Annotated in this window: 222 protein-coding genes, 2 tRNA genes, 1 other RNA gene, 4 pseudogenes and 1 riboswitch (2 of these 230 cut by a window edge); of the genes and pseudogenes, 120 read left to right on the top strand and 109 right to left on the bottom strand. The window is 43.1% G+C overall.

Features of this window, described 5'->3' with window-relative positions:
* Positions 1 to 893, top strand: the 3' portion of a protein-coding gene (locus NRF22_RS02335; RefSeq protein ID WP_263779056.1) for a cation-translocating P-type ATPase. The gene continues 1,897 nt to the left of window position 1, outside the view; the window shows 893 of its 2,790 coding nt (coding positions 1,898-2,790); the start codon falls outside the window, past its left edge; it ends in the stop codon at positions 891 to 893.
* A 68-nt stretch (positions 894 to 961) separates the two neighbouring features.
* Complete coding sequence (locus tag NRF22_RS02330) at positions 962 to 2,002, top strand: zinc-dependent alcohol dehydrogenase family protein (RefSeq protein WP_263779055.1); 1,041 nt, start codon at positions 962 to 964, stop codon at positions 2,000 to 2,002.
* A 67-nt stretch (positions 2,003 to 2,069) separates the two neighbouring features.
* On the opposite strand, the gene NRF22_RS02325 is transcribed toward NRF22_RS02330, so the two are convergent.
* Complete coding sequence (locus NRF22_RS02325; protein WP_263779054.1) at positions 2,070 to 2,846, bottom strand: SDR family NAD(P)-dependent oxidoreductase; 777 nt, start codon at positions 2,844 to 2,846, stop codon at positions 2,070 to 2,072.
* A 284-nt stretch (positions 2,847 to 3,130) separates the two neighbouring features.
* Here NRF22_RS02325 and NRF22_RS02320 point away from each other — a divergent pair, with 284 nt between their 5' ends.
* Together NRF22_RS02320 and NRF22_RS02315 are read left to right on the top strand one after the other, a co-directional pair.
* Positions 3,131 to 3,817 carry a flavodoxin gene (locus tag NRF22_RS02320; protein WP_318528699.1) on the top strand — a complete coding sequence of 229 codons (687 nt, stop codon included), beginning with the start codon at positions 3,131 to 3,133 and terminating at the stop codon, positions 3,815 to 3,817.
* Between the two features lie 30 nt (positions 3,818 to 3,847).
* Positions 3,848 to 4,675 carry an alpha/beta hydrolase gene (locus NRF22_RS02315; RefSeq protein WP_263779053.1) on the top strand — a complete coding sequence of 276 codons (828 nt, stop codon included), beginning with the start codon at positions 3,848 to 3,850 and terminating at the stop codon, positions 4,673 to 4,675.
* A gap of 38 nt (positions 4,676 to 4,713) precedes the next feature.
* On the opposite strand, the gene NRF22_RS02310 is transcribed toward NRF22_RS02315, so the two are convergent.
* Positions 4,714 to 5,559, bottom strand: a complete 846-nt coding sequence (locus NRF22_RS02310) for an aldo/keto reductase (protein ID WP_263779052.1) — start codon at positions 5,557 to 5,559, stop codon at positions 4,714 to 4,716.
* A gap of 146 nt (positions 5,560 to 5,705) precedes the next feature.
* On the opposite strand from NRF22_RS02310, the gene NRF22_RS02305 reads away from it, so the two are divergent.
* Positions 5,706 to 7,046, top strand: coding sequence for a dihydrolipoyl dehydrogenase family protein (locus NRF22_RS02305; protein WP_263779051.1), 1,341 nt, complete (start codon positions 5,706 to 5,708; stop codon positions 7,044 to 7,046).
* Between the two features lie 56 nt (positions 7,047 to 7,102).
* On the opposite strand, the gene NRF22_RS02300 is transcribed toward NRF22_RS02305, so the two are convergent.
* Positions 7,103 to 7,732 carry a superoxide dismutase gene (locus tag NRF22_RS02300; protein ID WP_263779050.1) on the bottom strand — a complete coding sequence of 210 codons (630 nt, stop codon included), beginning with the start codon at positions 7,730 to 7,732 and terminating at the stop codon, positions 7,103 to 7,105.
* Positions 7,733 to 8,190: 458 nt separating this feature from the next.
* Between NRF22_RS02300 and NRF22_RS02295 the strand changes: the two genes are divergently transcribed.
* The 4 genes from NRF22_RS02295 to NRF22_RS02280 are packed head-to-tail and all read left to right on the top strand — an operon-like array spanning position 8,191 to position 12,460.
* Positions 8,191 to 9,315 carry a 5-methyltetrahydropteroyltriglutamate--homocysteine S-methyltransferase gene (locus NRF22_RS02295; protein WP_263779049.1) on the top strand — a complete coding sequence of 375 codons (1,125 nt, stop codon included), beginning with the start codon at positions 8,191 to 8,193 and terminating at the stop codon, positions 9,313 to 9,315.
* A gap of 3 nt (positions 9,316 to 9,318) precedes the next feature.
* Positions 9,319 to 10,431, top strand: coding sequence for a trans-sulfuration enzyme family protein (locus NRF22_RS02290; RefSeq protein WP_263779048.1), 1,113 nt, complete (start codon positions 9,319 to 9,321; stop codon positions 10,429 to 10,431).
* Positions 10,428 to 11,312 carry a homoserine O-acetyltransferase/O-succinyltransferase family protein gene (locus tag NRF22_RS02285; protein WP_263779047.1) on the top strand — a complete coding sequence of 295 codons (885 nt, stop codon included), beginning with the start codon at positions 10,428 to 10,430 and terminating at the stop codon, positions 11,310 to 11,312. Before NRF22_RS02290 ends, NRF22_RS02285 begins: the two co-directional genes overlap by 4 nt.
* Entirely contained in the window at positions 11,309 to 12,460 is a 1,152-nt protein-coding gene (locus NRF22_RS02280) for a trans-sulfuration enzyme family protein (protein WP_263779046.1), read from the top strand. The genes NRF22_RS02285 and NRF22_RS02280 overlap by 4 nt, the downstream gene beginning before the upstream one ends.
* Positions 12,461 to 12,507: 47 nt before the next feature.
* On the opposite strand, the gene NRF22_RS02275 is transcribed toward NRF22_RS02280, so the two are convergent.
* On the bottom strand, positions 12,508 to 12,936 hold the full coding sequence (locus NRF22_RS02275; RefSeq protein ID WP_263779045.1) for a universal stress protein: 429 nt from the start codon (positions 12,934 to 12,936) through the stop codon (positions 12,508 to 12,510).
* Between the two features lies 1 nt (position 12,937).
* Positions 12,938 to 14,389, bottom strand: a complete 1,452-nt coding sequence (locus NRF22_RS02270; protein ID WP_263779044.1) for an amino acid permease — start codon at positions 14,387 to 14,389, stop codon at positions 12,938 to 12,940.
* A 333-nt stretch (positions 14,390 to 14,722) separates the two neighbouring features.
* On the opposite strand from NRF22_RS02270, the gene alaS reads away from it, so the two are divergent.
* Genes alaS through NRF22_RS02250 form a run of 4 tightly spaced genes read left to right on the top strand, consistent with a single transcriptional unit; the run spans position 14,723 to position 18,421 of the window.
* A complete protein-coding gene (gene alaS, locus NRF22_RS02265) occupies positions 14,723 to 17,371 on the top strand; it encodes an alanine--tRNA ligase (RefSeq protein ID WP_263779043.1) in 2,649 nt (882 codons plus the stop codon).
* An 18-nt stretch (positions 17,372 to 17,389) separates the two neighbouring features.
* Positions 17,390 to 17,671 (top strand): IreB family regulatory phosphoprotein, encoded by a 282-nt coding sequence (locus NRF22_RS02260; RefSeq protein ID WP_263779041.1) that lies wholly within the window; start codon positions 17,390 to 17,392, stop codon positions 17,669 to 17,671.
* On the top strand, positions 17,668 to 18,102 hold the full coding sequence (gene ruvX / locus NRF22_RS02255; RefSeq protein ID WP_263779040.1) for a Holliday junction resolvase RuvX: 435 nt from the start codon (positions 17,668 to 17,670) through the stop codon (positions 18,100 to 18,102). Before NRF22_RS02260 ends, ruvX begins: the two co-directional genes overlap by 4 nt.
* A complete protein-coding gene (locus NRF22_RS02250; RefSeq protein WP_007746269.1) occupies positions 18,095 to 18,421 on the top strand; it encodes a DUF1292 domain-containing protein in 327 nt (108 codons plus the stop codon). Before ruvX ends, NRF22_RS02250 begins: the two co-directional genes overlap by 8 nt.
* Before the next feature lie 96 nt (positions 18,422 to 18,517).
* Here the strand turns inward: NRF22_RS02250 and NRF22_RS02245 are convergent, their stop codons facing one another.
* The gene (locus NRF22_RS02245) at positions 18,518 to 19,000 is read right to left on the bottom strand and encodes a hypothetical protein (protein WP_263779039.1); all 483 of its coding nucleotides are present in this window, start codon (positions 18,998 to 19,000) and stop codon (positions 18,518 to 18,520) included.
* Between the two features lie 54 nt (positions 19,001 to 19,054).
* Here NRF22_RS02245 and NRF22_RS02240 point away from each other — a divergent pair, with 54 nt between their 5' ends.
* From NRF22_RS02240 to NRF22_RS02220, 5 genes are all read left to right on the top strand, one after another.
* Positions 19,055 to 19,780, top strand: a complete 726-nt coding sequence (locus tag NRF22_RS02240) for an adaptor protein MecA (RefSeq protein WP_263779037.1) — start codon at positions 19,055 to 19,057, stop codon at positions 19,778 to 19,780.
* A 31-nt stretch (positions 19,781 to 19,811) separates the two neighbouring features.
* Positions 19,812 to 20,900 (top strand): competence protein CoiA, encoded by a 1,089-nt coding sequence (locus NRF22_RS02235; protein WP_263779036.1) that lies wholly within the window; start codon positions 19,812 to 19,814, stop codon positions 20,898 to 20,900.
* 26 nt (positions 20,901 to 20,926) lie between these two features.
* A complete protein-coding gene (gene pepF, locus NRF22_RS02230) occupies positions 20,927 to 22,738 on the top strand; it encodes an oligoendopeptidase F (protein ID WP_263779035.1) in 1,812 nt (603 codons plus the stop codon).
* Between the two features lie 108 nt (positions 22,739 to 22,846).
* On the top strand, positions 22,847 to 23,653 hold the full coding sequence (locus tag NRF22_RS02225; RefSeq protein WP_318528701.1) for an NAD kinase: 807 nt from the start codon (positions 22,847 to 22,849) through the stop codon (positions 23,651 to 23,653).
* On the top strand, positions 23,650 to 24,549 hold the full coding sequence (locus tag NRF22_RS02220; protein WP_263779033.1) for an RluA family pseudouridine synthase: 900 nt from the start codon (positions 23,650 to 23,652) through the stop codon (positions 24,547 to 24,549). The genes NRF22_RS02225 and NRF22_RS02220 overlap by 4 nt, the downstream gene beginning before the upstream one ends.
* A gap of 5 nt (positions 24,550 to 24,554) precedes the next feature.
* Here the strand turns inward: NRF22_RS02220 and NRF22_RS02215 are convergent, their stop codons facing one another.
* Positions 24,555 to 25,571 (bottom strand): lactonase family protein, encoded by a 1,017-nt coding sequence (locus tag NRF22_RS02215; protein ID WP_263779031.1) that lies wholly within the window; start codon positions 25,569 to 25,571, stop codon positions 24,555 to 24,557.
* 55 nt (positions 25,572 to 25,626) lie between these two features.
* Between NRF22_RS02215 and NRF22_RS02210 the strand changes: the two genes are divergently transcribed.
* The 37 genes from NRF22_RS02210 to NRF22_RS02030 all read left to right on the top strand — a co-directional run bounded on the left by NRF22_RS02210 (position 25,627) and on the right by NRF22_RS02030 (position 67,058).
* Complete coding sequence (locus tag NRF22_RS02210) at positions 25,627 to 26,775, top strand: AI-2E family transporter (RefSeq protein WP_263779029.1); 1,149 nt, start codon at positions 25,627 to 25,629, stop codon at positions 26,773 to 26,775.
* The gene (locus tag NRF22_RS02205) at positions 26,772 to 27,278 is read left to right on the top strand and encodes a tRNA (cytidine(34)-2'-O)-methyltransferase (protein WP_263779028.1); all 507 of its coding nucleotides are present in this window, start codon (positions 26,772 to 26,774) and stop codon (positions 27,276 to 27,278) included. The genes NRF22_RS02210 and NRF22_RS02205 overlap by 4 nt, the downstream gene beginning before the upstream one ends.
* 53 nt (positions 27,279 to 27,331) lie before the next feature.
* On the top strand, positions 27,332 to 29,701 hold the full coding sequence (locus NRF22_RS02200) for an FtsK/SpoIIIE family DNA translocase (protein ID WP_263779027.1): 2,370 nt from the start codon (positions 27,332 to 27,334) through the stop codon (positions 29,699 to 29,701).
* Positions 29,702 to 29,756: 55 nt separating this feature from the next.
* Positions 29,757 to 30,110, top strand: a complete 354-nt coding sequence (locus tag NRF22_RS02195) for a hypothetical protein (protein WP_263779026.1) — start codon at positions 29,757 to 29,759, stop codon at positions 30,108 to 30,110.
* Positions 30,111 to 30,232: 122 nt separating this feature from the next.
* Positions 30,233 to 30,664, top strand: coding sequence for a division/cell wall cluster transcriptional repressor MraZ (gene mraZ / locus NRF22_RS02190; protein ID WP_263779025.1), 432 nt, complete (start codon positions 30,233 to 30,235; stop codon positions 30,662 to 30,664).
* Positions 30,661 to 31,608 carry a 16S rRNA (cytosine(1402)-N(4))-methyltransferase RsmH gene (gene rsmH / locus NRF22_RS02185; protein ID WP_263779024.1) on the top strand — a complete coding sequence of 316 codons (948 nt, stop codon included), beginning with the start codon at positions 30,661 to 30,663 and terminating at the stop codon, positions 31,606 to 31,608. Before mraZ ends, rsmH begins: the two co-directional genes overlap by 4 nt.
* Positions 31,608 to 31,982, top strand: coding sequence for a cell division protein FtsL (locus tag NRF22_RS02180; protein WP_263779023.1), 375 nt, complete (start codon positions 31,608 to 31,610; stop codon positions 31,980 to 31,982). The genes rsmH and NRF22_RS02180 overlap by 1 nt, the downstream gene beginning before the upstream one ends.
* Entirely contained in the window at positions 31,982 to 34,129 is a 2,148-nt protein-coding gene (locus tag NRF22_RS02175) for a penicillin-binding protein (protein WP_263779022.1), read from the top strand. The genes NRF22_RS02180 and NRF22_RS02175 overlap by 1 nt, the downstream gene beginning before the upstream one ends.
* A gap of 8 nt (positions 34,130 to 34,137) precedes the next feature.
* The gene (locus NRF22_RS02170) at positions 34,138 to 35,103 is read left to right on the top strand and encodes a phospho-N-acetylmuramoyl-pentapeptide-transferase (protein ID WP_263779021.1); all 966 of its coding nucleotides are present in this window, start codon (positions 34,138 to 34,140) and stop codon (positions 35,101 to 35,103) included.
* Positions 35,091 to 36,407, top strand: a complete 1,317-nt coding sequence (murD, locus tag NRF22_RS02165; protein ID WP_263779020.1) for a UDP-N-acetylmuramoyl-L-alanine--D-glutamate ligase — start codon at positions 35,091 to 35,093, stop codon at positions 36,405 to 36,407. Before NRF22_RS02170 ends, murD begins: the two co-directional genes overlap by 13 nt.
* A gap of 2 nt (positions 36,408 to 36,409) precedes the next feature.
* Positions 36,410 to 37,522 (top strand): undecaprenyldiphospho-muramoylpentapeptide beta-N-acetylglucosaminyltransferase, encoded by a 1,113-nt coding sequence (murG, locus tag NRF22_RS02160; protein WP_263779272.1) that lies wholly within the window; start codon positions 36,410 to 36,412, stop codon positions 37,520 to 37,522.
* Between the two features lie 28 nt (positions 37,523 to 37,550).
* Positions 37,551 to 38,333 carry a cell division protein FtsQ/DivIB gene (locus NRF22_RS02155; RefSeq protein WP_318528700.1) on the top strand — a complete coding sequence of 261 codons (783 nt, stop codon included), beginning with the start codon at positions 37,551 to 37,553 and terminating at the stop codon, positions 38,331 to 38,333.
* A gap of 104 nt (positions 38,334 to 38,437) precedes the next feature.
* A complete protein-coding gene (ftsA, locus tag NRF22_RS02150) occupies positions 38,438 to 39,769 on the top strand; it encodes a cell division protein FtsA (protein ID WP_263779018.1) in 1,332 nt (443 codons plus the stop codon).
* A gap of 9 nt (positions 39,770 to 39,778) precedes the next feature.
* Entirely contained in the window at positions 39,779 to 41,164 is a 1,386-nt protein-coding gene (gene ftsZ / locus NRF22_RS02145) for a cell division protein FtsZ (RefSeq protein ID WP_263779016.1), read from the top strand.
* A 19-nt stretch (positions 41,165 to 41,183) separates the two neighbouring features.
* Entirely contained in the window at positions 41,184 to 41,711 is a 528-nt protein-coding gene (locus tag NRF22_RS02140) for a cell division protein SepF (RefSeq protein WP_263779015.1), read from the top strand.
* A complete protein-coding gene (locus tag NRF22_RS02135) occupies positions 41,698 to 41,979 on the top strand; it encodes a YggT family protein (protein WP_263779014.1) in 282 nt (93 codons plus the stop codon). Before NRF22_RS02140 ends, NRF22_RS02135 begins: the two co-directional genes overlap by 14 nt.
* Positions 41,979 to 42,752, top strand: coding sequence for an RNA-binding protein (locus NRF22_RS02130; RefSeq protein ID WP_263779012.1), 774 nt, complete (start codon positions 41,979 to 41,981; stop codon positions 42,750 to 42,752). The genes NRF22_RS02135 and NRF22_RS02130 overlap by 1 nt, the downstream gene beginning before the upstream one ends.
* A 245-nt stretch (positions 42,753 to 42,997) precedes the next feature.
* Positions 42,998 to 45,763, top strand: a complete 2,766-nt coding sequence (gene ileS, locus NRF22_RS02125) for an isoleucine--tRNA ligase (RefSeq protein WP_263779010.1) — start codon at positions 42,998 to 43,000, stop codon at positions 45,761 to 45,763.
* Positions 45,764 to 45,998: 235 nt separating this feature from the next.
* Positions 45,999 to 46,493: a 5-(carboxyamino)imidazole ribonucleotide mutase gene (purE, locus tag NRF22_RS02120; RefSeq protein WP_263779009.1), complete on the top strand. Its 495-nt coding sequence runs from the start codon at positions 45,999 to 46,001 to the stop codon at positions 46,491 to 46,493.
* A 1-nt stretch (position 46,494) separates the two neighbouring features.
* Positions 46,495 to 47,610 (top strand): 5-(carboxyamino)imidazole ribonucleotide synthase, encoded by a 1,116-nt coding sequence (gene purK / locus NRF22_RS02115; protein WP_412178707.1) that lies wholly within the window; start codon positions 46,495 to 46,497, stop codon positions 47,608 to 47,610.
* Positions 47,607 to 48,332 (top strand): phosphoribosylaminoimidazolesuccinocarboxamide synthase, encoded by a 726-nt coding sequence (gene purC / locus NRF22_RS02110; RefSeq protein ID WP_263779007.1) that lies wholly within the window; start codon positions 47,607 to 47,609, stop codon positions 48,330 to 48,332. The genes purK and purC overlap by 4 nt, the downstream gene beginning before the upstream one ends.
* 2 nt (positions 48,333 to 48,334) lie before the next feature.
* Positions 48,335 to 48,598 (top strand): phosphoribosylformylglycinamidine synthase subunit PurS, encoded by a 264-nt coding sequence (gene purS / locus NRF22_RS02105; protein WP_263779006.1) that lies wholly within the window; start codon positions 48,335 to 48,337, stop codon positions 48,596 to 48,598.
* 1 nt (position 48,599) lies between these two features.
* Positions 48,600 to 49,274 (top strand): phosphoribosylformylglycinamidine synthase subunit PurQ, encoded by a 675-nt coding sequence (gene purQ / locus NRF22_RS02100; RefSeq protein ID WP_263779005.1) that lies wholly within the window; start codon positions 48,600 to 48,602, stop codon positions 49,272 to 49,274.
* Positions 49,264 to 51,486 (top strand): phosphoribosylformylglycinamidine synthase subunit PurL, encoded by a 2,223-nt coding sequence (gene purL, locus NRF22_RS02095; RefSeq protein WP_263779004.1) that lies wholly within the window; start codon positions 49,264 to 49,266, stop codon positions 51,484 to 51,486. Before purQ ends, purL begins: the two co-directional genes overlap by 11 nt.
* Before the next feature lie 10 nt (positions 51,487 to 51,496).
* Positions 51,497 to 53,029, top strand: a complete 1,533-nt coding sequence (purF, locus tag NRF22_RS02090) for an amidophosphoribosyltransferase (RefSeq protein ID WP_263779003.1) — start codon at positions 51,497 to 51,499, stop codon at positions 53,027 to 53,029.
* Entirely contained in the window at positions 53,022 to 54,074 is a 1,053-nt protein-coding gene (gene purM, locus NRF22_RS02085; RefSeq protein WP_263779002.1) for a phosphoribosylformylglycinamidine cyclo-ligase, read from the top strand. Before purF ends, purM begins: the two co-directional genes overlap by 8 nt.
* Positions 54,071 to 54,661, top strand: a complete 591-nt coding sequence (purN, locus tag NRF22_RS02080) for a phosphoribosylglycinamide formyltransferase (RefSeq protein ID WP_263779001.1) — start codon at positions 54,071 to 54,073, stop codon at positions 54,659 to 54,661. The genes purM and purN overlap by 4 nt, the downstream gene beginning before the upstream one ends.
* Positions 54,658 to 56,187 carry a bifunctional phosphoribosylaminoimidazolecarboxamide formyltransferase/IMP cyclohydrolase gene (gene purH / locus NRF22_RS02075; protein ID WP_263779000.1) on the top strand — a complete coding sequence of 510 codons (1,530 nt, stop codon included), beginning with the start codon at positions 54,658 to 54,660 and terminating at the stop codon, positions 56,185 to 56,187. The genes purN and purH overlap by 4 nt, the downstream gene beginning before the upstream one ends.
* Before the next feature lie 23 nt (positions 56,188 to 56,210).
* Positions 56,211 to 57,491 carry a phosphoribosylamine--glycine ligase gene (gene purD, locus NRF22_RS02070; RefSeq protein WP_263778998.1) on the top strand — a complete coding sequence of 427 codons (1,281 nt, stop codon included), beginning with the start codon at positions 56,211 to 56,213 and terminating at the stop codon, positions 57,489 to 57,491.
* Between the two features lie 51 nt (positions 57,492 to 57,542).
* Positions 57,543 to 57,637, top strand: a riboswitch (purine riboswitch).
* A gap of 66 nt (positions 57,638 to 57,703) precedes the next feature.
* The gene (guaB, locus tag NRF22_RS02065) at positions 57,704 to 58,852 is read left to right on the top strand and encodes an IMP dehydrogenase (RefSeq protein WP_007746320.1); all 1,149 of its coding nucleotides are present in this window, start codon (positions 57,704 to 57,706) and stop codon (positions 58,850 to 58,852) included.
* 86 nt (positions 58,853 to 58,938) lie between these two features.
* On the top strand, positions 58,939 to 60,249 hold the full coding sequence (locus NRF22_RS02060) for an adenylosuccinate synthase (RefSeq protein ID WP_263778997.1): 1,311 nt from the start codon (positions 58,939 to 58,941) through the stop codon (positions 60,247 to 60,249).
* On the top strand, positions 60,246 to 61,547 hold the full coding sequence (gene purB, locus NRF22_RS02055) for an adenylosuccinate lyase (RefSeq protein ID WP_263778995.1): 1,302 nt from the start codon (positions 60,246 to 60,248) through the stop codon (positions 61,545 to 61,547). Before NRF22_RS02060 ends, purB begins: the two co-directional genes overlap by 4 nt.
* A complete protein-coding gene (gene hpt, locus NRF22_RS02050) occupies positions 61,544 to 62,107 on the top strand; it encodes a hypoxanthine phosphoribosyltransferase (protein WP_007746323.1) in 564 nt (187 codons plus the stop codon). The genes purB and hpt overlap by 4 nt, the downstream gene beginning before the upstream one ends.
* Positions 62,107 to 63,660 carry a glutamine-hydrolyzing GMP synthase gene (gene guaA, locus NRF22_RS02045; RefSeq protein ID WP_263778993.1) on the top strand — a complete coding sequence of 518 codons (1,554 nt, stop codon included), beginning with the start codon at positions 62,107 to 62,109 and terminating at the stop codon, positions 63,658 to 63,660. The genes hpt and guaA overlap by 1 nt, the downstream gene beginning before the upstream one ends.
* A 380-nt stretch (positions 63,661 to 64,040) precedes the next feature.
* Positions 64,041 to 65,522, top strand: a complete 1,482-nt coding sequence (locus tag NRF22_RS02040; protein ID WP_263778992.1) for an ABC transporter permease — start codon at positions 64,041 to 64,043, stop codon at positions 65,520 to 65,522.
* Between the two features lie 10 nt (positions 65,523 to 65,532).
* Complete coding sequence (locus tag NRF22_RS02035; RefSeq protein ID WP_263778991.1) at positions 65,533 to 66,243, top strand: ABC transporter ATP-binding protein; 711 nt, start codon at positions 65,533 to 65,535, stop codon at positions 66,241 to 66,243.
* A 230-nt stretch (positions 66,244 to 66,473) separates the two neighbouring features.
* Entirely contained in the window at positions 66,474 to 67,058 is a 585-nt protein-coding gene (locus NRF22_RS02030) for a LysE family transporter (protein WP_263778988.1), read from the top strand.
* 275 nt (positions 67,059 to 67,333) lie between these two features.
* Here the strand turns inward: NRF22_RS02030 and NRF22_RS08875 are convergent.
* A pseudogene (locus NRF22_RS08875) lies at positions 67,334 to 68,206 on the bottom strand (LysR family transcriptional regulator).
* A 126-nt stretch (positions 68,207 to 68,332) separates the two neighbouring features.
* Between NRF22_RS08875 and NRF22_RS02020 the strand changes: the two are divergent.
* The 4 genes and pseudogenes from NRF22_RS02020 to NRF22_RS02005 all read left to right on the top strand — a co-directional run bounded on the left by NRF22_RS02020 (position 68,333) and on the right by NRF22_RS02005 (position 71,211).
* Positions 68,333 to 69,207: pseudogene (locus tag NRF22_RS02020) on the top strand (aldo/keto reductase).
* Between the two features lie 15 nt (positions 69,208 to 69,222).
* Positions 69,223 to 70,086, top strand: a complete 864-nt coding sequence (locus NRF22_RS02015) for an aldo/keto reductase (protein WP_263778987.1) — start codon at positions 69,223 to 69,225, stop codon at positions 70,084 to 70,086.
* Between the two features lie 18 nt (positions 70,087 to 70,104).
* A complete protein-coding gene (locus NRF22_RS02010) occupies positions 70,105 to 70,743 on the top strand; it encodes an NAD(P)H-binding protein (RefSeq protein WP_263778985.1) in 639 nt (212 codons plus the stop codon).
* 3 nt (positions 70,744 to 70,746) lie between these two features.
* Positions 70,747 to 71,211, top strand: coding sequence for an alpha/beta hydrolase (locus NRF22_RS02005; RefSeq protein ID WP_412178706.1), 465 nt, complete (start codon positions 70,747 to 70,749; stop codon positions 71,209 to 71,211).
* Here NRF22_RS02005 and NRF22_RS02000 read toward each other — a convergent pair.
* From NRF22_RS02000 to NRF22_RS01990, 3 genes and pseudogenes are all read right to left on the bottom strand, one after another.
* A pseudogene (locus tag NRF22_RS02000) lies at positions 71,198 to 71,376 on the bottom strand (MmcQ/YjbR family DNA-binding protein); the annotation flags it as partial. The gene NRF22_RS02005 and the pseudogene NRF22_RS02000 sit on opposite strands and share 14 nt — an antisense overlap.
* A 96-nt stretch (positions 71,377 to 71,472) precedes the next feature.
* Positions 71,473 to 71,811, bottom strand: a complete 339-nt coding sequence (locus NRF22_RS01995) for a hypothetical protein (protein WP_263778983.1) — start codon at positions 71,809 to 71,811, stop codon at positions 71,473 to 71,475.
* A gap of 11 nt (positions 71,812 to 71,822) precedes the next feature.
* Positions 71,823 to 72,644: an MFS transporter gene (locus tag NRF22_RS01990; protein ID WP_263778982.1), complete on the bottom strand. Its 822-nt coding sequence runs from the start codon at positions 72,642 to 72,644 to the stop codon at positions 71,823 to 71,825.
* A 494-nt stretch (positions 72,645 to 73,138) separates the two neighbouring features.
* Between NRF22_RS01990 and NRF22_RS01985 the strand changes: the two genes are divergently transcribed.
* The 15 genes from NRF22_RS01985 to NRF22_RS01915 all read left to right on the top strand — a co-directional run bounded on the left by NRF22_RS01985 (position 73,139) and on the right by NRF22_RS01915 (position 86,389).
* Positions 73,139 to 73,651 (top strand): DUF6622 family protein, encoded by a 513-nt coding sequence (locus NRF22_RS01985; RefSeq protein ID WP_263778981.1) that lies wholly within the window; start codon positions 73,139 to 73,141, stop codon positions 73,649 to 73,651.
* 161 nt (positions 73,652 to 73,812) lie between these two features.
* A complete protein-coding gene (locus NRF22_RS01980) occupies positions 73,813 to 74,520 on the top strand; it encodes an AzlC family ABC transporter permease (RefSeq protein WP_263778980.1) in 708 nt (235 codons plus the stop codon).
* Complete coding sequence (locus NRF22_RS01975) at positions 74,507 to 74,836, top strand: AzlD domain-containing protein (RefSeq protein ID WP_263778979.1); 330 nt, start codon at positions 74,507 to 74,509, stop codon at positions 74,834 to 74,836. The genes NRF22_RS01980 and NRF22_RS01975 overlap by 14 nt, the downstream gene beginning before the upstream one ends.
* A 142-nt stretch (positions 74,837 to 74,978) precedes the next feature.
* The gene (locus NRF22_RS01970; protein ID WP_318528696.1) at positions 74,979 to 75,578 is read left to right on the top strand and encodes a type IV toxin-antitoxin system AbiEi family antitoxin domain-containing protein; all 600 of its coding nucleotides are present in this window, start codon (positions 74,979 to 74,981) and stop codon (positions 75,576 to 75,578) included.
* 115 nt (positions 75,579 to 75,693) lie between these two features.
* The gene (locus tag NRF22_RS01965; protein WP_263778978.1) at positions 75,694 to 76,233 is read left to right on the top strand and encodes a dihydrofolate reductase family protein; all 540 of its coding nucleotides are present in this window, start codon (positions 75,694 to 75,696) and stop codon (positions 76,231 to 76,233) included.
* A gap of 90 nt (positions 76,234 to 76,323) precedes the next feature.
* Positions 76,324 to 77,100 carry a matrixin family metalloprotease gene (locus NRF22_RS01960; protein ID WP_263778977.1) on the top strand — a complete coding sequence of 259 codons (777 nt, stop codon included), beginning with the start codon at positions 76,324 to 76,326 and terminating at the stop codon, positions 77,098 to 77,100.
* Between the two features lie 114 nt (positions 77,101 to 77,214).
* Positions 77,215 to 78,123 (top strand): fructokinase ScrK, encoded by a 909-nt coding sequence (gene scrK, locus NRF22_RS01955; RefSeq protein ID WP_263778976.1) that lies wholly within the window; start codon positions 77,215 to 77,217, stop codon positions 78,121 to 78,123.
* Positions 78,124 to 78,183: 60 nt separating this feature from the next.
* Complete coding sequence (locus tag NRF22_RS01950) at positions 78,184 to 78,837, top strand: histidine phosphatase family protein (RefSeq protein WP_263778975.1); 654 nt, start codon at positions 78,184 to 78,186, stop codon at positions 78,835 to 78,837.
* Between the two features lie 9 nt (positions 78,838 to 78,846).
* The gene (locus NRF22_RS01945) at positions 78,847 to 80,268 is read left to right on the top strand and encodes an NCS2 family permease (protein WP_263778974.1); all 1,422 of its coding nucleotides are present in this window, start codon (positions 78,847 to 78,849) and stop codon (positions 80,266 to 80,268) included.
* A 38-nt stretch (positions 80,269 to 80,306) separates the two neighbouring features.
* Positions 80,307 to 80,618, top strand: coding sequence for a hypothetical protein (locus NRF22_RS01940; RefSeq protein ID WP_263778973.1), 312 nt, complete (start codon positions 80,307 to 80,309; stop codon positions 80,616 to 80,618).
* A gap of 14 nt (positions 80,619 to 80,632) precedes the next feature.
* Entirely contained in the window at positions 80,633 to 81,307 is a 675-nt protein-coding gene (locus NRF22_RS01935) for a 5'-methylthioadenosine/adenosylhomocysteine nucleosidase (RefSeq protein WP_007746347.1), read from the top strand.
* 35 nt (positions 81,308 to 81,342) lie between these two features.
* Positions 81,343 to 81,681, top strand: coding sequence for a DUF1831 domain-containing protein (locus tag NRF22_RS01930; protein WP_007746351.1), 339 nt, complete (start codon positions 81,343 to 81,345; stop codon positions 81,679 to 81,681).
* A gap of 65 nt (positions 81,682 to 81,746) precedes the next feature.
* Positions 81,747 to 84,068 carry an ATP-dependent RecD-like DNA helicase gene (locus NRF22_RS01925; RefSeq protein WP_263778972.1) on the top strand — a complete coding sequence of 774 codons (2,322 nt, stop codon included), beginning with the start codon at positions 81,747 to 81,749 and terminating at the stop codon, positions 84,066 to 84,068.
* Positions 84,061 to 85,026 (top strand): lysophospholipase, encoded by a 966-nt coding sequence (locus tag NRF22_RS01920; protein WP_263778970.1) that lies wholly within the window; start codon positions 84,061 to 84,063, stop codon positions 85,024 to 85,026. Before NRF22_RS01925 ends, NRF22_RS01920 begins: the two co-directional genes overlap by 8 nt.
* Complete coding sequence (locus NRF22_RS01915; RefSeq protein WP_263778969.1) at positions 85,019 to 86,389, top strand: RsmF rRNA methyltransferase first C-terminal domain-containing protein; 1,371 nt, start codon at positions 85,019 to 85,021, stop codon at positions 86,387 to 86,389. Before NRF22_RS01920 ends, NRF22_RS01915 begins: the two co-directional genes overlap by 8 nt.
* Before the next feature lie 5 nt (positions 86,390 to 86,394).
* On the opposite strand, the gene NRF22_RS01910 is transcribed toward NRF22_RS01915, so the two are convergent.
* The 4 genes from NRF22_RS01910 to mvk are packed head-to-tail and all read right to left on the bottom strand — an operon-like array spanning position 86,395 to position 90,095.
* Entirely contained in the window at positions 86,395 to 87,489 is a 1,095-nt protein-coding gene (locus NRF22_RS01910; protein WP_263778966.1) for an alpha-hydroxy-acid oxidizing protein, read from the bottom strand.
* Positions 87,486 to 88,238 (bottom strand): mevalonate kinase, encoded by a 753-nt coding sequence (locus NRF22_RS01905; RefSeq protein WP_263778965.1) that lies wholly within the window; start codon positions 88,236 to 88,238, stop codon positions 87,486 to 87,488. The genes NRF22_RS01910 and NRF22_RS01905 overlap by 4 nt, the downstream gene beginning before the upstream one ends.
* Complete coding sequence (mvaD, locus tag NRF22_RS01900) at positions 88,231 to 89,175, bottom strand: diphosphomevalonate decarboxylase (RefSeq protein ID WP_263778964.1); 945 nt, start codon at positions 89,173 to 89,175, stop codon at positions 88,231 to 88,233. The genes NRF22_RS01905 and mvaD overlap by 8 nt, the downstream gene beginning before the upstream one ends.
* Positions 89,175 to 90,095: a mevalonate kinase gene (gene mvk / locus NRF22_RS01895; protein WP_263778963.1), complete on the bottom strand. Its 921-nt coding sequence runs from the start codon at positions 90,093 to 90,095 to the stop codon at positions 89,175 to 89,177. Before mvk ends, mvaD begins: the two co-directional genes overlap by 1 nt.
* Positions 90,096 to 90,131: 36 nt before the next feature.
* Between mvk and NRF22_RS01890 the strand changes: the two genes are divergently transcribed.
* Genes NRF22_RS01890 through NRF22_RS01875 form a run of 4 tightly spaced genes read left to right on the top strand, consistent with a single transcriptional unit; the run spans position 90,132 to position 94,174 of the window.
* Positions 90,132 to 91,592, top strand: coding sequence for an exonuclease domain-containing protein (locus tag NRF22_RS01890; RefSeq protein ID WP_263778962.1), 1,461 nt, complete (start codon positions 90,132 to 90,134; stop codon positions 91,590 to 91,592).
* A gap of 40 nt (positions 91,593 to 91,632) precedes the next feature.
* On the top strand, positions 91,633 to 92,145 hold the full coding sequence (locus tag NRF22_RS01885; RefSeq protein WP_263778961.1) for a hypothetical protein: 513 nt from the start codon (positions 91,633 to 91,635) through the stop codon (positions 92,143 to 92,145).
* A gap of 18 nt (positions 92,146 to 92,163) precedes the next feature.
* Entirely contained in the window at positions 92,164 to 93,471 is a 1,308-nt protein-coding gene (gene asnS, locus NRF22_RS01880) for an asparagine--tRNA ligase (RefSeq protein WP_263778959.1), read from the top strand.
* Between the two features lies 1 nt (position 93,472).
* Positions 93,473 to 94,174 (top strand): DnaD domain-containing protein, encoded by a 702-nt coding sequence (locus NRF22_RS01875; protein ID WP_263778958.1) that lies wholly within the window; start codon positions 93,473 to 93,475, stop codon positions 94,172 to 94,174.
* A gap of 45 nt (positions 94,175 to 94,219) precedes the next feature.
* Here NRF22_RS01875 and NRF22_RS01870 read toward each other — a convergent pair whose 3' ends face one another.
* The gene (locus tag NRF22_RS01870; protein ID WP_263778957.1) at positions 94,220 to 96,715 is read right to left on the bottom strand and encodes a penicillin-binding protein; all 2,496 of its coding nucleotides are present in this window, start codon (positions 96,713 to 96,715) and stop codon (positions 94,220 to 94,222) included.
* Entirely contained in the window at positions 96,708 to 97,310 is a 603-nt protein-coding gene (gene recU / locus NRF22_RS01865; RefSeq protein WP_007746374.1) for a Holliday junction resolvase RecU, read from the bottom strand. The genes NRF22_RS01870 and recU overlap by 8 nt, the downstream gene beginning before the upstream one ends.
* A 22-nt stretch (positions 97,311 to 97,332) precedes the next feature.
* On the opposite strand from recU, the gene NRF22_RS01860 reads away from it, so the two are divergent.
* Positions 97,333 to 97,899 (top strand): DUF1273 domain-containing protein, encoded by a 567-nt coding sequence (locus NRF22_RS01860; protein WP_007746375.1) that lies wholly within the window; start codon positions 97,333 to 97,335, stop codon positions 97,897 to 97,899.
* Between the two features lie 11 nt (positions 97,900 to 97,910).
* On the opposite strand, the gene NRF22_RS01855 is transcribed toward NRF22_RS01860, so the two are convergent.
* Both NRF22_RS01855 and pepF (NRF22_RS01850) read right to left on the bottom strand, forming a co-directional pair.
* Positions 97,911 to 98,492, bottom strand: coding sequence for a C39 family peptidase (locus tag NRF22_RS01855; RefSeq protein WP_263778955.1), 582 nt, complete (start codon positions 98,490 to 98,492; stop codon positions 97,911 to 97,913).
* A complete protein-coding gene (gene pepF / locus NRF22_RS01850) occupies positions 98,482 to 100,278 on the bottom strand; it encodes an oligoendopeptidase F (protein WP_263778954.1) in 1,797 nt (598 codons plus the stop codon). The genes NRF22_RS01855 and pepF (NRF22_RS01850) overlap by 11 nt, the downstream gene beginning before the upstream one ends.
* A gap of 118 nt (positions 100,279 to 100,396) precedes the next feature.
* Here pepF (NRF22_RS01850) and rnpB point away from each other — a divergent pair.
* Positions 100,397 to 100,770: RNase P RNA component class B (gene rnpB / locus NRF22_RS01845), an RNA gene on the top strand.
* Positions 100,771 to 100,827: 57 nt separating this feature from the next.
* Here the strand turns inward: rnpB and NRF22_RS01840 are convergent.
* Positions 100,828 to 102,531, bottom strand: coding sequence for an FAD-dependent oxidoreductase (locus tag NRF22_RS01840; protein WP_263778953.1), 1,704 nt, complete (start codon positions 102,529 to 102,531; stop codon positions 100,828 to 100,830).
* A gap of 141 nt (positions 102,532 to 102,672) precedes the next feature.
* On the opposite strand from NRF22_RS01840, the gene NRF22_RS01835 reads away from it, so the two are divergent.
* From NRF22_RS01835 to NRF22_RS01825, 3 genes are read left to right on the top strand one after another with little or no spacing between them, the layout of a single operon-like run.
* Positions 102,673 to 103,803, top strand: a complete 1,131-nt coding sequence (locus NRF22_RS01835) for a THUMP domain-containing class I SAM-dependent RNA methyltransferase (RefSeq protein ID WP_263778952.1) — start codon at positions 102,673 to 102,675, stop codon at positions 103,801 to 103,803.
* A 23-nt stretch (positions 103,804 to 103,826) separates the two neighbouring features.
* Positions 103,827 to 104,243, top strand: coding sequence for an EbsA family protein (locus NRF22_RS01830; protein ID WP_263778951.1), 417 nt, complete (start codon positions 103,827 to 103,829; stop codon positions 104,241 to 104,243).
* Positions 104,218 to 105,123, top strand: a complete 906-nt coding sequence (locus tag NRF22_RS01825) for an RluA family pseudouridine synthase (protein ID WP_263779270.1) — start codon at positions 104,218 to 104,220, stop codon at positions 105,121 to 105,123. The genes NRF22_RS01830 and NRF22_RS01825 overlap by 26 nt, the downstream gene beginning before the upstream one ends.
* A 41-nt stretch (positions 105,124 to 105,164) precedes the next feature.
* Here the strand turns inward: NRF22_RS01825 and NRF22_RS01820 are convergent, their stop codons facing one another.
* Positions 105,165 to 106,805, bottom strand: coding sequence for an NFACT family protein (locus NRF22_RS01820; protein ID WP_263778949.1), 1,641 nt, complete (start codon positions 106,803 to 106,805; stop codon positions 105,165 to 105,167).
* A gap of 108 nt (positions 106,806 to 106,913) precedes the next feature.
* On the opposite strand from NRF22_RS01820, the gene NRF22_RS01815 reads away from it, so the two are divergent.
* On the top strand, positions 106,914 to 107,318 hold the full coding sequence (locus NRF22_RS01815) for a MarR family winged helix-turn-helix transcriptional regulator (RefSeq protein WP_007746389.1): 405 nt from the start codon (positions 106,914 to 106,916) through the stop codon (positions 107,316 to 107,318).
* 1 nt (position 107,319) lies between these two features.
* Here the strand turns inward: NRF22_RS01815 and NRF22_RS01810 are convergent, their stop codons facing one another.
* Positions 107,320 to 107,481 (bottom strand): hypothetical protein, encoded by a 162-nt coding sequence (locus NRF22_RS01810; RefSeq protein WP_007746394.1) that lies wholly within the window; start codon positions 107,479 to 107,481, stop codon positions 107,320 to 107,322.
* Between the two features lie 14 nt (positions 107,482 to 107,495).
* Positions 107,496 to 108,182, bottom strand: coding sequence for a DUF1361 domain-containing protein (locus NRF22_RS01805; protein WP_263778947.1), 687 nt, complete (start codon positions 108,180 to 108,182; stop codon positions 107,496 to 107,498).
* A 38-nt stretch (positions 108,183 to 108,220) separates the two neighbouring features.
* Here NRF22_RS01805 and uvrC point away from each other — a divergent pair, with 38 nt between their 5' ends.
* The 15 genes from uvrC to cydC all read left to right on the top strand — a co-directional run bounded on the left by uvrC (position 108,221) and on the right by cydC (position 126,970).
* A complete protein-coding gene (uvrC, locus tag NRF22_RS01800) occupies positions 108,221 to 110,050 on the top strand; it encodes an excinuclease ABC subunit UvrC (RefSeq protein ID WP_263778946.1) in 1,830 nt (609 codons plus the stop codon).
* Positions 110,051 to 110,068: 18 nt separating this feature from the next.
* The gene (obgE, locus tag NRF22_RS01795; RefSeq protein ID WP_263778945.1) at positions 110,069 to 111,385 is read left to right on the top strand and encodes a GTPase ObgE; all 1,317 of its coding nucleotides are present in this window, start codon (positions 110,069 to 110,071) and stop codon (positions 111,383 to 111,385) included.
* A gap of 7 nt (positions 111,386 to 111,392) precedes the next feature.
* Positions 111,393 to 112,373 (top strand): ribonuclease Z, encoded by a 981-nt coding sequence (rnz, locus tag NRF22_RS01790; RefSeq protein WP_263778944.1) that lies wholly within the window; start codon positions 111,393 to 111,395, stop codon positions 112,371 to 112,373.
* On the top strand, positions 112,366 to 114,234 hold the full coding sequence (gene recJ, locus NRF22_RS01785; protein ID WP_263778943.1) for a single-stranded-DNA-specific exonuclease RecJ: 1,869 nt from the start codon (positions 112,366 to 112,368) through the stop codon (positions 114,232 to 114,234). The genes rnz and recJ overlap by 8 nt, the downstream gene beginning before the upstream one ends.
* A complete protein-coding gene (locus NRF22_RS01780) occupies positions 114,224 to 114,751 on the top strand; it encodes an adenine phosphoribosyltransferase (protein ID WP_007746406.1) in 528 nt (175 codons plus the stop codon). Before recJ ends, NRF22_RS01780 begins: the two co-directional genes overlap by 11 nt.
* A gap of 46 nt (positions 114,752 to 114,797) precedes the next feature.
* Positions 114,798 to 115,883, top strand: a complete 1,086-nt coding sequence (locus NRF22_RS01775) for a dipeptide epimerase (protein WP_263778942.1) — start codon at positions 114,798 to 114,800, stop codon at positions 115,881 to 115,883.
* Positions 115,874 to 116,635, top strand: coding sequence for a serine hydrolase (locus NRF22_RS01770; protein ID WP_263778941.1), 762 nt, complete (start codon positions 115,874 to 115,876; stop codon positions 116,633 to 116,635). The genes NRF22_RS01775 and NRF22_RS01770 overlap by 10 nt, the downstream gene beginning before the upstream one ends.
* Positions 116,636 to 116,685: 50 nt before the next feature.
* Complete coding sequence (locus NRF22_RS01765; RefSeq protein WP_263778940.1) at positions 116,686 to 117,345, top strand: M15 family metallopeptidase; 660 nt, start codon at positions 116,686 to 116,688, stop codon at positions 117,343 to 117,345.
* Positions 117,342 to 118,262: a proline iminopeptidase-family hydrolase gene (locus tag NRF22_RS01760; RefSeq protein ID WP_263778939.1), complete on the top strand. Its 921-nt coding sequence runs from the start codon at positions 117,342 to 117,344 to the stop codon at positions 118,260 to 118,262. The genes NRF22_RS01765 and NRF22_RS01760 overlap by 4 nt, the downstream gene beginning before the upstream one ends.
* A complete protein-coding gene (gene pepV, locus NRF22_RS01755; RefSeq protein WP_263778937.1) occupies positions 118,255 to 119,673 on the top strand; it encodes a dipeptidase PepV in 1,419 nt (472 codons plus the stop codon). The genes NRF22_RS01760 and pepV overlap by 8 nt, the downstream gene beginning before the upstream one ends.
* Before the next feature lie 143 nt (positions 119,674 to 119,816).
* On the top strand, positions 119,817 to 120,989 hold the full coding sequence (locus NRF22_RS01750) for an NAD(P)/FAD-dependent oxidoreductase (RefSeq protein WP_263778936.1): 1,173 nt from the start codon (positions 119,817 to 119,819) through the stop codon (positions 120,987 to 120,989).
* A gap of 21 nt (positions 120,990 to 121,010) precedes the next feature.
* Entirely contained in the window at positions 121,011 to 122,456 is a 1,446-nt protein-coding gene (locus NRF22_RS01745) for a cytochrome ubiquinol oxidase subunit I (RefSeq protein ID WP_263778935.1), read from the top strand.
* Positions 122,453 to 123,472: a cytochrome d ubiquinol oxidase subunit II gene (cydB, locus tag NRF22_RS01740; protein WP_263778933.1), complete on the top strand. Its 1,020-nt coding sequence runs from the start codon at positions 122,453 to 122,455 to the stop codon at positions 123,470 to 123,472. Before NRF22_RS01745 ends, cydB begins: the two co-directional genes overlap by 4 nt.
* Positions 123,473 to 123,483: 11 nt before the next feature.
* Positions 123,484 to 125,232 (top strand): thiol reductant ABC exporter subunit CydD, encoded by a 1,749-nt coding sequence (cydD, locus tag NRF22_RS01735; protein ID WP_263778932.1) that lies wholly within the window; start codon positions 123,484 to 123,486, stop codon positions 125,230 to 125,232.
* Positions 125,213 to 126,970 carry a thiol reductant ABC exporter subunit CydC gene (cydC, locus tag NRF22_RS01730; protein ID WP_263778931.1) on the top strand — a complete coding sequence of 586 codons (1,758 nt, stop codon included), beginning with the start codon at positions 125,213 to 125,215 and terminating at the stop codon, positions 126,968 to 126,970. The genes cydD and cydC overlap by 20 nt, the downstream gene beginning before the upstream one ends.
* Here the strand turns inward: cydC and NRF22_RS01725 are convergent.
* Positions 126,950 to 127,954, bottom strand: coding sequence for a polyprenyl synthetase family protein (locus NRF22_RS01725; RefSeq protein WP_263778930.1), 1,005 nt, complete (start codon positions 127,952 to 127,954; stop codon positions 126,950 to 126,952). The two genes, cydC and NRF22_RS01725, sit on opposite strands and share 21 nt — an antisense overlap.
* A 114-nt stretch (positions 127,955 to 128,068) precedes the next feature.
* Between NRF22_RS01725 and NRF22_RS01720 the strand changes: the two genes are divergently transcribed.
* Entirely contained in the window at positions 128,069 to 128,983 is a 915-nt protein-coding gene (locus NRF22_RS01720) for a 1,4-dihydroxy-2-naphthoate polyprenyltransferase (protein ID WP_263778929.1), read from the top strand.
* 31 nt (positions 128,984 to 129,014) lie between these two features.
* On the opposite strand, the gene NRF22_RS01715 is transcribed toward NRF22_RS01720, so the two are convergent.
* Positions 129,015 to 129,827, bottom strand: a complete 813-nt coding sequence (locus NRF22_RS01715) for an SPFH domain-containing protein (RefSeq protein ID WP_007746430.1) — start codon at positions 129,825 to 129,827, stop codon at positions 129,015 to 129,017.
* Between the two features lie 9 nt (positions 129,828 to 129,836).
* Positions 129,837 to 130,178 (bottom strand): type II toxin-antitoxin system HicB family antitoxin, encoded by a 342-nt coding sequence (locus NRF22_RS01710; RefSeq protein WP_263778928.1) that lies wholly within the window; start codon positions 130,176 to 130,178, stop codon positions 129,837 to 129,839.
* A 206-nt stretch (positions 130,179 to 130,384) separates the two neighbouring features.
* Here NRF22_RS01710 and NRF22_RS01705 point away from each other — a divergent pair, with 206 nt between their 5' ends.
* Complete coding sequence (locus NRF22_RS01705) at positions 130,385 to 132,922, top strand: M1 family metallopeptidase (RefSeq protein ID WP_263778927.1); 2,538 nt, start codon at positions 130,385 to 130,387, stop codon at positions 132,920 to 132,922.
* A gap of 71 nt (positions 132,923 to 132,993) precedes the next feature.
* On the opposite strand, the gene NRF22_RS01700 is transcribed toward NRF22_RS01705, so the two are convergent.
* Complete coding sequence (locus NRF22_RS01700) at positions 132,994 to 133,680, bottom strand: ArsR/SmtB family transcription factor (protein WP_263778924.1); 687 nt, start codon at positions 133,678 to 133,680, stop codon at positions 132,994 to 132,996.
* Between the two features lie 43 nt (positions 133,681 to 133,723).
* On the opposite strand from NRF22_RS01700, the gene NRF22_RS01695 reads away from it, so the two are divergent.
* Both NRF22_RS01695 and NRF22_RS01690 read left to right on the top strand, forming a co-directional pair.
* Positions 133,724 to 134,584, top strand: coding sequence for an ABC transporter ATP-binding protein (locus NRF22_RS01695; RefSeq protein WP_412178705.1), 861 nt, complete (start codon positions 133,724 to 133,726; stop codon positions 134,582 to 134,584).
* Positions 134,565 to 135,332, top strand: coding sequence for an ABC transporter permease (locus NRF22_RS01690; RefSeq protein ID WP_263779267.1), 768 nt, complete (start codon positions 134,565 to 134,567; stop codon positions 135,330 to 135,332). Before NRF22_RS01695 ends, NRF22_RS01690 begins: the two co-directional genes overlap by 20 nt.
* 58 nt (positions 135,333 to 135,390) lie before the next feature.
* Here NRF22_RS01690 and NRF22_RS01685 read toward each other — a convergent pair whose 3' ends face one another.
* Positions 135,391 to 136,545, bottom strand: coding sequence for an MFS transporter (locus tag NRF22_RS01685; protein WP_263778922.1), 1,155 nt, complete (start codon positions 136,543 to 136,545; stop codon positions 135,391 to 135,393).
* 179 nt (positions 136,546 to 136,724) lie between these two features.
* Between NRF22_RS01685 and NRF22_RS01680 the strand changes: the two genes are divergently transcribed.
* From NRF22_RS01680 to NRF22_RS01655, 6 genes and pseudogenes are all read left to right on the top strand, one after another.
* A complete protein-coding gene (locus tag NRF22_RS01680; protein WP_263778921.1) occupies positions 136,725 to 137,087 on the top strand; it encodes a winged helix-turn-helix transcriptional regulator in 363 nt (120 codons plus the stop codon).
* 107 nt (positions 137,088 to 137,194) lie between these two features.
* Positions 137,195 to 137,869 carry a response regulator transcription factor gene (locus tag NRF22_RS01675; RefSeq protein ID WP_263778920.1) on the top strand — a complete coding sequence of 225 codons (675 nt, stop codon included), beginning with the start codon at positions 137,195 to 137,197 and terminating at the stop codon, positions 137,867 to 137,869.
* Positions 137,866 to 138,930, top strand: coding sequence for a sensor histidine kinase (locus NRF22_RS01670; RefSeq protein ID WP_263778918.1), 1,065 nt, complete (start codon positions 137,866 to 137,868; stop codon positions 138,928 to 138,930). The genes NRF22_RS01675 and NRF22_RS01670 overlap by 4 nt, the downstream gene beginning before the upstream one ends.
* Before the next feature lie 54 nt (positions 138,931 to 138,984).
* On the top strand, positions 138,985 to 139,515 hold the full coding sequence (locus NRF22_RS01665) for a hypothetical protein (protein WP_263778916.1): 531 nt from the start codon (positions 138,985 to 138,987) through the stop codon (positions 139,513 to 139,515).
* 257 nt (positions 139,516 to 139,772) lie between these two features.
* Positions 139,773 to 141,887, top strand: coding sequence for an MMPL family transporter (locus tag NRF22_RS01660; RefSeq protein WP_263778915.1), 2,115 nt, complete (start codon positions 139,773 to 139,775; stop codon positions 141,885 to 141,887).
* Positions 141,888 to 142,271: 384 nt separating this feature from the next.
* Positions 142,272 to 143,423 (top strand): annotated as a pseudogene (locus tag NRF22_RS01655) (FRG domain-containing protein); the annotation flags it as partial.
* A 311-nt stretch (positions 143,424 to 143,734) separates the two neighbouring features.
* Here the strand turns inward: NRF22_RS01655 and NRF22_RS01650 are convergent.
* From NRF22_RS01650 to NRF22_RS01635, 4 genes are all read right to left on the bottom strand, one after another.
* Positions 143,735 to 144,094 (bottom strand): ATP-binding cassette domain-containing protein, encoded by a 360-nt coding sequence (locus NRF22_RS01650; RefSeq protein ID WP_263778914.1) that lies wholly within the window; start codon positions 144,092 to 144,094, stop codon positions 143,735 to 143,737.
* Entirely contained in the window at positions 144,088 to 145,410 is a 1,323-nt protein-coding gene (locus NRF22_RS01645; RefSeq protein ID WP_263778913.1) for an ABC transporter transmembrane domain-containing protein, read from the bottom strand. The genes NRF22_RS01650 and NRF22_RS01645 overlap by 7 nt, the downstream gene beginning before the upstream one ends.
* Before the next feature lie 277 nt (positions 145,411 to 145,687).
* Positions 145,688 to 146,857: a DUF2075 domain-containing protein gene (locus NRF22_RS01640; RefSeq protein WP_263778912.1), complete on the bottom strand. Its 1,170-nt coding sequence runs from the start codon at positions 146,855 to 146,857 to the stop codon at positions 145,688 to 145,690.
* Between the two features lie 24 nt (positions 146,858 to 146,881).
* Positions 146,882 to 147,244, bottom strand: coding sequence for a MerR family transcriptional regulator (locus tag NRF22_RS01635; RefSeq protein ID WP_263778911.1), 363 nt, complete (start codon positions 147,242 to 147,244; stop codon positions 146,882 to 146,884).
* Between the two features lie 70 nt (positions 147,245 to 147,314).
* Between NRF22_RS01635 and NRF22_RS01630 the strand changes: the two genes are divergently transcribed.
* Entirely contained in the window at positions 147,315 to 147,608 is a 294-nt protein-coding gene (locus NRF22_RS01630; protein WP_263778910.1) for a queuine tRNA-ribosyltransferase, read from the top strand.
* Between the two features lie 182 nt (positions 147,609 to 147,790).
* Positions 147,791 to 149,116: an MFS transporter gene (locus tag NRF22_RS01625; protein WP_263778909.1), complete on the top strand. Its 1,326-nt coding sequence runs from the start codon at positions 147,791 to 147,793 to the stop codon at positions 149,114 to 149,116.
* Between the two features lie 53 nt (positions 149,117 to 149,169).
* Here NRF22_RS01625 and NRF22_RS01620 read toward each other — a convergent pair whose 3' ends face one another.
* The 4 genes from NRF22_RS01620 to udk form a co-directional block, all read right to left on the bottom strand.
* On the bottom strand, positions 149,170 to 149,967 hold the full coding sequence (locus NRF22_RS01620; protein ID WP_263778908.1) for an alpha/beta hydrolase family protein: 798 nt from the start codon (positions 149,965 to 149,967) through the stop codon (positions 149,170 to 149,172).
* A 10-nt stretch (positions 149,968 to 149,977) separates the two neighbouring features.
* Positions 149,978 to 150,259: a hypothetical protein gene (locus NRF22_RS01615; protein WP_263778907.1), complete on the bottom strand. Its 282-nt coding sequence runs from the start codon at positions 150,257 to 150,259 to the stop codon at positions 149,978 to 149,980.
* A 114-nt stretch (positions 150,260 to 150,373) separates the two neighbouring features.
* Positions 150,374 to 151,255: a diacylglycerol/lipid kinase family protein gene (locus tag NRF22_RS01610; RefSeq protein ID WP_263778906.1), complete on the bottom strand. Its 882-nt coding sequence runs from the start codon at positions 151,253 to 151,255 to the stop codon at positions 150,374 to 150,376.
* Between the two features lie 101 nt (positions 151,256 to 151,356).
* Positions 151,357 to 151,992, bottom strand: a complete 636-nt coding sequence (gene udk, locus NRF22_RS01605; protein WP_263778905.1) for a uridine kinase — start codon at positions 151,990 to 151,992, stop codon at positions 151,357 to 151,359.
* Between the two features lie 101 nt (positions 151,993 to 152,093).
* Here udk and NRF22_RS01600 point away from each other — a divergent pair, with 101 nt between their 5' ends.
* The gene (locus tag NRF22_RS01600; protein ID WP_263778904.1) at positions 152,094 to 153,410 is read left to right on the top strand and encodes a C1 family peptidase; all 1,317 of its coding nucleotides are present in this window, start codon (positions 152,094 to 152,096) and stop codon (positions 153,408 to 153,410) included.
* Between the two features lie 38 nt (positions 153,411 to 153,448).
* On the opposite strand, the gene NRF22_RS01595 is transcribed toward NRF22_RS01600, so the two are convergent.
* The 7 genes from NRF22_RS01595 to parE form a co-directional block, all read right to left on the bottom strand.
* Positions 153,449 to 154,741, bottom strand: a complete 1,293-nt coding sequence (locus tag NRF22_RS01595; RefSeq protein WP_263778903.1) for an APC family permease — start codon at positions 154,739 to 154,741, stop codon at positions 153,449 to 153,451.
* Positions 154,731 to 155,480, bottom strand: coding sequence for a gamma-glutamyl-gamma-aminobutyrate hydrolase family protein (locus NRF22_RS01590; RefSeq protein ID WP_263778902.1), 750 nt, complete (start codon positions 155,478 to 155,480; stop codon positions 154,731 to 154,733). Before NRF22_RS01590 ends, NRF22_RS01595 begins: the two co-directional genes overlap by 11 nt.
* A gap of 82 nt (positions 155,481 to 155,562) precedes the next feature.
* On the bottom strand, positions 155,563 to 155,832 hold the full coding sequence (gene rpsN, locus NRF22_RS01585) for a 30S ribosomal protein S14 (protein WP_007746454.1): 270 nt from the start codon (positions 155,830 to 155,832) through the stop codon (positions 155,563 to 155,565).
* Positions 155,832 to 155,996, bottom strand: coding sequence for a 50S ribosomal protein L33 (rpmG, locus tag NRF22_RS01580; protein WP_007746456.1), 165 nt, complete (start codon positions 155,994 to 155,996; stop codon positions 155,832 to 155,834). The genes rpsN and rpmG overlap by 1 nt, the downstream gene beginning before the upstream one ends.
* Positions 155,997 to 156,095: 99 nt before the next feature.
* The gene (locus tag NRF22_RS01575) at positions 156,096 to 157,016 is read right to left on the bottom strand and encodes a manganese-dependent inorganic pyrophosphatase (RefSeq protein ID WP_263778901.1); all 921 of its coding nucleotides are present in this window, start codon (positions 157,014 to 157,016) and stop codon (positions 156,096 to 156,098) included.
* Positions 157,017 to 159,446: a DNA topoisomerase IV subunit A gene (parC, locus tag NRF22_RS01570; RefSeq protein ID WP_263778900.1), complete on the bottom strand. Its 2,430-nt coding sequence runs from the start codon at positions 159,444 to 159,446 to the stop codon at positions 157,017 to 157,019.
* Positions 159,446 to 161,467, bottom strand: coding sequence for a DNA topoisomerase IV subunit B (gene parE, locus NRF22_RS01565; RefSeq protein ID WP_263778899.1), 2,022 nt, complete (start codon positions 161,465 to 161,467; stop codon positions 159,446 to 159,448). Before parE ends, parC begins: the two co-directional genes overlap by 1 nt.
* A gap of 80 nt (positions 161,468 to 161,547) precedes the next feature.
* Here parE and plsY point away from each other — a divergent pair, with 80 nt between their 5' ends.
* On the top strand, positions 161,548 to 162,168 hold the full coding sequence (gene plsY, locus NRF22_RS01560; protein WP_263778898.1) for a glycerol-3-phosphate 1-O-acyltransferase PlsY: 621 nt from the start codon (positions 161,548 to 161,550) through the stop codon (positions 162,166 to 162,168).
* On the opposite strand, the gene NRF22_RS01555 is transcribed toward plsY, so the two are convergent.
* Both NRF22_RS01555 and xerC read right to left on the bottom strand, forming a co-directional pair.
* Entirely contained in the window at positions 162,151 to 163,038 is an 888-nt protein-coding gene (locus NRF22_RS01555) for an aldose 1-epimerase family protein (RefSeq protein WP_263778897.1), read from the bottom strand. The two genes, plsY and NRF22_RS01555, sit on opposite strands and share 18 nt — an antisense overlap.
* Positions 163,031 to 163,954, bottom strand: coding sequence for a tyrosine recombinase XerC (gene xerC, locus NRF22_RS01550; protein WP_263778896.1), 924 nt, complete (start codon positions 163,952 to 163,954; stop codon positions 163,031 to 163,033). The genes NRF22_RS01555 and xerC overlap by 8 nt, the downstream gene beginning before the upstream one ends.
* A gap of 138 nt (positions 163,955 to 164,092) precedes the next feature.
* Here xerC and NRF22_RS01545 point away from each other — a divergent pair, with 138 nt between their 5' ends.
* The gene (locus NRF22_RS01545; protein ID WP_263778895.1) at positions 164,093 to 164,662 is read left to right on the top strand and encodes a hypothetical protein; all 570 of its coding nucleotides are present in this window, start codon (positions 164,093 to 164,095) and stop codon (positions 164,660 to 164,662) included.
* Positions 164,663 to 164,713: 51 nt separating this feature from the next.
* Here NRF22_RS01545 and topA read toward each other — a convergent pair whose 3' ends face one another.
* From topA to NRF22_RS01435, 22 genes are all read right to left on the bottom strand, one after another.
* Positions 164,714 to 166,735 carry a type I DNA topoisomerase gene (gene topA / locus NRF22_RS01540; RefSeq protein WP_263778894.1) on the bottom strand — a complete coding sequence of 674 codons (2,022 nt, stop codon included), beginning with the start codon at positions 166,733 to 166,735 and terminating at the stop codon, positions 164,714 to 164,716.
* 35 nt (positions 166,736 to 166,770) lie between these two features.
* Positions 166,771 to 167,658, bottom strand: coding sequence for a DNA-processing protein DprA (gene dprA / locus NRF22_RS01535; protein WP_263778893.1), 888 nt, complete (start codon positions 167,656 to 167,658; stop codon positions 166,771 to 166,773).
* A 25-nt stretch (positions 167,659 to 167,683) separates the two neighbouring features.
* Positions 167,684 to 168,316 (bottom strand): ribonuclease HII, encoded by a 633-nt coding sequence (locus tag NRF22_RS01530; RefSeq protein ID WP_263778892.1) that lies wholly within the window; start codon positions 168,314 to 168,316, stop codon positions 167,684 to 167,686.
* A gap of 4 nt (positions 168,317 to 168,320) precedes the next feature.
* Positions 168,321 to 169,169: a ribosome biogenesis GTPase YlqF gene (gene ylqF, locus NRF22_RS01525; RefSeq protein ID WP_263778891.1), complete on the bottom strand. Its 849-nt coding sequence runs from the start codon at positions 169,167 to 169,169 to the stop codon at positions 168,321 to 168,323.
* Positions 169,166 to 169,396 carry a YozE family protein gene (locus NRF22_RS01520; protein WP_263778890.1) on the bottom strand — a complete coding sequence of 77 codons (231 nt, stop codon included), beginning with the start codon at positions 169,394 to 169,396 and terminating at the stop codon, positions 169,166 to 169,168. Before NRF22_RS01520 ends, ylqF begins: the two co-directional genes overlap by 4 nt.
* Positions 169,393 to 169,977 (bottom strand): YpmS family protein, encoded by a 585-nt coding sequence (locus NRF22_RS01515; RefSeq protein WP_263778889.1) that lies wholly within the window; start codon positions 169,975 to 169,977, stop codon positions 169,393 to 169,395. The genes NRF22_RS01520 and NRF22_RS01515 overlap by 4 nt, the downstream gene beginning before the upstream one ends.
* Positions 169,962 to 170,807, bottom strand: coding sequence for a GDSL-type esterase/lipase family protein (locus NRF22_RS01510; RefSeq protein WP_263779266.1), 846 nt, complete (start codon positions 170,805 to 170,807; stop codon positions 169,962 to 169,964). The genes NRF22_RS01515 and NRF22_RS01510 overlap by 16 nt, the downstream gene beginning before the upstream one ends.
* Before the next feature lie 57 nt (positions 170,808 to 170,864).
* A complete protein-coding gene (locus tag NRF22_RS01505) occupies positions 170,865 to 171,713 on the bottom strand; it encodes a DegV family protein (protein ID WP_263778887.1) in 849 nt (282 codons plus the stop codon).
* Positions 171,714 to 171,721: 8 nt separating this feature from the next.
* A complete protein-coding gene (locus tag NRF22_RS01500; RefSeq protein WP_263778886.1) occupies positions 171,722 to 172,234 on the bottom strand; it encodes a dihydrofolate reductase in 513 nt (170 codons plus the stop codon).
* Positions 172,200 to 173,399 (bottom strand): CCA tRNA nucleotidyltransferase, encoded by a 1,200-nt coding sequence (locus tag NRF22_RS01495; protein WP_263778884.1) that lies wholly within the window; start codon positions 173,397 to 173,399, stop codon positions 172,200 to 172,202. The genes NRF22_RS01500 and NRF22_RS01495 overlap by 35 nt, the downstream gene beginning before the upstream one ends.
* Complete coding sequence (locus NRF22_RS01490; protein WP_263778883.1) at positions 173,396 to 174,640, bottom strand: tetratricopeptide repeat protein; 1,245 nt, start codon at positions 174,638 to 174,640, stop codon at positions 173,396 to 173,398. The genes NRF22_RS01495 and NRF22_RS01490 overlap by 4 nt, the downstream gene beginning before the upstream one ends.
* Before the next feature lie 47 nt (positions 174,641 to 174,687).
* The gene (locus NRF22_RS01485; RefSeq protein WP_007746485.1) at positions 174,688 to 174,963 is read right to left on the bottom strand and encodes an HU family DNA-binding protein; all 276 of its coding nucleotides are present in this window, start codon (positions 174,961 to 174,963) and stop codon (positions 174,688 to 174,690) included.
* Positions 174,964 to 175,125: 162 nt separating this feature from the next.
* Positions 175,126 to 176,454, bottom strand: coding sequence for a ribosome biogenesis GTPase Der (der, locus tag NRF22_RS01480; protein WP_263778882.1), 1,329 nt, complete (start codon positions 176,452 to 176,454; stop codon positions 175,126 to 175,128).
* A 27-nt stretch (positions 176,455 to 176,481) separates the two neighbouring features.
* The gene (cmk, locus tag NRF22_RS01475; protein ID WP_412178704.1) at positions 176,482 to 177,153 is read right to left on the bottom strand and encodes a (d)CMP kinase; all 672 of its coding nucleotides are present in this window, start codon (positions 177,151 to 177,153) and stop codon (positions 176,482 to 176,484) included.
* Entirely contained in the window at positions 177,143 to 178,123 is a 981-nt protein-coding gene (locus NRF22_RS01470; protein WP_263778881.1) for a LysM peptidoglycan-binding domain-containing protein, read from the bottom strand. Before NRF22_RS01470 ends, cmk begins: the two co-directional genes overlap by 11 nt.
* A 26-nt stretch (positions 178,124 to 178,149) precedes the next feature.
* Entirely contained in the window at positions 178,150 to 178,710 is a 561-nt protein-coding gene (locus NRF22_RS01465) for an ECF transporter S component (protein WP_263778880.1), read from the bottom strand.
* Positions 178,707 to 179,417: a pseudouridine synthase gene (locus NRF22_RS01460; RefSeq protein WP_263778879.1), complete on the bottom strand. Its 711-nt coding sequence runs from the start codon at positions 179,415 to 179,417 to the stop codon at positions 178,707 to 178,709. Before NRF22_RS01460 ends, NRF22_RS01465 begins: the two co-directional genes overlap by 4 nt.
* Positions 179,418 to 180,014 carry an SMC-Scp complex subunit ScpB gene (gene scpB, locus NRF22_RS01455; protein WP_263778878.1) on the bottom strand — a complete coding sequence of 199 codons (597 nt, stop codon included), beginning with the start codon at positions 180,012 to 180,014 and terminating at the stop codon, positions 179,418 to 179,420.
* On the bottom strand, positions 180,011 to 180,757 hold the full coding sequence (locus NRF22_RS01450; RefSeq protein ID WP_263779263.1) for a segregation and condensation protein A: 747 nt from the start codon (positions 180,755 to 180,757) through the stop codon (positions 180,011 to 180,013). The genes scpB and NRF22_RS01450 overlap by 4 nt, the downstream gene beginning before the upstream one ends.
* 22 nt (positions 180,758 to 180,779) lie before the next feature.
* A complete protein-coding gene (gene xerD / locus NRF22_RS01445; RefSeq protein ID WP_263778877.1) occupies positions 180,780 to 181,688 on the bottom strand; it encodes a site-specific tyrosine recombinase XerD in 909 nt (302 codons plus the stop codon).
* A 255-nt stretch (positions 181,689 to 181,943) separates the two neighbouring features.
* Positions 181,944 to 183,377 carry a pyruvate kinase gene (gene pyk, locus NRF22_RS01440; protein WP_263778876.1) on the bottom strand — a complete coding sequence of 478 codons (1,434 nt, stop codon included), beginning with the start codon at positions 183,375 to 183,377 and terminating at the stop codon, positions 181,944 to 181,946.
* 64 nt (positions 183,378 to 183,441) lie between these two features.
* Entirely contained in the window at positions 183,442 to 186,327 is a 2,886-nt protein-coding gene (locus NRF22_RS01435) for a DNA polymerase III subunit alpha (RefSeq protein ID WP_263778875.1), read from the bottom strand.
* Between the two features lie 77 nt (positions 186,328 to 186,404).
* Here NRF22_RS01435 and NRF22_RS01430 point away from each other — a divergent pair, with 77 nt between their 5' ends.
* Positions 186,405 to 186,602, top strand: a complete 198-nt coding sequence (locus NRF22_RS01430; RefSeq protein WP_263778874.1) for a YjzD family protein — start codon at positions 186,405 to 186,407, stop codon at positions 186,600 to 186,602.
* Between the two features lie 13 nt (positions 186,603 to 186,615).
* Here the strand turns inward: NRF22_RS01430 and pepT are convergent, their stop codons facing one another.
* The 7 genes from pepT to glyQ form a co-directional block, all read right to left on the bottom strand.
* Complete coding sequence (gene pepT, locus NRF22_RS01425; protein WP_263778873.1) at positions 186,616 to 187,839, bottom strand: peptidase T; 1,224 nt, start codon at positions 187,837 to 187,839, stop codon at positions 186,616 to 186,618.
* Complete coding sequence (locus tag NRF22_RS01420; protein ID WP_263778872.1) at positions 187,836 to 188,528, bottom strand: tRNA (adenine(22)-N(1))-methyltransferase; 693 nt, start codon at positions 188,526 to 188,528, stop codon at positions 187,836 to 187,838. The genes pepT and NRF22_RS01420 overlap by 4 nt, the downstream gene beginning before the upstream one ends.
* Positions 188,529 to 188,597: 69 nt before the next feature.
* A complete protein-coding gene (gene rpoD, locus NRF22_RS01415; RefSeq protein WP_263778869.1) occupies positions 188,598 to 189,953 on the bottom strand; it encodes an RNA polymerase sigma factor RpoD in 1,356 nt (451 codons plus the stop codon).
* Positions 189,946 to 191,808 carry a DNA primase gene (gene dnaG / locus NRF22_RS01410; protein WP_263778868.1) on the bottom strand — a complete coding sequence of 621 codons (1,863 nt, stop codon included), beginning with the start codon at positions 191,806 to 191,808 and terminating at the stop codon, positions 189,946 to 189,948. Before dnaG ends, rpoD begins: the two co-directional genes overlap by 8 nt.
* A gap of 134 nt (positions 191,809 to 191,942) precedes the next feature.
* On the bottom strand, positions 191,943 to 194,015 hold the full coding sequence (gene glyS, locus NRF22_RS01405) for a glycine--tRNA ligase subunit beta (RefSeq protein WP_263778867.1): 2,073 nt from the start codon (positions 194,013 to 194,015) through the stop codon (positions 191,943 to 191,945).
* 3 nt (positions 194,016 to 194,018) lie between these two features.
* Positions 194,019 to 194,828 (bottom strand): SseB family protein, encoded by an 810-nt coding sequence (locus NRF22_RS01400; RefSeq protein ID WP_263778866.1) that lies wholly within the window; start codon positions 194,826 to 194,828, stop codon positions 194,019 to 194,021.
* A complete protein-coding gene (glyQ, locus tag NRF22_RS01395; protein ID WP_263778865.1) occupies positions 194,815 to 195,789 on the bottom strand; it encodes a glycine--tRNA ligase subunit alpha in 975 nt (324 codons plus the stop codon). The genes NRF22_RS01400 and glyQ overlap by 14 nt, the downstream gene beginning before the upstream one ends.
* 427 nt (positions 195,790 to 196,216) lie before the next feature.
* Between glyQ and pepI the strand changes: the two genes are divergently transcribed.
* Positions 196,217 to 197,095 (top strand): proline iminopeptidase, encoded by an 879-nt coding sequence (gene pepI / locus NRF22_RS01390; protein WP_263778864.1) that lies wholly within the window; start codon positions 196,217 to 196,219, stop codon positions 197,093 to 197,095.
* Positions 197,096 to 197,183: 88 nt separating this feature from the next.
* On the opposite strand, the gene NRF22_RS01385 is transcribed toward pepI, so the two are convergent.
* The 18 genes from NRF22_RS01385 to NRF22_RS01300 form a co-directional block, all read right to left on the bottom strand.
* Entirely contained in the window at positions 197,184 to 198,344 is a 1,161-nt protein-coding gene (locus NRF22_RS01385) for an ArgE/DapE family deacylase (protein WP_263778863.1), read from the bottom strand.
* A gap of 37 nt (positions 198,345 to 198,381) precedes the next feature.
* Positions 198,382 to 199,152, bottom strand: coding sequence for a DNA repair protein RecO (gene recO / locus NRF22_RS01380; protein ID WP_263778862.1), 771 nt, complete (start codon positions 199,150 to 199,152; stop codon positions 198,382 to 198,384).
* A complete protein-coding gene (era, locus tag NRF22_RS01375; protein ID WP_263778861.1) occupies positions 199,152 to 200,081 on the bottom strand; it encodes a GTPase Era in 930 nt (309 codons plus the stop codon). The genes recO and era overlap by 1 nt, the downstream gene beginning before the upstream one ends.
* Positions 200,082 to 200,519 (bottom strand): diacylglycerol kinase family protein, encoded by a 438-nt coding sequence (locus tag NRF22_RS01370; RefSeq protein ID WP_263778860.1) that lies wholly within the window; start codon positions 200,517 to 200,519, stop codon positions 200,082 to 200,084. It abuts the gene before it with no gap.
* The gene (ybeY, locus tag NRF22_RS01365; RefSeq protein WP_263778859.1) at positions 200,503 to 200,964 is read right to left on the bottom strand and encodes an rRNA maturation RNase YbeY; all 462 of its coding nucleotides are present in this window, start codon (positions 200,962 to 200,964) and stop codon (positions 200,503 to 200,505) included. The genes NRF22_RS01370 and ybeY overlap by 17 nt, the downstream gene beginning before the upstream one ends.
* Positions 200,957 to 201,943 carry a PhoH family protein gene (locus tag NRF22_RS01360; protein WP_263778858.1) on the bottom strand — a complete coding sequence of 329 codons (987 nt, stop codon included), beginning with the start codon at positions 201,941 to 201,943 and terminating at the stop codon, positions 200,957 to 200,959. The genes ybeY and NRF22_RS01360 overlap by 8 nt, the downstream gene beginning before the upstream one ends.
* Complete coding sequence (locus NRF22_RS01355; RefSeq protein WP_263778857.1) at positions 201,940 to 202,389, bottom strand: GatB/YqeY domain-containing protein; 450 nt, start codon at positions 202,387 to 202,389, stop codon at positions 201,940 to 201,942. The genes NRF22_RS01360 and NRF22_RS01355 overlap by 4 nt, the downstream gene beginning before the upstream one ends.
* Before the next feature lie 55 nt (positions 202,390 to 202,444).
* Complete coding sequence (gene rpsU, locus NRF22_RS01350; RefSeq protein WP_002817109.1) at positions 202,445 to 202,639, bottom strand: 30S ribosomal protein S21; 195 nt, start codon at positions 202,637 to 202,639, stop codon at positions 202,445 to 202,447.
* A gap of 67 nt (positions 202,640 to 202,706) precedes the next feature.
* Complete coding sequence (locus tag NRF22_RS01345) at positions 202,707 to 207,020, bottom strand: PolC-type DNA polymerase III (RefSeq protein WP_263778836.1); 4,314 nt, start codon at positions 207,018 to 207,020, stop codon at positions 202,707 to 202,709.
* Positions 207,021 to 207,024: 4 nt separating this feature from the next.
* Entirely contained in the window at positions 207,025 to 208,737 is a 1,713-nt protein-coding gene (locus tag NRF22_RS01340; RefSeq protein WP_263778835.1) for a proline--tRNA ligase, read from the bottom strand.
* A gap of 4 nt (positions 208,738 to 208,741) precedes the next feature.
* On the bottom strand, positions 208,742 to 210,013 hold the full coding sequence (locus NRF22_RS01335) for a M50 family metallopeptidase (RefSeq protein ID WP_263778834.1): 1,272 nt from the start codon (positions 210,011 to 210,013) through the stop codon (positions 208,742 to 208,744).
* Complete coding sequence (locus NRF22_RS01330) at positions 210,010 to 210,810, bottom strand: phosphatidate cytidylyltransferase (protein WP_263778833.1); 801 nt, start codon at positions 210,808 to 210,810, stop codon at positions 210,010 to 210,012. The genes NRF22_RS01335 and NRF22_RS01330 overlap by 4 nt, the downstream gene beginning before the upstream one ends.
* A complete protein-coding gene (locus tag NRF22_RS01325; RefSeq protein WP_263778832.1) occupies positions 210,807 to 211,562 on the bottom strand; it encodes an isoprenyl transferase in 756 nt (251 codons plus the stop codon). Before NRF22_RS01325 ends, NRF22_RS01330 begins: the two co-directional genes overlap by 4 nt.
* Positions 211,562 to 212,104, bottom strand: a complete 543-nt coding sequence (gene frr / locus NRF22_RS01320) for a ribosome recycling factor (protein WP_412178703.1) — start codon at positions 212,102 to 212,104, stop codon at positions 211,562 to 211,564. The genes NRF22_RS01325 and frr overlap by 1 nt, the downstream gene beginning before the upstream one ends.
* Positions 212,104 to 212,835: a UMP kinase gene (gene pyrH, locus NRF22_RS01315; RefSeq protein WP_263778831.1), complete on the bottom strand. Its 732-nt coding sequence runs from the start codon at positions 212,833 to 212,835 to the stop codon at positions 212,104 to 212,106. Before pyrH ends, frr begins: the two co-directional genes overlap by 1 nt.
* Before the next feature lie 4 nt (positions 212,836 to 212,839).
* Complete coding sequence (gene tsf, locus NRF22_RS01310; RefSeq protein ID WP_263778830.1) at positions 212,840 to 213,718, bottom strand: translation elongation factor Ts; 879 nt, start codon at positions 213,716 to 213,718, stop codon at positions 212,840 to 212,842.
* Positions 213,719 to 213,761: 43 nt separating this feature from the next.
* A complete protein-coding gene (gene rpsB, locus NRF22_RS01305; RefSeq protein ID WP_263778829.1) occupies positions 213,762 to 214,556 on the bottom strand; it encodes a 30S ribosomal protein S2 in 795 nt (264 codons plus the stop codon).
* Positions 214,557 to 214,690: 134 nt separating this feature from the next.
* On the bottom strand, positions 214,691 to 215,683 hold the full coding sequence (locus tag NRF22_RS01300) for a methyltransferase (RefSeq protein WP_263778828.1): 993 nt from the start codon (positions 215,681 to 215,683) through the stop codon (positions 214,691 to 214,693).
* A 20-nt stretch (positions 215,684 to 215,703) separates the two neighbouring features.
* On the opposite strand from NRF22_RS01300, the gene NRF22_RS01295 reads away from it, so the two are divergent.
* On the top strand, positions 215,704 to 216,327 hold the full coding sequence (locus NRF22_RS01295) for a lysophospholipid acyltransferase family protein (protein WP_263778827.1): 624 nt from the start codon (positions 215,704 to 215,706) through the stop codon (positions 216,325 to 216,327).
* 30 nt (positions 216,328 to 216,357) lie between these two features.
* Here NRF22_RS01295 and NRF22_RS01290 read toward each other — a convergent pair whose 3' ends face one another.
* Complete coding sequence (locus tag NRF22_RS01290) at positions 216,358 to 216,564, bottom strand: YneF family protein (RefSeq protein WP_263778826.1); 207 nt, start codon at positions 216,562 to 216,564, stop codon at positions 216,358 to 216,360.
* A gap of 3 nt (positions 216,565 to 216,567) precedes the next feature.
* The gene (locus NRF22_RS01285) at positions 216,568 to 216,873 is read right to left on the bottom strand and encodes a DUF896 domain-containing protein (protein ID WP_007746548.1); all 306 of its coding nucleotides are present in this window, start codon (positions 216,871 to 216,873) and stop codon (positions 216,568 to 216,570) included.
* Between the two features lie 128 nt (positions 216,874 to 217,001).
* Between NRF22_RS01285 and lexA the strand changes: the two genes are divergently transcribed.
* The 3 genes from lexA (at position 217,002) to NRF22_RS01270 (ending at position 218,686) form a co-directional block, all read left to right on the top strand.
* Positions 217,002 to 217,640, top strand: coding sequence for a transcriptional repressor LexA (lexA, locus tag NRF22_RS01280; RefSeq protein WP_263778825.1), 639 nt, complete (start codon positions 217,002 to 217,004; stop codon positions 217,638 to 217,640).
* Positions 217,641 to 217,690: 50 nt separating this feature from the next.
* Positions 217,691 to 217,779, top strand: a tRNA-Ser gene (locus NRF22_RS01275).
* A gap of 82 nt (positions 217,780 to 217,861) precedes the next feature.
* Positions 217,862 to 218,686: a CPBP family intramembrane glutamic endopeptidase gene (locus NRF22_RS01270; RefSeq protein WP_263778824.1), complete on the top strand. Its 825-nt coding sequence runs from the start codon at positions 217,862 to 217,864 to the stop codon at positions 218,684 to 218,686.
* Here the strand turns inward: NRF22_RS01270 and holA are convergent.
* From holA to NRF22_RS01195, 15 genes are all read right to left on the bottom strand, one after another.
* Positions 218,683 to 219,684 (bottom strand): DNA polymerase III subunit delta, encoded by a 1,002-nt coding sequence (gene holA / locus NRF22_RS01265; protein WP_263778823.1) that lies wholly within the window; start codon positions 219,682 to 219,684, stop codon positions 218,683 to 218,685. The two genes, NRF22_RS01270 and holA, sit on opposite strands and share 4 nt — an antisense overlap.
* A complete protein-coding gene (locus NRF22_RS01260; RefSeq protein ID WP_263778822.1) occupies positions 219,671 to 221,968 on the bottom strand; it encodes a DNA internalization-related competence protein ComEC/Rec2 in 2,298 nt (765 codons plus the stop codon). Before NRF22_RS01260 ends, holA begins: the two co-directional genes overlap by 14 nt.
* Entirely contained in the window at positions 221,952 to 222,533 is a 582-nt protein-coding gene (locus tag NRF22_RS01255; RefSeq protein WP_263779261.1) for a helix-hairpin-helix domain-containing protein, read from the bottom strand. Before NRF22_RS01255 ends, NRF22_RS01260 begins: the two co-directional genes overlap by 17 nt.
* A 182-nt stretch (positions 222,534 to 222,715) precedes the next feature.
* Positions 222,716 to 223,222 (bottom strand): phosphoesterase, encoded by a 507-nt coding sequence (locus NRF22_RS01250; protein ID WP_263778821.1) that lies wholly within the window; start codon positions 223,220 to 223,222, stop codon positions 222,716 to 222,718.
* Position 223,223: 1 nt separating this feature from the next.
* A complete protein-coding gene (locus NRF22_RS01245) occupies positions 223,224 to 224,312 on the bottom strand; it encodes a M24 family metallopeptidase (protein ID WP_263778819.1) in 1,089 nt (362 codons plus the stop codon).
* Positions 224,313 to 224,361: 49 nt separating this feature from the next.
* On the bottom strand, positions 224,362 to 224,679 hold the full coding sequence (gene rpmA, locus NRF22_RS01240) for a 50S ribosomal protein L27 (protein ID WP_263778817.1): 318 nt from the start codon (positions 224,677 to 224,679) through the stop codon (positions 224,362 to 224,364).
* A gap of 10 nt (positions 224,680 to 224,689) precedes the next feature.
* Positions 224,690 to 224,992, bottom strand: coding sequence for a 50S ribosomal protein L21 (rplU, locus tag NRF22_RS01235; protein WP_263778816.1), 303 nt, complete (start codon positions 224,990 to 224,992; stop codon positions 224,690 to 224,692).
* Between the two features lie 122 nt (positions 224,993 to 225,114).
* The gene (locus NRF22_RS01230; RefSeq protein ID WP_263778815.1) at positions 225,115 to 225,627 is read right to left on the bottom strand and encodes a hypothetical protein; all 513 of its coding nucleotides are present in this window, start codon (positions 225,625 to 225,627) and stop codon (positions 225,115 to 225,117) included.
* 7 nt (positions 225,628 to 225,634) lie between these two features.
* Positions 225,635 to 225,708: transfer RNA gene (locus NRF22_RS01225), tRNA-Arg, on the bottom strand.
* A 37-nt stretch (positions 225,709 to 225,745) separates the two neighbouring features.
* Complete coding sequence (locus tag NRF22_RS01220) at positions 225,746 to 226,672, bottom strand: hypothetical protein (RefSeq protein ID WP_263778814.1); 927 nt, start codon at positions 226,670 to 226,672, stop codon at positions 225,746 to 225,748.
* Positions 226,672 to 227,376 (bottom strand): hypothetical protein, encoded by a 705-nt coding sequence (locus NRF22_RS01215; RefSeq protein WP_263778813.1) that lies wholly within the window; start codon positions 227,374 to 227,376, stop codon positions 226,672 to 226,674. Before NRF22_RS01215 ends, NRF22_RS01220 begins: the two co-directional genes overlap by 1 nt.
* A gap of 68 nt (positions 227,377 to 227,444) precedes the next feature.
* A complete protein-coding gene (gene glnA / locus NRF22_RS01210; RefSeq protein ID WP_263778812.1) occupies positions 227,445 to 228,788 on the bottom strand; it encodes a type I glutamate--ammonia ligase in 1,344 nt (447 codons plus the stop codon).
* Entirely contained in the window at positions 228,788 to 229,120 is a 333-nt protein-coding gene (locus NRF22_RS01205; protein WP_007746566.1) for a MerR family transcriptional regulator, read from the bottom strand. Before NRF22_RS01205 ends, glnA begins: the two co-directional genes overlap by 1 nt.
* 71 nt (positions 229,121 to 229,191) lie before the next feature.
* Positions 229,192 to 229,962: a tRNA (adenosine(37)-N6)-dimethylallyltransferase gene (locus NRF22_RS01200; protein WP_263778811.1), complete on the bottom strand. Its 771-nt coding sequence runs from the start codon at positions 229,960 to 229,962 to the stop codon at positions 229,192 to 229,194.
* Positions 229,952 to 230,686 carry the 3' portion of a glycerophosphodiester phosphodiesterase family protein gene (locus NRF22_RS01195; protein WP_263778810.1) on the bottom strand. It continues 18 nt past the right edge of the window, so only the last 735 of its 753 coding nucleotides appear in the window; its start codon lies off the right edge, out of view; it ends in the stop codon at positions 229,952 to 229,954. The genes NRF22_RS01200 and NRF22_RS01195 overlap by 11 nt, the downstream gene beginning before the upstream one ends.

The following is a 230,686-nucleotide window of genomic DNA, read 5'->3' as shown; positions in this document are numbered from 1 at the left end:
TCTATGCCAGGGTCGCGCCGGCCCATAAGCAGCGAATCGTTAAAGCCCTGCAGCAGCACCACGAAATTGTTGCCATGACTGGAGATGGCGTCAACGATGCGGCTGCTTTGCGAGCTGCCAATATCGGTATTGCAATGGGCATTAACGGGACCGAAGTGACAAAAGATTCGGCTGATTTAATTCTGCTGGACGATAAATTTACGACGATCCAAAAATCAGTCGCCGCTGGTCGAACTATCTTTGCTAACATTCAAAATTTTATCCGGCAAGAATTAACAACCAATGTGGCTGAAGTGCTTTCACTGCTTTTCACAACTTTTCTGATAACAGCGCCGATTGGGCATATTTCAGAAGTAACGCCAACCCTGACTACTCTGATGGTGCTCTGGGTCAATATGATCAGCGATTCGCTGCCGTCATTTTCGTTGGGATACGATGAACCGGAACATGAGATTATGGCAGAAAAGCCGCGTGACACAGCCAAATCGATTTTGTCGGATCATATGTGGACGAGGGTTTTGATTCGCGGGTTCTTCATGGGTTTGCAAGTGTTTTTAGCCTTTCTTTGGGCCGCCTCAGCCGGTTATCAAATCGCAGAGGCGCAAACAATTGCTTTTCTGACTCTGGTCTTCGGTCAGCTATGGCATGTGTTTGACGCGCGCAGCTCGCGTAGTTTGTTTCATCGAAATCCCTTCAGCAATCCTTATTTGTTAGCGGCAGTTCTCTTTGCAGCGATTGCCTCATTGACCGTGACGATGCTGCCTTTCTTCAATACGTTAATGGGAACACGCCCTTTGACTTGGCCGATTTACTTGGCAGTTATTTTCTTACCAGCTATTCCGACACTGGTACTTTCCGGTATGAAGGAATTTTGGAAAATTAAAATCTGGTGACTTGACGCGTTCTTCATTGCTATCCCGAATAACGTTATGATAAAAGTAAATGAAATGGAGATGGGAAGATGAAAGCAGGAATTTTTGTTGAAGCAGGCAAGATTGAAACGCAGGATCTACCTAAACCTGAAATCAAGGCGCCGACTGATGCCATTTTGAAAATCGTTCGCACCTGTGTCTGTGGTTCGGATTTGTGGTGGTACCGCGGTATTTCCAAACGCCAGCTGAATTCGCAGGTTGGCCATGAGGCAATTGGGATCGTTGAATCTGTTGGTTCGCAAGTCACAAATGTGAAGCCTGGCGACTTTGTCATTGCGCCATTCACGCATGGCTGTGGTCATTGTGCCGCATGTTTGGCTGGATTTGATGGTGATTGCATGACGAAGACAGATTCTGAAATTGTTGGTTACCAAGCTGAATATCTGCGTTTTAAAAATGCTAATTGGGCGCTGGTCAAGATTCCGGGACAGCCTGAAGACTACAGTGACGAGCAGCTGAACGATTTGCTGACGCTGGCCGATGTAATGGCGACTGGTTATCACGCAGCTAAGAGTGCTGAACTGAAAGCCGGTGATACAGTGGTTGTCATGGGTGATGGTGCTGTTGGCCTTTGTGGGGTTATTGGCGCTAAATTGCTGGGTGCCAAACGGATTATTGCCATGAGCCGTCATGAAGACCGTCAGAAACTCGCAACTGCCTTTGGCGCTACTGATATCGTGCCGGAACGTGGCGATGCCGCTGTTAAGCACGTTTTGGAAATGACTGATGGCGCTGGTGCAGATGCTGTCCTTGAATGTGTTGGTACTGAGCAGTCTGTCGATACAGCCGTCAAAGTCGGTCGTCCGGGTTCGATTGTTGGTCGTGTCGGTGTGCCGCAAAAAGCCGAAATGAATACAAATGATTTATTCTGGCGCAACATCGGCCTGCGCGGAGGCATTGCCTCTGTGACGACTGACGACCGTCAAGTATTGTTGGATGCTGTCTTAAAAGGTGAGATTCATCCAGGCAAAGTCTTTACAAAACACTTTGACTTGGATCATATCGAAGATGCCTATGCAGCCATGGACAAGCGTGAGGCGATCAAGTCGCTGTTGGTTGTGAGCGCTTGATTAGATTCATAATTCGGAAATTTGGATAAATTAAAACCCAAGCTTAATTGCTTGGGTTTTCTTTTTATTACACGATATGCGGTTGGCCAGTTGAAGCACTTGTGCCGCCATCGACAGTCAAGATTGTGCCTGTAATGTAGGCAGCGTCTGCCGAGGCCAGGAAGAGGACAGCCGGAGCCACGTCAGTGGGTTTTTCCGGACGGCCTAAGGCAATTCGGTTGTTGAAAGGTGCTAATTGTGCTGGATTTTGGACAGCGTTTTTTGTCATATCGGTCAGCGTGAAAGCTGGTGCGACGGCATTAATCCGGACACCGAAGGCACCCCAATCCAGGGCTAGCGAGCGGACGAAACCGTTAATCGCATGTTTGCTGGCATTATAAATAGCTTGTTTCCAATCTCCGAAACTGCCGGAGACAGAGGAGATCGCTACGAAATTACCCTTGCTGGTTTTTAAAGCAGGGAGGGCAGCTTGAGCTAAGTAGAAAAAGGCATCGATATTAATTGAACGCAGTGTTTCCCAATCAGATAAGCTGACTTTATCGAAATCGCCGCCTTGAAAGACAGCGGCATCGCTGACGACGACATCCAATTGGTGGAAACGTGCCAGAATCTGCTCAACAATTTCTCCAGCAGATTCAGGTTTTGAAATGTCTTTGGCGATAGCTAGTGTTTTTTCTGCTGGATAGCCGGCGAGTGTCTCCTGTAAAGCTGAAAGCCGACGGCCAACAATTGCAACGCTGGCACCGTTTTCCAAAAAGGCTTGCGTAATCGCTCGGCCTATTCCACTGCCGCCGCCAGTGATTAGGATAACTTTATTTTGGAATTGATAATGATTTTCTGTCATTGATTTTCCTTTCGATTGTGCCAAAAAGGACGCAAGTTAATTATAGGCAACTTCATCGGTAGCGACAATTTTGAAATTACCTATATAAACCGCGGACTTTATTTATCAACTAAGGCGCAGTTTTTTAATCGTCATCTTATTTTTAGCACTAGAGGTTGGAGCTGGCTTTATGCTACTATTCTTTGAAAGTAGCGTTTTATCTCAATAATTGCGTCTACTGTCATTTTTGCTGCTTTAGCTAATCCGTTATTTGCAGTTAATCCAATTACTAGAAAAGAGGCCAAATGAAAAAAATAATTTTAGCAGTTATCGCTGCCGCTATTGTCATCATCGGAGGGGTTGTTTGGGCGATGAATGGCTTGAGGACTGCACCTCAGACATCTTCAAGCAGCTCGCAAATGTCCAAAAGCAGTACCTCCGGATCAGGATCGGGGACAGGGTCTAGTCAGAAGACATTGATCGTTTACTATTCTCGGACAGGCAATACAAGAGCGGTCGCTGAATTAATTCAAAATCAAGTCGGCGGCGATCTCTTTCAAATCGAGACGAAAGTTCCGCGGCCAAAAAATTATCGTGCCGAGGTCAATCAAAATGAGCAGGAGCAAAATGATAATACCTTGCCGGCCCTGAAAAACAAAGTCCCGAATTTTGCATCCTATGATCGTGTCTTTATTGGGTCGCCGACTTGGAATATGGCTCTGCCGCAAGCTGTTGTCACTTTTTTGGATAGCTATAATTTTTCCGGCAAGACAGTGATTCCTTTTAATACCAATGGTGGTTATGGTGTCGGTTCTGTCTTCACACAGATCAGGTCAGGTGCAAAAAATGCAGATCGTGTGCTTCAAGGCTTTTCTGTCGAAGGCGGCCAGGAGACGAATGGCATTTTGCTAGCTATCAAGGGCAATCGACGCGTTCAAGTCAACAAAGAAGTCGATAGTTGGCTTTCGAAAATCGGACAGAATCGGAAGTAACCTCTTTGAAGTAATCAGGTTCATGAAAAGATGCAGCATAAACGGATAATCAGCATCACCATTTTAATCATTGCGGCCATTGCTGCCGTTTCTGTCTTAGTTTGTCTATTTTTTGTAAACCAATCACATGTTAGTCAGGCTCGCAATCGATTAGTTCGCTATCGGACCGTTTACAAGGGCAGGACCTATGACAAGACGGCTCTGGTTTATCTGCCGCGTGGCTATCAGGATTCATCAAAAAAGTATAATGTGCTGTTTTTGATGCATGGATGGGGGATGTCCGAGAATGATTTTATCAAAGGCGATCCCAATGACAAAGCACCTGTGATTGATGATTTAATGAAGGACGAGAAAAATCCTTTTATCGTTGTCTCTCCGACCTATTATCCCAATTGGTCCTTTACAAATGATGACGAAGCTAGCGAGGACAAGCTGACAAAGCGTTTTGCTAAAACTGAAATCAATCAGGTTTTACGCGCAGTTCAAGCCAAGTATCGCGTATACAAAAGCCGTAACCATTACGCCTTTGCCGGATTTTCTTTTGGTGCCATTACAGGCTGGGCCGTCATGCAGGACCAATTAAGCCATTTTCGGTATTTTCAAATGATCGCAGGTGGGGATGACCGGGCCGCCCAATTACGCAGCAAGCTTTTGAAAAGTAAGCTGGCTTATGACGTCACAGTTAGTGTTGGTAGTGATGATTATGTGAATAATGGGACGCCCTATGATATCGACCGAACCATGAATACGCTGAAAAACGTGCCGCACATCCGTTTCCACATCGATGAAAACGGCAGTCATGATTTACCAAGTGCCATGCGGCAACTGAAATTTGGCATGCGTTTTTTCTTTAAATAAGCTAATAAAAAGCCGGCCTTGATTGGTCGGCTTTATTTTTATTTGCCAAGCTTATTCAGCGCTTTGAAATCGGCATCATCCAGCTCAATCTTTTGAGCGGCGATATTGTCGATCGCGTGGCCTGCATTACTGGTTCCCGGAATCGGCAGGATCACATCGGACCTTTTTAGCAGCCAAGCCAATGCAAGCTGGGCAGGGCTGGCAACGTATTTTTCTGTCAGCGCAGCTAATTCAGGATTTTCCAACAGTTTGCCAGTCGCTAAGGGGAACCAAGGAATGAAAGCGATATGGTGTTTTTCGGCGTACTTTAAGACATCCTCATCGCTGCGGTCGATCAGATTGTAGCGATTTTGTACGGAAACGATAGGCACGATCTTCCGGACGGCTTTAATCTGCTTGACCGATACCTGGCTGAGGCCGATATGCTTGATTTTACCTTCGTCCTGCATATCTTTAAGCACACCGATTTGATCTGCCAAGTCGACTTTATGGTCAATCCGATGGAGCTGGAGCAGGTCAATGTGATCCAACCCTAAAGTATAGAGATTTTCTTCGACTTGCTGACGGAGATATTCAGGGCGGCCGAGTGCTGTCCATTCATCAGGTCCTTGGCGTGTGAAGCCGACTTTTGTGGCCACCATGACCTTGGCATCCGGCCTATTTTTCAAGGCCTCTTTCAAATAAAGATTGGCAAACAGCGGGCCGTAGGCATCGGCTGTGTCAATAAAATTCACGCCATGGTCAATCACGGTCTCGATCACGCGAACGGCGTTTTGCGGGTCGGCAGAAGGCCCCCAGACGCCTGGTCCTGGCAGCTGCATTGTGCCATATCCCAAGCGATTAACGGTCAAATCATCATCAAACTGAAATTTCTGTTCCAGCATTATTCACCTCTTGCATATAGCATAGGCGCGTGTCAAATGATAGTCAAAGCATTTCAAGTTATTTTTTTCATTTGCTACTAACATATTGTAAGGCTAAAAAAACTAGTGTAGCCTTGATAGTATAAGAAGAAATTGGAGGAACGACAATGCCTGAAAAGCAGTTTGATTATGATGTTTTGTACATTGGAAGCGGACATGGTACTTTTGACGGTGCGATTCCACTTGCAGCCAAGGGTTATAAAGTAGCAGTTGTAGAGGCCGATCTAATTGGTGGCACCTGTCCCAACCGCGGCTGCAACGCGAAAATTATTTTGGATATGCCTGTTGCACTTCGTCGCCAATTCGAGGATTTAAATGGTGTCGTGACTGGCGGTGTTGCTATTGATTGGTCTCAGAATGTTGCTCATAAAGAGGAAGTTATTGGGGTACTTCCCGGCTTTATCGGCGGCTTGTTGGATTCAGTCCATATCGATGTGATTCACGGCAAAGGTGTTTTGGAGGATCCTCATACAGTCTCGATTGATGGCACTTTGAAAACAGCTGGCAAAATCGTGATCGCGACTGGTCTGCGTCCAAATCGTCTGGATATTCCCGGTATTGATTTGGCTCATGACAGCAGCGATTTCATGAATCTGACGAAGATGCCAAAAAAGATCACGATTATCGGCGGTGGTTATATCGCGATGGAGTTTGCGACGATTGCTAATGCTACTGGGGCTGATGTGACTGTTTTGCTTCGTGGCGATAAGGCTTTGCGTGCCTTTCATCAGGAATTTGTCGAAACAATTATCAGCGATTTGGAAAAACATGGTGTTACATTCAAACGCGAGATCTCAGTAACAGAACTGAAAGCCGCTGGCGACCAGATTCAAGTGCTGACAGCAGATGGCCAATCAAGCACCACAGATTGGGTATTGGATGCCACTGGCAGAATCCCGAATGTTGAAAATATCGGCCTTGAGAAGGTAGGTGTGCATTATACGGCTAAGGGCGTCACGGTTAACGACCACTTGCAGACCTCTGTCCCAAGTATTTATGCTTCTGGCGATGTCATTGATAAGGCACAGCCAAAGCTCACACCGACGGCGATCTTTGAGTCCAAGTATCTGTCCGCACAGTTTGCCGGCGAATCAAGCGACCCGATCAAGTATCCGGTCATTCCGTCGGTTGTCTTTACGACGCCGCGTCTGGCCAAAGCAGGAGTTTCACCGGAAACAGCCGCTGCAGCACCATCTGATTACACTGTTTCTGCCAATCACACTCCTAATGATTGGTATCGCCAGGCAAGCAAGGAAACGCTTGGCGATAACTTGCTAGTCTTTGATAAGGCACATCATTTGGTGGGCGCGACTGAGGTCAGCAATCAAGCAGAAAATGTGATCAATAGTCTGCTGCCTGCAATTGAATTTAAATTTGGGCCAGCTGAATTGAATCGTCTAGTTTATCTGTTCCCATCGATTACCTCTGCGGCTTATGGCCAATTATAAAATTAATCATTAAAAAACGCCGACCATTTGGCCAGCGTTTTTTGTTATGGGGGAAATTACATTACCATCTCTGACAACGAAGACTGTGACATATTTTCAGCAACTTGTGCCCAATTGACAACATGCCAGAAAGCCTTGATATATTCAGGGCGGCGATTTTCGTATTTCAAATAATAAGCATGTTCCCAAAGATCAATTCCCAAAAGCGGTGTCAGCCCTATTGAGATTGGCGAATCCTGGTTCATCGTCGAGACAATCTGCAGCTTTCCGTCCGGCTTCATCACGAGCCATGTCCAGCCTGATCCGAACACAGCAACAGCATTGCTGGAAAAAGCATTTTTAAATTCTTGCAGGTTTCCCCATTCCTTATTAATCCTGTCCAATAGTCCGGCATCGATTTTCTGATCAAAATCTGGAGAAAGCATCTTCCAAAAAAGACTGTGATTATAGTGGCCACCAGCTTGATTTCGTACCGGTGTCCGTAATTTTTCCGGCAGTTTGTCCAGATTTGTCAATATTTTTTCAATCGGCCAATTTGCAAATTCGGGATAGTCTACGAGCAGCGCATTCAATTTGTCGACATAGGTCTGATGGTGCATGTCGTGATGCAGATGCATGGTTCTCTCGTCAATATAAGGTGTTAACGCATCATAATTGTAGGGTAATTCGGGTAAAACAAAAACCATCGGATAACCTCCTTGTTTTTGGATTAAGCGCTTACATCCAACTTAATTTTATCAAATTTCGGCATTTGTTTCTGAAGCGGATTATCTTGGAAAATCGTTTGACAATCCAATAAATTCATGTATCATTGAAGACAATATATTGGCAGAGAGAAGATAAGTAATTAGCGAAATTTTCAGAGAGTCGGAGGTCGCTGGGATCCGATAATGACAGCTAATGAACCATGGTCTTTGAGCTTTGTTTCTACGAGTGGTTTACCGCAAGTAGGGATCGGTTGCGTCCGTTATCACGTCAGACTATCATCGCAGGTTCATCTACCTTGCGACGTAGCCACAGAGGGTATGCAGGTGACTGTATGCTGAACACGAGTGGTAAAGCGCTTATTCGCCCCGTAAACAGGTCTTTCTGTTTGCGGGTTTTTTGTGCAGATGGCAGACAAATTAAGAATAGGGGAAAAATTATGACATTAGTAGCAAGTAAAATCGGTTTTCAGCACGTTGGCTCGTTTTTAAGGCCGCAGGTAATCAAGGAGGCGCGGGCAAAGTTTGCTAAAAAGGAAATTACTTTTGACCAGCTGCACGAGATTGAAAATCAGGAAATTGAAAAATTAATCAAAAAAGAAGCTGAAGCTGGACTTGATTATGTCACGGATGGCGAATTCCGCCGCAGTTACTGGCATCTTGATTTCTTCTGGGGATTTGGTGGCGTAAAACATATTCACTACGGTGAAGGCTATCGTTTTGCCCATGAAGAGACACGTGATGACTCGGCCGTGTTGGATGGCAAGCTGTCTTTTGATGCTGAGAAACACCCCTTTATCAATGACTTCGTCCTAACCAAGACTTTGGCGGAAAAATATGGTGTTCTGGCCAAACAGACGATTCCGGCACCAGCACAACTTTATTTAGAACTTGTCCGTGGCACAAACGCAGACCTGATCAAAAATTATTATGCCAGCGAGAAGGATTTGCTCGATGATATCGTCAAAATTTATCACGAAGCAATTTTGGCCTTTTATGATGCCGGCGCTCGTGTTGTACAAATTGACGACTGCACTTGGGGGATGCTGGTAGATAAGAATTTTTGGCAGACAATGGTTGGTGCCGGTTTCGATCCCGAAAAGCTGAAGGATACCTATTTGAAGCTAAATAATGGTGCGATCGCTGACCTGCCTTCAGATTTAACAGTCAATACACACGTCTGCAGAGGTAATTATCACTCTGATTGGGCAGCACAAGGCGGTTACGATTCAGTCGCCGACAAGCTTTTCGGCCAGGAAAATGTTTCAACCTACTTCTTGGAATATGATTCTGATCGTGCCGGTGGTTTTGAACCCCTAGCTAAAGTTAGTGGTGACAAAAGAGTCGTCTTAGGCCTTGTGACCTCTAAAAGTCCAGTGTTGGAAGACCGTCAAGTGATTATCGACCGCATTCATCAGGCGGAAAAATTCCTACCTCTGGATCGTTTGTGGTTGTCGACCCAGTGCGGTTTTGCGTCGACCGAAGAAGGGAATGAATTAACCGAAGCCGACGAATGGAAGAAATTAGCTCTGGTGAAGTCAATCATCGAAGAGGTATGGGGTTAAACATTGGCACATATCGACACAATCTTGGTCCAGGCCAGCAATGGGTCTGATGATGCAAAGACCGGCGCTGTCAGTACGCCCCTGTATTTTTCGACGGCTTTCCGTCATCCGGGATTAGGCGAGTCGACCGGGTTTGATTACGCCCGTTTGCAGACGCCGACGCGGGCGATTTTGGAAAAACAGTTAGCCGTTTTGGAACACGGTTCCGATGGTTTTGCTGTTTCTTCGGGTATGGCGGCGATTGATTTGCTGTTTTCCAGTGTCATGCACAGTGGTGAGAATTTTGTCAGTTCCGATGATTTATATGGTGGCTCTTTTCGCTATTTTGATGATATTGCCAAAAAGGATAACGTCAGCTACACACTTTGGGATGGCCAGGATGAGCAGGCGTTAGCAGACAAAATCAACGACAAGACGCGCCTTTTGTGGCTGGAAACACCTAGCAACCCGACCATGAAAATCATTGACATCAAAAAATGTGCGCAAGCTGCCCACAAGAAGAATCCCAATATTATCGTGGCCGTTGACAACACTTTTTTGTCGCCGATTTTTCAAAATCCGATCGACGATGGTGCTGATGTTGTCGTTCACTCAGCGACAAAGTATCTGGGTGGACATAATGACATTCTGGCTGGTGCTGTGATCACAAAATCGCATGATTTAGGCGAAACTATTGACTATAATCTGGTTACGCGCGGACAGGTACTGGATCCATTTTCCTGCTGGCTGTTGTTGCGCAGTTTGAAGACATTGCATCTCAGGATGGCCCGGCACGATAGCAATGGCCGTTTTCTGGCTAAACACCTGCCAAAATTTGCCGGTGTTGAAAAAGTCCTGTATCCAGGGCTGGGCGGCATGCTGAGCTTTTACTTGGCTGACGGTTATGACACCGATAAACTTCTGAAGGGATTAAAAGTGTTTTCCTTTGCTGAAAGCCTTGGTGGCGCTGAAAGCCTGATTACGATTCCTAGTATCCAGACGCATCATGACATGAGTCAAGAAAGGCGCGATCAGCTGGGCATTACGGATAATCTTGTGCGTGTGAGTGCTGGATTGGAAGATCAGGACGATTTGTTGGCCGATCTCAAGCAGGCGATTAAGGGGGCAAAAGTATGACGCTTTATGTCGCAAATGGTTTGGCCAGAGCCAGGCAGACTGAAAACAACTTTCGCCAGTTGGCCGACAAGGACAACGATTATTCGGACAAAGCGAGTAATGTTTTAATTGTTTGTCTGATGTCGACTCGGGAGCAAAGCGAATTGCAGTATTTGGCTTTGCTGAAATTGATTTCTGATCAGAGTGGGCAGGATTTCAATGTCCGTTTTGCTATGCCGGCGACACATCATCTAAAAAAAGAATCAGAAACGATTCGCGGCTGCTATGAGCCCCTGCCAAAAGCCGAAAAAAACCACTACGACTGGACGATTGTCACTGGCTCACCAGTGGATCGAATAGCTTTTGAAGAGGTCGATTACTGGTCGGAATTTGCTGACTTTGTCGACTGGCAGAACAAGAATTCCAAGCGGACTTTCTTTGCCTGCTGGTCGGCTGCGGCTTACGCACACGTCAAACGAGTTCATGTGACACAATTAAAGCGCAAGCGTTTTGGTATCTATCGTTTTGACCTGAGTGAGGCGCTTGTTGACCGTGCACCGCATTCCCGCTGGTTTTCGATTGATTTTCAGGCGGCGCAAAAAGCTGGCTGGCGGATTCTGTCAGGTGACCAGCACTTTGGTGTTTCCTTAGCCGAACTAGAACAAGGCCGCGTGCTGCTATCTTCCGGGCATTTTGAATATGATCAAGATACGCTGCAAAAAGAGTATTTGCGTGATATCGGCAAGGGAATGAAACAGGCCAAACCCGAAAATTACTTGCTTGATAATCAGCAGGTGAACGATTGGCGTCAGCCGGCATCCGAGCTGCTTTCAGATTGGCTTGGTTTAGCTGGAAATTCTGCTGCAAAAGGTAAGAAAAATTTATTTAAAGAGGTGGCATGAGCGATTTTAGTGATCCGACAAAAATAATTAAATTAACAACACCGCATGATCCAGAGAATGGTGCGCTGAATACGCCGATTTATATGACATCGACTTTCAGCCAGCCGGATTTGGATCATTTTCATGAGTTTGATTACGCACGATCTGGGAATCCGACGCGCCAAGCTGGTGAAAAAGCACTGGCTCAGTTGGAAGGGGCCGAATATGGTTACCTGTTTTCGACTGGTATGGCAGCTATTTCCAGTGTGCTGCTGACTTTTAGTGCCGGCGATCATCTCGTGATTTCTGGACACGTCTACGGCGGGACCTATCGTGTTTTAAATGAAATTCTGACCCGTTTTAACATCAGTCACAGCTACGCAGATTTTTGTGACCCAGGTGCAGTTGAAGCAGCAATCAAGCCCAATACGAAAGCACTTTATATTGAGACGCCTTCGAATCCGACTTTGGATGTGACGGATATTGCTGCCATCTCTCAAATCGCCAAAGCGCATCACCTGATCACGATCGCCGACAATACTTTTATGTCGCCCTATTTGCAAAAGCCGCTGTCTTTGGGTGCTGATATTGTCGTTCACTCGGCGACTAAATTTCTTTCCGGCCACTCCGATCTTTTAGCCGGTGCGGTTATGACTAACAAGCCAGAATTAGCCAAACAGATTTATTTCATCCAAAACGCTGTCGGTGCTACACTGAGTTCCTTTGATACCTGGTTGTTATTGCGCGGCTTAAAGACACTAGCTGTACGTCTGGACCGTTCATCGTCTTCGGCTTTAAAACTAGCTTCTTGGCTGGAAAATCAGCCCCAAGTGGTGCGCGTCCTTTATCCTGGACTGCCCAGCCATCCGGGCTATGAGATTCAACAAAAGCAGGCAAAAAACGGTGGTGCTGTCTTTTCTTTTGATATTGGCAGTGAGGCTGCAGTGAGAACCTTTGTCGCGGCTTTGAAAATTCCGATATTTTCTGTTTCTTTGGGTGCGACAGAGACAATTGTGTCCTATCCACCGAAGATGAGCCATGCCGAATTAAGTGCGGCAGACTTAAAAAAAGAGGGCATTACGCCCGGTTTACTGCGTGTTTCTGTTGGTTTGGAAGATGTCGATGATTTGATCGCCGATTTCAAACAAGCCCTTGGTCAGATCAAATAGCCGACAAAAAAGCCATCTTGTAATTTGCAAGATGGCTTTTAATTTGCTTATTTAACGACTAGAACATCGCAGCTGGCGTTGCGGATCACGTAACTTGTGTGTGAACCAACGACCAGTCTTTCAATTGAATTGAGGCCTGTATCGCCCACAACAATCAGATCGATACCATGCGCTTCGGGATATTCTTTAGCCAGCAGCATTTTCACGTTGCCCAACAGTGTTTCGGTGGTGATATCAATATGCTGTTTTTTAGCTTTCTCGACATATGGGGCCAGTTTCTGTTTCACTTGGCCAATACGGTCTTGATAGAAATCTTCGCTAACGCCAAAGGTCGAATCCATGCCGCGGTCGCGATTGACAATCCAAACAGCACTGAGGCTTGCAGACAAGGTTGAGGCCAGTGCACAAGCTGTTTCAAAGGCTTTATCAGCTTTCTTGGAACCATCAAGGCCAACCAGAATATGCTTGTAAGTCATATTAATCAGCTCCTTTTTTAGCAGAGGCCGTGCCGTCAGAATTGGACGGATTCAACTTTGAATGGCGCTTAGCATAGGCGAAGTAGATCACCATACCGATAGCAAACCAGACGATGAACCGAACCCAGGTTTCCCAGTTCAGACCAGCAATCAGTACCAAGCAGAAGAGAATCGCGATGATTGGTGTCACGGGAACGCCGGGAGCACGGAAACCGCGGTGCAGTTCTGGATGACTGTGCCTCATCCAAAGTATACCTGCAGAAACAAGCACGAAGGCTGTCAAAGTACCAATGTTAACCAGTTCGGACAGAATGTTCAAATTGATTAAGCCGCCTGCAATGGCAGTGACGATACCAAAGAACCAAGTCCCTTTGAAGGGTGTTTGGTACTTGGGATTAACTGAACCAAAGAAACTCGGGAATAAACCGTCACGAGACATTGAATAAGTAATCCGTGACTGACCGTAAAGCTGAACAAGAATAACCGTTGTCATACCAAGAATCGCGCCGACACTGACGATAATCGACAACCAAGTCTGGCCGGTTGAATGAAGAACAGCAAGAATCGGTGCATCCAAGAAACGAGCGAAGACTGTGTACTTAACAACACCAGTCATAATCAAGGTCATGATAATGTAAAGCACAGTTGAGATCAAAAGCGAACCCAGGATGCCTCTTGGCAAGGTCTTGCTGGGGTTGATCGTTTCCTCGGCACTGGAAGAGACTGAATCAAAACCAATGAAGGAGAAGAAAACGATCGAGGCAGCCGGGATAATACCAGCTGCACTGCCGCCATGAAACGAATACAAGCCGTAAGGTGAAAATGGTACCCAGTTATGCGGCTTGATGAACCAGATCGTGCAGACAATGAAGAGAATGATGACGGCTAATTTCACGATAACCATCGTATCGTTGACTCTTTTTGTCTGTGTAATACCAATAGAAATAATCCAAGTAATCAGTAAAACAATTAAAAACGCCGGCAAATTGAAGAATGTTGTCACGCCAGGTGTTGTGCCTGCAGCGGCTGTCAGAACTGTCGGAATATGAATTCCGAGATTTTGCAGCAGATTGACAAAGTAGCCTGACCAGCCGACTGAGACGGTCGCAGCCCCGAGGGCATACTCCAAAATTAAATCCCAGCCAATGATGAAAGCAATAATTTCACCAAAGGCAATGTAGGAATAAGTATAGGCTGACCCTGAGACAGGGGCCATCGAAGCAAATTCCGCGTAACACAAGCCGGCAAATCCACAACAGATTGCCGCAATTAAGAAGGATAATGACAAAGCCGGACCAGCGGTCAGTGCTCCTCTACCAGTTAGGACGAAAATTCCGGTACCGATAATGGCACCAATGCCTAGGAAGGTCAGATCCCAGGTCTTTAACGTCCTTTTCAACGGCGACGAGTATTTCAAAATCTCGTTGACGTCTTTTTTTCTAAACACATCCATGTAACTACCACCTTTCTAAAATTTAGTCACAATTCTATCTCTTATTTTTTTAAGCAATGAAACTAATGTCAGGAAAGCTAACAGATTTTTCAATTTGAATTTACCGTTTTCAATTTTTTCCGGCCGTGATATAGTATGTAGGAAAGCGGATATGTCCTGAAGCGGATTTTTAAGAGACAGGCCGGTGCTGCGAGGCTTGAAATCTCAATCAGGATGCTCCCGTTTATTTAAAAAATAGCAGATAGAGACACAGCACTGTGTGAAGCCGGGTGGTACCGCGAATTTTCGCCCCGGCATTACGCGGTGTTTTTCTATTTACAGTAATGAGGAAAAATGAAAAAACTTGATTCTGCACAAATTCGTCGAATGTTTCTTGATTTCTTTCAATCTAAAGGACACAAGATCGAACCCAGCCAATCCTTGATTCCAAAAGACGATCCCAGCCTTCTTTGGATTAATTCCGGTGTCGCGACCCTTAAAAAATATTTTGACGGTTCTGTCGTACCGGAAAATCCAAGGATTACGAACGCACAAAAATCAATCCGGACCAATGATATTGAAAACGTCGGCCACACTGCACGACACCATACTTTTTTTGAGATGCTGGGCAATTTTTCAGTTGGCGACTATTTTAAAAAAGAGGTTATTCCCTGGGCCTGGGAATTATTAACCAGCCCTGATTGGTTTGCTATTGAGCCGGAAAAATTGTATATCACTTATTATCCGCGCGATACCGAGACCAAGGCTCTTTGGGAAGCTCAGCCAGGTTTTCTGCCCAATCACACAGTTGCCGAAGAGAGCAACTTTTGGGACATTGGTGAAGGTCCTTCTGGACCGGATACGGAAATTTTCTTTGATCGCGGGCCGAAATTTCAGGATCTTCCTGATGATGACCCTGAAATGTATCCCGGCGGCGAAAACGAACGCTATCTGGAAATTTGGAATATCGTCTTTTCACAATTCAATCATCTTCCCGGCATGACCGATAACTCTCAATATCCCGAATTGCCGCATAAAAACATTGATACCGGCATGGGCTTGGAGCGTGTTGTCTCGATTTTTGAAAACGCGCCGACTAATTTTGAAACCGACCTTTTCCTGCCGATCATTCATAAAGTCGAATCGCTTTCCGGTCAAAAGTATGGTCAGGACAAGACATTGGATGTCAGTTTTAAGGTGATTGCCGACCATGTTCGTGCTGTGACTTTTGCTATTTCTGATGGTGCATTGCCGGGCAACAGTGGTCGTGGCTACGTCATTCGCCGCCTGCTTCGCCGAGCCGTCATGCATGGGCGCAAATTAGGCATTGAAAAGCCGTTCTTGACACAGCTTGTACCGATTGTCGGGCAGATTATGTCTTCATATTATCCGGAAATCCTGGCCAATCAGCATCAGATTATCCCAGTGATTAAAGCTGAAGAAGACCGCTTTGACCAGACTTTGACGGCTGGGCTGGCTTTATTAGATGACGATATCCAAGAAGCAAAAGATAAACATGAATCCGAATTATCCGGCGCCAAAGCCTTTAAATTATTCGATACTTATGGTTTTCCTTTGGAATTAACCGAAGAACAGGCAGTTGAAGCCGGATTAAAAGTTGACCGCAAGGGCTTTGAGACAGAGATGAAAGCACAACAAGATCGAGCCCGCAAAGCACAAGGCAAGTTGAAGACTTTCGGTGTTCAAGATGCAGCCTTAATGAACTTAAAAGTGCCTTCCGAGTATGTTGGCTGGTCGCAGACTTCAGTTGATGACACAGAAATTAATGCGATCATCGTTGATGATAAGCAGGTAGACCAAGCACGGGCTGGGCAACAGGCTGTACTAGTCTTTGCTAAGACGCCATTTTATGCTGAAATGGGCGGCCAAGTCGCCGATCATGGCACGGTGAAATCTCTTAACGGCCAATTATTAGGCCAAGTCTTGGATGTTCAAAATGGCCCCAATAAGCAGCATATTCATACCGTCAAACTGTCAGGGGATGTCAAAGTTGGACAACAGGTTGCTTTAGCAGTTGATATGGCGCGTCATCTGGCGGTTTCTAAAAATCATACGGCGACACATTTATTAGATCAGGCTTTAAGAAATGTGATTGGCGGCAATATTCATCAAGCTGGTTCACTGGTTGAGACAGACTACCTGCGTTTTGATTTCACCCATCAGGGTGCTGTTTCTCAAAAAACTTTGGATCAAATTGAAGACCAAGTGAATCAGCAGATTGCCTTAGCGTTGCCGATTACCTGGATTGAGACTGATATCGAATCAGCCAAGAAATTAGGTGCAGTCGCTGTTTTCGGTGAAAAATATGGTAAAAAAGTGCGTGTTGTTTCCATCGGCGATTACAATAAAGAGTTTGATGGCGGCACGCACGCTTCCAATACAAGCGAGCTGGGCCTGTTTAAGATTGTCAGCGAGTCAGGAACCGGTGCCGGCACTCGGCGTATTGAAGCCGTTACCGGGCAGGCAGCTTTTCGCCTTTTCAAACAGCACGAAGATGAATTAAAAAAGACGGCTGCCATTTTGGAGACTCAGAAAATCACAGATGTCCCAGAAAAAGTCGCTGGATTAATTCAGGAGCTCAAAGACAGTAAAAAGGCCTTAGAGGCCTTATCAGCCAAAGCTGCCAATCAAGCAGCCGAAAAATTATTTGATTCGAGCCAGACGGTTAACGGCATCAGTTACGTTGCTGCTCAAATAGATGGTCAGACTGCTGATGGCCTGAGGTTGATTGTCGATGATTGGCGTGCCAAACAGGTTTCTGACTTGATTATTCTCGCCAGCAATAATGCGGGCAGCCCAATTCTAGTTGCTGCATCGCGAATTCCAAAACAGATTAAAGCCGGCGATCTTATCAAAAACCTTGCTGTGAAGATTCAGGGCGGCGGCGGCGGACGACCCGATTTGGCGCAGGCTGGCGGAAAAAATCCGGCCGGTATTAAAGATGCGTTATCAGCTGTTAAGCAATATCTACAAAACCTATGATAGGGTAGAATATAGTAGATGGCAGAATTTGAAGACACAACAGTATTTGATTTCGGTTCACAGAAACCGGAAAACGTCCGTTCGATGCTGAAGTTGGTTTACGAGGCGTTAGAGGAAAAAGGGTATAACCCGATCAATCAGATTGTCGGTTATTTAATTTCTGGCGATCCGGCTTATATCCCGCGTCTTAACGATGCCAGGAATCTGATTCGCCGTTTCGAACGCGATGAGATCGTCGAAGAATTGGTCAAAAATTACCTGGCTGAAGATGTTAAAAAGCCGACGGATAAAGACAAATGAGAATTTTGGGTCTCGACGTCGGCTCTCGGACAGTCGGTGTCGCACAATCCGATCCGCTTGGATGGACGGCCAGTTCTGTTGAAATCATTCGGATCAATGAGGATAAAGGCGAATTCGGTCTGGACCGTTTAGCTCAACTGATTGCCGAAAAGAAGGCGACTGGCATCGTCATTGGTTTGCCCAAGAATATGAACAACAGCGAAGGGCCGCGTGTGGATGCATCTCGTCGCTATGGCCAGATGGTCATCGACCGCTTTCATTTGCCGATTGATTATGAAGATGAGCGTCTGACCAGCGTCCAAGCCAATCGAATGCTGATTGAGGAAGCTGACTTGTCTCGCGAGAAGCGCAAAAAAGTCATCGATAGCCTGGCGGCTCAGTTGATTCTGCAAAATTATCTAGATAGAAAAGGAAAACTCGTAAATGGCTGACCAAGATAATGACAAATATGTAACTCTGACTGATGATCAGGGCAATGAATCTCTCTATGAGGTACTGTTTACTTTTCATTCTGATGAGTACAACAAAGATTACATCCTTTTTACGCCGGCTGGCGCTGATGAGATTGCAATTGAGAATCCCGATCAGGAAGTAGAGATTCAGGCCTTTAGTTTCGACCCGCAGGCTGGGGACTCCGAGACTGATTCTGATTTGTTCCCAATCGAAGATGAAGATGAATGGAACATGGTGGCTGAAGTTTTGAATACATTCGTTGCAGATGATTCATTAAAGACTGAAGACGACGAATAAAAAAACAGCTTCATAGACATTAACGAACTTCCTGTTTAGGTTTCCCCGACAGCGAGGCTCGTTTTTTTGAGGCTGTTTTTCAAATGGCTAATTATGTTAATCCTGGTCAAAGCCATCTGCGTATAGGACATTGAAGCTCGAGTAAAAATCAGCAGCAATTCCCTGCATGATCTTGGAGTGTGAGAAATGTTCGTAGGCTGCTGCGTCATCTAATTGGACCAGCAGCACGTTTCGATGCAGATATTTGTGTTCTTTAGCCCAAATAGCACTACCATGAGCGCCAAGCCGTCTTAATTCGTCCCGGTGGATTTCAAGTGTTTTCTTGGCAATCTCGGCTTGTTTGTCTTCACCGATAAAGTAGAAAAGCCCAATCAATTCCGGTCCCTTAATCGGTTTGGCATATTCTTGTTCAATATCCAGTTCGATTGGGCGGGCATTGGGAGCTAAAATTTCCCGAGAAATAATGCCAAACTGCGATTGACCCGGTTTGGAGATGAATTGGATATCTGAAACATTCGAACGGTCTGCTAATCCGAGCAGATAATCTTTACTTCCGAAGGTTAAATATAGTTTATCCATAACTAAATTTTAACGCTATAATAAGCAACTAAACGAATTGGTATAATAGAGATAATGAAATTAGAAAAAATTGATGCGAATACTCTGCATATCATGTTGACCAAGGCTGATCTTGATGATCGTCATGTCTCGATGATGGATTTGATGTCCGACCGTAATCAAGTCGAAAGTTTTTTCTATGCAATTTTAGACGAGGCGGATGCAGACCATTCCTTTAGCAATGATGACCAGGTGACCTTTCAGATTTTGCCGACGGGCAAGCACGGTGTTGAGTTGTTTATCTCGAAAATTGTTGACGATCCGAATATTTCAATTGATGAGAGCGGCAATACAGTATTTGCGTTAAAAGACGAGCAGGTAGATCCGGCAGTTTCCAAGCTGCTGTCGGGTTACGACCGTTCATCAGCGGGGCAAAGAAAAACGATCAAACAAAAGACTTCAAATTCATCGGTAATGAAGAAAACAGATAGCACACCGAACGCAACTCTGGACAGCTGGTATCTGCTGACAGACTTTGATGAGTTTTTGAGTGTTGCCCGTCAGATTGATGCTAGACAAGTCGTATCTGATCTTTATGAAATTCAGGCACCGGGGGTTGATTCGCAAACCCATCGTGCTTTCCTGCTTCACTTGTTTTCAAGAACGAAAAAAGCACCAGCGATCCAACTCTTGATGACAGACTTTGGTGTTCGTCTCGATGGCGGCAAGATTCAAGAGACTGACTTGACTAAACCAATTTTCACTAACCTTGCATTAGAACTTTCAAAACATATTTTTTGATTTTCACCTGCTGATGTCGTAATACTAGTCAGTGCTGATTGCGAAGAATCAATTTGGTGAATTAATTGAGGCTGACCAGGCTATTGCCGGCCAGCTTTTTTCCTGTCCTGGATGTCAGCGGCCTTTATGCCTAAAAAAAGGGCAAATCAAAATGCCGCATTTTGCCCATCGGCCTGGTATGGTCTGCGATTATTTTTCAGAAAATGAAAGTCAGCTGCATTTAGTGGCTAAAAAGTGTTTGAATCAGACCTTAACCCAAGCAGGCTACCAAACTCAGCTGGAAAAAGTGTTTCCAGAAATCAAACAACGAGCTGATCTTTGGATACAAGATGCTGACGGCAGGCAGCTTGCGATTGAATTTCAGCAAAGCCCGATCAGCGTTGACAAATTAAGACAGCGTACGGCAGGCTATCATCGCATTGGCCTGCAAGTGATTTGGATTCTGGGGCCCAATTATTTTCGCCAGCGTTTACAAGAAAGAACGATTTTTAAATTTGCTGACGCTAATGACATGATATTCACTTGGGCGCCATCATCGAATCAATTAACGGTCTGCAGCTGTTTTCAAAAAAATGATTTATCAGTTTTAAAAATGCAGCAGCATCAATATTCTCCGGAATCTTTTTTTGATATTTTTTTACGTGGTTCTCATCACTCAAGCCAGCAAGTGCAGGCGATAAGATCGAAGAGCTATTTGCGTCGAGATCTCAAACATATGCAGCAGCAGTTAACTTTGAAACGATTTTCGCCAGACGTGGTTCGTCTTGTCTATGAACAAAAACACACCAGCCCGATTAATGCGCCTTGGCTAGTTCATGGTGGCAACCAGGCCGGATTAAAAGTCAGCAACCAGCATTGGCGGCTTGCAATGCTTTTAGCTTTGGAAGCAGGTTCTGAGACTGGCCGTCTATCTCGTAATGCGTTTATTAAAGAATTTTCATCAGAAAGCTATTTTTATGAACGCAGCTGGGAGAACCATCTTTCCCAGCAGGCGGTTGTTAATTTCCTGCGAGAATTATCGTTGGCGGGCTATATTTATCTGAAAAGTGCCTATATTTTGGTGAGATCACTGCCGCCATGGCCTGACAATTATCAACAGAAACTGGCACTTTTGCGGTAGAATAGTTCTCAATTGATGGAGGTTTTATGACAGAGAGTAAAAAACAGATCACAAGGGCCGAGGTGGAAAAAAATCCTTCTCAGACCTGGGACCTGAGTCAGATTTTTAAGACAGATGATGATTGGGAAGCGGCATTTAAGCTTTCCGAAGAAAAAGCCCAAGCAGTTGCAAAATTATCAGATACAGTCAAAGACGCGGGCAGTTTGCTCGCTGCAGTCAAAGCTGTTCTGGATTTATTCCGTTTGGTAGAAAAAGTGTATGTCTATGCTTCGATGAAATCCGATCAGGATACCAGTAATAATAAATACGCTGCTTTTGATGCACGTGTTGCAGGTCTGGCTGCTAAATCCGACTCGGCCAGCTCATTTTTGACACCGGCAATTATCGCCTTTTCGCCTGAACAACTGGCTTCTTTTTACAAAGATGCGCCAGAATTAGAAGACTACCATCATTTGATTGATACTTTTGCAAAGAAACGTGATCATACATTGCCACCAGCCGAGGAAAAGCTCTTGGCCAGTGCAGGGGATGTCTTCTCCTCAAGTTCTCAGACATTTAGTACGTTGAACGATTCTGATTTGAAATATGGCGATGTCGTTGATGAAAATGGCGATACAGTCCAACTAACGCAAGGCCTTTATTCGACAATGCTGGAATCCAGTGATCGCAAGATTCGCCAGACTGCCTTTACGACTCTATATGCGGCCTACGGCACCTACAAAAATACCTTTGCCTCAACGCTTTACGGGCAGATGAAAGCCGATAATTTCCTTGCCAGTGCCCATCATTTTAAAAGTGCGCGCGAAGCTGCTACTTTTAGGAGTGATATTCCGGAAACTGTGTTTGAAAGTCTGGTTTCCTCAACGGACGCTCACTTGGGTTTGCTGCACCGCTACGTGGCACTGCGCAAAAAATTATTAGGTGTTTCCGAATTGCATACTTATGACCTCTATACGCCAATTACAGGTGATGTTGATTTTCCAGTCGACTTTGAAGGTGCCAAGGCAATTGCTTTAGAAGCCTTGAAGCCATTGGGCGACAAGTACTTGGCCGGTTTGCAGCGCGAATTTGACGAGCGCTGGATTGATGTTCCGGAAAACGCCGGCAAACGGTCAGGTGCCTATTCAGGTGGTGCTTATGACACCAATCCTTATGTGCTGCTGAATTGGCAGGATACTTTAGACAATATCTTTACTTTGGTTCATGAATCCGGACATTCTCAGCACTCCTTGCTGACCCGTAGTAATCAACCATACCAGTACGGTGACTATCCAATCTTTTTGGCGGAGATTGCTTCAACAACCAACGAAATGCTGTTGACCGATTATTTGCTGAAGACACAGAAAGATCCAAAGATTAAAGCTTATGTTTTGAATCATTATCTGGATGGCTTTAAGGGTACGGTCTTCCGTCAGACACAGTTTGCTGAATTTGAGGATTGGATGCATAAACAGGCTCAGGCCGGTGTTGCTTTGACAGCTGATGCCTTGTCTAAGTTCTATGGCGATTTGAACAAAAAGTTTTATGGCGACGCACTCACTTTTGATCCGCAGATCGCTTTGGAATGGACACGAATTCCACATTTCTACTATGACTACTATGTTTACCAATATGCCACTGGCGAATCAGCGGCAACGACGCTTTCACAGGGAATTATTGACGATCCGGAGAAAAATGTCCCGCTTTACTTGGGCTATCTGTCAGCCGGTTCTTCAGATTATCCTTTGAATGTGATTAAAAAGGCCGGTGTTGATATGGAGAAAACTGATTATCTGGACAAGGCCTTTGCCGTCTTTGAGAATCGTTTGGATGAATTTGAAAAACTCATGTCCAAGTAACAATATCGCATCAAAAACAGCCTGATGGCTGTTTTTTATTTGCTGATTAATCATGATTTTTCTGGAAAAAACGCGGCAGGGATTAATAATGATCGCTTTTCCGCTAGAATGGAAGATATGAAAGTTTGCCTGTTTCCTAATGACCAGCCGCAGTCCTTGAAGGTTGCTGACTTGTTAAAAAATAAATTAGAAGCAGCCGGCCAGGAAGTCTCCAGCCGACAGCCGAATTTGGTGGTCTCAATCGGTGGAGATGGCACTTTTTTGTCAGCAGTTCACCAGTTTTCCAATCAATTAGCCAACATTCGTTTTGTTGGCGTACATACAGGGCATCTAGGCTTTTATTCGGATTGGCTCGTTGATGAACTCGATGACCTGGTGGATAAAATTACTCATGATCACGGGCAGTTGAACGAATACCCGTTAATGGAGGGCGAGGTTTTTTATGCCGATGGGCAGGTTGCCGAGATATTAGCGGTCAATGAAATCATTTTGAACAGAATTACCAATTCATTGGCGATTGATGTTTATATCAATGATGTGCTGTTTGAAAAGTTTCGCGGGGATGGCCTAGCTGTTTCCACACCGGCTGGTTCTTCAGGTTATAACAAATCTTTGGGCGGCGCTTTGATTGATCCAGATTTTGCAGCTTTACAGATGACCGAGATTGCTTCCATTAATAACCGTGTTTATCGGACATTAGGCTCACCGATTATTGTGTCAGCTGATACACGCATTCGTGTTGTCTTGGAAGTGGGGAATTCGACAATTAATTATGATAGTTTCCAATTGCCGCAGGTAGCCTACAGACAAATTTTATTCAAAATTTCCAAAGAACCATTAAAAATGGCCAATTACAAACAGATTAGTTTTTGGCAACGCGTCAAGAATTCATTTATTGGAGACGGCCATCAATGAAGTTTTCCTGGGTTTCTGATCTAGACGACATGCAAAAAGTTCGTCTCTTTTTAAAAGCGCGCGGCGTTTCGCATCGGATGTTTTCACAATTAAAGCATTTTGGCGGCAAAATCGTCGTGGATAATCGTGAGGTTTTCACGAATGATTATGTTAAGCCAGGTCAACAGATCAGTATTTTCATGCCAGCTGAAAAAGAAAACGATCAACTGACAGCCGATTTTAAAGATTCGCTGGATATCGTTTTTGAGGACGACAATTTTTTGCTTATCAATAAAGCACCATTTGTGACGACTGTTCCTGGCCACGCTGACCGGCAAACGACACTGGTCAATATGGTGAAAGCCCATCTGATTACTGAAGAAGCCGAAAGTCTTGTGCCGCATGTTGTGACGCGTTTAGACCGTGATACAAGCGGGCTGGTCTTGCTGGCCAAACATAAATTTGCACACGCGTTGTTAAATGACGCGCTCATGGATCATCACGACATCGAGAAATTTTATCAAGCCTTTGCTGTCGGTGATTTTCCTGAAGACCACGGCATCATTGATCAGCCAATTGGACGTATTGAAGGCGACTTTATCAGGCGGCAGGTGCGGCCGGACGGTAAGGAGTCGTTGACTGAATATTGGGTCGAAAAGCGTTTTGACAACTTTACCCAGTTAAAAGTCCAGCTGCATACGGGTCGTACTCACCAGATTCGCGTTCACTTAGCTTGGGCGGGCCATCCCTTGGTCGGCGACGAACTTTATGCCGGCCCGAAATCAGCTTTTATCTTCCGTCAGGCCCTGCACGCTTCGGATTTGACTTTTTTTGATCCTTTTGCAAACAAAAACCAGCATTTTCATGCTGGCCTGCCAGAAGATATTCAGCGTTTGATTGATGCTGGACACTACTAATTCAATTACGCCTGGAAGTAAACACGAACGGCTTCAGGCACGTAAAAGTCTTTTTGAATCAGGGTCAATTCGCCGCTAGTCTTGTCAATGGCATAACTAGAAGCGTTATTTGTATTTTGGTTAACCGCGACCAGATAACGGCCGTCCGGTGTGATATTGAAATCGCGCGGGAAATCACCCTCGGTTGGGATCTGCTGGATGAGTTTGACATCATTCTCATCGTCTGCGATTTTGAAAACGGCGATTGAATTATATCCACGATTTGACGTGTAAATATACTTATAATCATCCGACAGGCGGATCGCTGCTGCGCCGTTATGTTTGGTCCAATCAGCTGGGATAGTCGAAATTGTCGAGATTAACTTGAATTTTCCTTCCTGATATTTCAATAGGGACAGTTTTGAAGAAAGTTCGCCTAATAGAAATGCACGTTTGCCATCTTCGCTGAAACGAATATGGCGCGGGCCAAAACCGGCTTCAGTCCGAAAACGAATCGGCTCTGATAATTTGCCATCCTGAGAAATTTCAAAAGTCAGTACTTCATCAGTTCCTAGGTCAACAGCCACCAAACGATTATCGGGTGTTAGACTCGTGAAATGGATATGAGCCGAATCCTGCTCGGCTTTTGGCCCTTTACCTTCGTTTTGAAAATCATCTGTCTTAATTAATTTTTGGCCGTCAATCTTGAAAATTGTGATCAAGCCGGTATGATAGTTGCCTGTGAACACCAGCTGTCGGCCTTCATCGACAAAAACGTAAGCTGGCGAAGCACCATCGCTAATCTGCTCGTCTGTTTTTGTAAAGGGCATCGTCGATGTGTCCCAGACGGAGACGCCGCCGCGATCGCCTTGTTTATCTACGGCGTAAAGCAAACCTGCGTTTGAAAGTGCGAAATAGGTCGGAGATCCTATCTGTGCAACGTTTTCCAGGTTATTAAGTTTTCCATCATCTGATAGGAAGGCTTCATATAGACCCTTGGAATCAGATTTCGTATAAGTTCCAAATAACAATTTGTAGCTCATTATTTTTCCTTTCGTGTTACATTACTATTATCATTCATGATAGAGTAAAAGGGAAATGCGATTGAATAAAAATGATAGCACTGAACAAAAAAGCTGGTTTTATCGTTGGGTTGTCAATAACCGCTTAGTTGCGGCACTTATAGTGGTTATTGTGCTTCTCGCAGCTGTTTATATGATGCGCCGAGTCAGTTTCATTTTCGAACCAATTACGGCACTATTTACAGCAGTTGGTGCGCCGATGATCACAGCTGGTATTTTTTACTATCTGCTAATTCCGATTGTGAATTGGGCTAACCGAAAATTCCGCTGGTCCAAGCAGACGATCGTTTTGATTATCTTTCTGATTGTGTTTGCAATTTTGATTCTTGGTATTATTTTTATCTCGCCCATTATTCGAACTAATTTTGTTCAATTTGCCAAACACTGGCCGGACTACTATAAACACTGGTCACGCCAGTTATTGGTCTGGCTGGACTATCCAGCACTCAACCCGATTAAGAACTGGGCATTGGATGCCAACAATAATCTGAACAAGACAATTATCGATTGGTCTCGAAGTTATTTATCCAATGGCATTGCCGGTGTTGGCTGGATTACACGCTTTTTGACAATGACTGCGATCACGCTAGTCACTTTTCCCTTTATGCTGTATTACATGCTAAAAGAGAGTGATAAGTTCCCAAAATATATATCTCAATTTTTTCCTGAAAAAACACGCTCAAGCCTCATGGAAGTCTTATATGAAATTAACAAACAGATTTCCGATTATTTAAGAGGCCAGATCTTGACTGCACTAGCAGTATCGATTATGTTCATGATCGGTTTTTCAGTCATTGGCTTGCCTTACGGTATTTGGATCGGCCTGCTAGCTGGGCCGCTGAACCTGATCCCGTATCTAGGCTCTTTTCTCGCTATGGTACCAGCTGTCATCATTGCTCTGCTCGGAAGTACAAATCTCTTATTGGCCGTCTTGGTCGTGTTTGCTATTGAACAGACCTTAGAGTCTCGTCTGATTCATCCAAAAATTATGGGTGCCTCAATGCACATTCATCCGGTCACGATTCTAGTTATTTTATTAGCTGCCGGCGAGATGTTCGGCTTGCTTGGCGTCGCTTTTGGCATTCCAGCCTACGCGGTTCTGAAGGTCTTAATTAGCCGAATTTATCTTTGGTGGCGCCAGAATTCGGAGTTATTCAAGTCATGAACCATATTGTTTTATTTGAGCCGTCTATGCCGGCAAATACAGGGAACATCGCCCGTACTGCGACCGCCATTAATGCACGGCTGCACTTGATTAAGCCATTGGGCTTTGATCTGGACGATAAAAAGGTTATTCGAGCAGGCTTAGATTACTGGAAAAATGTTGATATTACCCTGCACGAAAATTTACCTGCTTTTTTATCGACCATCGATAATGCTCAGCTCTTTCTTGTGTCCAAGTATGCTGAAAAATCCTATGATCAGATAGATTATTCGGATCGCAGCCAAGATCGTTATTTTCTATTTGGCAATGAGGCTTATGGTTTGCCGGAAGTATTTATGCGCCGGAATCCAGAAAAAGCCGTTCGAATTCCACAAAATGATCAGCATGTCCGATCATTGAATTTAAGCAACTCTGTGGCAATTGTCTTATACGAAGTCTTGCGTCAACAGAATTTTTCTGGTTTGGAACGTGAACATTTTTATGAACAGGACAAGTTAAAGTAAACCTTAAGGCATTTTTAACTGAACCTGTTTTTTTATAGACTTAATTGTGGACTATGGCAGCTAGAACTAGAAAAAAAGCAAGTACAAGAAGAAGCAGAAAAAATCAAGGTATTGATCCGAAAATTGTGGTGGTTCTCATTTTTGAGATCTTTTTTGCTTTAGGGATCTTTCGCTTGGGCCTTGTCGGGAATTTTCTTGCAGATGCCTATAAATATGTTTTTGGCGACTATTTTGTCATTTTTGTTTTGATGATCGCTATTTTCTTCGCTTATTGGCTGTTATATCGCAAATTTCCTAAAATTCCCGGCCGGATTATAGTTGGTATCTTGTTCATCGCTTTGCCTTTTTTGACAATCAGTTCACTTTTTTTTGCATCAACTCTGAAAAACGATAGCAGCCTGATATCTCAATTGGGCCAAATTATCATAAATGATATGCGTCGCGGGCATTCACAATCAGCCAGCGGCGGCGGGATTATCGGTGCAGCCATCTATACTGGGTTGGCACGCCTGATTGCAAACGCCGGAGTCTGGGTGATCTCGATTCTATCTCTGATTTTTGGCATTTTCCGTCTGTTGAATAAATCGGTTCTGCATTCTGCCTCCAAGGCTGCTGAATTCAGCCGTGATAAGATTTCAGACATTCAAGAAAAGCGGCTCAACGCACCAAATAATGGCAAAGAGTCGAACTTTTTCAAAAAATATTTTGAGGATCCTAATAGTGCTGACCCCAAAAGCGATGCGCAGGCAGGCAAGCCAACCAGTGGCCAGCCATCACCGGTTCAGCCAAAAATCCATTGGAATCAGACAACAAGTCCCACAGACAGTAGTTCTGCCGACAAAGAAAGCGCTGCTTTGCTGAATAGCCTTCGTCCTGTTCCAACAAGTGCTGCGCCAGATGATTTTGGCGAAGATGCTGCTACGGCAATTTCGGACGATCAGGTGGTAGATTCGATTGAAACAGCTGATAACCCTGATTATCAGGTACCACCGGCGACGATCTTATCTCACGTACGTGCAGTTGATCAGACCGGTGAATTTCGCCAGTTGAACAAAAAATCTCAAATTGTCCGTGATACGCTCAAGTCTTTCAATATCGAGACAGAAGTGAGTTCTGTCAGCTTGGGCCCAACTGTCACACAATATGAACTCAAGCCGGCACGCGGTGTCAAAGTCTCGACGATTGCCAACCGTGCTGATGATTTGGCTTTAGCTCTTTCGGCAAAATCTATTCGTATTGAGGCACCAATCCCTGGCAAACCCTTCGTTGGTGTTGAAGTTCCCAATGAAGTTCAGGCAACTGTGGGCTTTTCTGATGTGATTGAACATTCAAGCTTTAATCCGAAACACCCATTGACGGTTCCTTTGGGCCGTGATGTTGATAATCAAGTCATTTCAGCTGATTTAGCGGCAATGCCGCATTTGCTGATTGCTGGTGCGACTGGTTCTGGAAAATCGGTCGCTATTAACGGCATTATCAGTTCTTTGTTAATGCGCCTGAAGCCTAACGAAGTCAAGCTGATGATGGTGGATCCTAAAAGGGTTGAATTGTCTATGTATAATGATTTGCCGCATCTGCTTGCGCCTGTTATTTCAGAGCCGAGAAAAGCAGCACGCGGACTGCAGAAAGCGGTTAAAGAGATGGAACGGCGTTATGAGCTTTTCGCCGACCATGGCGTCCGCAACATTGATGGCTGGAACCAAAAAGTCGCTGATTACAATAAAACAAAGGGACATGTGATGCCCAAAATGCCTTATATCGTGATCATTGTTGATGAGCTGGCCGATTTGATGATGACTGCTAAAAGCGATGTCGAGACGACAATTGTGCGTATTGCACAGATGGGCCGAGCTGCTGGTGTACACCTGATTTTGGCAACGCAAAGGCCTTCTGTCGATGTTATTACCGGTTTGATCAAGGCTAACGTCCCATCCAGGATTGCGTTTGCCGTTTCCTCTGGTATCGACAGCCGCACCATCTTGGACCAAAATGGGGCTGAAAAATTGCTAGGCAAGGGGGATATGCTATTTGCGCCGGTTGGCAAGGAACCAACGAGAATTCAAGGCGCGTTTATCTCTGACCAGGACGTTGAGGCCGTAACGGCCTTTATTCGAAAGGAATCTCCGGCTCAATACGCTTCCAGTATGCTGGTAGACGATGACAGCCAGGAAGATGACCAAACGGATGAAACAGGTGCCAATGGCGAGCCAGTTGATGATTTGTTTAACGAAGCTTCTGAGTTTGTCATTCAACAGAAAAAAGCATCTACGAGTCTGCTTCAACGTCGTTTCCGTATTGGCTATAATCGAGCAGCCCGAATTATCGATGATTTGCAAGCGGCTGGCATTGTTGGGCCGCAAGATGGCAGCCGCCCCAGGGATGTGCTGGTTAGTCACCAAGATAATCCGGAAGAAGATCGCTAGTCTTGAGTTTTAAAAAAACTTTCCAGCGGCCGATATTTAACGTATTGTATAAACTATGTTCTATTCTGCAATAACTTTCTGGCTGATCTCACTTTTCTCCTGGGTCGCACTGCAATTTTTTGCACGCCAATATCATATTAGCGACCTGCCCTTTTGGATCTGGTTATTGCCAGTGGACTTCTTCCTGGCGATTGGAATTATTAATAAATATTTAAGTTTTAATTTTCAATACATTCTGATCACCGCCTGGCTGATTTTATGGCTTTCGATTATTATTTTGCTAATCTGGCGGTCCGAAGATCGTCGGAGCCTCAAGCGTTACTGGTCATTTTTTATTAATTTAAGCGGCATTTTACTACTGTTAGAGGTGATCGGAATTGCCGTCTATATTTTCTTAAACAAAGATTAAAAGCTAGACCGAAAGGTCTTTTTTTGTGTCCAAATAGGCGTTTTTCAAAGTGGGTTTTAAGTGGAAATAAGTGGGGCAAAGTGGTAAATTTATGAAGTGAACTTGAAAGGAGGATTAGACGCATGTTTATGGGCGAGTATCAGCACACGCTGGATGATAAATCCCGTTTAATTATTCCGGCCAAGTTTAGAAATCAACTGGGGGACACTTTTATTGTGACCCGTTGGATGGAACATTCTTTATTTGCCTTCCCAAAAGACGAGTGGGATAAGTTCGAAAGCAAGCTGGATAAACTGCCTTTAGGTGCAAAAGACGCACGGGCTTTTCGGCGTTTTGTCCTGGCTGGCGCGGTGGAAGCTGAATTTGACAAACAGGGAAGAATTATTATTCCGGCCGTATTAAAAACACATGCTCAGTTGGCTAAAAGCGTTGTCATCACTGGTTCTGGTAATGGGTTTGAAATCTGGAGCAAGAATAACTGGGACGAATATACAGCGGGTACAGCTGAGAATTTTGATCAGATTGCCGAAGAATTAACGGACTTTGACCTATGAAAACAGACGACTATGGACATATCACAGTTTTCCTACAGCAAGCGGTTGCAGCATTGGAAGTCCGTCCTGATGGGATTTATGTTGATGCAACGCTTGGCGGCGGCGGTCACAGCGACTTGATTCTCAAAAAAGCACTGCAAGGCCATCTGTACAGCTTTGATCAGGATGAAGAAGCAATTCGTTTCAATGAAAAACGTTTTGCTAATGAAATTGCTGCTGGCAGGATGACGCTGATTCACGATAATTTTAAAAACTTGGCCAGTGAACTTGCAAAATACGGCGTTGCACAAATTGATGGCATTGTCTTTGATCTGGGCGTCAGTTCGCCACAGTTTGACGAACAAGGCCGCGGCTTTAGTTATCGCAGTGATGCGCGCTTAGATATGCGAATGGATCAGGAACAATCCCTCGATGCATATGAGATTGTCAATCATTGGGATTATAAGAAACTAGCTCAGATTCTGAATCGTTATGGCGAAGAAAAGTTTGCTTCTTCGATTGCCAGACGGATTTTGTTGCAGCGTGAGCAGGCTCCGATCGAGACGACTGAACAACTGGTCGCGGTGATCAAAGAAGCACTTCCTGACCGGGTTCTGCATGCTAAAGGGCATCCGGCTAAAAAAACTTTTCAGGCCATTCGAATCGCAGTTAATGACGAATTGAATGTGCTTAAAGAAGCGCTGGCTCAGTCGGCTAATCTATTAGCGCCCCATGGCCGAATTGCAGTGATTACTTTTCAATCCTTAGAGGATCGCATTGTTAAACAATTTTTTCGTGAAATGTCAACGAAAAATCAGCTTCCTGACAAGCTGCCGGTCTTAGACAAAGACATTAAAGAAGATTTCCAATTGGTCACGCGGCACCCGATCATACCTAGTGAAAAAGAAATCTCGGCAAATCATCGATCTCACAGCGCAAAGCTGCGTGTTTTGGAGAAAAACTAATGGCAGAAAACGCACCTTCATATACATATAGAAAAGTCAATAAACAGGCATCGACTTTAAAACTCGTTAAAAGCCGCCCAGCCACCCGTACCTATAAGAGAGCTCGCTGGTCGCTTGGCGATTTTGTGTTTGTCTTTATAGTTGCAGCATGCGTATCGGCTGTGATGTTTGCCAGTATTCTGCTTTCCAATACGACTGCACGCGTTGATGACCAGCTGCAGGCAGCGAACGGACGAATTCAAGCACTGCGTAGCGAAAACGATAAATCAAAAGAAGAGATTAATAAGGCGACGAGCGTGATAGCTTTGCAGCGTTTTGCCAAACAGAATGGCATGACGTTGAACTCAGCAAACGTTCAGAATATTAATAAATAGTGGCAAAGAAGAGAAAGAAAAAAGTATCAAGTCCGATTAACCGCAGCAAAAGAGCTGGTGTGGTGATTTTTTTTACCATTTCGTTGGTTCTCTTACTCTTATCCGGGCATTTTGTTTATGTCGCTGCAACTCGCAATATTAAAGGACGCAAACTCTCCGAAACCGAACTGCGTCATTTTATGCGCGATCAGGCGATTCAGCCTCATCGTGGCAATATTTTTGATGCCAGCGGTCAGGCATTGGCCGAAAATACGACAACCTACAATCTTTATGCCATTGTCAAAAAAGGCTTTCGTTCGGGTACTAAACCGCTCTATGTTGTCAACAAGCAGAAAACCGCACGTATTCTTGCACCAATACTCGGCATGAAAGAGGCGGACGTCTTAAATCACTTGCAGGCCAGTCCTGGTACTTTTCAGGTCGAATTTGGTTCAGCAGGAGACAATCTGTCCATTGCTCAGCATGATAAAATTGTGGCGGCAAAACTGCCAGGCCTGAATTTTGTCAGTAATGCAGCTCGTTTTTATCCGAATGGTGTTTTTGCTTCACAATTGATCGGCCTTGTTGCGAACAACAATGACGGCAATCAACCTTCTAAGATGACCGGCATTATGGGCCTGGAACAGTCTTTAAACCGCTACTTAACAGGCAAGGCAGGCATCAAAACCGGTCAACAGACTGCAGGTGGTGTGGATTTGACATCGTTTACAAATAAAAAGGTCAAAAATGGTGATGACGTTTATCTGACTCTGGATTATCATTTGCAGTTTCAGCTCGAACATTTAATGAGCAATGTCTTTGATAAGACTAAGCCGCAAGCAATGACAGCTATTCTTGCCAATGCTAAAACGGGTGCAATCCTTGCTGCGACGCAACGGCCGACCTTCAATGCCTCGACAAAGGCCGGCTTAAGTAAAATGTGGGACAATCTTTTGGTGCAAGATCCGGTAGAGCCTGGGTCAACAATGAAAACTTTTACGCTTTCTGCAGCGATTGACAGCGGCCATTGGAATCCGAATGCTATCTATAAATCCGGTACCTTAAATATCGGTAACCAAAAAGTCTTTGATTTTAACAGGAATATGGGCAATATCAGTTATCGGGAAGGTTTTGCGCGCTCTTCTAATGTGGCCTTTGCAAAAACAGAGATGGCCATGGGGCCGTCTATCTGGCGGGACTATCTGACTCGTTTTAATTTTCTGAAAGCCACACAGACGATGCTGCCAAATGAAGCAGCCGGATCAATGGTCTTTAATGAGCCAATCGAGCAGGCGAATACAGCTTTCGGTCAAGGAATTGAAGTGACGCCCATGCAGATCGTCCAGGCGCTCACAGCAGTTGCCAATAACGGCCGAATGGTGCGCCCATATATTGTTTCAAAAATTGTTAATCCCGACAGCAAGAAAACGGCTTATGAACATAAAGTGCAGCACTTATCTGTCGTGATGCGTCCGACAACAGCACAGCAGGTCAGAAAAGATATGATTGACGTTGTTAATTTACCAGATGGGACTGCTCGGATCTATTCATTAGCTCAACAAGGTATTCAAATTGCAGCAAAAACCGGAACGGCTCAAATCGCTATCAATGGTAAATATACGAATAATTATTCGGCTTCGACACATTCCGTAGAGGTTTTAGTTCCAGCTGATGATCCGCAATTTATTTTTTACATGTACTTGCGGCAGCCGAAAGAATTTATTGGCGGTTTTGCTGATGCCACGATCAATACAGTTTTTCATCCTTTGATTTTGTCAGCTCTCAATGATGCTAAAACTTCCGTAGCGGGAAAAAATACAAATTTACTTCTGCCGAATTTTGTTGGGCAGACAGTTGACCAAGCTCGTCAAACTGCTCAAAGCAATGGTTTGACTGTTGTGATTGCCGGTGATGCTGACAAAAAAATCAGCTGGCAGTCTGTTGGCCCATCCGCTCAGGTGATTACTGGACAAAAGATTTTTTTGAGAACATCTGGCAAAATAATCATGCCGGATATGAAGGGTTGGTCGATCTCTGATATCTCCACATTCAGTAGTATGGCAAAATTAAATCTATCCTATTCTGGAACTGGCCAGCTCGTCTCGCAAAATATCAAACCCGGAAGCAATCTCAAAAAAGGACAAAAATTAGAGGTAAATCTGCAATGATGTTTCAAATGTTTCTAGCATTAATTATTAATTTCTTGATTGTTTTGTTGGCAATTCCAATTCTGACAAAATACTTGAAAGCAAGAGGCGAGGTTGGCGTCGAAAGAAGTGGCAAACATGGTTTTGGCGTAGATACTTCTGCAAAAAACGGGACACCATCGATGGGCGGCTTGGCCTTTATCTTATCGTCTCTGTTATCATCTCTGCTGCTGCTCATGATTTTTCACGAGGTGACCACAGTTTACCTGCTGATTTTAGTCTCGGTATTTTCCTATGGCCTGATTGGTTTTATTGACGATTGGCTGAAGGCCTTCTACCACCGTGATGATGGTTTCCGTTTTCTTCCGAAACTGCTATCTCAGATTTTTTCCGGATTGTTAACAACGCTTGTCCTTCTCTTTTCCGGCTTATCTGATCAGCTGACTTTCGCATTTCTCAAACAGCTGCCGATTTACCTGCTTTTGGAATTTCTTTTTTATTTAGTCTGGTTTGTCGGCTGGAGTAATGCTGCAAATTTTGTAGATGGCATTGATGGCTTGCTGGCAGGCGTTGCCATCATTATGTTTGCAGGCTTTGCTTTGATTTCCTGGCGGAATGGCTCAACGGTACTGTTCTTATTTGATGTCTCTTTGATCGGATCTCTATTGGCCTATTTGATTTTCAATAAGCCCAAGGCATCAATTTTTATGGGAGATTGCGGCAGTATGGCACTAGGCGCCGCAATGGCTGTTAATGTGATTATTTTAGGAAATCCTTGGAGCCTGTTGTGGTTTGGCTTGATTCCGCTGATACATACTTTGTCCGTCATGATTCAGGTTCCTGTCTATCATTTCTTCCACGTTCGTGTCTTTCCGGTAACGCCGCTGCAGCATGCATTTCAAAAGATTGGCTGGCCGGAGTGGCGCATTGACAGTCTCTATTGGCTGATTCAGTTTATAATTACCGTGATTGGAGTATATGTATGGATCAGATGAGTTTTGAAAATAAAAAAGTGCTTGTCTATGGCTGGGCACGTTCAGGAAGAGCTGCTTATCAATTTTTAAAAGAGTTGGGTGCTCAGGTATTTTTAACAACAGATGAAAAACCACAGGACTTGCCGGATGATATTAATTTTGTCACCGATATCGATGATAGTTTTGCCTATCTCGTAAAAAATCCTGGGATCAGATACGATAAACCGATTATCCAAAAAGCATTAGCCTTAAACATTCCTGTCATGACCGAAGTGCAGGTTGCTTTGAGCCAATATCATGGTGAAGTAATCGCGGTGACGGGTTCTAATGGTAAAACGACGACCACGACTTTGATTGGCAAGATGCTTCAGGCTGATCAAGTGGATGTCAAAATTGGCGGGAACATCGGTGTGCCTGTCAGCGAATTATTGTTAACAAAACCTTATCCTAAAGTGCTAATGCTGGAATTATCCAGTTTTCAGCTTGAAGGGGCGCAAAATATCGAACCAAGAATTGCTGTGATTACCAATTTGTTTGCTTCGCACATCGATTTTCATGGCACACGTGCTAATTATCTCAAGGCTAAATTCGCAATCACACAAAATCAGACTGCTGACGATTACCTTGTCTTAAATGATGCCTCGGCAGATGAAAAAGATTTCGCCAAACGCAGCCATGCACAGGCTTATTATTTCTCGCCAAGCAATACGCATGTGACCAGTTACGTCAATAATGATGTCATCTATTTTGAGGATGAAAAGATTATTGATCTAGATGAAGTCGTCTTGGTAGGCGAACATAACTTGGAGAATATTCTCGCTGCAATCACAGCTGCCAAGCTTTTCGGCGTATCCAATCAGGCGATTAAAGCCGTTCTCAGAAGTTTTAGCGGCCTGGAACATCGTTTGGAACATGTCGGCACCATCCACGACCGCATTGTTTACAACGATTCTAAGGCAACTGATATTGAGGCCACTCAAAAAGCCTTAGGCAGTTTCAAACAAGATATTACCTTAATTGCCGGCGGCTTGGATCGTGGCGATGATCTGACCAGATTAGTTCCGAATCTGAAAAAGGTTGTCAGTCTGATTGTCTACGGCCAGACCAAGGGCAAGCTGCAGGAAGCAGGGAAACTGGCTGGCATTGCTCAGATTGTTGTCGTTGACAATTTAACAGATGCTGTTGCGAAGGCTAAAGAAATCAGCCAGCCTGGTCAGGTCATTTTGTTCAGCCCGGCGGCCGCAAGTTGGGACCAATTTGCTAATTTTGAGATACGAGGGCGTGAGTTTAAGAAACTAATTCAGGCCGAGGAGGGCTGGTCATGAGTATGAGATTAATTGTTTCAGGCGGCGGCACCGGGGGACACATCTATCCGGCTTTGGCCTTAGTAGAGACGCTGCGAAAAAAAGATCCTGATGCCAAAGTACTTTACGTCGGCTCATTTCGCGGCTTAGAGGGCGGCATTGTCCCGAAAACGGGCCTGGCATTTAAGCAGCTTCATGTGCAGGGCTTTTCGCGTTCACTTTCTTTGACGAACTTCAAGACAATCAGCTTGTTTTTAAAAGCTGTTAAAGAGGCTAAAAAGATTATTGCTGATTTCAAACCGGATATCGTATTAGGTACTGGTGGTTATGTTTCGGGTGCTGTCCTATATGCGGCTCAACGCATGCATATCCCAACAGTGATTAATGAACAGAATTCCATTGCCGGCATGACAAATAAATTTCTTAGCCGAGGAGCTGACAAAATTGCGATCAGTTTTCCTAACGCGGCCAGTCAGTTTCCGAAAGATAAGGTCGTCATGACTGGCAATCCGCGCGGTCAGCAGGTGGCTGAAAAAAAGAGCACTTTCAGTCTGAAAGATATCTCATTTAGAGAGAAACTGCCAACAGTTTTGATTTTTGGCGGTTCCGGTGGTGCCTTGGCTTTAAATCGGGCTGTTGTTGATTTTGCACAGCGTTTTGCCAAACAAACACAGATGCAGGCAATCTTCGTTACCGGTAAAAAATACTTTGCCTCTGTTAGCGAAAAATTGCTTAATCTTGACGTTCATAGCAGCAATCTGGCAGTACTGCCTTATCTAGATAATATGGATGAAGTACTGCCAAAAATAGATTTGCTGGTCAGCCGTTCCGGTGCAACAACCTTAGCTGAAATTACAGCACTAGGCATTCCCTCAATTCTGATCCCGTCACCGAATGTGACGGCCAATCATCAGGAAAAAAATGCCCGCCAATTAGAAGAGGCTGGTGCGGCACAAGTCATTGTCGAATCAGAATTAACTTCCGCAAAGCTTTATCACGATATGACAGAGTTGCTGTCTGATTCAAAAAAACTGGAGCAAATGGCGGCTAAAGCCAAAAGCCTTGGTCACCCGGACGCCGCAGACCGGCTTTATGATCTGCTGCTTGAAGTGATTAATGACAAGCAGAGCCGCTAAAACACACAATCAAGTCCATAAACGGACAATGATCAATTTCCAAAAGGGCTCGCCTAATCTGCCGCATTTTAAAAATCCAATACTGAATAAGATTGGATTATTTTTTTCTGCCTTGATATTTGTTGTTTTGCTTGTTCAAATGCTGCTATTTTTGCGGCCTTGGCAAAAAATTACCGAAGTGAAAGTTTATACCGACCAGATGGATTATAAACAGATTTTGGACCGCGTTGGTATTCACACTGGTGATCCTTATTGGCGCTGGGCTGGCCAAGGGCAAACCGTCAACTATCCGGTTAAACACGATCCGATGATTAAATCTGTCAGTATGACTTTGTCTAAAAACGGCGTCGCGAGTCTGCATGTTCAAGAAATCTTAACGGCTGGTTTTGTCCAGAATGGACAAAGCTGGTATCGTTTGGACCAGCGGGGAAACCTGGGTCGCAAAATTGCTCAGCCCGATGGCAGAACACCTGTTTATACAAACTTTTCACAGAAGTCGCCTATTCTGAGACAGGCCGTCAAAGCCTACTTGTCTACGGATAAAGTGATTCGTCTATCTATTGGGCAAATCGTATTTTCGCCGGTTAAAAGTGCCCAGACAAGACTGGCACTAATTATGAATGATGGGAATCTCGTTTATGTACAGCCTGCTTCGATGGCGGCCAAGATGGCACTGTATCCGCAAATGGCAGCGGCGATGAAAGCACAAGGCATTGGAAAAGGGGTGATCGATTTGCAATATGGTTCTTTTGCAAGAAAATTTCAGGAAAGCGATAAACATTTGACTGATTCAATGCAAAATAACAAGTGACTGGATTACCGGTCAGAAAACAGCGAACAAATGTTTGAAAATTAAGATGGTTTTAAAGACCTTTATTATCATGGTAATCACTGTTAAATTTGTGTTTGTTGGATATGAATAATGATGTGATTGTCGGCCTAGATGTCGGCTCGGATAAAATTAAATGTGTGATTATCAAACGCACGCCTAATCAGCACTATGGTATTGTTGCTGTCGGCGAGACAGCCAGCCAGGGTGTTAAGCATGGTATGGTAGTAGATATAGCCGCAGCCAGCCGGTCGATTGCCGACGCGATTGCCCAGGCAGAAAGCAAAGCGAATTTCTCGATTACCGAGGTGAGCCTATCCTTACCGGCAATTCAAATTTCGATGCGGCATCTGCACGGCTCGGTGAATGTTGCCAGAAATGATAAACGCATTACTGAGGATGATGTTGTCAATGCCTTTCGACAAGCAGTTTCGACGGCTCAGCTGCCAGCTAACCAGGAAGTTGTCGATTTGATACCAGAGGAGTTTGTGATTGATGGCTTCGGCCAGGTTCCCAATCCGCTGGATATGGTTGGCGTGGTTCTCGAAGTGAATGCTCAGGCTTTTATCGGGCCCAAGACGATTGTTGAAAATTTGAAAACAGCCGTCCGCCAAGCGGGTTTGATTGTCTCTGAATTAATTCTTTCGCCAATCTCGGAAAGTGAATTGATACTCTCTGAGAATGAACAGAGCGAAGGCAGCATCATTATTGATTTAGGTGCCTTTCAGACAACGGCTTCCATTGTTAAAAATCATCGTTTACAGTTCATCGCAAATATTCAGCAGGGTGGTGCCTACGTCACTTCTGATATTCGGACCGTCTTGGCTGAGGAAAATCATATTTCGATTAGTTTTGATCAGGCTGAACAGATTAAACGTGATTTTGGGTATGCTGACCCCCTGAGGTTGGAAAGCGGGCGTAAGATCGAGCTCAATCGTGCTGGCAGCGGGCAGGTGCAGGAAGTTGCGGTTTCCTATCTCTCGCAAATTATTGGTGCACGCCTAGAAGAAATTTCGTCTGAGCTATATGCCCATCTGAATCAGCTGCAGTCCTTACCGGTACCTAGAAGCATGGTTTTGACTGGCGGCGGCGCAGCTTTGGCTGGCATTGACGAACTGTTTAATAAACGTTTCAATAAACAAGTGCATGTGTTTGTTCCACAGGAAATTGGACTCAGGCATCCATCATTCGTCAATTCTTTGTCCGTTGCTAACTATGTTGCAAATCAATCTGTGACAGACTGGCTGGCAAAGCGTACACTAAATTTGGCACTGGTCTCTCCGAGTTCGGATTTCACACAGGCAAGCCCTGAAGGTGAGCAGCAAAAGGCAAGAAAGCGTAATAGAACCGGGTCAGATGAAAAAAAACCGGGTTTTCTTGATAAAATAAAAGAATATTATTCGCGGATGTTCGAATAAGAGGTAAAGATGGTAGGTAAAAGAAAAGCAACAGAAAATAATAATAACGACTTGGTTGCACCAGCAGCTCAGTCCGGTTATGGTGCAAACATTAAGGTTATCGGTGTTGGCGGCGGCGGTTCCAATGCAATCGATCGTATGATCGAAGAAGGGATCGAAGGCGTTCAGTTTATTGTCGCAAATACTGATATGCAGGCTTTGAGCGCTTCAAAAGCGCCAAACAAGCTTCAATTAGGACCAAAATTGACGCGCGGCCTCGGAGCTGGTTCGACACCGGAAGTCGGTGAAAAAGCTGGTGAGGAGTCACAACAATCAATTCAAGAAGTGCTGCAAGGAGCTGACTTAGTTTTTGTTACTGCCGGCATGGGCGGTGGTACCGGTAACGGTGCTGCTCCTGTGATCGCGCGCATTGCACGTGAGGTTGGTGCGCTGACTGTTGGTGTTGTGACTCGTCCCTTTAATTTTGAAGGGCCGAAGCGTGCCCGGTTTGCTGCTGAAGGTATTGCAAAATTGAAGGAAAACGTTGATACCTTGGTGGTTGTCTCCAACAATCGTCTTTTAGAAATCATGGATCGCAAGGCATCGTTGGCTGATTCCTTCAGAGCGGCTGATAATACTTTGCTGCAGGGTGTCCGCGGAATTTCCGACTTGATTACCAAGCCGGGTATCATCAACTTGGATTTTGCCGATGTTAAGACCATCATGACAAACGGTGGTATGGCTCTCATGGGTATCGGTTCTGCTACGGGCGAAAATCGTGCCGCAGAAGCGACAAAAGCTGCTATTGCCTCACCATTGCTCGAAGTTGACTTAAAGGGCGCTTCAGACGTTATTTTGAGTGTTACCGGTTCGGCTGATATGTCTCTGTACGAAGCTCAGACAGCGGCTGATGTTGTGACACAAGCTGCAGGACAAGATGTCAATATTGTCTTTGGAACTTCGGTCGATGACAAGCTTGAAGATGAGGTTCGTGTCACAGTTGTGGCCACACACATTAATCAAGGACCAAGCCAGCCAGCTGGTTCGTCTTCCAATGACGTTTTCACGATGAATAGCGAGGCACAGGATTCCGAAGCTGATCAGGGTAAGAAATCTTCCGTTTTCGATGATATTCCAAATGTGACTGTCGATCCGATTAGCGGTAACAACAAAGTTGTTCCGAATTCTAGCGCTGCTTCGGCGGCACCTAAATCCGCAGAGCCAAAGAATAATTCAGGTAAATTATTCGAAGATTGGCAGCTGAATACAGTTCGGCGCGATCAAAATCAGAACCCGCAGAACAATAATTCACAATTTAATCGTCCAAATAATCAGAGTTCAGCGTTTAATCAATCCAACGATCCTTCGGATGATGATGACTCCTCATCGAGGCCCTCATTTTTCAAGCGTCATTAATATTTAATTAGGAGCAGATATGGCATTTTCATTTAAAAGTTTTTTCGGCGGCGCAGATGACGACGAAGAGGAATACGAAGACGCGAATTACGAACAGCAGCCCGCTCAGGCGCAGCGTAATCCCAATCCTCAAGCACAAACTGCAACCGCACAAAACTCAGCTAATTATCAAGGCAGGGGTAACTACGGATATAGTAACGAATATCGGCAGCAGCCTCGTATGTCTGCTGTTGGCTCTTCAACGCAGAATAATAATAATTCAGCTAAAATTGATAGTCATATTGCGCTCTTTGTTCCAAAAGTATTTTCTGATGCCAAAACGATCGTGAATCAATTACTGCTTCATGAGGCGGTGATTGTTAATTTTTCTGCGATTGACAGCACCCAGTCTTCAAAGATTGTGGATTTTGTTGCCGGCGCGATTTATGCAGTTGAAGGCTCCATCGAAAAAATTTCTGATGACATTTGGTTGATCGCTCCTAATAATTATGCAGTGTCTGGTTCTGGATCGGCAGCAGATGCGATGGGGCAAAATGCCCGTTTCTAACTTTATCTATTATTTGTACGTCCTTATTCATTGGGCTGTCGACATCTATTCTTGGATGATTGTCTTGTCTGCTGTGATCACTTGGCTGCCGAATTTACGAGCCTCGAGACTGGCTTACTGGCTAAATCGTTTGACACAACCTTTTATCGGTATTTTTCAACGCCTGATTCCGCCAATTGTCGGAATCGATTTTTCACCTTTGATCGCATTACTGGTTTTACAGTTTGCTGATCGTGCTTTGCTCGCAATTTTTGTACAATTGTTTTAATGACAAATTTTGAGATTAATTTAGACGCATATCCTGAGCCAGAAAGGCCATTTATTAAAAAGGCACTTGGCTGGGTGCGTGCTGCATTCAAAGACAGTTTTTTAACTGTCTTTTTGAATCCGCGAGAACAGCTGCTGCTGGCCGGCTTGGCCAAACAGGCTGACTTGTCGATTGTTTTTTCTGGTGGTTATCCGCAGGCTGAGAATAAGCGTGCCCTTATCTCAGCTGGTACTGGAGAACCTGACTTTCAGATTGCAGTACTTCAATTGGATTATGCAGCCAAGTATATTCACCTGCATCATTCTACGATCCTTGGTTCCTTGCTTCATCAGGGAATTGCCTATGATCGGATCGGTGATGTGATTCATGAAGCAGATCGCTGGCAGATTTTAATTGATGCCCAGCTGGCACAATTTGTGACTGACAATGTGAAAAGAGCTGGGTCGAAAAAAATTGCTTTTCATGTAGTTGAAGCTTCTGATTTGCTGACACCTGAATCTGATGAAAAAGAAAAAGAGGTGATCGTGGCATCTCAGCGAATCGATTTGCTGATTAGCCAGATTTACAATTTTTCTCGGGCACATGCCAAAGATTTGATCGAGAGCGGTCAAGTCATGGTCAATTGGTTTGAGAGTGATAACCCAAGTTATTTGGCTAAATTGGGCGATGTGATTTCAACACATTCATTTGGGCGTATTCGTTTGATCGAGACTCGTGGGACCACGAATCGCAACAAAATCAGATTGAAGATTGGAATTGTCGGAAAAAACTAGAAATTTGCTGACAGTTTTGTATAATGGCTTTATATCACTGGAACAGAAAGTTAAAGTTTAGACGCCAAGCAAGCCGGGTTGATGGAAGCCGGCCGTCAATGAATTTTTTCAGATCAGCCGGTTGGAGTAATTGAGATACTGAGGCATGCTGTGATTGTCAGCGTGTGAAGTTGGGTGGTACCACGTGAAAACGTCCCGATATTTCGAGACGTTTTTTATTATCTGGAAAAGGGTGAAAAGAGACTATGAAGATCAAAGATACATTACATTTAGGCCATACGGATTTTCCGATGCGCGGCAGTCTGCCAAAGACTGAACCTGTCCGCGAAAAACAATGGGCTGATGACAAACTTTACGAACAGCGTTTGGCATTGAATAAAAACAAGCCGCATTTCAACCTGCATGACGGCCCGCCATATGCCAACGGAAACATTCATATCGGCCATGCGATGAACAAGATCTCCAAGGATATCATTGTCCGTTATAAAAATATGACTGGCTATTATGCCCCTTACGTACCGGGCTGGGATACACATGGTTTGCCGATCGAGCAGCAGCTGACTAAGGCCGGCCATGACCGTAAAGCGATGGCAAAAGCTGATTGGCGCCGTTTGGCACATGATTATGCGCTCAAACAAGTCGACATGCAGCGCAAAGATTTCAAGCGCTTAGGTGTTTTGGGCGACTGGGATCATCCGTATCTGACACTGCAACCGGAATTTGAGGCGGCTCAGATTCGTGTTTTTGGTGCCATGGCTGGCAAAGGCTATATCTACCGTGGTTTGAAACCGGTTTATTGGTCTTGGAGTTCGGAATCTGCTTTGGCTGAAGCTGAAATCGAATATCATGATTTGGAATCAACGTCGCTTTTTTATGCCAACCGTGTCAAAGATGGTAAAGGGATTTTAGATCACGATACTTATCTGGTTGTCTGGACGACGACGCCTTTTACGATTACGGCCTCTCGCGGGATTACCTTAGGACCTGATTTTGATTATGTGCTGGTCAAAGCGGCTAATGATGATCGCAAGTTTGTCGTTGCCAAAGCCTTGCTAGAAGAAAATGCTAAGCGTTTCGGCTGGCAGGATTGCAAAGTTCTTGCCACTTATAAAGGCATCGATTTGGATAAAATCACGGTCGAACATCCTTGGGATCCAGATGTGACCGAACTTGTTATGAACGCGAATCATGTCACTTTGGATGCTGGAACTGGTCTTGTTCATACGGCGCCTGGCTTTGGTGAAGACGACTACAATGTCGGCATGAAATACGGCATCGAAGTAGCCATGACTGTCGATGAAAAAGGGTATTTGATGGCTTCAGCCGGACCTGATTTTCAAGGCAAATTCTATGATGATGTGACACCGATTGTGATTGATAAATTAAAAGCAGCCGGTTTGTGGCTGGCAACGGAAAAAATTGTTCACTCATATCCATTTGACTGGCGGACAAAAAAGCCGATTATCTGGCGCGCTGTGCCGCAGTGGTTTGTTTCCATTGAGCCATTTAGAAAACAAATTCTTGATCAGATCGACAATGTGACTTTCTATCCGGATTGGGGCAAAGTCCGTCTGTACAATATGATCAAAGACCGCGGCGACTGGGTTATTTCCCGGCAGCGTGTCTGGGGTGTGCCATTGCCGATTTTCTATGCTGAAGACAAGACACCAATCGTTGATGAAAAATTGATTGATCATGTGGCCGATTTGTTTGCTAAACACGGATCGACTTACTGGTTTGAACACACGGCTAAAGAATTGCTGCCGGATGACTATACAAATCCGCACAGCCCTCATGGTGAATTCACAAAAGAAGAAGATATCATGGATGTCTGGTTCGATTCTGGATCAAGCTGGGCCGGCGTCATGCAGCAAAGAGACAATCTCGATTACCCAGCTGATGTCTATTTGGAAGGTGCCGACCAATTCCGCGGCTGGTTTAATTCCAACATCATCACGTCTGTGGCTGTTAATGGCATTGCGCCTTATAAGTCTGTGATTGCACAAGGATTCGTTTTTGATGATAAAGGGCAGAAAATGTCCAAGTCCTTGGGGAATATCATTTCGCCAAACGAAATTGCTGATCAAATGGGGATTGAAATCATCCGTCTCTGGGTCATGAGCATTGATTCCAGTGAAGATGTACATGTCTCGCGCGGTATTTTGAAACAGGTTTCTGAGTCTTACCGTAAGATTCGCAATACAATGCGTTTCCTATTGGCCAATACAGAAGACTTTGATGCTAAAAAAGACCGCGTACCATTTGAAAAACGGGCAGCCGTTGACAAGTGGATGACGGTCAAATTGAATCAATTTGTCAAAGACTGGCACGAAAAGATGCAGCGTTATGACTTCTATGATTTGTTCAAACAGTTGATTAATTTTGTTTCCACGGATTTGTCGGCCTTCTATCTGGACGTGGCCAAAGACATTGTCTATATCGATGAAGCAGATTCGGCCGAGCGTCGTTCTATGCAAACTGTTTTCTACGAGACTGCTGTGACGCTGACGAAACTTCTGACGCCGTTTTTGCCGCATACAGCCGAAGAAATTTGGGAAAATCTCCAAGAACCGGAAGCCTATGCTTATTTGTCTGAGGCGCCGGAATTCCAGCCGATTGCTGAAGCTGATAGTTTGCTGGCTGATTGGCAGACATTCTTTGATTTTCGCGACCAGGTGAATAAGGAATTGGAAAATGCCCGTGAAAAATCCTTGATCGGAAAAAGTGCCGAAGCAGCTTTGACAGTTGTTTTGACTCAAGAACAGGCTGATACTTTTGCAAAGCTCGGCTTGGATCTGCGTAAATTGCTGATGGTCAGCCAATTGACACAAAGCCAAGGCAGCGAGACATCTGTCCAAGTGGCGCATGCTAGCGGAGCAGTTGATCCTCGAGACCGGCTTTTCCATGATGATATTGGGGCAGACCAGAAGTTCCCGATGTTTTCTAAGAAAAACGCTGAAATTGTCGAGCACGATTTCCCGACTTTGACTGCAGCAGACTTGGAGGATTAAATTAATTATTTGTTTTAAAAAGAGCTCAGGCTCTTTTTTTGTTTGCCATTTTTTGGAAAGAATGCCCTTATCTAGGGATTCTTGTCGATATGCTTAATATTCGGGAAACATTAAAAATAATAAGAATTCTTAATCAAAATTTACGTAAATATAGCAAAACACGAACGTTCGGAAATAGATAGGCTGGATTTTTCAGTTTTTTTGGGGTACACTAAACAAGTATTTCGGAGGAAAGATGTCAGATACGAAGGTTGCGCTAGTAATGGGATCGGTTTCAGATTGGGACACAATGAAGCAAGCTGTCTCAGTTTTGAAGAACTTGCATGTGCCCTTTGAGAAGCATGTTATTTCCGCTCATCGTATGCCGGATCAGCTGAGTGCCTTTGCCAAATCCGCGAGAGATCGGGGCATTCAGATTATCATCGCTGGTGCTGGCGGGGCTGCACATTTACCCGGCATGCTTGCGGCTAACACGACTGTACCCGTTATCGGTGTACCCATGCAGTCTCATGCATTAAATGGTTTGGATTCATTATTATCGATTGTGCAGATGCCAGCAGGCGTTCCCGTGGCGACCACGGCAATCGGCACGGCCGGTGCAAAAAATGCTGCTTATCTAGCTGCATCCATCCTGAGTCTTTCTGATTCAGAGGTTTTAGATCAATTAAATTTATTTAGGAAAACACAGACTGAAAAAGCCATTGAAAGCGAGATGCAGCTCAATGACTGAGATGAGGTCTATTTTTTTTCCGCCAGCTACGATCGGCATTATCGGCGGCGGACAATTAGGACAGATGATGGCTTTGTCTGCTAAAGCCATGGGTTATCAGGTTGGTGTGTTGGATCCAACGCCTGATGCACCGGCAGCTCAAGTATCCGACTTTCAAATCACGGCTGCCTATGATGATCGAAAAGCCTTGACTAAGCTGGCCGAAAAGTCTGATCTGCTAACCTATGAATTTGAAAATGTCGATCAAAAAGTGCTCGCGGCTGTTGCAAAAGCGACTAGTACGGCTGTTCCACAAGGCGTCGCTTTGCTGGATATCACGTCCAACCGTTTGAATGAAAAAAATTTCCTGCGCGATCATGGTTTGCCGACAACGACATTTGCAGCAGTCGCTTCGCCAGCAGAATTGAGAAAAGCGGTCAAAGAAATTGGTTTTCCCGGAATTTTAAAAACGATTTCTGGCGGCTATGACGGACACGGCCAATGGGATATGAGTTCTCAGCAGGATGTTGATCAATTGATAGAAAACTGGCCGGACAAGCTGACCGCGATTTTGGAAAAACGGGTTGACTTTGTCAAAGAGATTTCGATCATGGTGACACGCGATGGCCAGGATCAAGTCAAGTTATGGCCGGTCACGGAAAATCGGCATCAGCATCACATCCTGCATTTCTCGATCGCGCCAGCCGATATCAAGCCGGAAGTCCGTCAGTCCATTCGCGATAAAGTGACGCACTTGGCACAGGAATTGCACTTATACGGGGTCTTGGGTGTTGAAATGTTTCTTACAGCCGATGATCGCGTGATTATCAATGAATTGGCACCGCGTCCGCATAATTCGGGACATCTGACGATCGAAGCCTGCAATGTTTCCCAATTCGAAGGACATATCCGGTCAATCTGTGGCCTGCCGATTGCTGATCCAATTTTACAATCACCAGCCGCGATGAGAAATCTCTTAGGTGACGATCTGCTAGCTGCGCGCCAGGATTTGCTGGAACATCCTGAGTGGCATTTTCACGATTATGGCAAGGCAGAAGTCCGGCCCGGCAGAAAGATGGGGCACATTACAGTCGTCGGCAGCGACGCAATCAAAGAATTAAAAGGGTGGAGACCATGACAGAAAAATTATTGTATTCAGGAAAAGCCAAAGACATGCTGCAGACAGACGATCCGCGGGTGATCCACGTCCGTTACAAAGATCAGGCGACGGCCTTAAATGGCAAAGTCAAAGAAAAAATTCCCGGCAAAGGGCAGCTGGCTTCGCATATTTCAGCTCTGCTCTTTGATTATTTGACAGCAAAGGGCATTGAAAACCATTTTATCAAAGAACTGGATAATGGCGATGCGCTGGTCAGAAAAGTCACGATTGTGCCATTGGAAGTTGTCACACGGAATCTGACAGCCGGCCACTTTGCTTCTCGATTCGGCCAAGCTGAACATCTGCCTTTAAAACCCGCTGTTCACGAATTTTATTTCAAATCTGATGCATTGGATGATCCCTTTATCAATGATGAGCAGATCTTGGCGTTGAAAATTGCCGATGCTAAGACGATCGCGGCTTTAAAAGAAAAAGCTGAAACAGTCAATCAGCTGTTAACAGAATTGTTTGCTTCAATCGGCGTGACCTTAGTCGATTTCAAATTGGAATTTGGTTTCACAGATGATGGGCGGTTGATTTTAGCTGATGAGCTGTCACCGGATAACATGAGGCTGCTTGATCAGGAGAGCCAGCAGTCTTTGGATAAAGATGTTTTTCGGAAAAAGACCGGCGATTTGAGAGTCGGTTATCAAACTGTGTTAACCCGTTTGAACAATAAATTGAGCATAAAGGAAAACTAACTATGTACTTAGCTAAAATTTACGTCACTTATAAAAAATCGATTCTGGATCCGCAAGGTGAGGTTGTTAAGTCAGCCCTGCATCGTCTGAATTATACGAATGTACAGGCTGTTACTTGCGGGAAATATTTTGAAATCAAGCTGGATACTGCTGATAAAGCAGCAGCTGCTAAGGAAGTCGAGACATTTTCTGACGAACTGCTGATCAATATCAATATGGAGAGCTTTACTTACGATTTGAGCGAACTGGCTGAGGCGGTGGATTAACATGCGCGCGGCGGTGATTAATTTTCCTGGTTCCAATTGCGTACTGGATATGTATTATGCGCTGAAGGATTTTCGACTTGATGCTGAAATTGTTGATGCCAACCAGGAAAATCTAGATGGCTTTTCAGCAATTTTTCTGCCGGGCGGCTTTTCTTATGGTGATTATCTGCGCACAGGCGCGATCGCGCGTTTTGCGCCAGCCATGAAAGGCGTTGCCAAAGCGGCGAAAGATGGTCGGCTGGTTGTCGGCATTTGCAACGGTTTTCAAATTCTGACGGAAGCTGGCTTGCTGCCCGGTGCCTTAAGGGAAAATGCCAAACCGGGCTTTATCTGCGATGAAATCACATTAAATGTTGCTAACCCCGACAGTATCTTCTCATCGGCTTATGACAAGTTGCAAATCACATTGCCGATTGCTCACGGTGCCGGCAATTATTACGCTGACGCACAGACACTGGCATCATTAAAAGCACATCAGCAGATTATTTTCACTTATGAAGATAATCCTAATGGCTCCTTGGATGATATCGCCGGAATTGTCAATCAGGCGGGTAATGTGTTTGGCATGATGCCCCATCCTGAACGCGCTGTCGATCCGCTTTTGGGCAACACGGACGGGCGCGCTTTCTTCCAATCAATTCTGCAAAGAAAGGATCTTTTAACCCATGCTGACTAAAGTAAATCCTGAACCAAAAACGGCTGTCCAGATTCAAACCGAAAAAATTTACGCTGATTGGGGGCTGACTGAGCGCGAATACGACATTATTAAAACGCGTCTGGGCCGTTTGCCTAATTACACGGAAACGGGCTTATTTTCAGCCATGTGGTCCGAACACGCTTCTTATAAAAAATCTAAGCCATTACTGCGCAGCTTTTGGTCAAAAAATGAGCGCGTCCTGCAAGGGCCTGGTGAAAACGCCGGTATTTTGGATATCGGTGATGGCCAGGCAGTTGTTTTCAAAGCCGAAAGCCATAACCATCCGTCACAAGTCGAACCCTATCAGGGTGCGGCCACGGGTGTCGGTGGTATTTTAAGAGACATTTTTGCCATGGGGGCTCAGCCGATCGCAGTTTTGGATTCCTTGCGTTTTCCGGAAGTCACCGATGACAAGACACGTTCTTTAATTGACGGCGTGATTGCGGGGATTGCTGGTTATGGAAATTCAATCGGTATTCCCACAGTTGGTGGCGATGTCTATTTTGACGATTCATATCGCGGCAATTTGTTGTGCAATGTAATGGCTGTCGGCTTGATGAATCACAGTATTATCAAAGTCGGTCAGGCTCGCGGTGCCGGCAATTCGGTGATTTATGTTGGCGCCAAGACAGGACGTGATGGGATAAACGGTGCCAGTTTTGCATCAGCTGAATTCTCGTCTGAAAAAGCTGCTCAGCGTTCGGCCGTCCAAGTCGGCGATCCCTTTATGGAAAAGCTGGTCATGGATGCCACAATCAAAGCTGTCAAAGACCTGCCGGATATTGTCTTGGGCATTCAGGATATGGGTGCGGCCGGGATTTTGTCTTCCTCATCGGAAATGGGCGAAAAAGGCCACTCAGGGATTGAGCTGAATCTGGATCGCGTACCAGTTCGTGAGACCGGCATGATTCCTTATGAATTGATGCTGTCCGAATCGCAGGAACGCATGCTGCTTGTCGCCGCTAAAGGGCAGGAACAGCGCGTGATCGATCTCTATAAAGATTTCGGATTAGACGCGGTTGTGATTGGCAAAGTGACAGATGATGGCCGTTATCGTTTGACCTTTCAGGGGGAAACGGTCGCTGATGTCGACATTAATCTGCTGACAAAAGCGCCTTCCAGCGAACTGCCTAGTCAATTACCGGCTCATATCGCCGAGGCTGAGCAAACACAATTCCAGCCTGTCGTGAAAGATCCTGCTGAAATGTTTTTGAAAATGCTGGCATCCCCGACAATTGCTTCAAAAAAAGCCTTTTATCGTCATTTTGATTCCATGGTTAGAAGCGACACAGTCTTACGTCCCGGATCAGATGCCGCGGTCTTGCGTATTCGCGGGACAAAAAAAGCGCTAGCGATGACGACTGACGTCAATAGCCGTTATGTCTATCTGGACCCATATGAGGGCAGCCGCATGGCCATGGCCGAGGCAGCTAGAAATATCGTTGCCAGCGGTGCGATTCCGATCGGGATTACGGATTGCTTGAATTTCGGCAATCCCGATGATCCAGAAATTTTTTATGAGTTAAAAGAGTCAATCGCCGGTCTGAATCAGATGGCTAAAAAACTAAATACGCCAGTGATTTCCGGCAATGTTTCCCTATATAACGAGACAGATCATCAAGCGATTTACCCGACGCCGATGGTCGGCATGGTTGGCTTGATTGAAGACAAGCGCCAGATTACTTCGGTACCTTTCAAGCGGGCCGGTGATTTGATTTATTTAATCGGCCAAACACAAGACGACTTTAACGGTACGGAAATCCAAAAACTGTTAACGGGCAAGATTTCCGGAAAACTTTTCACTTTTGACGAGACGGCTGAATTAGCTAACCAACAGTTTGTTACTAAGGCGATTGCAACTGGCCTGCTGGCTTCGGCACATGATTTGTCTGAAGGCGGTTTGGCTGTGGCTTTGTCCGAATCTGTTTTCAATACGGATTTCAGTTTCCAAGTGGCTTTTCAGGGCACACATGCAGCTTTGTTCTCAGAGACCAATGGTCGTTTTATCGTCTCCGTGACAGCTGACAAGCAGCAGGCCTTTGAACAATTAGCCGGTAAACAGGCTGAGCTGATCGGTCAAGTCACCGATGGCACAACACTAGAAATTAAAGATGCTGAAGGCAGTTTTTCAATCAGCAAGCAGCAGGCCGCCGATCGCTGGCAGAATGCACTGGCTGAGTTGATGAGCTAATGGAGAAATCATGACGAAATTGCAAGCAGCAACTGATGTACAAGGATTGAATGAAGAATGCGGCCTCTTTGGTGTCTGGGGATTGCCGGATGCGGCGCAGACAACTTTTTACGGTATGCACGCCTTGCAGCATCGCGGTCAGGAAGGTGCTGGGATTGTTTCAAATGATCACGGCCATTTGTGGCAGCGGCGAGGACTGGGGCTATTGTCGGATGTTTTCCGTGACCCGGAGAAAATCGAAAGCTTAAAAGGCACTTCGGCGATTGGCCACGTGCGTTATGCCACGGCTGGCACGCATGGGATTGAAAACATTCAGCCTTATCTGGTGCACTTTAATGACTATCAGATTGCTTTAGCTCACAACGGCAATATCACAAATGCGCTGACTCTTCGCAAACAACTGGAGGATTCCGGATCGATTTTCCAGTCTTCTTCTGATTCGGAAATTCTGCTGCATCTGATCCGCCGTTCGCACAAAAGCACGATGAAAGAAAAAATTGCCGAATCGTTATTAAAGCTGCGCGGCGGTTTTGCCTTTCTGCTGTTAACGCCGGATGGTATGTACGCCGCTTTGGATCCGCATGGTTTTCGGCCATTTTGTGTCGGGCGTCTGCCTGGCGGCCAGTATGTCGTGGCTTCTGAAACAGCCGCTTTGACGATGACCGGGGCGGAATTTTTATTCGATATTCAGCCCGGCGAATTATTGACGATCAACGATCAAGGCCTGCAAATCGACCATTATACGCAGTATGTTTCGCTGAATATCGATGTGATGGAATATATCTATTTCGCGCGGCCGGATTCGACGATTTACGGCGTCAATGTCCACATGGCGCGCAAACACATGGGACGCAGACTGGCGATCGAACAGCCAGTCCCAAATGCTGATATGGTTGTCGGCGTGCCAAATTCATCACTGTCGGCTGCTCAAGGATACGCGGAAGAAGCCGGCCTGCCAAACGAAATGGGCCTCGTGAAAAATCAATACATCGCGCGGACTTTTATTCAGCCTAACCAGGATCGGCGTGAACGGGCTGTCCGCATGAAGTTGTCGCCAGTTAAAGAAGTCGTGGCAGGTAAATCGATTGTGCTGATTGATGATTCGATCGTTCGCGGCACGACCTCTATGTACATTATCCAGATGCTCAAAGACGCCGGCGCGCGCGAAGTGCATGTCCGGATTGCCTCACCAGCTTTTAAATACCCGTCTTTTTACGGCGTTGATATGCAAACGACCGACGAATTGCTTGCTGCCAACCACACGCTGGCAGAAATGACTGAGATGATTCACGCTGATTCGCTGGCCTTTTTATCCGTCGAAGGCTTGGTTGATTCGATCAATCTCAAGACGCCTTATCCGGGAAACGGTTTAACGACAGCCTATTTCGACGGCCGTTATCCGTCACCGATTTATGATTACGCACCGTCTCTGCAGGCAAAAGCTGATGCTGGCCTGGTTGTCTTTGATCCAGAGCCGGCTGCTGAATCTGTCTTAACCAGCAACATGATTATTTCCAAACAAGAAGGAGCTGTCTATGAGTGAGGACGCTTACGCCAAATCCGGTGTTGATATCAAAGCCGGCGAAGACGCAGTCACAAAAATTATGGATTCAGTCAAATCTACTTATACAGATGGCGTACTGGATGGCATCGGGTCTTTTGCTTCTTTTTTCCAGCTGCCGGCAGGGTACAAAAATCCCGTCCTCGTCTCTGGCACAGACGGTGTCGGTTCCAAATTATTGTTGGCACAGGCTGCCGATCTGCATGGCAGTATCGGCCAGGATTTAGTCGCCATGGTGGCAAACGACATTCTCGTCCAAGGCGCCAAGCCTTTGTTTATGCTTGATTATTTAGCCATTGATCACGTTGAATCCGACAAAGTTGCCAAGATCGTGGCCGGAATCGCTGATGGTGCCCGCCAAGCTGGGATGGCTTTAATCGGTGGCGAGATGGCCGAATTAGCTGATATGTATCCCAAAAATGAGTACGATCTGGCAGGATTTGCTGTCGGCGTTGTCGACAAAACAGCGATTTTGGACGGCAGTCAATCGGCCGAAGGGGATGTGTTGCTGGGTCTAGCATCAAACGGATTACACTCAAATGGTTTTTCGCTGGTCCGCCAACTGCTGATGAAAAATCCTGGCCTAAGTTGGGCACAGCTGGATCCTAATTTGCAGACAGAATTATTAAAGCCGACGCGCATTTATGTCAAAGCGCTCTTGCCGTTAATGCAGGCAGATCGAATTCATGCGGCTGCTCACATTACGGGCGGCGGCATGCTGGAAAACCTGCCGCGCATGTTAAATGACAATGTTACTGCTGAAATTCACTGGGGGACTTGGCCGATCCCAGCTATTTTCAAACGCCTGCAGACTGCTGGCCAATTATCAGACACAGAGATGTTGCGGACTTTTAACCTTGGTATTGGCTTGGTTGTCGCTGTGGCGCCTGATCAGGCGGCGGTCGTTTCAGAAAGTCTACAAGCTGTCGGCGAGCAGGCCTATCTAATCGGGCATCTAATAAAAAGGGCCGCGTCCGATCAAGCCCTGACATTTGTCGGACAGCCGGATTGGAGCCAGGAGTCATGACGGCGCCGATTCGCTTAGCTGTTTTTGCTTCGGGAAAGGGCACAAATTTTTCAGCACTCGCAGCATTTATCGAGCAAGAATTGCCGCAAGCTCAAATTGTCCGTCTGATTGTTGACCACGCGCACGTTCCCGTCATTGACCGCGCCGCCAAACACAATGTAGCAGTCAGCGTGATCAAATATTCAGCTTATCCAGACAAATCTGCAGCCGAAAAGGCGATTCTGGCGATTCTCAATAAAGATCAGGTCCAAGGTATTTTGCTGGCCGGTTTTATGCGCATCATCGGGCCAGATTTACTAGCCGCCTTTCCAAATAAAATTATCAACATCCATCCAGCACTGCTGCCGAGTTTTCCGGGTCGCCAGGGCATCGCCGACGCCTTTGATTACGGCGTGAAAGTGACCGGCGTGACGATTCATTTCGTCGATAGCGGTGTTGATTCAGGAAAAATTATTGCTCAGGCTGCCGTTCCGATCGCAGATGGCGAGACTTTAGTCGAAGTAGAAACACATATTCACGAAGTCGAGCACCGGCTTTATCCGCAGACTTTAAAAAAATTGATTGAAAAGGGAGTATTTACCGCATGAAAAGAGCATTGTTGAGTGTTTCAGATAAGACAGGCCTCGTCGATTTTGCCAAGGGACTGGTTGAAAACGATTACGAGCTGATTTCCACGGGCGGCACTTTAAAAACACTGCAGGAAGCGGGTATTGCGGCCAAATCAATTACAGAGATCACCCATTTTCCGGAAATTCTTGATGGTCGTGTCAAGACTTTACATCCGGCTGTCCATGCGGCTTTGTTGGCCAAACAAGAAGACGCTGATCACATGGCGACTTTAAAAGAGCTGGATATCACGCCGATTGACCTTGTTGCCGTTAATCTATACCCATTTAAAGAAACTGTCAGCAATCCCAACGCGACTTACGATCAGGCGATAGAAAACATTGATATCGGCGGGCCTTCGATGATTCGTTCGGCGGCCAAAAACGCCAAAGATGTCCTGGTACTCGTTGACCCGGAGGATTATGCCATTGTTTTAACGGCCATTTCAGAAAACCAAATCACTGACGACCTGCGCCGGACATTGCAAGCCAAGGCTTTTCGTCACACGGCAGCTTACGATGCTTTGATCGCGTCCTATTTGTCAAAGACAGCCTTCCCGGAAAAACTCACTTTGACCTACGAAAAAGATTTCGATCTGCGTTACGGTGAAAACCCGCATCAAAAAGCGGCCGTTTATGCCAATCCAATTCCGACGCCATATTCGATTCTGCAGGTTAAAATTCTGCACGGTAAAAAACTCAGCTATAACAATATCAAAGATGCCGACGCTGCCTTGAGAACGATTCTGGAATTCAATCGGAAGCCGACTGTCGTGACACTCAAACATATGAATCCGGCTGGTATCGGTCAGGCCGACACGATTGAAAAGGCCTGGGACAAGGCTTTTGCGGCTGATGATATCTCGATTTTCGGCGGGATCGTCGTTGCCAACCGTGAAATTAATCTGGCCACTGCGACAAAAATGCACGCGATTTTCCTGGAAATCATTATTGCGCCGAGTTTTACGCCCGAAGCTTTTGACATGCTGGCCAAAAAGAAGAATCTGCGTTTGCTGTCTCTGCCAATCGCCGATAAGCTGCCTAAAGAAATCGAAGTGACTTCTGTCTTGGGCGGTGCTGTGGCTCAGGAAATGGATGATGTCGTCGAAGAAGATGCTGACCTAGAGGTCGTTTCGGAAAAACAACCGACCGCCGAGCAGATTTCAGCTTTGATTTTCGCTCAAAAAGCTGTCAAACATGTTAAATCCAACGCCATTCTCGTCGCAACCGACAGTCAGACTTTAGGTATCGGTGCCGGGCAGCCCAACCGTATTGATTCTGTGAAAATTGCGATTGCACATGCTGAGGCGAAACCAGATTTCTCAAAGGCTGTCCTGGCTTCTGATGCCTTTTTCCCGATGGATGATTCTGTCTCTTACGCAGCTGGCAAGGGCATTGCTGCGATTGTCGAACCCGGTGGCTCGATTAAAGACAAAGATTCAATTGCCATGGCAAACAAATTGGGCGTCGTCCTCGTCTTTTCACACCGCCGGCATTTCCGCCACTAACACAAAAGGAGGGCTCATTAGTCATGGCTAAAGTATTAATCATTGGCGCAGGTGCTCGCGAGCATAGCCTAGCCAAAATATTTCTGACAAGCAAACATGTCGACACTGTGATTGTTGCACCTGGCAATGACGGCATGATTCAGCCTGGCATCCAGACTGCGTCCGTGGCCCTGGATGATTTGCCTGGTTTGGTCGCTCTGGCGAAAAAAGAACAGATCGACTTAACTTTTGTGGGCAGTGAAGAGCCGCTGGTTTTGGGCGTCGTTGATGCTTTTCAACAAGCCGGCCTACGCATTTTCGGGCCAAATAAAGCGGCTGCTCAATTAGAAGGATCCAAGACATTCGCAAAAAAAATCCTGCAATTAGCCCAGGCACCGACGGCAGCTTATGAGACAGTCAATTCCTTGGATACTGCTGAAAAAATCGTGGCTGGCAAACAGCTGCCGCTTGTCTTTAAGCTAGACGGTTTAGCGGCCGGCAAGGGTGTTTCAATTATCAAAACGCGTCAAGAAGCTGCTGCAAAACTCACTGACATCTACAGCAAAAATCCTGCCGAAAGCCTGTTAATCGAAGACTTCATGTCTGGGATAGAGTTTTCCATGTTTACCTTAGTCGGCAGTCATGGACAAATCGTTAACTTGCCAGCGGCTCAGGATCACAAACGCCGTTTTGACGCGGACAAAGGGCCTAATACTGGCGGAATGGGTGCCTACAGCCCGATGCTGCAGCTGCCGGAAGACGTTTTACAGGATACGACAGACAAAATTATTCTGCCGACAATCCGCGCCATGGCCACTAATCAGACGCCTTTTGTCGGGGTCTTGTATTCCGGCTTGATGTTGACGCAGACTGGTGTTAAAGTCGTCGAATTCAATGTGCGTTTTGGCGATCCAGAGACACAGGTGATTCTGCCTCAGCTGACCTCGGATTTTTACGAATTGATCTCAGATCTGCTTGCTGGCAAAACGGCTCAGGCAGCTTGGCAAGATCAAGACGTGTATTTGGGCGTTGATATCGCGGCTCCGGGTTATCCTGAAGATGTTCAGCCGGGCTTTCCAACGCCATTGTTAGCAGACTTGCCGGATGGTTTTGAGATTGATTATGCAACTGTTCGCAAATCCGACCAGCAATTCCTATCGACTGGCGGACGTGTGGCGACGATCGTGGTGCACGCTGCGACAATGCTGGCGGCACAAGAAAAAATTTATAAATATTTAGATCAGGCACATTTAAAACTGACTTATCGTCATGATATCGGTTATCAATTGGCCGATTTCCAGAAAAATTTTTCACGGCAGCATTAAGATTTGGCATTCTCGGCCAATTTAGCTGTTGCTTTTTTACTGATCTTTGGTAAGATAAATAACAATCAAGCAGGTATATCGTCGGATAATGGCTGACAGTTTCTACCCAGCACCTATGCTGGACTATCTGTGGATGTAGCTCTTTTTGGCATCCGCAGGGACTTCTTGAAGCTTTCTGCGAATGCCTTTTTGTATATAAACGTGAGGATAATATGACAGATTTTTCAAACAAATATAAGAAACTCGGATTGACTTTTGACGATGTTCTGCTGATCCCGGCCGCTTCAGATGTGACACCTGACCAAGTCAAACTGGGTACTGACCTGACACCGACTCTGCACTTGAATATCCCGATTCTAAGCGCAGCTATGGATACAGTCACAGAACACGCCATGGCCGCGCAATTGGCTTTAAATGGCGGCATGGGCGTGATTCACAAGAACATGCTGATCGCAGATCAAGCTGCTGAAGTCGCCAAAGTCAAGGCCACGGCAGTTGATTTAAACAAGTATCCCAATGCTGCTATTGATTCAAAGGGCCAGCTGATTGTTGCGGCTGGTGTTGGTGTGACAAACGATACCTTAGACCGCGTCACCGCTTTAGTCTCAGCTGGTGCAAACGCCATCGTCGTTGATTCAGCTCACGGTCATTCGGCTGGTGTTTTAAGAAAAATCCGTGACATCCGCAGCGCTTATCCAACCTTGAATATTATTGGCGGCAACATCGCCACTGAATCTGGTGCCAAAGCCTTATTCGATGCCGGTGCTGATGTTGCCAAAGTCGGTATCGGTCCTGGTTCGATCTGCACGACGCGTGTTGTTGCCGGTGTTGGCGTTCCGCAAATTACAGCCATTACCGATGCTGCCCAAGCTGCAGCTGATTATGGCAAGACAATCATCGCTGATGGCGGTATGAAGTGGTCCGGCGATATTGTCAAAGCGATTGCTGCCGGTGGCAATGCTGTCATGCTGGGCTCGATGTTGGCCGGCACCAAAGAAGCACCTGGTGAAGTGATCACAGGCGAAGATGGCAAACAATACAAAACTTACCGCGGCATGGGATCCATGGCAGCTATGCAGAATGGTTCTAAAGACCGTTACTTCCAAGGCGAAGTCAAAGAGGTCAACAAACTGGTTCCTGAAGGTATCGAAGCCGTGACTGCATATAAAGGCACTGTCGACGACGTGATCTTTGAAGACCTTGGCGGCATCCGTGCCGGCATGGGTTACACAGGTTCTGCCGACATCAAAGATCTGATCGAAAAAGCTGAATTTGTCCAGATTACAAATGCTGGTTTGATCGAATCTCACCCGCACGATGTCCATATTACAAAAGCTGCCCCAAATTACGTCCGGATTTGATAACGTTCGTGTTCTAATCGCATATAGTAATTCACGTCGAGAACAACGACGTGTTTTTTTGATTATTTAGAACTTTAGGAGATTTTATGGCTGGAATTGTCGTAGTAGGATCGCAATGGGGAGACGAAGGCAAAGGCAAGGTTGTTGACTTGTTTTGCCAAACGGCTGACGCAGTCGCCCGCTATCAAGGTGGTGATAACGCGGGTCATACGGTATATCATGGCGGCAATAAATTCGAATTGTCGGCGCTGCCGGTGGGTATCATCAATCCCAAACATTTAGCAATTATCGGCAACGGTGAAGTTGTCAATCCAAAAGAATTACTGACAGAAATGAAAGGCTTGTCGGAGCGCGGTATTGATCTATCCGGCTTGCGCATTTCGGATCGAGCACAGGTGATTATGCCATATCATATTGCCTTGGACGGCTTGGCAGAAGAAGCCAGCGGCGGCCGTATCGGTACGACGAAAAAGGGCATCGGCCCGACTTACGCTGATAAAATCAATCGGCAGGGCATTCGCATGGTGGATTTAATTGATCCAGAAGCCTTTGCCGAAGCACTAAAACAAGTGCTGCCTTTAAAGAATAATGAAATTACGAAATTATACGGCGGACAGCCTTTTGATTATGAGACTGTTTATAACGAATACAGCGCCTACGGAAAAGAACTAGCCAAATATGTGACGGATGTCACGGTTCTCATGGACGAATTGACGCGGGAAAACAAGCGGATCGTCTTTGAAGGCGCTCAGGGCGTCATGCTGGATATCGACCACGGTACTTATCCTTTTGTCACCTCATCAAATCCCGTTGGTGCCGGTGCTGCTGTTGGCACAGGTGTCGGCCCGGATAAAATCCATGAAGTTGCCGGCGTTGTCAAAGCTTATACCTCGCGTGTCGGCGAAGGGCCTTTCCCGACCGAATTGAAAAACGAAATGGGCAGCCATATCCGCGAAATCGGTCACGAATACGGCGTTATTACTAAGCGTCCCCGCCGGATCGGCTGGCTGGACACAGTTGCTTTGCGTCATGCCGTTTTAGTTGCCGGCATCACGGAATTAGCAGTTAATTCATTGGATGTGCTTTCCGGCTTAAAAGAAGTTAAAATCGCGGTTGCCTACGAAAAAGACGGCCAGCGTATTGACAATTTCCCAGCCAATCTGCGTTTGCTAAAAGGCGCGACTGCGATCTATGAGACGCTGCCGGGCTGGTCGGAAGATATTAGTGATGACGCGCATTTTGAAGATCTGCCAGTCAATGCACAAAATTATTTAAAACGGATTTCCGAATTATTGAACCGGCCGCTTTTGAGCTTTGCTGTCGGCCCGCATGCCGAACAGACGCACTTGCTAAAAGACCTGTGGTCTGACGGTAGAGAGGCGATGCATACCGCATGATTGATCGATATACGAATCCGGAGATGGGCGCCGTCTGGGAACTGCAGAATCAGTACCAGACCTGGCTGGAAGTTGAAATTGCCGTTGATCAGGCTTGGGCCAATTATGGCGCGATTCCACAAGCTGACGTGAATGCCATTCGCGCTAAGGCACATTTCAATGTTGACCGAATCGCAGAGATCGAAGCACAGACGCATCATGATGTTGTCGCTTTTACGCGTGATTTATCAGAATCTTTGGGTCCAGAAAAACGCTGGATCCATTTTGGCTTGACCTCCACTGATGTCGTCGATACAGCTCAAGGTTTGCGTTTAAAACAAGCTAATCAAATCATCAAAAAAGATTTAGCTGCCTATCTGGCACAAATCAAGGTCATGGCGCTGAAATACAAAAAGACTGTCATGATGGGCCGGACACACGGTGTTCAAGCTGAGCCGACGACTTTTGGCTTGGTTGTGGCACGTTATTATGAAGAGACCCTGCGAAACATCCAGCGTTTTAATATCTCCTCTAAAGCACTAGAGACGGGCAAATTATCCGGTGCTGTCGGGACTTTTGCTAATATTCCCATGTCTGTCGAGGAAGACGCCATGGCCCAATTAGACTTAACGCCTCAGCCGATTGCTTCTCAAGTCCTGCCGCGTGATCTGCATGCGGCTTACATTAATGACATTGCCTTAATTGCGACCGGAATTGAGAATTTTGCCACGGAAATTCGCGGCCTGCAGCGTTCAGAAATTCATGAAGTCGAAGAGAATTTTGCGGCCGGCCAAAAGGGTTCTTCCTCAATGCCGCATAAAAGAAATCCAATCGGCTCGGAAAACATGACAGGCCTGGCCCGCGTGATTCGCGGTCACATGCAGACAGCCATGGACGATATTACTTTGTGGCATGAACGCGATATTTCCCATTCATCGGCCGAACGGATTATCCTGCCAGACACGACGATCCTGATCGATTACATGCTTCAGCGTTTTACCAGCATCCTCAGTAAATTAGCCGTCTTCCCGGAGACGATGAAGGCCAACATGCATCGGACTTACGGCCTGATTTATTCGCAGCGTCTGCTGTTGAAGCTGATCGATAAAGGCCTGAGCCGAGAAGAAGCTTACGACACAATTCAGCCTTTGACAGCCCGTTCCTGGGACGAACACAAGATGTTCAAGGATCTGGTCGAAGGGGATAGCAAAGTAACAAAAATTTTGACTCAAGCAGAAATCGACGACGCTTTTGATTATCACTATCATCTGCGCAATGTCGATAAAATATTTGAACGGATAGGTTTGGAGGAATCATGAACGCGTTAGTGAGCCACCCGGCGATTAAATCAGTCTTAGCCACGGAAACGGATATCTCGGCAGTTGTCCAGCATCTGGCTGATCAATTGGACAAGAAATTTGCTGAATCTGATCCGCGGCCGCTTTTTATCTCTGTCTTAAAAGGGGCAGCCATTTTTACAACGGATCTACTGCGGAAAATGACTGTTGATGTCGACCTGGATTATATTGATGTCAAATCTTATAACAACACTGAATCGACTGGTAACATCCGCGTCACCCATGATGTCGATACAGATATGACAGGTCGCGATGTCGTGGTCGTCGATGAGATTGTCGATACAGGCCGCACAATGAAGTGGCTGCGCGATTATTTCATGTTAAAAGGCGCCAAGTCAGTCACAACGGTCGTCTTGACTGATAAAAAAGCTGCTCGTATCGTCGAAGTCCCGATTGATTACGCGGGCCTGCAAGTGCCAAATTCTTTCTTGGTCGGCTACGGCATGGATTACAATAGTTATTTTCGCAATCTGCCCGTGATTGCGATCATTGATACGACAAAATTGGATACGATTAAGTAATGGTAGAAATCGATAAAAAATACGACAAAGTCTTGGTGCTGGATTACGGCAGCCAATATAATCAATTGATTACACGCAGAATCCGTGAATTCGGCGTTTTTTCCGAATTGAAATCGCGCAAGATGACGATTGACAAAATCAAAGCTTATGCACCAAAAGCGATTATCTTATCCGGTGGGCCAAAATCCGTCTACGCCGAGGATGCTTTTACGATTGATCCAGAGATGTTTGAATTGGGCATTCCGCTACTAGGTGTCTGCTACGGCATGCAGTTGATTGCCTATCGCTTGCCAGGCGGTAAAGTCACTGCTAATCAGGGAAACGGCGAATTCGGCCAAGCAGCATTGCATTTTGATGAAAAGTCACTTTTGTTTGCTGACACGCCTGAAGATCAAAAAGTTCTGATGAGCCACGGTGATTCTGTCGAGGCCGTGCCGGATGGTTTTGTTATTGCAGCCAGCACAGATAAGACAAAAATCGCGGCCATGGCTGATGACAACAAGAAACTGTATGGTGTCCAATTCCATGCTGAGACGACGCTTTCTGAATACGGTAACCAGATTATAAAGAATTTTGTCTTTAAGATTGCTGGCTGCCAGGCTAATTGGCAGATGAAAGATTTCATCGAAGACCAGATCGAAAAAATCCGCGCTGAAGTTGGCGACAAAAAGGTCTTACTAGGTCTTTCCGGTGGTGTCGATTCTTCAGTCGTCGCTGTTCTTTTACATAAAGCCATCGGCAAACAGCTGACTTGTATTTTCGTTGATCATGGCCTGCTGCGTAAAAATGAGGCTGCCATGGTGATGGATTCTCTGGTTGGCAAGTTTGGTTTGAACATTATCAAAATCGATGCACAGCAGCGTTTTTTGTCTAAATTAGCGCATGTGACCGAGCCTGAGAAAAAACGCAAGATTATCGGCAAGGAATTTATCGAGACCTTTAATGACGAAGCCAAGAAGCTGAAAGGGATTGAATTTTTAGCTCAGGGCACTCTGTACACGGATGTGATTGAATCTGGGACGGATACGGCTCAGACGATCAAATCCCATCATAATGTCGGTGGCCTGCCTAAAGACATGCACTTCAAATTGATCGAGCCTTTACGCACGTTATTTAAGGACGAAGCCCGTGAATTGGGTGAAGAGCTGGATATGCCGCATGCCTTGGTCTGGCGTCAGCCATTCCCAGGTCCAGGATTGGCTATTCGTATTTTGGGTGAAATTACCGAAGAAAAACTGGCGATTGTCCGTGATTCCGATGCGATTTTGCGTGACGAGATCGCTAAAGCCGGCCTGGAAGATAATGTCTGGCAGTATTTCACGATCCTGACCGGCCTGCGCTCTGTTGGCGTTATGGGCGACGGCCGTACGTATGACTGGACGATCGCCATCCGCGCCATTACCTCCATTGACGGTATGACGGCTGATTTTGCCAAACTGCCATGGGACTTATTAGGCAAGATTTCTGAACGCATCGTCAACGAAGTCGGCCACATCAACCGCGTTGTCTACGACATCACGAGCAAGCCACCCGCAACGATAGAGTGGGAATAATGAGTTATTAGCAGAAACCCTTTATTTATGGGCTTTCTAAGCACTCTGTAGCGGTTAGAGCTAACAATCACCCGTGAGGCATGGCAATTTGCAAGTAGATGTCAAAATAAAAACTTCTAACGATAAGTTAGAAGTTTTTTTGTTGTACTAGTTAGTGAATAAAAAACACCATGACAGGTGGTGTTTTGTGATATTGAATATTTGACTACTCATTCATTATAGGGGAGCCAAAGAGCTTTAGAGCGACCTGGATTAAATAAAGAACTCGACAGAAGAACCCGATTGAAAATGTTTGGTGCAATTAATCTTAATTTAGTCTTTGTTTAATCATTCTTTAATGCCCTAGCCATAACCTCTTTTGTGTTAGGAGAATATAATATATGGATTATGTGAAACGCGCTTTTCTTTATCTTAGGCGTAGGATTGGAAAAACATTATTACTTGTACTGGTGATGACTGCCATACTAACTTTTATGTTGGCGGGATTAATTATCCAGAATGCTGCTTTAACGGCTGTTAATAACAGTAAAAATGCAGTTGGAACTACCGTGACGCTTTCTGCGAATCGGGCAAAATTGTTCCAGCAGAATCAAGGTTCGGCAAGTTCGTCAACGCAGACTCCGCCTGTAGGCCGTTTTCGTATTAATGAGGCGATCATTGGACTTAACACTGCCAAAAAAATAGCTTCATTAGAAAACGTCGCAGCTTACCAGATTACGGCTAGCGCTAGTGTTAATGCTTCATCTTTCACAGCTGTCTTAAGCAGTAATTCAAATAGCAATGGTGGATTTGGCAGGATGCAAGGCACGGACTCTGGTGATATTAGTGTCTCGGGACTTTCATCCACTGCTGCCAATTCCAATTTCAAAAATAAAAATTATGTAATGAAAAAGGGCAGAGGTATTACCAGCTCAGACGCTAATACAAATAACGTCATTATTGAAGAAGTATTGGCTTCTAATAACCACATCAATGTGGGTGACACGATTAAAGTGAAGGATTCATCAAGTAATGTGAAAAATTTGAAGGTTGTGGGCATCTACCAGGCGAAAACAAGCACTGATCAGACTTTTGGCCAGATGCAAGATCCTTCAAATACGATTTTTTCGAGTTATACGCTTGCCTCTAGTTTGGCAGGAGATGCTGGAAAAGTTTCCAACGTTGTTTACACTTTGACAGACTCTAGCAAAGAAAAAGCTTTTGTGAAATCGGCCAAAAAAATTATCTCAGGCAACTTGCAACTCACCACTTCGGACCAGATTTACGAAATGCTGACTAGTTCGGTGAAATCAATTGAATCGATTGCGTCTAAAATTGTCTGGATCGTAGGCATTGCAGGGATTGCTATCCTGACCCTCATTCTTATCTTAATGGTCCGTGAGAGAAGGCATGAAATTGGTATCTTGATGTCCTTAGGTGAAGAAAAAGCAAAAATTATTGGTCAAATTTTTGTTGAAACGATCTCTGTGCTAGTACTTTCATTATGTTTCGCTGGTGTTTTTGGCAGTTTCTTTGGTAATAGCGTTGGCCAGCAACTAATTTCTCAGCAAAATACATCGCAGCAAAGTCTACGAAGCGGATTTGGAGGGCCTGGAGGCGGGAATCCAAACCAAGCTGGTCCGAATGGCAATGCTACTGGCTCAGGAAACCCAAGTAATTCAAGAGCTTTCGGTGGTCAAATGCGTCAATTTGGTACGACTCTCACTGGAAACTCTCAATTAAATAAACTCTCAACTCACGTTAATATTGGGACCTTGCTTGAACTCGGCGCTTTCGGTTTGGTTATCGTTGCTATAGCCACATTATTAGGAGCGATTCCTATTATCAGTCTCAAACCAAAAAGGATTCTAATTTCAGAATGAAGGAAAAACCATGACATTAACTGTTCAAAAATTAACACATTATTTCAACCATCCAGATGATTACCTATACAAAAATGTCAGTCTGAAATTCGATCCTGCCACACTATATGCAATTGTTGGGGAATCCGGATCCGGAAAAACAACCTTTGTCAGTTTTCTAGCTGGACTAGATTCACCTGTATCTGGTCTGATCAGCTATAACGGTAAAGACATTCGTAAAATCGGTTTGACTAAATATCGAAATCAAGACGTGACGGTCGTTTTTCAGGCCTATAATTTGATGAATTATATGACCGCTTTAGAAAATGTTGTTTCGGCTCTATCAATCACGAAATCAAAACATGCAGGCAATCGGCAGTACGCGATAGATTTATTAGCTTCTGTTGGTATTGAAGGAGAATTGGCAACGAAAAACGTGCAAAAACTATCAGGTGGCCAGCAGCAACGTGTGGCGATTGCACGCGCCTTGGCTGTAGATGCACCAATCGTAGTAGCTGATGAACCAACCGGTAATTTAGACGAGCAGAACACAAAAGAGATTACTGAGATTTTCCAGCGCGTTGCTCATCAATCAAAGAAAACTGTTATCATGATCACTCATGACCAAAAGGTAGCTGATATGGCGGATGTGAAGATTATGCTAGAAAATCGACAATTTACTGTTAAAAATTCACCCGATAAGGTTTCAGATGATAAACCTCCAGCAGTTTTGATAAACTAAAAACATTTTTATAAAAGTAAATAAAGGGGCAGTCGCATTGTTGGCTGCTCTTTTTTTGTGGAGAGGAGCACGAAATTTAAGTTATTTGATCATTATCCACGCAGAATTTTTTTAAAGTGACGGGTAACCAATGATGTAGACAAACACTCAGGAGATTATTTGATAACAAATCAGTGCGCACATACTCATCGTGTTATAGTGGAGCCATTTATCAATAGGGAGGCATCAAAATGTTCGGCTTTTTTTCTTACAGTATCATCATGGCGATTACTCCTGATCCGAATAATTTGATGGCTTTACAAGAAAGCAGGCAGCACGGTTTTCGCGGCTCGATGCCATTTTTAAACGGTCTGTTTGTCAGTTTTTTTATCTTGGATTTTCTGGCTTTCTTTTTTACTGATTTTTTAAAATCGATCTCTGCCACGGCGGTCTTGCTGATGAAAATCCTCGGTTCCTTGTATCTGATTTATTTGATCATGAACCTTTTCAGAACAAAGAGCGATGCACGTGGGAAACAGAAAATAGTGTCGTCAAATAGACAATTTTGGGCAGGCATGCTTTTAAATCTGACAAACGTCAAAGTGATCCTTTATTTTTTAATTGGCTATATTTCCTTTTTAATCCCTCTTTTTCAGAACCACCGCCTTCTGATTATTATTTTCGGCATCGTGATGTGTTTGATCACAGCTGTTTGCAACTTGCTTTGGGCCGGTGCGGGCTCTCTGTTTCAGCGATTGTTCCTGCGTCATGAACGTGTGCTGAACATTATACTGGCAGTCTTACTGCTTTATGCAACGGTGGAAATGTGGCAATGAAAGTTGAAGATTTTGGATAATTAACGAAATGACGGATAAATCGCGCTAAATTTGCCATGGTTAAGAAACTAGCGATTCCTGTTTCTTAACTTGTGAGCTGTGATGTATATGACGAGTGGAAGAGTATCAGAATGATGCTACGTTAACGGCACGTTAATCTTAATTAATCTAGTACAGAGATTTTTTGAGAATTTGTGTGAAACACTGATATTAGAAGTTATATGCTGCCAGAAACATTTTTGTCGCTGATTTCCTAAATTTTTGTCACACAATACTCACTTAGGCCAGTTTTGGATAATTTTTTCAAGAACATTGTTTAATGACTGCCGTTGCGATTTTAAGTAGCTTCCATAAATTGTCATGTGGGCATCATTGTCAGTAATCGGAATTTTTACGCGGTTGTCTTCATCATTCTGGAGTTGTTCGAATGTTGGATTCAAATCCGAGAGATTCGTACTAAAAAAAGGAAAATCAGAATATTTAGTAATTTCGGAGAATGTTTCCTGTTGCTGTTGGTAGAGAAATTTTGTTTCGGGGATATTCTGATTAATAATCTTATTCCACGAGCCAATATTGGTGAGAACCAGAAAACTAAGCCCTCTTAATTCTTGAAAGGTGACAGAAGATTGGCTAGCTTGATACATGAATTGATTTAAATTCACTGACAGATTCTCATTACCAATATAACGAGATTCGATATCCTCGGTTAGAATTGCTTGATTGGATAAAATTAATGTGAATTTTCTGGTGCCTAGTAAACTAAGAATGTTTTGTTGTTGCAGCTGATCCATAATTTTGACTTGGACAGGTAAACTTGACTGCAAATGTCTTAATAAAATTAACGGACCTGGAATCGTGCCACCGACTGTGATAGTTTGCTGGCTCCGATCGAAATTCTGAATTCTTTCTATTGATTGACTATTAATTTTGAGAATTTTTTTGGCCTCTTAGGCTGCTAACTCACCCGTTTTCGTCAGACTGATCCTATTAGGCTGCCGAGCAAACAATTGAACACCTAAGTCATTTTCCAATTTTTGCATGCCGCGGGTGACTGTTGGTTGTGTTATATGCAGTTTTTCTGCTGTCCTGGCAAATGTTCCGTATTTTGCAAAAGCTGCTAGTTCTTGCCATAAGTAGTTATCAACCATATTTCAACCTTCTAGTATACATTAAACGTATACTAGCATGCTTAAGTAGTAATTTTCAAGCACCTTCTTTTGTTGGATAATTAGACCATCATCATCAGATGAAATTCAGAAAAGGAGAATTTTAGTATGGTTGATATACCAACAGTTAAATTAAATAATGGGATTGAAATGCCCCAGCTAGGTTTTGGCGTCTTCTAAGTACCTGATTTAGCTGAATGCGAACAGGCTGTTTCCGTTGCATTGCAGACGGGTTATCGCATGATTGATACAGCAGCAGCTTACCAGAATGAAGAAGCGGTAGGTCGTGCTATAAGCAAAAGCGGTGTGAAACGTGAAGATATTTTTGTTACTTCAAAATTGTGGGTTTCAGATTTTACTTATGAGCGTGCTAAAGCCGGGATAGACCTTTCTCTGAATCGTCTTGGCGTGGACTATATTGATCTTTATTTGTTACATCAGCCGTTTGGTGATGTCATGGGCGCATGGCGTGCTTTAGAAGAAGCTTATCGAGGGGGAAGATTCGTGCAATTGGTGTTTCGAACTTTTATCCTGACCAACTAAAGAATTTGGCATTAACAATGTCAGTTAAACCAGCGGTTAATCAAATTGAAGTTAATCCATGGAACCAGCAGGTCGACGATGCCACTTTTATCCAAAATGAGGACATTCGTGTTGAAACTTGGGCGCCCTTTGCCGAAGGTAAGCACCAGATATTTGCAAATAATGTTTTGGCTGCACTTGGTCAAAAATATGACAAATCGTCTGGCCAAGTTATTTTGCGTTGGCTATTACAGCGGGGAATTATTGTTATTCCTAAGTCAGTTCATCCTGATAGAATGGTAGAAAATATGGATGTCTTCGACTTTGAGCTGACTGATGAAGATATGCAAACTATTGCTCAACTGGATAAACATGAAAGCTAATTTTTTGATCATCGTGATCCCATTGCGATTGAGCAAATCTTTGGTTCTAGTTTGAAGCAGTTGAAGAATGATAATTAAGGTAGACGAAAATTTATGGATATCTCAAAAATAAAATTAAATGATGGCCAAGAAATTCCGGCGATTGGTTTTGGTACTTATTTGATTCCTAATAATGGCGCAACTTATCAAGCGGTTAGTGCCGCACTGTCGGCTGGTTATCGGCATATAGATACTGCTGCTGCCTATTTTAATGAAGCAGAAGTGGGGCGGGCCATCCGAGACAGCAGTGTTGTTCGTGATCAAATTTGGGTCACTAGCAAACTTTGGTTACAGGATTATGGCTATGAAGCAGCTAAAAAAGGAATTGACCGCTCTTTAAGGAAACTGGGACTTGATAACATCGACTTGTATTTGTTACATCAGCCATATGGTGATGTTGCAGGTGCTTGGCAAGCTTTAGTAGAAGCACAGAAAGCTGGCAAAATTCGTTCCGTTGGTGTATCTAATATGACTCCGAAATATTGGAAAAAATTAATACCACAGTTTGAAGTTGTTCCTGCCGTTAACCAGGTCCAGTTCAATCCATATTTTCAACAAAAGGAATTACGGCGATTATTATTCAATGATGATGTCAAATTAGAAGCTTGGGCGCCGTTGGGTCAGGGAAATCAAAATTTAATGCAGGAACAGACTATTCAGAAGCTTGCCAAAAAATATCAGAAGAATGCTGGTCAAATTATTTTGCGTTTTGAAAATCAAGCAGGCACAATTGTTCTTCCAAAATCAACTCATATTGAGCGCATCAAAAGCAATCTTGATATTTTTGATTTTAAATTGACTGAAGATGAAATGACTGAAATACGGGCTTTGGACACGGGAAAAGGTACCTACGATCCAGATGATGCCGCTAACGAAGCACAACTTTTGACCGCCATCAATGTTCACACAAATGATTAAGGCAAGGTGAGGAGAGACATGAAAGTATTGATTTTAGGTGCTGCGGGTCAAATTGGAAGGATGATCGCGAGGAATTTGCTGGACCAAACGGATTATGATTTAGTTTTATATGGTCACAGCGTCTCGTCACGGTTGGAAACTTTAAAATCATCGCGAGTAACGTTTATTGACGGTGATTTTAGAGAATTTGACAAAATTAGAGCATCACTAATCGGTGTTGATGCAGTTTATTTAAGTTTTGTAGCAGGACCAGATATTATTTTGGGTTTGGTGAATGCCTTGGAATCAACTGGGGTAAAACGCTTTATTTCCGCGAATGTGCCTGATCTTTATCAAGAAGTTGCTGGTCCATTTCAGAAATGGTATCGGCAAAATACAGGACTTGTTTGGAAAACGAGTTATAAAGATTCCGCAGATTTGATAGAAAAAAGTAATTTAGACTATATCATTTTGAGGATTACTTGGCTTTACAATAAAACTAATGATATTGCAGTTCATGTGACGAAGAAAGGCGAACCATTTAAGGAGGCTCAAGTTACTCGTCAAGCAGTTGCTCAATTTGTGGTTGATCTACTGAGTAATAAGGAAGATTACCATCGAGAAAGTTTGGGGTTAGGTGAACCTAATACCGAATTTACCAAACCGAGTTTTTATTAGTAAGTGGAGAAAATATTGCAGAAGTCATTAGCGGAAACGCTGCAAATAGAGTGCGGAGGCAATGTTCTATATGGCGTTAGTTACCGACAAGATGATTTAAAATCGCAGCCAACGATAATTTTGTCTCATGGGCTTGGTGAAACATATCGTGATGTGGCAGAATACGCACGATTACTGGCCAATAATGGTTTTGTTAGTATCGTTTTTGATTTTAGCGGTCGAAGTAACAGAAGCAAAAGTAGCGTATCTGTTACAAGAATGTCTATCTTTTCGGAAAAAAACGATTTATTAACAGTAATTAGGTTTGCACAAAGCTTGAATTATGTTAATAATAATCGATTGTTTCTTTTTGGCGAAAGTCAGGGCGGTGCCGTGTCCGCAATTGCTACTGACGAAATTTTTCAACAAATTGCTGGCTTGGTGCTATTTTACCCAGCGTTTGTTATTCCAGCCGGCCCTTTAGTGTGATCGTCGCATTGTCAGTGGCGTAGGGGACATGACGCCAAACATTTTTCCAGCTAAATCAAAATACAGCGTCCCCCAATCTTCGCGATAATAGACTTTCGCGTGTGGTAAATGGTTACCAAAGTCTTGGAAGTGTTCAATTCGAGTTCTCACTGATATGTTTGCCATAAGGATGTTCCTCAGGATTCTGAATTCTAATAAAATCATAGTATAGATGAGTACCGGAATGCCCAAGCCACGTATTAAAAAATGTATTGAGACATGTTAATTCGTGGTCTTTTGAGCTTTTCCTCTCAGCCTCGATGAGTACATTAAAACAATGATCATGGAAATTAATCCGCTCCAAAAGAAAATGTCAGCGGCCTGAGCGTGATCGAAAATAACTCCATAGATTACTAATCCGACAGGATTCAGAAACTGGCCCAGGACATTTGAAACTGTCATGACGCGTCCTTGATAATTTTCTGGGATGTATTTTTTAAAATAGATACTAATGGGGATATTAGCTGCTGACAACATTGTTCCGAGTATCAAGGAGATCAGCGCGTATGCAATGAGGGCTAATAAATAGAAGTGGTTGCCTAACAAGACTGGAACTGCCATCAAAGAAATCGTTACACCAAATAGTAGGCCGAAGATAAAGGTATATTTGACTGGTTTTTGGCTTCGGGCAAAAAGCTTAAGGTAATTCCTGATGCAATCATGCCAATACTCGTCACTGCGCTCAGCAAGCCATAATTGAAGTTGCTGACGTGGAAATAATGAATCAAAATGAAGGGCTGACCAATGATTAAACAAGTCATAAAGAAGTTGACCAGCATGACTACGATCATGATGAAACTTAAATTTTTATGGTTGACAATATAGCTGATGCCTAATTTAAACAACTGCCAGTTCGATTGGCCGCCATCATTTTGATCACTGCTTTCAATCACCTGTTGGTTAGTTAATTCGAAGTCCATCGAAAAGATGAGAAAAATAACAATGATTTCGACTAAAATTTCTGTTACCACAAAAAATGGAATCGACACAAAAGCGTAAATTGAACCTGCCAGGATCGGGCCTGCAATGCTTGAGATATTGCTGGCACTATCTTCTAAAGCTGTCAGTTTTTGTAAAAAAGCTGGACCAACCATGTTGATTGTCGAGCTCTCATAAGAGGTGTTTTGAAAATCATTGATAACTGATAGGATGCCGCTGATCAAAATGATTGCAATGAAGCGGGCTTGCGGTAAAAATAGGAATACAAAAAGAAAGATCAGCAGGAGAGAGATACTAAAAATTTGAGATGAAATGATTAGAGGCTTATGTTTGTGAGAATCAATCAAGCTTCCCATGGCAGGCGTAAAAATAATTCCCAAAACAGGTCCCAAAAATTCAGTCAGCGCGAAGCCTAGAGCGGAATTTGTTTCTCTTAAAATGAAGAGGCCAAGCACGATGAAAACATTTCGATACTAGTGCCCCTTAGGAAGTCAGAAATCACAGCTTTATTAATCTGAATTTTTGACGCCCTGATTATTTCAGAGTTCATGAGAACCTTCTTTCACAGTTATTCTCATTCTATAACTATTTATAATTAAAGAAGTAGTATTTCAGCTTTCCATGCTTGAATGATTTTGCAAAAAATTCTATAGCCCAAAGGGGATAGAACTAATTTAATTTAAAACAATCAAAAGCTTTCAAAATGAAAACCCGCCATTTATCGATTGAATAAATGACGGGTTTTATGCAGACTGGTGATAAGCAACACTCATAACAAAAAAGTTGCCGCTTAAAGGCTTAAAAGCACCGCTTAACAAAATGGTTGTCCTTTTTCTGAAAATTTTTCCTATGATGATTCCAGGCTCATGGTCAGGCACACGCCCAAATATAAGTGTGTTACTGACAATCAGCATAGCAAGTCAAGGGATTTTTAAAGGAGAACTCAAGCATGGCAACTATTCTGCGAATTATTTTTCAAATCATTCGCCACACGCCTTTTTGGGTGTGGATTGTGTTATTCATTTTAATCAAGCGCGGTAGGGCTTTAATGACCGAGAGTCCTGTGTCTGTAGGACGGTCTTGTCTTATGCCGGTAATTTTCATTATCTGGGGCCTCAATACCATTGTCGACCGTTTTCAAAGCCCAAATGTGTTATTAAGCTTCTATATTGGTGCATTAGTTCCGGGATTTTTATTTAGTTATTATTTGTATAAAAATCGCCGATTTCACGTTGATCACGATGGACTGCTGATCCAAGAGGGCAGCCGTCTACCAATAATCATTATGCTATCTAATTTCTTGGTTAAATACCTATTAAACGTTATCCTGGCAACGCAGCCTGGATTGTATGCGAATTTGCCCTTTAACATTTTTTACGGTTGCATTTGCGGCTTTACAATCGGTCTTTTCTTTGGCGGCATATTTAAAAGCATGCAAGCCAAAAGGCAGCTGGCACTTTGAATCTATTTTGACAATCGCTTGACTTTTCGGATGACCTTGTTTAGCATGAACCCAAGTTCATTTTTTCACGCGTGGATTGAATGTATAAACAGGCAAATGCCTGAGGACTTACATTATGAATTTTCAAGCATTGATAGTGATTTTAAACTGGGAGGGCAGAAATGAATGATCAGCTTACTTGGCAAGCTGCAGTTAAAGACACTCTGCCGACCATTTTTGGCTACATCGGGATTGGTTTGGCTTTTGGTGTGATTGGCCGGACGTCAGGCTTGGCAGTCTGGATTGTTGTGCTGATGTCAGCTTTTGTCTATGCAGGTTCAGCTCAATTTACGACCGTGAGTATGCTGACAGCACTCAACCCGGTCAGTTCGATTGTTCTCACAACTTTTCTTGTGAATTCCCGAATGATTTTAATGAGTACGACCCTGTCTGCTTTTTTTAAAAAAGATTCCATGGCCAAAAATTTGCAGATTGGTAGTTTGCTGACTGATGAAAGCTTTGCTTTGAGTATGAATAAACTGAATTACACGCAAAACCGCTTGTCTTTTGAATGGCTGAATACTTCTAATTGGATTGCTTATTTGACTTGGGTGCTGTCGACTTTAGCCGGTGCACTTTTAGGCAATATTATCAGCAGTCCGAGGAGGTTTGGCTTGGACTTTGCGCTGCTGGCGATGTTCATTGGTTTATTGTATTTGCAGGTTCTCGCAGACAAATCGATGTCAAAAAAATTGCAGCTGCTAGCCATCTTAATGACGATGCTGCTGACCTATGTTTCCATGATTATTCTACCGGCCAGTCTCGTGATTGTCGTCACAGCACTAGTCGGATGTGCTTTGGGGGTCTTAGTCAAGCATGCCTTCTTCTAACGTTATTTTGTTGACAATGTTGGGCTGCGGCCTAGCGACATGGCTTTCCCGTATCATTCCTTTTGTTTTGCTGAAACATTTTCAATTGCCAAAACAAGTCGTAGAGTTTCTGTCTTTTGTCCCAATCGTGATTATGACAACGCTTTGGTTTAGCAGCCTCTTCACTGCACATATGGGGCATCTGCCTAAAATCAATCTCCCATATGCTTTGGCATCCGTGCCGACTTTTCTATCGGCAATTTTAAGTAAAAGTCTTTTGATAATCGTGCTAGTCGGTGTACTTTCCTTAATGCTGTTACGGATTTTCGGCTTCTAATTAACTTTGAGATGCTGCCTGACAGGTATCATTTCAGTGTTATGAATGATTGCCCGCAAGCACAAGCGCAGCATAAATGTCACTATTATGTACACTATATGATATAATATGTACATAATAGTGACAAAATACAAAAGGAGAAATGCTGATGACGCAGGCTGATATCATATGGCGTTTTATACGCGAGCACCATGGACAGGTAACGATCGCAGATGTTGAATCCATTGGTCTTTCTAAGAAAGTTCTTTATCGGATGGCACAAGCCAATCAGATCGAAAAATTAGATCCTGGGGTTTTCATCGATCCAAAAGAATTTGGTGATAATTTAGCTGGATTACAGTACCGTTTCCCTAAGGGAATTTATTTCAAAGACACAGCTCTTTTTTTGCACGGTATGATTGATCGAACTCCTGAAATCTACGAAATGAATTTTCCGATGTCGAATCCTCATTCTGCAAGCCAGAATACCCAAGTGAAGATGTATCGGCAAATTGAACGGCTTTATAGCATTGGCATTGAAAAAGTGAAGAGTCCAGGAGGCCATCTTGTCAAAACTTATAACATCGAACGAACTTTGTGCGACATTATCAGGAAAAGAGATCACACTGACGCTGAAACCTTGGGACAAGCCATGAGAAACTACGCTGTAATGCCAAAAAAAAATCTTTTGAGATTAATTGAGTATGCAGACTTATTCAAAGTAAAGGAAGAGATCGAAAATTATATGGCGGTTTTATTGTGAGAATTTCGTTTGCCAGCAAGGACCAATTTTTAAGAAATGTGCGAAACCTTGCCATGGCGAAGAAAGTATTTTTTATACGGCTACAGCTTAATTTCGCTGCTGGTAAAATAGACTCATGACCTCCAAAACGATGAGAAAAGTCTTTTTTTACGGTGCGATCAGTCTTGATGGTTTTCTAGCTCGAGAAGATGATAGTCTGCAGTGGCTGTTTGACACAGAATTGGACCCGGATTATAGCATTGTGGATTTTGAGGCCGGCATTGACACGGTCGTTATGGGCAATACAACTTATAAAGAGACGCACAAAATACTTGGGGACACGCCCATGTTTCCCGGAAAAGAGAAAATCGTCTTTTCACGCAGTCAGACTGGTTCAGTTGCTGATGGCGGGCGATATGTTTCTGGCGATCCCCCAGCTATTGTCAGCGATTTGAAATCAGCTAAGGGTAAAAATATCTGGATTGTCGGCGGCGGCACAATCGTGACGCAACTGGTTCGACAAGACCTGATTGATGAGTTTTGGATCCAAATCGCACCTATCCTGATTGGTCGGGGTAAGCGATTGTTTGAAGAAGCAGATTATGAAAAACGTCTGTCACTAATCGGCATTAAACGAATTGACCAGTTGACAGAATTACATTTGAAAAGAGAGTAACCTAAAAAAGATATAGGAATCCGTTTTTATGTCAGTTTTATTTTCATAGCGTATAAAGGGCTGTAATTAAAGCCACAGACGAGATTATTAGTGAGACATAAATTAACAATTATTCTGTTTGCCGGACTGGCAGCTGGTACTTTTTTGGTACATCAGAATTACATTACTTTGCCAGGCAACGGCAATCAAGTCGTCCGCCAGTCGACAGATTCGATCGCTTCTCAGCTCAATGATTCCTGGAAACGGCTGACGCTGGCACTGGGGCAGAAGGGTCAGGGATTCAATCTGCCTAGCCTGCCGACGATTGATTCAGGGTCCACTGGCCAAGCAAGCGGCCAGAATTCAGCAAATACAGAAGTGCCTACTGACCCAAATGCCACACCTGTCGAGTCGATTGTTGCTGGCGTGCCTTTAAGCAATGTTTATTACTATCGTTTTCAGCCTGGTTTGCCGCAAGCTGCCCAACAACTTTTTCAAAGAGCCGTCAATATCTATAATGCGACTGGGATTGTCCGCCTGATTCCGGGCAACGCGACCGGCACGCAGAATAGTGTCGTATTTGCTGACTATTGGAAAGATGACGGTCCGGTCTCACAACTCGGAACGATCGAGCTCGGCCGTGGCGGCCCGCAGATTATTCAGCGTTATGGTATCGCAAATACTGCTTATAACCATGGCATGGCCAGCCTGAATATGAGTTATCAGCAGTCGCTCTCGCTATCCGTGGCTGTTCACGAATTAGGGCATGCACTAGGATTGGGGCATAGCAGCAGTCGCGATTCGGTCATGTATCCGATCGACCAAGGGAAAAGCCAGCTGTCACCTGGTGATTTGGCAGGTTTGAGAGCAATTTATACACGTAGTTAAAGCCGGTTTGAGACCGGTTTTTGTTTGCCCAAAAAAATTATTAAGCGTTTAACAACATCCAGATAAAAGTCGGGTAGAATAGTTTTGTTAAATCTAAAAATTGGGGAAGTAGTTATGTTAACCGAAGATAAATTACTGGGTTCGATCGAGGCTGGCGGCACGAAATTCGTCTGTGCTGTGGCCGGGGATGATTTTAATATTATTGATCAGGAGACTTTTAAGACGACCAATCCTGCCGAGACAATGGGAAAAACGATTGCCTTTTTTCAAAAGTTCAACGTCGCTTCGATCGGAATCGGCTCTTTTGGGCCGATCGGTATCAAGGAAAACAGGCCGGATTATGGTTTTATCACAAAAACACCCAAAGTCGGCTGGTCTGATTTTGATTTTGTCGGCAGTCTGAAAGCCACCATCAATGTCCCGGTTTTCTTCACGACCGATGTCAATTCATCTGCATACGGCGAGTATCAATTCGGCGGCGTACCCAAAGAGGAGACACTAGTCTATTTCACGATTGGCACCGGTGTTGGTGCAGGCGTGATTCAGGGCGGTTCATTTGTTGGCGGCCGTTCTCACCCGGAAATGGGCCATATTCTATTGAGGAAACATCCCGATGACATTAATTTTCCTGGCGTTTGCCGTTTTCATGGCGACTGTCTGGAAGGATTAGCTTCCGGCCCCTCGTTAGCTGCCAGAACCGGTATTAAGGGCGAAGATATTGCCGATGATGATCCGGTCTGGGAGATTATTGCCTATTATTTGGCACAGGCAGCTTGGTCTGCCACACTGGATTTTCGTCCGGACAAAATTATTTTCGGCGGTTCTGTCTCCAGCCGTCCAGGCCTTTTAGCAAAGACACGTCAGCAGTTTAAGCTGATGAATAATGATTATCTGACTGTACCAGCCTTGGATGATTACATTGTTCACCCAGCAATCGAGAATAACGGTTCGGCGACTTATGGTGATTTTGCTTTGGCGATGTTTGCCTTGCGAAATGCTGAAAAATCTGATGAAAGGGCTTAAGCGTCAAATTTTCGTTATTCCAGTTCCTATTTCGGTAAGTTTAATTGTATTCTAAATACTATGAAACGGATTTTTATTGTGAGACATGGGCGGACGGAATGGAATTTGGAATCGCGTTTTCAGGGTGCAAACGGTGATTCGCCGCTTTTGGAGTCGAGTAAAAAAGATTGTGAGGATTTGGCTGTGTTTCTCGATAAATTCGATTTTGCAGCCATTTACACCAGTCCGATCAGGCGAGCAAGGGTAACGGCCGAGCTGACATTATCGCATACGAAAAAATATGGCAAGGCGCCGATTGTTGATGACGAAGATTTTCGGGAAGTCGGTTTTGGGGATTGGGAAGGCTTGACCAGAACACAGGTCAAGACTGCATACCCAGAGCTTTTTGACGCTCTGATTCATCGTCGCGACGATCCGCGATTGCTGGCTTTCGGGATTGAAAAATTCACGGCAGCCCGCAAGCGTTTTAAAGCGGGCATTATTCGCCGCCTTCAGACGGTTTCGGACGGTCAGAATATCTTGATTTTTTCGCATGGCTCGATCAGTCAGCTTGGTATTAAGGCTTTGACCGGCAACGAACACCTCACGAGCTTGAAAAATACATCGACTTCAATTATCCAGACCAGTGACGACCAGCATTTTGATATTGCCGCCTATAATGAAGCAGCATATTTGGAAAATGTCGACAGCAAGGGAAGCACAACATTAATTTAAAGGAGAATCATGTTTCAGCTTGAAAAATATCACACGAATGTCCGGACAGAGATAATCGCAGGGATTACGACTTTTCTCTCAATGGTCTATATTTTCTTTCTAAATCCACAGATTTTAGGTCAGACTGGCATGCCCAAACAAGGCATTTTCCTAGCTTCGATCATTGTTTCAACGATCGGAACGCTTTTCATGGGCCTATTTGCCAATCTGCCTTTCGCACTTGCTCCAGGAATTGGGATGCAAGCCTACTTTACCTATACCATTGTCTTCGGTTTCCACTTTAAGTGGCAGCAGGCTCTGGCAGTTGTCTTTTTGGTCGGTGTCTTTGATTTGGTGATTACTTTAAGTCACGGCCGTCGGGCAATCGTTAAGGCGATTCCTGAAGAGTTAAAAGCTGCCATCGCTGGTGGTATTGGTCTCTTTGTGGCTTACATCGGTTTGAAAAACGCCGGTTTCATCAATTTTATTATTGATAAAGCCAATATTATTACAGGTTGGGGAACACCTTCCATGGTTGGAAACGGCGGTGTGACGCCCGAGATGGCCAACTTTAACCAGCCGGCCGTCATTCTGTCTCTTCTAGGTGTTTTGATTTTAATTGTGCTTTTGCTGCGCAAAGTACCAGGTGCATTTTTGATTTCCATGATTGTGACCACGATTATCGGTATTCCTATGGGCGTTACCAGCACCCATATTGAATGGACACAATCACTTTCACAGACTTTTTCTCAGTTTTCGAAATTGATTTTTTCTGGTTTTGGTGGCCAGGGTATGCCAACACTTTTCAATAATTGGCATGATTTTCTTTTGACGTTAGCAACAGTCTTTGCCATGGGCTTGACTGGTTTGTTTGATGCCATTGGTACCTTGCTGGGTATCGGCGAACAGACTCAGATTTTTACTGCCGCTGATCAAAAAGAATTCGCTGAAAATAAAAGCGGATTCAAGACACGTATGGACCGCGCCTTGCTGGCTGATACTGTGACAACGACAGCTGCAGGTGTTCTCGGCACTTCCAATACGACGACTTTCATTGAGTCTGCTTCTGGTATTGCTGCCGGTGGACGTACTGGTTTGTCTAACATTGTGACAGCCATTGGTTTCCTGCTGACAATCTTCTTGGCACCTTTTGTCTCAGTCATTCCGACTTCAGCCACTGCGCCAATTTTGATTGTTGTTGGTATTTCCATGATGGGTCAGCTGAGGAAAATCCAGTGGGATGATTTCGAAGTTGCTGTGCCATCCTTCTTTACCTCGATTTTCATGGCTTTGTCCTACTCGATTTCTTATGGAATCGCGGCTGGTTTTATCTTCTATATTCTGGTCAAGATTACAGTCGGCAAGTTCAAACAAATCAATCCGGTTGTTTTGATCATCAGCCTCATGTTTTTAGTCAACTTCATCCTGATTGCCTTCCGTTTTGCTAGCTAAAGCTTCATTTTGCCATGGCTTGCCTGTATGATTAATTTATGTCGCTAAAAAGCAGACTGAACAATTGGGTCAGCAAAAGGAACGCGAAGACGGATGTCGAAGAGCGTTTGCGCCGGCGAAAAGAAGTCGAACGGCAATATGCGAAAGCTCATCCGGAAAAAATCGTTCCAGTCCAGCCTGAATATGAGCAGGAATTTAAATTAACGCATAACGGCAAATTTCAATTAGGTTCAAACGGCAAGCTGACTCGCGAAGGTTTAATCCATCGGCTCAAATATCGTCTGAACATTGCGATTGCTGTGCTGGTTATATTGATCATCATTTTGTATCTGTACTTTATTTTTCTTTAAGGAGAACGCATCACATGAAAATTGGCATTATTACACCCATGGAAGAGGAAAAACGCGACCTGCTGGCAGCGCTTGACAGCATTTCGAGCGATCAAATCGGCGGTCAAGATTTTTCTCAGGGCACGATGTTCGGAAAAGATGTGATTCTGACTGAATCCGGTATCGGCAAGGCGCAAGCTGCCATGGCGACCGGTGTTCTTTTGGATCGATACCAGCCGGATATTGTCGTTAATACCGGTTCTGCCGGCGGCTTGGCGAGCGGTCTGCATATTGGGGACCAAGTGATTGCTCAGCGCCTGGCTTACCATGATGTCTACAACACGAAATTTGCCGGATCAGTCGGATTTGTGCCGGGTAAGCCTCTTTATTACGAATCAGATGCCAAGCTGGTAGCTGATTTTCAAGAAGCTAATCCTGAAGCCAAGACTGGCTTGGTTGTTTCTGGTGATTCCTTTGTCATGGGAAATATGAAGACACAGATTGTGACCAATTTTCCTGATGCCATGGCTGTCGAGATGGAAGGCGCTTCAGTGGCTCAGATTGCTTATGACTTCGGTGTACCTTTCATCGTCCTGCGTGCCATTTCCGATTCAGCCGATGATGGGGCACAAGAAAGTTTCGATCAGTTTTTGCTCGAAGCCGGCCGCAAGTCAGCCAAGTTATTGTTGAACTTTATTCAAGGTTTATAAGATGCTTGCTGCCTGTCAGCTGATATAATTGGGTTATGGCATTTTCAGAGACAGTTTCAGTAAAAGGTGATCAGACATATCGCATCAGTCCGTCCATTAAGGCATTTACATTGCGCGATTTGGGATTTTTCCCGAATAATGCAGGCGCTTTGACCAAGACGACACTCTTGGAGCCTGAAAAGGGCACTGCGGGTTCGCGAAAATTGAAGCTTGTCTTTGCTAAAGATGTTTCCGGCTTTAAAGTTTCGATCCTGACAGCTAATGAGGCTTTAAATGTTGATATTTTCTCAAACGATCAGGATCAGCCTTTAGTGGAACAGTACCGTTATCAAATTCAGCAGCTGATTGACAGAAATGTGTTGGAAACCGTTTAAAAATCTATTTTATTTCTGGAACAAGTGCGCAACAGCACTTGTTTTTTTGCGTTAAACTTGTTTACGTGCCTGAATTAACAGCAAGTGTAAAACGGTCTTTTTTTGTCAGCAGCGATAGTGGCTATGCTGTTTTTTCGGCGAAGGTTTCTGACAGTGATTTCGATTGGGAAGAATCCATGATCACGCTGACTGGTGAGATCGCTGATTTAAAGGTTGGCGAATCCTACGAGTTTTCCGGCCAGCTGACTGAACACCCGCGATATGGCAAGCAATTCAAAGTCGTGGATTATCAATCGGTGCTGCCCAATGATAATGATGGTTTGGTCGATTTTTTGAGTTCGGATTTATTTCCCGGAATCGGTCGGACGACAGCTGAAAAAGTTGTTGATAGTTTGGGCAGCAAGACAATCGAGTTGTTGACCAGCGATGATAGTCAGCTACAGACACTCTCTTTGACAAAAAAGCAGCTGGCAACCCTGAAAAAGGGACTGCTGGAAAATCAGGAAAAAACTTCAGCCTTTAGTCAGACGGGCAAATATGGCCTTAGCCAGTCCTTGATCGAGCGGCTTTTTGACGAATATGGCCTGATGTTTACGACCATGCTGGCCGAAAATCCCTATCAATTTATCGGCCAGGTTGAAGGTTTTACTTTTGATAGCGCCGAGCAGGTGGCACGTGTCGACAATTTTCAAGACGAAAAAGCTCAGATCCAAGGTGCGATCGTTTATGCCTTATTGAGTGATCAGCAGGAAAACGGCGGCACTTATTTGACTGAAACACAGCTGTTTGCAGCCGTGGCAGCTCTATTACATAGTGATCCTGGATTTTTTGATAAAGAGATTTCAGAGAATCTGCAGCTTTTGAAGACAAAAAAACGCATCGTTTTGATTGATGACCGCATCAGCCTTGTCGAAAGCTACAATTTGGAAAAGGCAGTTGTCAAAGATTTAAAACGCTTGATTTCCTTTCCTGAAGCCAAAGACAAGCAGCCCTTAGCTGCCAAGACCGATGCTGCTTTAGACAAAGACCAATTAGCAGCGGTTAAATCCGTTTTCCAAAATCGGATTACCATTTTGACAGGTGGTCCTGGGACTGGCAAGACGACCGTCATCAAAGAAGTGATTCATCAATGGCATGCTGCGGCATCTAAATCCCAAGAGAATGATGAAGAGGATCATAAGAAAACAGTTCTTTTGGCAGCACCGACTGGTCGCGCCGCTGCAAGAATCACAGAAGTGACCGGTAAAGAAGCTGTCACGATTCATCGTTTGCTGGGTGCAACGGCTGATGGCTACTTTGATTTTGACGAGAGCAATCAGCTTCAGGCGGGCTTGATCGTAGTTGATGAAATGTCGATGGTCGATTTGGCACTGTTTCAGCATTTTCTCTGTGCCGTGCCCAATCACTGTACGCTATTATTAGTCGGCGATAAGGACCAATTGGCGTCAGTCGGTGCCGGTCAGATTTTAAATGATCTAATTTTAAGTGAGAAATTTGCCACAATTCAGCTGCAGACTAATCACCGGCAGACTAAGGGATCCGGCATCGATTTATTGTCGCAGGATATGAAACAAGGTATCGTTAATCCAGCTATGTTTCAAAATAGCAAAGATGTGTCTTTTTTTGCTTTGGAAGAGTACCAGTTGGATCGCGGCATCAATCGGATTTTGTCAGCAGCCATGCGCTTGGGAATTAAAAAAGAAGATTTGCAGATTATCACACCGACCAACCGTCTCGTGGATTTATTGAACCAATTGGCGCGGCCTTTTCTGATCGATAGTGACGGTCAAGTTGATTTGTCGGCGGATTTTCTGCCGGGCGATCGTGTCATGCAGCAGGAAAACGATCCGGAAAAAGGTGTCAATAATGGCGATATTGGTTATGTGACAGCTGCCCATTTACAAGGCCCGGTCCGCTCACGTTTTCTATCGGTCGATTTTCTCGGCAGTCTCGTCACTTATAAAGAAAACGAAATCAAGCAGCTCCGGCTCAGTTATGCATCTACGGTCCACAAATCACAGGGTAGTGAATTTAAAAATGTGATTTTTGTCTTGACCAGCACCTTTAATAATTTTGTGACACGTAATTTAGTCTATACAGGCGTTACGCGAGCCGAAAAGTCTTTAATTATGATCGGCAGTCAAGCGGCTTTCACGGATGCAATTAACAATCCGACACCGATGCGGCAGACAAATTTGGTTAGCCTTCTGGGTGGTAAAAAAGCGTTAGTCGCTCAAAAAGAAACAAATATAGAGGCAGAACCTGCAGCTCCGACTGCTGCACCGAGGCTTTTCACATTAAGTAAGCAGCTGATAGATAGCGGCCGGATTGATCCGATGATCGGCATGGCAGACATCACACCAAGGGATTTTTTAAAAAATGATTAATTTTCCTCTCACAATTGAATCACATGCTTTTTTGGGTAGTTGGATTGAAGATCCTGACCATCAACACATTCTAACCACAAATCTGGGTGCTGAGATTTATTTAAAAAGCCATGAATGTTCTCAAATTGTCCTAGACTGGGCTGCTAAGACGCGTGATGGCCAGTGTTCGCGTATTCTGATTTCACTTGATGGCGGTGTTTTTAAATCCGAAAAACTGACAGCCGATCCGATTATTTTGTCACTGGATCCAAAAGAAGACCATTTAATCCGTATCATGACACAAGCAATCAGCTATGAAAAAGCACGGACATGGACGCTGACTGACTATTTTTGTTTGCAAGGGGTTACGCATAATGGTCAGCTGACAGGTGCTGTGCCAAATCGTAAAAAACTAATTTTTGTTGGGGATTCGATTATTAACGGGCAGAAAATTCTGGCGGACAAGACGACAGCGGCACACCGCCCCGATTTAAGCTGGGATTTCTTAGTCTCTGAAGCCTTGAATTTGAATAATGTCCGGATCGCTTATGGTGGCTGCGGTATCACACAACATGCCAAAATCTATCCGCCGACTGCCATGGATTTTCTTTGGCTGTTATCTGAGACTTTGCCACGCCCGATCGATCAAAGGGATGATATTGCTGGCGTGGTCGTGAATTTGGGAACCAATGACGGCGATGCCGACCAGCAGGAATTTACCTTTGCGCTGAAAATGTTTCTCCGGGAATTAAAAAAACGTTTTCACGACGCCAAAATCATCATCGTCGAACCCTTTAATGGTAATTTCAAACAAGTCTTTGAATCGGTTGTCACATCCTATGATCCGAATTACACATTAATCAAAAATACATCTTGGCAGTTTCCGACCAGCGACGGCGGTGTCCATCTAAACCAACTCGGCCATCAGCAAGCCGCAGACATTTTACTTCCGAAGATTAAAGAGGCCATTAATGCTTAAATTGCCTGCCGCTTTTATTACTAAATATCAGCATTTGCTAGGCGATCGGGCCGAGTCTTTTTTGGCCTCTTTTCAATCTGAACCGGTTGCTGCTTTTCGCCTGAATCCTTTAAAAAACCTGCAAGATTACGGCGATTTATCTAAGAAGCACCCAGTATCTTGGAATCCGGAAAACGGCCGTTATGGCAAGATTTCCGGTCAATCCGACGCTTTTTTAACCGGTGTGGTCTATTCGCAAGAAGCCAGTGCCCAATTTGTTGCTCGTGTGGTCGATGCTGCGGCCAATGAATGCGTCTTAGATTTAGCAGCCGCTCCTGGTGGCAAGACGACACAAATGGCAGCTGATATGCAGAATCAGGGACTTTTGGTCGCTAATGAGATTAATTTTGGACGTGCCAAAATCTTGAGCCAGAATATCGAGCGCATGGGGATTAATAATTGTCTGGTTACCTGTGAAAAACCTAACGCGTTAGCCGATTTGTTTCCCAATTATTTTGACAAGATTTTATTGGATGCGCCCTGCACTGGAGAGGGAATGTTCCGAAAAGACCCGAATGCCATCGATTATTGGCATCCGGATTATAATGACGAATGCGCTCATCGGCAAAAAGAGATTTTAAAATCAGCTTTATTGATGCTCAAACCTGGCGGCCAATTAATTTACTCCACTTGTACTTTTGCTCCGGAAGAAGACGAGCAGGTGATTGCCTGGCTGCTCTCAGAATATCCGGATTTGCAGCTTCTACCGATAAATAAGCCGGAAGGGATCGAGGACGGACGCCCGAATTGGGCTGACAATAATCCTGAGTTGAAAAAAACAGCGCGCCTGTGGCCGGATAAGCTTCAAGGCGAGGGTCATTTTGTCGCCAAACTGGTCAAAGCGGCTGACGAGCCAACTGACAGTCAAACGAAACTTCTCAAGAGCAATCTGAATAAAAAAGATCTGCCCGTCATCCGAACTTTTTTCAAAGAAAGCCATCTGAGCTTTCCCTTAGATCGTTTATTTGAATTTGCAGATTACGTATATTTGTTTCCTGAAGACTGTCCATCGATTAAGGGTTTACGTGTTTTGCGTTTGGGTTTGCAATTGGGCCAACTGAAAAAAAATCGTTTTGTACCTTCGCAATCCTTGGCAATGAGCTTAATTCCCGCTGATAGTGCTGAAATTAACCGATTTGAGTTATCTGATGATCAGCTAAAAGCTTATGTCCATGGCGATGTGATTGCGAATCTGACAGTGCCTTTACAAAAGGGCTGGGTTCTTGTCACGAAAAAAAATAACGGCCTTGCATTCGGTCGTTATTCAGATCATATGATTAAAAACTTTTATCCCAAAGGGCTGCGAACAACCCTGCACGATTAAATCAATTATCTGTTCAATTCTTTTAAGGCAGCGATTTGGCTGCTTTTTTTGACACCATACATGGCATAAAGCAGCGGCAGTTGTTTTTGCCAGCTTTCAATCGTTTCGCCTAATTGATGTTTGCTCAGTTGAAAAAGAAAATAGCCAGCCACACCGGCCATTTTGGCACCGAGTGCCAAGGCGTTGAACAGTTCTGGTGTGTTTGTGATGCCACCGTTAGCAATAATCGGTGTTTGCGTGTCGGCTTGTCTAGCGAAACGCAATGAATCAGACGTACTGATTCCCAAGTAATCATTGCTTGTCAGGACATCCGCCATTTCTGGGTCGTCACTGTCGTTTTCACTATCATCATCTTCAGGATCCAGGCCGTCAGCAAATAATTGCCATAAAGGAGTACGGTTGCGTCTCTCTTCAATCCGGCCAAAATCAGTCCCGCCGGATCCTGCAACATTGATAGCTGCCGGCTGCAGTGCTGATAAGGTTTCAATAGCGGTTTGCGACATGCCAAAACCAACTTCTTTAATAATCACGGGTACTGATACCTGGTCAATGATTTGTGTGATATTGGACTGCCATTTCGTAAAATCCCGGTCGCCATCATTCATTGACAACTCTTGAACCGCGTTGACGTGGATTTCCAAAGCATCCGCATCAACAATCTTAATGGCCTCTTTGGCATCTTGAGCGGAATGGCCAGCGCCGATATTGGCGAAAATAAAACCTTCAGGATTTTCTTCTCGCACAATCGAAAAACTTTTGCGTGTCTCTTTTTCTTTAATAGCGATCGATTCAGATCCAACAGCCATGGCTAAATCGTATTTTTTAGCTATTTGGGATAACTTTTGGTTGATCGCGCCTGTTCTCAGACTGCCGCCGGTCATAGCTTCAATATAAAAAGGCCATTGGAATCGGTGGCCGAAAAGTGTAACGGAGGTGTCAACGTCTTTAACAGCGACGTTAGGCAGAATCGGCCGATCCAATTGCAGATAACGCAAATCGTTAAAGGGTCGGTTGTTTCGCCACTGCCAAATGGCCAAACTAAGATGTTCGTCTTTTCGGTGAGCGTGCGCGGATTCAATTTTTTGAGTTTTGTCGGTCATTTTTTATAGTATACGTGTAAATCCAGCGGGACAATGCCAATCCGCCGCCATTCTTGCTGAATCTTAGGAATATCATCAATTTTTTCTGTAAAGGCAATAATATTATCACCACCACCAGCTCCGGAGATTTTAGCCTGGTACCCGCACCGATTGGCGGCACGAATACCTTGGACGATCTTTTGTGTCATGACACCAGTCAGCTTTTCAAGATTGTCTTCTGCTAAATGCATCTGTTGGCTAAAAGCAGCAAAGTTCCGATCTTTGATGGCTGTAAACATGTTTCGCACGATTTGGTCGGAAGTTTGAATAAAGCTCTGTGACAATTGGTTGTTTTTGACAAGTTCGCTGGTTACAGCAGGATGCCCGGTCCAGCCAACCAGCAAGTGCCAGGATTCTGGAAAACGCGCCTGGATCGGTAGCTGGCCGTTTTCATAGAGCAGCAGGCCGCCATAAGTCGAGGCAGCAATATCGGCGCCGGAATTTTGAGGCTGTTGCTGGCGTGAAAAAGCCAGTGCTTTATAAAATAATTCGTCATCAGACAGGGGCAGCAGATTGTCGCTTTTGGTTTTCAGCACGGCATAGGCACCCGAAGAACCAAGGCCGTATTTAACACCTTGGCGGTTGACGAGTTCGGATTTAGTCTGCGAGATAAAACGATTGATCGAAAACACCAGCGCCAAATGTTTTGGAACTGTGACAGCATATTCGCCGGCCAGCATTAATTTGCCAGGCACTCTCATTTCAGACATGAACGACTCCTGGACCGGGCTTTTGAATTAAAATTTCGCCAAAGTTTTTCAACTGGTCAGCGACTTTTTGACAAGACCGGCTATCAGTAATCACTTTAACGTTTGGCCCGGCATCAATCGTTGCAAATGCTGGAATACCGGCATGGTAAAGGCGATGTATGTCATTGATCACGGCCCAAGTCTCGCCGGCAAAATAGTCAAAAGGCTTATCAGCGCTGCGATTGAGTGCGTGCATCCCCATGGCGTTTCGTTCAGCAATCAGGCCGATTTTTTCAATATCCTTGTTTTTGATTGCAGCTATCATTTCCCTGATTTGCATTTTACTCTGTGAAAGCCAATTTGAGTAGTCAAGCGAGCTTTGGGCACGCTGCATGCCTTGGCTGGAAGGGATTTTTTTTGTCTTTTTGTCTGTCAAAACATCGATGACACGAATGCCAAAGTCGACCGGGTCTAAAATACTTTGTGCAAAAGAGCTCTGATGATCATACCCTTGATACCAAATCGAAAAGCCGCCATAGACAGAGCGGCTGGCTGAACCAGATCCAAGGCGTGCCAGACGAGAAAGGGACGGGCGGTCAGTCGGCAAGCCGTAACTATCGCTGGCTGCTAATGCAAAAGCTGCAAAAGCTGAGGCAGAAGAAGCTAATCCAGCTGAATTCGGCACGTGATTTTCACTAGTGATCTTGGCATACTTGTGGCTGCCAGTCTGCTGACGCACAAAATCCAGTACTTTGCTAATTCGAGGATTGCTGGCGAGCTGACCGTCTAAGATGAACAGATCCTGTTTGAGATCATCGGTTAAGTCAACACGCGTATCGGTATACAGCTGGTCTAAAGTCAGGCCGATTGAACTGCTGGTTGGCAGATTCCAAGTGATGTCCGATTTTCCCCAATATTTAATTAAAGCGATATTTGTATAGGCGCGTGCTTGAGTCATTATATTTTTGAAATCCAGCTGCCGGTCGCACCGGATTGTGACAAGGCGCTCTTAATCTGATTAGCAGTCCCTTTATCACTTGCTAAAGCCACGATGCTGCCGCCTAGGCCGCCGCCGGTTAATTTAGCTCCAAGTGCACCATTTTTAATGGCGATTTTAATTAGTCGTTCCAGGTAGGGTGTAGAAACACCTAATTGCGCGAGCAGTTTTTGATTGCGGGACATCAAATTCCCAAAGTCAACTAAATCGCCGGCAATGATTTCTTCACGGCCGCTTTCGGCAATCGCGCCCATTTCCTTAAAATAACTGCCGTATTTTTTTGGATCTCTGTGATAATTATCGGCGACTAATTTGACAGCTTGCGAAGTGAGCCCGGCTGTTCCAGAATCGGCGATAACGATATAGGCTTCCGTGTCAAGTTTTAAAATAGTTGCGTCTTTGCTGCTGTCAAAAAAAATCGGCCCGTCGGCCATAACTGCATAAGTATCGCCGCCCGATGATTTGCCATGATTTTTGTTTTCTGCAATTTGAGAAAAGTTGTAGACCTCCTCGTCGCTGTATTGATAATCAAAAAAGTCAAAAAAGGCTTTCGTGATGGCGACTGAATAGGCCGCTGAAGACCCGAGGCCTTTTTTTGAAGGGACATTTGATTTGATATGTAATTTAAAGGGTAAATCAGGCTGCTGGAAAAATTTCAGCAGTTCGGTCAATAGGCTGTAGATGCCGGAAAAACGATAATTCAATTGATACATGGTACCAGAAAAATTATCTGTTTCAATTAATGTCTGGTCAGAGCTGATAACCTCTGCTTTACAATTCAAACTCAATAATGGCGCGATAATTGCAGGATAACCGTAAACAACCGAATGTTCTCCTAAGAGATGTGCTTTTGCGTGTGACTGTCCAAATCCGAAATTCATAATACTAATTGTAGTAAAAAAGGTAAAATTTTGTAGATGGATGAAAAATCAACTTTTGCAATTGTGGATCTCGAGACGACCGCGCCATTCAAAGAGGGCGGCCATATCATTCAAATCGGCATTAGTTTTGTACAAAATTGGAAAATCATCAATAACTTTCAGACCATGGTCAATCCAGGCGTCCGGATTCCGCCGCAGATTGTCGAACTGACTGGGATTCAAAACGCTGATGTTCAAGATGCGCCCTATTTTGAGGATCTAGCTTTAATGATTCATGAGCAGCTGGCCGGCACGGTTTTTGTTGCACATAACGTTCACTATGATTTTCCTTATTTGAATGGTGAATTTTCGCGAATTAAGATGCGGCGTTTGCGTCTGGAATCAGTCGATACGGTTCAACTGGCGCAGATTCTCTTTCCAACGATGCCAAGTTATAAGTTGGACGAGTTGGTTGAAAATCTTGGCATCACACTTCCCAGACACCACCGCGCCGATCAGGATGCTTATGCGACGGCGCAATTGTTTTTAAAACTGCATGACCGAATGGCATCACTTTCGCAAAATACTTTGAAAAATCTATCGGTCTCATCTTCAACACTGATCGGTAATACGGAAAATCTTTTCAGTCTGGTTAAGGGCCAGCCAAAATTCAAGGGCAGTCACTATAAAGAACTGGATCTTTTACAAGTACACCGGGCAAAGGCAGATGATCTGCATGCATGGCTGACGGAAAAACGGCGTTTTTTGACTCGCAAGACACCTGTGACAGCTGTTTTAAGGCCCCGACAGGAAAGTTTTGCCAATATTTTTCTCTCCAAACTCAAAAAGGGCAGTTCAAAAACTTTTTCTGTCTTCTCGCGTCCGCGTTTTGGCAAAAGCAATGCTTATCTGCTGCTGGCAGAGAAGTTGGCAGCAAAGCGCGCAAAAGTCTTGATTATCGAAGAGGACCCGCAAAGAAAAAAGCTCGTGTTTGAAAAATCCCAGCTGCTGATGCCAGAAAAGCGCAGTTTGTTTGCTAACCCAATCAGCCGCAAAGATTTTATCAGCTTGAGCAAATTCAGGGAAGCTTTGGCGATTGAAGACAGCCCGACAAAACAATTGGCCAAGTTGAGGCTGCTGGTCTGGCTGACAGAGACAAAAAGCGGCAACTTGAATGAAATCGTTAATGGTTTTCCAGAAGCTTTGTACAGCCTATTTGCCGATCAGACGTCACCGGATACCTTTGATTATTTCAAAGCTGGCACGCATGATTACGAGTTTCCGGATATCGCGATCACCGATTTGGCGAGTTTTCTCGTGACTAAGCATGAATTTCTGTCCTACTATGATTATTTGATATTCGATATCGATAAAGGTGTTTCTGATCTGGCTGATTTGGCTGGGAACATCGATAAGACGAGTATTATGTTTACACAGGCGAAAGATTATTTGAAAAATTGGTATTCAAGTCGGGAATTTCCGGATCTGGCTGCCACGATTTTATCTTTGAAACAATGAATTTCACGCTGTTTTTTTATATAATTTAAGTCAAAACCTTTTGAACAACTATTCGACAATCCAAAATGCAGAACGATCAAATAAAGCCCACCGACTTGCGATTATTGTCGGTATCGGTATTTTTTTGCTGGTTTTGATATCTGTTTATCTTTTCATTATTCTGCTGCCTAGCAGAGATGATGCTACGCGTTTTTCCTCTTTGGCACAATCTGAGGCCGGCATTACACGTGTTAGGACTTATAAAGCGTCGGACCGCAACGGCAATTATTATTCGATATACGGCGATAATAGCAAAGGAAAAGAGTATCTGGTCATTTTTAATAGCAAAGAGAAGCTGGTTCGCCGAATACCAGTGAGCCAGCAGGTATCTAACAGCCGGTTGGATCGGATTTACAAAAAATACCGTGTCCACAACGTTTATTCTTTCGCACCATCGATTTACAAAAAGCGGCCGGTATTGGAATTGAGTTATGAAGGACAGAATCAGTCGCTTAATTATCTGACAATTGATTTGAAAAGCGGCAAGGTTTATCGTGTGATCGAAGGTTTATAGTGTTTTCAGGGAGCATTTATGTCAGAAGAAATAAAAGTTATCAGAATTGAGGATGTCCCTCATTTTGTCGGACAGACAGTTAAAATCGGTGTCTGGTTGAGACAAAAGCGGGGAAGCGGAAAAATTGCTTTTCTCCAGCTGCGCGATGGCACTGGATTTATGCAAGCTGTCGTCGTTTCAGCAGATGTGGACGAGGCGCTTTTTAAATTAGCCGAGCATCTCAAGCAGGAGAGCAGTTTTTATGTGACGGGTGAGATTCACGAAGATTCCCGCAGCAGTTTCGGCTATGAAATGGCCGTTTCCGCGATCGACATGGTCGGCGAGTCGGAAGGTTATCCGATTACACCTAAGGAACATGGCACTGATTTTCTTTTTGACCAGCGCCATCTATATTTGCGTCATCAAAAGCCCTATGCGACTTTGAAAATTCGCGATGAAATTATTCGTGGCATCTATGATTTCTTTTATCAGGACGGTTTTTTGAAATTTGATTCGCCTATTTTGACCGATTCAGCGCCGGAAGGGACTACTGAGCTTTTTCCTGTTGATTATTTTGACCAGACAGCTTATTTGTCTCAGACCGGTCAGCTATATGTTGAAGCTGGCGCAATGGCCTTTGGCAAGGTTTATGATTTTGGGCCGACTTTTCGTGCAGAAAAATCTTCCACGCGCCGCCATTTGACTGAATTTTGGATGATTGATGCCGAAATGGCTTGGATGCACCAAGAACAGTCTTTGGATGTTCAGGAACGGATGATTGCTTATCTGATTCAGCGAGTTGTTGACAATTGCCAGACTGAACTAGAAATGCTGGGCCGTGATGCCGACAAATTACGCAGTTACACAAAGCTGCCTTTTCCGCGTGTCAGCTATGACGACGCCGTCAAACTGCTGCAGGACAATGACTTTGATATCAAATGGGGTGTCGATTTTGGTTCGCCGGAAGAGACCTTTTTGGCTAACTACTACAAGACACCTTTCTTCGTTGTGAACTTTCCTAAAGCTATCAAGGCTTTCTACATGAAACGTCATCCGACACGCGATGATGTCGTGATTTCGGCTGATTTGATGGCTCCTGAGGGTTATGGCGAGATTATCGGCGGCTCTGAAAGGGATACCGATTATGATTATCTCAAACAGCGCCTGATTGATCAGCATTTGGACTTAAAGGAATACGATTGGTATCTTGACTTAAGGAAGTACGGCTCTGTGCCGCATTCCGGATTTGGTCTGGGCCTGGAACGCTTTATTCGTTTTGTGGCCGGTGAAGACCATATTCGTGAGACAATTCCGTTCCCAAGAACCCTGAATCGTTTGCATCCCTAATATGGACGACGGACTAAAAAATTTCTTGGCTCAAGGCAACGTCGAAATCCCATTGAGGCTGTTTCAAAACTACCATCAGCTCGGTCTCAGCAATGAGGATTTTGTTGTCTTGATTCAATTAATGGCTTTTCAAAAAGAAGGTGTGGCACTCCCGGATGCTCAGCGTATTTCGGCGAGGACGAATTTTTCTCAGCAGGCTGTTCAGCGCGATATTGAAAAACTGCTGACGCATCACTTCATCGCTTTGTCCGCGGACAATGATGCCTATGATTTCACGAATTTATTTCAAAAACTCATTGGTAGTGGGGCTGACGATACGGCAGCTTTCTCTTCACTGGACAATAGCTTGGATCAAACGGGGACAAAAAAACAGCTTTATCAGCTTTTCCAACGCGAGTTTGGTCGTCTACTGACACCGATGGAACTGCAAACCATTTCTGAATGGCTGAAAAAGGACAAATTTAGCCCTGAATTAATCGTTACGGCCCTAGGCCAGGCTGTTAATTCTCAGATATTAAATCTGCGTTATATCGAAAAAATACTCCTGAATTGGAAGAACAGCCACGTGCAGACAAAAGCACAGGCTCAAGCTGATAACCTGCATCATCGTCAGCAATTTGCTGAGATGCCACACGGAGCCAAACTGCCGCAAACTAAAAAAAGCCCGACTATCAAAATTCCCCTGAAAAAAATTGGCGAATAAGTATTAAAAAAAGCCCGCAGAAAGCGGACTTTTTATTTATTCTTTTTAAGGTCCCGGTGGCGTTGACCCTGAACCGGAAGAACTTGATGAACTAGTCGAATTCGAACTCGATGAATCACTGGATGACGACGAACTGCTGGAACTAGAAGCAGGCGGTGTGACTACGACGACTGGTGCGCTAGAAGACGAAGAAGACGGTGTATTCTGGAATGCGTTTGGCAAGCCGCCATTGCTCCATTTAGCACCTTTGACTTCGTATTCCGTAATACCGCCGCGTGTAACTCGCTGAACCGTACTTGGCGCTTGCCAATCCGTGTTTTCATAACCTTGTGAAGCCACAATCATGAAGTCGTGATAGGCTCTTTCGGGCATTGAGGACTCAGAGTACATCGGGATGTAATTCCCAGGTTTGTTCGGTTCATCAAATCCAACCCAGAAAGAAGCAGACAGGTTTTTTGTGTATCCTGTAAACCACACATCAGATTCTGCGCCTGATGGCTGGTTGATAGCTGAATCATAGCCGACAATCCCTGATTTTCCAGCTTGATAGAGACCTGGAATTAAAGCACCTGGGGCTGATCCAGTTGGTTCAGGCACGTCTTGTAACATGTTGGTCATCATGAAAGCCGTTGATTCCTTCATAGCTCTTTCCCCTGGATTGTCATAACTATGGGTAATGCCGTCCGCCGTAATGATTTTTTCGACATATTGCGGTTTGTAGTAAGTACCGCCATTTGAAAATGCAGCAAAGGCGGCTGCTTCCTGCTCAGTTGAGACATCAATACCGATAGCCGAAGAACCAGTTAGCTGGCTTGGTTTGTAAGGAATACCAATTTTGTTCAAAAATTCTGATGAACGGGGCATGCCGACATCCATCAATGTATGAATAGCCGGGATATTACGCGAAATCGCAATGGCGTGTCTCATGGTCATATTTCCGAGAAAACGCCCGTCAAAATCGTGCACATCAATATTAGTTCCTGGATATTTGTAATGGTTATCCTGAACAGTTCGATAGGTTGGCCAATTAAGGTACTCAATGGCTGGGCCATAGTCAACGATAGGCTTAGCTGTTGATCCGGAAGATCGATTTGTCTGGACGGCACGGTTGCGGCCGAACATCACAGTATTGTTGCGGCCGCCAATTTGTGCGACAACACGGCCATTTTTAGGGTTCGTCACTGTAGCGGCTGCTTGAATGCCATTCTGCCAAGGAACACCGGTACCGCCGTTTAAAACCGTATACAGGCGCTGCTGCAAACGCGGATTCAGAGCTGTATAGATTTTCAGGCCGTCTTTTTCAGGATCATATCCCAAGCGCCGCACCTCACTAAGAACAGAACTGATATAGGCACTATCCATTAAGTGAGAACTTGTCGAATCCTGCGTATGCTGGTCTTTAGGAATCAACCCTTGCTGAATCGGCTCAGCCATTGCCTGATCGGCCTGAGCCTTGGTCAGGTAACCCATCTGTGCTTCGCTGGCTAGTACCTCGTTGCGCCGGATTCTGAGATTATCCGGATAGACGTAAGGGTCGTAATAGACAGGTGAACGCGGAATGCCGGCTAAAATAGCTGTCTGAGCCGGGTCCAAATCTTTCAAACTCTTATTAAAGTAGTATTCCGCACCCGTCTTCATGCCGTAGATACCATTGCCCATTGGGACTTTATTAATATAAAAAGTCAGGATCTGGTTTTTACTAAAATTACGCTCGACTTTTAAGGCCAGCCAAGCTTCTTGAGCTTTTCTTTTCAGAGTCTGATCAGAGGCTTTTGTTGAAAAGACAGACAGTTTGACCAGTTGCTGCGTCAAAGTAGAACCGCCTTGAAGGCCTGTTGACTGTCCTGTCAGTTTGCCCTTTAAGTTTGACACAAGTGCGCCGACAGTACGGTAGAGGTCGACACCATGGTGCTTGTAAAAACGTCGGTCCTCTATTGACACGACCGCATGCATGAGGCTTTCAGGAATTTCAGACTGATCAGCATAGTCACGTTCCTGCTGTGACATCTGATAAAACTCATTGCCTTGCGCGTCGTAAAAACCGGTTGATTTTTCAGAGGCTAGATCTGCTTCGGTAATGGGTGGGGCGCCGGCAGCATAGGTAAAGAAGACAGCCATACCGGCCAGTATTCCCAAAGCCGCAATTGTGACACACCAAGCAGCGATTTTACCGAAAAGTTTAATTTTTGACCGCTTTTTTTTAGGACGGCCTTTAGAGGGGCGGCGTCGATCATTTCTTGATTTATTCAAATTGCTTGCACTCGCTTTTTTTTCGGGTCTGGTTGCTGGCTGATCTGCCGGCGAAAAAGCATCGAAATGAAAATCGCTGCTTTTCGGCTCATTTGCAGTCCAGCTGCCGTTTTTATTTTTGTTCCTGCCAAAACTAATCGGCCGACGTCCATTAGTATCAGGAAACATTTTTTCAGCGTCTTTTTCGTTGATCGGATTTTGATTCAAATCACGATCAGACTCATTCGGGCCGCTGATTCTGCCATCGTAATTATTGTGAAAATTATTTGGATTGTAAGAATTATCAGACATTTAAATATTTTAGAAAACGCTTCAAAGCCGGTAAATAATCAAGGCTAGGTATCATTTTACTGTTTATTTGAAATCCTTGCTGAGAAATGATGCTGTAGGGGACGGATTTTTCCCCGCCACGCAAGGCTTCATCCCAAATTTTGATTAAAATCGAGGCCGGAAAAAGATAAAATTCAGACCGTGTTGTAAAACCAAGAATGAAAAAACCGATGCCGCCGTTTTCCAGGACATTCTTCAAATGAGTAATTTGATGCTGATGGAAATTCTTCAGCGGCATATTGGTCTTATTTTTTGTCTCTTTGGCGTCAAAGTCAATATAATGGCCGTCCAAGACGCCATTATAATCAGTCGTGGAAGGCTGTACATAATAGGCTTCTGTAATTTTAGCCATACTGCGGTCTGGGTAATCAACGTGGACAACTGTAATTGGTGTCGGTTTTTTATGAATAACAGCTAGATGCTTGCTGAGATAATAGCTGTTAGCTTCGTTGATCAATTCTTCGAGTCCCATGCCGCGTTTGCCATAGGAAACATTTTTACTTGCCTGCGTTTTTGGCGATCTTTTAGGATTGACGCCGCTGGGATAATTAATCATACAACAATTGTAGAATAAAGGCATGAAAAAACGCCTATGGATTACAGGATATCGCAGTTTTGAACTCGGCGCTTTTAATGATCAGGATCCCAAGGTTCAGGTGGTTAAGCGTGCAATCAAAGATGATCTTGTCGATGAAATCGAAAATAATGACTTAGAATGGCTGATTACAAGCGGTCAGTTAGGGGTCGAACAATGGGCCAGCGAGACAGCCATTGACTTAAAAAAGACCTTTCCTACACTTAAAATCGCGATTATGCTGCCTTTTTCTGACTTTGGTTCGCAATGGAACCCCGAACATCAGAGTGCTTTATTGAATTTGCGAAGCCAAGTTGATTTTTCTCAGTCACTAACTCAGGAAGGCTATAAGAGCCCGATTCAGTTGCGCAATTTCCAGCAGTTTATGCTGACACACACAGACGAAGCCTTAATGGTCTATGACCCGGAGAATACGGGCAAAGCTGATTACGATTACAAAGCTATCAAAGAATACCAGGGTAAACATCCTGACTATACTTTAAAATTGATTGATTTCGATATGCTGACTGACCTTTCGGAGGAGATGGAAGAAGAACGCAGAGAATGGTAGGTAAAAACGTTTTATGCGATCTTGACTGCCCATTTTCTGACATCATAGCGTTCTTTAAAACGACTTTTTAACAGCCAATATTGACCATCAATCGGGTCGGACAGATGCACATAGCTTTCTGAATAACCATCCAGGACGACGGCATGGTTATTTGTCAATTCATGGCCGAATGAAAAATCTTCTTCACCAAAAGGTGCAAAGCCAATCGAAACATAGGTCAGTAGCGGCCATCCGAATTTTACAATTTTCAATAAATCATTCAGTTCGGCGCCTGGCAACGCTGTTAACGATCCAAAAAGAGAGCCCCATCTGACTAAGGGATCGATAAATATTGCTTCTAACTTGCCGGGCATATTTTTAAAAGGCGATCCGCCAAAACCCTTATAAGGATTGCCGTCCGGATCGATCGGCATCGTGTTTAAAAAAGCCGGATAATCAAATTCACGAGCTTTGCCGACAAAGTGCAAAGCAGCCAGCAAACTAGCTGCTTCACAACCGTTAATAGCTGAATAGGCATTTTGATCAATGTTTTCAACCCCGAGGACGAAATATTTTTCCTCTCCCGGTTGTGTATTTTTCCAACTAGATTTCATCTGTGTAAGCAATAATCCGATCAACGGTATCAGATAAGAATTGAATCGTGTTTTTCAAAGCAGCATCCGTAGTGACATCAACTCCGGCGACTTTTGCAGCCTCGATTGGCGCTTTAGAACCGCCTAATTTCAGGAAATTCAGCCAAGCTTTGCGGCCCTTTTCGGGATCTTTTTTCAAATTAATGAAGCCTTGTGTCGAGATCGTCAAGCCAGCTGAATAGGTATAAGAATAAAGGCCCATGTAGTAGTGAGCCTGGCGCATCCAAGTCAAAGCTGCATCATCATCAATTTCAACTGCATCGCCCCAGAATTTAGACAAAACGCCTTTCATAATCTGATTCAAACGATCGGCATTAAAGGATTTGCCTTCGTCAATCAGCGTGTAGACTTCGCGCTGGAAGGCGGCCTCAGTTAGATGCGTAATGAAATTATGGAAATAAGTGTCACTTAAGCGGTGAGCCAGGGCGAAACGTTTTGTCCGTGGATCATCTGATTGATTTTCCAAATAATCAGACAGCAGCAATTCGTTAAAAGTCGAGGGGCCTTCGACAAAGTAGGTCGAAGGTTCATAGTTGTAATAACTTTGATTCTTGGCTGACAAGCTGCCTTGCCCGGCGTGGCCGATTTCATGTACCAATGTATAGACATCTGACAGGCGCCCAGTCCAACTCATTAGAATGTAGGGATGTGTGCCATAGGGGAAGGTCGTATAACCACCAGAATCTTTACCTATGTTGGCTGGAAAATCCACCCAGCGGTCTTTTAAGAAAGGCTTGATTGTCTCCGTGTACTCATCGCCCAATTGGGCAGTGGCATTCATGACGTAGTTATAGCCATCTTCGATGCTGACTTCAGGATTCAAATCAGGATCCAGATCCAGTTTCCAATCGGCAAAAGTCATTTTGGATAAATGATTAACTTGGGCAACATGTTTTAAATACTTTTGAGCGACCGGCGCAAAATCATTCATGATTAAATCGATTTGGCGGTCAAACATGCTGCGGTCAACTTCCTGAGGTGCTAACAAATAATCAAAAACCGAGTCATACCCGCGCATAGTAGCCAAGGTTTTCTCATTAATCACTTGATTTAGATAGGCTGCTGCAGCAGCATTTTCATTGGCGCTCAAGCCAGCCGAAAATGAGCGAAAAGACTTTTCTCGAATCTCGGCATCGGCATCATTCTGATAGAAGTTCTCATAGGTAACAAATGAGTTTTTATATGTCTTGCCATGAGCCATAAAATCAGCCATATGATAATCGCCGGCACGCAGTTTTGTGTATACGTCATAAGGCGTATTCAAAGCATTCTGCAAATTAGAAATAGTCTTTTCAACAGCATCACCCAGATATGTTTTTTTTGTGATTTTCGTGTGTCGAAGCAAGGCCGCGTACCTTGGATTTTGGCCAATCTCATCTAGGACACTGTCATCAGCTTTGACGAGTGCATCATCCCAAAAGCTGAGCTCAACACTTGCTTTGGTCGTGTAATCCTGTGCAGCATGCGCGATTTCACCGTATTTTTCATCGGAAAAATCTGAGGTCTGCGGCATAAAACCATAGTTCGCAATATGATCAATATCAATTGCAATCTGTTCATAAATTTTTAAGGCTTTATCGAAATCATCGAAAGTGTCCAAATGCCCTTGAAAATTTTTCTTGAATTCGTTGATCTGGTCCAGACTGTCGCTGATTTCTCTCAAAAAGGCATTTTCATCGGCAAACAAAGGCCGTAAATCCCATTTTTCTTTCTCATCGAACTCCGAACGTGCTTTTAATTCAGCCATTTAACTTACTTCCTCCTAAAACTTTTATGAAAAGTCTAGCACGAAAGCTCACTGCACCAAATAGAAACAATCACAAAAAAAGATGCGGATGAACAGGCACGTGTATAATTAATAAAGGCAAATCGGACAATTGCGCGATGAAAGACTCGTGAGGAAGGTCCATGCCCGTCCGATCTGCGATGATTGGAGTTTTTGTACCGAGCCTAATAAGCGAAGGTGGGTGGCATTCGTGTTATCCGACGGCTGGAAAAAGCGCTAAACTTCGGCATGCGTGATTATCCTATAAAAGTGCTATAGCGACGAAGAACCGGGAAACTGGGGAAGTGAGACGACGTAAACCCTGCAAGCGGGCAACCCAAACTTTTGGTAGGGGCGGTCAATTTAGCTAAATGAAGTAAAAATTGACACCGATGTTGCAAAATATCGGTAGATAGATGATTGTCGAAGAATACGGCTGCCAACTGTATTCGGAACATAACATGGCCTATAGATTTGCCGAGGCAACCGCAGTAATGCGGTTTTTTTGTCGAAAAAAAGCCCCGCAAGAGGTTATTTGATGTTTTCATCTCGATAAAGCAGCTTGGGACGGCCGTAGCGCAGGCGATAGTATGTTTTACCCAACCACGGAAGCCAATATTTATCAAGGCCTAAAATGCGTCCGGATCCATTCATGATGGCCAGTGTCATCGGAAAGACCCATATATATGACCAGATAAAAGCGTGATTCAGGACTAAAAAGACTAACAGTAGGATTGAAAACAGAGCCGAGAGCCATGTGAAAAATCCTAAGAATAGACTGACTGAAATTGTGAAGATCAAAATCGTCACAACAGCATGCAAGTCTGAATCAAAATTGGTCCGCAGCAAAAAATCGCCCAGCACAAATGTCGGTAAATGATCAGCTAGTGCCGTTTGTGATTGAGCGAGTAGACTAAGTCCGGCAACCAGCCAAATTAAAGCGAGAAATAGGCGTGCTGCCAATCCCCACACAGCATGTCTGGTTCCTTGAAGGATGTTTCGATTAACGGCCTTTTTAGTCAGCCAATGCCATAGATAATAAAAGCTGCCGATATGTAAGAAAAAGGCGAGAACATTTCTTTTTTGTATCCAGCGTGCATGCAATCCGGATATTTGTTTGCCGCTTTTTGTTGTCGCGATAGTCAGCTTCTTTTTTAAAGACAGTGTTTGCTGAACCGGTTTATCTTTCATTAGCCGAAGCTTGTCTTTATGCTTGATCGCTGATGCGACGTTTTTCGCGACTGTTTTAACAGATTGCTGGATAGCGATTTCGTCGCCAGCCAGCGACAATGGTTCTTGATTGTCGCCTTGGTCATTAATGCTGGCATGACTGCCGACGACATAGATAGCAGGGTCAGCTAAGGATTGGCCTGTGGGCTTGATTGAGACATGGCCGGCATTGCTCGATTGCGAGCCAAAAATGCCATTCAGCCAATTATTCGGATCATCGGCGGACCAAATGACAGTTGAGGCAAACAGCTTTTTGCCATCGAATAAATCAACATAACCCGGGCCGGCTGAGACGATTTCAGCGTTTGATAAAAGCCTGACCTGGTTATCCTTCAGATAGGTGTTGATTTTTTGATTCAGTTTTTCCGGAAAACGATCAAGCGGATCTTTTTGTTTATCGATTAATGACAGCTGAATTTCAGTAGGATCGATTTTATTTTCTAAAGCCAGTCTGTCTCGCCAATTGATTAAATCAGCCATGATCTGCAAACCCTCGTAACCGGCTCCGATCACAGAAATAGACAGCAGCGAACGGCGTTTTTCCAGGTCAGTGGCAACAGCACCCAAATGAATGCTTGTCTGTACATTGTTTCTCAGACTGAGAGCCTGGTCAGTGTTTGTCAGGCGAAAAGCGGCCTGGCTAATTCCCGGTACCGGCTCTTTTTCTGACGCGTCATCAGCTGATAAAATCAAAAAGTCGTAACTAAGGGGGCCGTTGCTGGTGATAATTTTCTTGTTGGCAAAGTCGACAGACAAAAGCTGGTCCGTGACGATTTGCACATTCTTACCGGCATGAAAAATGTTTTGCAGATCGTAACCGCTTTTACCGACCAAGAGGCGATCGGTGGCAATACCGCGTAAGGTCGCAAAAGAGGCCAGATCAGAGGATTGACTGATGATGATCAGATCGATGCCTGAATGTTTTTTAAAATGCCTTGCTAATTTTTTGGCAGCATACACTGCCGCAAAACCCGTGCCAACAATCACAATTTTTTTATTTGCCAAGCTGTAAACCCCCAAAAAGCTGATACCTAAATTGTAATCTTTGAATATATTTTTTTGAATTCTGCTGACAACATCCGAGACCCTTTAACAAAAAATAAGAGTCTATTTTTAACTGTTGCCCTGATCGAGTAGAATAAGGCGATGGATAATTTTAATTTAATCGCGACTTGCGGACAAGGGATTGAATCTCTGGCTGCTAAAGAACTGAAAAATTTAGGCTATGCAACTAGGACGGAAAACGGATTTGTTCGTTTTTCCGGCACGCAGCGGGATATTTTAAAAACAAATCTTTGGCTGCGAACGGCCGATCGTGTCAAAATTTTAGTCGGCGAATTTCATACTTTGCGTTTTGACGACTTATTTGAATCAGTTAAGGCTCTGCCTTGGAGCGAATTTATCAATTGGGATGATGAATTTCCGGTCGCTGAAGCACACAGCCATGATTCACAGCTTTTTAGTGTGCCGGACATTCAGCGAATCACGAAAAAGGCAATTGTTGAAGCTTTAAGAGCTCAGACGGGACATGACGACTTGCCGGAAACAGGTCAGTATGTTGGTATTGATATTCGAATCGATAAAAATAATGTCCGGATTATGATTGATACCAGCGGTGAATCTTTGTTTAAACGCGGCTACCGGACTGAACATGGTGGTGCACCGTTAAAGGAAAATTTTGCCGCAGCTTTGATACTGCTTACTAATTGGTTTATCGACAATCCTTTTGTTGACCCAGTTTGCGGTTCAGGGACAATTCCAATCGAAGCAGCCTTGATTGGTAAAAATATCGCTCCGGGCATGAATCGCCGTTTCCAAATTGAAGATTGGGGCTGGTTTGACAAAAAAATCAGCGACGATGTGCGTGATGAAGCTGACAGCCTTGCTCACTATGATCAAGAACTAGATATCAGCGGATACGATATTGACGGCAACATGATCCGTATTTCCAAGGAAAACGCGAGAAAGGCTGGCCTTTATAACGACATCACCTTTAAGCAGCTAGCCGTCAAGGATTGGTCCACTGATAAATTGAACGGCATTATCGTTGCTAACCCGCCCTATGGCCAGCGTTTAGGCGAGTTGGAAGATGCACGGTTGCTTTATGGGCAGATGGGTGAGATTTATAATAATATGCCGACTTGGAGCAAATATATCCTCACTAGCGATGAAGATTTTGAACATTTTTATGGTCAGCGCGCAACTAAAAAACGTAAATTATATAACGGCCCAATTCGGACAGACCTCTACCAGTTTTGGGGCAAAAAAATTCGCTAAGCGTTTGTTTTATAATGAACACAATGAAAAAGAAGCGTCTAATTACTTTTTACCAGGATTTAAATTTTAAAGGCCAGATGAGTCTCATTTGGCTGGGTATCTTTGTTTTCATCACTCTGATTGTCCAGCTGGAATTTTCACGTCTGGCATTCACGGCTTTTGTTGTTTGGGCAGTACTTGTGCTGACTCTGCTCTTCTATTTTCTACGCTTACGATTATTGATCGATGATGACCATATTTTGTTTCAAAGCATTTTTGTCGGTAATGATTTAGAGATTGATATTAAGAATTTGGTGATCACGCGGCTGGACTTAAAGAAAAGACTAGTTGAATTCAATTTTGAAGATCAGCATTACCGAATTTGGACCAGCAAAAAAGCGATCAATTATTTCCAGAAAATCGAGCAGCAAAACCATCAAAACACTGACAGTCACAATTAAAAATGAGAAGGGTCGCTTGGACAAAGTCCTTTCCGAGAAAATTGCCGATGCTTCCCGCAGCCGGATTGATCAGCTAATTAAAGAAAGTTACGTCACAGTAAACGGGGAAAGCCGCGCTTCTAAGTATCAAGTAAACCCTGACGACAAGATTCAGGTCACGTTTCCCCAAAGCAAGCCCTTATCTTTAACGGCTGAAAACATACCGCTTGATATTGTTTATGAGGATGATGATCTGCTGGTTGTCAACAAACCATCCGGGATGGTTGTGCACCCAAGTGCTGGACACGCTGACCACACCTTGGTTAATGCACTTTTGGCTCACGCACCTCTGTCAACAATCAACGGCGAATTTCGTCCCGGGATCGTGCACCGTATTGATAAAGATACAAGCGGCCTTTTAATGGTTGCAAAAAATAATTTTGCCCACGAAAAATTATCCGCACAATTAAAATTACATAAAACAGGACGAAAATATCTCGCGATTGTACATGGCCGCTTTTCCGAAAAAAGCGGCACAATTAATGCACCGATTGGCCGTGATCCTAAGAACCGTCAAAAACAAGCCGTTGTTGCCGGCGGGCGAGAAGCGGTTACACATTTTACGGTATTGGAACAGTTTGACAACTTCGCTTTGATTCAGGCCGTCTTAGAGACTGGCCGCACCCATCAAATTAGAGTACACATGGCTTTTATCGGCCATCCAGTCGCGGCAGACCCGCTATACGGCCCAAAAAAAACATTGCCAGGAAAGGGCCAATTCCTGCATGCAGCAAGCCTGGCTTTAACGCAACCACACACAGGAAAAGAGCTTGTATTCACGGCAACTTTACCTGAAGAGTTTCAAAATATGCTGACAAAATTGAGAAATATGTCGCATTAAAAAACGTTAATTCAATTGCAGGACAATGGAATTAACGTTTTTTAAACTTTTAATTTTTCTACTAATTCTGCGTCTGGTGTAACATAAATCGTTTGCTGGCCTTCAAAAATCACAAATCCTGGTTTTGCACCATTGGGTTTATGCAATTTTCCAGCTGGCAGATAATCGACTGGCACATTGGCGGAGTGCTTGGCTTTGCTGAAATAGGCGGCCAATTCAGCGGCCTCGACTAGAGTTTGCTCACTCGGCTGGCTAGAATGAATAATCACATGAGAACCGGGTATTTTTTGAACATGAAGCCAGATTTCGTCTTTTCTTGCACGTCTTAGACTAAGTTCGTCATTTTGGAAATTGTTTTTACCAACTTCGATTGCTGTTTGGTCACCGGAAAGGAACTGATCCGGTTTGGCGGCATTGTTTCTTTTCTTGGCTGGATTCTTGTTTGCTTTTTTGTCTTTGAGAACGCCTTGGTTGACTAATTCAAGTTTAATCTGGTCAAGATCTTTGGGAGAGGCGTCTTTGAGCTGTTCGTCAATCGTTTCAAAATAATTCAGGTCGGCCGAAGTTAGAGTGATTTGCTCATTGAGATGTTTAACTGATTTTTTCAGTTTTTGATATTTAGTAAAGTATTTTTGGGCATTGGCATTAGCAGAAATTTTTGGATCCAGCTGGATTTTTCTGTCTTGGCCGTTATAATAGTTTTTCAGCGTGACGGTGTTTGCACCATGTGTGACCTGCTGTTGGAAGGCGGTTAAAAGTTCGCCATTAATCCGGTCATCTTCGGCTTGATCTGTTTTCATCAGATCACCATTCAGCCTTGTGAGCTTACGGCGGTTTTTATGCAGTTCGTTTTTAACAACCTGGTCAATTTGAGACGATAATGCATGCACGCGGGATTCGTTGGCTGATTCAGCATAAAAATTATCCAAGAGATCTGACAGGAGTGAAAACTGTTTCTTCTCCCCGGTCAGTGTCTGGTATGGGAAAACGGTAAATTCGCTTTTACTGCCATTTTTTGTCATCGTTGGCTCAGCCTGATCAAATTTTTTGAACCAGTCGGGCAGATAGGCCGCCTGCGCCGCTTCTTGTGCTGACAAAGCCGACATGCCTTGGTAATGCTGGAAAAGAACTTTGGGGTCGCTGGAAGTAAACTCGCTTGATTTAAAAGGATCAATCAGATCCTGCTTGGGCGGCCGCTCGTATTGAGCACCGGGCATTAAAACACGGACACGGTTTTCAGAAGCCGGTACATGCTTGATTAATTCGACAATTTTATTCTCGGCATCCAACAAGAAAATGTTCGAATGCCTGCCCATGATTTCCAGCACAATCCGATAAGAAGCAGCGTCGCCGATTTCATTAGCGTTTGCAACTAAAATCTCCAAGATACGGTCGTTTTCTACCTGTTTGAATTGAATAATTTTGCCGCCTTGCAAGTAACGCCTTAAGACCATGACGAAGTTCGGCGCAGTAATCGGGTTTTCAAAATCAACCTGCGTAATTTGAGCACGCGCCATGACGGGATGTGCAGAAAGCAGCAGCTTTTGGTTCTTGCCAAAAGAACGGACTGTCAAGATAATTTCGTAAGGGAAAGGGAAGGCGATCTTGGAAATCCGCCCGCCAGCCAATTCTTTATTCAATTCTTTTGTCATCGCGTGCAGAAAAAGTCCATCAAAAGCCATAAACCTAGTCTAAAACAAAGTCCAAAGATTTTCTTAAATTGATTTTATGTTCGCTTGTATAGTACAAAATCAGTGTTTATAATTTGTTGCAGTATACAAAGACTAATTATGAAGACAGCTTTGGAAAGTTTAAGAAATGCGGATGCGCTATATACAGAAAAACTCGTCAAATTGATGAAATCTTTTGGCTTGACAATTGCAGAACACCGTCTGCTATTGCTGATTGAGTCTGGGCTGGATACGCAGGAAAAAATTTCGCAGGCAACCAGCCTTGATACCTCAACTTTGAGCCGACAGCTTAAATCGGCTGTCAATAAAGACCTTTTAGATAAAATTGCGACCGGACGGGACAAGCGCCAGTTGATTTACTCCGTTACTGAACGGGGCTTGGACGATGTGAAGAAAATTGCTGCTGAATTGGCACGTCTGGATGCCGCGGCTTTTGAGAATTGGAATCAAAACGACCGCTCGCTGCTCGAGCAGCTTTTAGAGAAACTTGAAAATTCTTTTTGATTTATTTTTTCTCTTTGTCGTCCACGCGGCGTGTTTTCTTGACACGGTCTTTTTGGCCCAATGCTTTCTTGCGTAACTCAGCCTGTTCATTATCTTCAGGCATGACAAAGTATTTCTCTAACTCTTTATATTGATCATTTTCTAGTTTTTGAATTTTAGCCATGGCAACCTCGTTAATTAAATTTTATCTGTTTTGCGCCCATCATTGAAAATTAAGTAAAACAGCCAGTACAAAGCTAATGTCATTGTGGCAAACAAGATGACAAAACCTAAAGTATGCTCGTTGAGCTGTCTGAGAATATTGGATAATAAAAAGCGCGGCCTTCTGAGAATATCCCAAGAATTAAATCTTGGAAAACGGCCTAAAAAGATGCCAAAACCAGCTAATCCGCTGACAATCACTGAAAACAGCCAGGCCAACGGTGTATTAAACCGTTTTCTGATAATTTCATCGACAATATAAAGAGATAGCATCCCCATCAATACGCCCGTAATGATTGAAAAAGTGGCAAATAAAACACCAAACCAGGCCGAATGAAAAGTGGAGATATTCAAGCCATAAGAGACGCGGTAGAGATTTAAATGAGCCAGATCTGTGATCATATAGGGTGAATTTGGAAAAACGAACAGCCAGGCCAGCCCAACAATCAAGGTGATGAAAAAGGGTGCTTTGTGGTCATGGAGAAAATCAATGATCAGTGCGAAAACCAGTGGCAGCAAAGCGAGGAAAATATTCCATAGATATGCACGCACAAGCGGAATATAATCCGCAAAAAAGAAGGCAACAACGCAGAGCACCAGATAGGTAAAAATCAGGCCAAAGGTGAGGCGGTAATTACGTTTGTTTTTTAACTCATTTAACATTAAATTCATTCTAACTTAGATTTGTTTATAATTTTATCGTGGCTTCCGAGTTAATCGAACAAAAATTAAGACTGCTTCCCGATCAGCCGGGTTCCTATCAAATGAAGGATAGGAATGACAAAATTATCTATGTCGGCAAGGCCAAAAATCTGAAGAATCGTGTCAGGTCTTATTTCAAATCCGAGCACACAGGCAAAACGGCTGAATTGGTTGCCAACATTCATGACTTTGAATTTATTGTGACCAATTCCGATAAAGAAGCTTTTTTGTTGGAAAATACGCTGATCAAGCGCTATCGGCCTTATTTTAATATTCGTTTGAAGTTTTCTGGCTCTTATCCCTATATCGAAATTACAAACGAACGAGACCCGCGCCTGATTTTAGCCAATACGTTAAAACATGATCATGGAACTTATTTCGGTCCCTATCCTAACGTCTATGCGGCCTCTGAAACACTGCATTTTCTGGAGTCCACATATCCGCTCCGCCGCTGCAATGGTTTTCAAGGCCGGCCTTGCCTCTATTATTCGATGGGACAGTGCCTGGGTGCTTGTTTTCGTGAGGTTCCCGAAGAAGAATATGCCAAGAATGTGTCTGCCATTACACGTTTTCTGAATGGCGATACAAAAAAAGCTATTCATGACATTCAAAAGAAAATGAAGGGTGCTTCAGACCGCATGGAATATGAGCTGGCGGCTGATTTGCGCGACCGTTTGAAGTTCATTGACCAGACGGTCGAGAATCAACGGGTACTGCAAAACGATCACACGCCGCGCGACCTGTTTAACTTCTATATGGATAAAGGCTGGATGACGATTGAAACATTTTTCCTACGCCAGGGACGTCTGCTCCGCCAACAAAAAGAGACTTTTGCGATGGTTGATTCGGCGACAGAAGAATTGGAATCCTATATTCAGCAGTTTTACGGCCAGAGAAATGCGCAAAAACCTAAAGAAATTCTTGTTCCTAAGGGTGTTGACACGCAGCTTTTGACAGAGACGATGGAAGTGCCGGCTCGTGTCCCAGCCCGGGGGGAGAAGCGCGATCTGCTGGCTTTGGCCGAAAAAAATGCCCGTATCACTTTGGAAGACAAATTCCGTCTGATGGAATTAAATGAGCAGAAAACCACGGGTGCGATGAAAGAAATCACAGATGCGTTGAAACTGCCGCAAGGCCATCGCTTTGAATCTTTCGACCATTCCAGTACGCAAGGGACTAATTACGTTTCGGCCTTAGTTGTTTTCGAAGACGGCCTGCCCAACAAAAACCTTTATCGCCGCTACAAGCTGCAGGCCCCGACTGGGCAGGACGAAGCTCAGGCGACTCTTGAAGTGATTACGCGCCGTTATACGCGTTTGCGTGATGAGGGGCAGATGTACCCGGATTTGATTCTCATGGACGGCGGCGAGATCCAGCTGCATGCGGCTGAACGCGCACTTAGAGAGCTGAATATTAAGATTCCTGTTGCGGCTATGGTTAAAAACGATAAGCATCAAACGGCTGATTTACTGAATTCACAAGGAGAGCATCTTTTTTTGGACCCGCATTCGCAAGGCTTTTATCTGCTGCAGCGTATCCAAGATGAAGTGCATCGTTTTGTGATCACTTTTCATCGGCAGTTGCGGACAAAGACGAATCTGTCTTCACGCTTAGATGAGATTGCCGGTATCGGCCCGAAGTCGCGGATTAAACTAATGCGCCGTTTCGGATCCCTGCCTAAGATCGCTGATGCCTCGCTAGAAGAATTGCAGTCGCTGGGAATTGGCGCTAAGACGGCAGCTTTGGTCAAAGTTTCTGTGACCGCTATGGTACGATCTGAGAATAAAAAAGTCTTTGTCAAGGCAAAGCGAAAATTTGAAAAAGAATAGACCTGTATAATAGATTAGATGGCATTCGTAGATCAAGCAACAATTGAAATAAAAGCCGGCAGCGGCGGTGATGGAATCATCTCTTTTCGTCATGAAAAATTCGTTCCATTGGGCGGCCCTTTTGGTGGTGATGGCGGTAAAGGCGGTGATGTCTATTTTATTGCCGATGAAGGTTTAAGGACTTTGATGGACTTTCGATATAACCGGCATTTTCGTGCTAAACACGGTGAAAAAGGCGGCACGAAAGGCATGACCGGCGCATCCTCTGATGACTTGTATATCAAGGTACCGACTGGAACAATTGTTTCGGATGCAGAAAATAATCAGCAGCTGGCCGATATGACAGAAAACGGGCAGACTTTTATGGTAGCCAAAGGCGGACGCGGCGGACGCGGTAATATGCGTTTTGCCACACCGTCCAATCCAGCGCCGGAAATAGCTGAGAACGGCGAACCCGGACAGGTTTTGAAGGTTAAGCTGGAATTAAGAGTTCTGGCAGATGTTGGCCTGGTTGGTTTCCCATCCGCTGGCAAGTCAACTTTTTTGTCCGTCGTTACTTCAGCCAAGCCCAAAATCGCGGCCTACCATTTTACAACGATTGATCCCAATCTGGGGATGGTGCAATTACCTGACGGCCGAGATTTTACAATTGCTGATTTACCAGGGTTAATCGAAGGTGCCTCCAAAGGTGTTGGTCTCGGCTTTGAGTTCTTGCGGCATGTTGAGCGCACGCGTGTCTTGCTGCATATGATTGATATGAGTGAAGAATCCGGTTTGGGTATCTCGCCCTTTGAAGCTTACCAGCAGATTAATCATGAGCTGGTGACTTACGACCCGGCTCTTTTACAGCGCCCGATGATCATCGTGGCGACAAAAATGGACCTGCCGAGTTCACAGGCTAATCTGCAGCAGTTCAAGGCAGATTTAGCTGCACATGATATTGATCAGCCTGTCGAAGAAATTTCCTCTGCGATGCAGAAGGGAACGCGCCAGTTATTGTTGAAGGTCGCGGATCTTTTGGATCGGACACCTAAGACAATTGCAAAAACCAATCAGGATGCCGAGAATCAAAGTGGCGAAAAGCTTTATGAATTCAAAGATGACAAGGCATTTGATTTTCAAATCGAGCAGGATGGCGATGATTGGGTGATTGTGAGCGATCGCATTAGCAAGCTGGCTAAGATGACCAATAAGACCACCGATGAATCGCTGCGCAGGTTTGCGCGCCAACTGCGCAACTTTGGTGTTGATGAGCGCTTGCGGCAAAGTGGTGCTAAAGACGGCGATATGGTTTACATTGACGGTGCGGATTTTTCTTTTGAGTTTGATGAGTAATTAAGATATGGAAATAGAATTTTTAGGAACAGGTGCCGGACAACCGAGTAAACAACGAAACGTCACGTCAATTGCGCTGCGTCTTTTAGACGAGAGAAATGAAGTTTGGCTGTTTGATGTCGGTGAAGCCACGCAGCATCAATTATTAAAATCAAATACAAGAGCGCGCAAGATCACGAAGATTTTTATCAGTCATATGCATGGCGACCATATTTTTGGTCTGCCGGGTTTTTTGACTTCGCGAAATTTTCAAGGATCCGAAGCAATTGATCAGGGCCGTCCCAGTGATTTGACCATTTATGGGCCAACTGGTTTGCGGCAATACGTTTTTTCTGCACTGAAAGCAGCACAAGTCCGTCTGCAGTACCGCGTGGATTTTGTCGAGGTGCATCCAGGCGTTGTTTTTCAAGATAAACAATTTTCAGTAACGGCTTTTGCGATGAACCACGGCATTGAAGATTATGCCTATCGGATTGTTGAAGCTGACGCGGTCGGCGAACTTCAGGTGGCTAAGCTATTAAACCTTGGCTTAAAATCCGGTCCCTTGTTTGGACAAATTAAAGCTGGCCAGGATATTAGCCTGCCCGACGGTCGCGTGTTGAAAAGTGCTGATTTCATCGGGCCTGATCGGCCTGGCAGGATTGTGACAATTGTTATGGATACTAAATCCAACCCAGCAATCATTGAAGCTGCCAAAAACGCCGACCTGCTGGTTCATGAATCGACCTATGATGGACAAAACACAGCCATGGCCAAAAAACACGGCCATTCCACTTGTGTCCAAGCGGCTGAAAATGCGAAAAAAGCTCAGGCTAAACATTTAATTTTGACGCATATTTCGGCACGCTACTTGGGCAGAGCCGCTGATAATTTATTGGATGAGGCCAGAGCTGTTTTTAAGAACACAGATCTTGCTCACGACTTAGCTGTCTTTCCGATTCCTGCTAAGGTCCCTGTCACGGAGAAATTGGTTAAAGCTCATGCTTGATAATCAATATCCTTGGGTCAAAAAAACAGTCGACAACGAGTTTGAAAATGCGGTGATGACGCATTTTTCATTCGATCAAGTGACCAGCCGGATTTTGGCCAGCCGTTTTTCTACGCTCAGTGATATTCATGATTTTTTGGCTGCAGACGCAGACGATTTGATTGCGCCTAGCCGATTGGCACAAATCGAGCAGCTGAAGACACGGTTGGATTTGGCCATCAGCCGTCACGAACAGATTGTCATTTATGGCGATTATGACGCGGACGGTATGACAAGTACGGCCATTTTATATGATTTGCTGAAATCCTTAGGTGCCAAAACTGATTACTATGTCCCAAATCGATTCAAAGATGGCTATGGCCCTAATCCGCTTGTTTATCAGCGTTTGATTGACGAAGGGGCTCAAGTTATTTTTGCAATTGATAATGGTATCAGCGGCAACCAAGCTGTTGATCTGGCTAATTCGCAAGGTGTCGATGTCTTGATTGCTGATCACCATCAGATTCCCGATCAGCTGCCGAATGCAAAAGTGATTATTCATCCTGACCTGTCTCCCGATTATCCTTTCAAAGGACTTTCAGCTGCTGGCCTTGCATACAAGATCGCCAGCTATTTGATTGGGCCGGAGAAGGCGGAGAAGTATCTGCCACTGACAACAATTGGAGAGATTGCTGATGTGATGCCCTTATTAGGTGAAAATCGTGCCATGATCAAAAAAGGGATTGCCTTGCTGAAATCCGGCAGCAATCCAGGACTGCAAAGCATCATGAAAAAGGCGGCCTTGCCCATTAAACATTTATCTGCTCAGGATATTGCTTTTAAAATTGCGCCGCGGCTGAACTCATTCGGACGCATGGCTGATGCCTCTATGGGTGTTGAGTTGTTAACAAGCCAGGATCCAACTATGATTGCAAAACTGACCAAAGAAGTTGAACGCTGTAATCAGAAAAGACGGACTGAGTCCGATAAAGTTTATGAGGCCGCTGCAAAACAAGTACATATGGACCGTTCCGATGTGATCGTTGCTGCTGGTGAGAATTGGCACGAAGGGGTCATTGGCATTGTTGCGGGCCGTTTAGCCCAACAATTCAACCGTCCGGCACTCGTTTTCTCAATTAAAGATGGCGTTGCCAAGGGATCCGGCCGGAGCTGCGGTGATTTTGATCTTTATACATTACTGGAAAAAGGCAAGAGTTTATATCTGTCTTTTGGTGGGCACAAACAAGCAGCGGGCCTCAGTTTGCCAGCAGTTGATTTACCCAGATTGGATCATATTTTAAATGACACCAGCTTTGATTTTCCGAAAGATAAAATCCTGCTTGATGCAGATATTGATGCCAAGCAGGTTTCGCTAGCCGCCTATCAGCGCCTCGAGAAATTAGCGCCTTTTGGCCAGGAAAATCCAGAACCTGTTTTTGAATTTCAGCATCTTCACCTGCAGAATATCCAAATTCTTGGTGCTGACAAAAAGCATTTCAAGCTGACTGTGAGTGATTTTCAGGGTGAGATATTATTTTTCAACCGCCCGGATCTGATTGGCAAATTACAAATTGGCGAAGCAATTGCCATTGTGGGGACACTTTCGGTCAATGAATGGCGCAACCATCAGACACTGCAGATTATCGCCAATGATATTCGTAGTGAAGAGGCGGTTCCAGATCGAAGCGTTTTCGCTCGCATTTATAGCTATTTTTCAACAAGAAATGTGACTTATTCACCAAATGATTTCTATCAAAAAGTTTTTTTGGAATTAGGATTTGTTAAAATTGTTAATGGCGTTGTTTTTGTTAATCCAAAAGCAAGGCATGCTGAATTATCTGAGTCTGACACATATCGAAAGCGAGCTGAAAATGGATATTGATTTACATGATTATATTGCGACCACACCGGATTTTCCGAAAAAGGGGATAATGTTTCGCGACATCAATCCACTAATCGGTAACGGTCCTGCCTACAAGCAAGCAATTGATCAGCTGATTAATTTCGCCAGCCCCTTAAAACCGGATATTATTTCTGGTCCAGAAGCACGAGGATTCGTGATTGGATCTCCGATGGCCTACGAGATGGGCATTGGCTTTGTACCGGCTAGAAAATATGGCAAACTGCCGCGCAAAGCAGTTAGTTCCAGTTACGGATTGGAATATGGCCACAGCGAGCTGCAGATGCATGTTGACGCAATCAAACCGGGACAGAGAGTTTTCGTTGTCGATGATCTCTTGGCGACTGGTGGTACGATTACAGCTACGATTGACCTCATTAGACAATTAGGCGGCATCGTTGTCGGTTGCGGATTCTTTATTGAACTCGAAGATCTGCACGGCCGCGAAAAAATCATGGAAACAGAAAACATCCCGTTCATCGCTTTATTGGAATATTGATTAATAAAACCAGCCATCAGGCTGGTTTTTTAGTACCCTAGATTACATGAAGATCATTGAATGCAAACTTGCTCATTATGAAGTACCGTTAAAAACCGTTTTCAAAACTGCTCTGCATGCCCAGAACAAAGCTAACGGCTGGATTGTCCGATTAAAATCAGACCAGAACCACGAGGGTTATGGGGAGGCGATTCCTTCCTTACGCGTGACAGGTGACAGCAATGCCAGTATTTTTGGTGTCTTAACGCAAGTTATTTTCCCAGCAATTGTGCAGCATGATTTTGAAAATATCGGCAAATTTGATGATTTCGTCAGCAAGCTGCTAATAGGCAATACAGCTGCTAAAAACGCAGTTAGTCAGGCGGCTTTGGACCTGATTATTAAAGACCGGCAGACGAGTCTGCAGCATTTTTTTGGCAGTCCGAAAACGCATATTACAACAGACTACACATTAAGTATTAATGATGAAAGCAGCATGGCAGCTCAAGCAGAAAAATTGATCAGAGCGGGTTTTTCGACTTTGAAAATCAAATTGGGCGACAGTCAGATTCAAGAAGAAGTTGCAAAGCTCCAGCAGCTGGCCAAGGAATTCCCCAAAGTTGTTTTTAGAATTGATGCCAATCAAGCTTGGAATATCGCTAAATCGCGTCAATTTGATCAATTGGCTGCTGCGGCTAACTTACCAATTGCTTGTATAGAACAACCTTTGCCGGTCGGCTATGAAGATGGCTATGCTGATCTAACCAGCAGCAGTCATTTTCCAATTATTTTAGATGAGTCGATTCATGATTTTAATGATGCCCGTAAATTACGTCCTGGGATTGATTTCACTGGTTATAACGTTAAATTGGAAAAAACCGCAGGTATTTCTCAAGCCAAGGCACTGCTGGATTATTCTGAATCGCTGGACCTGCCGATCATGGTCGGCTGCATGATTGAATCAAATATCGGCATTGCTTTTGCTGCGGCTATGGCGTCGTCCTATGCCAATGTCCGTTTTATTGATTTGGATTCCGCTCTGATGTTTCAGACGGAGATTTTTAAAGGCTGGCTGACAGATGAAGCCAATGGTTATCGTTTTAATGAGCAATTTGTGGCAAATGATGCTTTAAAGGAGTTGCCATGGCAATGAACTTTTCGCAAATCAGCCAGGAAATTGAAGATATTTTGGAAGGCGTCAGCCCGACGACCAATTTTTCTTTTTATTTGGCATTTGAAGATAAACAATTTACTTATCACGCTAACCGTACCCTGCCTAGTGCAAGCCTGATCAAACTCATGATTGCAGATTTTTACATGACACATTATTCTGAGCAGGAGTTGACCGAACAGACAACTAAATTAGATTCACTGATTTTTGGTGCAGGCATTACGTCAATTTTGCAGGCAGATAATTTTTCACTAGCGGATTTAATCACGATGATGCTAAGCCTGTCGGATAATCGCGCAGCCAATACTTTAATCGAATTTGCCGGTCTCGCGCCATTGCGCGATTGGATTAGCAGTCGTTATCCGAAAACCATTCTAGCGAGAAAATTTATGGATTTTAAAAATTCCGAAGATAATTTGACAAACGTCTATGATCTGGCCACCGCTTTGACCGCATTGATGCATTATCCTTTGACCAAGCGTGCACTTTTAAATCAGCAGTCTTTGGATAAATTTGAAATATCTTTTGCTGAATCCAGTGACCAGCGAGCCAAGTTTTACAATAAAAGTGGTGAGGATGACGGCATTGACCACGATGCGATTTTGTTTGAAAAGGGCAATCAGACAGCCACAATGATTTTAATGACCCAGTATGATTCCCAGCAGCAGAGCCGCCTTAGCATTATTAATCTGTTTTCCGAACTGGGTTCTTTAGTCTGGGCATCATTAAAATAGCTGCGGCGTATACTCAAGTTAAAAGTAATTTACAGTGAAAGAATATTTGTATGCCAAAAATTAAAATTGATCTTCCGCAGGAAGCTTATTTAAATAATCCCTTTTTGAGACTTGTGAATCGCCAACATCAATTGCGGTCTGAGCTGGTTTTTGATCGTTTTAAAATCGGCCGACAATCTTTTGACAAGGGCATTTTAGACAATCTGATGCATTTGATTAGTGATGCAGAACGGCATATGTTTAAAATCACACTGGTCTGCGGCTACAAATCTATTGCCCAGCAAAAACAGCGGTATGATCGACAAATCAGACTTTTGAAAAAACAAGGATTAACAAGCATCGAGGCAGCATCCGAGCTTTTGCAAACAATGCCCGAGCCTGGTGCTTCTGAACACCACACGGGATTGGCAGTCGATTTGATCGATAAAAGCTTTCTCGATGAAATGGGCGGCCTATCGGCAGCATCTGACCAGCTATCCTCGCAGCAGTGGCTGATCGCTAATTGCAGCAAGTATGGCTTTATTCTTCGCTTTCCAAAGGACAAAGAAGCTCAGACCGGTGTCGCATATAAATCTTGGCACTTTCGTTTTGTAGGGATTGAAAATGCTCGATATATGCAGGCATTAAATCTCAGTTTGGAAGAATTAATCACACTCTTAAAAAAGGAAAAAAGGGACAAATTAACGATCCCGACACAATATAACTCATGAAACATCGAACACAGATTCTTCATTTGAAAAACGGTTTTGATCTCTGGGGTGCCCGTTTTGGCAATCCTGATGCAAAAATAAAGATTCTCGCGCTGCACGGCGGGCCTGGCGATGATGCCAACGAGTTCATTCCCTGGGCTGACCAGCTGCAGGAATTTGGCGGTTTGGATGCTGAAATCTATGCTTATGAACAATTAGGATCCTTTCACAGCGAATCACCAGATTTTTCCAAGCAGACAGAAGTTGATAAATATTTGACACTAGACCGGTATGTTCAGGAAGTTGATGAAGTCAGGGCACTTTTCGGCCTAGATAATTTTTATCTGATTGGTCATTCTTGGGGCGGGATGCTGACTTACGAGTACATGCTGCGTCCGGATTTTGCCAAACATTTAAAGGCTGGGATTGTGTTTTCCATGACGGATAACATTGCCGATTATGTCGACCAGATTAATCAGGAACGTTTGGACATGTTTGGTGAACAAGAAGTAGCTTACATGCAGAGCATCGAAAAATCCGGTGATTTTGCCGATCAGCGTTATCACAAGGATTTGGTGGCGCTGTATAAAGCCTATTTGAACCGTGATCCGAACTATAATCCGGATCAGGGGATGGCGATGATGGCTGAACCTGTTTACAATCACTTTCAAGGTAATAATGAATTTGTCGTGACAGGTTCAATGAAGGGTTGGGATGTTTCTCAGCGCTTGGACGAGATTAATTTGCCCGTCTTATTGACTTTCGGCGAATACGATACAATGCCGATTGCTTCGGTAAAGAAATCGCTGGCACATCTCAAGCATGGTCGTCTGGCAGTGACAAAAGACGGTGGTCATTCGCATGCGCAAGATCATCCAGCAGAATTTTTTAAGCATTTAGGCGCATTTATCAGAGAGGTGGAGGTTGACAATGTCTGAAATGGCTTTTATTGAAGAAAATCATGATGCTTGGCTGACAGATTTAAAGGAACTATTAGCTATTAATTCGATTCGTGATGATCAGCACGCCGATCAAGCGCATCCTTTTGGCCCCGGCCCGAAAGCCGCACTAGATAAGATGCTCACATTTGCTAAAAGAGATGGTTTTGATCGCACCGGCAATGTGGCAAACAAAGCTGGTTATATCGAAATCGGGCCAAAGGATGCCAAGCAAACCGTCGGAATTTTAATTCACGTGGACGTTGTCCCTGTTGACCGCGAATTATGGGATAGCGATCCTTTTGTGCCGAAAATTGTCGGTAGTCGTCTTTATGCCCGTGGCGCTGATGATATGAAGGGCTCGGATATGCTGGTTTATTATGCCTTAAAAGCCTTAAAGGATCAGGCTGGTCAATTTAAAAACAAAGTGCGTCTGATTATCGGCACGGACGAAGAAAACGACTGGGATGATATGGCCAGCTATTTTGCTGCTGAAGGCCGGCCGGATTTAGGTTTTTCACCAGATGGTGATTTTATTGTCGAGAATGCTGAAAAAGGCATAGCGCATTTGGATCTTTTGTCTGATAGCGACTCGATTCAGACAGACAAAAATGAACCGCAATTACTGTCTTTTCAAGCTGGTAAAGCATCTAATATCGTTCCAGGCGTTGCTACTGCTGATGTCCTTAATTTAGATGCGGCCACAGTGCAGATCGATTTTCAGAAATTCTTGGCTGATCAAGGTATCACTGGCAGTTTGACCCAAGAAGGAACAAACAGTCATTTTGTGTTAAACGGTTTTTCGGTACACGGTTCTGTGCCTGATGAGGGTAAAAACGCAGCAACATATTTGGCTTTGTTTCTTAGCCAATATTCGTTTGAAAAGACGGCGGCGCGCTGGCTGGATTTTCTCGGCCATGTTCTGCATCAAGATTATTTTGGCGAACAGCTGGGTATCGGGGTCACAACCAAAGACATGGGTAAGACCACTCTGAATGCCGGTATCATCGACTGGCAAGCCGGTCATCAAGCGGCCATTAACTTGAATTTGCGTTATCCGGTTGGCTTTCATGAACACGAGGCTGCCCGTCTGGTGTCCGACCGTTTTCCTTGGATCACTACAAAAGCAGAAGGAGACGGTATGGCCCCGCATCTGTTATCAAGTCAAGATCCGGTCGTCACGAGCCTGCTTCGTATTTACAAAGAGGTGACTGGCAAAGAGACGCATCTAAATGTTTCGGCTGGTGCTTCTTTTGGCCGCCTGATGCCGCGAGGGGTTTGCTATGGGACGCGTTTTATCGGACAATCATCGACTGCACATCAAAAAAATGAATATTTTCATCTGTCGAACTACGAGCCAGCCATGAAAATTCTGATTCGCTCCATCAAGGCCTTAGCCATGCTGGACTAATTTGTGAGATTGTGAATTAGCTTTTGATAAATTGGACTAAAATAGAAATGATTATAAGGTTTAATTGATTTGGAGCGGTTTCTCAGCTTTTAGGTCAATCCTGCAAATCAAAAATCTTGGGATTTTATCATGGAGACGAGTTTATGAAAAAAATTGTTGTCTTGGGTGCAGGCTATGCCGGATTACGTACGGTTAAAGAGCTGATACGGTTAAAGGCGGATGCCCAAATCGTTTTGGTAAACAAAAATGATTACCACTACGAATCAACACAATTGCACGAAATTGCGGCCGGTACAAAAGAACCTGATGATATTACCTTTAAAATTATGGATGTTATCAGTCCAAAAGTTCATTTTGTTAAGGACGAAGTACTGAAGATCAATCGTTCAAAACGGCAGGTTCAGCTAAAAAATTCTCAAGCCATCAGCTATGACTACCTGGTTAATTGTTTGGGATTTGAATCGGAGACTTTTGGCATTAAAGGGGCTGACGAATTTGGTTTGCCTTTGATCGATGTGCCATCAGCTTTAGCGGCTAGGAAACATCTTGAAAAGACGCTTGCCAACTACAGCAAAAGTCAGGATGAGAACGATTTACATATTATTGTCTGTGGTGCAGGCTTTACTTCAATTGAATATTTGGGTGAACTGGTCTATCGTCTGCCCGAACTAATTAAAAAATACGATTTGCCAAAGGACAAAATCAAGATTTATTGTGTTGAGGCTGGACCAAAGATTCTGCCTATGCTGCGTCCCAACCTTGCAAAATATGCGATTGATTACTTGGAAAAACACGGTGTTGAAATTCATACGAACACACCAATTACTGAGATTACGGCCAATAGTGTCTTAAGCAAGGATCTGAGTTTTACTGCTAACACCATTATCTGGACGACCGGTGTCAAGGGCAGCCACGTCATCGCCGATTCTGGCTACCAGCAGCACCGCAATCGTGTGGCTGTGTCGACTGATTTGTCATTGCCTGATGATACAAATGAGTTTGTGATCGGGGATGTTTCAGCTGTGCCAAGTCCCGATGGCCGTTTTTATCCGACTACTGGACAGATCTCGATTGCAGAAGCGACGCTTGCAGCTAAAAATATTGTGGCCAAGCTGCAAGGAAAACCGACTACGCCCTTTGTCTTCAATAATCTCGGTACTGTCTGCTCTTTGGGACCCTTCAACGGTGTTGCCGAACTGCTATTGGCCGGCCATTGGCACTTAAAGGGCCTAAAAGTCGCACCTTTGAAGCGCATTGTCAATGATCGCTCGGTACTGGAATTAGCACATTTTAAGACGATGCTGGAGAGCAAATAAAGAGAAGGGAAGCCGAATCATATGTCTTATGTCCTCATGAATGTTATCTCGCTCTCACGTTTTCAATTCGCGATGACGACCTTGTTTCATTTTTTGTACGTACCGCTTTCGATGGGTCTTGGGTTAATTGTTGCCATCATGGAGACGGCTTACGTCCACACTAAGAAACCCGTCTATTTAAAAATGACAAAGTTTTGGAGCAAAATTTTTCTTTTGAGTTTTGCTGTTGGCGTTGTCACAGGGATTATCCAGGAATTCCAGTTTGGGATGAACTGGTCCAATTATTCTCGTTTTATGGGCGATATTTTCGGCGCCCCACTCGCGATTGAAGCCTTATTGGCTTTCTTTTTGGAGTCGACGATGCTGGGTGTATGGATGTTTACTTGGGATAAATTCAAACCTGGCCTGCATGCCTTATTCATGTGGCTGACTTGGATCGGCTCTGTTTTGTCTGCTTTATGGATTTTGGCTGCCAATAGTTTTATGCAGCATCCGACCGGCTTTATGATTAATCGTGTGACTGGCCATGTTCGGTTGGTTAATTTTTGGTCGGTTCTGGCTAATCCACAGCTTTGGCGGGAATTTCCACATGTTGTTTTTGCCTCCTTCACGACTGGCGCAATGGTGGTCGCTGGCATGGCTGCCTTTGGCCTGCTTTGGAAACAGAATCATGATTTTCATATAAAATCCCTTCGAATTGCTTTGCTGGTCGGTTTGATTTCTTCTGGACTCGCCGTTGCCACGGGTGATATGCAGACGCAGTTTATTATTAAAGACCAACCAATGAAGTTTGCTGCCACAGAAGCAGTTTACAAAGATACTGGCAGTCCCGCCCCTTGGCGGGTTATTGCCTTGATTGATACAAAGAAAAAAGCAGTCAACCCGTCGATTGATGTGCCATACATGCTTTCTTTGCTGTCGTATCACAAATTGACGGGTTCTGTGACCGGTATGAATTCGGTCAGCCGAGAGCTGCATGCTAAGTATGACAAAAAATTCGGTAAAAACATGGATTACTACGTCCCAGTGAAAACACTTTTCTGGAGTTTTCGTGTCATGGCCGGAGGCGGCATGCTGGTCTTTTTGATCAGTTTGCTAGGACTTTTCTTTAGCCGTGCCAAAAAAGATTTGTTGTCAAAAAGTAAATGGATGCTATGGGTTTTGGGCATCATGACTTTTGTGCCCTTTGTCGTTAACAGCTGCGGTTGGATTATTACGGAAATGGGCCGTTATCCATGGGTTGTATATGGGCTGCAGACAATTGCCGATGCCGTTTCACCAACAAGCACCGTAGGAGCCTTGCTCTTTACGAATATTGTTTATTTCCTGCTCTTTTCATTTATTGGTGCGTTTATGTTTTATTACGCAAGGAAAACGCTGATCGATGGGCCGGATAAAGAGGAAGATGAGGATAGCGCTTATGCGCAGCCAGTGGATCCGCTTGATAAGGAGGCTTTTAACTCATGACATTTTTACAAATTCTATGGTTTGTCGTGATCGGCATCCTGTTTGCGGGGTTTATCTTTTTTGAAGGCTTTGATTTCGGGATCGGGATGGCAACTCGCTTCTTCGCAGTGGATGACCAAGAACGCCAACAAGTTTTACGGTCGGTTGCGCCGCATTGGGATGGCAACGAAGTCTGGCTGATCACAGCCGGCGGAGCTATGTTTGCCTCTTTTCCACTATGGTATGCAAGCCTATTTTCAGGTTATTACATTCTCTTGTTTTTGATCTTGATCGCATTGATTTTCCGAGGCGTGTCCTTTGAGTTCGGCGTTCATGCACAGACAAAATTTGAACGGTCGACTTGGCTTTGGGCTAATTTTATCGGCTGCTTGTTTGCACCTTTTTTGCTGGGCATGATGCTGACTAGTATGATTCAAGGCGTCCCGATGGATGCACAAGGGAACGTCTGGGCTGGATTTGGTGTCGTCGTTAATTGGCTATCGGTCGTTGGCGGCTTAGCAGTGACATATTTGTGTTTTATCCATGGCCTGAATTATTTGAGTTTGAAAACGAAAAACGACCTGCATGCGCGTGCGATGAATATGGCGGATAAGCTGTACTGGCTGGTTTACCCGGTATTGGTACTTTTTGCCTTACTCGCTATTTTTCAAACTGATTTCTTTGCCCGCCATGCGATTAGCAGTAGCGTCATCCTAATTGTGATTGTGCTGCTGACGGTTTGGGGTCATATTAGCGCGCGTTTCGGTCATAGTGGGCATGCCTTTCTGGCCTCGGGTTTAAGTCTAATTTTGATTATGGCTTTTATATTTAACGGCATTTTCCCTCGGGTCATGATTGCAACGCAAAGCAAAAACGACCTCTTAATCCACAATGCTTCTGCGTCGCCATTAACGCTGGACATCATGACTGGTGTACTGCTTGTATTGCTGCCGATTGTTCTGATTTATTTCGCTTGGAGTTATTGGATTCAGCGTCGGACCAAGGTAGATTTGGCAAATGGGAGCGAGACCTACTAGGCCGCTTTTACATGATTGATGAGCATCTTTGGAAACTGCCTGGGATTAAACGCTGCCTGATCTATTCGACCGTTTATGCCCTCTTAAAGGGGCTGGCAATTGTTGGACAAGCAGCGTTTTTAACACAGGCACTGACAGCCGCTTGGCGCTTGCAGATCAATTCAGCCTGGTATTTTGCCACGCTGTTTTTTTTCATTTTTTTCTGTCTGCGCCAATTCTTTGACTGGTTGCAAACACGACAATTAAGCAGTTTTGCGGCAAAAGCAGCCTATTATTTGAAACAACAAATCGATGCCAAAATTCTGCTTCAAGGACCAGCAATCGTTGATCATTTGGGCAGCGGTAATTTGCTGACTTTAAGCTATGAACGGGTCGACCAAATCAGAATTTATCTGGAAACGATTTTGGCACGGTTTACAGACTTGATGACCATTCCCTGGCTGATTCTGATCTATGTTTTTTGGCAGAATTGGCAGAGCGGTCTGATTTTATTTTGTTCTTTGCCTCTGATTGTATTTTTCATGATAATTTTAGGTTTGGCGGCTCAAAAAAAAGCTGATGCCCAATATGCTGACTTTGCCGCTTTGAATAATCATTTTCTTGACGCAGTTCGCGGACTGGAGACATTGAAGATGCTGGCTGTTAGTCAAAAATACAGTCAAAGTGTTAAAACAGCTAGCGAAGACTACCGCAAAAAAACAATGTCTGTCCTACAAGTGGCGTTCACATCTTCTTTTGCCTTAGATTTTTTTACAACATTATCCATCGCGATTGAAGCGGTCATGTTAGGGATTGCTTTAATTAATCGGCAGCTGCCCTTGGCGCCAGCTCTGGCAGTTTTGATCGTTTCCCCAGATTTCTTTTTGCCGCTGCGCCAATTTGGTGAGGATTATCATGCTAATTTAGACGGTAAGAATGCACTCCATGAATTGTCCGCACTTTTAGAAATGCAGGCACCAAAGAGAATAGTGATGCGGCCAGCTGATTGGTCACAAGAATCGCAATTAAGTCTGTCTCATTTGTCCTATCGCTATGCTGAAAATGCTGATGCAGTCCAAGATCTTAATTTGACGATTCACGGTTTTTCTAAAATCGCAATTGTCGGGATGTCCGGGGCAGGGAAGTCGACGTTACTGAATCTCTTGGCTGGTTTTTTACAGCCGGATCAGCCAAATCCTGCATTTAATCTGGATGGCCAATCGCTAATGAGCTTGAATGCTGACAGTTGGCAAAAGCAATTGAGTTACATGCCGCAGAACCCTTATCTGTTTTCGGCAAGCATTGAAAAAAATATCGCTTTCTATGATCCACAAGCAAGCCGTCAACGTATTCTGGCAGCAGCAGATCAAGCAGGCTTAAGTCCGTTTCTGGAAAACCTCCCAAATGGCTTAGACACCCAAGTGGGAGAGTCTCATCGAGGTATTAGCGGCGGGCAGGCACAGCGAATTGTTTTGGCGCGGGCTTTATTGGATCCCAAACGGCGTATCTGGTTAATGGATGAACCGAGTGCCCACCTCGATATTGAAAGCGAATATGCATTGAAACAAACGATTCTGCCACTGACCGATCATCGATTGCTGATCTTAGCCACTCATCGTCTGCATTGGCTGAAACAAATGGACTGGATTGTCGTGATGAAAGCCGGCCGCATTGTGCAGCAGGGAAGGCTGGACGATCTCATCAATCAGCCTGGTGAGTTAAAAAATATGTCTGACAGTTTGGCGACGGAAGGAGATTTGCATGCGGCAGCGGATATCTAAAACGATGCGTTTATTAAAACAAGACCACTGGTTCATTCAATATCTCAAAAAGGATCGATTGCGCCTTGGCCTCCTTTTACTGATTGCATTGATGACCGTTTTTTGTGCGATGGCGCTCATGTTTACCTCGGGATTTTTAATTAGTAAATCCGCACGTCACCCCTATAATCTTTTTGTTGTCTATGTACCGGTTGTTCTGACGCGGGCTTTTGGTATAGGAAGACCAGTGTTCAAATATTTCGAGCGGCTTGAAAGTCACGACTGGGTTCTGCGGATCGTTTCCAAATTACGTTCCGATCTCTACAGTCGCTTGGAAAGACAAGGGTCATTTTTGTCGCGGCATTTTCAAACTGGCCGTTTATTAGGCTTATTTGCCGATGATTTGGATCATTTAGAGAACTTTTACCTGCGAACGATTTTCCCAATCAGCATTGCTTACCTGCTTTTCTTTCTGCTGGCAGCTGTCATGGCTGTTGTTGACTGGCGCTGGGCAATATTAGTCGTTTGTTTGATGCTGATTGTCTTGCTGCTTTTGCCAATGGTCGCTTTGTCCTTAGCGTGGGAAAAAGATCAGCAGGAAAAATCTTTAACTAAAAAACAGTATCAAGACTCGGCAGAGGCACTTTTTGGATTGACTGATTGGCAGATTTCTGGGCATCGAGCAGATTTTTTGCAAACAGTTGGCCGGGGAAATCAACAGTTAAGCAGAATTAAAAACAGTAATGACCAGCACCAGAATAATATGAAGCTGCTTTCAGAACTGTTTTTTGCTTTAGCTGCTCTGACACTTTTGTTTTGGAGCAGTCAGCATCTCACCAACAGCCAAAATACCGCCAATTTTGCTGCCTCAGTCATTCTGGCTTTCTTTCCTTTGATGGATACCTTTGTGCCAGCCGTTAAAGCTGCAGCTGATCTGCCTTTGTATTTTTCATCGTTAAACAGCTTGAATCAGCTTAGCCGGCAAACGATGCGGCCTGCAGCCGTCACACAATCCAATAAATCTCATTTTGACAAAATTTGTTTTCAAAATGTTTCTTTTACATACGGCGATGAAAAAAATCCTTTACTTGATCATTTTTCCTTAACCATTAATCGTGGCGAAAAAATTGCGATTCTAGGTCCTAGCGGTGAAGGCAAAACGACCTTATTGCAGCTTTTGATCGGTGATTTACAAGCTGACCAAGGTGAAATAAGTTTTGATGAAGTTCCGGTCGACCAGCTGCAGCAAAAACGTGCTGCAAATTTTGCTTATCTCAATCAAGCACCCTTTATTTTCAACAGCACAATTTTAAATAATGTTCGATTAGGTAACGAACAAGCCGATGACCAGCAGGTCATTAAAGCTCTGGACCAAGCTGGTTTGACAGATTTGATTCAGCAATTACCTGCAGGAATCGAAACTCAAGTGGGTGAGAGCGGCCATTTACTGTCTGGCGGTCAGCGGCAGCGAATCGCCTTGGCACGTATCTTGTTAAAAGATGCGCCAATTCTGCTCTTGGATGAACCGACGCTGGGTCTTGACCCGATCACTGAACACAGTTTGATGCAGACGATTTTTCGCAATCAAAAAGACAAGACAATGTTTTGGATTACACACCATTTAGCAGGTCTTGAAAAAGTCGATCGGATCATCTTTTTAGAGAAAGGCAAAGCAGCCATGTCTGGCAGTCCACGAAGCCTTTATGAGACCGAACCGCGTTTTAAAAAACTCTACGATTTAGATTTGGGCAGAATCTAACTGAGATTGGATTTGTTTGATCAATTTTTGCAATTCTTTGATCTCATCTTCCGGCTGAAAGAAATCAAGATTTTTTTGAGCTTCTAAGAGGAAATGCTGGCAAATTTCCCGGCTGCTTTGAAAATATTCTGAATGGCTTTGGAAAAATCCGATCACTTGATTAAGACCGGGATGGTCGTTTTTTAAAATTGCCTGAAAATCAGCATCAGCTAAAGCTAAGATAATCGGGAGTGTGTAGACACCCTCTTTGAGATCTTCGAACTTGGGCTTGCCGGTCTTTGCGGTCATATCCAAATCCTGCAGATCATCGATCATCTGAAAAGCCATGCCGAGATTTTCGCCGAATTGATATGCCGCCTGAAAAGTCGTCTTGGCATCTTGCAAATGCTGAATACCAGATCCTAGCCAGAGGCCCGATACAGCCGACAGACTGAATAGGGCAGCTGTTTTACCTTGAATGGCTTGATAATAATCAGCTAACTGGATATTTTGATTGAAGCGCATACGATCTTGAATCAATTCGCCGGAAAGAATTTTTTCCATCATATCTGCGTGATAGCGGATAAAATCGTTTGACGGGGAAACCGCAATCAACAGCTGAAAATATTTTGTAAAAAGCTGATCACCAAGATAAATGGTGTCTTTATTGCCAAAAAAATGCTGTAAGGTCGTTAATCCGCGACGCTGATCAGCATCATCAACCACGTCGTCGTGGACTAAAGTCGCTAGGTGCAGGACTTCGATGGCGGCTGCGCCTTGATGAACATCTGCTAGAGTGGCTCGATTAAGACCGTTTGAAAGGTGCAGGCCATAGCGTCCAAAAAGGTTGGCAAGTGTGGCACGCAGCATTTTGCCATTCTGTTTGAGCATGTTTTCGACTTTATCCTGATAAGGCTTAATTGGAAAACGCTGTTTGGCCAATATATCTCTGACTGCTTTTGCATCCTGGCTGGCAAAATGATATCCCTGAAAAAGTGTTGCCATGTTTCTCCTTACTTTTACTAGTTGGGCTGCATTTGAACAAAGCAGTAATTTCTAGTACTATCTTACCCGAGTCGCGGCAGGCTGTCTAATATAATAGTCATGAGGCGTAGAGATATGAATTTGAAAGTTTTTTTGGAATTAGTTGAGATTAAAGCCAAGACGGCCAGCATTTTTCCTTTTTTGCTGGGCCTTTTGTACAGCATTTATCATTTCAAGCAGGTCAATTTAATCAGCTCGCTGATATTTTTTATTGCCATGCTGCTGTTTAATATGGCAGTCGACATCAATGACAATTATCAGGATTATAAACGAGCACAGCGTCATCATGCTGATGAGTTTCGTCTGAAAACCAATGTGATTGGTGTCAATCATTTGTCCATCAAAGCCGTTGGCAGATTAATGGTCAGTTTTGTCACGATAAGTGCCCTGCTGGGTATTTGGCTGGTCAGCAGGTCTGGCTGGCTGCTGTTGATTCTGGGGATTTTTTGTTTTGCCGTCGGCTATTTATATGCAGGAGGCGCCAAACCCTTGTCGGCATTGCCACTAGGCGAATTCTTTTCAGGATTTACAATGGGCTATATGATTTTTTTAATCACGCTTTATTTGAATTTGGCACCGCAAAAATCGCTAAGCTGGCTGATTGTGTGGCAGGCGTTTTTGCCGATTGGTTTGCTTGCTTTGGCGATTGCGGCGTTGCTTCTGGCAAACAATATTTGTGATCAGAAAGAAGATTTGGCTTTAAATCGCCGGACGATTGTTTATTATCTTGGCAAACGGCGAGCACTGATTCTCTTTAATCTTTTATATTTACTGGGGTTTGTTTCTCTTATCTGTGCTGTTTGGCTGAATCTACTGCCGAAAATGTCTTTGCTGACCCTGCTTGTGATCCCGATTATTTGGCGCAACCTCAAAGCTTTTAATGCAAAACAAGTCAAAAAGGAGACATTCATCCTAGCAGTGAAAAATCTCTTGGCTCTGTCCTTAAGCTGTACTGTTGCTGTCGCACTAGGCGTTTTGCTGCACATATAAAAAAGCACCCCAGATAGCGGTGCTTTTATTTTTAGTGGCTATTCAGCAATTTGCCAACAACTGGAATCTGCCCCAAAGAGGCAACTTGGTCGCTCGAAACAACGATCGTATTCGAATTAGATTTGGCTAAATCGGAAAAAGCGTTAATGCTTTGATTCTGAAAGTATTTGTCGTCGGCTTCTCTTAAACCAGCCTGGACAGTATCGATACGATACTTTTCGGCATCGGCCCGGCTTTTGGTTGCATCTGCCTCAGCTTTGGCAGTGGCCATAATCGCATCATTTTTGGCTTTAGTCGTTAATTCAATCGATTTGGCTTCACCTTCAGCCTGTGCGATTGTGGCAACACGCTCACGATCGGCCGTCAGCTGTTTGTCCATGGCTTCTTGAATGGCACGGGAAGGGGTCAATTCATCGATATTGATTCGGTCAACATTGATGCCGTAAGTGTTTGTCAAATCACCAATGGCTGTTGCCAATTCTTGGTTAATCCGAGCCGTTGCGCCGAGCGCTTCATTGAGGTCCATGCGTCCGATAATGTCACGAAGATGTCCACGAACCAATTGTGCCATTGATTCGACCGAATCCGTGTTTTCATATTCGTATTTCACTGCATCGGTCACGTGATAGTTCAAAGTGACGCTAGCCGATACATCTGCGTTATCTTTTGTGATAACCGAATAATTCGGCAGTTTGAGCGGGTTCATTGCCAAACTGACTTTTTTAATTCCCTGAAAAAAAGGAATATAAAAGTGAATTCCGGGTTCGACGCTGTTGCGGTATTTGCCCAAAGTTTCCACCAGACCGCGATTGTTCTGCGGTACGATCTTGAAAAATATTGCCATGTGTTTCTCCTAATTTGTTTCTTCAATTTTTCTTAGCGTTAAAACATTGCCGCTCGCTTCTAAAATAACGTAATTAGCCGTTTTATCGACTTTTTGGTTATCCTCGATCAAGTAGCGGTAATAGATACCGGAAACATCGACAAGGCCGTTTTTGTCGTTTATTTTCCTGCCTGGCACAGTCGTACCGACAAATTGTCGATCTTCAAAAGAATTGTTTTCAACATTTTTCTCAAGGACTTTTGTAATATAGGAATTCACACTCCGCTGATCCGCTGCGGCCAACCGCGTGATTTTCTCATGCAGTTCCGGATCTATTCGAAGCGCAATATTGCCAGATTTCTTCTCAACCACTTAAATGCCTCCTGACCGTCATTGTAAATATCGTTTTGATATCATAATGATATAAATATTGTAGCATCTTTTGAAGCTTTAAAAACGTTTTTTCGCTCAATCATATCTTTCTTGGATTACACTAAATGTTATAGCATGACGGTGTTTTTGATAAATAGCCTAGAGCCGTATCAGCACTGTTAGCAGCACGTTCTGAAAGGTGAGAGATGACAGAGTTTAAACATTTTTTTGAAACATTCCAGCCGGATCACTATGATATCTTTTTGGATATCAATCGCGGCACGAAAAAGATCAATGGCCAGGTAACCGTCACTGGTGAAGCTAAGGCTGATTCCATTTCGCTTCATGGCAAGGATTTGGCGGTAGCTTCAGTCAAAAGCGAGGGGAGAGAGCTGTCTTTTACGCTGGATAAAGACACTGATGCGATTGCTATTTCGTTACCAAAAGCAGGTAAGACTAGCCTGACAGTCGATTATTCAGCGAATTTGACAGATACAATGATGGGTATTTATCCATCATATTATGAGCTGAATGGTGAAAAAAAGCAGATTATCGGCACGCAGTTCGAGACGAATTTTGCTCGTCAGGCATTTCCATGTGTCGATGAGCCGGAAGCCAAGGCGACTTTCAGCCTTGCGATTAAATTCGATGAGCAGCCCGGCGAGACGATTTTGGCCAATATGCCTGAAAAACGTTTTGAAAATGGTATCCATTATTTTGATCAGACAGTCCGCATGTCGACTTATCTAATCGCTTTTGCCTTCGGAGATCTGCAGAGCAAGACAACAAGGACTAAAAGCGGCGTGAAAATCGGCGTATATGGGACTAAAGCACACAAAACTGATGAATTGGATTTTGCTTTGGATATTGCTAAACGCTCGATTGAATTTTACGAAGACTTTTACCAGACACCGTATCCATTGCCACAATCGAATCAGTTGGCTTTGCCTGACTTTTCTGCCGGCGCGATGGAGAACTGGGGACTTGTTACATATCGTGAAGCCTACCTGTTATTGGACCCGAAAAATACCTCGCTTGAAGTCAAGCAGCTGGTTGCCACGGTTGTCGCTCATGAATTGGCTCACCAGTGGTTTGGCGATCTTGTCACAATGAAGTGGTGGGATGATCTCTGGCTGAACGAAAGTTTTGCCAACATGATGGAATATGTGGCCGTTGATGCCTTAGAACCTGATTGGCATATTTGGGAAACCTTCCAGATATCTGATTTACCAGCCGCACTGCAGCGAGATGCGACTGATGGTGTTCAATCCGTGCATGTCCAAGTTGAGCATCCGGCTGAGATAGACGCCTTGTTCGATGGCGCGATTGTCTATGCCAAAGGTGCCCGTATGCTTGTGATGGCGCGTGCTTTGATTGGAGATAAAGCCTTAAGAAAAGGTTTGAAAAATTATTTTGCTGCACATCATTATGGCAATGCGACCGGTGCTGATCTTTGGGCAGCTCTTGGCGATGCATCTGGTATTGATGTTAGTGCTGTCATGAATTCTTGGTTGGAACAGCCTGGTTACCCAGTTGTTACAGCAAGCGTTGTTGATGGCAAACTCACTTTGTCTCAGCAGCAGTTTTTCATTGGCGAACACAAAGAAGCCGGCCGTCAATGGCAGATTCCTTTGAATAGCAATTACGATGCTGTGCCAGCGCTGATGACTGAAAAGGCGCTTGAAATTGGTGATTACACTGCTTTGCGTGCTGAATCAGGCAAGCCTTTCCGTTTGAATGTCGGCAACAATTCTCATTTCATTGTCAAATACGATCAGACTTTGCTGGACGACATTTTGTCCGATACACAATCCTTAGACGCCATTGCACAATTGCAGATTTTACAGGATTTGCGTCTGTTGGCCGATGGTCGTCAAGCTTCTTACGCTGACCTTGTCCCGCTTTTGACTCATTTTTCTGACAGTCATGCCATGCTGGTCAATGCAGCTTTGTACCGGCTGGCTAATAATTTAAAGAAATTTGTCTCAGCTGGTTCAGATGAAGAAAAAGATTTGCAGGCCTTCTTCAATCAGCTTAGCAGTGAAAAGGTAACACGTTTGGGTTGGACGCCAAAACCCGGTGAATCCAATGATGACCAGTTGGCCCGGCCATATGTACTGAGTGCCGTTTTGTATGCGAAAAATCCGGCAGCAATTGCCTCGGCTCATGATCTGTTTGCTAAGAATGCTGATAATTTGATTGCCTTGCCAGCTGATATTCGTCTCTTCGTCCTGAGAAATGAGATGAAGAATTTTGCCAGCGAAAGTTTGTTCAACGACTTCTTCGCTGCTTATCGTAATACCTCTGACGGCAGCTACAAATCAGATTTGCGAGCCGCACTGACGAGTGTCTCTGATCCAGACTTAATTGCAGCTTTGATCGGCAAATTTGAAGATGCCGACACGATCAAGCCACAGGATCTTCGCGGATGGTATCGCGGTGCTTTGGATAATGATGATGCTCAGCAGGCTGCCTGGGACTGGTTCAGGAATGATTGGGACTGGCTGGAGAAAACGGTCGGCGGCGATATGGAGTTTACGACTTATATTACGGTCACTGCCATGGTCTTCAAGACGGCTGATCGTTTGGCTGAGTTCAAAGCCTTTCTGGAGCCGAAAATCAACACACCTGGCCTTACACGTGAGATTGTCATGGATACAAAGGTGATCGCTAGTCGTGTTGACTTAATTGAGGCAGAAAAAGATGCTGTTCACGCAGCTGTAGCTAAAGCTATTAAAGATTGATTAATTGTTTGAGTTTAAAAAAGCGCTCTTTGGAGCGCTTTTATTTTGTCTTTAAATGCATTCTACAAAATTTATTCCAAACTAATAGCTATATGTGTTTGCAAAAAAGTTGTTCCTTTGCTTGTCAGTGCTATAGCTCTCGTGGATTTGTTATCTGGCATTACCAAGCCCTGGTCCTTGAAAGAAAGCAGCATGGCATGTCCGATTGCGCCGCCAACATGATATTGTCTCTCACTCCAATCTAAACATTTTGTTGTAAACTGGCGTTTTTGTTTGTGGAGTAGAGAAAGGTCAATATGGAGAACATCTTGAAAAAAGTTAGTACCCTTATCAGTTAAATTGAACTCTGGATCTAAATAATTTTTTTGAGTTAAAGCTGTCGCAATCAAGACACCGATGCGTCCAGCCATATGATCGTAGCATGTCCGAAAAAGCTCATCTTTTGCAAGTACGAGCTCACGTTGTTTTGATCGCGCTCTTTTTTCAGGGGACACAGGACTGAGTCTCTCCAAAAGTGCCACGACATTAGTATCTTTCAAAAAGAAATAGTGAAAGCGGCCCGATTTTGCCATCCCAACCCAACCATTTTTTAAAAACTCATCAAGGTGATAGGCAACTGTTTGCGGCGTGATGCGACTGAGTTTGGCTAACTCAGTAGCGGTGTGATATTTGTGATCCATTAATGCGTCAAGAATTTTCATTTTTGAGGGGACTGATAAAGCTCTGGCAATAGTCGTAATGTCCGGAAATTCATTCATTTTATTCGTCCTTCAATGTTTTTACATAGTATTCCATACTTCGATGAAAACTGAAACAACTAAAATATATACTTTCGAAGGTGGTGAGTCAAAGTATGTGCAAACAAAAGAAGGGTGGGTGGCAAAAGTGCGTTTTTTGGAAAATAATGTCATTCTCGATGTCGGTGGTTTAGGAAAACGTTACGGAAACTTCACAGCAGTAAAGAATATTTCTTTTCAACTTGAAAAAGGGCATTCTCTTGCTATTCTCGGTCCTAATGGCGCTGGCAAGTCGACAACTTTGAAAATGATCTACGCAACAACGGCAATGACCACCGGCCATGTTGCCATTGGAGGAATCAATGTTGAAACATCGCCAAGAGAGGCGAAAAGGCATATTGGCGTCGTCATGCAAGATGATTTGCTTGATACTTCTTTAAATGTGATAGAAAACATGATTGCCCACGCAATTTTGTTTGATATTTCTTGGACCGCAGCACGAAAAAAGGCTGATAAATTATTGACTTTTGTCGGATTATTCAATTATAAAACTAAGGAAATCCATGAATTATCCGGCGGAATGAGACGACGACTGGTTTTAGCTCGTTCTTTGGTTAATGACCCCGAATTGATTATTTTAGATGAGCCAACAACTGGTTTAGATATTCAATCGCGGCATGTGTTCTGGAATCGGCTGGAGCAGTTAAAAAAACAAGGTGTATCAATTTTGATGACTTCACATTATGGAGATGAAATTGAAAGATTAGCAGATGATGTGCTGATTATTGATCACGGTCAGGTGATTGCAAGCGGTGCAACGGCAGCGTTACCAGAAAAATACGGATATAAAAATATTGAAGAAGTCTATTTGGGATTGACAGGTTATGTAGAGGAACGTGATGAAATTGAACAAACTTTCGGCTAAAGGCATCGCTTATGTGATCGAACGCAATTGGATGAGCTTTCGAAAACTTTTTAAAATTTCCATTTTCCCGAACCTGTTTGATTCTATTCTATATCTAGCCGCCATGGGTTTTGGCATTGGACATTTTGTCGGACAAGTATCCGGAATGCCGTACTTGACCTTTATTTCACTGGGTTTAGTCGCAGCAACCGGTATGAATGCTGCAAACGCCGAAAGTACAACCAATGCTTACATTCAAATGCGATTAGATAAAACTTACTATGAAATTAACACGAGTCCAATTAATTTAGAAGAAATTATCGTCGGTCAAGCACTTTGGGCAGGCGTTAGAGCAACAATTTTTGGTTCTTTATTTTTGTTAGTCACTTTCGCAATGGGCATCTTACAAAGCTGGGCAGCACTTTTTATTCCGATCATTTTATTTTTAACCGGCACCTTGTTTGGCTTTCTGGGCTTGACGTTTACGCTGATAGCGCCTACTCGAGACTATTTAAATTATTACAGCATGCTGGTCATTCAACCGATGTACATGTTTTCAAACACCTTTTTTCCCTTAAGCTCTGTCGCGCCATGGCTAAAAAATCTTGGCTGGTTTTCACCACTGACACATGCAGTCAGTTTGATTCGGCAAATGGCGAGAGGAACGCTCCGCTCAACGAGCACATATGATTTTATTTGGTTATTGATTGTGATTATTGTGATCTCATTTATTCCGCAATGCATCGTCAGGAAAAAGTTAAATTATTAAATTTAATTACTAATAGTTGAAAAGGCCTGGTCGTGGTGATTTGTCAACTAGCTGTGTTTTAGCTTTTCCAATGCAAATAACCTGTCATCGCAACTGCCAAAAGCAAAGCGATAAATGCGGAATAGCTCAGGCCTGAAAATTGCCATTGTGTATAAATAACGGCGCCAAGGGCAGATGCGAGCGTCAGGGCCAAATAGAGAAAAGAGCTATTAAAAGACATGACGGTTGACCTGTTTTTTGGGATTACATTAACGATATAAGTCGTTAATGCCGTCACTCCCAGCCCTTGAAAAAGCGCCAGCATGATCAGCAACATGATTAATAGATAGACGTTTTTTCCCGTCAAGCCCATTGACAGCACCATTACCGCTGAACAAGAACCGTTTATCACGACACTTTGCATGGCACCTAATTTTGTCGTCACGAAACCTCCGAAAAAGCTGGCGAGAAAATTGCTGACACCATAAGCGATAAAAAAGTAACCAATTTCTGCTGTATTGAGGGCAAAAACTTGATGCAGATGGCTGCCCAAAAAGGTATAGATAGTGTAAAAACCAAACATCCAAAATAAATTGATCAGTAATGCCGGAATTGCCTTGCTCGTCTTTAGCAATGTCTGAAAACTGCCAGCATAACTTTTAGCGGAAAAGATTTTTCCGACAGGCATATGAGGCACGACCAGCAGCAAAACAGCGTAAGCAATCAGAGTCAGAGCTGCAGAAGCCCAAAAGGCCATATGCCAATTGGAAAGCTGAGATAAGCCAGTCCCCAAAGGAACGCCGATGGCAATCGAAAGAGAAAGTGCTGACATAGTAATACCCATGACTGTGTTAAGTGTTTTTCCGTGAAAGTAGCTGGCAATTGAGGCCCAGATATTAGGCAGAGTCAGAGCGGCACCGATACCGGCAAACGCACGGAATAAATAAAATTGTTGAATATTCGCCGAGATGGCACAGAAAATACTTCCCAATAAAAAGATGCCAATACCAATGCTCAATAATTTCTTTTTATCAAAGCTATCACCTAAGGGACTGAAAAATGGCGACCCAATCGCATAGCAAAGAGCATAAATGGTAACTGAAAAGGCCGATGCAGTCAGTGAAATGTGAAAGCTTTTTTCAATCGCTGGCAGTAAAGGCGAAATGATGAAAGAATCCGCGCCAATCACAAACACGATTATAAAGAAAGCTGCCAGCATGAGACTATTATTCAAGAGAGGGAACTTTTTTCTATTTAAATTTTTTTGAACCATTATATTAACCTTAATTTCCTTTCCCTTGCAATTTATAACTAATTATGATTATTCGCAATAAGGGAAATAGATGTAACCAACTCTATTTGCTTGTCAAAATGCATGTTAAAATCACGATGAAGTCAAAAAAGGAGGCAAAAATGAAAAATGCAGTGGAAATGAGTTACAGGCATGCAGAGTTCTGTCCTCTAGACAGTACGCTTCAGGTGCTGGATGGCAAATGGAAATCAATCATTATTTGCCGCTTGATCCATCATGATTACCGATTTACAGAACTACTGCGCGGCTTGCCGGGCTGCAGTCAGCGCATGCTGTCACTGCAGCTGTCGCAATTATTAGGGGACCATATTATTGTGAAGCACATTGACCCAAGTTTTGTCCCGATTAAATGCAGTTATAGTCTGACAGCGGCGGGCAAAAGTTTGATACCGATCATTCGCGCCATGGACAATTGGGGAAACAACTATCTCAAGAATTTTGCCAGGATCGTAAAAGATTCATAATCTCTATGTTTCCGAAATATTAATTTGGCAAGATTCCGATCAGCGGACCGCTGCAAGCCTTTATACTAGAAAAGAGATTAATCGGCGTTTTATTAGGAGATACATTCGTGGCAAATATTCTCGTCGTGGAAGACGACACTAAATTTAACCAAATTATGTGTTTGTATCTGAACAATCACGGACAGCGTGCACAAGCAGCTTTTCAGGCACAAGAGGCCTATACCAAAATGTACAACCACTTGTTTGACTTGATTATTTCAGATGTTATGATGCCGAATATCGATGGATTTGAATTTGCTGAAAAAGTCCGGCAGATTAATCCGACTATTCCGATTTTATTCGTGACTGCGCGGGATGATATTCAATCAAAACGTCAGGGTTTTGAATCCGGTGTGGATGATTATATGGTCAAGCCCATTGACATGACTGAATTGCTGCTGCGTGTCAAAGCACTGCTGAGGAGAGCCAATGTTGCCGACAATCAGCGTTTAGAAATTGGCCGTACCTTAATGGATTCTCAAGCAGTCTCAATATCAGTCGGAAAGGAAGCTATCCCAGTGACAGTCAGAGAATTTAACATCTTATTCAAATTGCTTTCGTACCCGAATAAGACTTTTTCCAGAGCCCAGCTGCTTGACGAGTTTTGGGACATTGATAGCTCGACTAGTCTGAGAGCCGTCGATGTGTACATCACGAAAATTAGAAATAAGTTTGCCAGCTGTAATGATTTTCAAATTATGACCGTGCACGGTTTAGGCTATAAAGCGGTCATCAGCTCATGAATCCTTTTAAACACCTGCAAACCAGGAACTCAATTTCCCCTTGGGACTATCTATGGTCTTTTCTACTTTTGACTGTGATTGCTTCGCTGCCGGCCTTTTTGTACGGAAAACGCTTCTTACAGTTAAATAATAGTTATTTTAAGTGGTATCTGCTGTATCTTGTTTTGGTTTCCTCAATTTTCGTCTCGATTGTTTCTTATCGTAAATATGTCACCTTTGATCTACCTATTCGGCATTTAAATCAGGCAACAAAAAAGGTGTCTCAAGGCGATTTTTCCGTCTATCTGCAGCCAATCCATAATGACGGCAACATAAGTGATTTAGATCAGATGTTTGAAAATTTCAATACAATGGTCGCCGAACTAGGTTCTGCAGAGACGATGAAAAACGATTTTGTCGCCAACGTTTCCCATGAATTCAAGGCCCCTTTGGCCGTGATTAAAAGTTATGCCAGCACCATGCAGGAAGAGGCAGAAGCAGGATCTGAGCTAGCTGGGAGTTTGCAGACAATTATTGATCAGACGGACAAAATGGCCTTACTGGTCACGAATGTTTTAAAATTAACGAAAATAGAAACACAAGCTGTACAGCCTAACGTACAGGATTATGATTTGAGCCGCCAATTGACTGATCTGATTTTAACTTTTGAGAAGATCTGGGAAGAAAAGCAGATTGCGCTGCAGGTTGAGATTCCTGACCAGCTCAGATTACAAACGGATCCTGAAATGATGGTGCTTGTTTGGCAAAACCTGTTGAGCAACGCTTTTAAATTCACACCTATGGGCGGCAGCGTAACCGTGGCAGCAAAGCAAGTGGATGATGGTATTGAGGTTCGCGTGAAGGATACGGGCCCCGGCATGAGCGAAGAAACTGTGAAAAAGATTTTTGAAAAATTTTACCAGGGTGATCAGTCACATGCAACCAGTGGCAACGGTTTAGGATTGGCTTTAGTTGATCGGATCATTCATTTGATGGCTGGCACGATCAGTGTTTCTAGCAAGCTGGGCCAAGGCAGTGAATTTAAAGTTTGGCTGCCTGCAAAAAAAATTAACATAATTTAAACAACTCACGGACTTAATTTTTATAAGATGGATTTGAAAAAACGGTGATAGACTATGACAAAAACTGGTCAACGACAATTTATTGCTTACGAATATCGCGAACTGATCGTCGACGATTATTTGCGTGATTTCTATGCAGACGCCTATCCTAATTTCGGCTGGGAGCTGAAAATAACGGATTCACTAGCAAATAAGCCTCATAAAGTGCGTTTTAATATGAAACGCAATCGCCAGTTACTGAATCAATCAGAATTGAAACGTTTGCAGAACCAGTTTGAGTCCCAGATGGCCGTGATCAAGCAAATCGAAAGAAAAGCGCGTTTGCTTCCGACGATTCAGGCTTGTTTGATTGGACTTTTCGGTCTATTTTTCATGATTATGGCAATCTTTTTAGCGCGACAGGACCATTGGGTCTTCGTGACGGTTTTAGGACTATTGGGATTAGCCGGATTATGCTTGCCTATGTATTGGTTTAAAAGGCAGTTCCAGCGTGCCGAAAAACAGAATCAACTTTCATTGGATCAACGATATGACTTCATTTATGATATTTGCCAAAAGGCGCATGCCCTGAGCCATTTCAATTAAAACTTAACCCAGGATATTCCTGGGTTTTTATTTGCGCAAATTCACTGTCTATTAACATTTTGCAAACATTTCCTAAACATTTCGTGAACATTCTCCCGCTAATCTGTGTACAAAGGTTGGAAAGGAGACAAGTTATGGCAACACGAGGTTATTCGTATCACAGAGTATTGTTTGATCAAAATCATGCCCCTGATTATTTGGCAGCTTGCATCTAGTTTGATAAGTCCCGAAAAAATAAAAAGAGGTTATTTAATTTTATGAAACAACTACTGAAAAAATTTGGTTTTTTGATTTCGCATCATGCAAAAATAACGATTGCTGCTGTCTTAGTTTTGGTTGGAATCTCAGTCTTTGCGGGCATTCGCATCGGCTCAGCTTTCCAAAGCGGCGGCATGTCAATCAAAGGATCACAGTCAGAACGGGCCAATCAATTAATGGAAAAAGAATTTCCAGCCACACGGCAGACAGGCGGTCGCGTAACCGTTGTGTTTCACGCGACTAACGGCCAAACATTGACAGCCGCCAGTAATCGGCAGGCAGTTAATCGCATGCTTGATGAAGCGAAAAAAGATCATCAGATTAAAACAGCTGTCGGACCTGAAATGCTGAGAAATTATAGTCCAGACGGTAAAACAGCTTATGGTATGGTCATCTATAAACAAAAAGGTGATAAGGTTTCTCAAAAAACAGTTGACAAACTGAGGAAATCAATTAAAATAACTCGAGAAAAAGGCATTCAAACAGAAATATCCTCGACTGATGTCACTATTTCTGAGATTGATAATGGCGAAAGTGCTGAAATTGTTGGTATTATTGTGGCTTTTGCAGTCCTTGCTATCACATTTGCTTCTCTGCTGATTGCCGGATTACCGATTCTATCAGCTCTGATCGGCTTAATTTCAGGCATCATGCTTGTGTTTATCGCCAGCCATTCTCTGTCAGTTGCTTCTTTTGCCCTGTCGCTGGTGGGCATGATGGGGCTGGCTGTTGGTATCGATTATGCGCTCTTCATCGTCTCACGCTATCGCCAGGAGCTGGCATTGAACGATCGTCGCGACGAGGCCTTGGCTAAGACGATGTCAACAGCCGGTATGGCCGTTTTATTTGCTGGTATCACCGTGATTATTGCGTTGCTAGGTATGTCTGTGTTGGGTATTTCCATGCTGAGTACCATGGGCATCACGGCTGCTATTTCTGTTGCAACGGCGATCGTGACTTCACTAACACTAGTACCGGCCGTCCTGAGCTTGCTGGGCGATCGCGTTTCAGCTCAAAGAAGCAATCGCTTTTTGGAACTAGCACATCACCTGCGTATCGAAGGCGGGTGGGGAAGACTAGTCACTAAATTTAAAGGATTGTTTGTCATCGCGATTATTGCCGTTCTAGCCCTGTTGACTGTACCTTTGCCTCACATTAATCTTGGCTTGCCTAATGATGCTGTCCGTTCAGAAAAACTGACCGAAAGACGCGCTTATGATCTGATGACAAAAGCGTACGGCAAGGGCAGTCAAGCGACATTGGTTGTTTTAGCAGAAACATCAGATAAAACAATTGCAAACAAAACTGTGACTAAACTATCTCAGCTGAAAAATGTTGCATCGGCCAGATTGACCATGCCCAGTCAGAATAACCGTTATCAAATGATTACAGTTATTCCGAAAACTGATTCTAACAGCAGTCAGACAAAAGATCTCGTCCATCGCGTTCGGGATAACGCCGATAAAAATGGTTTGCCGAAAATGCTTGTGACTGGATCTACTGCGATCAATATCGATATGTCAGATGCGTTATTGAAGGCATTGCCGAAATTCGCTATTTTGATTATTGCTTTTGCCTTTATCCTGCTCATGATGATTTTCCGTTCACTGCTAATACCGCTAGTCGCTGTCTTGGGCTTCGTGCTATCTTTGGGTGCGACATTGGGTAGTGTCGTCTTCATCATTCAAGATGGGCATTTCATTAATCTGCTAGGCATTTCCAACAAAAGTAGTGTCCTGAATTTTCTACCTGTCTTAGTCATCGGTATTATGTTTGGTTTGGCAATGGATTACGAAGTTTTCCTCGTCAGCCGTATGCGTGAAGAATATGCGAAACATCATGATACGCGTCAAGCCGTTATCGCCGGTACGAAGAAAAGCGGTACAGCCATTATGGCCGCTGCCTTGATTATGATGGCTGTCTTTTCTGGATTTATCTTTGCCAGCGACGCTATCGTCAAGTCTATGGGCTTGGCACTGACTTTAGGCATTTTGTTCGATGCGGTCCTGGTCAGAATGATTTTGGTACCAGCCAGCATCACGCTATTTGGCAATGCTAGTTGGTATCTGCCAAAATGGTTAGACAGAATTTTGCCAAATATTTCAATTGATTAAAAAACAAAACCGAGTCCATACTGAAATTGGTATGGACTCGGTTTTTGATTTAAGAAAGATTGCCTGTATAAGGGTCTCCTAAAGCAGAGTATTTTCTTACGAACTAAAGAGAAGTAGCAAAGAGATCTAGATGCTGCCGTTCTATTTTCTTTTCGATTTCCAGAAATATTTTTAAGACAATCGACAACAAAAATTCATATCATTTCATTTTGTGTAACCTACAAAAAGAGCTAAAATCTAACTTAGAATGTAAAGGGTACGGAGAAACAATTTTCGATAAAGGAGTAAGGGGGTAAGCGATGTGAAGGAAAAGATAGTTTCGAGTTTAATTGATTTTATAGACACGGTGAATACACTTTCTGAAAAAAATGGAGATTTTTTTATCGTGGGGAATCGATGCGATTTACAAAACCATTATTATCTAGCGGATATAGGAATGATCACCTCATCGAAGTTTCCGATTTAAATCGAATCAAAAATGAGTTTTTTAGAAATGTGGGTTCCAATCTCAATAAAGACAGTCGTGATAATTTCACAGCATACAGTCAACACCATGGACTACCTACGGAATTATTAGATATTACGAAAAATCCCTTAGTAGCTCTGTACTTTGCTATCGAAATACAACCAGCACAAGAAGGAGTGGTCTATGTCATTCCAGACAATCCTCATGTATCAGATCCTTTATCGGATTTTGTTTTGAATAACGAAAAAGAGTTTAATAGTTTAAATAGAGATATATTTGATGCTAGCGTGAGTTTTGAAGAATCAGGAGGCCAACGCATCCAGCTTGCCAATAATCATTTCTTATCTCAAATATACATTCGTGCAGGAGCAGTAAGGTTTCTAGAACAATTTAATCATAGTGATAAATATCTAAATAATCCCGACGCACCTCTTGATACTCCTTTAAAATTATCGGCCTACATTTTAAAAGCACATAGGAGAAACGTTCTATACTCGGTGGTCCATAGTAAATCTAATTTTGAAAAGAATGGAAAGAATCTCAGGGAATTAATGTTACTGCTGGATAAGTACAACAATGCAATCGACAAAAGAGAGCTTTGTCGTTTCTATAAAGAATTTCAAAATACAAAGTTTGTCCGAAGTGTCATTATTGATCCCAAACCCAGCATGAATAACATTTTTTCTGATACATTTATGTCTGGGATGAATGATCCTAAACCCTTATTTTTGCTTTTTATTATTAGCCTTGTCATAAGAGATGATGTTTTCCCACCTTTTCCAAAAATTATATATCAACCTTCAATCACTTTTGATCGATTAATAAATCAGCAGGCATCTTTTATTTATCAAGTTTCTTTTGAAAAATATTTGATTATGGATAATAATGATTCAGAAAATATAAATACTGTAAGTCATAAATATCAAGATATTGAATATTCATATAGAATAATAATCAAAAATAAACAACAAATTAAAAAAGAGTTAGACCGTATTGGTATCAACGAAAAGTTCATGTATCCGAATCCCGATAATATAGCTCATTATATAAAAGGAAAATACTTTGATTAGTTTTTTAACTGGTCTTTTAAGAAAGAAAAAACCGATTTTTAAAACTCGAAAGATTGAAGAAAAATAAAGGAAATACATTATGTGTGTTATGTGTGTTTTCTAAAGTTTAAGTCAATAGGTAAATTTTAAGTATCGGAACAGATAATCTTAGGTGTATTGAGCAAGTCAAGTCAAGTATGGGAGATTTGGAAGTAAACTTAAATATAACTTTGAATAATATATATTATGTAAACTAAAATATATTTGTCCGTTGCAAACTCAAAACTGCCAGAAGTTTGTATGTAACAAATAGTAGTTTCAGTAAAACCCTATTACGCTTTCCCGGTTGCATCTATGAATTGTTGAAATTCCTGATTCGATAGTAAAACTTTTGGCGATGCCATCTGGTAAATTTTGTTTTCTTTAATCCAGATAATCTTGTCATAGCTGCCAAGCAAACTCATATTGAATTTATGCGTGATATACAGTAACGTTAAATCTTTCAAGGCGAGAATGTCTTTCTCAATTCGATGAGCCAGTTTTGCATTAAGACCCGACAAACTTTCATCGAGTACCAAGAGCGGCTTTTGCTGATATAGCCCTCTAGCAATTGCTATTCTTTGCCGTTCTCCACCTGAATAATTGTCACCATTGTGAGTGGACTTATTTTTTAGTCGAGATTTGTTTACCAAAAAAAGATCTGCAGCACTGACTTTAATACCTCTTCAAATTTTTTATAATCCATCTTTTTGCCCAAAACAATGTTCTCCTCGACTGTTTTGTTAAAAAGATATGGTGATTGATCCACATGCGAGACAATGCTGAACATGCTTTCGTTATTGGCAATCTCATTGCCATCGACTGTTATTTTGCCTGTATAGTTGTTGATGAATCCTGACACAATATTCGCCAAGGTCGACTTGCCTGAACCACTATCACCAATTAGGAGATATTTGTTATTTTTATCTAAAGTCAGCGAGATGTCATTAAGGATACTTGTTCCTTGAAGCTTTAGAGAAACTTTTGTGAGACAAATATCTTGCTTGAAGGTTAATTTTGGAATTGAGTTCTGATCAGATTGCCCGAGGACGGATAAATTTTTGATTTTTTCTATAATCGGCTTAGCACTCTTCATTTGAGGAATTAGTCTAAAAATATCAATCAAAGGATAGACAAGTGTATTCATGGTTTGCACCATCGTGAGCATAATGCCGACCGAAATAACGCCGTGCATGATAAACCAAATTGCTGCAAGTACCGCTGCATATTGAACTAGCATGCCTAACATGGCAGACGTTGCATAATTTGACATAATCCATTGTCCCGATGAAATTTTAGCCCCGGTATAATGCTTGTTGGTCTCTTTAAAACCTTCTAAAAATTGATCTGTCGATTGTGTCGATTTTACTGTGCTAAAACCATTCAAAATATCTGTCGCAGATTCAGTAAGGGCTTCAGACTCTGCAGAAAAACGGGATTGTTTGTTTTGCAATTTTTTGCTCATGAGTGTCGGGATAGCAAACACGATAACTGACCCAATCATTATCACGACAAAAACCACCGGTTGAAGATATAGAATTGCTGCTGACGAAATGGCCACTATGACTAACTGGGAAATAAAATCAAAAAAAGGTTCAATCGAATCCCGCTCAATCAGTTCGACATCATTTAATAAACTGGAAGTGTACGAGCTGAGTTCCTTCGTTTTGAAATCTGACACTTGTTTAGAAATGATGGACGCAATCATTTTCTCTCGTATTTCATAGATAATTTTGCCGACGAACCTAACCATTAAAGTTTGATTCAAGACATCGAAAACCCATCGAAGCAGCACAACAGTAATGCCAGCCGCTATCATCATGAAAAATAGCGTTATTTCTTTGTTATGAGCATGTTCGACAATATATCCGTAGTAACTAGCGCTAGTGATACTAGCAATCGCATAAAGACTGGATGACAAAATAATAACGAAAACGCGTCGCCAATTTTTAATGATCATTTTTCTCATTTTAGTCCCCTTGTTTTTAAGTGATTTTAAATATCTTTTGCGCCAAGTTCTACAAGTTTATCGATTCTAGATCAATCAAAACAGTTAATTATTGCGTTTATCAAAAAATTTATATGCACAATACCCAATGATCACAATAAATACTAGATAACAGAATCCAAGCACATGGTTCGGTAGCGATGCCTTGTTATTGTCTAGAAAAAACATAATAACTACACTGATCATTGCTGCGACAATGTATTTGATTTTATTTGTCATTTTTTAGAATCCTTTTCCGCTAGTCTCTGTTCTCATACAAATCCACGAGACGCTTGCGTAAAGCGTCATCATAAGCCGTCAGATACATGCCGTATTTGCCGCGTTTGATTAGCACATTTAAGACGTTGGCAATAAAATCTTTGTATTCTGCTCTCGTGAATTGAATGTCTTGGCGTTTTTTGAAAATTTCTTTATGCGAATATTTTTCTGGGATAATCGTCATACTGTCTGTTTTTTCGTCATAACCGAAAGATGGCCCGATAATCATACCGACATAATTCAAATCAAAGCCCTGGAGCGTGTAAATCGTCCCGACTTGCGCAATTGAAGACGTCCGCTTAGCCCAATGTGTCCGCTGCGGATCCCATTCATCCCAGGGCAGAGAAAAAGTATCCATTTCAACATTGTGGCGGCCGTCAATACGTGGAAAACCCGAAGTTGCTACCACCCTGCTTAAGCCGACCTCCTGATTTTTCTCCTTGATTTGTTCATACAAGGCACCAGCAGTTGAAAACACTTTAAAGTCAAAATTACTGTTTGCCGGGAAGGGCTTGAAGGATTTTTCGGTAGTCAAATCGTCCATCCAGCGCACTTGTTCAGCACTGGCGACCATGCGATACTGGAAATCCATATTAAACAGCTGATGAGGATGATCGCCAATTGTTTGCCTTAATAATTCTTTGGACCAATACATTTTTGACTGGAAAACTTGCGCAAAATCATAAACGACCACGACAATTTTGGCTAAATTCATCAAATCTGTCAGCTGATTTTGGCCCCGATAATGTGCATAAGGCTCCGATTTGGAATAGAGCAAATGCGCTTCATCAACGAAAATGACATCATATTTCCAGTGATTCTTCTCAGCGTGATTAATTAGTGCTGTTGGACGTAAAATATCTTTTTCGGCCATGCCAGGTATATCATCTGCCAAATCTTGATAAGCCTTGAACAGTTCAGGATGGTTGACTACCAGCGCCGTCCTATAACGTTTATCGGTCATATATTTCGTGACCAGACGCATCAAAACAACTGATTTGCCGGTTCCAGCAGCCCCTTCAATAATGGCGACGACGTGTTGTTTGCCACTGAGATGTTTACCGATGAAAGTATTCATGTCGGAGATAGTCTTGTTTTGACTATCAGATAAGTGGTCAATCATAAATTGGTCTTTTAGAATGTTATTCAATGCGATTTCGCTCCTATTTGTTGATTATTTTGTCATTAGCAAATCCTTTAGTTGATTTGAAATGCGAGTTAGTTTTTCTTTTCTTTGTTCGATCCTTTTAAGTTCATATTCTGCCCCTTGGATTTCGTTTTCGACTAAGGCTAAGTTTTGCTGCCACTGTTCGCTAGTTGAACAGTTTATATCATGCTGCCGTTTGATTTTTCTAATTAATTCAATTGAGAATCCGAGTTCTTTCAGTTGGATGATTTCATCGTATGCCGTGATCTCTTGCCTCGTAAAGACATATTTACCGGCAGATTTATTTGGCGCTAGCAGATCCTTTTCAATATAAAAACGAACCGTATCACGTGTTGTGCCAACGGCAGCCATGAACTCTTTTAATTGCATGATGTTTCCCTCTTGTCAGGGGGTCAACCCCCTGTGTTTTAATTATTTTATCAAAAAAGGAGTATCGCTCTTGGCAATTATAACTGACATTCTTATCTATCTGTACGCGGCACTTATGATAATCGCGACTTTCTCGGCTCGATCGAAAATGCCGATCTGGCTTTTTGGCGCAAATCTGATATCTGGGATTTTGCTGGCCTGCTTTCAATTAAATCCTATTTTTCTAAGAATCGGGCTGCTCGCGCTCATTGCTGTCGCAATTTTAAACGGTGTGCTCATGAATAAGAAAATTCGCATCAGCCACTTGTTTTTGCGGCTGTTGATCTCATTACTTTTATATTTTCTTTTCACAGCATTTCATTAAATACTGTTCTATAACGGATATCATTTTGACAAATGACGCTTCTTCCTACTAGAATAAGCCTCAGTATTTACTTTTAGTTAATTGTTTCAATCAGAAGAAGGTGTTCAAATACGACTAGCAGAAATCATCGATCAGTTGCGATTTCTCAAAAACCGTTTTCCGGAATTTTCATTACTGCCCTTTTGCTGGGAGCGGCTCTAAATCCAATCAACGATACATTAATTTCCACAGCGCTTGTGCCAATTGCTCATAGTTTTCATATCGCAGTTGCTCAAACGGTCTTACTCGTCTCTGCACCTTACTTAGCCTGTGCCGTTGCCCAACCGACTGCTGGCAAGTTATCTGAGCAGATTGGCCCGCGCAAAACATTTCTGTCAGGCGTGATCATGGTTCTCCTAGGCGGCATTTTAGGCGGATTGAGTCAAAATTTGATTTCTCTGATTATCTCCCGAGTCATCATCGGGATCGGAACATCAGCTGGTTATCCGTCGGCCATGTTCATGGTTCGTGCTCGCGCTAAAAAAGCCGGTATGATCAATGCACCAGGCGGTGTACTTGCGGCTTTGGCTGTTGTGGGCCTGACTTTTATCGCAGTCGGCCCGCCAATCGGTGGTGTGCTCGTAGCAAGTTTAGGCTGGCGCATGATTTTCTTTATTAATATACCTTTTGCCTTGCTGACGATCTTGTTCATCTTTATCGGCCTTGAGCCTGACGAACCTCTGGTACATCAGAGCATTAAGAACTTGTTGATGCGGATTGATATTATTGGTATTTTGGGATTTGCTGTCATGATTTCAGGCTTGCTGCTGTTTTTGATCTCAATCCCCTCACCCCAATGGATAAGTTTTATCGTTTTCTTGATTGCGGGTTTTCTGTTCGTCTTCTGGGAATTACACACGCAGACCCCATTTTTCGACATCAAAGAACTGCTTTCTAATACACAATTAATGCTGACATATTTAAGGACGATGATTGCCATGCTGGGTGCTTATATTATTTTGTACAGTCTGCCTCAGTGGCTCGAAGATGCACATGCTTATCCTGCTGATACAGCTGGTTTGATGATTGTCCCGATGGGGATTGTGTCGGCGATCGTTTCCACTTTGATTTCTAGAAAGGGTCTTGTTCTTGGGTCTTTTATCGCAACTGGTACATCTACTGTGGCTGGTGGTATTCTGCTGACTTTGTTGGGAGGCAGCAATACACTTTACTTGTCTCTGATAGTGACTGCTGTGTTCGGAATTACTTTAGGAGCTGCTATGGGCGGCGGTCAATTGGCTCTGTTCAAACAAGCGAATCCGCAACGAGTCGGCACTGCTTCTGGCTTATTAAGAACATTCACTTATTTAGGCTCGATCAGTGCGTCTTCGGTCACTGGGATTGCTTTTCATCAGGCAGTCAGTGATTCGGGGCTCCATGCAATCGGCCTAGTGGTCGCGATTTTAGGCGTCGTCATTTTGTTGATTACTTTAGCGAATCATTTGAGCCATCAGAGAGTGAGATCTTAATTTGAAACAAACGATCTTAAAAAATAAAGCAACTACTGGATTGCCTTATTTTTTTATGCTTTTAAAGTTTCTTTCATTGCAACGATGGTCTTTTGCCAAACTCTGGTATGTGGATTGATGAGGTCAAAATGATCGGCATCTGGGTCTAAAATTAATTCGATATGGTCATGAAGTTTTTCGGCTTTTTCAGCATATTGTATCGTCATGCTGCTCGGTACGAAATCGTCTTTTAGTCCTTGTACAAGAATTTGTGGAATTCCCATAGGCAGGCAATCCAAAGGAGAAGCCGATTGATAGTCAACTTTTTTATTGGCTGGTGTTCCTGCCATCAGGTCCGTGACTGGACTATGTTTGCCCATAACTGTGTCTCGTTGCCAAGCATCTTCTAAATTAGAAACAGCGGCCAGACTGACAACCATCCTAGGCTTGACTGATAAACGATGAATATTATCAGAATGGTCTAGCGCTTGATTCCGGTATCGCAGGCCAGCCCATAAAGCTAAATGGCCGCCTGCCGAGTGACCGAGAATGATGACACTCTGCTTATCGATCGGCCAGCTATGAGCCAATTCCGTCAAAAAATTAATGGCATCAATGACGTCGTTAAAAGTGCCTGGCCATCCTGCGCCTGTTTCGCCGATCCGCCGGTATTCGATATTCCAAACCGCATAACCGCGTTGATTCAGACCATTTGTTAGTGTCTGAAGCTGCGTGAGGTCAGCAAAAGATTGCCAAAAACCGCCATGGATTGTGACAATTGTTGTGTATTTATCGCGCTTTTCTTGCGGCAGATTCAAGAAGCCGAACTGTGACGGGGCCTTGCCGTAATAAATTTTTTTGCTAACGATCATAATGCCAGTGTCAAGACAATTTCTTTGGTTCTACTGCAGTAGACTGATGAATGATTTTATTAATGATAAAAGCGGCCAGTAGCCAGATGATGACAAAACATAAATAAATGATCAAAGACCGCCAAGTCAGCGCAAAACTGATCTCCTTTGTCGCTTGACTGCTGGCTTTTAGACCCATCAAGTTTGTAATCGTAGCCCCTTTGGTAATTTGAAAGAGCGTCACAATATAATCGGCAATAAAAGCCACGAGGTATAGGGTGGTCGCGATGCCTATTTTTCCGACGGCTTGCATTAAAAAACTCCCTTCTGTTTTCCAAAGCAAAATTAAAATTTTATGTTACTGTTTTTGAATCGGGGATTTCTCCTTGTAAACAATCTTAAACTTATGAGCTGTTTTTCGGACGTATCAATCCGTAAACACTTGCAGAAAATCCTTGTGCCAGAGCAGTTGTATTGGTAATTTTGGTCCAGGATCACCATCGATTCTCGTTTGTACAGGGTGATGGGTATTTTTACTTGTTATCATCATGTCCCGCAATTCAAAATAAGTCAGGCTTTCCGATTCGCGAATATTGCCTGTTAGTGCAAAATAAAAATAGCTGGGACTTTTAAGCAGGCTCATGTTGTGGAGAATCGTCGCATGCAAGCCCTTTAAAGGCTGGTCGATATACTTATGTCCGCCAACATTACTGCTGGTCGTAATCAGACACATCCAAATTTTATAATCAGCTTGAAAACTGTTACTTTTAAATTCGATCTGCTGCGACCCGGATTTATTCAGGTTTTTCATAGCTTGCCAAAAATAGACGATTTTTCCCCATTTTCTCTTGTCTTCCTGGCGGACATCGTTGGAAAGGTCAGCCAGACTGCCAAAGGTTAAGGAACTGATGATCGCTTTGTCATCGCCGCAAGAACCGATATTAAAAGCCTTCGTGCGGCCTTTTAAAATGATGTTAATAGCCGATTTCTCATCATTAGGAATCTTAGCCGTTTTGGCAAAATTATTGACTGTCCCGCTTGGAATCAAGCCAACCGGAATCGTTTTCCCACCTTGCAAAAAAGCTGTGGCGACTAGATTTAATGTGCCGTCACCGCCGATAACAATAATGGCATCAAGCTCATTAGACGTTTTTTTAATGGCCGAAATTGCATCATCGACATCTTTGCCAGTAATAAAAGCTGACTGGATATTCTGGCCGGACAAGGAAATCGCTAATCTTTGTGCAACTTGTTTGGCTTTTCCGTCACCAGCATTTGCATTGAAAAAAATACCATATTTTTTTGTCATCGTATCTTCCTCGAAAACTCGGCCAAAATCGCCAAGTGTCAGATTTATTTCCCCTTAGAGCTAGGGTCTTTATCATAATATATTCGCTGGCAGTATCGCCATCAATTAGGCAGAACTGCTTTAATCTGGTTAATTAACAAATCAATGCCGATGCGATTACTCTTTCCTTCTGGAATAATCACGTCAGCGTAGCGTTTGGTTGGCTCGACAAATTGATGATACATTGGTTTGACTGTTTTCAAATATTGATTAATTACGGATTCAGTCGATCTGCCGCGCTCAATCATGTCCCTTTTCAAGCGGCGAATAAAACGAATATCGTCATCCGTATCGACAAAAATTTTGATATCGAGCAGATCGCGGATACGTTCATCGACGAACAACAGGACGCCTTCGACAATGATCACTCTAGCTGGCTGCATGGGCAGTGTTTTAGCTGAACGGGTATAGTTTTCATAATCATAAATCGGCAGATCAATAGCTTGATTCTGTTTCAGTTTTAGCAGATCTTCGTATAGCAGATCCATATCAAAGGCATCTGGATGATCATAATTGACACTTTTCCGTTCCGCCATTGTCATGTCTTTTTGATCATTATAAAAAGCGTCTTGTGGAATAATGGCCACCGATTGATCTTTAAGATGTTCGTAAATATCTTGGGCAATGGACGTTTTCCCGGAACCGGAACCGCCAGAAATACCAATAATTGTGACCTTATTTTTCTCAGATGTCTGCATTACTTTACTATTGTTCTATTCTGAGCTATATCTGTCAATCATAATTGTGATCAATCGCACGATTTTGTTTTAAGATAAAAATTAAAAAAAGAGGTAAATAAATGGCATCAGCTTTAACAAATGATGATTTAAATGAATTACGAGAATCCCTGGCTCAAGACGACAGAGCTAGCGTCCTAACAAGAACAATTACAAAAAACGGCATTCGCAATAGCAGCTTTGATAATCAAGCTGCCGCACGTTTGAACCGCACCTTTTCGGTCGAGGTTGAGACTGGACAAGTGACTAATCAAAAACGCAGCGGCCGCTGCTGGGAATTTTCATTATTAAATACCCTGCGGCATCAGTTTGCCAAAAATTACAAGGTCAAAGACTTTGAGCTGTCACAGAATTATTTGTTTTTCTGGGACAAGATTGAACGAGCCAATATTTTTTATCACAATGTCGGGCAGACTGTTGATAAAGCCATGGATGACCGTTTTGTCCATATGTTGTTTAATCAGTCTGGGGAAGATGGCGGTCAATGGGCCATGGCGGCGGCGTTAGTCGAAAAGTACGGTGTTATGCCGGCTTATGCGATACCAGAGACTTTCAATACGGATAACACGAGCGATTTTCAAGAAGCCATGAATAAAAAATTGATCAAGGATGGTTTTCAACTGCGCAATATGGCTAAGTCCGGCAGCAGCGAAGATGAATTGGATCAGGCCGAAAAGAAAATGCTGCAGGAAGTTTATCGCATGGCTGCTTATTCTTTTGGCGAACCAGCCAAGACTTTTGATTTAGAATACCGTGACGATGACAAAAAATATCATCGCGAAGCCGCTTTAACGCCACAGGATTTCTTCAAAAAATATTTTAAGGTTGATTTTGATGATTATGCCGTTGTGACCAATTCGCCTGATAAGGCATTTAACCAGTTGTACAGCCTTCCCAGTCAGGACAACGTCTTAGGCGGTCGGGATATCGAATTTTTAAATGTGCCGATTGATGTGTTGGAAAAAACAGCAGTTGCTCAGCTTCAGAGTGGTGAAACAGTTTGGTTTGGCAACGACGTTCTTCAGCAGATGGATCGTCAGAGCGGTTTATTGGATGGACATTTATTTGACGAATCTTCCCTCTTTCAAGTTGATCTGAATATGACCAAAGCGCAGAGATTAACCAGCGGCGAAGGAACGGTCTCGCATGCCATGACTTTAACTGGCGTTGATTTAATTGATGGTCAAGCAGCAAAATGGAAAGTCGAAAATAGCTGGGGAGATAAATTAGGCGATAAAGGCTACTTCGTCATGAGCCCTGATTGGTTTGAAGACTATGTGTATGAAGTCGTGGTACATAAGGATTTTCTGCCGGAGGAACTAAAAGCTGTTTTGAAACAGCAGCCAACCGTTTTGCCAGCCTGGGATCCTTTAAGCTGAAATTTGTTTATAAAAAACCTCATGATTAGATGAGGTTTTTAATGCTTGTGATAGGCGGTTAGGAAATAAAATGGCACAGCGACGACTAGAGCGCCTAATCCCCAAAAGAGCTGCTGCAGATTTGTCTGAATCAATAGCCACAGGCTGATAATCAGAGCAACAGCTGGAATCACAGGACCGAGCGGCAGTCGAAAGGCATGTGCCTGCCCTTTTTTCGTCTTGGCAAAGACAAAAACCGCGATAATTGTTGGAATGTATTGGGCAAAACGCGAGACGGCTGAAATCAGCGCCAAATTAGCAAATGTCGAGTTAAATAAGGCAATAATCAAGGAAATAGTCGTTGATACAATAATCGCGACGTAAGGGGCGTTTTTGCGATTCTTTTTAGCCAATAAAGATGGCATCATTTTATTTTCAGCCAAGGCAACACCAGATCTTGGTGTAATAAATGACGAAGCTACCAGCAGACCACCGATTGATATCAAGGATCCGGCAGCAATTAAATCACGTCCAAATGTGCCGATTGCGTGACCAAGTGCATCCATCAAAGGTGTGGCTGAGTTTGCCAAGCCATAACCCATCATGCCGATTGCAGTCACTTGAATCAGCACATACACCAGTGTCACAACTGAAATAATCAGAATGATTGCACGCGGCAAGTTTTTTTGTGGATTTTTCATCTCGCCTGCAGCGACTGAAATACCTTCAAAACCCGTGAAAGCAAAGAACATGGTCAAAGCGGCCTGTCCAAAACTGCCAGATGTATAACTGCCATTAGGAAAAAAAGGCGTGAAATTGTTTCCCTTAATAAAGAACAAACCAATTGCAACAAAGAGCAATAGCGGCAGCAGTTTGCTAATTGTGACAAAATTATTTACGATCTTAGTCAGCTGAACGCCGGAAATATTAATCAGAGCCAGCAGCAACAACAGAACGGCCACTGTCATCATACGTGCCGTATTACTGGATAGCGCTGGTATGAAAGAGCCTAAAACGGTAGCAAAAGCAACCGCAGCTGTTGCTTCAGCAATAATTCGGATGGCCCAAGTAACAAACCCTACTTCGTAACCGACAAAATTACCAAAAGCTTCTTTTGCGTAGAGATAAGGGCCGCCGTTTTTATCGAAAAAATTCGCGTCCTGAGCAAAACAGAGTGCAATCGTGGCAACTAGTACAGCATCCAACAGCAGGACTAAAATACTAGCTACACCGATTAATTTCATGGGTGCGCTTGGCAGCAGGAAAATTCCGGACCCGATAATCCCATTAATGCCGAATAGGACGATACTCCAAAATCCTAATTTTTGTTTTTGCGTTGTTTTATCTGCCACTTCTTGTTCCTGCTCGATCTATAAAATTTTGAAATAATGCCAGTTGTTCTGGGAAACGCTGCCACATACTTTCAGGATGCCATTGGACAGCAATAATCTGATCGGAATCAAGACTTTCAATGCCTTCGATGACGCCGTCAGGTGCCTTTGCTGTCACTTTCAGGCCTGTACCGAGTTCCTTAACAGCTTGGTGATGGCGAGAGTTGACAAAACCTTCTTGGCCGAGAATTTTAGCCAATTCGCTTCCCTTTTCCATCGTGACGCGATGAGTAGGGAAAGAGCCTTCTGTCGGCGACTGACGATGTTTAATTTTCAGATCTGGATACTGAGCTGCCAAGTCCTGATAAAGATTGCCGCCTAAAGCGACGTTGATTGATTGGATACCACGGCAGATGCCGAAAATTGCTTTGCCAGCTTTCACGGCTGCTTGAATCAAGCTCATTTCAAATTGATCGCGTTCATAAAATGTCCCGCCTAATTGAGGGATCGGGTCTTCTCCGAAGAATCTCGGATCAATATCGGGTCCACCTGGAATTAATAAGCCATCAAAAGCATCGACCAGCTGGCCAATATCATTTTCATGGATTGAAGTTGGCGCTGGCAGAATAGTAGCGATGCCGCCAACTTGATTAATGGCTCGTACAATATCTCTGGGCGCATAATCAATTGCTTGATCATTAGAAGACATTGATTGAGAGCGAGAAATATCAGAAGTAATTGCAATAATTGGTTTTTTCATATTGTGAGTAATTCTAACAAAGGAAGTTTCGAAAATAAATAAAAAACACCAAATTCCTAAAAGAAATTGGTGTTTGTTAAAATTACCAGCTTGCTTTACGAACGCCAGGCAACTGACCCTTATGTGCCAGTTGACGGAAGTTCAAACGACTCAAACCGAATCCACGCATATATGCATGTGGACGACCATCGGTCAAATCGCGATTATGTGCACGCACTGGTGATGCATTACGAGGAAGCTTTGCTAATGCTTGATAGTCGCCAGCAGCCTTTAATGCAGCACGCTTAGCAGCGAACTTAGCAACTGTGGCTTCGATCTTCTTTTCTTTTTCGATCTTAGACTTTTTAGCCATTACTTCACCTCCTTAAATTCAACAACTTGACGCAATTTTGGTGAATACTTCTTCAAAACGAGTCTGTCAGGCGTATTGCGACGATTCTTGCTCGTCAAATAAATGCGTTCACCCGTCTTGTCGTTCCCAAGAACGACGTGATCTCTTTGTCCTTTTCCTGCCATTTTTTCTCCTAAAATTCTATTTAACGAAAGTCAATCAGTACAAGCAAATATTATACACAAGCTAAAATTACTTGTAAAGTGCAAGTTCAATTAATTTGCTTATTTGAACTGCTCGGTGATCGGTGGTACGACTTGTTTCTTCCGTGAAACGACACCAGGAAGATCCAATGAATTGGCCGTGAGTGTCTGACCAAAGGCGGCAGCAATTTTATCTTCATCCGAACCATAATAAAGTGCTTTGGAGTTTGAATTCAGAATATCTGTGATAACAAACAGAAAGCCGTTGTAACCATCACTAGCAATCTCAGCTTCAATTTCCTTTTTAATGCCGTCCTTGCGTGTCAGGACTTCTGGAATATCAACTGTGTTTACTTGGCCGATTCTCAGCGTCTTGCCAGCTAGCTCAAAGCTTTTGGCATCGCTATCTATTAATTCTTTATCGGTCTTCTTAGAAAGATTTGTGCCCGCCTTTAATAAGTGAATACCAAAATCATCAATATCTGAAACACCTGCCCGAGCAGCCAGCTTGCCAATAACATTGCGGTCAACATCCGTCGTTGTCGGGCTCTTCAGCAGCAAAGTGTCTGAAATTAAAGCTGACAGCATCATACCTGCAATAGGCTTTGGAATCTCAATCCCATCTCTCTCAAAGAAAGTGAACAGAATCGTCGATGTGGAACCGAGTGCTTCAGCATGATAAAACAGCGGTGCGCTCGTCTTGAAATCAATCTTATGGTGGTCAAAGACATGTGTGACTGTCAGATCAGCAATATTAGAAACTGATTGTGCTGCCTCATTATGATCAACTAAGACAACTTCTTTGGTGTCAGCCTTTTCAATCACACGTGGTGCTTGTACCTCAAAGTAATCCAGAGCGAATTTTGTTTCGTCGTTAGGTTTGCCAAGTGCGACAGCCTCTGTGTCCATCCCTTTTTTATTCAAGTAATAAGATGCTGCAATCGCGGCTGCAATTGCATCTGTATCAGGATTCTGATGCCCAAAAACTAATTCTTTCGCCATTTAATCTATAACCTCTTGTTTTAATCTCACTTTTATAATCATACTATTTTTTTCGACTTTGACTTTTCTTTTAAAGTCATCGTCTAATCCGCCCAAGTTATCGGCATTTGCAAAGAAATCAATGACCTGATTGTCGGACGTAAGCGCCTGCAGCTGTGTTTTGCCCTTATCAGCAATTGCTGCCATACCAGCGATTAAGTCGTCTGACATGAAAATCGTTTCAGCACGCTGAACTGTATCGCTTGTAGAAATCGGAATTTCCAAGGGATTTAGAATTTTCAGCTGGCCTCTGTCATTCATCAAAGCCAGGAGATCAGAGCCAGATATCAGTGTCATTGCCATAATTGAATCTTTTTTACTAATCTTGGCAGGTTTGCCGCCGCTGGATTTAGCAGTCATAAATGCTATTTCACTCAACGGGAACTTATAAAGATAACCTTTTTGGCTGGCCATGATTGCTAAGAAATCCTGTGTCGCAGCTAATTGAACCGAAACGAGTTTATTATCGCCTTTGATCGTTATGGCCTTGCTGGCACGCTTTCTATAGTATTTGGTCGGGAGAAGATCTTGCTGGCTGACCTGTTTGATAAAGGCATCGCTGCTGGTCAAAACAAAGCTGCCCTGCCCTTTTAGATCAGGCAAATCGAAAACCTGGACGATGTTTTCATCGGGAGCAAGGCCGGAAATTTCTTGAGAAAGATGCTCGCCAACGTCTTTCCACTTCGTATCGGCTAATTCATGCACCGGCCGGTAAATCATGTTGCCCTTATTCGTGAAAATGAATAAATGACTCAAGGTATTTACTTTAGCCAGGTAAACAGCATAATCGTCATCAGTCAGTCCATTTTCATCACTTGCCTTGTAAGAACGAAAGGAAGCACGTTTGGCATAACCGTTCTTTGTGATTTGAACCACGACATCTTCATCAGCAATCATAACCGAGGTCTTGATTTTGAGCTGTGCAACTTCTGCTTGAACTTCACTCTTTCGCGGATTGCTATAGCTTTTATCGATCTCCTGCAGCTCTTTTTTCAGAACTTTATTGAGTTCGCGCGGTTCATTTAAGATCAGATTAAACTCGTTGATCTGCTCAGTTAGTTGATCGTGTTCCTGCTGCAAAGCCGTCACATCAGTATTTGTTAAACGATAAAGCTGCAAAGTGACAATTGCTTCCGCTTGAGCCTGAGAAAAATCGAATTTTTTAACTAGATTATCTTTAGCGTCTTTGCGGCTTTCTGAAGCACGAATTGTGGCCACGACTTCATCCAAAATACTCAGCATTTTGATCAGACCTTCGACAATATGCTGCCGTGTCTGGGCCTTTTTCAGATCAAAATCAGTCCGGCGATAGATAACCTCTTTTCGAAATTCTAGAAAAGCCGCCAAAGCCTGTTTTAATCCAACAGAGACAGGGCGCTGATGCGCAATAGCTGTCATATTAAAGTTATAAGCAACCTGCAAATCGGTTTTCTTAAACAAGTAGTTTAAAATGCCGTTCGCATCAGCATCCTTGGCCAATTCAATGACAATTAAAAGTCCTTCTCGACTGGTATCATCACGGACCTCGCTAATGCCATTGACATCTTTGTTGACGCGGATTTCATCAATTTTAGCGACTAATGCCGATTTGTTGACTTCGTAGGGCAATTCGGTAATTTCAATCTGCTGTTTGCTGGCTTTCAATTTTTTGATCTCGGTCCGAGCACGAATATAAATTTTGCCATGGCCGGTTGTATAGGCATCTTTAATCCCGTCCAAGCCCTGAATAATTCCGCCAGTCGGGAAATCGGGACCCTTGACAAATTGCATTAAATCTTCCAACGAAGCTGCGGGATGCGCCAGTAAATAAATCAAAGCACTGATGATTTCGCCTAAATTGTGTGGTGGAATTTCCGTTGCATAGCCCGCAGAGATACCAGAAGCGCCATTGACCAGCAGATTTGGGACACGACTGGGCAAAACAGTCGGCTCGTAGCGCGTATCATCAAAATTTAAGACCATATCGACGGCCTGCCGATCCAAGTCAGACAGCATTTCGCCAGCAATTTTAGATAAACGTGCCTCGGTATAACGCATAGCGGCTGGCGGGTCATTATCGATTGACCCATTATTACCGTTCATGTCGATTAAAGGTTCGCGCATTTTCCAGCTTTGACTCATACGGACCAAAGCATCATAAATTGACGAATCACCGTGGGGATGATAATTACCCATCACGTTGCCGACGGCCTTAGCAGATTTTCGATAAGCATGCTCAAAGGTGTTGCCATCCTCATTCATGGCAAACAAAATTCGCCGCTGGACTGGTTTTAAGCCATCGCGGATGTCGGGTAAGGCACGTTCTTGAATAATGTATTTGGAATAACGGCCGAAGCGTTCGCCCATGACATCTTCGAGGCTTAATTCTTGAATTCGGCTTTCATCTGCCATTAAATAGGCTCCTTTTCGTTAAGCTCCGGGTGGTAGGTTCCATCGTTGCCATTGACTGTATCTAGAATTGACCCAGCTTCGTCCAAAGAAAAAGCGACATTATCTTCAATCCATTTTCTTCTCGGTGCTACTTGGTCTCCCATTAACACCGTGACCCGCTTTTCAGCTAAAGCAGCATCTTCAATCCTGACACGGATCAAGGTACGATGGTCAGGATCCATTGTTGTTTCCCAAAGCAGGCTGGCATCCATTTCGCCTAATCCTTTATAACGTGTGATTGCATAACCACGGGCAGCTTTTTTTGTCAGGCCGGCTAATTGTTCGTTGGTCCAGGCAAAATCTTCAGTTTTGCGTTTGCCACTACCGGCTGTGACTTTATATAAAGGCGGCAGCGCAATGTAAACACGGCCAGCTTCGACAAGCGGCCGCATATATTTATAAAAGAAAGTCAGTAGTAGGGTCTGAATATGAGCACCATCATCATCGGCATCGGTCATAATAATCACTTTATTATAGGCGGCGTCTTTCAAACTGAAATCAGACCCGACACCCGCACCGATTGTGTAAATCATTGTGCTGATTTCTTCATTCTTCAGCAATTCATCCAGACTGGCTTTTTCTGTATTCAGAACTTTACCTCTTAAAGGCAGCACGGCCTGAAATTTACGAGCCCGTCCTTGTTTGGCTGAACCGCCGGCTGAATCTCCTTCGACGAGAAAAAGTTCGTTTTTAGAGGCATCTTTAGATTGAGCAGGTGTTAATTTACCAGACAGCAAATGTTCCTTGCCTTTTTTCTTTTTGCCGCTGCGTGATTCATCACGTGCTTTTCGTGCAGCTTGTCTAGCTTCACGAGCACGCAGCGCTTTTCGGACGAGATTTTGAGCAAAATCGCCGTTCTCCATCAGATAACGGCCTAATTGTTCAGATAACACAGAATCAACGGCCGAGCGGGCTTCCATCGTGCCTAATTTCTCTTTGGTCTGACCTTCAAATTGTAAAATATCTTCAGGGATACGAAGATTAATCACGACTGCAAGCCCTTCACGGACGTCCGAGCCTTCGAAATTGGCATCTTTTTCTTTTAAAAGACCAATTTTACGGGCGTAGTCATTAAAAGCTTTTGTCCAAGCTGTTCTAAAACCAGTCTCATGAGTTCCGCCATCCGGTGTGTGGACATTATTGACAAAAGAAAGCAGTGTTTCGGAATAACCATCATTATATTGAGCAGCAACTTCGACTTCGATTCCTTGCTGGCTGCCATCGAAATACATCATGTTGCCGATAACCGACTTTCCTTCATTTAAATAACTGACAAATTCTTTAATACCGTCCTTATAGCAGAATTCTTCTACCGTTGCTGGCTCTGTTCGTTCATCAGTCAGAACGATACGGATACCCTTTAGCAAAAAAGCTGACTCGCGCAAACGGTCAGAAATTGTTTGAAACTTGTATGTGGTTGTCGAAAAAATCTTTGGATCTGGTTTGAAAGTGATTGTCGTGCCGGTCTGGTCGCGTGTTTTACCAATCTTTTTCAGGCTGCCGTCCGGATGCCCGCCATTAATAAAGTGTTCACGATACTTGTAGCCATCACGATTAATTTCCACGGTGAGACTTTCAGATAAGGCATTCACGACAGAAGAACCGACGCCATGCAGGCCGCCGGATGTTTTGTAGCCGCCTTGGCCGAATTTTCCGCCAGCATGCAAAACAGTCAAAATGACTTCGGGTGTCGGCTTGCCCGATGCATGCATCCCCACTGGCATACCACGACCGTGATCAACAACCGTGATCGAATTGTCCTTATGTATTGTGACTTGAATACTGTCGCCAAAACCAGCCAGGATTTCATCAACAGCGTTGTCAACAATTTCCCATACTAAATGATGCAGGCCTCGGCTGTCAGTCGAGCCGATATACATACCGGGCCGGACACGAACAGCCTCTAGGCCCTCTAAAATTTTAATATCTGATTCGTCGTATGTGTTTGTGTTTTTTTGCGTCATAGCCACCCGTGCGAACATTCATTCGCTATCAGTTTGTAAAGATACACTATTTGAGTTATTTTTTGCAAGTCAAACAAAAAGCACGCTATACTTATTGAGTGATTTTCAAAGCAATAATCTATATAATCCCAGCCTATTTGATTGGTTCTATCATGTCCGGCTATTGGATTGGAAAAATTTTTTATCATGAGGACATCCGCGATATGGGATCCGGAAATATTGGGACAACAAACGCCTTCCGTACTTTAGGAATCAAAGCTGGCATCGTTGTTATGATTTTAGACATCGCAAAGGGAACTATTGCGACTTTATTGCCAGGGATGCTGGGTTTTCATGACGTCAATCCGTTAATTTTCGGTCTCGTTGCAGTTCTGGGACACTGTTTTTCTATCTTTATGCATTTTCATGGTGGCAAGGCCGTCGCGACGACTGCAGGCGTTATGTTGGGCTATAATTGGCAGTTCCTACTGGTCTGCGCTGTGATTTTGCTTCTCACACTCCTGCTGACGTCAACCATGAGCCTTGCATCAATCACGAGTTTTGTTCTAGGCACAGTTTATTCGTTTTTTATTGGCGATCTGTTTCTATCAGTTATTTGTGTGATTGCCTGTGCTGTCACAATTTATGCACATCGGGAAAATATCAAACGCATCAAATGCGGGACTGAATCTAAAATACCCTTCGGTTTCCCCTACTGGTCATCAAAGAAAACTCATTGAATAATGGAAAAGCTGTTTTTCACCTGCTGGCAGTTTTTTGATTGCTAACTTGTGATCAATCTGCTGATCACTGTCAGTTGTGTCTGCCACTCCCCACCATGGTTCCAAAGCCACAAAATTCGCTCCTTGTGAACTTTTTGACCATATTCCGAAGAAATCAACATTTTCAGCCGCAACGGCGATCCGCACACTTCTTTGGCTTGGATCCTCTTTTTTCATATTTGCCTGTAAAAACAACTCGGTATAAGGTTTATCGGCTTTTAAAATGATCGCGTCATTAATGAAATCGGATCTTTGAATTTTGTGAACGGATGAAAAACTAAATTTGCCAATCGGCTGAGGATTCAAATAATTGCCAGCCAATACGTAACGTGTAAAGGTCTGCTCATTAGCGGTCACACTTGTCTGTGCATCGTTGAAATCGGCATTGAAGGCAGGATGCCCGCCAATAGAAAAAGGCATGAGGCGGTCACTGCGATTAGCGACCTGATAAGAGACTCGCAACTGAAAACCCACCAGCTCATAATGAGCTTCCAGTGCAAAATCAAAGGGATATTTTACCAATGTTTCGGGGTTCGATTGAAAACCTAAAGTTAAACTTTCATCGTCTTGCGCTACAAGCTGCCAGTCAAAATCACGAGCAAAACCATGCTGGGACATATGATATCGTTTGCCTTCATAAAGGTAGCTGTCATCTTGAAGACGCCCAACGATTGGAAACAAAATAGGTGCGTGCCGCTTCCAAACTTTTGGATCTGCCTGCCATAAATACTCGTAACCGCCATTGGCAGCTTTGACGGAAGTGACTTCGGCACCAGCCGAGGAAATTGTCACCTTGAGAAAATTGTTAGATAGTTTATATTCAGTCATCATGTTTTATTTTAGCCCGATCGAAAAATTTTTCGTAGCTTTCCTGCAGGTTTTTTGTCGTGATGTGTGTATAGATTTGTGTTGTCGACAGGCTAGCATGCCCCAGCAGCTCTTGGACAGTTCGGATATCAGCACCATTGTTCAACATATGCGTTGCAAAGGAATGGCGCAGCATGTGGGGATGAACTGAGCCGGTAAGTGTCGATCTTTGAGAAATTTGTTTGAGAATATATTCAGCACCCGTTTCAGTCATCTGCCGGCCTCGAGTATTAATGAAGACAAAATCGTGCTGCTGGCCGAATCTTGCCATTTGTTCCTGCCGCCAGGGAAAATATTTTTGAAGCGCTTGAGCGGCCGGCTTTCCAAAAGGAATAATCCGTTGTTTGTTCCCTTTTCCGATAATATTCAGCATGCGATTTGCCAAATCAATTTGCGAAAATGTCAAATTCGTCAGCTCAAAGATTCGCATGCCGCTCGCATATAAAAGTTCTACCAATGCCAGATCCCGCAAATGCTGCGAATCCTTGGGACTGCCGGCACTGCGCAAGTAATCCAATATTTCATTGGGGTAAAGGAATTGAGGCAGTTTTTTATTTTTTGATCTAAATTCAATTCCAAAAAAGGGATTTTGAGTTAGAAAATCATTATCGAGTAAAAAACCGTAAAATGTGCGCAGACTTGATATCTTTCGTGCGATTGTGCTTTTAGCAAGATGCATTTCATACAAGTGATTCAAAAAAATACGGACATCAAATCTATCGATCTTGGAAAACTGCTTAAATCCCCCATTTTGATCAAAAAAATGGACAAATTCTTGAATATCAGAAAGATAAGCCTGTGCGGTTTTCTTTGAATATTGACGTTCTGACAATAGATAGTCGCGGTAAAGCGTCATTTGTTCTGCATAATCCGTCATTGAGACTATTATAAATGCCAGTTTGTTATTGTGCGTTTTTGTCCCGTTATCTTATGAATTAGTAAAAGTCATTAAGCGTTTTTAATTGGCCTTTATGGATTGGACATACACCGATAAGATTCTGTTAGAGGCTTAATCATGACAGAAATTTCATCAATTAATCCAGTAGAAAACATTCGTTTAAGCAGCGAATTGTGGAAAAATAGCGCACTTAAAAAGCTGCATTTTTTTCGGCAAAAGACGGTTGACCTATATGACCATTGCCTGATCGCACAAGTGAATTTTACGGATCGGATGAAACATAATGCACAATTAGCTGCCGCTACCCAGGTATCTGCGCCAGCTTTTGCAGCCCTACCGATGACTGTCACGAGTTTTTCAGCCTTTTGGGCAAGATCGGGATATTTTAAAAACAGTCTGGCAAATATCGCTAGACAAATTAATCTCTTTGCCTCTTGGGCTTCAGTCCACACAAAAGCATTGAGCAGCACACTCGCCCTAATCGAAAAACACCTTGCCATCCAACTTGAACCGGCAGTCAAAAAACAATTGTCAATCCTTGATTCATTTGTCAATCAAAATATGATGCAGCCAGTAGCAAGGGCAGCACGACACCCGATCAGGATTTTAGTTGTCACTTTGTTTACAGGCTTGACGATCTATGTTGTCATTACTGCGACACAAGCCTTTGTAAACAGCAACTGGTGATCACGCACCATGTCTGCTAGAAAAAACCTCTCATTTAAAAATGAAAGGTTTTTAATTACTGCTTTTTACTTCTGTCTGTGTGTCATCACTATCTTCAGCCGGTTTTGGTTTTGTCCAGCTGGCAAAGTCGCATTCCGGATAACGTGAACAACCATAAAAGACACGTCCGCGTTTTGTGTGTTTGACGACCACATCGCCAATACCGCATTTCGGACATTTCATGCCAATTTGTTCAACAATCGATTTAGTGCCATGACAATCAGGAAAACGTGCACAAGCATAAAACTCGCCTCGCCTTGATCGCCGAATGACCATCAAACCGCCGCAGTTATCACACAATTCCGGCGCGATCCGGTCATAGATTGGGACTTTTTCTAAGTTTTCAACAGCTGCATCAACTTCTTTACTGAAGGGTCGATAGAATTCATCAATCACTTTTTGCCATTTTGCACTGCCAGTCTCGACTTTATCCAACTCGCTCTCAATCTTGGAGGTGAATTTTTTATCAGTCACTTCTGGAAAAGATTTAACGACCACACCTTGAACGATGTCACCCAAATCGGTCGGCACAATTTTCTTCTGATCAAAACCAATATAACCGCGCCTTTGCAGCGTATCCATTGTTGGCGCATAAGTCGAAGGACGGCCGACGCCAAGTTCCTCTAGAGCGCGAATCAAAGTTGCTTCAGTATATCTCGCCGGTGGCTGAGTAAAGTGCTGTTCAGGCAGATTGGAAACCATTTGAACGTGATCACCGATTTTTAAAGCTGGCAGAATATTATTTTTCGTCGATGACGTCTTCATCACTTTCGTCCAGCCGTCAAATAGAACCTTAATGCCAGTTGCTCGCCATGTTGCTTGTTTTTGGACAATCATAAGTGATTGATTTTCAAGTTTTTGTTCGCTCATTTGGCTAGCGACAAAGCGTGACCAGATAAGATTGTAAAGGCGGTATTGGTCGCGCGTGAGAATCGTTTTCAAAGACTCCGGCGTGCGCTTAACATCTGTCGGCCGGACAGCTTCGTGGGCATCCTGAATCGAATCTGATTTTTTGACCAAGTTATGGCGATGATAATAATTTTCACCGAATTCCGCCAAAATGAAGTCCTTCGCCATTTCCTGTGCCGTTTGCGACAAGCGAGTAGAATCGGTACGCATATACGTAATCAGGCCCACGTGACCGATTTTCGGCAAACTGATTCCTTCGTACAAGCCCTGTGCAATCTGCATGGTTTTCCGGGCATGAAAATTCAACTGCGAGTTAGCTGTCTGCTGCAAAGTTGAAGTTGTAAACGGATTTGGTGCATTCCTTTTCGACTCTTTGGTTTGCAGGTCGCTAATTTCAAAATCTTTTTTTGTATCAATCTGCTTGAGAACTTCAGCGACGGCAGACTGTCTTTCTAATTTGGTTTTTTTGCCATTCAAACCATAGAAATCAGCTGAAAATTCTTGTCTGCCTGCTTTAAATATTGCCGCTAGACTCCAATATTCCTCAGGTACGAATGCTGAAATCTCTTTCTCTTTATCGAGAATTAATCCCAGCGCAACTGATTGCACGCGACCCGCTGATAAACCACGTTTAACTTTCTGCCAAAGGATCGGACTGATCGAATAACCGACTAAACGGTCCAAGACGCGTCGCGCCTGCTGAGCATCAACCAAATCATGTTCGATACTGCGGGGATGCTTAAAGGCCTCTTTAACGGCAGGCTTTGTGATTTCGTTAAAAGTGACACGATTCTTGCCATCCTCAGGAAGACCAAGGATATGTCCTAAATGCCAAGCAATTGCTTCGCCTTCACGATCCGGGTCAGAAGCCACGTAAACGGTAGAGGCAGCCTTAGCAGCTTTTTTCAACGAATTGATCAGCGGCGCTTTGCCGCGAATATTAATATATCTCGGTTCATAGTTATTGTTCGTATCAACGCCAAGCTGAGATTTAGGAAGATCACGAATATGCCCCATTGAAGCCAAAACCTCGTAGTCTTTGCCTAGATAATTCTCAATCGTGCGTGCCTTGGCCGGACTTTCAACGATGACTAGTTTTTTTGCTTTTGTTTTTTTAGTTGCCACGAATATCAGTCTACACTAGCTGTCAAGTATCTAAATTAGTAACAGATAATTTCATTTAAAATATCGTCAAGTTTTAAAGCGGGACGCGCACCAGCCGCAATTAGCTGATTAGTTCCGGCAGAACAGCCGCCATTAATGTTGCCAGGGACTGCTAGTACGTTCCTATTTTCCTGTGTCGCATATGCGGCCGTGATCAGGCTGCCGGAACGTTCTTGTGCTTCGATGACAAGGGTTGCAGATGACAAAGCTGCCAAAATACGGTTTCTAGCGGGGAAATGGTGTTGTTTAGGTCTGACCTCCGGGAAATATTCCGAAAGTAATAACCCCTTTTCACCGATTTGATGCTGCAGGCTGCGATTTTCAGCAGGATAACAGATGTCTAAACCGTTTCCGATCACTGCGATAGTCCTGCCATTTTCAGCTATTGCCAACTGTTGCGCATAAGCATCAACGCCCTTTGCCAGTCCCGAAACGATTGTGACACCGGCAGCAGTTAATTCCGGAATAAATGTCTCTAATGTTTTTCGGCCGTAGTCCGACATGGTTCTAGTGCCGACAATCGTCAGCAAAGGCGCAGACAGATATGCAAGATCACCTTGATAAAACAGAATGACAGGTGCTTCGTAGGATTCTCTCAATTGTCGAGGATATTGCCGGTCGCAAATGGCTAGAAATGGTAATTGTGCATATTTCTCTTTGAAATTCACAAATTTTTCAGCTAACGTCATGTAATCATTCACGACAGTTGTTTGCAAAAAATGATAGTTGTCATATTTCATTAATAAATCTGTAAATTCGGCCCGCCCCAGCGGCAAATCTTTCTCCGCGATCTGATTATTAACGAGATAGTCATAAATAAAATGTTCCTGCTTCGGCGTCGTTAAAACAGTATGCAAAAGCAGCAGGTATTCTCTGAGTTTCATGTTGCCTCCTGCTATGTATTACGTTTTATTTCAATAGATTTGAAACTGGTGCAAATGTTTTTCTATGTATTGGCGTGATTCCGTACTCTAAAAGCGCTTTCCTGCCTTCCTTTGTCAAATACCCAACATTACGTTCAAAACCGTAACCAGGGTATTTTTCAGCCATTTTGGCCATGATTTGGTCTCTATGACCCTTTGCAAGGATCGAAGCCGCTGCAATCGAATTAGATAATCGGTCGCCATGGATGATTTTGACTTGTTTAAGGGGCAAATCGACAGACATTGCATCAATCACTAAAGCGGATGGTTCAGTGTGCAGTGCCAAAACAGCTTTTTTCATCGCCAGCCTAGCTGCTTGATAAATATTAATTCGATCAATTTCAGCGGCCGGTACCTCACCAAATGCAAAGTCCGAAACCGACTTTTTCAGCTCCGCTTCAATCGCAAGACGCCTAATTTTAGTGAGGCTCTTTGAGTCAAAAGTTTCGGACAGTGAAAAATCGGCCGGAAGAATGCAGGCACAGGCAATCACCGGCCCCGCAACACAACCGCGGCCAACTTCATCAATTCCGGCAATGATTGGAAAACCAGCCATCCTTAATTCATTTTCAAATTGAAAACGCGCTGGAAAATCAGCGCGTATATCGGCTATCTTCATTTACTCAATTCTCAATATAATCATCACCGTAAAAATCAAGTGAAATTTGGCCAAACTTGCCAGAACGAAAATCATTAATAATTTTTAGGCTGGCTTTTTCAAAATCTTGGCGCATGCCTAGCTGACTCGTAATTGACATGAGCGCAGCGATCGGATTATCAAGTGGAAAATGACTGATTTTGTACCTTGTCGCAATAGCAGTCGGATAATTTTTCTGGATAAAAGAAATCAACCACAGAGCCAAATCATCCGGCGCTAATAACGTATCTTTGATACCGCCGAGAATGCCGATTTTGGTGCCAATTTCCTGATTTTCGAATTTTGGCCATAATAGACCTGGTGTATCCAAAAAATCAAGATCATATTTAGTTCTAATCCAATACAGAAAACGCGTCACGCCTGGCGTGTTGGCCGTACGGGCGATATTTTTGCCAGCTAAATGATTGATAAAAGTGGATTTTCCAACGTTTGGTGTTCCAACAACCAGCGCTTTTAGACTGGCGGATTTTTTATTTTCAACCATTTTGGCATAGATTGGATTCGTTTTGAGCTGACGAAGAAAGTCTTTTGATAATAAGCCCATTTTTGCATCGGTAGTCAAAATGCCGGCAAACTTGTTTTTGTTGGCAGCAACGAATTTGTGGACCTGGCGAGCATCGGCCAAGTCAATCTTATTTAAAATCAAAAAAACCGGTTTAACAGAGATTGAATCCATAATCCGAGGGTTTTGTGTTGATTCAGGCGCACGAGCGTCAACAATTTCCAAACTAAAATCAACCAGCTTCATCTGTTCGCCGATTTCACGAATCGTCTTGGCCATATGACCGGGAAACCATTGAATTTGTTGTGTCATAATTCCTCCTCTGATGCCAAAAAACGATGCCACGCTTTGTCGAAAATCTGCATACTCATCAAATAACTGCCATTTTCTTCCAGGTATTTGGAAATCTCATCAAAATCCTGTGATTGTTTTGGAAAAGCCGTATCATAAAAAGCCGCGTTGGCAAATTCCTGTACTTCATCGGCGTCCTCTGGCTTTCTTTGCGTCATTAACCATTGATAAAAACTCCGACTTCTCATTTTAGATCACCTTGAAAAATAATTTTGTCCTTCTTTAAATCGATTGTTTTAGCTTTGAAAGCCAAAAGTTTACCAGTCTTCATCCTGCTAACATCAATTCTAATGGTTTTCTTAGTGGCATTGATGTTCACAAACTTTGGTAAATTGGCTGCTGAATCAATATAACGCAATACAAAAGAAATTGGTAAAGGCATCGATCCAGCTACCAGCCTTTTGGCTCTTAAAAGGATACTGCCGTCTGCTGCCACGCTTGGAGTGAACGCAACACCAACATTGATGTTGCTTCCCAAAAATTTAACACTGCCATAGAGGTCTGCCTGCTGTGTACCAACATCTAAAGATAAATTCTTGATTTTCTGCTCTTTTAAAAATTTCGCAGAAATAGCATTGACCTGCGTCCGTGTCAGTACAACATCAAAACTAGCCTGGCTTTGTGTAAGCGGCTGGCTTGAAAATCCGCTTTGATCTCCGGCACGGAAAAGTGCCGTTAGAACAAGTACGATTGATAGCAGCAGTGTCAGTAATAAGACCCAAAAAGCCCAAAACCAGGCACCTCTTCTTTTTTTTACTTCTTTTGCCATTGATTATAATCTCGCATCGAATTAAATAGCGTCTTTGACATATAATCGTACCCCAAGTTATTTGGGTGAAAATGGTCAGCAGACGAAATGTAATTATTTTTTATTTTATCTTTGCCCCTTAATAAAGCAGACTGAAGCGGATTGGCCAACTGCCCATTGTAAATACGGTCCTCTTTAGCCAATTGCCTGATTTGTGTCCTGCTTTGATATTGACCGTAGGTCAATTGCCGGAAAACTGAGAGATAATGACCATCCCGCTGCGACTCAACTAATTTTTTGTTGATCGAATTATAGCCCTGAACATCCTGATTAATATCACTTCGGCTGGCAGTATTCACGAAGATCGGATTGTAATTTCCAAATAGAAACAAAGGCGTTTGCGTTCGTAAATCATGGATGCGGTTCAACAAACGAGACAGTGATTGCTCGTAGTTTTCCTGCCCCTTTTGAATGTCTCGACTCAGTTTATTTGGGTCCTCAGCATTCGCATATCGCAGAAATTGCTGTCTTAAATCATTACCACCAACTGTCATAACCAGCACATCGGCTTTTTTGACTGCTGCTTGTTGTTGAACCGAACCATTCAGGCGCTTTAAAATTTGATCTGATCGATCACCAGGTTTGCCAAAATTCTCGAAGCTGAAACGATATTCTGGAAAAGTCTTTTCCAATAATTTGATCGTTCTGCCTGTATAGCCTTGTTCTCCAGCTTGATCGCCGACACCATAAGTTAATGAGTCACCTAAAAAAACGACAAAAATATGTTGCTTATCATTGCTGCGTATTGAATTATCAGTCTGATTTTTGGATACGAAAAAAAAGCCCAACACTGTAATGACCAAAATTCCAAAAAAGAAAGCCAGACAAATTTTTAAAAAATGCCGCAATTACTCACCATAATACAGAATGCAAAGTGTGCCGATACCGGTATGCGTCGCAATAATTGGTGCGGTGCCCATTTTCACAATCGGTGTGTCGGGAAACAAATTGTGCAAACGTTTGGCCATTTCGCTGGCTTTAATATCAGCATCGACGTGTGAAATACCAATTTCAGAAATTTTGTGCAATTTCTGCATGCCTGCAATAACCTGGTCAAAAAACTGATTGATGGACTTTTCACCTCGGCCCTTAGAAATCGTCTTAATGGAATCATCGATAAATTCAATTCCGACTTTGATATTTAAAAGTGAACCGACTAAACCGCTGGCACGGCTGATCCGACCACCGGCAATCAAATTTTTCAACGATTCTAGGCTGAGATAAATACGTGTCTGGTTCTTAATCTTCGCAAGCGCCTGTTCGATTTCTGAAATTGTTTTGCCTTCCTCGGCCATTTTTGCGGCTGTCAAAACCTGAAATGATAAACCGCGATCAATCGAATGCGAGTCCAAAAAAGTAACTTTCCCCGGAAAATCTTTGGCGACGGCCGCAGCTGTCTGGCCGGTTCCTGATAAACCCAGGCTCATGTGAATACTCAATATCTGAGCGCTGGGATAGCGATTTAAAATATTTTCGTAAGCATCATAAAAATTAATAACAGCTGGTTGGCTTGACTTAGGAAGCTTTTTTTCAGTCTCCATTTTTTTGAAAAACGCTTCGCGGGTAATATCAACACCCTCTAAATAATTTTCATCATCAATTGTTACTTGAAGCGGCACAACGCTGATATCGTACTTTTGTATTTCTTCATCTGTTAATGCAGCAGATGAATCCGTCACAATTTTAATCATTGGCATATAGAAAATTATACTTGATCAGATGCCTCTTTCCGTAAATACGTTAGAAAATCAAAAGAATATGCATGTTTGTTATCAATATCATGATGCTTTTGTGATGCTAAATAAAATATTTCGGGATCCACTTGAGGCGCGAAGGTATCTCCAGCAATTTCCGTGTTAACCAGAGTGACAAGCAAACAATCAGTCTGTTCTAAAAAAGTCTGGTAAACAGCCGCACCACCAATCACATATAAAGGCAGATTTGCTTTTTTGGCAAGCTCTATAGCCTCTTTGGGAGAATGCACAATTTTGATTTTGTCATCAGCCACAGAGAAATTTTGGTTATGTGTCAAGATAATATTCAAACGATTTGGCAATGCCCTGGAACCAAATGACTCAAAAGTTTTTCTCCCCATCACAATTGCCTTGCCTGTTGTCTGCTGTTTGAAGAATTTTAAATCATCCGGCAGCGACCAAGGCAGTTTTCCCTGATTGCCAATCACGTTATTTTTCGATTGTGCCCAAATCGCTGTAATCATGTAATGCCTCTTCTAGTAAAATTTCCCGTGTATTTTTAATTTCGGACAAAAGAACTTTATTCTTCAGATCGGAAAGAATTTGCCCATAGACTGGACCCTTTGGAATCTTTAAAGTCATCAAATCTTGACCATCCAGCTGTAACTCATTATCTTTGTGCATGGGCAAATTCGCAAAACGATCTAATAATTGTTGAGAATCAGGTCTAGGAACCGCCCGCAGTGCAATGTGAATTGTTTTGCCTATTTCATAGAGATCTAGATTATCAATATCTTTTTTGGACAAAAAATTGATTGAAGCAAGTATTTGTGTCTCCAAATGGCGGCTCATTTTCCATTGCTTGAGATAATGAGCTAATTTATTTGATTTTAAATGACTGAGGTAAATGAATTTTACCCAATTAACTGCATCTTCACTCTGTCCGCTGCCCGGATAGTTGGTAAACAGACCTTGAGCCGACTCTAGCAGTTGATGGCCTGGCAGAAAATTTACGATGCCGATTTGAAACATTTGCGATAGTGATCGGCCCGGATTGGTACCGGAAAGAAGCTTTGTGAATTCTGAGTATATACGCTCGACTGCAATCGTCTGAAGATTGGCTTTCATATCCCCTGCCGCAGCCAAAGTTGACGGGTCAATAGCAAAATTAAGCTGGCTGGAAAAACGAAATGCCCTCAGAATGCGGAGCGCATCTTCCGAGAATCGCTGGTCAGCTTCTCCCACGGTTTTAATTGTCTGATTTGCAAGATCGGTGAGCCCGTTAAAATAATCAAACACTTGACCCTGCTGATTCATCGCAAATGCGTTGATTGTGAAATCTCGTCTAGCAAGGTCATCGACTAATTTTCTAGTAAAGAAGACTTTGTCTGGATGCCGATTATCCAAATACTGACCGTCAACTCGGAAAGTCGTGATTTCATAATTTTCATGCTGAAAAAAAACAAGATCAGTCCCGTGTTTTTCACCCGCATAGTGATCGGCCGTTTTAAAGATTTCTTTCATCTCTGATGGGGTCGCATCAGTCGTAATGTCAATATCATTGATTAGACGTCCCAAAATGGCATCTCGAACAGATCCGCCAACAAAAAAAGCCTGGTAGCCATGTTTTTCTAATTCATCGAGAACCGGGACAGCTCGTTTGAATTTTTCTGATAATTCAAGTTTCATTCGGCTAAATAATTCTCCATATCAAAATCATCAGGAACAAGTTTTAGATATTTTGCCAAAAACTTTTGAGAACGCTGCAAATCAGTATTTCTGAATACAAAGAAAGCATCTTTCAAAAAACCAGCCTGATCATCAAAATAGTCCGACACCTGGAGGAGATTTTTTTCAGCCTGCTGCTGCTGGTCTGTGTTGAAATAGGCCATACCAAGATACCAAAAATAATGCTGATCGATTTCTTCGTCCTCCAGATGCTGATTTAGCAGAGAAATCACCTCTGAGTATCGTTTTATCTCTAGTAGGTTGCTTGCTAACAAACTGATCGCTTCCGTCTTTGAGGGGTCTTTTTTAATGATTTCTGACAGCTCTTTGTCGGCGTCATCAAAGTGCCCCAAATGGCTTTGTGCCAGAGCCAAGCGAAAACGCGTCTGTAGATCATATGGATCGATGGATTTGGCCAACTGCAGTATACGAATCTGCTGCTCATAATCTGCCCGCTGCTCATATATATCCGAGAGATTCAAATAATCAGCTAAAGTTGCTTCCTCATTCTCCATATTCTCTTTTAAAACAGCTTCTGCTTTATCGGGCTCTTTAGTCTGCATATAAGCTTGGGCCAAATTGCTAAGTTCTTTGGCAGAAAGATTTTTCACACCGATTTTTTCAAATTCAGAAATAGCCTCTTCAAATTCACCATTCGAAGTTAGCGCCACTGCTAAGCGCGCATGTAGATTAATGTCGGCAATCTGATTTTGTCCTTGATTGATCAGATAATCGTATAACTGTACCGATTTGCCGCTCTCTCCTTCGGCATCATAAAATTCCGCGAGAGCAAAACGGACCAAAGGATTGTCGCTCGTTGTCTGTAAATCCAACAAAACACCCTCCGCGGATTCGGTCAGGCCTTCTGATTCATAAAGATCCGCCTTATCAATTTGAGCTGAAAGATATAAATCACTATTTTTATTAATCAGTTCCAGCAGGGTCAATGCCTGATCATCATCGCCGTCTTCGATATAGATTTCTGCGAGATTTAAATTTATCTGATCGTTACCTCTGTGATTTTGTTTTAAATTTTCCAAAACAAAACGTGCATCATCAGTAAAACCCTGTTCAATCAGCTCGCTCGTTAGCTCTGACAAGGTATCCAGCGAGTCAGTCTGCAGCGCTTTTTCCATGAGCGGTCGGTTATCAAACTTGGCGTTTGCGATATTGTCTAAAATTTGTTTGGAAAAATTTGTCATAAATTAATTCTATAATAAAAAACCAGCCGATCGGCTGGTTTGAGTTTTTACTTAACAGTATCTTTCAGTGCCTTACCAGGCTTGAAAGCTGGAACTTTTGATGCAGGAATTTTAATCTCCGCACCAGTTTGCGGGTTGCGGCCTGTACGAGCAGCGCGGTCACGAACTTCAAAATTGCCAAAGCCGATCAATTGAACTTTTTCGCCTTGTTTCAAAAAACTTGCGATTGAATCAAAGACTGCATCAACAGCAGCGGTTGCATCTTTTTTAGTGAGGTCGGTTGCTTTTGCAACTGAATCGACTAATTCTTGCTTATTTGCCATAGTTTCTCCTGTTTATAAATTTAGTAAAATTCACGACTACCATGCATTTCACTATTAAGAATTTAACACAAAATAGCTGTCAAATATCAAGAGACGGTCTGAAAAGCCCGTCATAGCGCGAATTGTAACCAATTTGTCATAGAAAACGAAGGAAAATGCGATTCATTTTCTCGCACGAATTCGCAAACGAATCGGTGTACCCGCAAAATCAAAATTTTCTCGAATCTGATTTTCTAAATATCTCTCATAGCTAAAATGCATTAATTTTGGATCATTAACAAAAATTGCAAAAGTCGGTGGTGCAACAGCAACTTGTGTTGCATAGTATACGCGAAGTCGTTTACCGTTTTTAGTAGGTGTCGGATGCAGCGCTAAGGCGTCCAAAATAGTCTGATTCAAAATTGAGGATTGGATGCGCATTTTGTGATTATTATCGACTTGGACAACCATATCCGGAATCTGTTGGATTCGCTGCTTTGTTTTGGCAGAAACGAAAAGAATCGGTGCATAATCCAAGAATTTAAATTCTTCTCGAATGGACGCTGTGAATTCCTGCATGGAATGGTCATCCTTTTCGATCGCATCCCACTTATTGACAACGATGATGACGGCACGTCCTTCATCAGTCGCTAAGCCGGCAATATGCTTGTCTTGGTCCTGAATACCGGCAGACGCATCAATCACCACTAAAATAACGTCTGCGTTCTCAACAGCCATTTGAGCTCTCAAAACAGCATATTTTTCAGTACTTTCAATAATCTTGCCCGATTTTCTGATACCGGCTGTATCCGTGATGGTAAAACGCTGACCCTGATCATCTTGAAACTGTGCGTCAACAGCATCACGTGTCGTACCTTGAACATCGCTGACAATCGCTCGGTTCTGCTGAATTAAATCATTAAAAATAGAGGACTTACCAACATTCGGCCGGCCAATAATTGCGATTCGAATTTGATCATCGTCATCAGTTGGCGCCGTAGTACTGTTATCGCTTTGCTTGAAATCATCAATAATTTGATCCAAAAGATCGCCGACACCGTTTCCGTGGACAGCCGAAACAGGATACGGATCGCCTAAACCAAGTGCATAGAAATCGTAAATATAATCGTGCTGTTCAGCATTATCTAGATGATTGACAACTAGATAAACTTTTTGCTTAGACCGATAAAGGATTTTGGCAACCAGCTGATCGTCCTGTGTCAGGCTGCTATGGCCATCTACAACGAAAATAATGGCATCCGCTTCTGCAATGGCTAATTCAGCCTGTTCCTTGATCTCCCGAACAAAAACGTCTTCAGATGCAGAAATACCGCCTGTATCAATCAGCGAAAACTGGACACCATTCCACTCTGCTTTTTCGTATAAACGATCGCGGGTAACGCCAGAGATATCGTTAACGATCGCTTTTCGGCTGCCAACGATTCGATTGAAAAGAGTGGATTTGCCAACGTTAGGGCGACCAACGATCGCAATTGTATATTTTTTACTCATCTATATAAGCATACAGAAAACACGCGCCTATGCACGTGTTTTAATAATTTGAGAAATTTTTTCGACAACTTGATCGATTGACAGAGTGCTTGTATCAATCTCAATAGCATCTGAAGCCTTTCTTAATGGGCTGATTAAACGATGAGAATCTTTATAATCCCGTGCGATAATTTCCTGTTTTAAATCCTCGAGGCTAGTTGGCATGCCCTTTGCCTGATTCTCTTTAAAACGCCGTCTTGCACGTTCATCCACGCTAGCCACTAAGAAAATTTTAATTTGTGCCTTAGGCAGGACAGTTGTTCCTATATCACGGCCATCCATGACAACTGAGGCATTTTCACTCATCTGGCGCTGTCGTTCGGTCATCTCCTCGCGCACTTTTGCATACGAAGAGACAAGTGAAACATTATTTGTAATCTCTTCTGACCGGATGTCTGCTGTGACATCCCTGCCATCTAAGATGACTCGCTGAACTGGATCGGCTGGTACAAAAGTTAAGGAGATTGTGCCCACTAATTCGGCAATGCGGTCCTCGTCTTCAAACGCAATTTGATTTAATTTAGCAAAAAGCGTTACTGCGCGATACATAGCACCGGTATCGACATAAATGTAATTAAATTTTGATGCAATAATTTTGGCAATTGTTGATTTGCCAGATCCAGCTGGTCCATCAATAGCAATTTGTATTTTAGTTGCCATTGACCTTCAAAACCTGTCCCGGCTGCAAGGTCGCACCTGCAGCCAACCCATTTAATTGGTAAAGTTCGGCTACTGTCATATTATTCGCTTTTGCAATCGCATAAGGCGTATCTCCTGCCTTAACGGTATATGAACTCGTGGTAGTTGCAGCACTACTGCTAGTGCTAGTTTGAGCAGCTGACGAACTTGAGCTTGCCGGAGCAGACGAACTAGTTGTAGAAGAGCTGCTCGTAGTTTGACTGCTTGTTGAACTGCTGCTGGAGTTGGTCACAACTGAAGGTGTACCAGAATCATTATTTGCTTTACGTCCACCAACAACTGAACCGATTACCGGAATCGCCAGCAGAATAATTAGAGTAGCAATGACGAGAGCAACCACAGAATTACGGCTCAGGCGAGATGCAGCCCCTTTGGGAATTGGATTTGTATTGCGTGAAGCAGTCTGCCTTGATCGCTGATTTGGTTGATTACCGCTGTAATTATTTGGATTATAGCTATTAACAGGCCGGCCGAAATCATGATCGTTCTCTTGTGCATCGAACTGCGAATATGGCTCCTGCTGGCCGTTAGTAAACCCTTGATTCGGCTGTTCATATCCTCTAAAAGAATCCGGGGCTTGGCTCGTCGCTGGTTCGGAATGCTGAAAATATGTTTCCGATGGCTTGTCTGTATCAAAATTAGAAGCAGGCTGCTGAAAAGGCGATCCTGCTGATGGCTGATCAAAAGATTGAAAACTATCGGAACTCGATGCTTTTTCAGCCGCACTAAAATCAAAGCTGTCATCACCTTGCTGACTAGAAAAACTAGTTGGTGAAAACGGCTGAAAACTTTGCGAATTTTCGTTGGCAGTGCTATCCGGAAAACGGTCATTTAATGGCTGAAAGGGCGCAGCACTGCTCTGCCCTTTCCGCTTATTTTGACCGTTTTCACTATTATCTTCATTTGGATCATATGGTTGAAAGTCGCTCATGTCTACCTCGTACAGAATTTATTCTATCATAGCCGATTCTTGAAAATTTTTGTAAAGAAATGTTCAATGGGATAATAAATAGCACTCCACACCAAGCCTTGAATGATATTAAATGGTACAACCATTAGCAAAATGTACTGCCAAAAGCCCAAAATTTTATTAATATCAAAATTCATAAATCGTGCATACAATGGAATCGCAAAGACGACGTTTACAATGACCGCAACAATTGTCAAAGCTGCCGTGGCAGTGATGACTGCCAGCCAAATATTCTGTTTTCTCAACCATACAAAAACTAGCATAAAAGCAAGCACAGCTGCGATGTTGGTTGTCAAGCCGATCCAAGTTGCAACGCCTTTATTCAATAAAATTAAATGGAGCAAAGAACGTAAAATCAAACCGAAAAGACCATATTTAAGACCAACAAAATAGCTTAAAAGAAGTAGAGGAATAATTGAAAGCTCTAATTCCAAAAAACTAGCCTGGGGAATAATCGGTATTTGCGGAAACACCATCAAAATAAAACTTGCAGCGGAAAATAGCACTGTAATCATTAATTTTCTAAGTTCGCTTCTATTATTCGTCATTGCTTTAATTTCTCAATCTCTTTTTGAGTTAGCGTTCGGTACTTCCCGGATTCTAATTGACCCAAAGATATGCCGGCAAACATTTTGCGATGCAATTTGATGACCGGATGGCCGATATACTGCAGGATTTTTTTTATTTCATGATTTTTCCCTTCGGCAACAGTCACTTCCAATAGGCTTTGTGTCGGATTAATCTGCTTGATGATTTTGCCTGATTGCGGGAAAAAAATTTCATTGTCAAATCTCATTGGTTTGGTCAAATCCGCTAACTCGCTTTCGGTCGGCACACCTTTAACTAATGCTTCGTAAATTCGCTTAATACGGTGTTTGGGATGTGTTAATTTCTGAGTCAGTGATCCATCATTTGTAAGGAGAAGCACACCTGTCGTGTCCTGGTCCAGCCGTCCGACTGAAAATAAGCGTGATTGGCTGTTAATCAAACCGATAACACTAGGCTGATTCGGATAGCTTTTATTTGAAGAAACATAACCAGCAGGTTTATTGAGCAGATAATATTCAAACTTTTCGCTATTAATGACTTGGCCATTCACGGAAATAATGTCCTGATCCGTAACCTTTCGCCCTAGCTTAGTTAACGTTTTGCCATTGACTGCTACTTGGCCATCAATGATCAACTGTTCAGCCTTGCGTCGCGAGGCAATACCAGCCTGCGCGATACGTTTTTGAACTCTTTGCGGTTCATTCATTCATTTTTTCCCTTCTTCAAAAAATTTTCGTTGAGAAAATAGATTAGCTTGATCTTCAATATCCAGATCATCGGGATTTTGAAGGTCTGGCAGAGCTGGCAGGTCGCTTAGATTCTTTAAACCAAAATAGTCTAGAAAAAAAGCGGTTGTTGTGTATAAGATCGGCCGGCCGATCTCATTTTTTCGGCCCGATTCCTGAATTAGGTCTCGAAAAAGCAGACGCGAGATAGCACCGGACGAATTGACACCACGAATTTTATCGACCTCTAGTCGTGTGACCGGCTGCTTATAAGCAATAATGGTTAGTGCTTCGAGACTAGCCTTGGATAAGCTGCTAGCAACTGGCGATTGATAATATTTGCTTAATAAAGGTGCAAAGTCTGCCTTAGTGATTAAACGGTAAGTATCCTCATTTTTGACTAACCGCAACGGGTTTTTGGAATCCGCTGCCATATTCTCTTCTGACGAAGCCAATAAATCTTGAATTGCTGAGCGGTCAAACCCAGTGACACCGCTTAAATCTGTTAAACTGATGCCGTCATCTCCTGCGACAAAGATCAAGGCCTTTAATGCGGCTGTCTCATCAAAATACGTCATTCAGCCAGCCTCTTAGCAATGTATATTTCTTGCGTCTCATTCTGGCTGATGTGCAGAAAATGATCTTTGGCCAACTCTAAAATTGCTAAAAAAGTCGTAATCATTTCATCCGGATCCTGCTTAGCTTTGAAAAGCTGGTCAAAGGCGACCTGAAAATCTGAGAGTCGATCTCGAAACAGCTCTTTAATTTGATAAATTTTATCTGAGATAGAAAATGTTTCCCTTTCGATTCGCCTTTTTTTTGGATTCTCTTGTAAATGACGCTGCCAAATGCTTAAAAAAGCATGCTGAAGATCCTGCAGGGTCACTCCGGGAGATAAGGGCGCTACCGTAATGCCGCTTGGTATTTGTGCAACAGGCCGTGTGTAAGAAAGCGCACGATGCTGCTGGAGTTCAGACATCTGGCCAACGACATCTTGATAACGCTGATATTCAAGCAGTGTTTGAACAAGTTCCAAACGAGGATCATTCTCAGCTTCTTGGTCCGCCTCCTGATTGACTGTTGGAAGCAAAAAACGCGACTTGATTTTGATTAAGTTGGCTGCCATGTATAGATACTCGCCTGCTGAGTCTAACGAAGGAGTCAATTGCTGATGAATAAACTGTAAAAATTGATCAGTCACCTTTGCAATCGGTAAGTCAAAAATATCCAACTCCTGCGTGCGGATCAGGTGAAGCAGCAGGTCCAATGGACCATTAAAATCGCTGAGTGAGATTGTTAGTTTTTCCTGAGGCACAAACATCATTTTATCATCATTAATCAGGTCAATTAGCGCGCGGATGAAATTTATTGTACTGATCGCGCAAATGTTTTTCGCTGACCTGCGTATAAATTTGCGTAGTGCTAATATCCGAATGCCCAAGTAATTCCTGTACAATTCTTAAATCGGCACCATTTTCCAGTAAATGAGTAGCAAAAGAGTGCCGAAGCGTATGCGGACTAATGTCTTTAGTGATACCAGCCTGATTTGCAAACTGCTTCATCAATTTAAAAACGCCTTGACGCGAAAGCTGTGAACCGTGATTATTAACAAATAAGTAAGGACTCTCCTTTTTGGCCGTCAGCAGCGGGCGTGATTCTTTTAAATATTTAGAAATATAGAGCAGCGAAATTTCGCCAATCGGCACAATGCGTTGTTTTTCACCTTTTCCAACCGTCGTGACTAAGCCCAAGTCAGCATGAAGATCAGCCATTTCCAGGTTGCAAATTTCAGAAACACGAAAACCAGTTGCGTACATAGTTTCAAGCATAGCGCGATTTCTTAGGCCGAGCTTCGTTGAAATATCCGGCACTGCCAATAACTTTTCTATTTCTTCAGCGGAAAGTACCTGTGGCAGATGACTGCTCTTTTTGGGCGTGGTAACTTTTTCCATTGGATTTTGTGCCAAATGTTTGTCTAAAGTTAGGTAGGCAAAAAATTTTCTCAATGAACTGACCATGTGGACAATCGAATTATTTGATTTACCAGCTTTTTTTTGCTCGTTTAACCAATTTAGAATTGTAAAACGATCAACCGAATTCAAACTCAAATGCTGACGACATAAAAAATCAGTAAATTCTGAGAGATCTTGATGGTAGCTTTTGACAGAATTTTCCAGCAGGCCCCGTTCACTGCGAAGATACGCACTATAGTCGTTTAATAAATCACTCATCGCTTTATTGTTAGTTGACATAATCTCATCATACAGTCTAAACAATATTAAAAACTCTTAATTCAATGCCCTTTTGTAGATCGATAGTCGGCAGTCTCCTGCAGTTGGTCATTTATTTTGCCGTAATTCAATCAGCACGAGACGAATCTGAAGGAAGATAAACGAATGATTGCATACAACTTTAAACAGATCTTGTATTCAAAAAAAAGAGTGGCTAGAAAATCTAACCACTCTTTTTGATATGCGATCAAAAGATAAATTCTTTCGTCAGCAATTTTAAAGTTTGACAACGTGAATTAAGTTGGTAGTTCCCGGCGTCTTAATAGGCAAACCAGCTGTAACAACGATTGTGTCGCCCTTTTTAGCTAATTTCTTGTCGTGAGCCGTTTTCTTGGCTAATTCAATCATATCGTCGGTCGTCTCAGGTGCTTCTTCGACAACTGGATAAACCGCGTAATTGATTGTCAATGAACGGGCAGTCAATTCATCATAAGTGATGGCCAGAATCGGCATGTCTGGACGATACTTAGAAATCAAACGTGCTGTATATCCAGAGGCAGTCGAAGCCACAATGGCCTTAGCACCAGCCTCGCGAGCTGCATCAACAGCGGCTTGAGCCAAAACTTCAGTGTCGCTTGTTTTTGGTTCATTGTGCAAATCAATACGGTTACCATCATCATGAACATGGTCTTCGGCATATTCATCAGATGTCGCCATCGTTTTAACAGCTTCTACAGGCCATGAACCGTTAGCAGATTCACCAGAAAGCATCGTTGCATCAGTGCCATCCCAAACAGCGTTTTCAACATCGTTGATCTCGGCACGGGTAGCACGAGGATTCTCAATCATAGAATCCAGCATCTGAGTTGCTGTGATGACAGGTTTGCCCAAACGATTCAGATAACGAATCATTTTCTTTTGAATGACAGGCACTTCTTCATAAGGAATTTCAACACCCATGTCGCCACGAGGAACCATTAACCCATCAGAAACTTCAATGATTGATTCAAAATTATCAATACCTTCCTGAGATTCAATCTTAGGGAAGATCATGACATGCTTTTCTTGATGATGCTTCTTCAGCAGTTTGCGGATATCAAGAACATCTTCGGCTTTACGCACGAACGAAGCAGCGATAAAGTCAATGCCCTGCTCCAGACCAAATTCGATATCTGATTTGTCTTTTTCAGTGATACCAGGCAGGTTGATAGCAACACCAGGTGCGTTCACACCTTTTCTGCCGCCAAGAACGCCATCGTTATCAACTTCGACGATCAGCTCTCTTTTCTCAACATCCTTGTCTGTGACAGTCATTTCAATAATTCCGTCATCAAACAAAACTTTTCCGCCAACTTTGACATCGTCGTACAATCCCTTATAAGTAACGGCGATTTTGTCTTTGGTACCCTTTAATTTCTCGTTCATTGAAATGCGCAGCTTATCGCCTTGCTTGAATTCGATTTTTCCGGTTGGTGTGTCCTGGACAGTTGTTCTGATTTCAGCACCCTTCGTGTCAAGCATGAAACCGATCAATTTACCAGTCTTTTTTTCAGCCTCGTGAACCAAAGCCATTCGGCTGGCATGTTCATCATGGTCACCATGGCTGAAGTTAAAACGGGCAACATTAATCCCATTATTAATCAACGCGGAAATAGTCTTAAGATCATTTGAAGCAGGTCCTAAGGTGGAAACAATTTTTGTCTTTTTCATTTAATGCTCCTATTTTGATTTTCATTTGACAAAACACTTTTTATCTTAACATTTTCTTCACAAATCAGTCGCCGATCTGCTTGATTTTATTTGCAATAATGTTAATTTCATCCCGTCTAAGCTGCGTTTTTCCTATAAATGCAATTAAAGCGCCATTCTTTAAAATTGGTGCGGCTTTCGCATATTCACGAGCAAAAACAGTTAAGGAACTTTCGCCGCTGCCATCTGAAATAGAGACAAAAGCCATTTGATTACCATTCTTATCGCGAGTAGTTCTGATAGAATCCACCATGACCGCCATTTTCACTTCGGTGTCTGTCTTTAAGTCACTAACCTGCGTGTAGCCCTTAGCAAGAATTTCTTTTCTCAAACTATCAATTGGATGACCAGAAATCGAAAAACCCAAAACAGCTTTCTCTTGCTGTAAACGCTGCAATAGAGGCATTTCTTTTGCGGCGTTCAATTTCGTCTCACTAAGAAGACTGCCGCCAAACTGCATGGCCGTAATCAGAGAAGCGGCATTTTCGACGAGTTCTTGACGTGTATAGCCAAAATGGTCCAAAGACCCGGCAAAGGCCAGCTGTATGATATCGTTTTCACTCAAATCACTGCCCGACATCCGCTGCAAAAAATCAATTAAGGTCGGGAAAGGACCACTGCTGTCACGTTCGTTTAAAATCTGCTCGACAACTTTTCTGTTCAGCCCCTTAATTTTGCCCAGCCCGGTGTAAATCACATTGTCGCCACTGGAAAAGCCGTTTTGGGCATGATTGATGTCCGGACCGGCAAGCGGAATGCCACTATTTTTAACATCTTGCAGGTAGGCCGTTTTACTATCAAAGTTCAGCAATACAGAGAAAAATTCTAATGGGAAATAGGCTTTGACAAAAGCCATTTCAAAAGCGAGTTTGCTGTAGGCAACCGCGTGGCTTTTGTTAAAACCATAATTAGCAAAACGCTCGATATAAGCGAAAATTTCTTCTGCCTGCCGACTCTCATGACCCTTTTTTAAAGCACCAGCAACAAAAGCATCGTGCTGAGCCATCAGAACGCTCTCATTCTTGTGCCCGATTGCTGCTCGAAAAACGTCGGCCTCCCCCAAAGAAAAACCAGCATAAACTTGTGCAATCTGCATGACCTGCTCTTGATAAATAATCACACCATAAGTCGGCTGTAGAATATTTCGCAAACTTTCATCGATAATATGAATTTCTCTTGAATCGGCCTTGCCCTTTGCATAAGCCGGGATATTTTCCGACGGCCCTGGCCGATTCAATGCATTAACTGCTACAATATCATCAAAACTGCTGACAGATACCTGTTTTAAAGCGCTTTTGGCCGAATCAGACTCAAATTGGAAAATGCCATTTGTCTGCAGTGTCCTAAAAATGGTCAGCACTTTAATATCATCCAACGGCACATGGTCCAGATTAATTCGCCGACCAGTATTTTTTCTGATTAGCGCACGCATATCGGCAATCATATCGAGGTTAGTTAAACGCAGCAAATCAAATTTAACTAAGCCGATTGCCTCGACATCATCTTTATCAAATTGTGTCACCGTCGTATCGGAAACACGATTTAAAGGGACATAATTAACTAATTTTTCCGGACTTAAAACAATTCCGGCGGCATGAATACCGATGTGACGCGGTAGTCCGGATATCTTTTTAGCCAGTGCGATAATTTCTTTTGCATGAGGCAAATCCGAAATACCGTCTGGTAGATTTTCTGGATCCGCATTCTCTAAAGCATCATCATTTGAAGCCATAAATCTAGAAAAACGTTTCAGACTTCCTTCACTGCTGGCAAAAATTCGTGCACTATCTCGAACCGCCAGCCTCCTTTTGAAAGTGTCGAAAGTACCGATTTGAGAAAAATGATCGATTGAATACTTGCCTTGCAGATATTCAACAATTTCTTGACGGCGATTGCCCGGTACATCAATATCAATATCTGGAAGCTGTACACGTTTTGGATTCAAAAAACGTTCGAAATAGAGATCATACTCGATTGGATCAATCGTTGTGATATATAAAGCGTAAGCAACTAATGACCCGACAGCCGACCCTCGACCAGCACCAAGCTGAATGTTGTGGTGACGAGCAAAATTGATGATGTCCCAGACCACCAAAAAATAATCTGCCAGACCAAGCTGGAAAATAACTTTCAATTCATAATCAATGCGCTCTTTATAATTGTCGGGGATTTTCCGATTTAAAAAGCGGTTTTGCAAACCTAATTTGACTAATTCTGAAAGATACTTTTTAGGATCCGTCTCGCCTTGCGGCAATGGGAAAATGGGAAGGTGCTTCACATTTTCAGGCCAGTCGTTCCGTACAGAATTGAAAAAATTGATATTATTTTGCAAAATATCCGAAGGCAGTTGAGACACATAAAAGTCTGCATCCTGGAGGCTATGGCCAGTCAATTCTGCCTGTCCATTGAAGTTCAGGGCATTTTCATCGATATGCCGAAGCGCCGTGGCAACAATCGCATCTGTTTCATTGACCCAATCAATTGGAAAATAACCGAGCTCTTTTCTCGTAAAACAGTCCGCATTGGATAAAGACGCTTTATGTTGATCGTCTTCAAAAATCAAAGCAATATCTGTCAGTGACAGGCTGCTATCTTTCAGTTCAAATGTCTCATCTGGATGAAAAGCTAGATAACTGCTGATTTTCATTAGATTCTGATAACCGTGAAAATTTTTTGCAATCGCAATAATTTCGCCAAAATCAGTTTGACTGATTGTCAACCCGATTATTGGCTTGATTCCAGCTAAAATCGCTGCTTGACGGAATTTTTCCGCACCATAAAGGTAATTATGGTTTGCCAAAACTGCCGCCTTAAATCCTTTATTTTTTAAAGCACTAATGAGCAGGTCGGTCTTATTGGGATTTCTCAACAGATCGTATTCGCTAAAAACTTGTAAAGGTGTATAGCTCACAAGTAAATAATATCGCGAATGTGCGAAACTTTGTTCGTATATTTGTATTTTTTACGCAACAGTCTTACACTTTGTTCATGAAATATATTGCAGTGGGTATTTGGTCGGTTATTTTAGGTAATGTTTTGGGCTTTATTGTTGGCGAACTTTCAAAACAGGCTTATATACCGTGGAAAATTTCAATTATCTTTCTAGTTATTGGTGAAGCAGCCGCGTTTCTTATCACGACAATTTCTCAATCAGCCGACAATTCGAAAGAAAACACCGATCAATAATAAATCGGTGTTTTTATTTAGACTGCAACGCGATGATCTTGAGGATCACGTCAACAGCCAATTCCATGTCCTGAACCGAGGCAAATTCAAATGGGCCATGCAGGTTCTCAGCTCCGGTAAAGATATTCGGTGTCGGCATACCCAAAAATGTGATTTTAGAACCATCGGTACCACCGCGGACTGGTGCCTCATTGGGTGCGATGCCTAATTCTTTATAAGCTGCTTCTGCCAATTTGACCGACTCCAGATGATCCTTTAAAATATCAGCCATATTGTAGTATTGATCGTATTGATTCAGATCCAAAACAGGATGTGAATATTGTGCATTTACCTGTTTAACAGCATCTGCAAGAATTTGTTTGCGCTGTTTTAGGCCATCGCGCTTAAAATCACGAATAATCAAGTGTGCTTCAGCCGCATCGCCATCCCCATTCAGATCCAACAGATAATAGTAGCCTTCATCGCCGCGTGTATTTTCCGGCCGCTCATTTGGCAGTAGATTAAAGGCATCAATAATGGCAACAATCGGATTAATTAGTTTGCCATAGCCTGATGAGGGGTGAACCTGTGTACCCTTAGCTTTGATTGTCGCCGCAGAGGCAGAGAAAGTCGCCCACTGCAATTCCCCTTTGATCGAACCATCGACTGTGTAGGCAAATTCGGCGCCAAAATTTTTCGTATCGAAGTGATCAGCGCCGATACCTATTTCTTCATCAGGCCCAAAAGCAATCTCGATTTCACCATGCGAAATCTCTGGATGATTCAGCAAATAAGACATAGCTGTGATAATTTCAGCCACCCCCGCTTTATCGTCCGCGCCCAATAAAGTTGTGCCGTCTGTCGTAATCAGCGTATGGCCCTTATAGTTGTGAAGGTTAGGAAAAACAGCCGGATCCAAACTGACACTATCGCTGAGTTTAATCGCTGATTGCCCATCATAATTTTCATGAATTTGCGGCTGAATATTTTCAGAATTAAAATCGGCTGTATCGACATGCGAAATAAATCCAATTGGTGTAACTGTTTCTTTGCCTTTGCTTGCTGGCAATTTAGCAAAGACGTAGCCATCAGGCATTGTGCGGACATCAGATAGGCCGATTTGTGTTAATTCTTCGGCTAGTTTCTTTAAAAAAGCAACTTCTTTTGGATCACTTGGAACCGTCTTTGACGCTTCGTTGGATCGTGTATTTATCTTGGCATAGCCAATAAAACGGTCAACTAATTTTTCGTACTTCACATTAATACCTCATCAATCTCTTTTATTTCTTCTTGCAAACTATCGTATCGCAAACTTCCCTGCTGCTTTGATTCTTCGAGAATTTTTTTAATATTGGCTAAATGCTCACGTTTCTTTTGCCATTTTCGACGAAAAATATCCGAATCCTCCTGTAAAAGCAGCGGCCCGAACTTGAGTTGGTGCTCTGTTAAAGTATTTAATTTATTTGCAGGGCGAGAAACGATGATCTCATAAAAATGACGGCCTTCCTGAATAATTTTTTCATCAATGATGGTACGTTTTTGCTGAATAATCGCTTCTCTGACTGTGTATTCTTCGTTATTAGCTTGCAAAATTAGAAGACTGTCTGTCAAAAATTTCGGTACCTTTTCAATTAATTTAGCAATGAGCTCGCCACCCATACCGGCCATGACAATCGTGTCAATATCATCATCTTCTTTGAGCACACTAAGTCCGCTTCCAAGGCGGAGCTCAATCTGCTGAGGACTATCTAAATCTGCCAGATCAATCTGTTCCTGGGCTGAAAACAAAGGCCCTTTTCTCACATCAGAAGCAATAATACAAGATGATTTAGCTGTTTCCAAAAGCGCAATCGGAATTGCTGCATGATCCGTGCCAATATCAGCAACACGAGCGCCATTTGGGATCAAACGATAGATTGCCATTAAGCGATCCGACAATTTTGCCATAAACAAATCCTTTCAAGAAAATAATAAAAAACCGAACGCTGAGTTCAGTTTTTAAAATCATGAGAAACTTTATTCTTCCATGAAATCTTTTAACTGCTTGGAACGGCTCGGATGACGCAGCTTGCGCAAAGCCTTGGCTTCAATCTGCCTAATTCTCTCACGAGTGACACCAAAGACACGGCCGACTTCTTCCAAAGTCCGAGTCTTACCGTCTTCCAAACCAAAACGCAAACGCAGCACGTTCTCTTCGCGCTCCGTCAAAGTACCCAAGACTTCTTCTAACTGGTCCTTAAGCATTTGATCAGAAGTGGACTCAATTGGCGATTCGCCTTCATTATCTTCGATAAAGTCGCCCAAATGGGAGTCATCCTCTTCTCCGATAGGTGTTTCCAAAGAAACCGGCTCTTGAGCAATTTTTTGAATTTCACGCACTTTATCAGCTGTTAATTCCATTTCCGCACCAATTTCTTCAGGCATTGGGTCACGGCCAAGGTCTTGGATGAGCGTACGCTGAATCCTGATCAGCTTATTAATTGTCTCGACCATATGAACAGGAATTCTAATTGTTCTTGCCTGATCGGCAATGGCACGTGTAATCGCTTGACGAATCCACCAAGTGGCATAAGTGGAGAATTTAAAGCCCTTGGTATAATCAAACTTCTCAACAGCCTTCATCAAACCCATGTTGCCCTCTTGGATTAAATCAAGGAAATGCATACCGCGACCGACATAACGCTTTGCGATTGACACAACTAAACGCAGGTTGGCTTCGGCCAGCTCCTGACGAGCCCTTTGGCCGTCTGCGCCGCCTTTTTCGATTCTCTTAGCAATATCGACTTCTTGAGTGGCATTTAACAGTGAAACACGTCCGATTTCCTTCAAATACATACGTACAGGATCATTGATTTTAACACCCTTAGGTGCTGAAGAAGCCGCTGATAGTTCTTCTTTGCTTGGATTATTCGTCTTCGTATTCAGAGACTTTTCAGAAGGGTTGCCATCTTCATCAACAATTGAAATACCGGCATCTTCAACTTTTTCAATCAATTTATCAATTTTCTCAGCATCCAGAGAAAACGGTTTGGCCATCTTTTCTTCTAATTCGTCATAAACAACTTGGCCTGCTTTTTTGTTCTTTTTGATAAAGGCTTTTAAGGCTTTTTCATAGGCTTTTTCATCAAAATCTGCAGAGGTTTGAGCCTGATTTAGTCCAGCAGGCTGATCGGCAATTTTCACAATTTTGTTTTTGTCTGCTGCAGTATGAGTCTTTTTTTCTGCACGGTCTGCCTTTTGATTGTTTTTCTGAGCCAAGTGCAATAAAACCGCTTTTTTATCCTTTTTCAAAAAATTGACATCGGCTTGAGTTAAAGCCTCTTGAATTTCTGCAACAGTATTTTTCTCTGAAACAACAATTTTTTTAGTCATATTTGTTCTCCGCCTTTTTTTTCATTAATTTTGCCAATTTAACATTCAATTCTTTGATCTGGTCGCTTTGATTTAAATTGATTGCCGTCTGTATTTGCGATTTTAGACTCAAAATCTGTTTCTCAAAGGGAATTCTCACGGTCAGCTGCCAGATATAATCATCGATCGCATCAATGTTAGCTGTCGAGTAAAGGGCTAATTGATGACTGATCAGGGGCGCAAATTTTTCTTGTTCTGCTGCAGTCATATTCTCCATCAGTGCCGATCCAATTGATTCTATCCCTGGGTGTCTGCTGCGAAAGCCCTTAATAAGGAAATAATAAAGCTGATTTTCAGGACTTTGAAAGGCAAAATCCTGATTCTTCTCGATCTCTTTAAACACGGATTCATGATAAACAGCCGATACAATCATTTTTCTTTCGATCATCGATTGCTGCCCGCTGATTGGATCACGTACCGTCGTTGTGGTGCCTACCGGCATCGAGCCAGGTCCAAGCTCGGACTCGGCAAATCGTTGTAGATTGATGATCCGAGTTTTCGGACTATTCTTGGTGAGCTGTGTGAGGGATTGATCCAGCACAGATCTGCTAAGCCCGAACTGGTCAGACAGTTTTTTTAACGTTAGATCATTAGCAATTGGATCAGGATGGTCTGACAAAAAGGTCAGCAAATCAGTCGTATAAGCACTTAAGTCAGCTGTATTACTCAAATTACGATTGCGTTTTAAATATTCCAACGCAAAATCATTGATGGAACTACTGTCTTGCTCGAAAATTTGTTTGAGTGCTTCTGGTCCCTTCTCCTGCAAATATTCATCGGGGTCTTTGCCAGCAGGAATCGTGACAATATCGACTTGAAGATGAGGAAATTGCCTAGTCTCGGAAATCGCACGCCAAGTTGCGTTCTGTCCGGCTGAGTCACCATCATAGGCGATTGTCAATTTAGGACTATTGCGAGAAATTAATTGCAGCTGTTCTTTAGTCAGGCTTGTACCCATCGACGCAATACCATAATCAATCCCGGCTTTGTGTGCCGCGATCACATCCAAATAGCCTTCCAGCAATAAGAAACGCTGAGAAAGTTTGGCTGCCTGCTTTGCCTGGTCAAAATGATAGAGCAGCCTGGATTTTTTGAAGATCGCTGTTTCTTTGGAATTAATATATTTGGCAGAGTTAGTCGAGTCTAGTGTACGGCCTGAAAAACCAACAACATTGCCATAACTATCTTTTAGTGGAAACATGACGCGGTTAGCAAAGACATCGTGAAAACTGCCGTCGTCATACTGAGAAATCAACCCTGAAGTCAGTTGTTCCTCCATTGGAATCTTCTTTTCATCAAAAAAATGATGTAAAGACCAGTCTGAAGGGAGATAACCGAGCTGAAAATCAGTCATCGTCTGACGGTCAAGATGGCGATCTTTTTCAAGATAATGCAATGCTTGTCCAGACAAGTCTGTATTTAAAAGCAGGTGATTAAAAATCTCAGCTGCCTGCTTATTGAGATCAATCAGGCGCTGCTCTTGTTCGCTAAAACGGCTACCAGCATTTTCCGTATATTTTTGATCAATATGAATACCTAGGCCAGAAGCAACTTCCATTACAGCTTGAGGGAAAGATAGGCCTTTTTTTTCAGATAAAAAGTCAAAAACATTGCCGCTGCGGCCGCAAGAATAGCATTTATACCGCTGCCCTTCTTCATCCACTGTGAAACTGGCCGTATTCTCAGTTACGAAAGGGCAAAGTCCCCAATAATATTTACCTTTTTTCTTCAAATCCACATATTGACCAACAATGTCAACGATATTAGCGGCATCCTTTACCTGTTCAATTGTCTCTTTAGGAATTAAAGCTGCCATTAGATCGAGACTAAATTATATGCTGAATACTTGACTTTGTCAAGTAAACAAAAACGCGCCACCACGGGCGCTCAGCAGCTTATTTAAGTGAAAATACCAGATTATGTAAACTCAAAATGATCTGGCTGACGACCTTATTTCGTAACAATTTTTCTAAAATCACCAAAAGTGGAGATCTGCTCATTTAATAAATGGATCTGCGCAAGTCGGTTCTTTTTAATCTGCGGATCTTTGTCCAAAATCATGTTGCTGTCAAAATAATCATTGATTGGATCTTTCAAAGAGACAAAGTAATCATAAATCCCCTGATCGTTTAATTGCGAAATTTGATCAGCGAAATATGCCTGGCTGGCAAAATATAAGGCCTTCTCCGAGTCATTAACAAACAAGTCCGGATTGACTTTTTCTTGACTAGGATTCTTTTCTGCCAAACTCTGTACACGCGCTAAAGCTTCGACAACTTCTTTGAAATTCGTATCGTCGGCGTGGCTAGCCAAAAAACTAATCCGTCTTAAAATCAATTCCACGTCACCCTGTTCGATCTTACTGGTTGCAGCATCTAGCAAATCATAACGGCTGCCATCGGAAAGCTGGCGAATTCGGTCAACAATAAAAGCGTTAAGCTGTGCATTAATTCGAGTTAAATTCTGATCTTGTATTTCCGCAAAAGCTCCCTGTTTAGCAAGGACTAAGCCGCTTAAATCCGTGAGAAGTTCTTTCAAAGAAAAACGCCACTTTTGATCGGCGATAATCCGAACCATTCCTAAAGCTGCTCGCCGCAAACCATATGGATCATTTGAGCCAGAGGGAATCAAGCCGCAAGCAAAAAAGGAAAAAAGACTGTCTAACTTATCAGATAGTGCCAATAAAGCACCCACTCGGCTTTGTGGCAGGCTGCCTTCAGAAGAGCTCGGTAAATATTGTTCAGAAAGTGCTTGTGAAACAACGGCATTCTCGCCGAACAAGCCAGCGTAAATTCCCGCCATTGTTCCCTGAAGTTCGGAAAATTCGCCTACCATTGCGGTAGTGAGATCAAATTTATAGATTTGACTAGCTCGCTGCAAGTCTTGCGTCTCTGACTCGGAAAAACCCATTTTGTCAGCCAACAAGGCTGCAATTTTGGAAACACGTGCCATATGCTGGACGACGGTGCCGATTTTTGCGTGGAAAATCAGATGATCTGCCTTCGCCATAAAGAAATCAATTGAATGTTTCTGATCCTCTTGGAAGAAAAACTTTGCATCCTCCAAACGGGCGATTAACACCTTCTCATTGCCAGAAATGACATTATCCAAGTGATCACCATTGCCATTTCTGACAGAAATAAAGTGCGGCAGCAACTGACCTTGCTCATCTGTTAAATAAAAGAAACGCTGATTGTCGCGCATACTGGTGATCAAAACTATATCTGGCAGCGAGAGGTATTTTTCAGAAAAACTACCCGCAAAAGCTGTTGGATATTCAACAATATTATTGACTTCCTCCAGCAAATCTTGATCAATGTGCAAATGCCAGCCATGCCGATCAGCCAATTCATGGATCTGTTTTCTAATCGTTTCTTTTCGGGTTTGGGCATTGGCAATCACAAAAGCGTCGGCTAAATCCTTTTCATAATCATCAGCTTGTGCAATTATCACCTCACCAGTATTTAGGAAACGGTGACCGCGTGTCACACGTCCAGCCTGCACATCCAGAACCGTGAATGGAACAACGGCCGTATCTAGCAACGACACAAGCCAACGAATGGGACGCACATATTCCAATTTATAGTCAGCCCAGCGCATATAAGTCGAGAACTTCATTTGTTCAACAACTTCAGTCGCGATACTCTTCAGGATTTCAGACGCAGCAACACCGTCTATGTGCTTTGTGAGATAGACATAGCCATCCCGCTCCGTGAAATCATCAGGCGACATTTTCTGGCCGCGAGCAAAGCCTTGTGCCGCTTTGGTCCAAGCGCCATCAGAATCTTTAGCGACCTTCAAGGAAGGGCCGCGATGTTCTTCATCTGTTGAATCAGAAAAATCAGCTAAATTTCTAACCAAAATAGCTAATCGTCTCGGTGTAGAAAAAGCCTGCACGCGGTCATAGTGCAACAGATGTTTTTTAAGAAAATCCTCGCTGCGGGAAACGAGCTGATCTTCGGCACTTGTAACAAGATGAGCCGGTATTTCTTCCAGACCAATTTCTAATAAATAATCAGCCATTGTTTATTCTTCCTCCTTAAGCTGCACAATTTGACCCATCTGGGCACGGATTGGCGCGTCAATCACAATGCCATTAGCCGCGATATGGTCATCTAAATAAAAATCACCTATTTTTTCTGATTGAAGCAAGTCATGTTTTGTTAAGGCAAAAACGGTAATGTCGGGATCATAAAAATGTTTGGCAAAGGGCTCTTGCGACCACTCTTTTAATTTAGCCAAATCAGTGAAAACCGGAATCCAATTGCTCTCATCTGCACCATTGTGCAAAGTGAGGTATGAATGGTGCTCCTGCTCCTGTTCTTCAAAAAGATGCCCAGGAACAATAAAACTTAAACGATTAATCGCGTTTTCCGTCAAAGCCGTACCGTCATTAATACCAAGCTGCTTTAAAATGGCGTCGTTGTGGAGACTTTTTTCCAATAAGTCCGCCCTTGGCAGGATAGACGTTTCGTAATCCTCTGCTGTTAGACTGTAATCAATCAGCGTGTGATCAAAAATGATACCGTTCAAACCTTCGTTTTTGACAATCTGAATTGCCTGATCAAGCATTAATTCTTTAGTAAGCGGGAAATTCAGGTTAAAATCATCCTTTAAAACGCGTTTGGCAAGCTGCTCACTTGTAAAAAGCAGCAAATAACTTCTTCCAGCAGCCGTTTTATATCGAAAATTAACTTCCAAAAAGAAATGGCCGAACAGCAAGGCAGCTAATAGATCTTGTTTAGTAAACCAATCCTGTTTGGACGGATGATCAACATTATGCCTGATAAGCGCAGCTAATTGTTCAGCACTGAAACGACTCTCATTTTCCACCATGGCGCTGCTCCTGACTGGCTCTTTTGGCTAACTTTTTTGTATAAATACCCTTTTTACCGATGTACTTTTCTCTCAAATCCTGATCTTTTAACAGTGGAAAAGACAGCTTAGCCCGTGCCAAAATAAATTCATTGGCAACACTGTGGGCCATGCTGCGGATTCGGTGCAGGTAACTGGCCCTTTCGGTAACGGAAATAGCCCCTCTGGCATCAAGCAGATTAAACGTATGACTGCACTTTAAAATATAGTCATAAGCCGGATGAACTAGTCCCAAGTCCAACAGGCGTTTAGCCTCTTTTTCGAATTGATCAAAATTTGTCAGCAGCATTTTTTCATCAGACTGTTCAAAGGAATAAACTGAATGTTCATATTCCGGTTCTTTAAAAATATCGCCATACAAAACACCGTTTCCCCATTCCAAATCATAAACAGATGGGACGTCCTGAATGTATGAGACCAGCCTTTCCAAGCCATAAGTAATTTCAGCTGTCACTGAGTCCACGGGAATTGACCCGACCTGCTGAAAATAGGTAAATTGGCTGACTTCTTGGCCATCGAGCCAAACTTCCCAACCGATTCCTGCAGCACCCATAGACGGATTTTCCCAGTTATCCTCAACAAAACGAATATCATGCTCCAAAGGATTGATCGTTAATTTTTCCAGGCTTTGTAAATAAAGCTCTTGGATATTTTCCGGAGAAGGTTTCATCACGACTTGAAATTGGTGATGCTGAAATAAGCGATTAGGATTTTGGCCATACCGGCCATCAGCAGGACGTCTCGAAGGCTGTACATAGGCAGCGTGCCAAGGCTCCGGCCCGTTTGCCCTTAAAAATGTATAGGGGCTTTGTGTCCCTGCACCAACTTCATTATCATAAGCCTGCATGAGGTTTGCGCCTTGACTTGCCCAATATCCTTGAAGTGTGAGAATTACATCCTGCATTGATAATTTTTTTGTCATTAACGATTACTCCTCGTTCAATTATGATGCCAGCGGCTGACTTTGAAAACAAAAAAAATCCCGACAGCACATTGATGCTGCCAGGACGCTTGCACGCGGTTCCACCTGACTTCCGCCAAAAATGACGACACTTTACTTCCAAACACACTCAACAATCGCCACAATGCCTCAACACATGTTTGAATACAAACAAATAATACTATTTTCAAAAAATTAAAACAATGGTGAATAGCAGCCTAATAAGCCCTACAGCCAATTTATTGACATCGTTTTTATGAATGTAGTAGGCAGCTAGGTCTGCAACATCTCCCGTTTGAACCTTGATGGCGAAAAACAAGATTATCCCGTGTTCTAGTCTTGGTTTGACGCGCTTGGAAGCGTAGAGTCAAACATGAAACGACATTTTGATCAAGGGAGGATTGATTTCATGAAAATTGAAGAAGGGTACATGCCCTTTCGCGGGTTTAAGACCTATTATCGTATCGTTGGTGAAGCCAAGGGTAAGGCACCCTTGCTGCTGATTCACGGCGGCCCCGGGTCCTCGCATAACTATTTCGAACTGCTGGACGACTACGCTGAAACTAGTGACCGGCAACTGATCATGTACGACCAAGTCGGCTGCGGCAAGTCTTCATTGCCGGAGGACGAATCCCTCTATGTCAAAGAGACATGGGTCCAAGAACTGATTGCCCTGCGCAAATACCTACATCTAGATGAATTACATATGCTGGGGCAATCCTGGGGCGGGATGCTGGAAATGCTCTACCTCACTCAGTACGACCAGACTGGCGTCAAGAGTGTCATGATTGATGGCTCGCCAGCTTCTATCAAACTTTGGACGCAAGAACAACATAGGTTAATTTCCTACTTGAGCTACGAAGACCGCCAAGCGATTGCCCAAGCCGAACGGACTGGTAACTTTTCTGGGCCAAAATATCTGGCTGCCAACGAACGTTACATGGAACGTTATTGTTGGGATGACCCGGATGAAAATTCACCGGAACCGCTCCGCCGAAAAACTAACGGGAAACGTGCCAGCCTGATTGCTGAAGGTCCCAACGAATTTACGGAAAACGGCACTATCAGCGACTATGATGTGACCGATGACTTGCATAAAATTCACGTACCAGTACTAGTCACAAATGGAACAGATGATTTGTGCACGCCACTGATTGCTAAGTCTGTTTACGACCATATTCCCGGAGCGAAGTGGCATTTGTTTGCAAACAGCCGTCACTTAGCATTATTGGATCAGCACGATGAATTTATTTCTGTGCTGGATAATTGGTTAAAAGCGCACGATTAGATTATTGAAAAAGCCCATGATCTGTGATGAACGGATTGTGGGCTTTTTGATTCTTTAAGGGCCGTTCTTTCATGGCTTCTGCAGTGTCTTATTGCAAATAATCTAAAGCGATTTTTTCATATATGGCAGCCGCCTGGAGATAAACTTTCAAATCCAAATGCTCATCAACAGCATGGGCACAATCATCGGATTCCGGACCGAAAATCAAAATTGGGAATTTGGCATTTCCCTTGATGTATTCAGAGGCTTCATTAGCACCCGAACCAGCTACCAAACTCCCAGGAAAACCGCTGATTTCCCGAATCGCTTTTTGAGCTAAACGTGTAAAATCACTTACCTTCTGAACCGGCAAAGGCAGTTCCGGAAAAACAATTTCTAATTTCAGCTTTGCAGCTGAAGTCTGATTCAACTGGTCGATAATTTTGTCTAGTGACTGAATAATCTCATCATTGCTGACTTCAGGAATTGTCCGCATATTGCCGCCTAGAACAGCAGAATCAGGAATCTGGTTCAACTGTTTGCCACCTTCGATCGTTGTAAAGGCATTTGTAAATGAACCTAAAATCTCATTTTTTTGTGTCAAACTCTTAAAGTATGTATCGAATCGATCCATTACTTGGCGTAAAGCGTTAATGGCATTGATGCCATTTTCAGGTCTGGAAGAATGAGCGCTTTTTCCAGTGGCAAAGACACGATAATCGATCACGCCCTTGTTTGTGTAGCCGATCTGAAATTCCTTACGCGGTTCACCGAGAATTAAAGCCGTCACATCATCTAAGGCACCGCTTTGCGTGACTTGTTTGGCACCAATTTCGCTAGTCTCCTCACCAACTGTCCCGATTAATTTAAGGCTGCCGCTAAAATTCGAACCTGCTTTGACAATCGATAAAGCAGCAGATGTCAATGCCGACAATCCACCTTTCATATCATCGGCACCACGGCCATACAAGATATTCTCCTGAATTTCAGCCTTAAATGGGTCATGTGTCCAAGTCGACAAATCACCAGCCGAGACCGTATCCTCGTGGCCAGAAAATGCCAGTACCTTGTTGCCGGGTTTTTTACCTTTAATCGTCAAAACCAATGACTTTCTGCCTGTATCAGCCTGGATAAAATGACTTTGGACATTATCATAGCCTGAAAATAAGTCGCTAATGTAGGAAGCCACAGCTGCTTCGTTTCTGTTATCCGTTTTGAACTGAACAATTTTTTGAAAAATCTCAATTTTTTTTGAATCTGCTAAAACCATATAAAAATCCCCTTCATTTTCAGATTATTGTATCAGTTCAGTCATTGTTTGTGCGTTTAATCTCTAAGCCGTTCATTTGTTCGATAAAACTGCGAGCCCGTGTTTTCAAGCCGATTTGACGATCATAAATTAAATTAATCACACGCTGCAGGCTACGCTTAATCTTGTCCGAAACTTTGATTGAATGGATTTTTTCAAGGTCTAAACGAGAAAACAGCCTTAGATAGTAAATAGCAGCTGGATCGGCGTGCAAACGATGCTCATCCATAGCAAAATGCTGTTTGGCCAATATGCCATTATATTTTTCTGAGAAGTCGAATTCACCTTGTCGAGTATGATCAATTGGGTCATCAACCAGATTGGGTTGAACGCCAAAAACAGTCAACAATTGAATTTCAAAAATATTAGCCATGATTTGAGGATCCAAACCTGAATTAATCTTTTCAAGACCGGCGACGAGCATTTGGTACCAATGATCAATTGGAACGTGCTCCTCAAAAGCAGCCGTCAGCAGTTCGGCAATATGGCTGGCATAGGCGTTTAAAAGAATATCTAATGAAATCTGTTGGTACAAACCGGCTTGATCAATCGAGTTTAAGTAACCAAGACCCTTATTTTTGGGTAATCTGCCAAAAAAAACACCGTGCGCAAAAAGTTGAGTCACAATTTTCATTTGGCTCTTGGCTTTTTTGCTGCCGCGGCAGAGATAGGTATTGATACCGATCCCTGGACTGATGATTCTGATGAGCGAATCATTTTCCGAATAGTCGCGCACGCCAATAACGATGCCGGAAAATCTATCATCCATTAGTTGTCTTGTTTGGAATTATAGCCCAGTTCCTGTAGTGCTTGTGGCCGTTCGCGCCAACGGGGTTCGACTTTAACCCAAGTTTCCAGATAAACTTTATCACCAAGCAATAATTCGATATCTTTTCTAGCAAGTTGACCAATTCTTTTAATCATGCGTCCCTGCTTGCCGATAATAATATTCTTTTGCGAAGCACGTTCAACAATAATTGAAGCTTGAATGTGCAGTTTGGCATTTTCACCATCTTTTTTCATCGAATCAATCACAACCGCAATTGAATGAGGGACTTCTTGTTCTGTGAGCTGCAGAATTTTTTCTCGGATTAATTCTGAAACTAAAAACCTTTCCGGATGATCAGTGACTTGGTCTTTATCAAAATACTGTGGTCCGGGATTCAATTTGCTAATAATATTTTCAACCAAATCCGGAACCTGTTCGCCGGATAAAGCCGAAATAGGATAGACTTCTGACCAATCGATCGCATTAACGTTGTAGCTGTTAATCGTGTTAAACAGATCATTCTTATTCTTGATGAGGTCGATTTTATTGACCAATAAGTAAATCGGTGTGTTCTTAATTTGTTTTAAACGATTAATAATAAAGTCATCGCCAAGACCGCGTTTCTCAGACGCGTCTACCACAAACAAAACCGCATCAGCCTCGTTCAGCGCACCAAGACTTGCCTTCTCCATATACTGGTCTAGGCTGTTATGCGGCTTATGAATACCTGGTGTATCCAAAAATACAACTTGAGCACTGTCGGTTGTATAAATGCCGGCTATTTTATTGCGTGTCGTTTGTGCCTTGCTTGAAATAATGGCAATCTTTTGTCCAACGATATAATTTATTAACGTTGATTTGCCGACATTCGGTCTGCCGATAATTGCCACAAAGCCAGATTTAAAGTCTTTTTCCAAATTAGTCTCCATTTAATAATTAAATAAATTATGTATGCCAAGCCAATGCCAGAGATAAGGCTGCAAAATAATAGCCAAGATTGCAAATTCAATGATAACGGCAAACACAACACCAGCTGCTGCGACATCTTTGGCTAATTTTGCAAGATCATCATAACGGTCGCCTACAGTTAAATCAACAATTGCCTCAATGATTGTATTCAAAATTTCTGCAATGATCGCAAAAGAGACGGCAATCGTCACCCACAGCCAGTCTGAACGTGATAGATGAAACTGAATACCAATCCACAAAACAGCAAGTGCAATCACGATATGAATACGAAAATTCCGTTCCCGGCTCAGCATAATCCAGATCCCGTTAAATGCATTAAAAAGCGCAGCAAAAAAATTCTTGTTGCGTTGATATGTTTTTCTGTTTGGCCACAACGGTTTTTTATCTTGTAAGCCCATATTCCTCTAAAATCGCATCCTGTAAACCGAACATTTCGTCTTCTGCTGCCTGGCTTTTAGTATGATCATAACCTAAAAGATGTAAAAAACCATGTACCGCCAAATAAGCCAACTCTCGATTGTAACTGTGACCATATTCTTCTGATTGATGTTTAGCATGATCCAAACTGATGAAAAGATCGCCAAGTTCCTCGGGGACACCTTCGATGTGAATGTGGTCCGCCTCTTCTAGAGCAAAAGAGATCACATCAGTGGCGCGGTCGGTATCACGATATTGTTTATTAATTTTGTGAATTTCTTCATCGTTGACAAAGTTCACAGACATCTCATAATCGTGATCCAATTTCATAAAGACTGCTGCATGCTGCAAAACATCCTTCACGAGAGCCGCATCATCATTGTTCACTTCTTCTTGTTTGTCGTCTAGCACAACAACATCAAGCATCTTTTTTCTGTTCCCTTCTCTTTTCATCTCGCTCATAGGCATCAACAATTAATCCTACCAATGGGTGACGCACAACATCATCATGCGTAAATTCAACCATGCCGATTGATTTAACACCTTCTAAGATCCGACGAGCCTGAATCAGTCCAGACTGTTTTGACCCCTTAGGCAAATCAATTTGTGAGATATCACCATTAATCAGCATACGCGAATTAAATCCGAGCCGCGTGAGGAACATTTTCATTTGTGCCGGTGTCGTATTTTGCGCCTCATCCAAAATAATAAAAGCATTGTCCAAGGTACGGCCACGCATATAGGCTAGGGGTGCTACTTCAACAATCCCCCTCTCTAATAAACGGCTGCTTTGTTCAGATCCGATGATAGCGTCCATAGCATCATAAATCGGGCGAAGATAGGGATCGACTTTTTCCTTTAAATCACCAGGCAAAAAGCCTAAGGATTCCCCCGCCTCAACAGCTGGACGCGTGATAATGATGCGGTCAACATCTCCTTTTTTTAAAGATGAAATTGCCATAACAACAGCTAGATAGGTCTTACCTGTTCCAGCCGGTCCGATGCCGAAAGTAATCTCATTCTTTTTAATCGATTGAATATACTGACGCTGTCCAATGTTTTTGACACGGACCGGACGATTTCTCGCATCGTTAATTAACGTATCCGAATAAAGCTCTGTGAAATACTCCAAAGTGCCCTTTTTCTGCATAGTGATAGCACTGGCAATATCTGATGGCCCGATCTGAATATGCCGTTTTATCAATTTGACCAAAACTAAAATCACGTCTTGTGCGGCTTGGACGTGTTCCTCTGGTCCCTTAACAATAATTGAATTGGCTCGCTGACTGATTTCGACATTAAAGCCCTCTTCTAAAATCGTGAGAAACTTGTCTTGATTGCCGACGATACTTTGCAGTTGTTCGGGACTTTCTAAAGGAAATTCGCGGTTAATTATCTGACTCATTGAGCTCCTAATTTTGTTTTCACGAGCGATGCAACTTTAGCACCGTCTGCGCGACCCTTAGTCTTAGTTGAAAGGGCGCCCATTACTTTACCCATATCTCGCAAACCAGTCGCATTCAGCTGTTGAATTGTTTGAGAAACAAGATTATCTAATTCTGCCTCAGTTAATTGTACAGGCATATACTTGGCCAGAACTTTAATTTCATTTTCAGTTTTTTCGACTAAATCCTGCCGTTTGCCCTTTTTAAAATCGGTAATTGAATCATTTCTAGACTTGACTTCACTTGCCAGAACGGCCAAAGTCTCGTCATCAGACAGGTCATGCCCTAATTCGATCTGTTTATTTGAAATTGCAGCCTTAGTCATTCGTAAAACGCTGAGCGTTTCCTTATCCTTGGCTTTCATGGCTGTAATGATGGCTGCTTGAATATCGCTTGTTAAACTCATTTCACTCCTAGTTATTAGTAATTATATTAAAAAAGGCCTTGCGGCCGTTTCCAAATTAATGATCGTTGCGAGCACGCTTACGAGCACGCTTTTGTGCGGCCTCGCTCTTTAACTTGCGAGCCACAGAAGGCTTGACATAAAACTCACGCTTGCGAACTTCCTGAAGGGTACCGTCTTTTGCGACACCGCGCTTGAAACGACGAAGTGCATCATCAAACGATTCATTATGACGAACAATAATACTTGCCATGTTATATCCCCCTCCTTTCGTGTCCGATTTACTTGCGTATGACCTAATAATTATGACATTTTTGAGCTTAAATGGCAAACAAATCCATTTGGTTGGCATCTGTCATGCCATCCAGCATATGATTCTGATCCATGAAATCAATCAAAGTCTTGTTAACAGAGCCGCGTTTAGCCAAATCTTCTTTAGAAATAAAGTCGTGTTCGGCTCTAGCTGCAACGATGGCTTTAGCCACGTTATCGCCCAGGCCAGGCAATGTGATAAATGGCAGAATAATTTGGTTTCCCTTGATTTTCCAATCAAAAGCTTCAGATTCGTAGAGATCAACCATTTTAAACTCGATGCCGCGCTGCCAGGCTTCATTGGCAATCTCATAAATGGCAAGTGTTTTCGATTCTTCTTTATTCAAATCATTGTAACGGCTGCGGTAGCTTTTCACGAGCGCTTGAACTTTGTTTTTCCCTTGCGTAATCCCGACAGCATCCAGCGTCTTATCTTTAGCGCGGACAGAGAAATAAGCTGCGTAATAAATAGCCGGGAAATAGACCTTAAAGTAAGCGATACGCAGCGCCGAGGTCACATAGGCTGCGGCATGTGCACGAGGAAACATGTATTGAATCTTCTGCATCGATTCGATATACCAGTTTGGTACTTTTGGATGTGCTTTTAAAATGGCCATGTGTTCATCGGAAATGCCCTTGCCTTTACGCACTTTTTCCATAATCTGAAAGGCATCAGACGAGTCGAGGCCAAAGGACATTAAATCAGTCATGATCTTATCACGGGTTCCGATAACAGTACCGATGTTGGCCTGCCCGGCTTTAATCAATTCATCAGCATTACCATTCCAAACGTTGGTTCCGTGAGACAATCCGGAAATCTGCAGTAGTTCACCAAAATTATGCGGTTTTGTCTGCTCAAGCATACCGCGAACAAAGTTGGTTCCAAATTCTGGAATACCCAAAGTGCCTGTGTTGGACATAATTTCCTCTGCAGTCACGCCAAGTGCTTTTGTCGATGTAAACAAAGATAGAACGCCTGAATCATTAACAGGAATCGTTTTTGGATCAATGCCGGACATATCCTGTAATGCTCGCAGTAAGGTTGGATCATCATGACCCAGAATATCCATTTTCAAAACATTATCATGAATGGAATGGTAATCCAGATGGGTCGTCTTCCAGTTAGACTTTGTGTCATCAGCTGGGAACTGAATTGGCGTGAAATCATAGACGTCATGATTAGCTGGAATAATGATAATACCACCGGCATGCTGGCCAGTTGTTCGTTTAACACCCGTAATACCGTCAGATAAGCGGTCTTCTTCAGCCTTACGGTAATGAATCTGCTCCGATTCCTCATAATTTTTCACCATGCCATAAGCTGTTTTTTCAGCAACGGTACCAATTGTCCCGGCACGAAAAACATTGTTTTCACCAAACATGACTTTTGTATAGTTATGTGCGATTGGCTGATAATCGCCAGAGAAATTCAAATCAATATCTGGGACTTTGTCGCCTTTAAAACCTAGGAAGGTCTCAAATGGAATATTCTGCCCATCGCCAATTAGGAGTGTCCCATCAATTGGATTGCGCTTTTCCGGCAAATCAAAACCTGATGAAATCGTATCATCATCAACGAACTCAGTATAATTACCATTTCTGGAACGATAATGCGGTGGTAGAGGATTGACTTCAGTAATACCCATCATCGTCGCAACCAGTGACGAGCCAACCGATCCACGCGAACCGACGATATAGCCATCTTTATTAGACTTATCGACCAAACGCTGACAAATGACATAAATAACCGCGTAACCGTTACCAATAATCGCGTTCAACTCACGATCCAGTCGTTTTTGGATAATATCCGGCAATGGATCGCCATACATTTCTTTGGCACGCGCAAAAGTCTTTTGTCTCAGAATTTCTTCTGACCCCTCAATTTTCGGTGTTGACAGCCCCTTTTTCAAAGGCTGAACATCATCGATACTATCGGCAATCTTGTGGCTATTCTCGACAACAATCTCATACGCCTTGTTTTCACCAAGAAAACTAAATTCATCTAACAGATGCTGCGTTTTTTTCATCGATAAATCGGCTAAGCGATAGCGTGTTTCACCGCCTGCTGATGACCGAGCAATTTTGGAATTCAGCAGAATTGTCCGATAAATGCGGTCTTTCTCGCCAACATAATGTACATCGCCGGTAACAACTAATGGCTTTTTCAACATATCAGCTAATTTGACATAATCACGAATAATTTGCCGTAGCGTCTCATCATCCTTAATAAATCCCGACTCAATCCGCGGCTGATAATTCTCCAAGGGTTGTACTTCGATATAATCAAAACCGATCCGGTCAGCTAGTTCACTAGCCTTGTCAAGTCCTTCACGCGCAAGCGTATCAAACAATTCTCCAGAAACATCACCTGACCCAACCAACAGTCCTTCATGATATTTTGTCAACAGGCTTTTAGGCACACGTGAGACACGATAATAGTAATTGACATTCGACTCGGAAACCAATTTATATAAATTTTTCAAGCCGGTCTGATTTTGAACAAGAATTGACAAATGAGTCGGCCGTGTTTGACGCCAGCTGTCATGATCATCTGTATGCTCGTTTAATTGTTCATCGTAGACGACATCGTACTTCTCTTCGGCTTCTTTTAAAAACAGGTGCAGCAGCATGCCAGTAGCCGTTGAATCGTCGATCGCACGATGATGGTGTTCCAAATTAACATTGAATTTTTTGGACAAGAAATCTAGGGTGTAGCGACCGAAATTTGGATACAGCCAACGAGCCAGATTCAAAGTATCCAAAACCAGGGCGTCAATTTTAGGCAGCTGATGTTGGGCTAAGGCGTGATTAACAAAGCCATAATCAAAACGGATAACATTGTGTCCAGCTAAGATGGTCCCTTTATAAAAATCCTGGAACAAGCGCAGTACTTCGGCCTCGGGTTTGCTGTCCTTAACAAGATCATCAGTAATTCCTGTCAGATTGATTGTTTGTTCAGATAAAGGAAAACCCGGGTTGATGAATTCGTCAAAAGTATCCAACACGGTACCGTGTTTCATTTTGACCGCAGATAACTGAATAATTTTATCTGAAACAGCCGACAAACCAGTTGTTTCAATATCGAAAATGGTATATTCCGAATCGTCTAATTTTTCATGCTGCGTATTAATTGCGATTGGTTCACCATCAGCAACAAAATTAGCTTCCAAACCATAAATTGCCTTAACACCAGTCTTGGCGCTGGCCGCAGCTGCTTCAGGAAAAGCTTGTACATCCGCATTGTCCGTAATAGCCAAAGCAGGTTGATGCCATTGTGCAGCCTGGTCAAATAATTGACTAGCTGAATTGACAGCGTTTAAAGCCGTCATTGTCGTATGGGCATGCAACTCAATACGATGCTCTTTTCCTTCTGGAATGGGGTCACTGTCGGCTTCTTTTTTAACAGTTTGTAAATCGTTAATATTCAAAGATAGCTCACCGCCCATAAAATCATCCACGGCAACACGACCACGAATTTTCACCCAGATCTGTGAAGGAATATTTTTCAATACTGCATTATCTTTTGCATTCCGCGAGAAGACTTTTGCTGAAATCGAATTCGTATAATCTGTCACTTCAATCGTTAAAATTGCGCCGCCGCGTCGCGTCTCACGATAATCCGATTTATAAACGTACCCTTCGACAACAACATTATCCCCGTCGGATACTTGATCGATGGGTGTCAATTTACTCGAATTTGGGATGGCATTGCCTAAAAGGACGTTCGTACTTATTTGCGGTGCCGCTGATTGTGCAACTGAGGCGGCCGATTCGTGTATTTCAGCGGCCTGAGATGTTTCGAACTGTTCTTGAATTTCAGCCTGCATTTCACTATCAACATTAAAAGTGAAAGGAAGATCTACACCTAATTTCTTATAGGTATCGATAATATCTGCATGCAAATTTCTAAAGTAGGATACGCCAGCTTGTGTCGTTAGCAGTGCTTCAATACCACTCCCAGTATCTGCAAAATTGATACCAGCTGAAATTTCGTTTGTGAAAGGCGTATTTTTATCCAAAATAGAAAGGACAAGATGCCAATATTCGCCCAACTGGGCCAAGCCAACTTTCTCCGCAACTTTGAATTGAAAAATACAATGTATATTTTCTTTCAGAAAAATATCCTTGGTATCGATAATCAGACGGCCTAAAACTGTGGGAAGCAGAAAATGGTCACAAGTAAAAATAAAAACCCACTGTCGTTCATCTGGATCAACTAAAACACTTTGAAGTGCTGCGCCATCTAATTTCTCAGATAGCTGATCTTCGCCATGTCCGATTTGTTTCAAAAGGATTTTTAATTTAGAGTCATTTTCATTCATGCTGTTATTTTAGTTCACTAAATTTATTTTTTAGATACAAAACAAGATCATTTGCAGAAATTTTTTCAGAGGTTTCCTCGCTTCTTGCCTTAACTTCAACAAATTTATCAGGCGCATCGCGGCCTACTACAACTCTGATTGGGATGCCGATTAAATCTGAATCAGCAAATTTAACACCTGGCCGTTCTTTGCGATCGTCCACCAATACCTCAAATCCGGCTGCTTGTATCTTTGTTTCAATTTCTGCACTTAGCGCTTGTTGATTTGCATCTTTCGTATTCATAATAATGACATGTACATCAAAAGGTGCTACGGATTTTGGCCAAATAAAGCCTTTGTCGTCATTTGATTGTTCAGAAATTGCTGACAAGAGACGTGAAACACCAATACCATATGAACCCATGATCATATCAGTTAACTTTCCTTGGTCGTTTTGAATTTGGCCACCCATTTTGCTTGTATAAAATGTACCAAGTTTGAAAATATGTCCGATTTCAATTCCCTTTGTGAAAATTAACTTGCCCTTCCCATCAGGCGCAAGTTCACCTTCCTTAGCAGTCCGAAAACTGCCGATCTCAAAATTCGTTAAATCTCGGTCGAGATTGAAATTAGCATAGTGCTTGCCGTCTTGGTTCGCTCCAACAAACCAATTTGCCTCATTGCCGATTGTTTGATCAACCAGAATACGTAATTTTGTGGAAGTTACGCCTATTGGGCCAAGCGAACCAAAATGAGCTCCAAACGTCTTCAATACATCTTCTTCACTTGCCTCAACCAAAGAATCTGCATTCAAGAAATTCTTAACCTTAATCTCATTAGCCTCGTCATCTCCCGGCAGCAAAACTGCCGCCAATTGATCATCAGCCTTGAAAACGATCATCTTAGCAATTTTATGCTCAGAGACCTGCAGCAGTTTAGCATCATCGCTAACCGTCCGAGTATTCGGGGTATCGACCAAGTGAAGTTCTCCAGCTGCTTCAGACGGTTTTTTGCTTTCAAAAAAAGTTTCCGCCATTTCAATATTTGCCGCATAGTTGCCTTGATCGGAATAAGCAATAACATCTTCACCAGTGTCAGCAATTGCCTGAAATTCAGCCGACGCTTTACCGCCCATATCACCAGCATCAGCAATGATCTCACGATAGTTCAACCCTACGCGTTTGAAAATCGTCTTGTAAGCCGCTTCCATTGCATCGTAAGCCTGATCCAAACCCGCTTGATCAGCCGAAAAAGAATAGGCATCTTTCATAATGAATTCACGGCCTCTTAGCAAACCGTTTTTTGGACGCAGCTCATCTCGGAACTTTTGTTGAATCTGATACACAATCAAAGGCAATTTCTTGTAAGATTTGATCTCATCAGCAAAAATCCGTGTAAACGTCTCTTCGTGTGTTGGTGCCATGATAAAGTCACGAGCCTGCCGATCCTTGAGTTGATACATTTGAGGACCATATGTATAAAATCGACCCGAGCTCTTCCACAACTCAGCCGGAATCATTTCCGGCATCAGCATTTCATTGGCATCGATTTTGTCCATTTCCTGCCGGATAATGGTTTCAATTTTGTTAATCACGCGGTCTGCTAATGGCAGATAAGCAAATATGCCACCTGCTAACTGTCGAATAAATCCGGCACGAAGCATCAAGATATGGCTTTGCACTTGTGCGTCACTGGGAACTTCTTTCTCAGTGGGTATAAACATTTTGGATTGTTTCATTTCTTTACCTCAATAAATCATTAATCGTAACTGCGATCATTAATAAAATTATAAATACAACACCCGAGATCATGACAACTTGATTAGTCTTCTCAGACAGAGGTTTTCTGCGAATAGCTTGAATTAAATTCAGCAGAAGTTTCCCGCCATCTAAGACTGGAATTGGGATCAAATTAAAAATGCCAATGTTCAAACTTAGAAACGCCGTGAGACTTACAACGCTTAGGAATCCAGCGGCAGCCGCACTACTGGTCGTTTGTGCAATTGCCACAGGACCTCCTAACTGGTCTAAGCTAGGATGTGTGATCAAGTGCAAAAATGCAGATCCAATCGTTGTTGCTCCTTGGTAAAAACTTGAAAAAGCATAATTAACTCGCTGCGTTAAGCTTGATCCTGTATCCTGCTCCACACCCAGCAGATATCTTGTCTGTCCCGATTCAACCGCCCGGCGAGGCTGGATAGACACAGTCCGCTGTTGATTGCCCCTTCTAAAAGTCACCTTAATAGGTCGATCTCCCACTGACGTTACTGCTTGAGTCAATTGATTCCAACTATGTACTGATCGAGTATTGATTCGCGTAATCACATCACCCTTTTTGAGGCCCTGTTTTGCAGCAGGATAACCAGCCATTGGATTAATTTGTCCATTGGATAATGGCACACGAGGCAATGCAGCTGATAAACCAATAAATAAAACAAAAGCAAGCAAAAAATTCATCAAAGGTCCAGCAAAATTAACAATTGCTTGTTTCCAGATTGCGATATTTGGCAATTGTCGATTTCTGGGAGCTAATTCGAATATACGATCTTCAGAAATTTTGATTTGTGTTTCTTCGGCCAAATGGTAGCTCGCATCTAAATTTTGGCTCTCATTGATAGTCCCGGAAATAACAAAAGCCTGGTTAATATCCAGTTCCTTAATTCTCATCAGCTGCGTACTAGAATCAGCTGGCGAATCCGAAATATCGATTTGATTAACTATTTGTTGTGTATCATCAGAAAATCTAAGTTTCACTAATTTTCCTGGTCGTAAATCCTCAAGATACTCATTTTGCTGATCAGCACCTGCCATTAAAACATACCCGCCAACAGGCAAAATCCGCAAGACATAGTTGGTGCCATGCCAATTTTTTCCAAAAATTTTGGGACCCATGCCTATTGAAAATTCGTAAACTACAACACCAAATTTTTTTGCAGCAAAGAAATGACCAAATTCATGAACAGTGACAATCAGTCCAAAAACTAAGATAAAAGCAACAATCGAAGTTAAATTCATGCTGTTAGTCCAATCAAAACGATAATCGGCATGACGATCAGCATGGAATCAAAACGATCGAGAATACCGCCGTGACCCGGCAAGAGAGTACCGGAATCTTTGACACCAAAATACCGTTTTAAGGCTGATTCAATCAAATCTCCAAATTGGCCTGCAATCGAAAGAATGAGAGTAGCCAGTGCAATTTCAAACAGTGAAAAATGAGTTGCAAAATGGGTACTTTCTGCAAAAATAATTGCCACAATCGTTGCTACAGCAGTTCCCCCAATAGAACCTTCCCAAGTCTTGTTAGGACTAATTTTAGGTATCAGTTTGTGTCTGCCTAATTTCCTGCCAATTATGTACGCGAAACTATCCGTCAGCCAAACGATAATCAGTCCAAAAACGAATGCCATCCAATTTTCAGCCCTTGCCTGTAAAAAGAAATGAAAACCAAAACCTATATATAAAACACCCAGTGACAAAGCACCAGCGTCATCAAAACTTAACTTGTTGTTTGACAAGACCGTTGTCAACAGTAATAAGAAAATAAACAAATATATTAAAGTTCTTGGATTTAAGAAAGTCGGAGCGGGTAGCAAGCGCCAGAAACTATTCGGTAAAATAGTGACCACAACAGCTACAAATGAGACCAGGGCCTCAAAGCTGACAAGCAGCCGTTTTTTCATGAATAGCAGTTCGCCTACTGCAATTACGCCTAATAAGGAAATCAGGATAGTTAGAGGAATACCCCCGTAAACAACGAAAGGAACGAAAATGGCCAGAGCAACAATTGCTGTAATAATTCGAGTTCTCATGATTCTTTTATCTTACCAAAGCGCCGATCACGTTTTCCAAAACTGGCCAATGCTAATTTAAAATCCTCCCCAGAAAAATCTGGCCACAATTTTTCTGAAAAAACAAATTCAGAGTAGGCCGCCTGCCAAAGCAGAAAGTTGCTAATTCTTTTCTCTCCGGATGTTCGGATAATTAAATCAGGATTAGCCAAATCTCCCAATTGGCTCGTTAAGAGATTTTCTTGGAACAGTTGATCGTTAATCTGGTCCGGTTGAATAAGCCCTTTTTGGACTTGGCGTGCAATTGATTGTGCGGCATCCACAATTTCTCTTCTGCCACCGTAATTAAAAGCGAAATTTAAAATCATGCCAGTGTTTTGTGAGGTGTCTACAATGGCTTTTTCGACAGCTAACCGTGTTTTGTCAGGTAGGCCATCAACTTCACCGATCACTTCAACCTTGATATTATTTTCAATTAGCTCGGGTACAAATAGATTAAAAAAATCTATTGGCAAGCGCATTAAATAGCTCACCTCTGTAGCCGGCCTGCCCCAATTTTCCGTCGAAAATGCAAAAAGAGTCAATACCTTGACTCCCAGTTGATTAGCAACAAGCGCAATCTTCTTCACATTTTCCATACCGGCTTTATGCCCGAAAACTCTCGCCTGATGTTGACGTTTAGCCCAGCGCCCATTACCGTCCATAATAATTGCAACGTGCTTGGGAATCAGCTGATCGTTTTCCTTAGAACTCGCTGCATCAAAAAAAACCATCAAATCTCCATTAATTCTTTTTCTTTGTTATCCGCAATTTGATCAATATCTTTTATTTCAGAATCGGCTACTTTTTGGACATCCTCTTCAGCTTTATGGCGTTGATCTTCGGACAAATCCTTGTCTTTTTTTAAATCATTCATAAAGTCTCGACGAATATTTCGACTGGCAACTTTTGCTTTTTCAGCCTCTGCTTTGACTTGTTTGACCAAATCTTTACGGCCATCTTCAGTCAGAATAGGGATCGTCAAACGGATAACATTGCCATCGTTTTGAGGTGTTAGACCGAGATCGCTGGCAAAAATAGCCTGTTCAATGGATTTTAATGAGCTTTTGTCATAAGGCGTAATCAGTAATATCCGCGCTTCCGGAACTTGTATGCTAGCGAGTTGATTTAATGGCGTCGGGGCACCATAATATTCAACTTGGATTTTATTAAGCATATTTGGATTTGCTCTGCCGGCACGAATGTTGACCAACTCATTTTGAAAAGCTTTACTGGCCTTTGCCATTCTATTTTTTAAATCTACTAGATCAATCATTATCTGGATCCTTTAATTACTGTTCCGATATTTTGTCCTTCAATGGCCTTCTTAATATTGCCAGGTTCGTTTAAATTAAATACAACCAAAGGCATATCGGTATCCTTGGCCATAGCACCAGCGGTCGAATCCATAACCTTGAGGCCTCTTTGCAAAACTTCATCATAGGTTAACTCGCTGAACTTCACTGCATCGGCAAACTTGCGCGGATCAGCATTATAAACGCCATCAACCCCATTTTTGCCCATTAAGATCGCATCGGCATTAATTTCGGCGGCTCGAAGCGCTGCTGTTGTGTCTGTTGAAAAATACGGCGATCCGGTCCCGGCACCAAAAATGACAATTCGGCCTTTTTCTAAGTGACGAATTGCACGTCCGCGAATGTAAGGCTCAGCAATTTGTCTCATTTCGATTGCTGTCAAAACACGCGTATCCACACCTGCCTGTTCCAAACTATCAGCTAAAGATAAGGCATTCATGACTGTACCCAGCATACCAATATAATCGGCTCTTGCCCGATCCATACCGGCTTCAGCAGCTGGTTCCCCACGCCACAAATTGCCACCACCATTGACAATCGCAATTTGGATTTCCGGATATGTCCTCTTAATATCAGCTAATTCGTTTGCAACACGTCGAACTGTTGGCAAATCAATCCCGATTCCTGATTGACCGGCTAGAGCTTCCCCTGAAAGTTTGAGCAATACACGATGAAATTCTACTTCAGCCATAGAATTACCCGTTTATCTGTTTAGCAATTTCTTCAGCTAAACTCGTTTCTTGTTTCTCAATGCCTTCTCCAACTTGGTAACGGACAAAAGATTCAACTTGAGCACCTTGCTGCTTTAAATACTCTGTAACTGTTTCGCCATCACCTTTGACGAAGGGCTGGTTCAGCAATGCAAGCTCATCCAAAAACTTGCCCAAACGGCCTTCAACAATCTTTTCTTTGATGCTGTCAGGTTTGCTGCCCAAATCATCGGCCTTCATTTGGATTGCCTTTTCGTGTTCAACAACCTCGCTTGGCACATCTTCTCTGCTAAGATACTTCGGTGCAATAGCTGCGATATGCATCGCAATATCTTTTGCAACTGCAGCGTTACCGCCCTTTAACAAAGCAATGACTGAAATCTGACCGCCAAGATGTGAATAATTACCAAAAACTTCGTCATCTTTTTTCTCGATCAAGCTAAAGCGACGAAGCGTAATCTTTTCGCCAGTGTGTGCAGAAGTCTGTACGATTTCGTCATTAAGCGTCCCACCGTTAAGCGGCAGGGCCAAAGCCGTTTTTAGATCTGCCGGCTTATTTTTGAGGATCGTTGCTGCTACCGTGTGCAGAAGTGCCAAGAATTGATCGTTGCTGGCAACGAAATCAGTTTCCGAATTCAATTCAACGATCACTGAACGATTGTCTTCTTCGGCAACATAGGTCATGCCTTCAGCAGCCACGCGATCCGCTTTTTTTGCTGCCTTAGCCACGCCCCGCTCTTTCAATAGATCGATAGCTTTTGTCATATCGCCATCAGCCTGAACGAGTGCTTTTTTTGCATCCATGATGCCTGCGCTGGTTTTTTCGCGCAGTTCTTTAACTTGTGCTGCAGTAATTTGTGCCATTTTCTTTACCTCATAAAAAATCGCCTAAAAAGGCGACTTATTTTTAGTTGTTTGATGAAACTTCTTTGTCTTCTGTATCAACAGGCTGACTTGAAGCCGCCTGCTCGTCAGCAGCATCAGCAAAGCCTTCTTCAACGGAAGCCTCGCCAGCATCTTGTCCCTGGCGACCTTCAATAATGGCGTCTGCCATCTTTGAAGTGATTAATTTAACCGCACGAATTGCATCATCGTTGGCAGGGATCTTAACGTCAACTAAATCTGGGTTTCCATTAGTATCAATCATTGCTACGACTGGAATATTTAACGTGCGTGCTTCTTTAACAGCGATTTCTTCTGTTTTTGGGTCAACCACAAACATAACATCAGGAATGTCTTCCATGTCTGCAATACCACCAAGGAACTTTTCCAACTTTGCTTTTTGTTTACCCAACTGAGAAGCCTCTTTCTTAGGAAGCTTGTCAAATGAACCATCTTCTTCAGCAGCTCTCAGTTCCTTTAACCGGTTAATACGTGTTTTGATCGTATTCCAGTTAGTCAGAGTACCACCGAGCCAACGATGATTAACGTAGGCAACGCCGGCGCGCTTTGCTTCTTCTTCGATTGCTTCGGTAGCCTGTTTTTTAGTCCCGACAAACAAGAAGTTTGCGCCATCGGCTGCCTCGCCTTTGACCCAGTTATAGGCATCATCTGCCATACGTAAAGTTTTTTGTAAATCGATGATATGAATACCATTACGAGAGGTAAAGATATATTCATCCATCCTTGGATCCCAGCGCCTAGTCTGATGACCGAAGTGCGCGCCGGCCTCTAAAAGTTCTTTCATTGAAATTGCAGCCATTTTGGCCTCCTAATGTTTTTGTCCTTGCAGAAACTTCTACTGCTTTGCCGACTCCTAAGAGCAACGGGCAAAGCATCTATTCCCGCTGTGTATTGGCGAATGCCGTTTAATAGTTTACCTGAATAGCGGGGTAATTACAAGCCTATATACCGTTCCTTCTCCGCCCGGGTAAAGCGTTTAAAGCGGCTTTCAAAGCTCAGGGCTTCGTGTTTGCTTGAAAACCTCTCGCGATAGACCAAAGTCAAAGGGTGGTGTTTATCAACTTTGGTAAATTTTGCGCCTTTCTTTGCCTGGTGAGCAGCGAAACGGCGGTCAACATCATCGCTCGTTCCTGCGTAAAGATAATTATCTGCAGTCTGAATCACATAAAAATAGTAGTCTCTTTTTTGAAGCAGCTCCTTAATTTCAGGCACGTAATTATCCTGTTGAGTATAAATAACAAGCGGTTTCTCAATTTGAATTTTCGCATTGCTGGCCTGTTTGATAGCTTTAACAAGAATCATTTTGGCTGGACTGTCGGCCTTGCCATAGACAAAACGCATTTTGCTAATGCCGAATCCGTTTTCAATTGCCACACTAAAAATATCAGCCATTTTTTCAGCACGGTATATAAAATATAGTTTGCCCTTTGATTTCAAATATTTTTTTGACTGTGTAAAAAGCGTTTGTAAATTAAAGTTGTAACCGTGTCTTGCAAGGGATCGGGACGGATCGGGACTTTTAGAGGCATAGTCTCTCTCGTCAAAATACGGTGGATTGGACATAATCAAATCCAGCGAATTCAGTTGAAAAATGTCAGCAAGCTGGTTGACATCCGCTCGGAAACTTTGAACCCGATCTTCAAGATTATTCAATTGGACTGATCTTTTTTCTAACTCGCATAATTCTGAATCAATTTCAATCAAAGAAATTTTGCCGCTGCTTTTGCGTGCATAAGCCAACCCGATGATGCCGCTGCCGGATCCAAAGTCAGCAGCTTTCTGCTTTTGAGAATGGCTTCCATCAATAAAATCAGCCAGAATCAAAGCATCAATCCCGAACTTAGGCAGAGAATTGTTCTGAATAATTTTGAGTGAATCTGTGACGTTTTCAATTTTTTCCTGTGATTGTAAGATGTTTTTTGCCATTTCTCTATATAATAATAGTCATGTACGTGTTCCTTTTTCGAATCATTCAAGCTATTCGCTGGATAATAAATGGCAAACTGAACATTCAAGGCCGCGCCAATATCCCTGAAAATGAACAATTCATTCTTGTTGCACCACATCGCACATGGTGGGATCCCTTGTGGTTTGCGATCGCTCTTTTGCCCAAGAAATTTATTTTCATGGGGAAGAAGGAGCTTTTTAAAAACAAACTTTTCGCTTGGGCTCTTAAAAAAGTTGGCGTATTCTCCGTTGACCGACAAAATCCAGGCCCATCAGCGATTAAAATTCCTGTCAAAGAATTGAAAAGCGGCAGTCGCAATTTCATGATTTTCCCTTCGGGTTCCAGACACTCATCTCAGCTAGAAGGTGGAGCGGTACTAATCGCAAAGATGTCCGGTAAAAGTCTTCTGCCAGTTGTCTACCAAGGACCGTTAAGCTTTAAAGGCCTCTTTCGGCGGGGATCAACGACGATTGCCTTCGGACCAGTTATCAAGGTCGGCCGAAAAGATTCAATTGAAGAAACAATTCCGAAAATGCAGGCTGCGTTTGCCCAACTTGATCAGCAAATTGATAAAGATTGGCATTATGTTGACCAGCATCCGGAAAAAAAGAATCAAGAATAAAAAAACAAACCTCAAACTGGGTTTGTTTTTTTAATAATTTTTTTTCATTTGCGCCATCATCTGGTTGATCTGCTTTTGGCTCAAATTTCTGCCCATCGAAGCACCCAACTGACGAAGCATCTGCTCATTGATTGGTGGATTCTTTTTAAGATAACTTTTCAGTGTAAAACGAGAAACAATCATTCCCGCTGCAAAACCAATAACCAGTCCAATCAGTACAAACCATATCCAGTCCATTTTCTATCTCAATCCTTTCTTTTTTTGAATATCAATTACCTTTTTAGGAGTAACTTCTTTACCATTCTTATCGAAAATCTGCATCATTTCAACCTGAGATCGAAAAGCTTTACGAAAATTTGCCAAAAAAGCTGCTCGAAGTGTTTTCTGCTCTTCTTTCTCTGACTCAGTCAATCCTTGAGCCGTCTTTTGCTTTGCAGCCAATTCGTTAATTCTCGCTCTCAAAGCCTCATTTGCAGCCTGCTCATCTTCGTCAACGATGAATTTCGGTTCATTATGTTCCTCTTCGGATCTTGAATTATCTGTCATCAGAAATCTCCATACTTGCATTATACAAAAAATAATGATTTTCTTAAATTTAACGAACATGTGTTTGTTTTACTTGAAATGTTTGGTTATAATTGCATATAGCAATATCTTAGCAGGAAGGGATTCAAATGACTGAAACAAAACAACTCGGTGTGCTCCGCTATATATACGAAAAACAGAACGAAAAAGGGTATCCCCCTACTGTGCGTGAAATCGGCGAAGCGGTTGGGCTTTCATCTACTTCAACTGTTCACGGTCATATCGAACGTCTGGAAAAGCATGGGTTGTTACACAAAGATCCAACCAAACCGCGTGCTATCGAAATTACCGAAAAGGGCCTTAGGGCCCTCGGTGTCCCCGTAACACCCGGTAAAGTACCGGTTATCGGAATTGTGACCGCCGGTATGCCTATCCTGGCCGTCGAACAAAATGCCACCGAGTTTCTCCCCCTTCCGGATGATCTTGAACGTTTTGAAGGTGATCTTTTTGTTTTGCGAGTTTCAGGAACGTCGATGATCAATATCGGTATCTTAGATGGTGATATGGTTTTCGTCCGCAAACAAGATTATGCAGACAATGGTGATATTGTTGTGGCCATGACCAGTGACTTTGGTAATGGCGAAGGCGAAGCCACAGTCAAGCGTTTCTTTAAAGAAGCTGGGCACTATCGCTTACAGCCTGAAAATGACACGATGGCACCGATTATTGTTCATAACGTTGCCATTTTGGGCAAAGTTGTTGGTCTGTATCGTAATTCAATTTATTAAACTTTATTGCTGAAAAAGCCGCTTATTTGTTAGAATGGTTTTTGTAGCTCGGAGATATGGCAGAGCGGTAATGCAGCGGACTCGAAATCCGCCGAACCGATGTAGAGTCGGCGCCGGGGTTCGAATCCCCGTGTCTCCTTCCAATTTCTCTCAAACAGACAAATCAGATATTATTTGAGCCAATATTTGTCTATTACTTAAAAAGGGAGCAATGCACTGAAGTGAAAAGTAAAAGAGACGTACTCTTAAAATCCTTTTTAATTTTTTTCTCGACGATTATTTCTTTGATCCTTGGTTCAATCCTGGGCTCAATTCTTATTTCTGTTTACCGCTTGTTATTTTATAACAGTACGCTTGCGGTAAATCGGGATCCTTTTTTGTTAAGCTGGTTGGCAATTCTAGGCGAGTCCTTTGCCATTCTGTTCATTTTCTTGTTTAATCATTTCTTTTTTAAAATCAGAGTTTCTTTTTTTAATCACAGTTTCTTTCTTGGACTAAAAGTAGCTTCCCCTAGTATCTTATTCGTTTTGATAAACTTGCTCGTGTTTTCAAGCCAAAGTCACCATTTAAGCCCCTTCGAACTTTTTACTGCCCTAGCAGTTTCGCTCTCGGTCGGCATTTTTGAAGAGTATGCCGCGCGTGGACTAATGCTGGGAAACCTGTTATCTCAAGGAAGCCGTACATTTAGTTTCTTAGCAGCCAATTTATTGTCAGCGATGTTTTTTGCTGGCCTGCATTTGATTAATCTTTTTTCGGCCAGTATAGCCGTGACAGCAATTCAAATGATTTATGTGTTTGCACTCGGGCTCATTTTCGCCTCCGCCTACATATTCAGTAAGAATCTATCAGTCACGATCCTGATACACGCTCTTATCGATGGTTTAGCTTTTGCAGCCAATCCGCAAGCCATTTTCGGCTTGGGTAATCCCAAAGTAACCGCGACTCAGTTTGCTTTTCAAGCCATACTACTGATCATTTTTCTGTACTACACATTTCGCCTATTCAAGAAGGAGAATCTGAACGAGATATCTAAAAAATGGTTCTAAACATTGTTTGAAAGAAACATTTCAAATAACATCGTTGGATCTAATGTTGTCGACTTGAGTCGAAAATCAATTTTAGCTAAATCCAAGTAGGCATTCGACAATTGCGGCATCGTTTGGACACTGACAGCTTGATTAGCTAATTTTGCCCTATACGGATGTATTTTAAGTTTTTGAGCAAGTTGTGTGTCATTGATTGATAGAGCTTTAGCCTGAATCAAAAGGCGGTACTGGGACTGAAGCAGCGCATTGATTCGAATAGGTGCCTCTCCTCGATCAATAAGATTAACGTACAGTTGCAAGGCTTTATCCAAATGGCGCCGGTTAATCTCAGTGACGAGATCAAAAGCAGATTCATTCAATTCAGCAGTGACTAATTGATCAATCTCCTCTTGCCCAATTGCTTTCCCTGAAACACCAAAAAGTATTAGTTTGTCCAAATTAGTCATGACCAATCGCAGGTCAAAGGCTAAGCGGCGCAGATAGTAGTTAATAACATCGTCAGCCATTAAAACATGAGCTAGTGACAAATGCCGTTTGACAATTTTAAAAACCTCTCTCTCAGGCAATGGCTCAAAATTAACCTGTTCCCCGCTTTTGAGAAGAGCTTTGACAATTTTTTTTCGTTTATCAATATCGATACCGACCGTATTGACGATTAACGTATTTTCCGATTCAGGATTCTGAAGATAATTCAAAAAATTTTTTTCATCCTGTTTTTCCAAACTGCCTTTAGAAGACAAAAAAACAGGTTGATCCATGATAACGAAACGCCGTTCACCGCTAAAAGACATCGTCGAAACATCTTGCAAAACAACCGGCACAGACTGATCTCTCATATCGCTTCTAACAAAATCCCAAGCTCGAAAATTTGTCTCAATTGACTGCTCGACTTTTTTAAGACTTTGCTGGGCTAAAAAATCCTCCTGGCCAGAAAACAAAAGAACAGCTGGAAGAATGCCTTGTTTTTTTAATTGTGCACTAAAATCATTCGGTGTCATCAAAATCTCTCGTAAAAGTCTCAAAAAAGCCCTTATGCTCAGTATAACGAAAACGGATTGCACCATTAGTCTGGGTGTTAAAAACATGAACATGAAGTCTATCCATCACAGAAATGACCTCTGCTTTGGGGTGACCATAGCGATTATGCCGACCCGCTGAAATCAAGCCGTAGCTCACTTGCCATTTTTTTAGGACCTGCGCATCACTGGAGGTATTGGAACCGTGATGCCCCAATTTTAGCAGATCAACTTTTAGTCCCGGAAACTTTTCATCGATCTGAATCTCACCTTCTTTCGGTAAATCTCCAGCAGTGAAGAATCTTAGCGGACCCAAAGTCGTCCACAGTGCGATGGAATCCTCATTCTCAGCTTTACCTTGCCCAAAGGGATGCAATATTTTAAGAGGAAACCCTGGCAGATTGGATAAATTGGTTACTTCAATAACTTCTGTTCCCTTTTTAATAAAAGGCTGAAGCTGAATTTTAAAGGGATCAGTACTCCGCATTCCAGCCGGAATCAGTAAACGCTTAACAGCCATTAATTTCAAAATGTCTTTTGCATTACCGATATGATCCATGTCCCCATGACTCAGCACCAAATAGTCCAGATGGCCGACGCCAATTGACTGCAGATAATTGACAATGATAGATTGCCCCTGGTTAACGCCACTCTTTGTAATCTGCCAGGGTTTTTTAGGCAAGCCAACTCGACCACCCGTATCAATGAGAACAGTCTGCCGATTACGAGGCGTGCGAAGAAATGCAGAATCCCCTTGGCCGATATCAAAAGTCATTAACTCACCCTCTTTAGGAAAATGAATGATAAGGAAACTAGTGACTAGAATTGCGGAAAACAGCGCTGTCGCGATGCGCCGACGAATCTTTTTCTCGTCAAAAAGTACGAATATCAAGCAGATTAACGGAATAACTAAAAAGTCAGCTAGTTTGCCAAAATATATTTGGCCTGGCAAAAGTGCCAGCCATTCGACACTCTCAGTAAAAAGCTGAATCACAAAATTCAAGCAGCCTAAAGGGGCCGGAAAAATAATTTGTACCAGCATAGCTAAAAAGATTAGTGGCAGAATGAAGATCCCAAAAAGAGGAATAGCAATAAAATTTGCCGGCATACTAAGAAGATGCCAAGAATATTTTGCAGCCAACACAATTGGCATACTAACTAAGCTCATAAATAGACTCGTTTTAAAAGATCCAAGCCGATAGGTGTACATCAATGCAAAACTGAGCAAGTAAGAAAGCTGACCGCCAATATTGAACAAAATCATCGGCGATACGAAAAGTCCGATCATCAATGTGCCAGACCAAATAAGCTCTTTGCTTACGCGTACTTTCATCAAAGTCGCCCCCAAAGATAATTCAGCTGAGACAACGGGGCGAACCAAGGATTGAACTCCTCCAGCAAAAATAAAAAATATCGGTAGGGAAAAAGCAGTCATGATTGTATTGTGATCTTTAGTCATATGGAGTTTTCTCAAAAATTTTTTTAAAAGAACTGCAAAATAACTGACCTGAAAGCCGGAAATACTAAATAAATGAATCAGGCCCAGGTTCGTGACGCCTGGATAGCGGTCATAAAAATCACTATCTAAATCACCTATCAAAAGTGCCTTAGCATAATCCGACAATGGGCTGGGGAGCTGGTTCAACTGATTAATGAGTAATTTTCGCAGATGATGTGTGGTCGAAATAATCCAGTCAAATGGATTGGCCGACCGAAAAACAGATATTTTTTCAAAACGAGTCCTACTGATCTGATTGCTGATCGACTGTGTATGAAAGTAACTGCGAACATCAAATTGCCGAAAATTAGTTGACCGCATGGGTTTAGAAATTCGTCCATTAACCAAACAATTCAAATTTTTTTGGTTGGCTTCCCAAAAATGTTTTTCATCCTCAGATCCAACAGTTGCATAAAGCAGAATCTTTTGTTTATGCTGCTGATCAAAGGCTCTTGCCCTAAGCTGGTCGCCATCAATGGTTATGTCATCAGCGAAAATACGTAAACGTAAGCTTGCTTGATCGCTATTAGGCAATGTTTTCGCTTCAAAAGCGGATTGAAAACAAGAAAATCGCAGCAAAAATAATAGAGAAACTAATAAAGCTGCAATCACTGTTTGCACAGATTTTCCCATCAGAATTCTAACAATAACAGCTAATAACAATCCAACAGTTAAAAGACAACAATTGAAAAAAACACCACTTATTGCAGCAAGCAGTAATGACAAAATCAAGCCATTTTGCAGAACTGATTTACTGAACCGTGACATAGTCTTTCAATTTTTCAACAGTCTTATCGCCAAAACCAGCAACATTTTTCAAATCCTCAACCGTCTTGAAACGACCATGTTCATCACGATATTTGATAATATCATCAGCTTTTTTCTCACCGATTCCGCTAATAGTTTGCAAACGTTCGGCATCAGCCTGATTTAAATCAATTTTGGTATCACTCGAATTTCTAGCATTTACTTCCAAAGATCCTGCACTGGCAGAGGCATTGGAATTAACAGATGAGGCTGCAAACTGTTCCGGTATCTCCTCGCCCTTCTTTGGAACATAGATGGCCTGCCCAGCAACAACTGCTGCAGCTAAATTCAACTGATTCAAATCAGCATCTGCATTGGCACCGCCAGCTCGATTAATGGCCGATTGGATAATTTCCCCGCTTGTCATTCTGACTACCTGTGAATGCAAAACCGCGCCTTTAACATCAACAAAGAAAACCAATCGATCCTGAACTGGCTGCTTCTTTTCATTTTTTCGCTGGACCTCTGCTGAGTTAGTACTTGAGCTCAGCGCGGAATATGCCTGCGCCGAGCTCGATGATATCATCACAGAGTCATGTTCAGCTTTAGAATTCGGAATCAGATAAAACAAAAAACACGTACTAAAGACTAAAACTAGCCCAGTACATGTCCATAGAATTTTAGGGTTTATCCCTTTGATTTTAGTGATATATGTTTTTAAAAAATCGCTCATACTTATTTGTACGAGTTGAGATGTGTTTTTATGAATTAATTAGCGAAGCGCCCCTGTGTGTAAGGCAGATTGTCCGGTACTTTGGTGGGTGTTTCTGGGTCGAACGATCGTAAATAATTAACGAAATCGTCAAAGCGCTCAGGATAAGCATTAACACCATAAATTAGTTGTTCGCCCTTTAAGTTTCGTGAGTGAAAACGAATACCCCACTCGACATTCTTATCGGAATTATAATCGACTGGCGCACGATAATCAGCTTCCCAAGGCTCTATAAAACCTAGTACTACATCTGAATAGTGATCCCAAACACGGCTTAAATCCGTGAATTTTTCGTCATATTTCCAGTTAAAAGCTGCATGTGTATCCTCAGCGATATGCGGATTATAGAAATCAAAATTTTCGTCCAAAATATCTGCAATCTCTTCTTGCGGCTGTCGGCGGACATAAAAAGCGTGCCCATTAATTCTTTTTGTGTACACATAGTCAAAACCATAACTAATGTTGCCAATATAAAATACTAAATAATCTAATCTAATAGTCATGTTAGTTCTCGATTGTGATTAAGTCGCGTGTAATACCGCCAGTGAGGTTTTCAAAGCCGTTTTTGGTAACTAGAATATCATCCTCAATACGCACGCCGCCTAGTCCGGAAAGATATATTCCTGGTTCAATTGTCAGCATCTGGCCGATCACGGCTTCGTCTGTCGACCTAGGAGACACTGCCGGGCCTTCGTGAATATCAAGTCCTGCGCCATGGCCGCCACCGTGATTATATTCTTTATCAAACCCCCTTGACGAGATGTAAGCACGAGCAGCCAAGTCAACATCACTGAGTGAAACATCAGGTTTAACTGCTGCAATAGCACGTTTTTGGGCCTCTTTAACAATTTCGTAAATGTTTCGCAATTTGTCGTTGATGGGTCCTACGGCCAGTGTTCTTGTGATATCAGAAGTGTAATGGTGATAGTAGTAGCCAAAATCAATTGTCAGCAAATCACCCTGTCTAATTCGACGTTCGTTAGCGGTGCCGTGAGGCTTGGCAGAATTTTCCCCGGAAGCAACGATTGTATCGAAACTAGTTTTTTCAAGCCCCTCTTTACGCGCAAAGTAATCCAGTTGGTTTGCAATTTCTCTTTCAGTTTGTCCCGTCTTGATCCAATTTAGTAATTGGTTAAACGCAGCTACCGATCGCCGAGTCGCCTGACGAAGATTTTCAATCTCATCGGCATCCTTGATTTCGCGCAAAGCTTCTATTGGCGCAGGTGTTGGGACGAAATTAGAATCTAATTCGCTATCCAGAAAATCAAAAACGTTGAAGGGAAGATTCTCTTCGAAACCTACCGTGTCTGCTTGCCACTTGTTCAGTGCTTTAGCAGTATCACCGTAATAATCTCTCGTAATTTTTAGGTCAACCCCATCAGGCAAATTTCCGGTCAAGGCTTCTTCGTAACGGCCATCAGTAACAAGCAGCGCGTGCGTCCGGTCCAAGCTGAACATGCCCTCGCCTGAGCCTGCATCAAAGCCTGTCAGATATTCAATATTAGTGCCCTGATAAATTGTCATGGCATCTACCTTCAACACATCGAATAACTTTCTTAATTTCTCTATTCTTTTCTCAAAATCATATTTCATAGATACCTGCCTAAAAAAAATAGCGGTAAACCGCTACTCACAAAAAATTTTAATCAACTGCTTCTAATTTTGACTGATATTCTTCTCTAGAATAAACAGATGCTTGTCTCTGTGCCTTGCCCTTGCGTTCAAAACGAACAACGCCATCTGTTAAAGCATAAAGAGTATCATCATCACCGCGACCAACATTATTACCTGGGTAAATATGTGTACCACGTTGACGGTAAATGATTGTGCCGGCCAAAACATCCTGTCCATCAGCACGCTTTGCACCAAGACGACGTCCTGCAGAATCGCGACCGTTGGAAGATGATCCGCCTCCCTTATGGTGGGCTAATTTAATTAGATTTTCTAACTTCTCAAACATGTCGTCCTCCTTAAACGCTCTCGATCAATACTTTAGAATATGGTTGACGGTGACCTTTTTTAACATGGCCGTGCTTTTTAGCCTTGTATTTAAAGGTAACAACTTTTTTCTCTTTGCCCTGTTTAGCAACAGTGCCAGTAACCTGTGCACCAGCTACATATGGATCGCCAAATTCGCCATTTGCGAGCAAAACTTTATCAAAAACAACTTTATCGCCTTCGTTGGCTTCAAGTTTCTCGATGAAGATAGCGTCCCCTGCTTCTACACGATACTGCTTGCCGCCAGTCTCGATAACTGCGTACTTATTAGCCATTAACGGCCTCCTCTTATACTCACCGTGGCGGTGGACTAGGTCTCTTAATTACCGCTTTAGAGTGGTTGAAGCTTTGCAACAACCCGTTCATTGTATCAAAAAAGACCCTTTCAGGTCAACGTTTAGCTCTTGATCCCTAACTTATAAAGCCGGGAATCGACACTCAAATCTTTTTGAATCTGTGAAGCAACTTGGGCCGCCTGTGAATCCGACTCGGTCGCAGATTTAGCGGATTGCTGAACAATCACGGAAAATTTAGCGTGGAGTACCGATGCAATATCACCGTCAATCAAATACCGGCCTTTTTGAGCCGCTTCAATTGTGGCCAGTATACCACCTTTGTCACCCGCAGCAGCCTCTAATTTATCAAAATCCGCAGTCGATAAGTTTTGGCCGTTTTCAGAGATCAGGCGATCAACATCTTGCTTAATTTTTGTGACCGTCGAGCTTTGAGTTGGCTGATATTTGCCAAGATCCGTCAGTAAGGTATCAATATTTTCCTTTGAACGCTGAACCTGTCTGTACTGTTTCTCAGACATCTGAACACCGCCAAAAGAAGCCCGCGGATACAAAAAATACGCTGCAACCAGCAGAACCACAACAACCGATGCTAAAATCCAAAAACTTTTTTTCATAATTTAATGCGGAAGGTGGGACTCGAACCCACAACCTGCGGATTAGAACTCCGATGCTCTATCCAGTTGAGCCACTTCCGCGTACTTTTAGTATAGTCAAAAATGCGACCATTTCACACTAACCCAAGAAAAACTCATCGCGATAGGCAATTTGCAAATCCTGAATATTATCCCAATACCAATTCCGAAACCAAGCATATTTTAACAAGACAGATAAAAATGTCTCAGAATCATCCTTATCGGATACTCGAAACCGCCACTGGGCATGGCCAATGCGATCAACAACTTCTGTAAAATATAATTTCAAGCTGCTGTTTAAGTTTAACAAAAAACCGTCATCCAACGCAACAATATCTACCTGATTTGCTTGTGCTAAAATAAAAAGTTTGTCGCTGACGGCAACTGGCAAATCCGCTTTATTTATTTCCAGCTGGGCATCATTCTCCATCTGAATTAAATTTAAATCCAGCACGAACTGGTCTTCGAGCAATACTTCTGCCAGATCATTCAACGTTTGGATGGTTAACCCCAGCTGTCTAGTACTGAGCCCTTGACCAATCTCGGATGTAAAAAGAGCCAAAAGACCATTAGGCTCGATAAAGAGACGCTGATGGCAAATATCAAAATATAGAATTCTGATCTGTAAATTGGCCTCTTGCAGATAAAAACCCCCAGCCGCTATTGCAGCCGGCACAAAGATAAATTCAAAATTTGGCAAAATACGAGAACGCAAACCGACCGATAACTTATTTTGGCCATCCAGTGTCGAAAAAAAATCATTGTCTTTAAAAGAAAGCAGTTTGATAAATAGTTCGGACAGCCAAAAACCATCATCAAATCGAAATAAGGGTGCAAATTCAGCCAATGGGCCGAACTGGAGCTGTACCTGCATCAGATCTCTGATCGTGCGAATGTTGTCAACCGGGTTCTGTGCACTTAAAAAGCGTTTCAAAGCATGGCTCAAAGCAGCAACACGACTGCTGTCAAGGTCAAGATGCTGCTGAAATATTGCTAATTGTGCGAACGAATTATCCTGATTTGCCATTAATTTTCCTTATTCAAGAAATTCAGATAGTCAACATACAGATGGCCTGCCTGCTCTAAAAAGTGCGAAAAACTGCCAAAATGTTTCTCAATCTGTTCCTGCTCAAGTTCCAAAACTGCCTGAGTCTTTTGCAGGCGTAAAATTTCGGTCTGATTTTCCTGCATACTCTGTTCGGAAACAATCCCCGGCTTGCCTGCATAAATCCGGTTCGCCCGATGAAGCTCCTTCAATTGGTCATCCCTATTTTGAACAAAAGACGGGTCATCCATGAAATCTCGCAATTCATTTATGACCGGGTCGTTAAAGATGAACTCAATCCGAATAACATCCAAAATACCAAAAGTGCGCGCCGATGGCCACCTGCCAAATAAGATCTCATAAACGCCGGTCTTGACCTCTCTAAAGAAGAAGAAGGGAAAATAAATCTGCAGATAAGCAAGCAGTTTAGGAACCAAAAATTCGGCCAATTCAGGTTGAATTGTTTCGGTCATGTTGCTCAAAAAATAATTTGGATCCGCGTGCTGCCAATGTCTAATTTTCTCGTTAAAACGCGCCGAATCAAGTAACTCATAAATTGACAAATAATCACTTTCAGAGATTGCTTTTTTAATTGATGTCAAATAATCAATCTTGTTATTAATGAGATTATTCAAAAGTGGAATTTTATTTTCCGCTACTAAATGAAGATTCAACTGTTTTGTCATACCCTAATTTTTGCAAAGAAAAACGCCTTTGAACAGACGTTTAATAAATATTATTTTCTTTTAAACAATCAGAACGTTTCCAGATACTGATCGATTTCCCACTTCGAGACAGATGCGCGATAGGACTGATATTCGAGCTTCTTAGCTTCGACAAAAGTATCTGCAATACGCTTGGAAATAGCAGCTGTAACAACTTCATCCTGCTCTAAATTCTGTACGGCCGCAAGCAAAGTATCCGGCAAATCTTTAATCCCGGCCTTTTGTCGTTCATCGGCATCCATGCGGAAAATATTTTTATCAACAGAATGCTCAGGCGTAATTTTCTTTTCAATACCGTCAAGGCCAGAAGCCAAAACGACTGCAAAAGCCAAATATGGATTGGCTGTTGGATCTACCATTCGTAATTCCAGACGTGTGGCTGCACCACGAGATGCTGGAATACGAACCATCGGTGAACGGTTAGAAGCGGACCAAGCGATATAAACGGGTGCTTCAAATCCTGGTGTTAGACGCTTGAAAGAATTGACTGTCGGATTGGTAATCGCGACAAAATTCTCAGCATGAGTCAACAGGCCGCCTAAGAAATGATAAGCAGTCTCAGACAAACCTAATTTATCTGTGGGATCATCAAAAACGTTTTTGCCGTCTTTTGAGAGACTCATATTCGTGTGCATACCATTACCATTAATACCTGCAATTGGCTTTGGCATAAAAGTAGCATAATAGCCGTATTTACGTGCGACTGTCTTGACGATGAGCTTGAAAAGCTGGATATGATCGGCAGCTGTGACAGCATCTGCATATCTGAAATCAACTTCATGCTGTCCTGGAGCAACTTCGTGATGAGCAGCTTCAACTTCGAATCCCATCTTTTCCAAAGTCAGGACAATTTCACGACGGACATGTTCCCCAAGATCAAGAGGTGCCAAATCGAAATAACCGCCGTTATCATTGAGCTCCATCGTTGGTTTACCGTCTTCACCGACTTTAAACAAGAAGAACTCTGGCTCAGTACCAACATTGAAATCAGAAAAGCCGTCTGCTTTCATCTCACGAAGCACACGAATCAAATTATTACGCGGATCGCCCTCAAACACTTCACGACTGCTTGTGTAAACATTTGCGACAATCATCGCAACCTTGCCATCATGCTCGCCAGTCATTGTGTCCGGCAAAATCTTAAAGGTATCCAAATCGGGATACAAGTACATATCAGACTCTTCAATTCGAACAAAACCATCGATAGAAGATCCATCAAACAATAAATTGTTGTCAAGAACCGTGTCAAGTTCGCTGACGGGAATTTCAACATTTTTAATCATGCCGAAGACATCTGTGAACATGACTCTTAAGAAATCGACACCTTCTTCCTTAACTGCCTCTTTTATTGCTGCTTTCGTTAATTTTGCCATTAATGCTTTTCCAACCTTCCGATTTTCAAAAATTCGTTTTCCAAAGAATGAACAAAATCTTTCTTCTCATCACGCCGGCTATTCACGCGGTTCGTCTCATAAAGACTATGAATATCCTTCAGGCTATCCCCAGACTCCATCATCGTACGAATCTCGATTAAACGCTCGACGTCATTTAAAGAAAAACGCCTTTGTCCACCTTTACCTCTTTTCGTAGTAAGCAAATCCTGACTTTCGTAATAGCGAATTTGTCTATCAGAAAGGTTCGTCAGTGCGCGAACCGTACTGATCGGCAAAATCGCTAAATCTTTTTTTAATCGCTCATCAATCATTTCTTACTAAGAATATCTAACTAAAATTATAGCCGCCTTTCGGGAAAAATGTTAGGAAAACTGACATTGGTCTATGACTGGTTGAATTTTTTAACAAGATCAATGATTTTTTGGCTATTTTTGGCAGTTTGTACCGCATCAAACCATTGAATATCCGGAAACTGGTTCTTAAAAAAAGTTAATTGCCGTTTGGCATAATGGCGTGTATTTTGTTTAATCAATTCTTTTGTCCGGTCCAGGGACTGGTTTCCGAAAAAATAATCCTTGAACTCGCGATAACCAATCGCTTTTTTCGACTGAAAATCCCCCGGCTGTATCAGCAGCTTCTCAGCTTCTTGAGGAAGCCCTTGCTGAAACATCAAATCGACACGCCGATTAATGTGGTCATATAAAATTTCTCTCGGCATTGTCAACCCAATCAGTAAGGCCTGATAGAGGCGATTCTCAATGCCGGCTTTTGGCGGGACTATCGGATGATCTTGATCAGCCAAGCGCCGATCACCAATTACTGTTTGTACAAAAAAGCCGGAACCGCCGACTAGGATGGGAAGCTGTCCATTTCTCGAAAGTGCCGCAATTTTTTGTCGCGCGTCAATCATAAATTCGTGCGCGTTATAACTTTCATCTGCATTCTTAATATTGATGAAGGCATGTTTAACTTCGGACAGTTCTTCAGCTGTTGGTTTGGCACTGCCGATGTCAAGTCCACGAAAAATCTGAACCGCATCTGTCGAAATAATCTCTGTTTTTAGAGCTTGAGCGATTTTGATACCAAGGGACGTCTTTCCGCTAGCAGTAGGCCCTAAAACAACGACAATCTTTTGTTTGCTGTCAGGATTCATATATTCCCTGGATTTTATCCCGTAATAAAGTTGCACGGGCAACTTGGTTCGTAATAACTGCTGATAGGGGCTGCCTAAAGGCTCTTTCAAGATAACGCTGATCGTCCACTACCCACGGTACGAACTTTTGGCCCTTATTAAAATACTTCAGAAGCAAGCGATTCAGTGCAAAACGCAGATCCAAATTGATATGTTGGATTCTGTCTGCATGACAAGCCAAAAAGTCTTTTGGATTTGGAACAAAAGAGAGACGGTCGATATGTAAATGGGTATCCAGCTGGTAAAGCCTCTGTAAAGTCTTGGGGTTAAAGGATTGAAATATGACCGACCATGCACCTTGATGTTGCCGGCTTGCTTCTAAGGCACGTTCTTCGATGCCTGGATAATCAACATGATCCGTCTTCAATTCAATTAATAACACGCCTTTGTAATTAATATCTGCTAGCCAATCAAGAAAATCTTGAAAACGCATAATTTGTATGCCCTTAAAATGTTCAGAAAACCAGCTGCCAAAATCCAAAGCTCGTAATTGCGCTAGAGTCATGTCTTTAACATAACCCTGCCCATTAGAAGTCCGATCGACTGTCTCGTCGTGAATGATAACCAATTCGCCGTCGGCAGTCATATGTAAATCAATTTCCAAACCATCGATCGGGTATTTTAAAGCGGCCTTAAAACTTGGCAGCGTATTTTCCGGCGCAACCAGTTTATAACCACGATGCGC

The sequence above is a fragment of the Oenococcus kitaharae genome, from assembly GCF_025758695.1.
Taxonomy (GTDB): Bacteria; Bacillota; Bacilli; order Lactobacillales; family Lactobacillaceae; genus Oenococcus; species Oenococcus kitaharae_A.
This window is presented reverse-complemented; position numbering and strand designations above follow the sequence as displayed.

Excerpts from the sequence above, each read along its gene's own strand:
- NRF22_RS02330 (WP_263779055.1), top strand. The coding sequence starts at position 962 with ATGAAAGCAGGAATTTTTGTTGAAGCAGGCAAGATTGAAACGCAGGAT.
- NRF22_RS02325 (WP_263779054.1), bottom strand. The coding sequence starts at position 2,846 with ATGACAGAAAATCATTATCAATTCCAAAATAAAGTTATCCTAATCACT.
- NRF22_RS02320 (WP_318528699.1), top strand. The coding sequence starts at position 3,131 with ATGAAAAAAATAATTTTAGCAGTTATCGCTGCCGCTATTGTCATCATC.
- NRF22_RS02315 (WP_263779053.1), top strand. The coding sequence starts at position 3,848 with ATGCAGCATAAACGGATAATCAGCATCACCATTTTAATCATTGCGGCC.
- NRF22_RS02310 (WP_263779052.1), bottom strand. The coding sequence starts at position 5,559 with ATGCTGGAACAGAAATTTCAGTTTGATGATGATTTGACCGTTAATCGC.
- NRF22_RS02305 (WP_263779051.1), top strand. The coding sequence starts at position 5,706 with ATGCCTGAAAAGCAGTTTGATTATGATGTTTTGTACATTGGAAGCGGA.
- NRF22_RS02300 (WP_263779050.1), bottom strand. The coding sequence starts at position 7,732 with ATGGTTTTTGTTTTACCCGAATTACCCTACAATTATGATGCGTTAACA.
- NRF22_RS02295 (WP_263779049.1), top strand. The coding sequence starts at position 8,191 with ATGACATTAGTAGCAAGTAAAATCGGTTTTCAGCACGTTGGCTCGTTT.
- NRF22_RS02285 (WP_263779047.1), top strand. The coding sequence starts at position 10,428 with ATGACGCTTTATGTCGCAAATGGTTTGGCCAGAGCCAGGCAGACTGAA.
- NRF22_RS02280 (WP_263779046.1), top strand. The coding sequence starts at position 11,309 with ATGAGCGATTTTAGTGATCCGACAAAAATAATTAAATTAACAACACCG.
- NRF22_RS02275 (WP_263779045.1), bottom strand. The coding sequence starts at position 12,936 with ATGACTTACAAGCATATTCTGGTTGGCCTTGATGGTTCCAAGAAAGCT.
- NRF22_RS02270 (WP_263779044.1), bottom strand. The coding sequence starts at position 14,389 with ATGGATGTGTTTAGAAAAAAAGACGTCAACGAGATTTTGAAATACTCG.
- alaS (WP_263779043.1), top strand. The coding sequence starts at position 14,723 with ATGAAAAAACTTGATTCTGCACAAATTCGTCGAATGTTTCTTGATTTC.
- NRF22_RS02260 (WP_263779041.1), top strand. The coding sequence starts at position 17,390 with ATGGCAGAATTTGAAGACACAACAGTATTTGATTTCGGTTCACAGAAA.
- ruvX (WP_263779040.1), top strand. The coding sequence starts at position 17,668 with ATGAGAATTTTGGGTCTCGACGTCGGCTCTCGGACAGTCGGTGTCGCA.
- NRF22_RS02250 (WP_007746269.1), top strand. The coding sequence starts at position 18,095 with ATGGCTGACCAAGATAATGACAAATATGTAACTCTGACTGATGATCAG.
- NRF22_RS02245 (WP_263779039.1), bottom strand. The coding sequence starts at position 19,000 with ATGGATAAACTATATTTAACCTTCGGAAGTAAAGATTATCTGCTCGGA.
- NRF22_RS02240 (WP_263779037.1), top strand. The coding sequence starts at position 19,055 with ATGAAATTAGAAAAAATTGATGCGAATACTCTGCATATCATGTTGACC.
- pepF (WP_263779035.1), top strand. The coding sequence starts at position 20,927 with ATGACAGAGAGTAAAAAACAGATCACAAGGGCCGAGGTGGAAAAAAAT.
- NRF22_RS02225 (WP_318528701.1), top strand. The coding sequence starts at position 22,847 with ATGGAAGATATGAAAGTTTGCCTGTTTCCTAATGACCAGCCGCAGTCC.
- NRF22_RS02220 (WP_263779033.1), top strand. The coding sequence starts at position 23,650 with ATGAAGTTTTCCTGGGTTTCTGATCTAGACGACATGCAAAAAGTTCGT.
- NRF22_RS02215 (WP_263779031.1), bottom strand. The coding sequence starts at position 25,571 with ATGAGCTACAAATTGTTATTTGGAACTTATACGAAATCTGATTCCAAG.
- NRF22_RS02210 (WP_263779029.1), top strand. The coding sequence starts at position 25,627 with ATGCGATTGAATAAAAATGATAGCACTGAACAAAAAAGCTGGTTTTAT.
- NRF22_RS02205 (WP_263779028.1), top strand. The coding sequence starts at position 26,772 with ATGAACCATATTGTTTTATTTGAGCCGTCTATGCCGGCAAATACAGGG.
- NRF22_RS02200 (WP_263779027.1), top strand. The coding sequence starts at position 27,332 with ATGGCAGCTAGAACTAGAAAAAAAGCAAGTACAAGAAGAAGCAGAAAA.
- NRF22_RS02195 (WP_263779026.1), top strand. The coding sequence starts at position 29,757 with ATGTTCTATTCTGCAATAACTTTCTGGCTGATCTCACTTTTCTCCTGG.
- mraZ (WP_263779025.1), top strand. The coding sequence starts at position 30,233 with ATGTTTATGGGCGAGTATCAGCACACGCTGGATGATAAATCCCGTTTA.
- rsmH (WP_263779024.1), top strand. The coding sequence starts at position 30,661 with ATGAAAACAGACGACTATGGACATATCACAGTTTTCCTACAGCAAGCG.
- NRF22_RS02180 (WP_263779023.1), top strand. The coding sequence starts at position 31,608 with ATGGCAGAAAACGCACCTTCATATACATATAGAAAAGTCAATAAACAG.
- NRF22_RS02170 (WP_263779021.1), top strand. The coding sequence starts at position 34,138 with ATGTTTCTAGCATTAATTATTAATTTCTTGATTGTTTTGTTGGCAATT.
- murD (WP_263779020.1), top strand. The coding sequence starts at position 35,091 with ATGGATCAGATGAGTTTTGAAAATAAAAAAGTGCTTGTCTATGGCTGG.
- murG (WP_263779272.1), top strand. The coding sequence starts at position 36,410 with ATGAGATTAATTGTTTCAGGCGGCGGCACCGGGGGACACATCTATCCG.
- NRF22_RS02155 (WP_318528700.1), top strand. The coding sequence starts at position 37,551 with ATGATCAATTTCCAAAAGGGCTCGCCTAATCTGCCGCATTTTAAAAAT.
- ftsA (WP_263779018.1), top strand. The coding sequence starts at position 38,438 with ATGAATAATGATGTGATTGTCGGCCTAGATGTCGGCTCGGATAAAATT.
- ftsZ (WP_263779016.1), top strand. The coding sequence starts at position 39,779 with ATGGTAGGTAAAAGAAAAGCAACAGAAAATAATAATAACGACTTGGTT.
- NRF22_RS02140 (WP_263779015.1), top strand. The coding sequence starts at position 41,184 with ATGGCATTTTCATTTAAAAGTTTTTTCGGCGGCGCAGATGACGACGAA.
- NRF22_RS02135 (WP_263779014.1), top strand. The coding sequence starts at position 41,698 with ATGCCCGTTTCTAACTTTATCTATTATTTGTACGTCCTTATTCATTGG.
- NRF22_RS02130 (WP_263779012.1), top strand. The coding sequence starts at position 41,979 with ATGACAAATTTTGAGATTAATTTAGACGCATATCCTGAGCCAGAAAGG.
- ileS (WP_263779010.1), top strand. The coding sequence starts at position 42,998 with ATGAAGATCAAAGATACATTACATTTAGGCCATACGGATTTTCCGATG.
- purE (WP_263779009.1), top strand. The coding sequence starts at position 45,999 with ATGTCAGATACGAAGGTTGCGCTAGTAATGGGATCGGTTTCAGATTGG.
- purK (WP_412178707.1), top strand. The coding sequence starts at position 46,495 with ATGAGGTCTATTTTTTTTCCGCCAGCTACGATCGGCATTATCGGCGGC.
- purC (WP_263779007.1), top strand. The coding sequence starts at position 47,607 with ATGACAGAAAAATTATTGTATTCAGGAAAAGCCAAAGACATGCTGCAG.
- purS (WP_263779006.1), top strand. The coding sequence starts at position 48,335 with ATGTACTTAGCTAAAATTTACGTCACTTATAAAAAATCGATTCTGGAT.
- purQ (WP_263779005.1), top strand. The coding sequence starts at position 48,600 with ATGCGCGCGGCGGTGATTAATTTTCCTGGTTCCAATTGCGTACTGGAT.
- purL (WP_263779004.1), top strand. The coding sequence starts at position 49,264 with ATGCTGACTAAAGTAAATCCTGAACCAAAAACGGCTGTCCAGATTCAA.
- purF (WP_263779003.1), top strand. The coding sequence starts at position 51,497 with ATGACGAAATTGCAAGCAGCAACTGATGTACAAGGATTGAATGAAGAA.
- purM (WP_263779002.1), top strand. The coding sequence starts at position 53,022 with ATGAGTGAGGACGCTTACGCCAAATCCGGTGTTGATATCAAAGCCGGC.
- purN (WP_263779001.1), top strand. The coding sequence starts at position 54,071 with ATGACGGCGCCGATTCGCTTAGCTGTTTTTGCTTCGGGAAAGGGCACA.
- purH (WP_263779000.1), top strand. The coding sequence starts at position 54,658 with ATGAAAAGAGCATTGTTGAGTGTTTCAGATAAGACAGGCCTCGTCGAT.
- purD (WP_263778998.1), top strand. The coding sequence starts at position 56,211 with ATGGCTAAAGTATTAATCATTGGCGCAGGTGCTCGCGAGCATAGCCTA.
- guaB (WP_007746320.1), top strand. The coding sequence starts at position 57,704 with ATGACAGATTTTTCAAACAAATATAAGAAACTCGGATTGACTTTTGAC.
- NRF22_RS02060 (WP_263778997.1), top strand. The coding sequence starts at position 58,939 with ATGGCTGGAATTGTCGTAGTAGGATCGCAATGGGGAGACGAAGGCAAA.
- purB (WP_263778995.1), top strand. The coding sequence starts at position 60,246 with ATGATTGATCGATATACGAATCCGGAGATGGGCGCCGTCTGGGAACTG.
- hpt (WP_007746323.1), top strand. The coding sequence starts at position 61,544 with ATGAACGCGTTAGTGAGCCACCCGGCGATTAAATCAGTCTTAGCCACG.
- guaA (WP_263778993.1), top strand. The coding sequence starts at position 62,107 with ATGGTAGAAATCGATAAAAAATACGACAAAGTCTTGGTGCTGGATTAC.
- NRF22_RS02040 (WP_263778992.1), top strand. The coding sequence starts at position 64,041 with ATGGATTATGTGAAACGCGCTTTTCTTTATCTTAGGCGTAGGATTGGA.
- NRF22_RS02035 (WP_263778991.1), top strand. The coding sequence starts at position 65,533 with ATGACATTAACTGTTCAAAAATTAACACATTATTTCAACCATCCAGAT.
- NRF22_RS02030 (WP_263778988.1), top strand. The coding sequence starts at position 66,474 with ATGTTCGGCTTTTTTTCTTACAGTATCATCATGGCGATTACTCCTGAT.
- NRF22_RS02015 (WP_263778987.1), top strand. The coding sequence starts at position 69,223 with ATGGATATCTCAAAAATAAAATTAAATGATGGCCAAGAAATTCCGGCG.
- NRF22_RS02010 (WP_263778985.1), top strand. The coding sequence starts at position 70,105 with ATGAAAGTATTGATTTTAGGTGCTGCGGGTCAAATTGGAAGGATGATC.
- NRF22_RS01995 (WP_263778983.1), bottom strand. The coding sequence starts at position 71,811 with ATGGCAGTTCCAGTCTTGTTAGGCAACCACTTCTATTTATTAGCCCTC.
- NRF22_RS01985 (WP_263778981.1), top strand. The coding sequence starts at position 73,139 with ATGGCAACTATTCTGCGAATTATTTTTCAAATCATTCGCCACACGCCT.
- NRF22_RS01980 (WP_263778980.1), top strand. The coding sequence starts at position 73,813 with ATGAATGATCAGCTTACTTGGCAAGCTGCAGTTAAAGACACTCTGCCG.
- NRF22_RS01975 (WP_263778979.1), top strand. The coding sequence starts at position 74,507 with ATGCCTTCTTCTAACGTTATTTTGTTGACAATGTTGGGCTGCGGCCTA.
- NRF22_RS01970 (WP_318528696.1), top strand. The coding sequence starts at position 74,979 with ATGCTGATGACGCAGGCTGATATCATATGGCGTTTTATACGCGAGCAC.
- NRF22_RS01965 (WP_263778978.1), top strand. The coding sequence starts at position 75,694 with ATGACCTCCAAAACGATGAGAAAAGTCTTTTTTTACGGTGCGATCAGT.
- scrK (WP_263778976.1), top strand. The coding sequence starts at position 77,215 with ATGTTAACCGAAGATAAATTACTGGGTTCGATCGAGGCTGGCGGCACG.
- NRF22_RS01950 (WP_263778975.1), top strand. The coding sequence starts at position 78,184 with ATGAAACGGATTTTTATTGTGAGACATGGGCGGACGGAATGGAATTTG.
- NRF22_RS01945 (WP_263778974.1), top strand. The coding sequence starts at position 78,847 with ATGTTTCAGCTTGAAAAATATCACACGAATGTCCGGACAGAGATAATC.
- NRF22_RS01940 (WP_263778973.1), top strand. The coding sequence starts at position 80,307 with ATGTCGCTAAAAAGCAGACTGAACAATTGGGTCAGCAAAAGGAACGCG.
- NRF22_RS01935 (WP_007746347.1), top strand. The coding sequence starts at position 80,633 with ATGAAAATTGGCATTATTACACCCATGGAAGAGGAAAAACGCGACCTG.
- NRF22_RS01930 (WP_007746351.1), top strand. The coding sequence starts at position 81,343 with ATGGCATTTTCAGAGACAGTTTCAGTAAAAGGTGATCAGACATATCGC.
- NRF22_RS01920 (WP_263778970.1), top strand. The coding sequence starts at position 84,061 with ATGATTAATTTTCCTCTCACAATTGAATCACATGCTTTTTTGGGTAGT.
- NRF22_RS01915 (WP_263778969.1), top strand. The coding sequence starts at position 85,019 with ATGCTTAAATTGCCTGCCGCTTTTATTACTAAATATCAGCATTTGCTA.
- NRF22_RS01910 (WP_263778966.1), bottom strand. The coding sequence starts at position 87,489 with ATGACCGACAAAACTCAAAAAATTGAATCCGCGCACGCTCACCGAAAA.
- NRF22_RS01905 (WP_263778965.1), bottom strand. The coding sequence starts at position 88,238 with ATGTCTGAAATGAGAGTGCCTGGCAAATTAATGCTGGCCGGCGAATAT.
- mvaD (WP_263778964.1), bottom strand. The coding sequence starts at position 89,175 with ATGACTCAAGCACGCGCCTATACAAATATCGCTTTAATTAAATATTGG.
- mvk (WP_263778963.1), bottom strand. The coding sequence starts at position 90,095 with ATGAATTTCGGATTTGGACAGTCACACGCAAAAGCACATCTCTTAGGA.
- NRF22_RS01890 (WP_263778962.1), top strand. The coding sequence starts at position 90,132 with ATGGATGAAAAATCAACTTTTGCAATTGTGGATCTCGAGACGACCGCG.
- asnS (WP_263778959.1), top strand. The coding sequence starts at position 92,164 with ATGTCAGAAGAAATAAAAGTTATCAGAATTGAGGATGTCCCTCATTTT.
- NRF22_RS01875 (WP_263778958.1), top strand. The coding sequence starts at position 93,473 with ATGGACGACGGACTAAAAAATTTCTTGGCTCAAGGCAACGTCGAAATC.
- NRF22_RS01870 (WP_263778957.1), bottom strand. The coding sequence starts at position 96,715 with ATGTCTGATAATTCTTACAATCCAAATAATTTTCACAATAATTACGAT.
- recU (WP_007746374.1), bottom strand. The coding sequence starts at position 97,310 with ATGATTAATTATCCCAGCGGCGTCAATCCTAAAAGATCGCCAAAAACG.
- NRF22_RS01860 (WP_007746375.1), top strand. The coding sequence starts at position 97,333 with ATGAAAAAACGCCTATGGATTACAGGATATCGCAGTTTTGAACTCGGC.
- NRF22_RS01855 (WP_263778955.1), bottom strand. The coding sequence starts at position 98,492 with ATGAAATCTAGTTGGAAAAATACACAACCGGGAGAGGAAAAATATTTC.
- pepF (WP_263778954.1), bottom strand. The coding sequence starts at position 100,278 with ATGGCTGAATTAAAAGCACGTTCGGAGTTCGATGAGAAAGAAAAATGG.
- NRF22_RS01835 (WP_263778952.1), top strand. The coding sequence starts at position 102,673 with ATGGATAATTTTAATTTAATCGCGACTTGCGGACAAGGGATTGAATCT.
- NRF22_RS01830 (WP_263778951.1), top strand. The coding sequence starts at position 103,827 with ATGAAAAAGAAGCGTCTAATTACTTTTTACCAGGATTTAAATTTTAAA.
- NRF22_RS01820 (WP_263778949.1), bottom strand. The coding sequence starts at position 106,805 with ATGGCTTTTGATGGACTTTTTCTGCACGCGATGACAAAAGAATTGAAT.
- NRF22_RS01815 (WP_007746389.1), top strand. The coding sequence starts at position 106,914 with ATGAAGACAGCTTTGGAAAGTTTAAGAAATGCGGATGCGCTATATACA.
- NRF22_RS01810 (WP_007746394.1), bottom strand. The coding sequence starts at position 107,481 with ATGGCTAAAATTCAAAAACTAGAAAATGATCAATATAAAGAGTTAGAG.
- NRF22_RS01805 (WP_263778947.1), bottom strand. The coding sequence starts at position 108,182 with ATGTTAAATGAGTTAAAAAACAAACGTAATTACCGCCTCACCTTTGGC.
- obgE (WP_263778945.1), top strand. The coding sequence starts at position 110,069 with ATGGCATTCGTAGATCAAGCAACAATTGAAATAAAAGCCGGCAGCGGC.
- rnz (WP_263778944.1), top strand. The coding sequence starts at position 111,393 with ATGGAAATAGAATTTTTAGGAACAGGTGCCGGACAACCGAGTAAACAA.
- recJ (WP_263778943.1), top strand. The coding sequence starts at position 112,366 with ATGCTTGATAATCAATATCCTTGGGTCAAAAAAACAGTCGACAACGAG.
- NRF22_RS01780 (WP_007746406.1), top strand. The coding sequence starts at position 114,224 with ATGGATATTGATTTACATGATTATATTGCGACCACACCGGATTTTCCG.
- NRF22_RS01775 (WP_263778942.1), top strand. The coding sequence starts at position 114,798 with ATGAAGATCATTGAATGCAAACTTGCTCATTATGAAGTACCGTTAAAA.
- NRF22_RS01770 (WP_263778941.1), top strand. The coding sequence starts at position 115,874 with ATGGCAATGAACTTTTCGCAAATCAGCCAGGAAATTGAAGATATTTTG.
- NRF22_RS01765 (WP_263778940.1), top strand. The coding sequence starts at position 116,686 with ATGCCAAAAATTAAAATTGATCTTCCGCAGGAAGCTTATTTAAATAAT.
- NRF22_RS01760 (WP_263778939.1), top strand. The coding sequence starts at position 117,342 with ATGAAACATCGAACACAGATTCTTCATTTGAAAAACGGTTTTGATCTC.
- pepV (WP_263778937.1), top strand. The coding sequence starts at position 118,255 with ATGTCTGAAATGGCTTTTATTGAAGAAAATCATGATGCTTGGCTGACA.
- NRF22_RS01750 (WP_263778936.1), top strand. The coding sequence starts at position 119,817 with ATGAAAAAAATTGTTGTCTTGGGTGCAGGCTATGCCGGATTACGTACG.
- NRF22_RS01745 (WP_263778935.1), top strand. The coding sequence starts at position 121,011 with ATGTCTTATGTCCTCATGAATGTTATCTCGCTCTCACGTTTTCAATTC.
- cydB (WP_263778933.1), top strand. The coding sequence starts at position 122,453 with ATGACATTTTTACAAATTCTATGGTTTGTCGTGATCGGCATCCTGTTT.
- cydD (WP_263778932.1), top strand. The coding sequence starts at position 123,484 with ATGATTGATGAGCATCTTTGGAAACTGCCTGGGATTAAACGCTGCCTG.
- cydC (WP_263778931.1), top strand. The coding sequence starts at position 125,213 with ATGCGGCAGCGGATATCTAAAACGATGCGTTTATTAAAACAAGACCAC.
- NRF22_RS01725 (WP_263778930.1), bottom strand. The coding sequence starts at position 127,954 with ATGGCAACACTTTTTCAGGGATATCATTTTGCCAGCCAGGATGCAAAA.
- NRF22_RS01720 (WP_263778929.1), top strand. The coding sequence starts at position 128,069 with ATGAATTTGAAAGTTTTTTTGGAATTAGTTGAGATTAAAGCCAAGACG.
- NRF22_RS01715 (WP_007746430.1), bottom strand. The coding sequence starts at position 129,827 with ATGGCAATATTTTTCAAGATCGTACCGCAGAACAATCGCGGTCTGGTG.
- NRF22_RS01705 (WP_263778927.1), top strand. The coding sequence starts at position 130,385 with ATGACAGAGTTTAAACATTTTTTTGAAACATTCCAGCCGGATCACTAT.
- NRF22_RS01700 (WP_263778924.1), bottom strand. The coding sequence starts at position 133,680 with ATGAATGAATTTCCGGACATTACGACTATTGCCAGAGCTTTATCAGTC.
- NRF22_RS01695 (WP_412178705.1), top strand. The coding sequence starts at position 133,724 with ATGAAAACTGAAACAACTAAAATATATACTTTCGAAGGTGGTGAGTCA.
- NRF22_RS01680 (WP_263778921.1), top strand. The coding sequence starts at position 136,725 with ATGAAAAATGCAGTGGAAATGAGTTACAGGCATGCAGAGTTCTGTCCT.
- NRF22_RS01670 (WP_263778918.1), top strand. The coding sequence starts at position 137,866 with ATGAATCCTTTTAAACACCTGCAAACCAGGAACTCAATTTCCCCTTGG.
- NRF22_RS01665 (WP_263778916.1), top strand. The coding sequence starts at position 138,985 with ATGACAAAAACTGGTCAACGACAATTTATTGCTTACGAATATCGCGAA.
- NRF22_RS01660 (WP_263778915.1), top strand. The coding sequence starts at position 139,773 with ATGAAACAACTACTGAAAAAATTTGGTTTTTTGATTTCGCATCATGCA.
- NRF22_RS01645 (WP_263778913.1), bottom strand. The coding sequence starts at position 145,410 with ATGAGAAAAATGATCATTAAAAATTGGCGACGCGTTTTCGTTATTATT.
- NRF22_RS01635 (WP_263778911.1), bottom strand. The coding sequence starts at position 147,244 with ATGCAATTAAAAGAGTTCATGGCTGCCGTTGGCACAACACGTGATACG.
- NRF22_RS01620 (WP_263778908.1), bottom strand. The coding sequence starts at position 149,967 with ATGATCGTTAGCAAAAAAATTTATTACGGCAAGGCCCCGTCACAGTTC.
- NRF22_RS01615 (WP_263778907.1), bottom strand. The coding sequence starts at position 150,259 with ATGCAAGCCGTCGGAAAAATAGGCATCGCGACCACCCTATACCTCGTG.
- NRF22_RS01610 (WP_263778906.1), bottom strand. The coding sequence starts at position 151,255 with ATGACAAAAAAATATGGTATTTTTTTCAATGCAAATGCTGGTGACGGA.
- udk (WP_263778905.1), bottom strand. The coding sequence starts at position 151,992 with ATGCAGACATCTGAGAAAAATAAGGTCACAATTATTGGTATTTCTGGC.
- NRF22_RS01600 (WP_263778904.1), top strand. The coding sequence starts at position 152,094 with ATGGCATCAGCTTTAACAAATGATGATTTAAATGAATTACGAGAATCC.
- NRF22_RS01590 (WP_263778902.1), bottom strand. The coding sequence starts at position 155,480 with ATGAAAAAACCAATTATTGCAATTACTTCTGATATTTCTCGCTCTCAA.
- rpsN (WP_007746454.1), bottom strand. The coding sequence starts at position 155,832 with ATGGCTAAAAAGTCTAAGATCGAAAAAGAAAAGAAGATCGAAGCCACA.
- rpmG (WP_007746456.1), bottom strand. The coding sequence starts at position 155,996 with ATGGCAGGAAAAGGACAAAGAGATCACGTCGTTCTTGGGAACGACAAG.
- NRF22_RS01575 (WP_263778901.1), bottom strand. The coding sequence starts at position 157,016 with ATGGCGAAAGAATTAGTTTTTGGGCATCAGAATCCTGATACAGATGCA.
- parC (WP_263778900.1), bottom strand. The coding sequence starts at position 159,446 with ATGGCAGATGAAAGCCGAATTCAAGAATTAAGCCTCGAAGATGTCATG.
- parE (WP_263778899.1), bottom strand. The coding sequence starts at position 161,467 with ATGTTCGCACGGGTGGCTATGACGCAAAAAAACACAAACACATACGAC.
- NRF22_RS01555 (WP_263778897.1), bottom strand. The coding sequence starts at position 163,038 with ATGACTGAATATAAACTATCTAACAATTTTCTCAAGGTGACAATTTCC.
- xerC (WP_263778896.1), bottom strand. The coding sequence starts at position 163,954 with ATGACGGATTATGCAGAACAAATGACGCTTTACCGCGACTATCTATTG.
- NRF22_RS01545 (WP_263778895.1), top strand. The coding sequence starts at position 164,093 with ATGACAGAAATTTCATCAATTAATCCAGTAGAAAACATTCGTTTAAGC.
- dprA (WP_263778893.1), bottom strand. The coding sequence starts at position 167,658 with ATGAAACTCAGAGAATACCTGCTGCTTTTGCATACTGTTTTAACGACG.
- NRF22_RS01530 (WP_263778892.1), bottom strand. The coding sequence starts at position 168,316 with ATGAAGATAGCCGATATACGCGCTGATTTTCCAGCGCGTTTTCAATTT.
- ylqF (WP_263778891.1), bottom strand. The coding sequence starts at position 169,169 with ATGACACAACAAATTCAATGGTTTCCCGGTCATATGGCCAAGACGATT.
- NRF22_RS01520 (WP_263778890.1), bottom strand. The coding sequence starts at position 169,396 with ATGAGAAGTCGGAGTTTTTATCAATGGTTAATGACGCAAAGAAAGCCA.
- NRF22_RS01515 (WP_263778889.1), bottom strand. The coding sequence starts at position 169,977 with ATGGCAAAAGAAGTAAAAAAAAGAAGAGGTGCCTGGTTTTGGGCTTTT.
- NRF22_RS01505 (WP_263778887.1), bottom strand. The coding sequence starts at position 171,713 with ATGCCAATGATTAAAATTGTGACGGATTCATCTGCTGCATTAACAGAT.
- NRF22_RS01500 (WP_263778886.1), bottom strand. The coding sequence starts at position 172,234 with ATGATTACAGCGATTTGGGCACAATCGAAAAATAACGTGATTGGCAAT.
- NRF22_RS01495 (WP_263778884.1), bottom strand. The coding sequence starts at position 173,399 with ATGAAACTTGAATTATCAGAAAAATTCAAACGAGCTGTCCCGGTTCTC.
- NRF22_RS01490 (WP_263778883.1), bottom strand. The coding sequence starts at position 174,640 with ATGACAAATTTTTCCAAACAAATTTTAGACAATATCGCAAACGCCAAG.
- NRF22_RS01485 (WP_007746485.1), bottom strand. The coding sequence starts at position 174,963 with ATGGCAAATAAGCAAGAATTAGTCGATTCAGTTGCAAAAGCAACCGAC.
- der (WP_263778882.1), bottom strand. The coding sequence starts at position 176,454 with ATGAGTAAAAAATATACAATTGCGATCGTTGGTCGCCCTAACGTTGGC.
- cmk (WP_412178704.1), bottom strand. The coding sequence starts at position 177,153 with ATGGCAACTAAAATACAAATTGCTATTGATGGACCAGCTGGATCTGGC.
- NRF22_RS01470 (WP_263778881.1), bottom strand. The coding sequence starts at position 178,123 with ATGAGCGACTTTCAACCATATGATCCAAATGAAGATAATAGTGAAAAC.
- NRF22_RS01465 (WP_263778880.1), bottom strand. The coding sequence starts at position 178,710 with ATGACGAATAATAGAAGCGAACTTAGAAAATTAATGATTACAGTGCTA.
- NRF22_RS01460 (WP_263778879.1), bottom strand. The coding sequence starts at position 179,417 with ATGAATGAACCGCAAAGAGTTCAAAAACGTATCGCGCAGGCTGGTATT.
- scpB (WP_263778878.1), bottom strand. The coding sequence starts at position 180,014 with ATGACGTATTTTGATGAGACAGCCGCATTAAAGGCCTTGATCTTTGTC.
- NRF22_RS01450 (WP_263779263.1), bottom strand. The coding sequence starts at position 180,757 with ATGTTTGTGCCTCAGGAAAAACTAACAATCTCACTCAGCGATTTTAAT.
- xerD (WP_263778877.1), bottom strand. The coding sequence starts at position 181,688 with ATGTCAACTAACAATAAAGCGATGAGTGATTTATTAAACGACTATAGT.
- pyk (WP_263778876.1), bottom strand. The coding sequence starts at position 183,377 with ATGAAAAAGACAAAAATTGTTTCCACCTTAGGACCTGCTTCAAATGAT.
- NRF22_RS01430 (WP_263778874.1), top strand. The coding sequence starts at position 186,405 with ATGAAATATATTGCAGTGGGTATTTGGTCGGTTATTTTAGGTAATGTT.
- NRF22_RS01420 (WP_263778872.1), bottom strand. The coding sequence starts at position 188,528 with ATGGCAAAATTGTCGGATCGCTTAATGGCAATCTATCGTTTGATCCCA.
- rpoD (WP_263778869.1), bottom strand. The coding sequence starts at position 189,953 with ATGACTAAAAAAATTGTTGTTTCAGAGAAAAATACTGTTGCAGAAATT.
- dnaG (WP_263778868.1), bottom strand. The coding sequence starts at position 191,808 with ATGGCAGCTTTAATTCCTAAAGAGACAATTGAACAGGTAAAGGATGCC.
- glyS (WP_263778867.1), bottom strand. The coding sequence starts at position 194,015 with ATGGCTGATTATTTATTAGAAATTGGTCTGGAAGAAATACCGGCTCAT.
- NRF22_RS01400 (WP_263778866.1), bottom strand. The coding sequence starts at position 194,828 with ATGGTGGAAAATGAGAGTCGTTTCAGTGCTGAACAATTAGCTGCGCTT.
- glyQ (WP_263778865.1), bottom strand. The coding sequence starts at position 195,789 with ATGACAAAAAAATTATCAATGCAGGATGTAATTCTCACACTTCAAGGA.
- pepI (WP_263778864.1), top strand. The coding sequence starts at position 196,217 with ATGAAAATTGAAGAAGGGTACATGCCCTTTCGCGGGTTTAAGACCTAT.
- NRF22_RS01385 (WP_263778863.1), bottom strand. The coding sequence starts at position 198,344 with ATGGTTTTAGCAGATTCAAAAAAAATTGAGATTTTTCAAAAAATTGTT.
- recO (WP_263778862.1), bottom strand. The coding sequence starts at position 199,152 with ATGGATGATAGATTTTCCGGCATCGTTATTGGCGTGCGCGACTATTCG.
- era (WP_263778861.1), bottom strand. The coding sequence starts at position 200,081 with ATGGAGACTAATTTGGAAAAAGACTTTAAATCTGGCTTTGTGGCAATT.
- NRF22_RS01370 (WP_263778860.1), bottom strand. The coding sequence starts at position 200,519 with ATGGGCTTACAAGATAAAAAACCGTTGTGGCCAAACAGAAAAACATAT.
- ybeY (WP_263778859.1), bottom strand. The coding sequence starts at position 200,964 with ATGCTTGATGTTGTTGTGCTAGACGACAAACAAGAAGAAGTGAACAAT.
- NRF22_RS01360 (WP_263778858.1), bottom strand. The coding sequence starts at position 201,943 with ATGAGTCAGATAATTAACCGCGAATTTCCTTTAGAAAGTCCCGAACAA.
- NRF22_RS01355 (WP_263778857.1), bottom strand. The coding sequence starts at position 202,389 with ATGAGTTTAACAAGCGATATTCAAGCAGCCATCATTACAGCCATGAAA.
- rpsU (WP_002817109.1), bottom strand. The coding sequence starts at position 202,639 with ATGGCAAGTATTATTGTTCGTCATAATGAATCGTTTGATGATGCACTT.
- NRF22_RS01345 (WP_263778836.1), bottom strand. The coding sequence starts at position 207,020 with ATGAATGAAAATGACTCTAAATTAAAAATCCTTTTGAAACAAATCGGA.
- NRF22_RS01340 (WP_263778835.1), bottom strand. The coding sequence starts at position 208,737 with ATGAAACAATCCAAAATGTTTATACCCACTGAGAAAGAAGTTCCCAGT.
- NRF22_RS01335 (WP_263778834.1), bottom strand. The coding sequence starts at position 210,013 with ATGAATTTAACTTCGATTGTTGCTTTTATCTTAGTTTTTGGACTGATT.
- NRF22_RS01330 (WP_263778833.1), bottom strand. The coding sequence starts at position 210,810 with ATGAGAACTCGAATTATTACAGCAATTGTTGCTCTGGCCATTTTCGTT.
- NRF22_RS01325 (WP_263778832.1), bottom strand. The coding sequence starts at position 211,562 with ATGGTTTTTTTTGATGCAGCGAGTTCTAAGGAAAACGATCAGCTGATT.
- frr (WP_412178703.1), bottom strand. The coding sequence starts at position 212,104 with ATGATTGATCTAGTAGATTTAAAAAATAGAATGGCAAAGGCCAGTAAA.
- pyrH (WP_263778831.1), bottom strand. The coding sequence starts at position 212,835 with ATGGCTGAAGTAGAATTTCATCGTGTATTGCTCAAACTTTCAGGGGAA.
- tsf (WP_263778830.1), bottom strand. The coding sequence starts at position 213,718 with ATGGCACAAATTACTGCAGCACAAGTTAAAGAACTGCGCGAAAAAACC.
- rpsB (WP_263778829.1), bottom strand. The coding sequence starts at position 214,556 with ATGGCTGCAATTTCAATGAAAGAACTTTTAGAGGCCGGCGCGCACTTC.
- NRF22_RS01300 (WP_263778828.1), bottom strand. The coding sequence starts at position 215,683 with ATGGCAAAAAACATCTTACAATCACAGGAAAAAATTGAAAACGTCACA.
- NRF22_RS01295 (WP_263778827.1), top strand. The coding sequence starts at position 215,704 with ATGTACGTGTTCCTTTTTCGAATCATTCAAGCTATTCGCTGGATAATA.
- NRF22_RS01290 (WP_263778826.1), bottom strand. The coding sequence starts at position 216,564 with ATGGACTGGATATGGTTTGTACTGATTGGACTGGTTATTGGTTTTGCA.
- NRF22_RS01285 (WP_007746548.1), bottom strand. The coding sequence starts at position 216,873 with ATGACAGATAATTCAAGATCCGAAGAGGAACATAATGAACCGAAATTC.
- lexA (WP_263778825.1), top strand. The coding sequence starts at position 217,002 with ATGACTGAAACAAAACAACTCGGTGTGCTCCGCTATATATACGAAAAA.
- holA (WP_263778823.1), bottom strand. The coding sequence starts at position 219,684 with ATGACACCGAATGATTTTAGTGCACAATTAAAAAAACAAGGCATTCTT.
- NRF22_RS01260 (WP_263778822.1), bottom strand. The coding sequence starts at position 221,968 with ATGTCACGGTTCAGTAAATCAGTTCTGCAAAATGGCTTGATTTTGTCA.
- NRF22_RS01255 (WP_263779261.1), bottom strand. The coding sequence starts at position 222,533 with ATGATATCATCGAGCTCGGCGCAGGCATATTCCGCGCTGAGCTCAAGT.
- NRF22_RS01250 (WP_263778821.1), bottom strand. The coding sequence starts at position 223,222 with ATGACTATTAGATTAGATTATTTAGTATTTTATATTGGCAACATTAGT.
- NRF22_RS01245 (WP_263778819.1), bottom strand. The coding sequence starts at position 224,312 with ATGAAATATGATTTTGAGAAAAGAATAGAGAAATTAAGAAAGTTATTC.
- rpmA (WP_263778817.1), bottom strand. The coding sequence starts at position 224,679 with ATGTTTGAGAAGTTAGAAAATCTAATTAAATTAGCCCACCATAAGGGA.
- rplU (WP_263778816.1), bottom strand. The coding sequence starts at position 224,992 with ATGGCTAATAAGTACGCAGTTATCGAGACTGGCGGCAAGCAGTATCGT.
- NRF22_RS01230 (WP_263778815.1), bottom strand. The coding sequence starts at position 225,627 with ATGAAAAAAAGTTTTTGGATTTTAGCATCGGTTGTTGTGGTTCTGCTG.
- NRF22_RS01220 (WP_263778814.1), bottom strand. The coding sequence starts at position 226,672 with ATGGCAAATCAGGATAATTCGTTCGCACAATTAGCAATATTTCAGCAG.
- NRF22_RS01215 (WP_263778813.1), bottom strand. The coding sequence starts at position 227,376 with ATGACAAAACAGTTGAATCTTCATTTAGTAGCGGAAAATAAAATTCCA.
- glnA (WP_263778812.1), bottom strand. The coding sequence starts at position 228,788 with ATGGCAAAATTAACGAAAGCAGCAATAAAAGAGGCAGTTAAGGAAGAA.
- NRF22_RS01205 (WP_007746566.1), bottom strand. The coding sequence starts at position 229,120 with ATGATTGATGAGCGATTAAAAAAAGATTTAGCGATTTTGCCGATCAGT.
- NRF22_RS01200 (WP_263778811.1), bottom strand. The coding sequence starts at position 229,962 with ATGAATCCTGACAGCAAACAAAAGATTGTCGTTGTTTTAGGGCCTACT.